Below are 220,666 nucleotides of genomic sequence, written 5' to 3'. Positions count from 1 at the left end.
GGCAGCTACCGGATCGGCGACCTCGCCGGCCCGCCGGCGGTCACCCTGCGGGCCGACGCGGTGGTCCTCGCCCGGCACCTGTCGGGGCGTCCGGCGCGCGGGGAGATCGCACTCGAGGGCGACGAGGAGACCGCCGCCGCCCTCGCCGCCGCCCGCGTCATCTTCTGACCCCCGGCCGTCCCGTCCGGCCGCACGACCGCCGCCCCCCTCGGCCTGACGGCCCTCCCGTCCGGCTTCGCCGAGAGGCCGCCCCGTCCGGTTCCGCCGACAGGGCCGGACCTCACCGCTCCGCGTGCCGTGCCCGGCGCCGGAGCGCGCCGGCCACCGTCGCGCCCGCCGCCACCGCCGCCGCGCACCCGCCCAGCAGCAGGGTGGTCCGCCACTGCGGTGCGCCGTCGCCCGCGACGGCCGCCGCGTGTTCCGTCGCCGGGCCGGGCCGGTGCGAGGCCGGGGGACCCGCCGCGACGGGAGGCTCCAGGGACCCCACCGGGCGCACCCGCCCCGCCGCGTCGAAGCCCCAGTCCAGCAGGGACCGTGCCTCCTCGTACACGGCGCCGGGAGTGTCGTCCTGCGGATTGAGCACCGTGACCACCAGCGTCCGCCCGCCCCGCCGGGCCGCCGCGATCAGCGTGTTGCCCGCCTTGCTGGTGTACCCGTTCTTCACCCCGATCGCCCCGGGGTACGCCTCCACCCCCAGCGCCCCCGTCAGCAGCCGGTTGGTGTTCTGGATGTCGTACACGCCCCGCCGGCCCGGGAACTGCGCCACAGCGGTCCGGCAGTACTCCGCGAACCGGGGGTCGCTCAGTCCGGCCCGCCCGAACACCGCCAGGTCGTACGCGGACGAGACCTGCCCCGGCGCGTCGTACCCGTCCGGCGTGACCACGTGGGTGTCGCGGGCGCCCAGCTCCTCGGCCGTCTCCCGCATCCGGGCCACCGCGGCCGCCGTGCCGCCCGCCATGGCGGACAGGACGTGCACCGCGTCGTTGCCGGAGCTCAGGAAGACGCCCCGCCACAGGTCGCCCACCGAGTAGTCGCGGCCCGCCTCCACCCCGACCAGGCTGCTCCCCTCCCCGACGCCGGCCAGCTCCGCGGCGGTCGCCCGGTGACGGCCCTCGGGCACCCGGGGCAGCAGGGCGAGCGCGAACAGGGTCTTGAGGGTGCTGGCCGGCGGGAGCGCGCGGTGCGCGTCGTGTGCGGCGAGCACGTCACCGCTGCGGGCGTCCGCGACCACCCAGGAGAGCGCGGACACCTCCGGAACCCGCGGCGCGCCGCCGGTGAGCCGCACCTGGGTGCCCGAGGTCCGCAGCGGGTCCGGCGGGGAGGCCGCCGGACTCGGCGCCGGTGCCCCCGCCCCCACCGCGAGCAGGGCGCACGCGGCGACGGCGACGCGGAGGACGCGACCCGACCCGGACCTCCGTGAGAAAAGTGCGATTTTCATACGAATAACGTAGGAACGGGGTGCCGCGACACGCCGCACGCCACGGCCGGACCGGGCCCAGCGACACCCGGATGCCGTACGGCCGCCGCTATGCTCCGAGGATGTCCGCTCCCCAGGCGCACGCTCCGAAGAACGGCCCGCAGGGGTCCGGGCCGAAGGGCCCGACCCTCCGTCAGCTCACCGTGCAGGCGCTGTCCTCCGTCGAGCACGGCTACGACCTGCTGGCGCCGATGTTCGACCACACCTCGTTCCGCACCTCCGACCGCTTCCTGCGTGCCACGCGGGACGCCCTGGCGCCGCTCGGCCCCTTCGAGGGCGGCCTGGACCTGTGCTGCGGCACCGGCGCCGGACTCGGAGTCCTGCGGGACCTGTGCGCCGGGACGGTCACCGGTGTGGACCTCAGCGCGGGCATGCTCGACCGCGCCCGCCTCGCCGCCCCGTGGGCGGAGCTGGTCCGCGCGGACGCCCGCGACCTCCCCCTCGCCCCGCGGTCGTTCGACCTGGCGGTCACCTTCGGGGCCCTGGGCCACTTCCTGCCCCGCGACCTGCCCGCCCTCTTCGGCCAGGCGTACACCGTGCTCCGCCCCGGCGGACGCCTCGCCTTCCCCCTGCCCGGGCCTCCCCGCCCGGGGTCCCGGCAGGCCCTGCGGCTGCGGGCCTTCGACACGGCGATGCGGATCCGCAACGCCGTGTGGCGACCGCGGTTCGTCATGTACTACCGCGCCCTGACCCTCGGGACGCTGCGCGACTCCCTCGCCGGGGCCGGGTTCACCGTGGAGACCTACGCGATGCCGGAGTTCGGCCGCCGCGAGGACGGCAGCCCGCGCTGCCGCCTGGTCGTCGCCACCCGGCCCACGGCGTCCGGTCAGTCCTCCGGGGAGGCGGCGCCGGCCGACGGACCCGCGTTGTAGCGCTCCAGGTAGGAGGCGAAGCGGACCAGGTCCTCCTGCGACCAGCCGTCCAGCCGCTCCTTGAACGCGGCTCGCCGGCGCTCGCTCACCCGGGCGAGCATCCGGCGCCCCTCCTCGGTGAGCTGCAGCACCTGGACCCGCTGGTCCTCCGCGTCCTGGCGGCGCTCCACCAGACCCTCGCGCTCCAGCACCGCGACCTGACGGCTGACCGTGGACTTGTCCAGCGCGTAGTGCTCCGCCAGATCGGTGGCGCGGCAGCCGGAGCCCTCCTCCAGGTGCCCCAGCAGCGCGAACGAGACCAGCGACAGTTCCGGATGGAGCCGTCCGGCCAGTGCGCGCGCCCGGCGGGCGAACGACGTCATCTCGCGGTGGATCGTCTCGATCGCCACGTCGGCGCCAGAGTTCACGGGAACCTCCTCACGTTCTGGTTGCAGAATACAACCACGGGCCCCCGGGGTGGGAGTCGAGGGACCGCCGCCGGCGCGGGAAATGCGCGTGCCGGGACAGGGGGCGCTGGGTAGGGTGGCCGCGCCCGAGCGGGCCCGCCGCCCCGTCGCCACCGCCACCGACAGCCGAGGCCGATGACAACTCCCCGGACATCATCCCCCGTTCCGCCGGCCGCTCCGGACACCGTGGTCGCCGCGCTGCGCGCCGCGGGCTGCGTCTTCGCCGAGGAGGAGGCCGCGCTCCTGTCCGCCGCGGCGGACACACCCGACCGGCTCGCCTCCCTGGTGGCCCGGCGCGCGGCCGGGGAGCCGCTGGAACACGTCGTCGGCTGGGCCGAGTTCCGCGGACTGCGGATCGGCGTCGCCCCGGGCGTCTTCGTGCCGCGCCGCCGCACCGAGTTCCTGGTCGGGCGCGCCCTCGCGCTCGCGCCCACGGCGCGGGTGGTGGTCGACCTGTGCTGCGGGTCCGGCGCGCTCGGGGCGGCGCTCGCCGCCGCGCTGCCCGGCGCGGAACTCCACGCCGCCGACATCGACCCGGCCGCCGTGGACTGCGCCCGGAGGAACCTCGCACCCCGGGGCGGCCGGGTCCACCACGGGGACCTGTTCGCCGCCCTGCCCGTGGACCTGCGCGGACGCGTCGAGATCCTCGCCGCCAACGTGCCCTACGTGCCGACCGCGGACATCCGCCTGCTGCCCGCCGAGGCACGCGACCACGAGCCGTCCGCAGCCCTGGACGGCGGCCCCGACGGACTCGCCGTGCTGCGCCGGGTGGCCGAGGGCGCGCCCGCCTGGCTGGCCCCCGGCGGCTGCCTCCTCGCCGAGACGAGCGGGCGTCAGGCCCCGGCGGCGCGACGGGCCTTCGCGGAGGCGGGACTGACCGCGGAGGTGGCGGTCTGCGAGGACAGCGAGGCCCATGTGATCACCGGCGTGCTCCCGCCCGTGACGCCCGCCCGCTGACGTCGGGTGCTTCGGCAGGTCGGGGGCCTGCCGGGGTGACGCGCGTGGGCCGCCGCCCGGCTGTCCTGCCGGGCGGCGGCCCACGTGCGGCGCGGTGCGGACAACCGCTCAGAAACGGTGCGGCCTGGCCCGGCGGCGCAGGTACCAGGCGCCGCCGCCGACGCCGGCCGCGACCAGGGCGCCGCCCGCGACCAGGGTGAGGGTGGTGTGGTCCTTCACGGCACCGCCGATGCCGCCCATCACGCCACGCGTGGGGGAGGCGGTGGCCGACCTGGTCGCAGTCGCCGTGGAGGTGGGGGTGGACGTGGGCGAGGGCGTCGGCCGGGTGCCCGAGACGATGACGGACTGGGTGCCCGCCGTGGTGTTGTTCGAGCACCGGACGATCACCGTGTAGGTGCCGGGACTGACGCTCGACCAGGCGGCCGACTGGCTGGTGGCCGAGCCCGACAGGGCGACCTGACGGCCCTCGGCGAACGTGTTCTGGGTGCTGTTGAGCAGCGAGGCGGTGCCCCAACTGCCGTTGACCTGGGTGCAGGCGCTGGTGGTGACCGCGACGGTGGTGCCGCTGGTGCTCACGGAGATGCCCGGGGCGGCGACGGCCGGCCCCGCGAAGGCGAGCGGCAGGGCGGCGGCGGCAGCCACGGTCAGGCCTGATCGGACGATGACGCGAGGTGTACGCATGGGTCTGACCTCCGGCGGCACGGCTGGCGGACATCCCTAGCGCCGCCGAGGATCGGGAGGCCCGTACCGCCCTCGGGGACAGCCAATGCCGACGGCGCGCCGGGCGCACCCGGAGAGCGTCCGGACAGGTGACGCACCCCGGCGGCCCCCGCCCTGCCCATCACGCGGGGCCACACCCGCCGTTCGGCGGCCCCTGTCCCACCGCCCGGCGGCGCCACGCCCGCCCTCCATCGGCTGCCCGCACCGTCCGGCGGCGCCACGCCCACGACTCGGGACCACGCCTGCCGTTCGGCGGACCCCGTCCCACCCTCCGGTGGGGAACGCTCCGGCCGGTGGCGTGGTCTCACCGGCCGGTGGTCACCGTCCGCTCCGGCGAGAAGCCGCCCCAGGTACCGTCCGGAAGCTTCGCGCGCAGGCGCACCCGGTGGGTCTCCCCGGCCTCGCCGCCGAGGTAGAAGCGGTGGGTCGCCCGGCCGTCCGGCGCCTCGCCGCCCCACACCAGGGTGGTGGCCGGCCTGCCGTCGAGATGGATCCGGTACTCGGTGATCACGCCGTCGGCCGGAGGCGGCTCCCAGGAGATCTCCAGGTGCCAGGCGCCGTCGGCCCGCAACGCCTTCGCACGGAACGCGGTGGGGGCCGTGGCGCGCCCGTCGTCCTCCTTCTCCCCCGCGGTGGTGACCCGCACCCGGCCACCGGCGGGGGAGAGGTTGCCGGCCGCGTCCCTGGCGCGCACCGTGAAGGAGTAACGGGTCCCGGGGCGAAGGCCGGTGACCACCGCGGCCGTCTGCCCGCCGCCCACGCTGTGGATCTTCGTCGAGCCCTGGTGGATCTCGTAGGAGACCACCTCATGGTCGTCCGTCGACGCCTTCCAGGACAGCTGCGCCGCCCCGCTGCCCACGGCGCGGCCCTCCAGGTCCTTCGGCGCGGACGGCGCACGGGTGTCGGCGGCGCTCGCGACGGGGGTGGTGGCCCGCACGACGGCGCTCCGCGGGCCGAGCCGGCCGTCGGTGGAGCGGGCCCGCACGTGGAAGGTGTAGGCGGTGTCCGCCTTCAGCCGGACCACGTCCGTCATGTGCTCGGAGGCCGGGACCTCCTTCACCTTGGCGGAGCCGCGGTACACCTCGTAGGCCTGAACCCGGGAGCCGTTGTCGGCCACCCGGTTCCACATGACGTGCACGCTGGTGGCGCTGCCCGCCTGCGCGGTGACACCGGCCGGAGCCGCGGGGAGCCGCCCGCCGTCCTCCTCCTCGCCGGCGGCCGCGCCCCAGCCGCACGACGTGGCCAGGACCGCGGTGAGCAGGACGCCGCAGCACCGGGCCGCCCGACGGGGAGCGCGCTCCGCACCAGCCATACCGAACCTCCGCCGACAGGGCAGCCAATTGGTCCGTACCAATATGCGCATGCTGGCGCGGACACATCAAGAGGCCGTGCGTTGACCCCGCGGGTACGGCTGTACGTATGCTGAACTCCCTTGCGGCCGAGTCGACCTGATACCAAGTCGGCCGGCGGCCGCCGGCGCGGATCCGCTGTCGTCGCTGTTCACGCGCCGGGCGGGGAGCGAGGGCCGGAACGGGGCGCAGGCCCGCCCCGGCCCTCGCTCGTGCCCGCGGCGCCCTCCACGGCCCGCCCGGGCGCACCCACCTCGGGAGATCCCCTCCACCCCTTCACGATCTCTTCCGGCCGCACCTGCCGTCGAGGTGTTCACCTGGGCGCGCGGGGGTGATGAGATGTTCGGACCTTGGCCGATCCGGCCGGCCCGGCGAAGCCGCCGGGCCACCGTACGGAGGAGTGAGAACGATGCGGGTGCCCATGACCATCGCGGACTTCCTCGACCGGGCGGAGGCCGGCTTCGCCACCGGTTCCGGGGTGGTGGACGAGCTCGACCAGCCGGCCCCGCCCGTACCGCCGAGCACCTACGGGCGCTTCGCCGAACGGGTCCGTGCCTGGCAGGCGGGCTTCGACGCGCTGGGCGTCGCCGAGGGCGAGCGGATCGCCGTGGTCAGCCACAACTCGGCCCGGCTGCTGGAGCTGCTGTTCGCGGTGCCGATGAGCGGGCGGATCTGCGTCCCCGTCAACTTCCGCCTGCGGCCCGAGGAGGTCGACTACATCGTCCGCCAGAGCGGCGCCTCGGTGCTGCTGGTGGACCCCGAACTCGACGCCGCGCTCGCGCGGGTCGGCGCCCGCCACCGCTTCGTCCTCGGCGAGGAGACCGAGCGGAGCCTGATGCGCTTCGGCGTGGAGCCGAGGCCCTGGTCGGAGCCGGACGAGGACGCCACCGCCACCATCAACTACACCTCCGGCACGACCGCCCGGCCCAAGGGCGTCCAGCTCACCCACCGCAACATCTGGGTCGACGCGGTCACCTTCGGCCTGCACACCCGTGCCTGGGAGCGTGACGTGTATATGCACGTCCTGCCCATGTTCCACTGCAACGGCTGGGGCATGCCGTTCGTGATGGCCGGCCTCGGCGTCCCGCAGATCGTCCTGCGCAAGGTCGACGGCGCGGAGATCCTGCGCCGCGTCGAGCGGCACGGCGTCACCCTGATGTGCGGCGCCCCCGCCGTCTGGAACGCGGTCCTCGACGCGGCCGCCGACTGGGAGGGTGAGATCCCCGGCCGCGACCGCGTGCGCATCGTCTGCGCGGGCGCGCCGCCGCCCAGCCGCACCATCCAGCGGGTGAACGAGGAGCTCGGCTGGGAGTTCCTGCAGATCTACGGCCTCACCGAGACCGCGCCGCTGCTCACCTTCAACCGCTCCCTGCCCGGCGACGACGCCCTGCCCGCCGACCGGCGCGCCCACCGGCTGTCCCGCGCCGGGCTGCCCACGCTCGGCACCCGGCTGAGGGTCTCCGACACCGGCGAGGTGCTGGCCCGCTCCAACACCGTGATGGAGGGCTACTGGGAGAAGCCCGAGGCCACCGCCGACGCGCTGGACGGCGGCTGGTTCCACACCGGCGACGGCGGCTTCCTCGACCCGGACGACGGCCACCTCACCATCTCGGACCGCAAGAAGGACGTCATCATCACCGGCGGCGAGAACGTCTCCTCCATCGAGGTCGAGGATGTGATCTTCAGCCATCCGGCGGTCGCCGAGGTCGCGGTGATCGGCGTGCCGCACGAGAAATGGGGCGAGACGGTCAAGGCGCTGGTGGTGCTCGCCGAGGGCGCCGAGGCGGAGGAGGCCGAGATCATCGCCCACTGCAAGGAGCGGGCGGCCGGGTACAAGGCGCCCACCAGCGTCGAGTTCCGCGAGTCCATCCCGCGCACCGCCACCGGGAAGATCCAGAAGTTCAAGCTGCGCCGGCCGTACTGGGAGGGGGCCGACCGAGGCGTCAACTGACCGGGTAGCCTGCCCGTCCATGAGCACTCTCGACGCCCTGGCCGCCGCCCCGTACGTCTCGGTGACGACGTTCCGCAAGGACGGGCGGGCGGTGGCCACGCCCGTCTGGGTGGTCCCGGACGGCGAGGGCGCGCTGGCCGTGTGGACCCGGGCGGACAGCGGCAAGGTCAAGCGCATACGGCGCGACGGCAGGGTGACGGTGGCCCCGTGCGACTTCCGCGGCAACCTCCGCGGCGATGCCGTCGAGGCCCGCGCGCGTCTCGGCACGCCCGAGGAGACGGCGCGGGTCCGCCGGGGCATCGCCCGCAAGTACGGGCTGACGGGCCGCCTGACGCTGCTCGGCAGCCGCCTGCGCGGCGGCCGCGACGCCACGGTCGCGGTCCTCATCGGCCCGGCGGACTGAGCCGGGGCCGAGAGGGCGGGGCCGCGGGGACGAGACCGCGGTGACGAGGCCGCGGGGACGAGAGGGGTCACCGCGCTGGTCCTCCACGACCTGCTCGGCGGCGAGCTGATCCGCGGGGATGTCCACGTGGAGGGTCGCCCGCGTCCTGCACAAGCTGGGCGTGCCCGCCACGTCCCCCTGACCGTGCGGGGAGCGGCCGTCCGGAGTTCGGGACCGCGGGGCGCGCTGCCGCCCCTGTCCGGCCGCACCGCCAACCCTCGCTCTGCCCTCGGCAGAGGCGGCCGACAGCGGGGCCGGGGCGCCGGGAGGATGAGCCGCATGACCTCCGTCTCCGTACGCCGCCTCGACCTCGGGTACTTCGTCCGCCCCGCCGCCGAGACCGGAGGGCCCGATCCCCGGGTGGAACCGGTGCTCGCGTACCTGGTGCGCCACCCCGGTGGACTGCTGCTCTTCGACACCGGCATGGGTGACGCCGGCCCCGCCACCGAGGCCCACTACCGTCCGCGTCGCCGGTCCCTGGCCGCGGCGCTCGCGGCGGCGGGAGTCCGTCCCGGGGGCGTCGACCTCGTGGTCAACTGCCACCTGCACTTCGACCACTGCGGCGGCAATCCCGGCCTCGCCGGGCGCCCCGTCGTGGTGCAGAGGAGCGAGCTGGCCGCCGCCCGGGCCGGCGGGTACACCGCGGACCACCTGGTCGACTTCCCCGGCGCGCGGTACGAGGAGCTCGACGGCGAGGCGGAGCTCCTGCCGGGCGTCCGCGTCCTCCCCACCCCCGGCCACACCGCGGGCCACCAGTCCCTGGCGGTGACGACGTCCGCCGGCGTCGTCGTGCTCGCCGGACAGGCGCACGACCTCGCCTCCCACTTCTCCGCCGACCATCTGGCCCACCGCGCCGCGCTCGACGGAACGGAACCTCCGCTGCCTCCGTACCGTCCATGGATGGACAGGATCGCTGCCCTCGCACCCCGGCGAGTGCTCTTCGCCCACGACTGCGCGGTCTGGGAGCCGGGGGACGACGGGGCGGCTACCGTGTGAGACCTGGGACGCCAGGCGGAAGGAGCACGACATGCCGTACCGGATGCGAGGCCGAGGACCCGCCCTGCTGGCCGCCACCTGCCTGCTGCTCGCCGCCTGCGGGTCGGTGGAGGCGTCCCAGCCGGACGGGCCGCCCCCCTCGCCCGGACGGACGCAGCCGTCTGCGGAAGAACCGCGGGAACCGGGGGAGCAGGGGGAGCAGGGCGGTGACGGGGCAACGCCCAGCGAGCGGCCCGAGACCGTCCGCCTCACCGTCACCGGCGGGATCGCCGGCGTCCGCCGCTCCATCCTGGCCTCCACCGACGGCACGGTGGAGATCAGCGACCGCAGGGACGGCGTCCGGGAGGCCGACCCGCTCTCCGGCGCGGACCGCGACCGGCTCCGGACCCTGCTGGAGAAGGTCGACTTCGCGGCGCTCCCGCCCCGCAGCGTCGACGAGGGCGCCCGCGACATGTTCGTCTACACCCTGGAGCACGACGGCCGCGCCGTCGTCACCGACCGCAGCGTTCCCCTCGGCGAGGCCGACGACCTGATCGGCCAGCTGGAACGCTTCCTCGAGGAGCGGCTCTGAGCACGCTGAACCTGTGGCGCCGGCGCCTCGGCGCCGTACCGGAGTCCGTCTGGGACCGGCGCGACCTGCGCGTGCTGATCCTCGCCGACAACGACCTCACCGACGTGTCACCCGCGATCGGCGGACTCGGCCGGCTCACCACGCTCGACCTCGGCCACAACGCGCTCACCGAAGTGCCGGCGGAGCTGGGGGAGTTGACCGGGCTCACCGGCTGCCTCTACCTCCACGACAACCGCCTGACCCGCCTGCCCGACGCGTTGGGCCGGCTGACCGCGCTGCGGCTCCTCAACGTCGGCGACAACCGCCTGACCGAGCTGCCCGACTCGCTCACCCGCATGGCCGCACTGGTCGAACTGCGCAGCCAACACAACGAGTTGACGGCGCTCCCGGAGCGTATCGGCGACCTCGCGAACCTCCGGGAACTGTGGCTCAAGGGCAACCGCCTCACCGAACTCCCCGCCTCCCTCTCCCGGCTGCGGGAGCTGCGGCACCTCGAGCTGCGCGACAACCTGCTCCCCGAGGTCCCCGCGCCGCTCGCCGGCCTGCCCCTGCTGCGCACCCTCGACCTGCGGGGCAACCGGATCGGCAGCCTGCCCCCGTGGCTGCCGGAACTCCCCTCCCTGGAGAAGCTCGACCTGCGGTGGAACGACCTCGCCGTGGACCCCGGTGAGGACCCGGTGGCCGTCGCCCTGGAACGGCGCGGCTGCGTCGTCGTGGCGTGATCGCGTCACCCGGCCGACACAGGGTTGACTTCCCTCGCACCCGTGGCGTGAAGCTGTCCCGGTGACCGCACCTGGAACCGGCCGGGCCAGGCTGCCCGAACCGCCCCCGGCCTACCGCCCCCTGTTCGCGCACCGGCCCTTCAGGCGGCTGCTGTCCGCCTTCGTCGCGTCCGACTTCGGTGACGGGATGGCCGTGGTGACCGTGCCGTGGCTCGCCGTCCTGCTGGCGCCGGACGGCAACCGCGGGCTCTACGTCGGGACCGCGGTGGCCGCCTACGCGCTGCCGGGAGCCGTCGGCGCGCTGGTGCTCGGGCGGTGGATGCGCGGCTTCCCCGCCCGGCGGCTGCTGTTCGCCGACGCCGCGCTGCGGGCGGTGATGCTCGCCTGCGTGCCGCTGGCCTGGATCCTCGGCGTGCTCACCCCCTGGCTGTACGTGGTGCTGCTGGCGGCCTCCTCCCTGCTGCACGCCTGGGGCAGCGCGGGCAAGTACGCCCTGCTCGCCTCCCTCCTGGCGCCCGAACGGCGGCTCGCCGCCAACGCCCTGGTCAGCTCCAGCGCCTCGGCCGCCATGGTCTTCGGGCCCGCACTGGCCGGTGTGCTGATCACCGTGCTGAGCCCCGCCTGGATCATCGGCATCGACGCGCTGACCTTCGCCGTCCTCGCGGTGGGCGCGGTCAGGGTCCGTCCCGACGCCGCTGCCGCCGGGCAACCGGGTGGGGCCGGGCGGCCGGGTGGGGCGGAGGAGCCGGGCGGGGCGGAGAAACGGGGCGGGGCGGAGAGACCGGCTGGCGCGGGGAAGCCGGGCGGGGCGGAACAACCCGGTGGGACGGACGCCGCCGACCCGACGGGCGGTCCCGGCGGGAAACCCTTCGCCGTCCTCGGCCTCTTCCGGCAACGGCCCGAACTGCTGGGCATCCTGGCGCTCACCTGGTCCTTCTTCTTCCTCTACGGCCCGGTCGAGGTGGCGCTCCCGCTGCACGTCACCGAGGACCTGCACCAAGGCCCGCACCTGCTCGGCCTGTACTGGACGCTCTTCAGCGCCGGAGCGGTGCTCGGCGGGCTCGCCGCCGGAATGCTGCGGAGGCTGCCGCTGTGGCCCACGGCGCTCGGGATCGTGGCCGGCTGGGGAGCCGTCCTCCTGCCGTTCGGCTTCGGGGCGCCGCCCGCCGTCACCGTCACCTGCTTCGCCCTCGGCGGCCTGATCTACGGCCCGTTCACCGCGCTGTCCTTCACCCTCTTCCAGGACCGCACCCCCGAGGCGTGGCTGACCACCGTGCTCGCGGTGCGGGGCGCCGCCCTGCTGGCGTCCTCCCCGACGGGCGCCGCGCTCGGCGGGCCCCTCACCGCCGCCCTCGGGCCCCGCACCGTGCTCGCCGCCTCGGGGGCGGCCACCCTCGCCCTGGTGGCCGTCGCCCTCGTCGTCCGCCCGAAGGTCCGTGACGGCGGCCGGGAACCCGGCCAGGACCTGGGCGCCGCCGAGGCCGCCTGACGCGACGCCCCACCCGGCCCCGGGAGCACGCCCCGACCCGCCCCGGTCCGTCCCCGGCAGCCCGTGACATGCCGAAGGGCCCCGGACCGGTGGGTCCGGGGCCCTTCACGTGAGGGAGCACGACGGGATCAGAAGCGGTCGCCCTTCGGCTTGCCGCGCTGGTCGGGAGTGCCGTGCGGCGGCGGGTTGTACGGCTCGGCCGAGGTCCGCGGTGACACCGGCGAGCCGCCCGGCGTTCCGCCGGCCTCCGGGCGGAGCCCGGACGGGTCGCCCCCGGTCGGCTGGGCACCGTTGCGGAGCTGATCCAGACGGGCGGAGAGCACCTGGGTGGCGGGCACCCGCCGGCCGTGCTCCTTCTCGTGGGTCAGCAGCTCCTCCACCTGCTCCGACGTCAGCGAGCGGATCCGGCTCTCCAGCGAGCCGAGGGGAAGCTGGTCGTAGTCGGACAGCGGCAGGCCGTCGCGGCCGGAACGGTCCATGGTCACTCACTCACTTCCTGCGTGAAGGTGCGGCAGGACATCGGCCCCGCGTCAGCGGTGGCCGCCGCCCCCGCTGCCGAAGCCTCCGCTGCTGCCCTCGTTCCAACGGGGACGCGGCGGCTCCTCCTCGGAGGGGACGGTTCCCTGCGGGTCGAGCTGGTACGGCGTGAGCCGGTCGTGGTCCGTGCGCGGGACGTCGTCGGCGTCCCTGGTCGAACGGTGCTCGCGCACCGGACCGCCCGGCGGCATCTTGGGCTGCTCCTCCGGCGTCGGCCTGCGCGGCTCACGCTGACGGACCCGCCAGCCGAACACGACCGCGCCGATCAGCGCCGCGGCCACGATCGCGCCGAGGATGAACGGAGCGAGGCCGCCGATCTGTCCCTCTTCCAGAGCGAAATCCACCCATTCATAGCTCATGGTCACTATCTACCCTCAATCGGTTGGTACGAACCGATACGCGGCGCGCCTGCTGCCGGTGTGTCGGTCGGAGGGGCGCTCCGAGGCGGACGGCGGTTCCTCACCGCAGGGCCACCGGATCGCCCCTTCCCTCCGCCGGACTCCCTCCGTCGGATCTCCTGGACGCCGGGTGCCCGGGGCCAGGCGTTTGACACCGCGGGCCGGGGCAACTCGGGCCACGTGACGAGCGCATCCCAGGACGAGCTGTACCGGTTCCTGGAGGACCGGTTCGCCTGCGCGCAGGCCTGCACCGAGTGTGCGAGGGCCTGCGCCCTGCGCGCGGGATTCATGGATCCGGACGGCACCGAGGCGCAGGACCGCGCCCGGCGCAAGGGCATCATGTGCGCCGAGGTGTGCGACGCGACCTGCCGGGTGCTGTCCGAGCAGACCGGACTGGACGAGGCCGGGCTGCGGATGCAGGTGGAGTGGTGCCGCACCGTGTGCCTGGAGTGCGCCGAGGTCTTCGACGCCTGCCCCGGGGCGGAGGAGGCGGCCAAGGCATGCCGCCTGTGCGCCGAGGCCTGCACGGAGTTCCTCGCCACGCTCGCCGCCTAGCGCGGGCCCGAGACACCCGGACAGGACCACCTTCCAGGAGGCACACCATGGCCGACACGAACCCGATCGAGCTGCAGAAGGCCCTCAACGGCGTGAACTACCCGACGGACAAGAAGTCCCTCGTCGACCGTGCCCGGAGCAACCACGCCGACGGCTCCCTGGTCGAGAAGCTCGAAAACCTCCGCCAGGACAACTTCGACGGCCCCAACGAGGTGCAGAAGGCGGTGTTCAAGGGCTGATCCTCCCGACGGTGCGAGGGCCGGAGCCCCGGCCCGTGGCCCGTCGGCACGGCCCCCCGCTCCCCGGGCGGCGCCGGAGCCGGCGGGCTTTTTCGCGCGCCCACCGGCCTCTTGACCTGCGCCGCAGCCCGCACGCAGGATCGGCGCCATGAGCCGAACCACCGCCGGCAGCGGCAACGCCAGCACCGTCGACGCCGTCCTGCGCCGCAGCGCGCGCCGCACCCCGGACCGGACCGCGGTCGACTACGCGGACCGGTCGTGGACCTACGCCGAACTCGACGACGCGGTCTCCCGCGCGGCCGCCGTCCTGCGCTCGCACGGGCTGAGCCCCGGGGACCGCGTCGCCTCCTACGGCCACAACTCCGACGCCTACCTGATCGGTTACCTCGCCTGCGCCCGCGCCGGCCTGGTCCACGTGCCGGTCAACCAGAACCTCACCGGCGACGACCTGGCGTACCTGCTCGGCCAGTCGGGCAGCGGCCTCGTCCTCGTCGACCCGGCGCTCGCCGGCCGCCTCCCGGAGGGCGTGCCGGTCCTGGCCCTGCGCGACGCCGGGGACTCGCTGCTCGACCGCCTCGCGTCCACCGCCCCCTACGACGGTCCCGCTCCGGACGCCGAGGACCTGGTCCAGCTCCTCTACACCTCGGGCACCACCGCCCTGCCCAAGGGCGCGATGATGACGCACCGCGCCCTGGTCCACGAGTACGTGAGCGCCGTCACCGCGCTCGGCCTGAGCGCCGAGGACCGGCCCGTGCACGCGCTGCCGCTCTACCACTCGGCGCAGATGCACGTCTTCCTGCTGCCCTACCTCGCCGTGGGCGCCCGCAACACCATCCTCGACGCTCCCGACGGCGACCGCCTCTTCGACCTGATCGAAGCCGGGCGCGCCGACAGCGTGTTCGCCCCGCCCACGGTGTGGATCGCCCTCGCCAACCGTCCCGACTTCGCGACCCGCGACCTCGGTGCGCTGCGCAAGGGCTTCTACGGGGCCTCCGTCATGCCCGTGCCGGTCCTCGAGCGGCTGCGCGAACGCCTCCCCGGCCTCGCCTTCCACAACTGCTTCGGCCAGAGCGAGATCGGCCCCCTCGCCATGGTGCTCGGACCCGACGAGCACGAGGGCCGGATGGACTCCTGCGGCCGCCCCGTCCTGTTCGTCGAGGCCCGCGTCGTCGACGAGAACGGCAAGGACGTCCCCGACGGCACCCCCGGCGAGATCGTCTACCGCTCCCCGCAACTGTGCGAGGGCTACTGGGACAAGCCCGAGGCGACCGAGGAGGCCTTCCGCGACGGCTGGTTCCACTCCGGCGACCTGGCCGTGCGCGACGCGGACGGCTACCACACCATCGTCGACCGGGTGAAGGACGTGATCAACTCCGGTGGGGTGCTGGTGGCTTCCCGGCAGGTGGAGGACGCCCTCTACACGCACCCCGAGGTCGCCGAGGTGGCCGTCGTCGGCCTGCCCGACGCACGCTGGATCGAGGCCGTCACCGCCTTCGTGGTGCGCCGGGGAGAGGTCACCGAGGAGGAACTGGTGGCCCACGCCAAGGAGCGGCTGGCCTCCTTCAAGGCGCCCAAGCGCGTCGTCCTCGTCGACGAACTGCCGCGCAACGCCAGCGGCAAGATCCTCAAGCGCGAGCTGCGCGACCGGCACGGCGCGGCCGGCGCCTGACCCGCACCCGTGCCCCGGCCCCGTGCCGCGCCCGCCGCGGCACGGGGCCTGTCGGTGACCCCGACCGGTCGGTAGGCTGACCGCCGACCCCAACGGGAGGAGCACGGACGTGGCCGACAGCACCACCCAGCAGCGGCGCACCGGATGGGACAAGCCGGACCACCTCGACCTCAGCCAGGCCCAGTGGCGTTCCAGCAGCCGTGGACTCGGAGACGTCCAGATCGCCTTCGTCGAGGGATTCATCGCGATGCGCAACAGCCGCCGGCCCGAAAGCCCGTCCCTGATCTTCACTCCCGACGAGTGGGGTGTCTTCGTCTCGGACGCCCGCGAAGGCGAGTTCGACCTCACCTGAGGGCCGGCCCGGCAGACACGGATCCCGCCCCCCGAGGACCGCACGAGGGTTTCCGCCGCGAATTGCGGACACTCGGCCACCGGTTCCCGCACCGGCCCCGCCGCTGGGCGAGGCTGGGCGGGGACAGTGGAATGCCGAACTCCGGAGGTGAGGGACCACATGACCCTGCCGGTCATCGCGGCGGTCGACGGATCGGAAGACAGCCTGCGGGCCCTTGACTGGGCGGTGCTGACCGCGCTGATGCGGGGCGTGCCCCTGCGGGTGCTGCACGTGCGCCAGTACCCGGCCTGGGCGCCCCCCGAGTTCATCGCCGTGGACACCGCCGAGGACCCCGTCCTGGACCAGGTGCGCGCCCGGATCGAACGGCGCGAGGGCGGTCGGCCCGACGTCGAGTACCTGAGCCGGGTCGGCAGCCCCGGAAGCGTCCTGGCCGAGGTCAGCACCGAGGGCTCCCTGCTGGTCGTCGGCTCCCGGGGCCGCGGCGGCTTCGCCAGCCTGCTGCTCGGCTCCACCGGCATCGCCGCCGCCCGCGACGCCCACTGCCCGGTGGTGGTCGTCCCCCGGCCCGGACGCCAGGTCCCGCAGGACCTCGCCGACGCCTCCGTCGGACCCCGGGTCGTCGTCGGCCTCGGCGTCGACCACGCCGGCGACGCCGCGCTGGAGTTCGCCTTCGCGGAGGCCGAACTGCGCCGGGTGCGTCTCCAGGCCGTCGCCGTCTACCCCTGGCCCCCGCAGATGTGGGCGGTGCCCGGCGAGTTCTCGCTGCCGGTGATCGAGGAGGCCGGCGTCGCCGCCGAGACCCGGGAGCTCGCCGAGGAACGGCTCGCCCCGCTCCGCGAGCGGCACCCCCGGGTCGAGGTCGACCTCGCGGTGGACGGCGGGGACGCGGCCGGCCGGCTGGTCGCCCATTCCCAGGACGCCGAGCTGGTGGTGGTCGGCCGCCACCAGCGGCGGCTCCTGGTCCCGACCCGGATGGTCGGCTCGGTCACCCAGGCGGTCCTGCTGCACGCCGCCGCCCCGGTGGCCGTGGTGGTCCCGCACCCGCAGGGAGAAACGGCCCACCCCGGGGACGAGGCCACCGGCCGGCAGTGAACTCCCGCACACCGTGAAGCCCGGCGGGCCACGTACCATTGCGGCATGTCGTTCCTCCGCCGCCGCAGCGCCACACCCGCCGGGCCCGACTTCGACGTACTGGCCATGGACCCGGGCGACTGGCCCGGCAACCTCGGCGCCGGTCTGCTGCCCGCGCCCGACGGCAGCTGCCAGGGCGTCTTCCTCCGCTACGACCTGTTCGGCAACCGTGGACCCGCGATGATCATCGGGAACCTGCCCGAGGGCTCGCCCGCCCGTGACGTCGCCGAGGACGAGGTGCCGTTCGAGGTGGCGCAGCTGCTGCTGGCCCTGGAGAACGACGAGGAGGTCACCGTCGTCGGCTCCGAGGACGTCCCGGTGCTCCAGGGCGACAACCTGCTCGTGGTCCGCCGCCTCAAGCTCTCCGAGAGCAGGATCTCCTGCGTGCAGTTCGACCGCAGCGACAACGTCCTGGTCACCATCGCCTCCTGGGACCGCCCGATCACCGAGGACCTCTACGCGCTCCTCAAGCCGCTGCCCGCCGAGCTCTTCCGCCAGGGCTGAGCGCACCGGGCCCACGCGGCCGGCGCGGGACGACCGGCGCACGAAGGGGCCGGACCACCTCGGTGGTCCGGCCCCTTCGGCGTCCCGCCCCCGGCGGGCGCGCCGCTCACGGCGCGAGGGTCACGGCAGACGCGTCACCGCGCGACGACGTCCACGTCGGAGACCTTCACGAAGGCCACCCGGTGCCCCAGCTGGATCTGGTAGTAGTCGTCCTGGCCCCTCACCACGGTGCCCCGGCCGCCGTACGTGGTGTTCCAGAAGTACTCCGGGTGGAAGCGGTCGCCCGCCACGTACCGCTGGCCGGCCGCGAAGACGTAGGGCAGCGGAGCCAGCGACTGCACCGGCACCCCCGCCGGGTAGGCCGACGCCTCCGGGTACGCGCGCCCGTACACCGGCACCGACTCGCGCCCGTCCTTCGGGGTCACCACCAGGCCCTTCGTCGGGATCGCCGTCGGCTGCCCGGCGGGGTTGCGGAACCAGGCCTTCTGCCCCAGGTACCAGATCGCCGTCCAGTCGCCGGCCCGCTCCGCCACCACGTACTGCTGACCGGTCGAGGCGCGGGCGCCGACGTCGTTCACCCCGATCGTGGTCCGGCCCTCGTTCTTCGGGTACAGGCCGACGTCCTTCACCAGCGGGGCGTCCTCGGACGGGGCCGAGTACAGCCGCACCTCGCTGGAGCCGTGCGGCGCGCACGCCTCCCCGGCGCGCTCGCAGCCGGTGTAGACCGGCTGGTTCGACGCGTAGTCGGGCCGGATCGTCACCACGTCGCCGTGCGGGTTCGCGTTCCGGTGGAAGGGCGCGCCCATCAGCCGGAAGTAGTGCGCCCAGTCCCAGTACGGGCCGGGGTCGGTGTGCATGCCGGGGATGTTGCCGGGCGTCACCCCGGGGATCGCGTCGTGGCTCAGGATGTGCTGGCGGTCCAGCGGCACGCCGTGCTGCTTCGCCAGGTACTTCACCAGGCGCGCGGAGGAACGGTACAGCGACTCCGTGAACCAGGCGTCCGGCTGGGCCAGGAACGCCTCCTGCTCCACACCGATCGAGTGCGCGTTCACGTACCAGTTGCCGGCGTGCCAGCCGACGTCGCGGGCCTTCACGTGCTGGGCGACATGACCGTCGTCGGAGCGGATCGAGTAGTGCCACGCCAGGTAGTCCGGGCGCTGCACCAGCATCAGCGTGGTGTCCCAGGTCGCCTCGGTGGAGTGGACCACGATGTAGTCGATCGACTGGTCCTCGGGACGGTTCGCCAGGTCGTGGTTGCCGTAGTCGCCCGGGTCGTCGCCGCCGAGGTGCTGGTACGGAGCCGGGATCCACTCGCAGGCCAGCGTCGCGGGGCACTCCGTCCCGTCCTGGTCCAGCTTCCGCAGCCCGGCCCGCTCCAGCTGCGCCGGGTCGGCCACCGCCCGCGGGTCGGCCGGCAGCACGATCCGCTCGCCGGTGTCGGTCACCCGCTCCTGGCCGGCCGAGATCACCGAGAACACGTCCTGGGCGAACATCGCGGCCGTCGCGCTGTCCCGCGCGCCGGAGTACCGGGCGACCGCGGCGTACCAGTCGGCCGGGTCCTCGCTGAAGGGCAGCCCCAGCTCCCGCTGGGTCCGGGCGAGCAGGGCCGCGCCCCCCTCCACGTTGGCGGCCGGGTCATCGCGCAGCTCGGCGGCCGGCAGCCCGGTGAGCTCGGCGGCCGTCGCCAGCGTGCGCAGGTGCCCGGGGAGCTCGGACGGCTCGGGCACCGGGGCGCCCTCGGCCTCGGGAACCACCAGCGGACGCGCCTCGTCACCGCGCGGGTCCTCCGCGCCGTCGCTGTGGTGCGGCGCCTCGGCCAGGGCGCCGGACAGATCGGTGAGGTGCATCGGGCCGTAACCGCCGGAGACGCTGGGCAGCCCGGCGTGCGCGTCCCAGCGGGACTCCAGGTAGGAGACGCCCAGCAGCACGCTCCGGGGCACCTCGTACTCGGCGGCGGCCCGGGCGAACGCGTCGCTCAACGGCCCCTGAGCGGCCTGGGCGCCGGGGGCGGCCCCCAGCAGAGGTAGCAGCAGGGCGGCCGCGGCGACGGCCTGGGCCGTGCGCCGGCGCGACGGGCGCCCGGCCTCCGGCGGGGGAGTGGGGGCGGTGGCGGATCCTCGCAATGCGTCCTCCCGGGGACTGCTGTACGCGTACGGGGTGAGCGGGGCGGATGTGCGTCAGGGATATCGGTATCGCGACGCCCCGTCAATGACGTGCGCATGCAACAAAGGTGTGTCGGGTGGTCCGCACGCACCCCGCACGCACCCGCGCAAGGCACCGGCGGCACGGAGGAAACGCCGGCGACACGGAGGAAACGCCTCGGGGCCCGGCGAACCGGGCCCCGAGGCGTCACAGCGGCGCGCACACCGGCACAGTGGTGCGCGCACCGGCGTCAGCGGGTGCCCACCGCCGCCCGCACCGCCCGCCGCGCCATCTGGGCGTCGTCGTGCAGCCGCCGCAGCAGCAGCCGCTGCTCCTCCCCGGTGGGGATGGCTCCCGCCGGGGCCGCCACCGGAGCGGGCGCCAGGTCCTGCATCGTGCGCTGCACCGCCGTCTCGTAGGTACGGATCTCCCGGGTCAGGATCAGCATCAGGTTGACCAGGAAGGCGTCCCGGGCCGCCGGCCCCTGCTGCTGCGCCAGCTGGCTGATCTGGCGCCGCATGTCCGGTGCGTCTCCCAGCACCGTCCACAGCGTCGCCAGGTCGTAGCCCGGCAGGTACCAGCCGGCGTGCTCCCAGTCCACCAGCACCGGACCCGTCGGCGAGACGAGGATGTTGGAGAGCAGCGCGTCACCGTGACAGAACTGCCCCATCCCCTGCCTGCCCGACGCGTGCGCGATGCCGTGCAGCAGCTTCTGCAGGTCCCCCAGGTCGCGGTCGGTCAGCAGGCCGAGCGCGTGGTACCGGCTGATCCGCGCCGCGTAGTCCAGCGGCGCGGAGAAGGTGCCCGCCGGAGGCCGCCAGGCATTGAGCCGGCAGATCGCGCCGAGCACCGCCCGCACGTCGGCCCGCGGCGGCGTCTCCGCCGGGTGCCGGTGCAACGCGGCGGCCCGCCCCGGCATGCGCTCGATGACCAGCGTGCAGTTGTCCGGATCCGCCGCGATCAGCCTCGGCACCCGCACGGGGGGCCGGTGCCGCACGAAGGACCGGTATGCAGCTATCTCGTGCCTGATCCGCTCGGCCCAGGCCGGAGAGTCGTCCAGTAAAACCTTGGCGACCGCGTTGGTGCGTCCTGTCGTCCCGACCAGGAGGACGGAACGCCCTGTGCGCCTCAGCACCTGGACGGGGGCGAACTCGGGACAGATGCGGTGCACGGAGGCGACGGCCGTCCGCAGCTGCGCGCCCTGCGGGCCGGACAGGTCGAGCCGTCCGCTGAGCGTCCCGCCGCCCGGGGGCGGCATCCGCCGAAGCCTGGGGCCCGGGGGCTGCACCGGGCGGGCCGGGTCGAGAAAGGGGCCGGCGCCCGGGCGGGTCTGCGGCCGGAGCGGGGCGGACACGGAGGACGACACTGCGTACATGGGAGACGGTTCCCTTCGTGTGCCAAGGAAGAAGTACCGCACCATCCGCCCCGGCCCCGGGGGGCACCCTGGGGAGAGCCCCCGTGAGAACCGGGGCGGGATGGCGCACTTCTACTCCACCGCAACCAGGGGCATGGCTGACAACTGGCGACCCCTGGCGAACCCTGGCGAATAGTCGCTCGGCACTTTGGCCCGCGTTAATGTCAAGTCAGCCGAGAACCTGGGGGCTTGACGTGAGCGGACAACCCAACACCCGCCTTGCGGATGTGTTCGGCCTGGCCGGCTGGACCAAGGGCGAACTCGCGAGGCTGGTCAACCGGCAGGCGGCGGCCCTGGGCCACCCGCAGCTGGCGACCGACACCTCCCGGGTGAGGCGCTGGATCGACATGGGGGAGATTCCCCGTGATCCGGTGCCGCGGGTGCTGGCGGCTCTGTTCACCGAGCGTCTCGGCCGTGTCGTGACCATCGAGGATCTCGGACTGGTCCGGCAAGGGCGAACGGGGAAACGGCAGCGCGGCGAGGAGAATCCCGACGGTCTGCCGTGGGCGCCCGAGCGGACGGCTGCGGTCCTCACCGAATTCACGGGAATGGACCTCATGCTCAACCGACGCGGCTTGGTGGGCGCGGGCGTCGCGCTCACCGCAGGATCGGCGCTGCACAGCGCCATGCACCAGTGGCTGAACACGGACCCGGCCCTGACGGCCGAACAACCCGGCACCACCGCCGGCGAACTGCTGCGGGCGGACCCCGCGGGGTTCGACCGGTACGAGGCGGCCCCGGTGGGCTCCGAGGAGGTCGAGGAGCTCGAACGCTCCGTCGAGGTCTTCCGGGCCTGGGACGCCTCGCGCGGAGGCGGCCTCCAACGCAAGGCGGTGGTGGGCCAGTTGAACGAGGTGGGCGGCATGCTCTCCTACCACCACCCCGACCACCTGCAGCGCCGGCTGTGGGGCGTCGCCGCCAACCTGGCCGTCCTCGCGGGCTGGATGTCGCACGACGTGGGCCTGGAGCCCACCGCGCAGAAGTACTTCATCATCGCGGCCCACGCCGCGCGTGAGGGCGGTGACCGGCCGCGGGCCGGCGAGGCGCTCTCCCGGGCGGCCCGCCAGATGGTCCACCTGGGCCGTCCCGACGACGCCCTGGACCTGATGAAGCTGGCCAAGTCCGGCGCGGGGGAGGAGGTCCTGCCCCGCACCAGGGCGATGCTGCACACCATCGAGGCGTGGGCGCAGGCGTCCATGGGCAAGGGCCAGGCCATGCGCCGCACCCTGGGCCAGGCGGAGGACCTCTTCGTCTCCGACAAGGGGGACGTGGCCCCGCCCAGCTGGATGCAGATGTTCGACGAGGCCGACCTGCACGGCATGGAGGCCCTCGCCTACCGGACCCTCGCCGAACACGACCCCTCCGCGGCGACGTCGGCCCAGAACCACGCCAAGCAGGCGCTGGACCTCCGGGCGAACGGCCGGGAGCGCTCGAAGATCTTCGACTGGCTCTCCATGGCGTCGGCCTGCTTCATCGCCGACGATCCCGAGCAGGCGGACCGGTACGCGCGGCTGGCCCTGGTGTCGATGGGGAACAACTCCTCGCACCGCACCTGGGACCGGCTGCGGCAGATGTACCGCCTGACCGGCCAGTACGCGAGCTATCAGAAGATCGACGAACTGCGGGAGGAGATCCAGCTCGCCCTGCCCAAGTCCAAGCGGCCGGGGAGCGGAGCGGCGGTCTGAGGGGCGGGGGGACCACCCCGTCCGTGACAGTGGCTCCGCGGAGCGGCAGGCGTCCTGAGCGGACGGCATCCAGGGAGCGGCAGGAGCGGCGTACGCCGGATTTCGTGCGTCGGATCTCGTGGGCCGGGCAGGGCCTCGCCGTGCGCGGAGCGGGTCGTCGGCCTGTCCCCGAGTCCTTCAGGCCTGCACGAGTCCCTCAGTCCTGTACCCGGGCGACGAGGAAGCCTGCCGTGTCGTCACGGAGGTCGCCGTCGAACTCCTCGGCGAGTATCCGTACCGCGTCCTGCGCGGACGGTTCCCGCAGGAGGCTCTCCGCCAGCCCGGTCAGCCGGCGCTCGCCGTCCGCGGCGCCGAGCAGCCCCGCCGTGTGGAGGACCAGCAGGTCACCCGCCTCCAGCCGCTGCCGGGTTCCGGCCTGCCCGGCGGGGGAGCGGAGCACCCGCCCCGTCCCGTCCCGGAACAGCACCGGGGCGGGACCGCCGGCCCAGCTGAGTGTCCTCTCGGGCGCCCGGTAGCGGCAGCACAGGGCGGGACCGGAGAGCGACGGCGCGCCGGAAGAGGTCCGGGCGGTACTCAGCAGGTCGCCCAGCCAGGCGGTCAGCTGCCCGGGGGCCGCGCCGGCCATGGCCATGCCTCGCAGGCCGCCGATCAGCATCGCCGTGCCCGGGACCACCGTGGACGGCTCGCCCATGAGCGTGCCGAAACCGATGAGGGTCTCGCCGTCGGGAAGTTCGCAGGCGTCGTACCAGTCGCCGCCCGCGGGTGCGCCGGGTGAGGAGGGCGGCAGCCGGCGCGCCGCCAGCTCCAGCGAGCCGGGCCCGCCCTGTCGCGGGAGCCGCAGGGAGCCGTGCCACGGGGGGAGCAAGGCTTCCTGCGGCTCGACCACGAGCCCCTGCCCGGACCGGGCCGTCCGGGGGAGGCCGAGCGAGTCACGGGTCTCGCTCACCGCCCGCCGGTGACGGCGCAGTTCGCTGACGTCACGCAGCACCGCCCACATCGAGGCGGTGTTGCCGTCGGCGTCGAGCACGGGCTCGCCCTTCATGTGCACGGACCGCACCCTGCCGTCGCCCGGACGCGTGATCCGGAACTCGCCGTCGATCGGCCGGCCGTCGACCAGGCAGTCCGTCACCATGACGGTCAGCCGGGGCCGGTCCTCGTCGAGCACCAGCGAAGGCAGCTCGTCGAGGGTCAGGGCCTGGGCGGTGGGGTCCATGCCGAGGATCTCGTAGAACTCGGCGGACCAGCGGACCTCGTCGGTCAGCAGTTCCCACTCCGCGGTGCCGATCCGGCCGGGGGGCGAAGCCGCCCCGGCGTCGCCCGCGGCCGGCGAGGCGGGCAGCGCCTCGGGGGAACCGGCCGCGGGCGGAGGGCCCTCACGGAGTTGCGCCAGATGTTCGTCGAGGTCCTCCAGGTGGTGCAGCGCGAGGTCGTACACCGCGCGCTGCCACCGGTCCGCGGGATCCGTGCCGTCGGTCTCGACGTCGCGGCGGACCGCGTCCATGTCCGTCCTGAGCTGCCGCGTCCGCGTGATGAGCGCCTCCACCGGGCCGCCGCCGTGAGGCGAGCGGCCGGCTGAGTGATCCGCGGACAGATGGGACGGCATGACGCACTCCGGTGTCGAGGAGACGGTACGGCCGGGGCCGGTCGGTGAACCGGATACGACTCTTGCACAGCTCGCCACTGCCTGTAAGGGGAATGGCAACACTCGATGGAGTGGTGCTTCTGGCATATGCCAGAGTCTTTCCGGGACCTCCTGCCCCAGGAGAACGGGACCAACGCCTCTTGTGGCACGGGGAGTTGGCGATTAGTACTGGTGTGCTGGCGGAACGTCAGTCTCCCCTTTCGGGGTCCTCGGCGGGGCAGGAACCGCCCTTCAGTTCGCCATGGACCAGGAAATCCTCCACCGCCCGTTGTACGCAGCGTGACGATCCGTAGCCCGTGTGCCCCTCGCCCCGGTTGTCCAGGACCACCGCGGAGGAACCCAGCCGCCGTGCCGTCTCCACCGTCCAGCGGTAGGGCGTCGCGGGATCGCCCCGGGTGCCGACCAGCAGCATCCGGGGGGTCTTGAGGTCGCGGACCTTCTCGCGGACGAAGTCGGTTCCCGCCGGCCGTCCGTAGCACATCAGCGCCTCGGCCAGCCGGTAGCGGCCGAAGACCGGGGAGGCCTTCTCGTAGGACGCCCGCATCGCGTGCAGACCGGCCGCGATCCGCTGCGCGGACGGACGCTCGGGGGCGTCCGCGCAGTTGACGGCGAGCAGTGCGGCGGGCGGGTTGTCCGGCGGCACCGGCTGCTCGGGCCGAAGCGCCGCGTCGGGGCCGAACACGGGCGGGGCGAAGGCGCCCTGGGTGAAGCCCTGCAGGCCGCGCGGGTCGCCGTACTCCACCAGGTCGGACACCGCCCTCTCCAGCGGAGGCCACAGGGCGCGGCTGTACAGCGCCTGACCGAGGGCGGCCACCAGCTCCTGACCGCTGAAACGCAGGCCCCCGGCCGTGGGCACGGGGTGCGCGTCCAGGGTGTCGACCAGGCGTACCACCTGACGGGGAGCGACGCGGGGGTCGCGGCCGAAGGGGCAGGCGATGTCGCGCACGCACCAGGTGAGGAAGCGCTCCAGCGCGGCCTGCTGACCCGCCGCGCCGGCCCGGGCCTGCTCGACGGGCGGCTCGGTGAGCGTGTCGACGCCGTCCAGGACGAACCGGCCCACCCGGCGCGGGAACTGGGCGGCGTAGACCGCGCCGAGCCGGGTGCCGTAGGAGAAGCCGAGGTAGTTCAGCCGGCGGTCGCCGAGGGCGTGGCGGATGACGTCCATGTCCCGGGCCGCGTCCACGGTGCCCATGTGCTCCAGCACCGGTCCGGAACTCGCCGCGCAGGCCTCGGCGACCTCCCGCAGCCGGCGCAGGTAGGGGCGGGGGTCGCCCTCGGCGACCTGGTCGGGCGAGGCGCTCGCGCTCGGCCCGTCGTCCCGCGCGTCGTCCAGCGGGGAGCCGAGGGAGCCGAGGGAGCCGGACGCGCCCGAAGCGCCGGGGGAGCCGGAGTACGCGGCGTCGCCGCAGGTCACCGGGGAAGACCGGCCCACCCCACGGGGGTCGAAGGTGACCACGTCGTACTCCTCGGCCAGCGGCATGAAGTCCTTGCCCGCCATGGCCAGCCGGCCGACGCCCTCACCGCCGGGGCCGCCGAAGTTGAGGACCAGCGATCCGCGGGGACGGTCCGCGGTGGACCGGAAACGGGCCAGCGCCAGCCGGATCGTGCCGCGGTCCGGGCGGGCGTAGTCCAGTGGTACGGCGACGGCCGAGCACTGGAGGTCCAGCGGCGCCGCCTCCGAGTCGCAGGGGTGCCAGACGACGCGCTGGTCGTAGAAGCGCTTCAGGCGGCGTGGCGGATCCGCCCCGTCGGCCGTCGCGGTGGCGGGAGCGGCGGGCAGCGCCGCACAGAGCACGGCCAGCGCGGCCGCCTTGGCCGCGACGCGTATGGAACACGGTCCCTGCATGCGAGCCTCCTGGGGTGGACGGCCGCAGCCCACGATAGGCGCGCCGCGCGCCCCCCGCCCGTCCACGCGACCCGCCCGGGGGTGCGCGGACACGGCGCCCGAGGTGCGCGGACACGGCGAAGGGCGGGGAGGACCGTGTCCTCCCCGCCCTTCGCCGTGTCCCTCCGGCGTCCGCGCCTCAGTGGGTGGCGCGGCTGCGGGTGGCGCGGCTGCGGGTGGCGCGGCTGCGGTCCAGCGCCGCCACGCCCAGCGCGGCGAGGGCGATCTGGATCAGCCACTCGATCCAGTCGGGCCCGTTCGTGCTGCGCACCCCGAACGCTCCTGCGAGGGCGGAACCGATCAGCGCCGCCGCGATGCCGACCACGATCGTCCACAGCACTCCGATGTGCTGGCGCCCGGGCAGGGCGAGGCGGCCCAGCACGCCGATCACGATGCCGATGAGGATCGCGCTGATGATGCCCGAGATCTCCATCTCTTCCCCATCCCTTCGGGTTCGTCGTGCGGTCCTTGTGCCCCCGCGCCGGAGTTGCACGCCCCGCGCCCGACGTCGCACCGGCGGCCTGCCGCACACGTGGGCGGCGGGGCCCCGCCGGGGTGACCCGGCCGGACCCCGCCGCCTGGGCGGCAGGCCGCTCGGACGACGTCGTCGGACGACGTCGTCAGAACCTGGACGCCGCCTTGCGGGCTCCCTTCATGCCCATGAAGGCGCACGCGGCTCCCAGGCAGACGGCCAGGGCGCCGGTGCAGACGTTGGTGATGATCACGCCGGCGTCGGGGTTGGTCCCCACCACCCAGGGGGAGATGATCAGCCAGACGCCCAGACCGGCAGCTGCCCAGCCGAGCCCGCCCATCCGCGTGGGGTTCGCGGCCGCGCAGATCGCGAGGGCGAGGATCGCCGCGCCGACGATCACGTTGTGCGCCACCAGCGGCGGCTGACTACCGGTGAAGTGCAGGATCCACGGTGATGCCGCGCAGAACACGCCGACCAGTGCCAGCGGTGCGGCGAGCATCCCCAGATTCGGTCCCTGCTGGGAACGGGCGTACTGCTCCCTCATTTCGAGTACGTCGGGGTGACTCGAGATGTCACCACGCGGGTGCGAGACGTTGGCCATGACTCGTCTCCTTCGAGATCTCAGGCCTGCCCGCGACTGCGGACGGAAGGAATCGGCTGTGGGGCAGGTAGGCCCGCACCTGTTCCATTCTGCCCCGATTCACCCGTTATGTGTAATGCAGCACACAACCGCAGCTCACCGGCACGCCTCGCCGGCACGCCTCACAGGTGTCCGAGCAGTCCGCGCACGTACGCCGCCTGCCCCACGTGCTGCAGGTCGTCCGACAGGACGCTGACCAGCCGGACGCCCAGCGTCACCGGCGGATCCCACCGCTCGTCGACGATCCGCTCCAGTTCGGCGGCGGTCAGGCCCCGCAGGAAACCCAGCGTCTGCTCGTGGACCGCGTCGTAGTAGCCGGTCAGCAGGTCAGGGGAGTCCACCCGTACCGCCGCGACCCTGGACGCGTCGTGCCCGAAGCCGGTGTCCGTCACCGGCAGGTCCAGCCCGAACCGGCCGTGCCAGTCCCGCGCCGTCCACACCTGCTCCAGTCCGGCCGCGTCCGCCACGTGGTCGTCCTGGACCCGGGTCAGGTGCCACACCAGCCAGGCGACGGAGTTCGTCCCGGGCGCGGGGCGCGCGGCGAGCCGCTCGGCGTCCAGGTCCTGGACCGCGGCGTGGACCTCCTCGCGGATCCGGCCGTACCCCTCGATCAGAATGTCCTTTGCGTGCATGTCTCCAGCCTCCGCCCGAAGCGGTCGGGGCGCTCGGCGGTTGGACCGGGCGAGGTCCGGTGAGGAAGAGTGATCTCCGGCACCGACACGCACGACACCAGGAGTCACGTTGTACACAGCCCATCCCGGCCGCTACGAGCAGATGCCCTACCGGCGCACCGGGCGCAGCGGTCTGAAGCTGCCCGCGCTGTCGCTCGGTCTGTGGCACAACTTCGGGCCGGACCGCCCGGTCGAGACCCAGCGGGCCATCCTGCGCCGCGCCTTCGACCTGGGCGTCACCCACTTCGACCTGGCCAACAACTACGGCCCGCCGCCCGGCGCCGCCGAGTCGGCCTTCGGCGAGGCGCTCAAGGCGGACCTGCGCCCCTACCGCGACGAGATGGTGATCTCCACCAAGGCCGGCTACCTGATGTGGGACGGCCCCTACGGCGAGTGGGGCTCGCGCAAGTACCTGCTCTCCTCGCTGGACCAGAGCCTCGGCCGGATGGGCCTGGACTACGTCGACGTCTTCTACTCGCACCGCCCCGACCCGGACACCCCGCTCGAGGAGACCATGGGCGCGCTGCACTCCGCGGTGCAGCAGGGCAAGGCGCTGTACGTGGGCGTCTCCAACTACTCGCCGGAGCAGACCCGCGAGGCCGCCAGGATCCTCGAGGAGCTCGGGACGCCGCTGCTGATCCACCAGCCGCGCTACTCGATGCTCGACCGCCGCCCGGAGGAGAGCGGTCTCCTCGACACCCTGGACGAGCTCCGGGTCGGGTCGATCGTCTACTCCCCGCTGGAGCAGGGCCTGCTCACCTCGCGTTACCTCGACGGCATCCCCGAGGGGTCCCGCGCCGCGGGCGACAGCCCCTTCCTGACCGCCGACAAGGTGACCGGCGAGCTCGTCGGCCACCTGCGGACGCTCGACGAGATCGCCTCCGCCCGCGGCCAGTCCCTGGCCCAGATGGCGCTGGCGTGGGTGCTGCGCGGCGGCAGGGTCACCTCGGCCCTGGTCGGCGCCAGCAGCCCGCAGCAGCTCGAGGACTCGGTCGCCGCCATCGGCAACCTCGACTTCGACGACGAGGAGCTGGCCCGGATCGACGCGGTCGTCCGCGCCGCCGGCTGAGCCCGCGGCCGGACGGGGACCGCAGGCCGAGCCAGCGGCCCGTCCGCGAGGCCCACGCGGGAGGCCCGGCCTCCCGCGTGGGGCCCCGTGAACGGCGTGTTACGCGAATTTCGGTTGGGGAAGAGTGCGAGGGCCCGACCCGGGTACAAGCTCAGGCGCATCAGTATCCGGCCGGGCCGGCATCCGAGAGAGACACGCATGATCGAGCACCTGGACGGGGCCGTGGTGACAACGGGTTTCGACGTCCCCGTGGAACCTCTGCGCCGTGCGACGCACTACACCGGTGAACCGGGGTGCATCGCCGAGGCGAGGGAGTTCGCGGGACAGTTCCTCGAGCAACTGAGGAGCGAGTGGTGCGCCACGGCCGACGAGCGGTACGGCGGGGAACTGCTCCTGGTGGTCAGCGAGTTGGTCACCAACGCGGACCGGCACAGCCATGGCCCGTACATCCTGGAGCTCGAGGGCTCGGACAACCGCGTGACCGTCACGGTCTACGACAGCAGCGTCGCGCTGCCCCAGATCTTCCCCCGTGACCCCAAGCGCGTCGGGCGGCACGGTCTGGAGATCGTCCACGCCCTCGCCGACGAGGTCGTCGTGGAGCGCGTCCCGGTCGGCAAGCGGATACGCGCCACCCTGCGCCTCGGCTGAGCCGGCCCGCCGCGGCCCCGCCCGAGGGGCCGCGCCCGCGCACCGGGCGCGTCGATTCACCTCTGAGCGGAACCGCCGCGGGCGCCCTTGCCGGGTCCCGGGCGCGGCCTAGGCTGAGGAGGGTGAGCAGCCACGAAGCCTCCCGGACCCCCGTCCCCCTCCGCCGCCCGGCGGACCGCCCGGCATCCGGTCCGGCGGGCCGCGCCCGGGAGCCCTTGTGGCGCGACCTCGTGGGAGACGCCCTGCGCCGCGAGCGGCTCGCCCAGGGGCGCACCCTCAAGGAGGTCGCCGAGACGGCGCGGATCTCCATGCCCTACCTCTCGGAGCTGGAACGGGGCCGCAAGGAGGCCTCCTCGGAGGTTCTCGCGGCCGCCGCCCGCGCCCTGGGACTGAGCCTCGGGGACCTGCTCGTGCGCGTCCACAGCGACCTCACCGCGGCCACCGGGACCGCCGCCGGCTCCGTCGCGCACCGCGGGGTCGCCCACCGGGGCGTCCCGCGTCACGCTGTCCCGCACCGCGGAGGCATGTGCCTGGCGGCCTGACGCGGACCACGCGGCACCGGCGGACCCGGACCGCGCGGCACCGGCGGACCCGGACCGCGCGTCCTCACCGGCGCGCGGTCAGCACCTCGTCGGCCAGACCGTAGGCCACCGCCTCCTGAGCGGTGAACACCTTGTCCCGGTCCATGTCCGCGCGCAGCGTCGCCGGGTCGTGGCCGGTGTGCCGGGCGAGGACCTCCTCCATCTGGGCGCGCACGCGCCCCATCTCGCGGGCCCGCAGCGCCAGGTCGGCGACCGTCCCCTGGCTGCCCGCGCTGGCCGGCTGGCCCAGCAGCACCCGCGAGTGCTCCAGCACGAACCGCCGCCCGGGGTCGCCGCCCGCCAGCAGGACGGCGGCCGTCGACGCGGCCTGGCCCACGCAGAAGGTGGCGATCGGCGCGCGCACGAAACGCATGGTGTCGTAAATGGCCATCAGCGACGTCACCGAGCCGCCGGGGGAGTTGAGGTAGAGCGCGATCTCGTTGTCGGGCGCGTCCGACTCCAGGTGGAGCAGCTGGGCGATGACCACGTTGGCCACCCCGTCGTCGATCTCGGTGCCCAGGAAGACGATCCGCTCCGACAGCAGACGGCTGAAGACGTCGGAGGACCGCTCACCGCGCGCGGTCGGCTCGGTCACGTACGGAACCGTGTAGCTTCCCATGATCACAGCCCCGTCCGGCGCCGGGAGGCGCCGGGACGCACCTCGTCGAAGGAGCCGACCAGGCGGTCGACCATCCCGTACTCCATGGCCTGCTCGGCCGTGAACCAGCGGTCCCGGTCGGAGTCCCGGGCGACGGTCTCCCGGCTCTGCCCGGTGTGGTCCGCGATGATCCGCTCGATCTGCCCCCGGGTGAACTCCAGGTTCTCGGCCTGGATCTCGATGTCGGCGGCGGTGCCGCCGATGCCAGCCGAGGGCTGGTGCATCATGATCCGCGCGTTGGGCAGCGCGTACCGCTTGCCGGGCGCGCCCACGGTCAGCAGGAACTGGCCCATGCTCGCCGCGAACCCCATGACCAGGGTCGACACGTCGTTCGGGATCGCCCGCATGGTGTCGTACACGGCCAGGCCCGCGGTCACCGAGCCGCCGGGGCTGTTGATGTAGAGGCCGATGTCGCTGCGCGGGTCCTCCGCGGAGAGCACCAGCAACTGGGCGCACACCCGGTTGGCGGACACCTCGTCCACCTGGGTGCCCAGCATCACGATCCGCTGCGCCAGCAGCGCCGAGGCCAGTTGGTCGTCGAAGGGCGTGTACGGGGTGTCGCCCTGCTGCGCCCGTGGGGCGTACTGCGGTGGAAGCATGCGAGGTCCTCCTGAAGACTTCGGTACGAAGGGGTGCGCTGCCTTCGACCATGCCCGCGCCCGCCCCTGACCGGGGCACATCTCTGCCTGCGGCAGATTCGCCCACGGCAGATCCCGGCCCGCGCGCGGCGGGCCGATGAGTTTCGGACCGCCGGCCGGTCGACAGTGGTGAACGGCGGACGATCGGGAGGAACCGATGGACAGCAACGGATTCACCACCTGCCTCTGGTTCGACAACCAGGCGGAGGAAGCGGCCGAGTACTACGTCTCGGTCTTTCCCGACTCGCGCATCGAGCGGGTCGACCGGTTCTCCGAGGCGGGCCCGGAGAAGGTCACACCGGACGAGAGCGGGTCGGTCGTCGAGGTCCAGTTCACCGTCAACGGCCAGCGGTTCTCCGCCCTCGACGGCGGTCCGCTGTTCCACTTCGACGAGGCAGTCTCCTTCCAGATCATGTGCGACAGCCAGGAGGAGGCCGACCACTACTGGAACACCCTGATCGGCGACGGCGGCCAGGAGAGCCAGTGCGGCTGGCTCAAGGACAAGTACGGGCTGTCCTGGCAGGTGATCCCCAAGGAGGCCCTGGAGCTCATGCGCGACGCCGACCGCGCGAAGGCATCCCGGGCGATGGCCGCGATGCTCACGATGCGACGGCTCGACGTGGCGCAGATGCGGGCGGCCGCCGAAGCCGGCTGACGGACATGCCCCGAGCACCAGGGGCGCCCCGCCCTCGTACGACGCCCGCCGCCCGAACCCGACCGGCGTGAAACCCGAACGACCACGAACGGAGGCCGCACCATGGCCGCACCACCCGAAGGCACCCCGATCTGGGCGGACGCGATGTTCGCCGACGTCGAAGGAGCCAAGAAGTTCTACGGAGAGGTCCTCGGCTGGACCTTCGGCGAGTCCAGCACCGAGTTCGGCAACTACACCGAGGCCTACGCGGACGGCAAGGCCGTCGCCGCCGTGGTCCCGCCGATGCCGGGCGCCGAGGAGCAGTCCGCCTGGTGTCTCTACTTCGCCACCCCGGACGCCGCGGCCACCGCCGCGCAGATCCGGGAGAACGGGGGAGAGGTGGTCATGGAGCCGATGCAGGTCGCCGACTTCGGCACCATGTGCATCGCCCGTGACCCGGGCGGCGTCGTGTTCGGCCTCTGGCAGCCGGCGAAGCACACCGGCTTCGACACCGTCGGCACGCCCGGCGCGTTCTGCTGGGCGGAGATCAACACCCGGGACGCCGGGAAGGCGGACGCCTTCTTCCCGGCGGTCTTCTCGTACAACCAGAAGAACATGCCCGACGACAAGATCGACTTCCGGGTGTACGAGCTGAACGGCGCTCCGCTGATCGGCCGGATGGGGATGACGGAGGACTTCCCGCCGGAGGTCCCGCCGCACATCAACGTCTACTTCGCCGTCCCCGACTGCGACGCGGCCGTCGCGAAGGCCCAGGAGCTGGGCGCCACGGTCCGGTTCGGGCCGGTGACCAGCCCCTTCGGCCGGTTCGCCAGCCTGACCGACCCGCACGGCGCCGCCTTCTCCGTCCTCGACCCGGACACGACGGAGGGCGACATGCCGCCCATGGACGAGGTCGGCTGACCGTCCTCCGGCCGTGCCGGAAGGCCGTCGCGCGGCCCCGCTCCCCTCGGGCGGGGCCGCGCGACGTGCGTGGGATGATCGTGCCCATGCGTGCTGAACGACTGGTCGCCGCCTGCGACGGCGCCTGCAAGGGAAACCCCGGTCCCGCCGCCTGGGCGTGGGTCCTCGCCGAGAACGGCGACACCCCCGACAAGCCCACCCGCTGGGAGGCCGGCCCCCTCGGCACCGCCACCAACAACATCGCCGAGCTGACGGCCCTGGAGCGGCTGCTCGCCGCCACCGACCCCGCGGTGCCGCTGGAGGTCCGCATGGACTCCCAGTACGCGATGAAGGCCGTCACCACCTGGCTCCCCGGCTGGAAGCGCAACGGGTGGAGGACCGCCGCCGGCAAGCCCGTCGCCAACCGGGAACTCGTGGTCCGCATCGACGAGCTGCTCGCCGGGCGCACCGTCGAGTTCCGGTACGTGGCGGCCCACCAGGTGGACGGCGACCCGCTGAACGACTTCGCCGACCGTGCCGCCAGCCAGGCCGCGACCGCGCAGCAGGGCGCGGGCAGCGCGCAGAACTCCCCTGAGCCCCCGCCGTCCCCGGCGCCCGTGGGCAAGAAGACGCCCGCCCGTACGCGCGGTACGCGTACGGGCGGGCGGGCCGCCTCCGCCGGGGGGCCGGTGAGGACCCTCAAGGCCAAGTTCCCCGGCAGGTGCGGAGTCTGCGGTCGCGGCTATCCGGCCGGCGAGTCGATCGCCAAGGTGGGTCAGGGCTGGGGCCATCCGGAGTGCCGCGCGGCCGGCTGAGGCGGTCTCACCGGCGTGGCGCCGTCACAGGACGGTGCCGCGCCACTCGCCGGTCTCGGTGCCGCGCTCCTCGATGAACTTCTTGAAGCGCGCCAGGTCTGCCTTGGCGTTGCGCTCGACGAACCCCAGCTTGTCGCCGATCTTCTCGGCGGCGCCCTCGGGCTGCAGCCGCATGCGCAGGTTCACCCTCGTCGCGCCGGGGGCGACGGACTGGAAGGTGACCCGGCCCTCCTGCTTGGTGTCCCCGTCGACGGTGGTCCAGCTGACGCACTCGTCCGGGACCTGCTCGGTGATCTCGGCGTCGAACTCCCGCTTGACGCCGTCCACCTTGGTCACCCAGTGCGTGAGCGTGTCGGTGCGCTGCTCGATCCGCTCGACCCCGCTCATGAACTCGGGGAAGGTCTCGAACTGCGTCCACTGGTTGTACGCGGTGTGCACAGGAACTCGGACCTCGATGGATTCCTCGATCACGGACACGTGATGTCCTCCTTCGTGTAGCTTGCGTGCCGTGCGTCTTGCCGCCCGCCGCGGAGACAAACCGGATACGGCGAAGAAGCGGAAGGACGCTCTCCGTACCCGTGCCCGCCCCCGCGACCACCCGAGACCCGTGCCCGGGGGTCGGCCGCGCCCCGCGGCGTGACAGACTTGCCGGTATGGAACAGCGAGTAATCGGCAGGTCCGGGCACAGTCTCTCGGTCATCGGACTCGGCACCTGGCAGCTGGGCGCCGACTGGGGCGACGTCGACGAGAAGGACGCGCTGGCCGTCCTCGAGGCGGCCGCGGAGTCCGGCATCACCTTCTTCGACACCGCCGACGTCTACGGCGACGGACGCAGCGAGCAGACCATCGCCGCCTTCCTGCGCGGCCGGCCGGACCTGGACGTCACGGTGGCCACCAAGATGGGCCGCCGGGTCGACCAGATCCCGGAGAACTACGTCCTGGACAACTTCCGGGAGTGGAACGACCGCTCCCGGCGCAACCTCGGCGTGGAGCGGCTGGACCTGGTCCAGCTGCACTGCCCGCCCACGGCCGTCTACTCCACCGACGAGGTGTTCGACGCGCTCGACACCCTGGTGGAGGAGGGCCGCACCGCCGCCTACGGCGTCAGCGTCGAGACCTGCGCCGAGGCGCTGGAGGCGATCGCCCGGCCGCACGTGGCGAGCGTGCAGATCATCCTCAACCCGTTCCGGATGAAGCCGCTGCTGGAGGTGCTGCCCGCCGCCGCCGAGGCCGGCGTCGGCATCATCGCCCGCGTGCCGCTGGCGTCCGGGCTGCTCTCCGGCAAGTACACCAAGGACACCGTCTTCGCGGCCAACGACCACCGGACCTTCAACCGGCACGGCGAGGCCTTCGACCAGGGGGAGACCTTCTCCGGCGTCGACTACGGCACGGGCGTCGAGGCCGCGGCGGAGTTCTCCGGCCTGGTCCCCGCGGGCTTCACCCCCGCCCAGGCCGCGCTGCGCTGGATCATGCAGCAGCCCGGCGTCACCACCGTGATCCCCGGCGCCCGCACTCCGGAGCAGGCGCGCACCAACGCCGAGGCGGCCTCCCTGCCGCCGCTCTCCGAGGAGACGCTGGCGGCGATCCGTGAGCTCTACGAGCGCAGGATCAAGGAGCAGGTCGAGAACCGCTGGTAGCGGGCGGCGCCACGACGGAGGGCGGGACCGGTCACGGTGACCGGTCCCGCCCTCCGTCGTGGCGCGTCGCTCACGCCTCGATGAGCAGTTCCCGCTCCTGCTCCTGGTCCCCGGACACGATCCCCTGGTCGCGGACCGTGAACGCCGCGGACAGCGCCTCGCCCGCCTTGTGGACCGCCTCGGGCGTGCCCTGCAGGGTCACGGTCACCGGATCGGCCACCCCGGTGCGTCCCGAGTCGTCCGGCGGGGTGGGAGCGGAGCTCTCACCACCCCCGAAGACGGCGGTGTGCACCGTGGCGTGCTCGTCCTTCGGCTGCGAGTCCGGAGGCCCGAAGACGGGCTCCAGCGTGCGCAGAACCGCCTGGGCGTCGGAGCAGTGCCCTCCGGTGAGGGTGATGGTGAGCTGTGTGCCGGTCATGGTCAACGGACTCCCTCGGCCCAGATCGCCTGCCTGATTGCAGCCTGACGGGTATCCGCGCCGCCGAGATGCGAAACCGGGCGACCCGCTACTGGCCGGTCACGCCTGCTTGCCCTGGGGAATCACGGGCAGAAGGGGCACTCGGACGAAGGACCCGGCGAACAGGAGTAAGGGTGAGCGGTAACCGACCCGACGACGAGGACGGCGTGAGCGGCGGCATAGGCCGGCAGCTCAACCGCGGCCGCAACGAGACGGAGGAGGAGGCGGCCGACCGGAAGTGGAGCGAACTGATCCAGGAGGTCCGGGTCGCCCAGACGGGCGTGCAGATCCTCTTCGGCTTCCTGCTCACCGTCGTCTTCCAGCCGGGCTACGAGGAGCTGGGGAGCACCGACCGGCGCATCTACCTCGTCACCGTGGTCCTCGGCGCGGCGACGACCGGTGCGCTCATCGCGCCCGTCGCCCTGCACCGCATAGTCTCCGGCCGCCGGGTGAAACCGCAGGCCGTGCAGTGGGCGGCCCGGGTGACCTTCACCGGTCTGGTGCTGCTGCTGGGGACCATGACCTCCGCGCTGCTGCTGGTGCTCCGCGTCGCCACCCACGACGGCTTCGTGCCCTACCTCGTCGCGGGGGTGCTCTCCTGGTACATCCTGTGCTGGTTCGTGCTCCCGCTGTGGACGCGCTACCGGTACACCTCGAAGTAGTCACCGCCCGGAACGCCGAAGGCCCGGTCCCCTCCGTGGGGCCGGGCCTTCCGTCCTGTTCGTCGCTGCCGTTCTTCCTCGTCCGGTATCCGTCTCTTCCTCGTCCCGGTGATCCGTCCGCCCCGTCCCTCCGGCGTGACCGCCGGGCCGGGGCCCTCGCGCCGCGCCCGGGCGTGGTCTCATCCGTTGGCCAGGAGCTCCGAGAGGAAGCTGTCCACCTCGACCTGCTCGTCGCCCGGCGCGACCACCCGGTACGTCTCCTCCAGGAACCGCTCCACGGCCGGCGCCCACGCGTGCACCACCGCGTGGTGCCGGGCTCCGTCCCCCTTGTGCTCCCCGTAGAAGTCCATCCGCAGCTCGTGCCAGCCGCGGGCGTAACGCGGGGAGAAGCGCACGTCGCCCTCGCCGACCGGACGGCGCAGACCCTCGGCGAGCATCTCCCGGGCCAGTCGCCAGCGGGCCAGCACCCGGCCGTCATGGCTGAAGGTGGCGGTGACCGCGAACGGGTCCTCCTTGTCGTAGCTGAGGTGGGCGAGCACCGCGAAGCGGTTGGCGTCGTCGCCGCTCCCGCCGGACTGGAGCTGCATCACAACGGCCCTGTGCACGAACGCGCTCGACTTCATCGAGACCTCCGGGGGGAGTGGACGGGAGATGTACCGTGCCCACCCTGTTACCCCCACTCACGGCAGCCATGACCACGACTTCCGCGCTCCGTGGATCAGCCGAAGGCGTTGCGCAACTCCGGCAGCAGCGTCCGCTCGGACCACTCCAGGAACGGGTACTGCGTCTCGTCCCCGCCGATCTGCACCAGGGCGAGTTCGGTGAAGCCCGCCTCGGCGTAGGGCCGCACCGCCTCGACGTACGCCTGGGGGTCGTCGCCGCAGGGGATCGAGGAGGCGACGTCGTCCGGCCGCACGAACTGCGTGGCCGCGGCGAAGGAGTCGGGATGCGGCAGTTCCGCGTTGACCTTCCAGCCCAGCCCGAACCAGCGGAACATCTCGTGCGCCCGGGCGACCGCGGCGTCGCGGTCCGGGTCGAAGCAGACCGGCAGTTGTCCGACCCGCGGCTTGCCCTCGCCGCCGTGCTGGTCGAACAGGTCCAGCAGGTCCTTCTTCGGCTCCGTCGCGATCACCAGGTCGGCGTAGTGGCCGGCCAGGGCGCAGGACTGCTCGCCGGACACGGCGATCCCGATCGGCGGGGGCTGGTCGGGCAGGTCCCACAGCTTGGCCGAGTCCACCTGGTAGTGCTCCCCGTGATAGGTCACGTGGCCGCCCTCGAAGAGCGCGTGGATGATCTCCACCGCCTCCTCGAACTGCTCGTGCCGCACGTCCACCGGGGGCCAGCCCTGGCCGACGACGTGCTCGTTGAGGTTCTCGCCCGATCCCAGGCCCAGCCGGAACCGCCCCTGGGACAGCAGCTGGAGGGTCGCCGCCTTCTGGGCCACCACCGCGGGGTGGTACCGGTAGGTCGGGCAGGTCACGTACGTCATCAGCGGGATCCGCGAGGTCGCCTGCGCCGCCGCGCCCAGCACCGCCCACGCGTACGGGGAGTGCCCCTGCTCGCGCAGCCACGGGAAGTAGTGGTCGGAGGTCACCGAGAAGTCGTAGCCCACCTCCTCGGCCCGCACCACGTGCCCCACCAGCTCCCGGGGCCCTGCCTGCTCGGTCATCATCGTGTAGCCGAATTGCACCATGCCCGACGCGTTCCCGACATAACGGACGGAAAACCGCGCGGTGGGCCGCTCGGTGGCCGCCACCACCGTCCCGGACCCGCCGGAACGGGGCCTGGACGCCCCGAACGCCGGTCCGCCGCCGGCCGTTGTGGCAGGCTGAACGGGTGATGCTCGAGGATCTGGTCCGGCTGCGCCGGGCGCGGGACACGATGGACCGCGACTACGCGGAACCGCTCGACGTGCCGGCGCTCGCCGCCGTCGCCCTGATGTCGCCCGGGCACTTCTCCCGCAGCTTCCGCGCCGCGTTCGGGGAGACCCCCTACAGCTACCTGATGACACGCCGCGTGGAGCGGGCCAAGGCCCTGCTCCGCCGCGGGGACATGTCGGTCACCGAGGTCTGCTTCGCGGTCGGCTGCACCTCCTTGGGGTCGTTCAGCTCGCGCTTCACCGAGCTGGTCGGCGAGACGCCCAGCGCCTACCGGGCCCGGGACCACTCGGCGGGCGCGGCCGTGCCGCCCTGCGTCGCCAAGCTCTACACGCGACCGATCAGGAACGGAGAAGCGAAGTCCGACTCCCGCGCCTAGCGTGGAGCGCATGGACATCAGACTCTCGCAGTGCTTCATCGCCGTCGACGACCACGACAAGGCGCTCCCCTTCTACCGCGACGCCCTCGGGCTCGAGGTGCGCAACGACGTCGGCTTCGAGAACATGCGCTGGGTGACCCTCGGCTCCCCGGCGCAGCCCGACGTGTCCGTGGTCCTGGAGCCGCCGCTCGCCGACCCGAACGCCTCGCCCGCCGACCAGCGGGCGATGGCGGAACTCCTCTCCAAGGGGCTGCTGCGAGCCGTCATCTTCGCCACCGACGACGTCGACGCCACCTTCGAGCGCATCCGCTCCGCCGGTGTCGGCGAGGTGCTGCAGGAGCCCACCGACCAGCACTACGGCGTGCGGGACTGCGCCTTCCGCGACCCCGCGGGCAACATGATCCGCTTCCAGCAGGCCCGGAAGGGCTGACACGGAGGCTGTCACCGCGTGCGAGGAGCGGCCGGTGACGACCGGTCGGCGTGGCGCGGTCCGGACGGGTGAGCCGCCCGCACGCACGTGGACCGCCCGGGGTGCCGGGAGCGCGGTCCGCTGGTCGACTGATCACACCGACGTCGTGCGAGGAGGCGCAGGTGGGCGATCGGCTCGGGCAGGCCGCGTGGGTGGCGGGGGTCGCGCAGTTCTTCGTGTTCCACGCGATCGTGGAGTCCGCGTGGCCGCGTCCCTACAGCTGGGCGGCGCACAACATCAGCGACCTGGGGAACGTCACCTGCGGCCCGCAGGGGCGGTCCGAGCCGCGCTACGTCTGCTCGCCGGAGCACGCCCTGATGAACGGCTCGTTCATCGCCCTCAGCGTGCTGTTCCTGGCCGGGGTGGTGCTGGCCGGCGGCCTCTGGCGGCACGGTCCGGCCGGCCTGGCCACCCGCGCCGCGCTGGCCACCACCGCGAGCGGCTTCGCCCTGGCCGGCCTCGCCCCCGCCGACGTCGACGAACCCGTGCACGTGCTCGGGGCGGTGCTGGCGCTGGGCGTCGGCAACCTCGCCCTGTTCCTGGCCGGCGCCGGCCTCGCCGACCGGGTCCCGAGGCTGTGGCGCCGGGTCGCGGTGGTCGCGGCGGCGACCGGGTCGACCGCCTGCGTGCTGCTCCTTCTCGAGCGGGACATGGGTCTGGGGACGGGCGGCATGGAACGCTTCGCGGCCTATCCGATCCTCCTGTGGGCCTTCGCCCTCGGCCTGGCCGGCCTGCTCGGCCGCCTCGACAGGGTCACGTGGCCGACGCCGCCGCACCGGTGAGGGGGAACCTCGCGGGGCCGCCCGGGAAGAAGTCGGACCGGTGGCCCCGGCGGCGCGCGGAAAGGGGCCGACAGGGCCGCCGGGGGCACTGTTCGCGGCCCGGCGCGGCAGCCGTGGGAGCACCTGACCGCGCGGTGCGCCCAGGCGCCCCACGGCCCGGCCACGCCGGGCCCCCGACGACTCCGACCTGGGCCGACTCCCGTCGCGGGCCTAGGATGCAGCGATGGAACGCACTCCGCGGAGCATGCGCAGTGTTCGCACGACCGACGACGTGCTCCGGCTGATGGACGCCCTCTTCGCCCCCGGGGCGGACCGGTGGACGGACGAGGGCGCGGACTGGTGGGACCGGTTCTACGCCGACCGCTCCCGCGGCGTCCCCTTCTTCGCCGCCGATCCCGACGAGAGCCTGGCGTCCTGGCTCGACCGCGGCCTGGTCACCGCGGGCGCCCGCGGCCGCGCCCTGGACCTCGGGTGCGGGCCGGGGCGCAACACGCTGCGGCTGGCCCGGCACGGGTTCGCCGTCGACGCGGTGGACCTCTCCCTGAAGGCGCTCGCCTGGGCGCGGGAACGCGCCGGACAGGCCGGCGTCGAGGCGCGGTTCCACCGGGCCGACGCCTTCACCCTCACCGAGCGCGACCTGGACGGTCCCTACGACCTGGTCTACGACTCGGGATGCTTCCACCACCTGCCCCCGCACCGCCGCGTCAGCTACCTGGCCTTCCTGGAGCGGTTCCTCGCCCCCGGCGGCGCCTTCGGCATCAGCTGCTTCGCGGCGGGCGCGGAGAACTCCGGGACGGAACTGCCCGACCTCGCCCTCTACCGGGAAGCCGGCCTGCACGGGGGAGTGGCGTACGGCGACGACGACCTGCGGTGGATCTTCTCCGACCTCACCGAGGTGGAACTCCGCCGGATGCGCCGGCCCGCGCCCGGGTCGGGAACCTTCGGCGAGCCCTTCCTCTGGGCCGGACTCTTCCGCCGCCCCGTCAGATGACGGGCGCCGCCCGGTCCAGCCGCTCCCGCTGGGCGGCGGTGAGCCGCAGGGCGCCGGCCGCGACGTTCTCCTCCAGGTGGCCGGCCGGTGCCGGGCGTCCGTCGTGGGCCCAGCCCTGTGGGCCCGCGGACCGCGCCACGCCGACCTTCGTGGCGATCAGCAGGCCCTCGTGTGGAGGGCGGGCCGGTCCCGCCCCTGTCCCGAAGCGGTGGGAAGGCGCATCGCGCCGAAGCCGACGCGGCCGACCGGAAGCCGCCCGGCGCGGGCCCGCGGAGCCGTCCCCCGGGTCACCGGGGGAGCACTGCGAAGGCCTCGACCTCCAGCAGGAGTTCGGGGCGGATCAACGCGGACACCTCCACCGCCGTGCTCGCCGGCGGGCGGCCGGTGTCGATGTACCGGTCGCGGACCGCCCGCACCTCGGGGAGGTCGGTGATCCGGGTGAGGTAGAAGCCCAGCTTCACCACGTCGGCGAAGGAGGCGCCGGCCGCCTCCAGGCACCGCTCGAGGTTCCGGAAGACCTGGTGTGCCTGGGCGGTGACGTCGCCCTCGCCGACCACCCGGCCCCCGGCGTCCAGGGGGACCTGGCCGGAGATCACCGCGAGGCGGCCCTCGGCCACGACCAGGGGGCTGTATCCGTTGCCGGGAGCCAGGCCGTCGACGGCGGGGTGGAGCAGGGTGGTGTTGTCGTTGCCGGACATGTGTTCCCTTCTGTGACAGGACGTCACACCCTACAAAGGCACCGTCCCCCGCGCGCCCGGTTTCCCGCCCCGGCCGTCACCCGGCAGCCGGCCGATCGTCACCCGGCGGCCCGCCGGCCGTCAGCGCGGCGGCTCGTCGTCGGGGCGGCCGCCGATCCAGTCCTGCGCCGAGCGCAGCCGGCCCGACCAGCGCCGTTCGTGCCGCTCGGCCCGCCGCTCGGCGCGGGCCAGGGCGCGGGGGCGGCCGCGGTAGAAGCGGCGGGCCCAGGGTGAGCCGGGGCGGGCGAGGCGGACCGCGCCCACCAGTGAGACGAACGGGACCACCAGGCCGAAGACGGCCATTCGGGCCTTCCCCTTGGCCAGGGCCAGCAGGGCCAGGGCGAAGTGCACGACGACGGTGACGGCCACGGTGCCGCGCCCCTCCCGGTCGCCCTCGTCGAGGCCGTCCACCCCGAACGGCAGGAAGCCCGCGAGCAGCAGCCCGGCCAGGGCGGCGGTGATCGCCACCACCTCGACGCTCTTGCGGCCCGCCTCCGACCAGTAGACGTCGTCCAGATGGAGGATCAGCGCGAACTCGTCCAGCACCAGTCCGGCGCCGACGCCGAAGACCACCGCGGCGGCCCAGGCGCCGAACCCGTGGCCGCCGCTCGCGACCGAGGTGAAGCCGCCCGCCACGGTGAGCACCACCCCGGGCACCACGTGGTGGACGTGCACGCCGCCGCCGGTTCGGACGTTGCGGAAGGGACCCCGGCCGGCACGGATCATCCGGGTCACCAGCCGGGTGACGGCGAAGGTGACGACGAAGGCCGTGAGGGCGAGCAGCAGGGGGAGCTTGCCGGGCTCGACGATGTTCCGGTACAGCCAGTGACCCATGACGGGACTCTATGTCGACATGTCCCTTCCCTCCCGGTTGGGCGGGCGCGTCGGCCCTGCCGGCCCGGCCCTAGGATGAGCGGGCCGACGAGCGGCGACGACCTTGGAGGACACCCATGACCGGCGGACCGCTGAGCATCGCCGTCGCGCAGCCGCGCACCGTGGCCCACGACGTGGCGGGCAACGCCCTGGCCCACGCCGAGGCGGTGCGGGCGGCGGGCGCCAGGGTCGTGGTCTTCCCCGAGCTCTCCCTCACCGGTTACGAGCTGGACGCCGCCGTGGTGGAGCCGGACGACGAGCGGCTGGCCCCGATCGTCGCCGCGTGCGCCGGGACCGGCACGCTCGCCCTGGTCGGCGCTCCGGTCCCCGGGCCGCACATCGGGGTGCTCGCGGTGGACGGCGACGGCGCCCGGGTGGCGTACGGCAAGACGCACCTGTACGGCGCCGAGGCCGACCGCTTCGCGCCCGGCGAGCCGACCGTGCTCGAGGTCGACGGCGTCCGGCTGGGTCTCGCGGTCTGCCGGGACACCGGTCTGCCCGAGCACGCGGCGGCCACCGCCGCCCTCGGGATGGACGGCTACGTGGCCGGCGTGGTGCACTCCGACGCCGAGGCCGAGGTGCACGGCGAGCGGGCCCGCCGGGCCGCCGCCGACCACGGCGTCTGGGTCGCCACCGCGGCCTTCGCGGGACCCGCCGGCGGCGGCTTCGACCGCACCTGCGGGCGCTCCGGCGTCTGGGCCGCAGACGGGTCCCTCCTCGCCGAGGCGAGCGACCTGCCCGGCGACTTCGCGAGGGCGGTCGTCCCCGCGCGGCGCAACGGCTAGAGTCCGCACGGAGCCCGGCCGTCCGGCCGGCAGACAGGGGGAGAGCCGTGGCCAAGGTCGCCGTCAGCCTGGACGCCGAACTCGTCGTGGAGGTGATGGTCCTCTCGGGGACCGGATCGCCGCAGGACGCGGTCGAACTGGTGGTCCGCGACTACATCGCCCGTGGTCACCGCACCGAGGCGCGCACCGAGCTGAAGGACGAGCGGCTGCGGGAGATCGACGCCGAGCCGCAGGAGCCGCAGGGCTGATCCTCGGCGGCCGGGGGCCCGCGCACCGGGGCGGCACCGGGGCGGCGCCGGGGCGGCCGTTCCCCCGGCCTCAGCCCGGCGAGACGAACCCCGACTCGTACGCGGCGATGACCGCCTGCGTGCGGTCCCGCACCCCGAGCTTCGCGAGCACCCCGCTCACGTGGGACTTCACCGTCTCGGTACCCACCACCAGCCGGCCGGCGATCTCCGCGTTGGACAGGCCGCGGGACATCAGCCGCAGCACCTCCGCCTCCCGCTCGGTCAGCCGGGCACGCTCCAGCCGCGCCCGCGCCCGCGCCTCGGCGTCGCCGCGCGTCGCCCCGTACTCGGCCGCCAACTGCCGCACCGCCGCCGGGAAGAGCAGGGAGTCGCCCTCGGCCACCAGCCGTACCGCGCCCACGATCTCGGCGGGCCTGGCCCGCTTGAGGAGGAAACCGTCCGCGCCCGCCCGCAGCGCGCCGTACACGTACTCGTCGTTCTCGAAGGTGGTGACCACCAGGATCTTCGGCGGCTCGCCGACCGACCGCAGCACCGCGCGGGTCGCCTCGATGCCGTCCATCAGCGGCATCCGCACGTCCATCATCACCACGTCCGGGCGCAGCCGCCGCACCAGCGGGACGACCGCGGCACCGTCCGCCGCCTCGCCGACCACCTCGATGCCCGGTCCCGCCTCCAGCACGGCCCGCAGTCCCATCCGCACGAGCGGTTCGTCGTCGACCAGGAGCACGGTGAGCGGCATCGGCACAGCGTAGATCACCTGGCCGGCAGGTCCACGCGCAGCACCCACAGGCCGCCCTCGGGCCCGGCGGACGCCTCGCCGCCCAGCAGCGCGGCCCGCTCCCGTATGCCGCGGATGCCGGTGCCCCCGCCGCGCAGCCCCGCCGTCCCTCCCGCCCCGGGCAGCGGATTGCGGACCTCCATCCGCAGCCGGGTCCCCTCCACCGCGAGCCGCACGCCCACCGGCAGCGACCCCGCGTGGCGCACCGCGTTGGTCAGGGCCTCCTGCAGCATCCGGTAGCCCTCCCGGGAGACCGGCCCCGGCACGGTGTCCAGCGGTCCCGCCACCTCGGCGTCGACCCGGGCACCCGAGGAACGGGCCGACTCCAGGAGCCGGCCCGCCTCACCCAGGCCGGGCCGCGCGCCGGCCGGGCGCTCAGGGTCGCGCAGCACCAGCAGCACCCGCTCCAGGTCCTCCAGTGCCGCCCGGCCGGTCTCCTCGACTGCTGCGAGGGCCTGCTCGGTGAAACGGGCGTCGCCCGCGGCCCGTGCCGCCCCCGCCTGCACCACCGCCAGGGTGAGCGCGTGCCCGATGGAGTCGTGCAGTTCCCGGGCGATGCGGTTGCGTTCCAGCAACTGCTCGGTCCGCTCCTCCAGCCGGGCCAGCCGCTCCTTGGCGGACGGCCCCAGCAGCGCCCTGGCCGCCCGCGCCATCAGCGCGCCCACCACCGTGACGAAGGCGAGCAGCACGGCCAGGTCCAGCACGGCCAGCAGCCCGTACCACCAGGCGGTGCCGGGCATCCGGTACGCGGAGGAGACCCCCGGGTCGCCGAAGGCCGCCCCGACCAGCGACAGGCACAGGCCGGCCAGCAGGTTGGACACCAGCGCGACGGCGCACCCCACCTCCAGCCGCAGCACCAGCCAGGCCGCGGTGCGCAGCCGGTCGTTCCACGAGGCCGACGGAGCGGCGGAGACGCCCTGGTCGTCGCCCGCCCTCCCCGAGGCGTCCCTGGCGTGCGGGCCGGGGAACAACATCAGCCGGGCCTGCAGCCCCTCGGCGGTGCGGACCGCCGGGACCGCGAGGGCGAGCAGCACCAGCAGCGGCGCCGGCTGCAGGACGATCACCAGCCAGTCGGCCGGGGTGAGGTCCACCAGCCCGGGAAGGACCAGGGCCATCACGAGCGGCAGGATCACCGTGACCACCAGGTGCAGCCACCGGGTCCAGGTGACCGCGCGGGTCAGCGGCTGAAGGAGGCGAGGCACCCGGTCATGCTGTCAGAGGAGCCGCCGCCGGCCCTCCCCCGTGCGGGGGAGACGAACCCCTCCCGCCGGGGATGGCTCCGTGCCCTCCCGGCGACAGGCTGGGGACATGACCACGATCGAGCTGACCGCCCTGACCAAGGAGTACGGCTCCCGCCGCACGGTGACCAGAGCGGTGGACGACCTCACCTGCACCGTGGAGCCCGGCCGGGTGACCGGCTTCCTCGGCCCCAACGGCGCGGGCAAGTCCACCACCATGCGCCTGGTCCTCGGCCTGGACCGCCCGACCTGTGGCACCGCCACCGTCGGCGGCCGGGACTACACCACGCTCGGCTCCCCGCTGCGCACCGTCGGCGCCCTGCTGGACGCCCACTCCGCCCACCCCTCACGCACCGCCCGCGACCACCTGCGCCACCTCGCGGCGAGCAACCGCATCCCGGCGCGCCGGGTCGACGAGGTGCTGGAGGAGGCCGGGATCGCCTCCGTGGCCGGGCGCCGGACCAGGACCTTCTCGCTCGGCATGCGCCAGCGCCTGGGCATCGCCGCCGCCCTGCTCGGCGACCCGCCGGTGCTGATGCTGGACGAGCCGGCCAACGGCCTCGACCCCGAGGGCTTCGTGTGGTTGCGGCGGCTGCTGCGCCGGCTCGCCGGGGAGGGGCGCACGGTGCTGATGTCCAGCCACCTGATGAACGAGACCTCCGCCGTCGCCGACCACCTGCTGGTGCTGGGCCGCGGACGCCTGCTCGCCGACGTCGGCACGAGCGCGTTCATCGACCGCAACTCCGCCCCGCGCGTCCAGGTCCGCACCGGCGACCCGGTGCGCCTGCGGGCGAGCATGGCCGCCAGGGGCCACGCGATGCGGGAGGCCGGGGGCGGCCGGTGGACCGTCGAGGGCGCCACGGCCGAGGAGGTCGGCGCGGTGAGCGCGAGGGAGGGCATCCCCGTCCTCGAACTCACCGATCTGCGCGCGTCGCTGGAGGACGCCTACCTCGCCCTCACCGCCGCGTCCGCGCAGTTCGCCGCCGCGTCCCCGCCCACCACGACCAGCCCCCAGGAGGCCTGACCATGCCCGTCGCGTCCATCCCGTCCGTCGCACCCGTGCTCCGCTCCGAGTGGATCAAGATCCGGACGGTCCGGGCCAGTTGGGGCTCGCTGCTGGCGATCCTGCTGGTCACGACGGCCCTCACCGTCCTGACGTACTCCACCGTCGGCGAGGCCGAGGCGGCGGACGGGGGGCAGCAGGTGAAGGAGGCGTTCTACCCGCTGAACTTCGCGCAGGTCGCCGCACTCGCCTACGGGGCCACCGCGGTGGCGTCGGAGTACCGGGAGGGCGCCCTGCGGGTCTCGCTGGCGGCCGTGCCGCGCCGCGGCCTCCTGTACTGGTCGAAGACCGCGGTGATCGCGGTCACCGCCCTGCTGGTGTGCGTCCCGACGACCTTCGCGACCTTCCTCGTGGGCCAGGCGTTCCTCGGCGGGCACGCCATCGGGCTGGACCACCCGGGAGTGCTGCGGGCCTGCGCCGGCGGCGCGGTCTACCTGGTGCTGATGACCCTGTTCGCCGCCGGTCTCACCTTCCTGCTGCGCAGCGCGGTCGGCGCGCTGGGCATCCTGGTCCCGTTCGTCCTGGTGGGGTCCTTCGTCCTCGGGGACGCGGCCGGCGGGATCGGCGCCTACCTGCCCGACCGGGCCGGCAGCCACTTCTTCCGGGAGACCCCGCCCGGCCCGCTCGGCCCCTGGGAGGGCCTGGGCGTGACCGCCCTGTGGGCGGCCGCGGCGCTGGCCGCGGGCTGGTGGGCGGTGCGCCGCCGGGACGCCTGAGCGCCCGCGCGGCGGCGCACCGCCGCAGGTCAGTGCAGGAACTTCAGCCCCACCACCCCGCCCACGATCAGGGCGAGGCAGATCAGCCGGGCGGCGGTGGCGGGCTCGTGCAGGAAGAACATCCCGTAGAGCGCGGTGCCGACGGCGCCGATGCCGACCCACACCGCGTAACCGGTGCCGATCGGGATCGAGCGCATGGCGTAGGCGAGTCCGCCCATGCTGAGCAGCAGGGCGACGGCGAAGAGCAGGGAGGGGACGAGGCGGGAGAACCCGCGGGAGGCGTTCAGGGCGACGGCCCAGACGGTCTCCAGCAGTCCGGACACGATGAGCACGAGCCAGGCGGACACGGTGGCGGAACCTTTCGGACGAGGCGACAGCGCTTGTACGCCGTCTTGTCCTCACCGGGTACGGCGCGCTCGTCCGGGGCCGCACCGGGCGACCGTGGCCGAGGCTAGCACGCCCGGCGCGCGGGGTGCGGCCGCCGCTGCCGGAGGGTGACGGACGACGCCGGGGCTCCCGTCCGGGCGCCCGTGGAGACCGCGCCGGAAGCCGTGCCGCGCAGGTCACGGGGGTGTGCGGGGCGTCCGGGGGGCCGCTCGCACGCAGAGTCGGATTCCGGTCACGGACGGGGACGCCGGACACTACGATGGCCCGCCATGACCGAGACGAAGTGGGCGCCGGACAGCTGCGCCACGCGCCCGCAGGACTCCCGCGCGTCCCACGGCACCGTCGCCGAGGACCACGCCGCACTGCTCTGCGGCGAGCTGTCGCACAAGCCCTTCGACCGGGCGATGCTCGCCGCCTTCGCCGACCGGGTACGGGCCCGGGGCGGCGGGCCGGTCGCCGAACTCGGCTGCGGCCCCGGGCGCATCACCGCCCACCTCCACCGGCTCGGCCTCGACGTCCTCGGCGTCGACCCGTCCCCGCAGATGATCCGCGTCGCCCGCCGCGACCACCCCGCGCTGCGCTTCGAGGTGGGCGACACGACGGCCCTCGACCTGGCGGACGCCTCACTGGCGGGCGTCTGCGCCCGGTACTCCACCGCGCACACCCCGCCGGAGGGACTCCCGCGCCTGTTCGCGGAGTCGCACCGCGTCCTGGCGCCCGGCGGCACGATGCTCCTCGCGTTCGAGGCCGGCGCCCTGCGCCGGAACCTCACCCACGCCCACGGCCACGACCTCTCCCTCGAGGTGGACCGGGCCCGGCCCGAACCGGTCGAGCGGCTGCTGGCGCGGGCGGGGCTGACCGTGGAGGCGCAGCTGGTCCGCGAGCCGGAGGAGCGGGAACGCGGCCCTCAGGGCTACGTCCTCGCCCACCGCCCGCCGCCGGAGGTCCGTCCCCGCCGGTGAGGCAGGCGTGGTTCCCGAGCCCCCGAGTGACGTGGTACACACGGCGGATCACAGTCCTGTCCGCCAGCAGGAAGGTCGCTCATGTCCGCCACACGACGTCAGATGCTCGCCCGCTCCGGTGCCCTCGGAGCGGGCATCGTGGTCTCGGGGGCCGTGACGGAGCTGTTCTCCGCGTCCGCCGCCTCCGCCCTGCCGCTCACCGAGAACGGGTACGGCCCGCTGGTGCCCGATCCCCACGGCCTGCTCGACCTGCCGAAAGGTTTCCGTTACCGGGTGCTCTCCCGTGAGGGCGACGCCCTGCGCTCCGGGGAGGGCCCGGTGCCCTCCCACTGCGACGGCATGACCGCGCTGCCCGGCAGGAGGGGCCGCGTCCACCTGGTCCGCAACCACGAGAACCGCGTCACCGCCGCGCTCGGCGTCCCCACCGTCGAGGGCCTGACCTACGACCCGGCGGCCAAGGGCGGATGCACCCTGCTCACCCTGGACGGCCCCGGCGGCGCCGTCGTGGACGAGCGCGTCGCGATCGCCGGCACCGCCGTCAACTGCAGCGGCGGGCCGACGCCCTGGGGGACCTGGCTGACCTGCGAGGAGACCGAGGACAAGGCGGGGGGCGCCGGCTACGCCAAGGACCACGGCTTCATCTTCGAGGTCGACCCCGCCGACCCGCGGCGCAGCGGCGCGGTGCCGCTGACCGCGATGGGCCGGTTCCAGCACGAGGCGGTCGCCGTCGACCCCGTCCACGGCATCGTCTACGAGACCGAGGACGCCTTCGTCGCCCCGTTCGGCCTGTTCTACCGCTTCCTGCCGCGCCGGCCCGAGGGCCGCCTCGGGTCGCTGCGCGCCGGCGGCCGCCTCCAGGCCATGCGGGTGCCGGACCTCCCCGACCTGTCCGTGGTCGACGAGCCGGGGGCGAGCTTCGGCGGCGTGCAGTGGGTGGACGTCCCCGACCCGCTGGCCGCGCAGACCCCGACCCGTCTGCAGGACTACGGCCGCGGCGGCGTCACCCGCGGACAGAAGCTGGAGGGCTGCTACTGGGGCGGGCGCTCGGTCTACTTCGTCTCCTCCTACGCCCGCACCGGTGAGGGATCGGGCGCCGACCACCACGGCCAGGTGTGGCGCTACGACCCCGGCGCCCGCCGCCTCACCCTGGTGATCGTCTTCGGTCCCGGGTCGGACGTCCAGCTGCCGGGCGACTCACCCGACAACATCTGCCTGGCGCCCGGCGGTTCGCTGATGGTCTGCGAGGACGGCAGCGGGGCCCAGCACGTCTTCGGCGTGACGCGGCGCGGCGAGGTGTACACCATGGCGCGCAACGCCCAGAACATCGGCACCGAAGAGGCCCCGGAGTGGGGCGAGTTCGCCGGCGTCGCCTTCTCGCCCGACGGCGGCACCATGTACGTCAACTGCTACGACCCGGGCACCACCTTCGCCGTCACCGGCCCCTGGCGCGGCTAGCGTCCACGCGGCGGGGGCGGCACCACGGGGCCGCCCCCGCCCGGCCCGCGGCCCGCCCGGGCACGCGCTGCGGAAGGGGGCGCGCCGTGATCTTGTGGCGTGCGTGGTCCAGACTGGTCCCCAGCGAGTGCGTCACGACACGACAGCGGCCCGAGAGCCGTGAGCAGGGAGGCAGCTGATGACCCGTCCGATCGCCGCGGGAGTGGACGGAACCCCGGAGAGCCTGGCAGCGCTGGAGTGGGCGGCCGTCGAGGCGGGCCGGCGCGGCGCCGAGCTGCGGGTGGCCCACGTGTGGGAGCCCCGCCGGGTGAGCGGCGCCGAGGAACGAAGCGGCAGCAGCGACGAGCAGGAGCGGTGGGTGCGGCAGGGCGTCGAGGACTCGGTCCGCGGCCTGGCCGAACGCCACCCGGGTCTGACGGTGAGCACCCACATCGGCCGGGGCGAGGCCCCCGAGGGGCTGCTGGAGGCGTCCGACGGTGCCGGGATGCTGGTCCTCGGTTCACGGGGGCGGGGCCTGCTCCTCGGCTTCCTGCTCGGCTCCGTCGGCCGGCAGGTGATCGCCGAGGCCGGCCTCCCGGTCGTCCTGGTCCGCGCGGACGTCAAGGGCGACGAGGGCGAGCGGGGCGGCGAGGTGGGCACCGGGGCGGCCGGTGAGATCGTCGTCGGACAGCACGGCGAGCCGGAGGACAGCGCCGAGACGCTGCGCTTCGCCTTCGAGACGGCCGCCGCCTGCGGGGCGCCGGTGCGCGCCGTGCGCGCCTGGGCGCTGCCCCCGGTCTTCGCCTACAGCCCCGGCTCGCTGCGGCTGCTGGACGAGGCGGGCGGCCCCGTGCCGTTCGAACGCAAGGCACTGAGCACCGCCCTGGCCCCCTGGCGCGAGCGCTTCCCCGACGTGCCGGTGACCGAGCACGTCGAGATGGGCAGCGCCGGAGAGGTGCTGCTGTCGGCGTCGGCGGGCGCCCGGCTGACCGTCGTCGGCCGCCGCGCGCACCGCGCCGCGGTCGGCAGCCGGCTCGGCTCGGTGGCCGACGCGGTCATCCACCACGCCCCCTGCCCCGTGGCCGTCGTCCCGCCCGGGCCCGGCGCCTGAAGCCCCGGCCCGCCGCCCGAAGAAGGCCGCACAGGTTCCCCGCGGCGCAGGTCACGGGTTAGATTGCCGCGCGCCCACCGCACACCGCCGTGGGCGCGCGGGCGCGCGGGCGCGGCGAGGAACAGCGCCGGGGACCGGCGCGGACGAGCACCACCGCACACGCGGTACGCGGACGCAGCGAAGGGGACACCGTCATGGACGCGGACGTCATAGTCGTCGGAGCCGGCCTGGCGGGTCTGGTGGCCGCCCACGAGATCACCCGCCAAGGACGCAAGGTCCTCCTGGTGGACCAGGAGAACCCCGCCAACCTCGGCGGCCAGGCGTTCTGGTCCTTCGGCGGGCTGTTCCTGGTCGACTCCCCGGAGCAGCGCAGGATGCGCGTCAAGGACTCCTTCGAGCTGGCCTGGAGCGACTGGCAGGGCAGCGCCGCCTTCGACCGCACCGACGACGAGGACTCCTGGGCGCTGCGCTGGGCCCGCGCCTACGTCGAGTGGGCCGCGGGGGAGAAGCGCTCCTGGCTGGACGGGCACGGCATCACCTTCCTGCCCACCGTCGGCTGGGCCGAGCGCGGCGACCTGCGCGCGGGCGGGCACGGCAACTCGGTGCCGCGCTTCCACGTCGCCTGGGGCACCGGCACCGGGGTGGTCGCGCCCTTCGTGAAGTACGCCCAGCAGGCCTACCAGGACGGACTGCTGGCCTTCCACCACCGGCACCGGGTCGACGAGCTGATCGTCGAGCAGGGGGTGGTGCGCGGCGTGCGCGGCACGCTGCTGGCCGACGACGACGCCCCGCGCGGCGTCGCCTCCAGCCGTGAGGCGGTCGGGCAGTTCGAGCTGCGGGCACAGGCCGTGGTGGTGACCTCCGGCGGCATCGGGGCCAACCACGACATCGTCCGCCGGTACTGGCCCGAGCGGCTCGGCGCCGCCCCGGCGGACATGGTCACCGGCGTCCCCGCGTACGTGGACGGCCGGATGCTGGAGATCACCGAGTCGGCCGGGGCACGGCTGGTCAACCGCGACCGCATGTGGCACTACACGGAGGGCGTGCGCAACTGGGACCCCGTCTGGGCGGGCCACGGCATCCGGATCCTGCCCGGCCCGTCGTCGATCTGGCTCGACGCCCTCGGGCGGCGCCTGCCCGCCCCGTACCTGCCCGGCTACGACACCCTGGGCACCCTGCGCCACCTGCGGACCACCGCCGGCCTCGCCGAGCACGGCCACTCCTGGTTCGTCCTGACCCAGAGGATCATCGAGAAGGAGTTCGCGCTCTCCGGCTCCGAGCAGAACCCCGACATCACCGCCAAGGACCGCAAGGCCTTCCTCAGGGAACGCATCCTCGGCAAGGGCGCCCCCGCGCCGGTCGAGGCGTTCAAGCGGCACGGCGCCGACTTCGTGGTCGCCGGCACCCTCGAGGAACTGATCACGAAGATGAACGCCCTCACCGACGAGCCGCTGCTCGACGCGGCCGAGGTGCGCCGGCAGATCGAGGAGCGCGACCGGCAGCTGGCCAACCCGTACAGCAAGGACGCCCAGGTCCAGGGCATCCACAACGCCCGCCGCTACCTCGGCGACCGGCTCGGCCGGGTGGCCACGCCGCACCGCGTCCTGGACCCGGACGCCGGACCGCTCATCGGCGTCAAGCTGCACATCCTCACCCGCAAGACCCTGGGGGGCATCCAGACGGACCTGGACTCCCGCGCCCTGGGCCCCGACGGCTCCCCGGTCGACGGCCTCTACGCGGCCGGCGAGGTGGCCGGCTTCGGCGGGGGCGGCGTCCACGGCTACAACGCGCTGGAGGGGACCTTCCTCGGCGGCTGCCTCTTCTCGGGCCGCGCCGCCGGGCGCGCGGCCGCCCGCGAGGTCGCCTGACCTGGCGGAAGGAGGGATTCCACGCGCGGTCGCCGGGTACCCCGGAGATCTACCGGGAGGTGATCACGCGTGGAGAAAGCCGGTCAGGACGGCCTGCCCGTACTGCACTCCCTCGAGGAGCTCGCGGAACTGCTCGAGCGGCACGACGGGCTGTACCTCCGCTGGTCGAAGGGGCCGGGCGTCGACATCGCCAGGACGTCCAGCAAGGACGAACTGACGGGCATCGCCATGCCCGGACTCTCCGCCAACCCGCTGGACGTCGAGAGGTGGTGGGACGACCGCCCGCTCGTCCTGTGGGCGGCGCGGCGGGTCTACGACTACGAGCACATCCCCCGGGAGAAGGGGCCGCAGGTGCGGCCCTGGGTCCTCAAGGGCGCCGAGGCGGGCCGGGGACCGGACAACGAGCCGCTGGTCGTCGACGTGGAACCGCTGTGCTGGCTGGGCGACGAGGTGATCGAGGCCTCGCGCACCGAGGTGGCGCGCCACCGCGAGGAATGGGGCCCGCTGAAACGCGGCCGCTGAGCCGCCGCGACCCGCGGGACCGGTCCCGAGTGGCGAAACACCTCGGATCGGGGTGGGATCAAAGGAACCTTCGCGGGCATTCGGACCGTGTTGATCGCACAGACCGAACAGCCGACCAGGAGCCGCAGAAAGGTGGCCATCGTGACACGACCCAGGATCCTGGTGGTGGGCGCGGGCTTCGCGGGAGTGGAGTGCGTCCGCCGCCTCGAGAGGAAGCTCGGCCCCGACGAGGCGGACGTGACCCTGGTGGCGCCGTTCTCCTACCAGCTCTACCTGCCCCTGCTGCCGCAGGTGGCCTCCGGCGTGCTGACCCCCCAGTCCATCGCGCTCTCGCTGCGCCGCAGCAGCCGCTACCGCACCCGGATCATCCCGGGCGGCGCCATCGGCGTGGACAGCAAGGCGAAGGTCTGCGTCATCCGCACCGTCACCGACGAGCTGATCGACGAGCCCTACGACATCCTGGTGCTCACCCCCGGCAGCGTCACCCGCACCTTCGACATCCCCGGCCTGACCGACAACGCCCGGGGCATGAAGACGCTCGCCGAGGCCGCCTACGTCCGCGACCACGTCATCCAGCAGCTGGACCTCGCCGACGCCAGCCAGGACCCCGCCGAGCGGGCCGCCCGGCTGCAGTTCGTCGTCGTCGGCGGCGGATACGCCGGCACCGAGACGGCCGCCTGCCTGCAGCGGCTCACCCACAACGCGGTCAAGCGCTACCCGCGGCTGGACCCCGGGCTGATCAAGTGGCACCTGATCGACATCGCCCCGCGGCTGATGCCCGAACTCGGCGAGAAGCTCGGCGAGACCGCGCTCGGCATCCTGCGCAGGCGCGGCATCGAGGTCTCCCTCGGCGTCTCCGTCGCCAAGGTGTCGCCCACCGAGGTCACCTTCACCGACGGACGCGTGGTGCCCAGCCACACCCTCATCTGGACGGCCGGCGTCGCCGCCAGCCCGCTGATGGCCACCCTCGGCTGCGAGACCTCCCGGGGCCGGATGGTGGTCGACGCCGAGATGAAGGCGCCGGGCTGCCCGGACGTCTTCGCCCTGGGCGACGCCGCCGCCGTGCCGGACCTCGCCAAGGGCGAGGAGGGCGCCGTCTGCCCGCCCACCGCCCAGCACGCCATGCGGCAGGGCAAGGTCGCCGCCGACAACGTCATCGCGCGGATCCGCAACCAGCCCCTGCGGCCCTACGTCCACAAGGACCTGGGCCTGGTCGTCGACCTCGGCGGCAAGGACGCCGTCTCCCGCCCCCTGGGAGTGGAGATGAAGGGCCTGCCCGCCCTCGCGGTGGCCCGCGGCTACCACTGGATGGCGCTGCGGACAGGCGTCGCCAAGGCCCGCGTGGCCACCAACTGGGCGCTCAACGCGGTGGCCGGCGACGACTTCGTCCGCACCGGCTTCCAGGCGCGCAAGCCCGCCACGCTGAAGGACTTCGAGTACACCGACGCCTATCTGTCGCCCGAGCAGATCCGCGAGCGCGTCGAGCGGCACCAGCTGCGCGAGGCGTGAGGACGGCGGCCCGGGCGCGAGCGGGCCGGTCGGCCTTCCGCGACCGGGTCGCCGCGTCCGACCCCGGCCTGTTGCGGCTGACGGCCGGGCTGCGCACCGTCGGCTCGCTCGCCCTCACCCTGGGCGTGGTGGGCGTGTTCGGCGCGAGCGTCGAACAGCTGGTGGCGGGCGCGATGGCCGCCATGGTGGCGACCTTCGCGGTCCGTGAGAAGGACCGGCGCGGGCAGGCCCTGTCCCTCGCGGCGGGGCTCCCGGCGGCCTGGCTGGCACTGACGCTGGGCACCCTGCTCAGCGGCACCTTCACCGGTACCGCCGTCTTCGTCGTGCTGATCTTCGGCGCGGTCTACTGCCGCCGCTTCGGCGACCGGGGCTTCGCCCTCGGCATGATCGGCTTCCAGTCCTACTTCCTCTCCCAGTTCCTGGGCGTCGGCACGGCCGGGCTGCCCGGCCTGTACTGGCCCGTGGGCGCCGGCTTCGCCTGCAGCGCGCTGATCCGCTTCGGCGTCGTCCAGGCCGGCCCCGAACAGGTCCTCGGGAGGCTGCGCGCGGCCTTCAGGGCCCGCTTCGCCCAGCTGGTGAGCGCCCAGATCGAGCTGCTGGACGCCGGACCCGACCAGGTCGACAAGGCCCTCGACCAGGTCCGCGGCCGCACCGCCCGCCTCCACGAGACGGCCATGATGATCCAGGCCCGGCTCACCGAGGGCACCCCCGACGACCGGGCCGCCTCCCTGGTGCAGCGCCGCATCGCCGACGCCGAGATCGCCGCCGAACGGCTCGGTCTGCTGATCCTCACCGCGCGGATGACCGAACGCGCCGGCACCCCCGCCCGCGCCGACACCCTCACCCTCCACCTGCCGGGCGCCCCCCTGCCCGAGAGCGGCCTGCAGCCCGTGCGGGACCGGGCCGCCGAGGCCCTCCACCGTGACCTGCGCGCCCTGCGCGCCCTGGTGCTGCGCTCGTCCGACGAGCACCGCGGAACCGGCCTCGCCCAGCTGCGCAACCGGCTGCTCGGCTACCGGGACGACGACAAGCTGCCCGCCCAGGCCTCCCCTGCGGTCCGCGACGTCTTCCGCGGCGTGGGCGAGGCCGCCCGGGCCGTGCTGGGACTGCGGATCGCGCTGGGCGGCAGCGCCGACGACAGCGACGACAGCCCCGAGACCGCCCGCAGCCGGGAGGAGATCGAGGCCGAGGACGCCGCCATCGCGGTCGCCGAGACCGAGGAGGACGAACGGGACGAGGAACGCTCCGGCCTGGAGCGGCCCACCACCCGCACCGCCGTGCAGGTCACCGTCGGCTCCGTCCTCGCGATCGCCGGCGGGGAGCTGCTCTCCCGGGAGCGCTGGTACTGGGCCGTGCTCGCCTGCTGGATCGTCTTCGTCAACACCAGCTCCACCGGCGAGATCCTGGTCAAGGCCTACCGCCGGCTGCTGGGCACCATGCTCGGCGTGGTGGCCGGCATCGTGCTGGCCGGCCTGGTCGGGCAGCGGGTGCCGCTGGCCTTCGCACTCGTCCTGGTGCTGGTCTTCCTGACGCACTACCTGGCGCGGCTCTCGTACACGCTGATGTCGTTCTTCGTCACGGCGATGCTCGGACTGCTCTACACGCTGCTGAACACCTACAGCCTCGACGTCCTGGTGCTGCGCCTGGGGGAGACGGCCCTGGGAGCCGCCTGCGGGCTGGCCGCCGCGATCCTGGTCCTGCCGGTGCGCACCGCGCACCGCACCGACGAACTCCTGGTGACGGTGCTGGAGCGGCTGGCCGACGTCACCGGGTCCGCCGTCCGGCAGCTCAGCGGCGGCCCCGCGGCCGACCTGCTGGACCAGGCCAGGGAACTGGACGAGGCACTGGGCGACCTGCGCTCCTCCACCCAGCCGCTGACCCACCCGATCACCCCGCTGCGCAGCCGGCGCGACACCGCCCGGTACGTCGTCGCCCAGCTGGAGACCTGCGCCTACCACGCGCGGTCCCTGGCGGCGACGGCCGAACTGCTGCCCAGCCAGACGGCGATCGCCGCCGACCCGAGGCTGGCCGGGGCGGGGGAGCGGATCCTGCGCAACATCGACACCGTCGCCGCGCACGTCGAGGGGCGCAGGGACGCCGGGGAGCTGGAGACCGGCGCGAGCATCGCCTCGCTGCTCGAGCCGGGCTCCGGCGCCCGGGCCCGGTACGGGCAGGTCACCGACCGCGTGCTGGGCCATCTGGGACGGCTGGACGACGCGGTCACCGGTCTCGCGCGGCCGCTGGAGGTCCCGCTGCGGCCCCGCGGGCGGCAGGCGGCCTGACCGCGAGGCCCCGGGGCCTGACCGCGAGGCCCCGGGGCGCGGCCGGGCGGCACATGAAGGACCGGGCCCCGGGAGAGTCCCGAAGCCCGGTGGGGGCGGAGTGCGGTCGGCCCGGTGACCGGCGGGCGCCGGTGGTGGCCGCGACCGGTCAGAAGTCGGTGGGCAGGTCGCTGGCCTCGGCGATGCCGCGCAGTTCCTCGTCCTCGCGGCGACGGCGCAGCAGGGAGTCGGCGATCTCGCGGCGGCGGTCCGGGTCGGCGGCGCTGGCCGCGTCGGTGACGACCCGGATCGGGCCGGTGTCCTCGTAGTCGAGTTCGATCAGGACGTTGTCGAGACGGCCGGTGACCGCCGCTGCGATCACCAGGGCGGCCTCGTCACGGATCTCCTGCGGCACCGGACCCTCGTCGGGGCAGTCGCCGTCCGGGCCGAGATCGGCCAGGTCGACGTCCTCACCGAGCGCCCGCAGCGCGGGCCGGACCAGGCGGAGCAGGAGGTCGTATTCCTCGGGGCTCAGGCGGAGACGCAGCAGGTCGAGGTAGAGCTCGACCGGTTCGCCGTCCGGCAGGTGCGGTTCGCTCATCGGCCCCGGGTTCCCCGAGTGGGACGACGATCACATCCCGGGGGCTGATTCGTCCGAAGGGGTGGGGATGGTTTAAGCTTCACCCATACGACGTCATCGTCGTACCCGAGTACGGCCCCGACCGGTCTCCCCCGTCCGGTCGGGGTCTTTTGCGTTCGCGCCCGGCCCATCTCTGCCGGCGCCCGGCGCGTCTCCGCCGGCGTCCGGCCCGTTCCCCGCCCGCTCCGCGGGCCCGCCCGAGGTCCTCACCGCCTTTGCCCGCCCTTCACCCGTTCGAAGTGCTCGCGTCGGGGGGACCCGCCGACAATGGGGGAGGGGTGTGTGTCCGTAGTCCGCCCGGCCGGCGAGGAGCGTCGTGATGACCAAGCCGATCAAACTGCTGACCGCGCTGACTCCGGAGCGCCGGGAACGGCTGATGACGCTGGCGCGGGAGGTGTCCTTCAGGGAGGACGCCCCGATCTTCGAGGAAGGCGGGGTGGCCGACCGCTTCTGGGTGGTGCGCTCGGGCCGCGTCGACCTGTACCAGCAGGTCACGCAGCTGCGGCGGGTGACCGTGGCGAGCCTGGGGGCGGGTGACCTGCTGGGGTGGTCCTGGCTGTTCCCGCCGCACGAGTGGGACTTCGGGGCGGTGGCCTTCAGCCCGGTCCGGGCCTACGAGTTCGAGGCGGCGCCGGTCCTCGAACTGTCCGAGCAGGACGCCGGACTGGGCCTGTCGCTGATGCGGATCGTCGCCGAGATCCTCGCCTACCGCCTGGAGTCCACCCGGGTCCAGCTCCTGGAGTCCTTCCAGCACCCCCTGCGCTGAGCTTTCGGCACGCAGGCGGGGGAGCGGGGGAGCCGGACCCGGCGGCGGCGGGGTCAGACGCGGTAGCGCCGCAGGGACGGCGTGAGGACGGCGAGGGCGAGGGTCAGGAGGACCACGAGCGCGCCACCGCCCACCACGGCCCACCTGGTGCCCGCCACCGACGCGGACGTCCCGTGGAGGACGTCGGCCAGCCGCGGCCCGCCGGCGACCACCACGGTGAAGACGCCCTGCATCCGGCCCCGCATCTCGTCCGTCGCGGCGGACAGCAGGATCGCCCCGCGGAAGACCATGGACACCATGTCGGCCACCCCGCCCGCGGCCAGGCAGGCCACGGCCACCCACAGGTTGCCGGTGAGCCCGAACCCGATCACGGCCAGGCCCCAGCCCACCACCGAGCCGATCACCATCCAGCCGTGCCGCCGTGCCCGCGAGAAGGTGCCGGAGAACAGGCCGCCGATCACGGCGCCGACGGGTATCGCCGCGAACAGCAGACCCAGCGCGAACTCGGAGCCGTACGCCCCGAAGGTCTCCTCCGCCATCTGCGGGAAGAGGGCGCGCGGCATGCCGAACACCATGGCGATGATGTCCGCGAGGAAGGAGAGCAGCAGCACCTGCTGCATGCCGATGTACCGGAAACCGTCCACGACCTCCCGCAGCCCGGCCCGCCGGGGGGCGCCGCCGTCGGCCAGGGGCGGGAGCGCGGGCAGGCGCCAGACCGCCCACACGGTCACGGTGAGCGCGACGGCGTCGATCAGGTAGAGCTCGGGAAGCCCGACGATCGGTATCAGCGCTCCGGCGAGCAGCGGCCCGGCCACCAGGCCGGTCTGCATCACCGTGGACCCCAGCGCGTTGGCGGCCGGCAGCTCGTCGGCCGGCACCAGCCGGGCGATGGAGGCGGTCCGCGCCGGCGAGTTCAGCCCGAAGAACGCCTGCTGCACCGCGAGCAGCAGCATCAGCACCGCGACGGAGTCCAGTCCGGCGGCCGCCTGGACCCAGAAGAGCACCGAGGTCACCGCGATGCCGGTGTTGGTCACCAGCAGGAGCTTGCGCCGGTCGACGGTGTCGGCGACCGCGCCGCCCCAGAGCGCGAAGAGCACCATCGGCACCAGTCCGGCGAGGCTGGCGTAGCCGACCCAGGCGGAGGAGCCGGTGATGTCGTAGATCTGCTTGGGGACGGCCACCGCCGTGAGCTGACTGCCCACCGAGGTGACGATGGTGGACGCCCACAGCCGCCGGTAGGCGGGCCGGCGCAGCGGGCGGGTGTCCATGGCGAAGCGGCGCCACCCGGGGCGCGCCGCGGCCGCCGGCGGGCTCGCCGCCTGTCCCTCGGCGGCCGGTGACGGGGCGGCGTCGAGGTCCTCGTGGCCCTGATGATCCTCGACGCCGCTGCGACTACTGGTGTCCACGGATGGCACGCACTCTCTCGATGCTCAGTACAACTATCTGGACCGCATCATCCCCCATGGGCGGACCGGTGTGTTCACCGGTCCGCCCATGGGGGAGGGGGAATCGAGAGGTTCCGAGCGGAGGCTCAGGCCACCGACGGGTCGAGCAGGCCCTTGCGGAGCTTCTTGATGATGCGGCTCAGCAGGCGGGAGACGTGCATCTGGGAGATGCCCAGCTCCTCACCGATCTGCGCCTGCGTCCGCTCCTCGACGAAGCGCATGTGGATGATCTGACGGTCGCGCTCGTCCAGCTCGGCGATGAGCGGGGCGAGGGAGTGGAAGTCCTCCACCAGCTCCAGGGAGGCGTCCTCGGCGCCGATGAAGTCCGCCAGCACGGCCTCGCCGTCGTTGCCGCCGTCCCGGGTGAGCGCGGCGTCCAGGGAGGAGGAGGTGTAGCAGTTCGAGGCCTTCTGCGCCTCGACGACCTCCGACTCCGGCAGGGACATCAGCGCGGAGAGCTCGCGGGTGGTGGGCGTGCGGCCCAGCCGGCTGCGCAGCTCCTCGGTCGCCCGGGCCAGCTCGACGCGGGCCTCCTGCAGGCGGCGCGGGACGTGGACGGCCCAGCTGGTGTCGCGGAAGAAGCGCTTGATCTCGCCCACGATGTAGGGCACCGCGAAGGAGGTGAACTCGACCTCGCGGGTCAGCTCGAACCGGTCGATCGCCTTGATCAGGCCGATGGTGCCGACCTGGACGATGTCCTCCATCGAGTCGTCACGGCCGCGGAAGCGGGAGGCGGCGTAACGGACGAGGGACAGGTTCATCTCGATGAGCGTGTTGCGCGCGTACTGGAACTCCGGCGTGCCTTCCTCGAGCACGGCGAGGCGGTTCAGGAACTCCCGCGACAGTTCCCGGGCGTCCCGGGGGGCCACGGCGGAGGGGTCCTCGATGTACGGGAGCCCCGCGGTCATCTCCTCGGTCCGGACCTCCCACTGCGCCGTGGTCGTTGCCTCTCCCGCGGTCACGGCTGCCATGCTGTTCCTCTCTGATCGTCTGCAGTCATCGAATACACCGTACAGATCGTCGAACAGATCCTTGTATACGCCGTATTCGTCCTCGTAGCTGCGTGCCACCGTTCTGCTGGGTGACATCGCTCGCTTGCCCCGAGGTTCGCTCCGTACTCCACCCGGAGGAAAACTTTTTTGTGAAGCGGATCTCATCAAGCCCTGACCAGCGCTTTCGCTCGGAGTGACCGCAAGTCGGCGGCGCGGCGACGCCGCGCGAGAGCCGCCCGCGTGCGGGGTCGCGTGACGCCAGTCACAATATGGGAGATCGAGGCGTTTGCCGTCCGACCCCTGGGGCAGGTGGGGTTTCGTGCTTCGGACCGGAGAAACGCGCCGCAGGTCGGCGCGACCGCCCGGCACCCGAAACCTCCCGGCGACCGTGGGCAGCGTATCCGCGGCAGTTCCCTGACCCCCCACTGCTCAGGAGCTCAATCGCATGGTCATCGATATGTCGACAAGTCGCTCCGAAACGGCACAAACCACCGCACACCGGACCTCCAGCGGCCGCAGGTCGCACGACGACGCCCCTGACACCGCGGCCGCGTTCGCCCGGCTCGCCGAGCTGGGGCCCGGACCGGAGCGCGACGCCGTGCGTGAGGAGTTGACCGAGGCGTGGCTGCCGATGGCCCACCGCATCGCGAGTCGCTTCCGCGACCGCGGCGAATCGGTAGAGGACCTGAGGCAGGTCGCCGCACTCGGACTGGTGAAGGCGATCGACCGGTTCGACCCCTCCAGGGGCGCGTTCGAGAGCTACGCCGTCCCCACCATCACCGGCGAGATCAAGCGGCACTTCCGTGACCGCATGTGGGCCCTGCGGGTGCCGCGCCGGGTGCAGGAACTCCGCAACAAGGTGCGGGTGGCCCGGCGGGAGCTCACCCAGAGCCCCGGCAGCCCCGAGCCGAGTACCGCGCGGATCGCCGAGTACACCGGGCTGACCGAGGAGGAGGTCGTCACCGGCATGGAGGCGCTGGAGAGCTTCAGCACCCTCTCGCTGGACGCGGAGCTCTCCTCCGACGACGACGGTTACAGCCTCGCCGACACGCTCGGCTCCGCGGACTCCGCCTACGACGTGGTGGTGGACCGCGAGGCGGCGAAGGAAGGGCTGCGCCGGCTCCCCGAGCGGGAGCGGGCCATCCTCTACATGCGGTTCTTTGAGGACATGACACAGAACCGGATCGCTGACCGGCTGGGCATCTCCCAGATGCACGTGTCGCGGCTCATCAGCCGCAGTTGCGCACGGGTGCGGGAGGAAGCCCTCGGCCAGGGCATGCGAACCGCCTTCGTGAAGGAGTAGGTCCATGCTCACGCCCCATCCCGCCACCCTGCGCAAACTCGTCGACGAGTACCACGCCCTGCTCGCCGAGGAGGCGGAGCGGGGCGGCCCGCGCACCGGCAGGCGCTCCGAGGACCTGGCCTACACCCTCTGTGTCTCCACCGGTACCCGCGACATCCGCGCCGCACTGGCCACGGCGCACCGGATGCTCGCCGCCGGGCCCCTGGCGGCGGGCGGCGCGCTGGGTGACGGTCTGCCGGCCGGCGGCCGCAGGGGAGCGGGGCGCATCCGGGGCACCGGGCGGCCGCTGGTCGCCGAGGGCGGGGAACCCGTGGCGTCATGAGCTGCCGAGGAGTGGTGCGGTGAACTGCGCGCGGTCCGGTTCCCATCCCGTCCGTGAGCGGCCGCGGGCCGCCGTGGCGAGTGCCTCGGCGGCTCGCGCGTACGCGGTCGCCGTGGTCCGCGACCAGTGGGAGACCCCCTACCGCAGGGCGCCCGAGGGCGCCCTCGTCGACCTGCGGCTGGTCGTCTCGGAACTGGTCTCCAACGCGCTCCGGCACGGCGGAGGCCTCACCGGCTTCGACGCGCGGCCCGAGGCCGTGGGGGTACGGGTGGTCGTGCGCGACGCCAGCGACCGCGTGCCGGAGGCCGTCGCGGAGCCCGGAACCTTCCCGGAGGGGGAGGAGCACCTGGAGCGCAACGCCCCCGGCGGCTACGGCTGGCCGCTCATCCACCGCCTGGCGCGTGACATCCGCGTCGAACGTCTGCCTGGCGGGGGAAAGGCCGTCAGCGCGTTGATTCCGCTGACCGTTCCGCGGGAGGACTGACCGTTCCGCGCGAGGACCGCCGCATGTCCCGGATCACCAGGGCAGGAACACGTGGATGTCCTTGCCGTCGCTGCGCCCCACCACGCTGACCTGGTCGGACAGGGTGTGCACCAGGTGCCAGCCGATGCCCCCGCCGCCCCGGCTGGGCTGGAACGGCCGGGGAGCCGGCGGCCTGGGGTTGCTGTCGCTCATGGTGACGTGGACGCCGTCGAAGGTGCGGCGCATCCTCAGCTCGAACGGACCGGGCGCGTACTGGACGGCGTTCGCCGCGAGCTCGGTGACGACCAGCAGGATGTCGTCCCAGTGCTCCGGCGCCGAGGGCGGCGTGGGGCGCGAGAGCACCCGCAGGAACTCCTCGGCGGCGAGCCTGGCATCCGTCACGTCCGGCAGTTCGCCGGGAAAAACGGTGGTCAGGCTCTTCACGTCCTCGTCGTGGTGGTGCGCGAGTGCGTCGTCCCCACGCGGCTCGGATGCCATGTCGCCCTCCCCAGCCCCTCGGGCGCGGTGCTGTCGCGCAGTCGTCCTCTTCCTTCGTTGCATGTTCCCGAAGGGAGGGAAGCTACGCGCCCCGAAGGGCGGGAGGGGCGGTGGGGGCGCCGGAGCGCGGAGCGAACGGTTCCGGTCCGGTGGGCCGGGGAACCCGGCACGCATGAGCTACTCGAATCCCGATCCGGATCCGTCCCGTTCCACCGGCCTGGAGCCCGGCGGGGGCGTCCCGCCGGGCGAGACCCCGCCCGCGGAGAGCAGCATGCCGGAGGCGGGTCCCCGCGAGACCCACAACCCGCCCAAGGGCTGGGCCAAGGGCCCCTTGATCCTCATCGCGCTGGTCGTGCTGCTGGTGGCCGTCGGCATGATCGGCTACGCCGTGGGCGTGTGGAACTGACGGCCGGCCCGCAAAGGGGGAGCCGGGCGGCAGGCCGCCCGGCTCCCCGGCGTCGCGTCGCGCCGGATCAGACGGGCCGCAGCCAGACGGTTGCCAGCGGCGGCACGGTCATCCTCAGCAGACCGTCCTGCTGCCGCTCGAGCACGCCCTCGTTGCGGACGTCGCTGCCGCCGTACCGCAGGTCGTCGGTGTTCAGCGTCTCCCGCCAGGCGTGACCCGCCTCCTGGGGCACCCACAGCGCGTAGTCGTGCCGCACCACGGGGGAGAAGTTGCTGACCGACAGCAGCGGCGCGCCGTCGTGGCCGTACCGCACGAAGGCCAGCAGGTTGTCGTCGGCGCTGTCGCAGGCCACCCAGCGGAAGCCCGCCGGGTCGGTGTCCCGCTGCCACAGCGCCGGCGTGGCCAGGTACTGCCCGTTGAGCTCACGCACCAGGTGCTGCACGCCCTCGTGGTCGGCGCGGGCCCCGTACGCGGCGTCCAGCAGCCACCACTCCGGTCCCCTCTCCAGCTTCCACTCGTCGCCCTGCGCGAACTCCTGGCCCATGAAAAGGAGCTGCTTGCCGGGGTGGGCCCACATGAAGGCGAGGTAGGCGCGGTGGTTGGCGCGCCGCTGCCACCAGTCGCCCGGCATCTTGGAGACCAGCGCCTGCTTGCCGTGCACCACCTCGTCGTGGGAGATCGGCAGTACGTAGTTCTCGCTGTAGGCATAGATCATCGAGAAGGTCATCTCGTGGTGGTGGTACTTGCGGTGCACCGGCTCGTGGCTCATGTACTCCAGCGAGTCGTGCATCCAGCCCATGTTCCACTTCAGCCCGAAGCCCAGGCCGCCGCACTCGGTGGGCCGGGTCACGCCCTCCCAGGCGGTGGACTCCTCGGCGATGGTCACCACACCCGGGTTGCGCCGGTAGACGGTGGCGTTCATCTCCTGCAGGAAGCGGACCGCGGCCCAGTCCTCCCGGCCGCCGTGCTCGTTGGGCTGCCACTGCCCGTCCTCGCGGGAGTAGTCCAGGTAGAGCATCGAGGCGACGGCGTCCACCCGCAGCCCGTCGATGTGGAACTCCTCGCACCAGTAGACCGCGTTGGCCACCAAGAAGTTGCGCACCTCGGTACGGCCGAAGTCGAACTCGAAGGTGCCCCAGTCCGGGTGCTCGGCCCGCATCTCGTTGCCGGGCTCGTACAGCGGGAAGCCGTCGAACCGGGCCAGCGCCCAGTCGTCCTTCGGGAAGTGGGCCGGCACCCAGTCCATGATCACGCCGATGCCGGCCCGGTGCAGGCTGTCGACCAGGTACCTGAAGTCGTCCGGACCGCCCAGGCGGGCGGTGGGGGCGTAGAAACCGGTGACCTGGTAGCCCCAGGACGGGGCGAAGGGGTGCTCGGCGACCGGCATCAGCTCGACGTGGGTGAAGCCCAGGTCCTTGACGTACGCCGGCAGCTGCTCGGCGAGCTGCCGGTAGGTGAGCCCCGGCCGCCAGGACGCCAGGTGGACCTCGTACACCGAGAACGGCGCCTCGTGCACCGGGCGGTCGCCCCGGTGCGCCATCCACTCCTGGTCGCCCCACTCGTAGTGCGAGGCGGTCACCACCGACGCGGTGGCCGGCGGGCACTCGGTGCGGCGGGCCATCGGGTCCGCCTTCAGCAGCCGGGTGCCGTAGCTGGTGGCGATCTCGAACTTGTACAGGGTGCCCTCGCCGACGTCCGGCAGGAACAGCTCCCACACGCCGGAGGCGCCCATCGAGCGCATCGGGAAGGCGGTGCCGTCCCAGAAGGTCGACTCCATGGCGACCCGCACACCGGAGGCGTTCGGCGCCCAGACCGAGAAGCGGGTGCCGGCCACGCCCTGGTGGACCATGGGCTCCGCACCCAGGGCCTTCCACAGCTGCTCGTGCCGGCCCTCACGGATCAGGTGCAGGTCGAGCTCGCCCAGCGCGGGCAGGAACCGGTACGGGTCCTCGGTCTCGACCTCGGCCTCCGGGTAGACCACGTGCAGCCGGTACTCGGGGATCGCCTCGAGGGCGAGCGAGCCGCCGAACAGGCCGTCGCCCTCGTCGTTCAACGGCACGTGGCGTCCGCCGTCGAGGATCAGGCTGACGCCGCGCGCACCCGGCCGCAGGGCCCGGAAGACCACGCCGTCGGGCGCCGGGTGCGCGCCGAGCAGGGCGTGCGGGTCGTGGTGGGCGCCGGAGAGCAGACGATGCCGGTCGCCCGCGTCCATCGGCGGCGCGGGCGGCGCACCCGGGACGACGGGCCTGCGCACCACCGGGGCCGCGGCCGCCCGGCGGCGCCCGGACCGGGCGGGCGCCCGGCCGGCGTCGGCCGCGCCCGCACCGCCCCGGCCGGACGCGGCGGGGGCGGTGGTGGCCACGGCGTCGTCGCCGGGCCGGGGGGCGGAGGGCTCGGGGGGAGCGGTCTCACGCAGTGCCATGGTCGGGTTCAGCCTCCTAGAACGGCGAGACGCCGGATCGCTGCCATCGGAACGGGGAGCCAGTCCGGCCGGTGCTTGGCCTCGTAGAGGACCTCGTACACCGCCCGGTCGGTCTCGTAGGCGCGCAGTACGCCGGGCTCGTCGCGGGGGTCCCACCCCGAGCCGCGCGCGTACCCCGCGCAGTAGGCCTCACGGCACTGCCGGGCCCACTCGGGGTGCCACGGCCGGCGGGTGCGGGCCGCGTAGTCGAAGGAACGCAGCATGCCCGCCACGTCGCGCACCGGGGAGTGCGCGCTGCGGCGCTCCGCCAGCGGCCGGGACGGCTCGCCCTCGAAGTCGATGACGAACCACCGGCTGCCGGCCCGCAGCACCTGCCCCAGGTGCAGGTCGCCGTGGATGCGCTGGGCCGGCCGGTCAGCCTCCAGCGAGGCGAACGCCGCCGACAGCCCCGGCACGTACGGCCGCAGGTCCGGCACGGCGCGGGCGGTGGCGTGCAGCCGCTCGGTCATCTCCTGGGCGAGCCGGCCCTTCTGCGGCGCGGCCTCCGGGCCGAACTGGCCCTGCGGGAACGCGGCCGCCAGCGCCTGGTGGACCTCCGCGGTGGCCAGGCCCAGGGCGTGCGCCTCACGGGTGAAGTCGTTCTCCGCGGCCAGCGCGTTCAGGCCGAGCGTCCAGCCGTCCGTCGCGGAGGGCAGGAACGGCTGCAGTACGCCGAGGGTGGCCTCGAAGGGCTGCGAGGTGCGGAACCAGGCGGTCGGCGCGGGCACCCGGGTGCAGCCCGTGCGCGCCAGCGCCCACGGCACCTCCCAGTCCGGGTTGATGCCGGGCTGGATCCGGCGGAACACCTTGAGGATGTACTGGTCGCCGTAGACCAGCGAGGTGTTGGACTGCTCGGCGGCGAGGAGCCGCGGGGCGAGCCCGGCCGGCAGGCAGACGCTGGTGTCGCGTTCGAAGCTGAGCGGCCCGGTGGTGCCGGGGTGGCGCAGCCGGTCGAGCAGCAGCGCCGCCGAACGCGGCTCGCGCAGGGCGTCGTAGACCGCCATGCCGGCCAGCGGGCCGGTGCCGGCCCGGCCGATGAACGCCTCCGCCAGCCGCGGCGGCAGCTCGCGGCGGGCCCCCAGCAGCAGCTGGTAGCAGTCGCCGGGACGGGAGGCGCCCGGGGTGGCCGGGCCGGTGTGCTCGGCGTGCACCAGCAGGTGCAGGCAGCCCGGGTGCAGCTCCGTCATGGACAGCAGCTTCAGATCGGTCACGGGCCGGTCCTTGCCCGCGAACCAGCGCTGCTGTGGCAGCCACTCGAGCAACAGCCCCTTGAGGGAGGCCATGGGCTCGGCGGCGACCGGGCGGGCGGTGCGGAGCGATGCTGTCTTCGTCATGGCGTGTCCTTTCGCGGGCTCAGGCTCACAGTCGTCGGCTGGCGCGGGGTGCGACTCGGACGAGCCGGAACCAGTAGAAGCCGTGGCCTGCCAGGGTCAGCAGGTACGGCAGTTCGCCGATGGCCGGAAAGCGGACTCCGCCGAACAGTTCGACCGGGTGGCGTCCTTCGAAGGCGCTCAGGTCGAGTTCGGTGGGCTGGGCGTAGCGGGAGAAGTTGTGCACGCACACGACGGTGTCGTCCTCGTGTTCCCTCAGGAAGGCGAGCACCGCGGGGTTCGAGGAGGGGAGTTCGGTGTAGGTGCCGAGTCCGAACGCCGGGTTCTGCTTGCGGATCTCGATCATCCGGCGGGTCCAGTGCAGCAGCGACGACGGCGACGCCATGGACGCCTCGACGTTGGTGACCTGGTAGCCGAAGACCGGGTCCATGATGGTCGGCAGGTTGAGGCGGCCGGGGTCGCAGGAGGAGAAGCCCGCGTTGCGGTCGGGGGTCCACTGCATGGGGGTGCGCACGCCGTCGCGGTCGCCGAGCCAGATGTTGTCGCCCATGCCGATCTCGTCGCCGTAGTACAGGACCGGCGATCCCGGCAGCGAGAGCAGCAGGGCGGTGAAGAGCTCGATCTGGTTGCGGTCGTTGTCGAGGAGCGGCGCGAGACGGCGGCGGATGCCGATGTTGGCCCGCATCCGCGGGTCCTTGGCGTACTCCGCGTACATGTAGTCGCGTTCCTCGTCGGTGACCATCTCCAGGGTCAGCTCGTCGTGGTTGCGCAGGAAGATCCCCCACTGGCACTTCGCCGGAATGGCGGGGGTCTTCGCCAGGATTTCGGAGACCGGGTAGCGCGACTCCCGGCGCACCGCCATGAAGATGCGCGGCATCACCGGGAAGTGGAAGGCCATGTGGCACTCGTCGCCGCCGGAGGCGAAGTCGCCGAAGTAGTCGACCACGTCCTCGGGCCACTGGTTGGCCTCCGCCAGCAGCACGGTGTCCGGGTAGTGCGCGTCGATCTCCTTGCGCACCCGCTTCAGGAACCGGTGCGTGGCCGGCAGGTTCTCGCAGTTGGTGCCCTCCTCCGCGTAGAGGTACGGCACCGCGTCCAGCCGGTAGCCGTCCACGCCGAGGTCGAGCCAGAAGCGCAGGGCCGCCAGGATCTCCTCCTGAACCGCCGGGTTCTCGTAGTTCAGGTCCGGCTGGTGGGAGAAGAACCGGTGCCAGTAGTACTGGCCGCGGACTGGGTCGTAGGTCCAGTTGGACGTCTCGGTGTCGACGAAGATGATCCGCGCGTCGGCGTACCGGCTGTCGTCGTCGGCCCAGACGTAGTAGTCGCCGTAGGGGCCGTCGGGGTCCTTGCGGGACTCCTGGAACCACGGGTGCTGGTCGCTGGTGTGGTTCATGACGAAGTCGATGATCACGCGCATGCCGCGCTGGTGCGCGGCGTCGACGAACTCCACGAAGTCGGCCAGGTCACCGAACTCGGGCAGCACCGAGGTGTAGTCGGAGACGTCGTACCCGCCGTCACGCAGCGGCGACTTGAAGAACGGCGGGATCCACAGGCAGTCCACGCCGAGCCACTGGAGATAGTCCAGCTTCGCGGTCAGGCCCTTGAGGTCCCCGATGCCGTCGCCGTTGGAGTCCTGGAAGGAGCGGACCAGGACCTCGTAGAAGACGGCGCGCTTGAACCAGTCCGGGTCCCGGTCACGGGCCGGTGTGTCCTCGAAGGTGTCCGGAACGGGATCGTTGACGGTCATGGCGCTGCGTTCCCTCCGGCCTGGACGTGGAAGCCCTGCACATGGAAGACGTGGGCCGGCCGCACGCCGGGGTCGAGACGGACGTAGTTGGCGCCGCTCCAGTGGTAGGTCTCGCCTGTCAGCTCGTCCAGGACGGGCACCGAGCCGTGTGGGTCGAGGCCGAGCCGTGCCAGGTCGGGCCGGACCGTCGCCTCCTGCACGTGATGCGGGTCGAGGTTGGCGACCACCAGGACCGTGTCGTCGCCCTCGCTCTTGCTGTACGCGATCACGGCGTCGTTGTCCGTCGGATGGAACCGGAGATTGCGCAGCCGTCGCAGCGCGGGATGGCGGCGCCGGATGCCGTTGAGTTCGGCGATCAGGGGGGCGATGGTGCGGCCCTCCCGTTCAGCGGCCTCCCAGTCGCGGGGCCGCAGCTGGTACTTCTCCGAGTCCAGGTATTCCTCGCTGCCCTCGCGCACCGGGGTGTTCTCGCAGAGCTCGTAGCCCGCGTAGACGCCCCAGGCGGGGGAGAGGGTGGCCGCCAGGACCGCGCGGACCTCGAAGGCGGGCCGCCCGCCCCGCTGCAGGTAGGCGTGCAGGATGTCGGGGGTGTTCACGAACAGGTTCGGGCGCAGGTAGGCGGCCGATTCGCCCGACAACTCACTGAGGTACTCGGTCAGTTCGTGCTTGGAGTTGCGCCAGGTGAAGTAGGTGTACGACTGCTGGAAGCCGACCTGGGCGAGCGTCTCCATCATGGCGGGGCGGGTGAAGGCCTCGGCCAGGAAGATGACGTCGGGGTCGGTGGCGTTGATCTCGCCGATGACCTTCTCCCAGAACACCACCGGCTTGGTGTGCGGGTTGTCGACGCGGAAGATCCGCACCCCGTGGTCCATCCAGAACCGCAGGACGCGGACGGTCTCCTGGACCAGGCCGGGCATGTCCTGGTCGAAGGCGATCGGGTAGATGTCCTGGTACTTCTTCGGCGGGTTCTCCGCGTAGGCGATCGACCCGTCGGGGCGGTGGTGGAACCACTGCGGGTGCTTCTCCACCCACGGGTGGTCCGGGGAGCACTGCAGCGCGAAGTCCAGCGCGATCTCCAGCCCCAGCCCGGACGCCCTCGCCACGAACGCGTCGAAGTCCTCGATCGTCCCCAGGTCCGGGTGGACCGCGTCGTGCCCGCCCTCCTGCGACCCGATCGCCCACGGCACGCCGACGTCCCACTCCCCGGCGGTCAGCGTGTTGTTCCTCCCCTTGCGATGAGTGCGCCCGATCGGGTGAACGGGCGGGAGGTAGACGACGTCGAAGCCCATCGCGGCGACGGCCGGCAACCGCTCCGCGGCCGTGCGGAAGGTGCCGCTGACCGGCGGCCCGTCCTGCGGCACCACGGCGCCCTCGGAACGCGGGAAGAACTCGTACCAGGACCCGTACAGCGCCCGCTCCCGCTCCACCAGCAACGGCATCGGCCGCGCCGCCGACACCAGTTCCCGCAGCGGGTGCCGCTCCAGGGCCTCCTCGGCAGCGGGGTCGAAGGCGGCGGCGAAGCGTTCGTCCACGTCCAGCGAGTCGTCGCCCAGCGTCCGGGCGGCGCGGCGGACCGCGTCCCGGCCCGGCCCCTTGGGCACCCGGCGGGCCGCGCGCGCGAACAGCTCGGCGCCCTCCTCCAGGACCAGACCCACGTCGATGCGCGCCGGCATCTTGACGAGGGCGTGTCGCCGCCAGGTGGCCACCGGGTCGCTCCACGCCTCCACCGTGTACGTCCACAGCCCCGTCCGGTCCGGCGTCACCAGGGCGCCCCACCGGTCGGTCCCCGGAGCCAGCTCGCGCATCGGCGTCCACCGCCCGGGGCGGCCGTCGGGATCCCGCAGCACGACGTTGGCCCCGACCGCGTCATGGCCCTCGCGGAACACCGTGGCCGTGACCTCGAAGGTCTCGCCGACCACTGCCTTCGCGGGACGTCTGCCGCACTCGACCGCCGGACGGACGTCGCGGACGGGAATGCGGCCGATGGCCTGGGGTCGCTTCATGGTTCTGCCTTCGTGAGCGGGATACCGGGGAGGAATCGGGGCGGGGCCGGTGGCGTCTACCGGCCCGTGGGCGAACGGCGTCCGCCCGGAGGGCCGCGCCGGCCCGGCCGGCCGGAGGTCCGCCGCCCGCGGAGGAGCGGCGCCCCGCGCCGCTCCTGCCGCAGGTAGGAGACGGGACCGGAGCGCAGGTAGCGCTCGGCGGCGTCCGCCGCCTCGCGCGCGCAGCGCTTCCCCATCAGGGCGCACAGGGCATAGCCCGAGTCCTCGAAGCGGTCGCGCACCGCCGGGTCGGCGGGGGATGCGAGCATCACCCGTTCCCAGGCCCGGTACCGGCTGAGGTCGCGGGCCACTTCGGCCTTGGCCGGGAGCAGCATGGGGCGGGCCCCCTCTCGATGCTTCGGACGGTTGCTGGGCAGGCTTGTCACCCATGGTGCACATGGGACCACGCAGCGTCTTGTTGGTGGTTCAACGACCGCTGGAGTCGTCCCGGGTTGCACGAACGGCGTAAGACTCTCACCCTGAAGGTGACTCAGAAGCGAACACCGCTCACGCTTCGTGTTCGGGGATCGTGTCCGCCAAGTGGCACGAGGAGGCGGGGAGCTTCGCCGGTGAGGAGCCAACGAGATGAAGACCGCAGTGCCCTGCTACTACCACCTCGACGTGGAGGTCGGTCCGCAACGGGTCGACCAGGTCGGCCGGATCCTGGCCGCCCATCTCCGGTTCTGGAGCCTGGACAACCTGGTCGAACCGGTCCGCCGCGGCGCCGAGGTGCTGCTGCACGCCATCGACGAGCACGCCGTCGACAAGAGGACCTCGATCGAGATGTGGTGGAACGGTCAGCACCTGATCACCGCGGTCGGGCAGAACGACCGCAACCTCCGCCCCGACCTCGAGCTGCGCCCCTGCCTGACCCACATCGCCACGCACAGCGACGGCTGGGGCTGCTGTGACACGGGCGCCGGCCGGATCATCTGGTTCACCCGGCGCGCCCGCTCCGGCGAGCGGGTCCCGCTGGTGCCGGTCGGCCCCGATCCGCTGGTCACCGAGGCGCTGGACCTGCCGCGGGAGGAGCAGCGCGTGCTGGCCCTGGCCGGGTCCGCGCCGCCGCCGGAGGCCGCCGCCGTGCACGAGAGCGTGGTGACGCGGTGACCGCGCGCAGGACCAAGAGCGCTGGGGCGCCCGTGTGGAGCGGGCGCCCCAGTCCGCTGGGCGCGACCTACGACGGCCAGGGCACCAATTTCGCTCTTTTCAGTGAGGTCGCCGAGCGCGTTGACCTGGTGCTGGTGGATGACGACGGTTCGCACCGCACGGTGACGATGCACGAGGTCGACGGCTTCGTCTGGCACTGCTACCTGCCCGGCGCGGGCCCCGGCCAGCGGTACGGCTACCGGGTCCACGGCCCCTGGGATCCCCCCATGGGCCACCGCTGCAACCCGCGGAAGCTGCTGCTCGACCCGTACGCCCGCGCCGTCGACGGCATGCCCGACAACCACCCGTCGCTCTACGAGCGGGCCCACCGCGGACGCTCCGCGGCCGACAGCGCGGGGCACACCATGCTCGGCGTGGTCACCGACCCGTACTTCGACTGGGGCGACGACCGTTCACCCGGACGGCCGTACGCGGACTCCGTCGTCTACGAGACCCACGTCCGCGGCCTCACCCGCACCCACCCCAAGGTCCCCGCCCGCCTGCGCGGCACCTACGCCGGCCTGGCCCACCCCGCGGTGATCGAACACCTCACCTCCCTCGGGGTGACGGCCGTCGAACTGATGCCGGTGCACCAGTTCGTCCAGGACGGCGTGCTGCAGGGCAGGGGCCTCACCAACTACTGGGGCTACAACACCATCGGCTTCTTCGCGCCCCACAACGAGTACGCCGCCCGCGGCACCCGCGGTGAACAGGTGAACGAGTTCAAGGCCATGGTGAAGGCGCTCCACGAGGCCGGTCTCGAGGTCATCCTCGACGTGGTCTACAACCACACCGCCGAGGGCAACGAGAAGGGCCCCACCCTCTCCTTCCGCGGCATCGACAACGCCTCCTACTACCGCCTGGTGGACGGCGACTGGGGGCACTACTACGACACCACGGGCACCGGAAACAGCCTGCTGATGCGTCACCCGTACGTGCTACAGCTCATCATGGACTCGCTGCGCTACTGGGTGACGGAGATGCACGTCGACGGCTTCCGCTTCGACCTGGCGGCCACCCTGGCCCGTCAGTTCCACGAGGTGGACCGGCTGTCGGCGTTCTTCGACCTGATCCAGCAGGACCCGGTGATCAGCCGCGTGAAGCTGATCGCCGAGCCGTGGGATCTCGGCGACGGCGGCTACCAGGTGGGCAACTTCCCGCCGCTGTGGTCGGAGTGGAACGGGCTCTACCGCGACGCGGTGCGGGACTTCTGGCGGGCGGAGGACCACAGCCTGGCCGAGTTCGCCTCCCGGCTGACCGGCTCCTCGGACCTCTACGAGCGCGACCGGCGCCGGCCGCGTGCCAGCATCAACTTCGTCACCGCCCACGACGGGTTCACGCTGCGCGACCTGGTCTCCTACAACGACAAGCGCAACGAGGCCAACGGCGAGGACAACCGCGACGGCGAGAGCCACAACCGCTCCTGGAACTGCGGCGTCGAGGGCGAGACCGACGACGAGGGCGTCCTCGAGCTCCGCGCCCGGCAGCAGCGCAACTTCCTGGCCACCCTGCTGCTCTCCCAGGGCATCCCGATGCTCAGCCACGGCGACGAACTGGGCCGCACCCAGCGGGGCAACAACAACGCCTACTGCCAGGACAACGAGGTCTCCTGGATCGACTGGCGCGGCCTGGGCGAGGAACAGCGCGACCTGATCGACTACACCAGCCGTCTGATCACCCTGCGCCGTGAGCACCCCGTGCTGCGGCGCCGCCGCTTCTTCCGCGGCGAGACCCCGGTCCACGAGGGCCAGCCGCTGCCCGACCTGGTGTGGCTGCTGCCCGACGCCACCGAGATGACCGACGAGGACTGGCACCGTTCCGACGCCCACGCCATCGGGGTCTTCCTCAACGGCGACGCCATCGCGGAACGGGACTCCTACGGCCGGCGGGTGATCGACGACTCCTTCCTGCTGCTGTTCAACAGCTACTGGGAGCCGATGACCTTCCGGCTGCCGCCGGCCGCCTACGGCGAGCGGTGGACGGCGCTGATCGACACCACCGACCCGCAGGGGACGCCGGACGAGTCCGAGCACAAGGCGGGCACCGCGCTCGTCGTCGAGTCGCGCAGCCTGGTGGTGCTCAGCCGGCCCCCGCTGACGGGCTGAGGGGAAGCCGTGCCGGCGGCGCCGGCGGAACGCGGTGAACACGCCGTTGCGGCGGCGACCCGGCCGGGTCGCCGCCGCAACGGCGTGTTCACGGTGTCCGTCGTGCGCCGTCCTGCGCGGACGGTCCGCGGTCAGGGAACCCGGCCGCCGAGCGGCCCGGTCGGCCGGTGGTAGATGGTGAACAGGGCGCCCTCCGGGTCGCGCAGCACCGCCTCACGATCGGTGGACCGGAGCACCGACCCGCCGTTCGCCTCGGCGGCCCGGACGCAGGAGACGACGTCCTCGACCGCGAAGTGCACCTGCCAGTGCGGCCGGATGCTGGGGTCGGGCGCGGCGCCGAGGGCGCCGGACTCGATCCGCGCCACCTCCTCGCCGTTGTTGATCACCACCACCTCCTCGCCGTCGTAGCGGACCTCGCAGCCCCCGGGCCGGCCGGAGGCCCACTCGAACACCTCGCCGTAGAAGATCGCCGAGTCGAAGGCGTCCCGGGTGCGCAGCCGGACGAGGACCGGGGCGGCCTTGCGCCAGGCGTCCCAGGAACCGGAGATCTCGCCCTCCCAGATGCCGAAGGTGGCGCCGTCCCGGTCGGCGAGGAGGGCGGTGCGGCCGGGCGGCAGCGACAGCGGCCCGACCGCCAGGGTGCCCCCGCGCTCCTGGACCCGGGAGGCCGTCGCGTCGGCGCTCTCCACCGCGAAGTAGGCCGTCCAGCTGACCGCCATGTGCCACTGGCCGGCGAGGGCCGCGACCCCGGCGACCGGCACGCCGTCCACCTCGGCCACCCGGAAGAGGTCCCCGAGCTTTATCGTCCGCCACTCCCAGCCCAGCACCGCGGTGTAGAACTTCTGGGTCGCGGCCAGGTCGTGGCTGGTCAGACTCACCCAGATGGGCGCGCCCGAGATGGTGCGCGTCGAGCGCCGCCCACCGGCACGCGGGGCGAGGGGCGTGCTGTCGTCGTTCATGGCAGTCATGGCAGTCCCACGTCCTGGAGTAGGAGGGCGCCCGGGCGAGGACCGGCGCACACCGGGTGGACACCAGTGTCCGGCCGGACCGGGTGCCGGTGCCTGTCGAGTACCCGGGCCCTTCCGCCGAAACGGTGGCCGTCGCCCGGTCCCCTCCCGGTGGCAGGCGGCCGGACGAATGGCGACGATGTAAAGGAGGGAGATGAGCCCGAGGCGCCCACGGGAGCCTACGCCGGACGCCGGAGGTCACGATGCGCACGCAGGACCGTCCGGGTGACAGCGAGCAGGACCCGCTGCGCGCCGCGCCGCCGGAGACCGTCGCCGGGGCCGCCGCCGACCGGGTGTTCGCCCTGGAGGCCGAGGTCGCCCAGCTCAAGGAGGCGGTCACCTCCCACGCGGTGGTGGACCAGGCGATCGGCAGCCTGGTCGCACTCGCACGGGTGACGCCCGACCAGGGCTGGGCGGTGCTCAAGGAGGTCTCCCAGCACACCAACGTCAAGCTGCGCCAGGTCGCCGAGACGGTGCTCCTGTGGGCGCGCACCGGTGATCTTCCCGAGGAGATCCGGACGGCCCTCGAGGAGGCACTGGTCCGTCGGCGCGCCCCGGCCGGCCGGCCCGTCGCCCGCTCGCGTTTCAACGCCGCCGGGCCCGGTCACTCCGGTCACTGAGCTCGCTTTCGAACGGCTCCCGGGACGGTTCGGCAGTGAGCCCGTCCCAGCCGCCCGGCCGCGAGGCCGGGCGACTGCCGTCTCCGGGGCCGGAGCCGTGGCCCCGGCTCCCGGGACGGACGGGGCGGGCGCTGCGGTCCTCACCAGCCTTCCTCCCCGGTCACGTCCAGCTCCGCGCGCAGCCGGTCGAAGCAGCCGCTGAGCAGCCGCGACACGTGCATCTGCGAGATGCCGAGCTGCTGGGCGATCCGGCTCTGCGTCATCCCGCGGAAGAACCGCAGGTAGAGGATGACCCGGTCCCGCTCGGAGAGGGCCTCCAGGCAGGGCCGCACCGCCACCCGGTCCACCACCAGGTCGTAACCGGTCTCGACCGACCCCAGCGCGTCCTCCAGCGCGTACCCCTCGGTGCCGGGCAGCTCCGCCTCCAGGGACAGGGCGTGGAAGCACTCCAGGGCCTCCATGCCCGTGCGCACCTCGTCCTCGGTGAGCCCGGTGTACGCGGAGATCTCGGTGATCGTGGGCGAGCGGCCCTGGGTGGTCTGGGACAGCTCCTTGGCCGCCCGCCTGACCCGGTTGCGTAGGTCCTGCACCCGCCGGGGCACGTGCAGGGTCCACAGGTGGTCGCGGAAGTGGCGTTTGATCTCACCGGTGACGGTCGGCACGGCGTACGACTCGAAGGCGCAGCCGCGCGCGGGGTCGTAGTGGTCGACGGCCTTGACGAGGCCGAGCGCGGCCACCTGGTAGAGGTCCTCCAGGGCCTCGCCGCGGCCGCGGAAGTTGACGGCGATGCGCTCGGCCATGGGGAGCCAGGCGCGGACCAGATCGTCGCGCAGGGCGCGGCGTTCGGGGCCTTCCGGCAGGGACGCCAGGCGGGCGAAGTCCGCCGCGGTGTCCGGGGCGTCGTCGTGCGGATGGCCGCGGGACCGGGTGGTCCGGGTGCGGGTGGTGCTGGTGGCCGGCATACGGGCACCTCCCTCGGCTGGGCCGGCAGGGCGGTCACCGCGGGAGAGAGGCGCTCACGGACAGGTCCGGGACGCCGGGGGCCGTGCAGGCCCCTCCCGCGGCCGTGCCTCCTGTCCGAAGCACTGGTGGAGGAATTCCCTCGAACGGGGGAAGCCAAACAAATCGGGCAAATAACCCGAAAGTGTCATCAGTGGGTGCTGGAGGAGGAGCGAGGGGGTGACGAGGGCCGGGGGAGGGGCCTGGGCTCAGTGCTCGATCGAGTCGATCAGTTCCCGGGCGCCCTGGCGGAGCAGGGTGACCGCCACCGAGGTGCCCAGCGTTGCCGGGTCCAGGGGACCGGCCCACTCGTGGGCGTTCAGCCGCGTCTTGCCGTCGGGGGTGAAGACGCAGGCGCGCAGCGAGAGCTCGCCGGTGCGGTCGACCCGGGCGAAGCCGGCGATCGGGCTGTTGCAGTGCCCCTGCAGGACGTGCAGGAACATCCGCTCCGCGGTCGCCTCCCGGTGGGTGTCCGGGTCGCCGAGGACGCCGACCGCCTCGATCAGGCCGGTGTCCTCCTCGCGGCACTGGAGGGCGAGGATGCCCGCGCCGATCGGAGGCATCATCGTCTCGGTGGAGAGCACCTCGCTCACCGTGTCGGTCCGGCCGATGCGTTCCAGCCCGGACAGCGCCAGCAGCAGCGCGTCGGCCTCGCCGGCCGCCAGCTTCTCCAGCCGCCGGTTGGCGTTGCCGCGCATCGGCACGCAGGTCAGATGCGGGTGCGAGGCGGCCAGCTGGGCCACCCGGCGCACCGAGGACGTGCCGATCCGGGTGCCCGGGGGGAGCTCGTCGAGGGTCAGTCCGCCCGGGTGGATCAACGCGTCGCGGACGTCGTCCCGGCGCAGGAAGGCGGCGAAGACGGTGCCGGCGGGCAGGGGACGGTCGGCGGGGATGTCCTTGACGCAGTGGACCGCGAGATCGGCCTCTCCGGCCAGCAGCGCGGCGTCCACCTCCTTGGTGAACGCGCCCTTGCCCTCCACCTGGGACAGCTCGCCCATCCACTTGTCGCCGGTGGTCTTCACCGGCACGACCTCGGTGCGCGTCGAGGGGTGGTGCAGCGCGAGTTCGGCGCGGACGCGCTCGACCTGCGCGAGGGCCATCGGGGAGTCGCGGGAGACGATGCGGACGATCTCGGGAGCCGACATGCGGCCACGATAGCCGTCGGCGAGGGCTCCGTGGAGCCCGTGACGTGAGTGCGGCGCGCTGGTCCAGCGGAACCCTAGCCGTCCTCGTGGGCCCGCTCGTCGGCGTCCGCGTCCGCGGGACGGGCGGCGCCGGGCGGGAGGTGCGCCGCCGATTCCTCCGGGGCCAGGTCGGGCCGCAGCCGCAGCCAGGACGGCTGGCGCAGCATGCCCGCCCGGGTCCGGGTGCTGTAGCGGACCTCGCCGACCAGTCTCGGCACCACCCAGCGCGCCCCGGCCGCCTTCGGGGCCGGGGTGAACGGGCAGACGTCGGTCGCCGCGGCGGCCAGCAGCCGGGCCAGGTCCGCGCGCTCCGCCTCGCTCCAGCCGGTGCCGACGCTGCCCACGTACCGCAGCAGCCCCTCGGGGTCGCGCTGGCCCATCAGCACCGCGCCCGGCAGCCCGGAGAGCCGCCCCCGTCCCGGCATCCAGCCGCCCACCACCACGTCGACGCCGGTCATGTGCCGGATCTTGATCCAGGCGCGCGAGCGCACCCCCGGCTCGTACACCGAGTCGAGCCGCTTGCACACCAGCCCTTCCATGCCGTGCTCACGGGTGAGGGCGAGGGCCCGCTCGCCGTGGCCGACGACCGCGGCGGGTGTCGACCAGAACGGGCCGGCGAGGCCCAGCCCCTCGAGCTCGCCGCGGCGGCGCGCGTACGGCAGCCGCAGCAGGGAGCGACCGCCCAGGTGCATCACGTCGAAGAGCACGAGGTGCGCGGGGGCGGCCGCGGCGCGGCGGGCAGCCAGGGCGGGGGAGTGGGCGAGGCCCATGCGGGACTGGAGCAGCTGGAAGTCGGCGCGGCCCCGGTCGTCGAGGACCAGGATCTCGCCGTCCAGGACCGCCGCGGCGCCGCCCAGGGCCCGCCCCAGCGGGGCGAGCTCGGGGTAGGCGGCCGTGATGTCCTCGCCGGAGCGGGCCCGCAGGGTGAGCGTGCCGTCGGCTTCGGCGTAGACCACGGCGCGCTGGCCGTCCTGCTTGGTCTCGTAGGCCCACCGGTCGTCCAGCGCCGGGGGCGGAAGCCGGCCGGGGGTCGCGAGCATGGGGGAGATCCGTGGCAGCGTCACGGCACAGTTCTCCACCGCCGGCCCGCCGGTCAAGCGGCGGCACGGCCCGCTTCCCCCTACCGGCCCAGGCAGCGGCCGGTCCGGCCGCCGCTCCGGGTGGACGGCCCGAAGCGTGGTCGGTCCGGCCGCCACTCCGCCTGGACGGCCCGAAGCGCGGACGGTCCGGCCGCCGCTCCGCGCGGAAGGCCCGGACCGGGGTCAGTCCAGCCGCCGCTCCGCGTAGGCAGCCATGGCCGCGGCCAGGAACTCCGCCAGACGGGGGTGCTTGGCGTCGTAGCGGGCGCGGAACTCCGGCGAGTCGGCGTACATCCGGCCGAGACCGGTGAACGAGGCGCGGTCAGGCGTCCAGAAGGCGCCCACCGCCCGGTACTGCCGGTCCATGAGCTCCACGGCCCGTGGGTCGTCCGGGGCGGCACCGGCCTCGATCAGCTCCACCGCCGCGTCCTCCACGGCCTCGTACTCGGCGACCGCCTCGTCGGCCCGCGCGCGGTCCCAGCCGGCCGTGCGGCGCCGGCTCTCCGCGATGTGCTGCCGCGCCCCGTCGCCGAACCGGTCCACCAGCTCGGCCTCGTGAGCCGCCTGACGTGCCGGGTCGATCCCGTCGAACAGGTCCTCCAGAGCCATGTCCCTCTCCCCTTCCAGGTGCGCGATGGTCGCGGTCACGGTCCGCACCAGCCGCTCCACCCTCCGGCGCTCGGCGAGCAGTCCGGTCAGGTGGGCGCGGAGCGCCTCGACGGCGTCCTTCTCCTCGTCGACGACCGCGGCGATCTCCGACAGGCCGAGGCCGAGGTCGCGGAGCAGCAGGATGCGCTGCAGCCGCAGGACCGAGGCGGCGGCGTAGTGCCGGACGCCGCCGGCGCCGAGCCGGTCCGCGGGCAGCAGCCCCACGGCGTCGTAGTGCCGCAGGGTCCTCACCGTCACCCCGGAGGCCTTCGCCAGTCGGGTGATCGACCACTCCTCGTCCATGACCGAGGCATCGCCCTTCTCTCGCGCGTCACGTACGTCGCCGCAGGTCGCGGCGACGGGTACGACGCTAGGCGCTGACGCTGCGGCAGCGGCAAGCCGCGTCCGCGCCGGGTTCGCGCCGGGGCCGGCAAGGGGGCCGTCCGCGCGTCAGGCCGTGTCGTCCAACAGCCCGGCGAGGCGCTTCAGGACTCCGGGCCAGCCCTTGCCCATCCCGTCGCGGGCCTGGCGGCCCATGGGGGAGTCGAGGTCGAAACCCGCGTGGACGAGGACCAGACGGGTGCCGCCGCCCTCGGGGTGCAGGGTCCAGGTGATCACGGTGTCGAGCGTGCCCTCGGCGAACCGGTAGGACAGCAGCCGCTCGTCCTCCACGGCGGTCACCTCGCAGGGCTGGCCGCCGAAGGCGCCCATGTCCAGGGTGAAGCGGTGTCCGACCACGGGCCTGACGTCACCGGCGGCCCACCAGCGGGCGTGCAGCGCGGGGTCGGTCAGGGCCCGCCAGACCGCCGCCGGGGGGTGGGGCAGGAGCCTTTCGCAGGTGATCGCGTCGTCGGTCATGTCTCGGTTTCCTCGTCCAGGAGATCGGACAGCGCGTCCAGGCGCTGTTCCCAGTAGTGCGCGAAGGGGTGCAGCCACGCGCCCACCTCGGACAGGCGGGCGGGCTCGAGGTGGTAGTAGCGGTGCCGGCCGCGGGGCTCCTCGCGCACGAGTCCCGCGGTGCGGAGCACCGCCAGGTGCTCGGAGACGGCGGGCCGGCCGAGGTCGAACAACCCGGCCAGTTCGCCGGTGGAGCGGGGGCCGTCCCGCAGGGTCTCGAGCAGTCTGCGCCGCACCGGACTGGCCAGCACGCCGAACACATCGGTGGGCATGCGGTGACCTTACGTCGGAGATTTCCGACGCGTCAACAATCTCCGACGCGTTTGCGGCGCGTGTTCCACGGGCGTGGGCGGCGTGGGCACGGGCGACCGTGCCGCTCGTGCCCGCGCCGACCGGGCGTCAGCGGAGCGCGGGGTGCTCCGGTCGCCGCGCCGGTTCGGCGGCGGAGGCCGGCGGAGCAGCGGGTACGGCCTCCGCCGGTGCGGGGGCCTGGGCCGCGACCGCCGCGCGTCCGGCGGGCTCGCGGGCGGGCTCCGCCGCCCGGCCGGGCACGGGGAGCGCCTCGTGGATGCCGGCGCGCGGCGACGGCATCAGCGGGATCGCGGTGTGCGAAGGCGAAGGCGACGGCATCGGCGGAACCGCGGTGTGCGTGGGCGGGAGGTTCGGCGCCGGGGTGGTGGGCGATGCGGATGTGACCGCGGCGGACGCGGCGGCCGGGGTGGTGGTGATCATTGGGTCCGCGCAGGCCGAGGCGGTGACCACCGAACCCGCGACGGCCGGGCCTGCGGTGGCCGGGACGGCGGTGTGCGTGAGCGGGAGGTTCGGCGCCGGGGTGGTGGGCGACGCGGGCGTGACCGCGGCGGCCGCGGCGGTAACCACCGGACCCGCGGCGGCGGTGCCCGCAGTGGCAGGGGCGGTGGCGCTTACCGCGTCCGCGAAGGCCGGGGCGGTGACTACGGGGCCCGCGGCGGCCGGGCCCGCGGCGGTGCCCGCGGTGGACGCGGTGGTCCGGGCGGTGGTCGCCGGGTGCGTGGCCCGCGGGGCCGCGGGCCGGGCAACGCGGCGGCGGTGGAGGGCCGCGCCGGCGGCGACGGTGGCGGCGATGAGGGCGCCGCCGAGCACCAGCGCCCCCCGCGCACCCGCCCACTCCATCAACAGGCCCAGCAGCGGCGGGCCCACCAGCCCCCACCCGGTGCTCACGCTGCGCCACACGCCGAGCACCCGTCCCCGCATCCGCGGCGGGGGATCCGTCTGCAGGACGGTCGTGCCGGCCGTGTCGGAGACCGACTCCACGATCGCCATCGGCACGATCAGCGTCATCAGGACCGCGAGGTTCGGCGAGAGACCCGCCGCGACCTGCAGCAGCCCCCCAACCGCCGCCATCGTGCCGACCAGCCGCACCGTCGGGCCGGTGAGGCGCCCCGCGAGCACCGCGCCCACGACGCCGCCCACCGCCAGCACCGTGGAGACCGCGCCGAACTCGGCGGCCCCGCCGGCCAGCGGCCCGGTCACCAGGACGGCCAGAGTCAGCGTGTAGTTGCGGCCGAAGACGCTGCTCACCGCGGTGATCGCGGCCAACGCCACCAGCCGGGGACGCCGGAGGAAGAACACCAGCCCGTCGCCGGCCCCCGTCCCCCGCCGCCGCTCCGTGGCCGGCGTCGCGGCCGTGGCCCTGCCGGGCTGCACGGCCCGCAGGGCGACCGGCTCCACCGGCACCGCTCCCGGCGCGGGACGCAGGAACGGGATCACCGAGGCGACGAACAGGAAGGAGAGGCCGTTCGCGGCGTACGCCGCGCCGGGTCCCCACGAGCTGACCAGCACGCCCGCGGCCGCCGCTCCGGCGAGCCGCCCGACGCCGTGCACCAGCGAGCCGACGGCGATCGCCGAGGGCACGTCCCGCGGCGGCACCAGGTCGTTGCCCAGCAGCGCGCAGGCGGGCGCGTCCACCGTGGCGATCAGCCCGGTGACCACCGCGAGGACCATCAGCACGCCCACGTCCAGCTGGTCGAAGGCGATGAGCACGGCGGTGACGACCGCGACCGCGCCCAGCAGCGCCTGGCTGACCGCGGCGGTGAGCTTGCGGGGCCAGGCGTCGACCGCCGCGCCGCCGGCCAGGCCGAGCAGCAGACCGGGAGCCGCCTGCAGGGAGACCGACAGGCCGGTGAGCGCCGCGGAGCCGGTGAGCTCCAGCACCAGCAGGTTCTGCGCGGTGAGCTGCATCCAGGTGCCGACGTTGGACACCAGGTTGGCCAGGGACCACCAGCGCATGGACCGGTGCCGCAGCGAGCGCCACGGGCCGCGGCCGCCGCCGGGACGGCGGGCCGAGCGCGCGGCCCGGAGCCGGGCGGTCAGGGACCGGCCGGCGGAGGAGGAGAGGAACACGGGGAAGTACGCCTTGCGGACGGGACGGGGGAGACCGTCCTGGCGGAACGGCGACGGCCATGATGGCCCGCGGAACCCCGCAGTACTTTCCGCACGCCTGTCCAGTCGTCCCTCGTTCGGGTCAACTCCGCTGTCGTGCAGGCGGATCCGCAGCCAGGTGGCGTTTCTCACAAGGATGGTCCGGGACCCGGATGAGGGGTCCCGGACCAGGAGGGGGACGATACTGAGGCACCCCCGCACCGCAGCACAGCACGGAAGGTCTTCGCGCACCCATCCCATGAGCGACTCCTCCACCTCCCACCCCGCGCCCTCGGGCGGCGGCCCGGCCCCCGCGGCCGTCTGGTACGCCCGCGGCCGCTCCACCCGGCCGCTCGCCGACGAAGCCGTGCGCCTGTATCTGCGCCGGATGCAGGACGCCGGCGTCCTCGACGCCCACCTGGAGCTGGACCCCGCGGAGATCCCCCACCTGACCCACCCGTCGGCGGCCTCCTCCCCGGCCCCGGCCGGTCCTTCCTCCGCCGCCGTCTCCGGAGGCGTCCCGGGAGGCGTTACCGGAGCACGGTCCTCCCACCCCGCCGCGGACGCCGACGGCGCGGCGCCGGTGGCGGACCACGGCGTCCGGTCCTTCGAGGCCCGGTGGCGGGCACCCGGCGGGGTGACCGTGAGGGCCCGGCTGACCGTCGGCCCCGAGGGCGGCTTCCTGCCCGGCGCGGCCCCCGGCCTCACGCTCGCCCCCGCCGGTCTCGCGCACGCCCTCGGGCGCGCCCCGGAGGGCAGGGAATGGCTGCTGGTCGCCGAGGCGGAGAGCGTCTGGGACCCGCGCTGGCCCTCCCCGGCGGACATGTTCTGGCCGCGCGAGGACGCGGACGGCTGGGACCGGGTTCACGTGGGCGGCCTGCGCGGCGCCGACCTGCGCACCCTGGAGATCAACCGGCTGCCCGACGACGACAAGGATCTGCGCAAGCTCCTGAAGGACTGCGCCCGGGACGGCTGGAACGTCCACGTGGTCGTGCACGAGGCGATGACCCCCGACGAGCGCGGTCTGCGCCCGCTGGTGCGCAGGCTCCCGGCCGGACTGCGGCACAGGGTGATCGAGCACCGCGCCGCGCCCGACCAGTACCGGGCCGTCAACTGGGCGCTCAAGGACCACGGTGTCGAGGTCCCGCGCGGCGGCGCGGTGGTCCTGCCCGGCGACCCGGCCCGTCCGGGGTACGACCGCGACGGCTTCACGGTGCGCACGGTCTTCCTGGACGGCTCCGAGCCCACCGCGCTGATCGACGCGCTGCACCGCTTCGTGGCCCTGCCCGCGCCGCTCCCCGAGGGCGCCACCGAAGGCGTGCGGGTGATGCGCGAACAGTGGCACCTGGTCACCCTGCAGGAACGGCTGGCGCACGCCGAGCAGCTGGTGGTCATGTACCGGGAGGCCCTCGACGCGATGACCCGCTCCCGGGACCTCTACCGGGAGGCCGCGGAGCAGGCGCACGAGGCGCTGGCCGCCCTGCGCGCCTCGGCCGGCCCGGCGGCGCTGCCGGCGCCCCGCGCGGACACGCCCGCGCAGCCCGAGGCAGGCACGCCCCCGCAGGGCTCCGGGTTCTCGCTGCGCCAGTTCACCCGGTCGCTGGAAAGGATGAAGGACGCGGGGAAGGGACGCCGCGAACGCCCGTAGAGGGGGGAACCGGTCCCCCTCCCGGGGGGACCGGCCCTAAGCTCGTCGAATGGCCAAGTACTTCGACGTTCACCCCGAGAACCCCCAGCCGCGCACCATCGCCCAGGTGGCGCAGAGCCTCCGGGACGACGCGCTGATCGTCTACCCCACCGACTCCTGCTTCGCGCTGGGATGCCGGACGGGCAGCAAGGACGGCGTCGACCGCATCCGGGCGATCCGGCAGCTCGACGACCGGCACCACTTCACCCTGGTCTGCCGCGACTTCGCGCAGCTCGGTCAGTACGCGCAGATCGACAACGACGTGTTCCGGTCCGTGAAGGCCGCGACGCCGGGTCAGTACACGTTCATCCTGCCGGCCACCCGGGAGGTGCCCCGGAAGCTGGCCCACCCCAAGAAGCGCACCGTGGGCGTGCGCATCCCCGAGCACCCCGTGGTCCGGGCGCTGCTGGAGGAGCTGGAGGAGCCGCTGCTCTCCAGCACCCTGCTGCTGCCCGGCGACGAGGAGCCGATGACGATGGGCTGGGAGATCAAGGAGCGGCTCGACCACGTGGTCGACGCGGTCCTGGACTCCGGCGAATGCGGCACGACGCCGACCACGGTCGTGGACTTCTCCGAGGGCGTTCCCGAGATCGTGCGGCGCGGCGCGGGCGACCCCACCCCGTTCGAGTGACCGCGGGGCGGGCCGCCGGGCCCCGGTCCGGCGGCCCGCACCCCCTCACCACACGCCGGGCGCGCTGCCCGTCAGGGCCTCGGAGGCACGCCCGTCGGCGCCCACCGGGACCTCGCCGGCCAGCATCACCCGGTGCATGATCCGCGGCGCGCCCGCCACGGTGTGGTCGCCCGGCGCCAGATGGATCGTCGAGCGGTTGTCCCAGAACGCCACGCTGCCGGGCTCCCAGCGGAACCGCACCGTGTACTCGGGGCGCACCGCCTGCTCCAGCAGCATCTCCAGGACCCGCGCGCTCTCCGCGCGTGACAGCTCCTGGATCCGCTCCAGGTAGTAGCCGTTGACGAACAGCGACCGTTCCCCGGACTCCGGGTGGACCCGGACCAGCGGGTGCACGGAGGCCACCTGCCGGTCGAGCAGATGCCGGACGTACGCGTCCTCGCCGGGACGCGGCTGGTACCCCACGCCCAGCCGGTGCTCGGCGCGCAGCCCGTCGGCGAACGCCCGCACCGGCGCCGACAGGCCGGCGTAGGCGGCGGCCAGGTTCGACCAGGTGGTGTCGCCGCCGAACGGGGGCACCTCCTCGGCGCGCAGGATCGTCGCCGCCGGCGGGTCGACCCGGGCACCGTGGTCGCAGTGCCAGCCCCGCAGCAGGCTGTGACGGCGGCGGTCCAGCCACTCCTCGTGCTCCATGCCGAACCGGCCGCCCAGCTCCAGCCGGTCCGCGGTGGTCTCCACCTCAGGGAAACCCGGCGGCGAGGCGCTCCCGCGACGGGGCAGCACCACCGGCTCCCCGAAACGCCTCGCCAGCGCCACATGGGCGGCGTGGTCCAGCCGCTGACCGCGGAAGAACAGCACCTTGTGCCGCAGCAGCGCCGCGCGGAGCGCGGCGACCGTGGAACCGGGCAGCTCGTCCGCCAGATCGACCCCGTGGACCTCCGCGCCTATGTGGCCGGCGACCGGGGCGATCTCCACCGGTCGGTCCGTGGCCGTACGTGTCCTCACCATGCCCTCAGCCTCGGCGCTGCGGGAAAGGCGACGCAAGAGGGCCTCCCGGTGCGCGGCGCGCCGATGCGGGGCCCGCCGATGGACGGCCCGCCGGTGGGCGGGACACCGGATCAGACGCCGAACGGCGCGGCGTAGCGGACCGTCCCGGCCGGCAGCGGCACGGACCGGTCCAGGGTGAGGGCCATCAGCGCCTCGTCGGGGACGTCGAAGCTCACCCGGATGCCGTGGACGGACGCCCGGGAGAAACCGAAGCGCGGGTAGTACGAGGGGTGTCCCAGCACGACCACGTGGTGCTCACCGCGCGCCCGGGCCGCCTCCAGCGCCGCCCGGACCAGGACCGCGCCCACCCCCTGCCCCTGGTGGTCGGGCAGCACCGCGACCGGGGCCAGCGCCAGCGCCGGGGACGCCCCCACATGACAGCGGGTCAGCACGGCATGGCCGACGACCTTCCCCCGCTCGTCCTCGGCCACCAGCGCCAGGTCCCCGAACCACGCCTCCGTGTCGGCGCGCAGCGCCTCCACCAGGTCCGCCTCCTCGGCGGTGGGGAACGCCGCCAGGTCGACGGCGCGGACAGCCGCCGCGTCCGCTCCCGTCTCCTCCTCCGGGCGCACCCGCCAGGGGTGAGTCATGGTCCACCCTTCCGTCGTACCGTCCCGTGTCGTTGGCAGCGTACGGTGCTGTGCGGCTGTCCCGTGCGGCAGTGCGGTGGTGCGGCTGTTTCCGTGGAAGGAAGAACGGGAGGGGAAGGGCGTGGACGACGTCGTCGGCTCCGTCGTGGCCCTGGCGCGGGAGTTGGTCCGCACGCCCAGCAGGGGCGGGATCGACGACTACGGGCCGGTGCTGTCCCTGCTGGAGCGCTGGCTGGCCTGGCGCGGGCTCCCCCACCGCCGCCTGCGGGACCCGGAGGGGACCACGGTGGGCCTGCTGGTGGAGATCGCCGGCGGCCTGCCGGGCCGGTGGTGGACGCTGGACGCCTGCGTGGACACCGCGCCCTTCGGCGACGCGAGCGCCTGGTCGTTCCCGCCGGCCGCCGGGGACGTGGTGGACGGCATGCTGCGGGGACGCGGAGCGGCGGACTCCAAGACGGCCGCGGCGGTGTTCTGCCACCTGGCCGCCGAGATCGCCCCGCGGGCGCGGGAGTTGCACGGCGGCCTGGCCGTGCTGCTCGACGTGGACGAACACACCGGCCGCTTCGGCGGTGCCCGCGCCTACCTCGCGGACCCCGGCGCCGTCCGTCCGGCGGGCGTGATGATCGGCTACCCGGGGCTCGACGAGGTGGTCGTCGGCGGACGAGGGCTGTGGCGCTGCGTGCTCACCGTGCACGCGCCCGCCGGTCACTCGGGTGCGCGGCGGGAGACCGTGGGCGCGGTGTCGCGGGCCGCGCGCCTGGTGGGCATGCTGGACGAGGCCGAACTGCCCCGCGACGACTGGCCGTTGCCGCCACGGCTGACCGTGACCGCGATCGGCGGCGGCGAGGGCTTCTCCATGGTCCCGGACCGCTGCGAGATCAAGGTCGACGTGCGCACCACACCCGGCTTCGGCCTGGCCGAGGCCGAACGGCTCGTCCGCGGCGTCGTCACCGCCTTCGACGCCGCGGTCCCCGGCCCGCGGCCCACCGGCGTGGACGCGGTCGCCGCCTGGCCGGCCTACCGGCTGGAACGCGACCGGCAGCCCGCCGCCGCCCTGCTGGACGCCGCCGCCGGAGAAGGGCTCGCGGTACGGGCGAAGGTGGCAGGGCCCTCCAACATCGGCAACCTGCTGGCGGGGGAGGGCATTCGCGCCACCGCCGGGTTCGGGCTGCCGTACCGGGGGCTGCACGGCGCGGACGAGTGCGTCGACCTCGCCGAACTGCCGCGCGTGTACCGCGTGTACCGGCAGGCGGTCCGCCAACTGCTGGGCGCGGCATGAGCGTCGTCGAGCAGTATCCGCACTGGTCGGCGCTGCGGATCGCCGCCCTGGTGCGCGGCGGGCGACTGCGCCCCGCCGAGGTGCTGCGGGCCGCGTTCGCCCGCGTCGAGCGGGAGGAGGCGCGGACCCGGGCGTTCAGGGAGCTCTGGCCCCGCCGCGCCGCCGAGGCCGCCGCCGAGGTGGAGCGGCGGCTGGCAGGCGGGGAGTCGCTGCCGCTGGCCGGCGTGCCGATCGGCGTGAAGGCCACCGAAGGACCCGCCGCCTTCCAGACCGCACGGCTGCTCGCCGCCGGCTGCGTACCGCTGGGAGCCACCTCCACTCCCGGGCCCGGCACCGCCTGGCAGACCTGGGGCGCGACCCCCCACGGGCCCACCTTGAACCCGCACGATCCGGAGTGCAGTCCCGGCGGCTCCTCCGCCGGCTCCGCGGCGGCCGTCGCCCGGGGCATGGTGCCGCTGGCCACCGGCAGCGACGGAGCCGGCTCCGTCCGCATCCCCGCCGCCTGGTGCTCCGTCGTCGGGCTCAAGCCCACCAACGGCAGACTGCCCGCACGGGACCGGGCAGGGCTCAACACCCCCGGCCCGCTCACCCGTCGCGTGGCGGACGCCGCCGCCGTGCTGGACGTCCTGACCGGCACGGCGGCGTTCGGCGCGCCGCGTGCCCCGCGGCAGCCGTTGGCGGCGCTGTGGTCACCCGGCCTCGGCCTGGCCGACACCGCACCGGAGGTGGCCCGCACGGCCCGGGCCGCGCTCGCCCGGCTCGCGGCGGCCGGGGCGGTCCGGGTGCGTGAGGCCGAGGTCCGTATCCCCGACCCCGCCCCGTGCTGGACCGCGCTGCGCGGCGGCGACGCGGAAACGGCCGAGCCGCTCCGCCGCGCGCTGACCCGTGCCGTGGACGCCCTCTTCACGCACCACGACCTGCTGGCGACCCCCACCACCCCGAACCCGCCGCACGGCCACGAGGGCCCGGGCGACATCCTGAGTGTCGCCCTGACCTGGGCGTTCAACATCACCGGCCATCCCGCTCTCAGCATCCCGGCGGGGCTGACGGCCTCCGGAGCGCCCGTGGGACTGCAGCTGGTGGCGCGCCGTGACCACGAGGCGGACCTGCTGGCCGCCGCCGCGGCGCTGGAGGAGACCGAGGACCCCCCGGTGTGAATAATGCGGGGCATGCTGAGAATCGGATCACTGGTGCTGGGCGTCGAGGACGTGGAGCGGGCCGTCGCCTTCTGGACACAGGCGCTGGGCTACGTGCCGCGCGAGGAACCCGAGGAGACCTGGGCGGTCCTGGTGCCCGCCGATGGCACGGCCGGAGCCCAACTGGCCCTGATGCGCAGCGACGTGGCCGTCCAGCCACACCCGCGGGTCCACCTGGACCTGTACGCCGGCGACGCCCGGGACCAGGCCGCGGAGGTGGAGCGGCTGCTGTCCCTCGGCGCGCGCCGCACCGACTGGGACCTCTACCCCGAGGACCCGGACTTCGTGGTGCTGGAGGACCCCGACGGCAACCGGTTCTGCGTCATCGACACCTCCCGGGAATCCTGACCCCTCGGGAGTCCTGACCCCTCGGGAGTCCTGACCCCTCGGGAGTCCTGACCCCTCGGGAGTCCTGACCCCTCGGGAGTCCTGACCTCCCGGGAGGTCCCGCCCGGGAGGGTCCAGGGCGTCAGGGCGTCACGCGGTGGGGGCGAACACGCAGAACTCGTTGCCCTCCGGGTCGGCGAGGACGTGCCAGTGGACGTCGTCGTCCGGGCGGCGCAGCAGGGTGGCGCCAAGGGCCAGCAGGCGTTCCACGTCGCCGGTGACGTCGAGGTGCATGCGGTTCTTCGTGGTCTTGGGCTCGGGGACCCGGTTGATCCAGATCAACGGGCCCGCGCCGTCCGGGTCGACGATGGGCACCGGCCAGTCGGGCTGGGGCTCCGCGCCGTCCGGCGACCCGCGCCGCACGTAGCCGAGTGCCGCGCACCACCAGTCGGCGAGGGACAGGTGGTCCACGGCGTCCAGACAGAGGTCCTTGAAACGGGCGGGGGCGGCCTGTAGATCGTTCATGGTCCCATCCAAGCAGGACCGGACCGGCCCGGGAGCTCATACCGTGGCGTCGAGGTCCCCGGCGTAGAACTCGATCGCCCGCCGGTAGGCGCGGACACCGGGGTCCTCGCTGGTGGAGGCCAGGAGCCGGAGCAGGAGCGTCATCGCCTCGTGGTGACCGCCGGTGTTGTAGAGGGCCATCGCGAGGAAGGCGCGCAGGGCGCCGTCCTGCGGGAACTCCTCGGCCCCCTGCCGCAGGATCCGGACGGCGTCGGTGTGACGGCCCAGCACCCGGTAGGTGCTGCCCAGCCCGAGGAGCGCACCGCGCCGGTCCTCCCGGGGCAGACCGGGGAGGGCCAGCGCCCGCTCGTAGAACGGCACGGCCTCCGCCTCCAGCCCCAGGACGTCGTGGGCCCAGGCCGACTGGTAGGCGACGCGGGCGTCGCCGGGGAACTCTGCGCTCAGGGCGAGCAGCGACCGCCGGGCGGTCTCCGGATCACCGCCCTCCCGCACGCGCACCGCCTCCGCGAGGCGGGCGGCGGCGCCGGCCGGCAGCGGGTTCGCCGCCACCGGCTTGCGCATCGCCAGGCGGGGCCGGAGGTCGAGCCCCCGTGCGGTCTCCTCGGCGCGGATCGCGCGCAGTCGCGGTCCCCACTCCTCCTCGGGGAGCGGCGCGAAGCCGAGCCGGGCGTAGTACGGCGCGTTCCACGGCACTTCGGCGTAGGTGGTCAGGGTCAGCGCCGGCACGCCCAGGGCCGCCGCGTGCCGCTCCAGGTGCTCGACGAGCGCGCGGCCGATCCCTCGGCGGGCGTGGTCGGGGTGGACGGTGACCTGCTCGACGTGGAGGGCGCCGTCGACCGGTTCGGCCACCAGGTAGGCGACGGGCGTGTCCGCCTCGTCCACGGCCACCCAGGCGAGACCGGCCTTCCGGTGGCGCTCGAGCACGTCCGGCGGGAGCGGTTCGTCGTCCGCCACGAAGGCCATGCCGATGTCGGCGAAGAGGCGCCCGGCGGCGCGCTCGACGTCCTGCAGCGCGGAGAGTTCCTGGGGGCGTACGGGTCTGATCGTCACCGTCGGATTCTCGCCGGTAACCGGCGGACGGCCCAGCGATTTGCGGGCCGCCGGTGATTCGGCCGATGCGACGCGCGGGCCGGCGCGGCCATGGTGTGCGAAGGCGGGCGGGCATCCGGCCCCGCCCAGGAGAGGAGCCGGACGCAGATGAGCGCATGGCGCCGAACGTCGCGCATCCTGTTGGCCGCCCTGGCCGCCGCCACGCTGGCCGGGGGGCCCGCCCAGGCCGCGCAGGGAACCGGGGCCACCGGCCAGGGGCCGGGGGGTGCGACCGCGCGGGGGCCCGGGGCCGCGGCCGCGGGGGCCGGCGTGCCGGCCGTGCGGGTCCTCCCCGGCGCCGTGCCCGGGGATCCCAAGGCACCCGCGGTCGAGGACACCTACCCGTGGATGTCGACCGTCACCGACCTCGCGTCCGCCGGGTACGTCGAGGAGGAGTTCGAGATCGCCGGGGAGGCCGACGCCTACGGCACCACCGGCGAACTCCTCGCCGAGGACGTCCCCTACCGCACCCGGATGATCGTCCGCCGTCCCGCCGACCCGCGGGACTTCAACGGCACCGTCCTCACCGAATGGCAGAACGTCACCGCCGGCCACGACCTGGACGCCCTGTGGAGCCCGGACCAGATCCTGCGCGAGGGCTACGCCTGGGTCGGGGTCTCCGCCCAGCGGGTCGGCGTCGACCAGCTGCGCGGCTGGAGCCCCGCCCGCTACGGGAACCTCGACGTCACCGGCGGCGGGCGGTTCACCGCCGACCAGCTGTCCTACGACGTGTTCGCCCAGGCCGCCCGTACGCTGAGGTCCCGTCAGGGCGGTGCCGCCCCGCTCGGGACGCTGCGGGCCCGCACCGTGCTCGGCGTCGGCGCGTCGCAGTCCGCGACGCGGATGACCGTGTACTACGACCACGTGCTGCCGCGTACCGCGCCCGTCTTCGACGCCTACGCCTTCGTGGTCGGCAACGCCCCGGCCCGCAAGGGCGCCGAGCCGGTCCTCCAGGTGCTGTCCGAGACCGACGTGCGCACCCCCGCGCGCCGGGCCGACGACGACCGGTTCCGCCGCTGGGAGGTGGCGGGCGCAGCGCACTCCGGCTGGAGTGGCCAGGAGTACCGCCGGCCCGTGCTCACCCGCGACCTCGGCGCCGCCCCGGAGTACCGGTGCGCACGGCCCCCGTTCAGCAGGGTGCCGCTGCACCACGTGGTCGCCGCCGCCTACGGGCACCTGACCCGCTGGGCCCGGATCGGGGTGCTCCCGCCGTCCGCCCCGCCGCTGGAGTTCGCGGCCGACGGCACCAAGGCCCGCGACGAGCTGGGGCGGGCCCGCGGCGGGATCCGGCTCTCCCAGGTCGAGGCGCCCACCGCACTGGACACCGGCGACAACGCGGGCGAGACGTTCTGCTTCCTCTTCGGCAGCCACGAGCCCTTCACCGAGGAGAAGCTGGACGAGCTCCACCCCACGCACGGCGGCTACCTCGCCCGGGTGGCGCGCACCGACGCCCGCAACGTGCTGGCCGGCTACCTCCTGCCGGGCGACGCCCGCGACAACCTCCGCGAAGCCGCGGCCTCGGAGACCGGCCGCTGACACCCCGAGAACGCCCCGCGGGCGGCGGCCCGAGGCCCGCCGCCGCCCGCGGGGTCCCCGCCGGATCACCCCGGCCCGACGAGGCCGAGCGCGAACAGCGCGAACCCCGCCGAGAGCACCCCGGCCGCCCACGGCCGCCACCAGGCCCGGCCGCCCGTCCGCCACGGATCCTCGAACCGCCGGGTCCGGCGCGCGAGCACCACCAGGAGCACCGCGAGGACCGGCAGCCACAGCAGCCGTGCCGCGATCCAGGCCAGGGAGTCGGGAGCCGTGGTCAGGCCAGGGACGGCGCCCACGAAGGGGGCCGCCAGCGACGCCGGCGCCGCCGCCGCGAACATCGCGGACTGGTGCCAGCAGAGGATCGTCATCGCCGACAGGTTGATCACGACGACCGGCGCCCACAGCGCGGGCCTGCGCAGGCAGCGGCCGATGCGGTCGTGCAGCAGGATCGCCGCGCCGCTCTGCGCCGCCGCGAGCGCGAGCACCAGCAGCGACGGCGGGTGCGAGTTGGTGCGGTCCGCGCCGGGCACGCCCACCATGGACGCCGGGTAGTCGAAGACGCACAGCAGGAGCGCGAACAGGGCCGTGCCCACGCCGAGCAGGACGAGGGCGCCACGCCTGCCGAGCCTCCTGCCGCCCCAGCTGACGCCCAGTTGGTAGGCGAACATCCAGCCCGGCAGGACGTTCAGGACGCCCAGCCAGGACGGCACCGCCTCCGCGTACGGGCCGTAGCGCAGGAAGTCCACCACGGCGACGGCGAGCAGGAGCGGGGCCGCGGCCCAGGCGCCGATGCGTCGGGAGGCGCGGACGCAGTACGGGGTGAGGGCCGTGATCACGGTGTACACGCCGACGAACCACAGGGGCTGGATCACCAGGGTGGATCCGGTGCGCAGGGTCGTGGCCGGCACGCCGAGCGCGTACAGGGCCGGAACCAGAGCTCCCCACACGGCCGTCACACCGAGCACCGGCCGCCCCAGGCGGGCGACACGGCCGCGCAGCCAGGCGCTTCGGGACCTCCCGCGCCGCAGGGACCGGTGGTACGACAGGGCCGAGGCGTAGCCGCCGACCAGGAAGAAGACGCCGAGCATCTGCAGCACCCAGCTCAGCGGAGCGAGGGCGCCGAACGAGGAGAGCGGGCTGGCGTTGCGCAGGGCGCCGCCCGCGTCCAGGGTGAAGCCGCCGAGCAGCCAGTGCCCGGTCGGCACGGCGAGCAGGGCGAGGGCGCGCAGACCGTCGACGGCGCGGTCACGGCCGGCGGGGGTCCTGGCGTCGACGACGGCCACCGCCCCGGCGAACCTCCGCCGCAGGCCGGCCCGCCCGGAGGGCGCCGGCGCTGCCGGTGCCGGGAGCCCCGCGGGCGCCGCGGAGGGATGTGCCACGGGGGTCCCCGGGGATGCCGCGGGCGGCGTCGGTGAGGCCGACGACGTCGTGGTGGAAGCCGCGCTCATGCCGCCGCCCCCAGCGCGATCCGGGCGAAGGCCCGCAGCGAGTCGGTCCCGGGAGCGAAGTACCCGGTGTGGCCGCCGGCCCGCTCGGCTGGCACGTGCCGTGCGCCGAAGGCCGGGTCGGCCGGGTCCGCGCCGTGCCCGAGGCCGAGCACCTCCACGTGCGGAACGCGGCCGATCCAGTCGTCCGCGCTCCTGGTGGCCCAGACCCGCGCCGTCGTCCGCAGGTCCTCGACGCCGTCCGCGCGCAGGCCGGGCGACCCCGCGACGACGATGTCGACGGCGGGCATCTGCGCCGCGGCCAGCCCGCACACCACCGAGCCGTAGCTGTGGCAGAACACGGCGGGCCTCGGCGCACCGGCCGCCACCAGGCCCCGCACGAAACGGGCCAGACGCGGCGCGCCCGCCTCGGCGAGCCGGCCGGTGGCGGCGTCCGGACCGAGTCCGACCGGCGTGGTGTACCCGGCCCAGGCGACGACCGCCGTGCGGCCCCCGGTGGCGGCGTACAGGGAACGAGCCATGCCGGTGGGCGTCCCGTACCGGTCCCCGGCGCGGTCGAAGGTGTCCAGGTCGATGTCGGAACCGGGCACCACGACGGAGACGTGACCCGCGTGCGTCAGGTCACCGTGGACCTCGGCCACCTGCCCGCGCCCGCGCGGGTCGAAGGCGATGATCTGCCGTCCGCCCTTCTGCCCGCCGAGCAACCGCGCACAGCGGTCGGCGCGGGCACGCGCCGTCCGCCGTTCCCGCTCGGTGAGTGACGGGTCCTCGGCGCGCGCCCGCTGGCGGTCCCGTTCCTCCGCGAGCGCCAGCGCGTTCGCCTCGTACCGCACGGGGGCGGGCACGCCGTCCAGGTTGCCCACCACGAGAGGGTGACGCCGGACCAGCGCGCGACGCTGTTCCGGTCCGAGCCGGGCGAAGAACGCCGCCACCCGGCCGGGCGTCGCGGTGGCCGGGTCGGGCAGAGGCCCGAGGCCGCGGTCGGCGCGCCAGGCGCCGGTACCGGGGACGGGGCCGGTGACCGCCCGCTGCTCTTCGCCGGCCGCCAGACCCGTGGTGCCGGCCACGACGCACGCCGCGAGCGCGGCGGCGACCACGGTCCGCCTGCCACGCCTCTTCCAGATCCCCGCCCGCAGTCCCATGATCCGTCTCCCCTGTGGTGTCCGTCGGTGCGTCGACGGAGGGAAGGTAGGAGGGTGACCGGCCGGCAGGCGTCACGCCGGGGAGCCAGGTCGCAGGTGCTACCGGGGTCTGCCGTGCGGGGCGCGGATGCTACCGGGGTAGGGGGTGCGCGCGGGGAAGCCGCCCGACGCCGGGACTAACCGGCGTCCCCCGGCGCGACGAGCCCGGACTCGTAGGCGAAGATCACCGCCTGCGCCCGGTCGCGCAGGTTCACCTTGGCGAGCACGCGCCCGACATGGGTCTTCACCGTCTGCTCGGCGAGCACGAGGCGTTCGGCGATCTCCTGGTTGGAGAGGCCGCGGGCGATCAGTTCGAGGACCTCGGTCTCGCGCGGCGTGAGCGCGTTGAGGTGCAGGGCGCGGTTCCTGCGGGGCGCGGGGCGCTGCCTGGCGAAGTCCGCGATGAGGCGGCGCGTGACCGACGGGGCGAGCAGCGCGTCGCCGGAGGCCACCACCCGCACCGCCGCGATCAGGTCCGCCGGCGGCGCGTCCTTGAGCAGGAAGCCGGAGGCGCCGGCCCGCAGTGCCTCGTACACGTAGTCGTCCACGTCGAACGTGGTCAGCATCAGCACCCGCGGCCGGTGCACGACACCCGGCGGCGGATCCAGCAGCGCGCGGGCCGCGGCGAGCCCGTCCATCTGCGGCATCCGCACGTCCATGAGCACCACGTCGGGGCGGACGGAGCGGCTGACCTCGACGCCCTTCCCGCCGTCCGGCGCCTCGCCCACCACGTCGATGTCCGCCTGCGCGGAGAGCAGCGCGGCGAAGCCGGCCCGGACCATGGCCTGGTCGTCGACGATGACTACACGGATGGTCATGGGGATCCCTTCGGAAGGTCGACGCCGTCGGTGTCACCGGTACGCAGGGGGAGCCGCGCCGCGACGCGGAAGCCGCCGTCCGGCAGCGGCCCCACGTCGAGCGTGCCGCCGGTCAGCCGTACGCGTTCGCGCATCCCGACCAGACCGTGCCCCGTGCCGTCCCGCTCCAGCGGGGCGGCGACCGGTTGCGGAGCGGGGCCGTTGACGACCAGCGCCGTCAGGTCGGTTCCGTCCGAGCTCACCGAGACCCTGGTCGGCGCCCCGGGTGCGTGCCGCACCACGTTGGCGAGCGCCTCCTGCACGATGCGGTAGGCGGACAGGCCCACGGCCTGGTCCATGTCGCCCGGATCGGCCGCCAGGGACAGTTCGGCGGGCACCCCGGCCCGCACGGTCGCCTCGACCAGCTGCTGCAGCCGGTCGAGCCCGGGCTGCGGGGCACGTTCACCCCCGGCGTCCTCGTTGCGGAGGACGACGAGCAGCCGCCGCATCTCGTTGAGCGCCTCACGCGCGCCCGCGGCGATGCCGGCGAACTCCTCCCGGGCCTCGGCAGGCAGGCCCTGGATGCGGTAGGGCGCCGAGTCCGCCTGGACCGTGATCACCGACATGTGGTGGGCCACCACGTCGTGCAACTCCCGTGCGATACGGGCCCGTTCCTCGAGGAGGGTGCGCCGGGCGCGCTCGGCCCCGCTGATGCTCTCCTGTTCGGCGAGCCGTTGCCGCGCCTCGCCGCGCGAGCGCAGGGAGTAGGTCACGACCAAGGTGACACCGCTGAGCACGAAGAGCAGCAGGTGGATGCCGTCGCCCAGGTGCGGCCCCGTGACCTCGAAGAAGAGCCCGGCCGCGCCGGTGGCGAGCCAGACCGCGGTCAGGGTGCGGCGCGGCTCGCGCAGCCCGAGCAGCACCATGAGCGGCAGATAGCCGATCACGATCATCGGCGTCCAGGGCCAGTTGCGGTCCGCAGTGCCCGACCCGCCCATCAGCACCAGGCCACCCGCCACGTCGGCGGTGAAGATCACCCACCAGGCCGGCAGCGGTCGGGTCAGGGCGAGGAGCAGAGGGGCGCTCTGTGCGGTGGCGAGGGCGCCGGCCGTCGCCCCGTTCACGCCGTAGTCCTGGACCAGGACGGTGACCGTGACCGGCAGCAGGGACGCGACGAAGCCGAGCACGACGACGTACGGCGACAGGCGGACCCACCGCGCGCGGGCCCCGGCGAGCGGGGGCCTGCGAAGGTCCGAGGGCGTCACGAGGGTCTGCCCGAACTCCCGCAGCCCTTCGCGCAGCAGCGCCAACCATCCTTCCCCGGACGGGCGTTGGGGCTGAACCGGTCGGAGTTCCATGAGGTGATCAGAGTACGGGGGCCCGAGGAGGGGTGTCATCTCCACCGTCGGGCGACGCCGTTCCCCCGATACGCTCCGGACATGGAGAGGGAGCGTGCTGTGGGAGCCGTGCTGGGTGCGGCGGTCGGCGACGCCCTGGGCGCGCCCTTCGAGTTCGGGCCGCCGGGGGCGTTCACCGCCCGGTTCCCCGAGCCGGGCGCCGGCGGCGAGATGTGCGGCGGAGGCGGCTGGGACCCGGGGGAGGCCACCGACGACACGCAGATGGCCGTGCTGATCGGGGAGTCGCTCCTCGAACGCGCGGGACTCGACCTGCCCGACGTCTTCGGCCGCTTCCAGCGCTGGGCCCGTGGAGGGCCCAAGGACATCGGGCTGCAGACCGAGGGCGTCCTGACCAACGGCCTGCCCTGGGACCAGGCCGCCGCCCTGCACTTCCAGGTCAACCTCCGCGCCGCGGGCAACGGTTGCCTGATGCGGGCCTCCGTCCCCGCCGTCGCCTTCGCCCGCTGGGGGCGGCGGGCCACCATGGACGCCGGCCGCCGGCTCGCCGCCCTCACCCACGGCGACCGCGCCGCCTGGGAGGGCACCGCGATCCTCCACGAGCTGGTGCGCGTCGCCCTGCGGGGCGGCGATCCGCTCGACGCGATCGACGACGTCCTGGCCGAGGTTCCCCCGCCCCACCGCGAGCGGTACGCCACGGTCCTGGCTCCCGACTGGCACCCCGACCTGGCCACCGAGTTCAACGGAGCCGTCTGGCCGTGCCTCGGCTCCGCCGTGTGGGCGCTGCGCCACACGCGCGGCTACGAAGAGGCGGTGCGCGCCGCCGTCGACCTCGGCGGCGACACGGACACCGTCGCGGCGGTCACCGGCACCCTCGCCGGAGCGCGCCACGGGGCCGGCGCCGTCCCGGACCGGTGGACGGCCGCGCTGCACGTGCCGCTGCCGGGATGGCCGGGGCGGGTGCTCCGGGCGCCCGAACTGGCGGCCATGGCCGAGAAGCTGGCGGCCTGAGGCGGTGCGGCGCGGCCGGCGTGCCGCGGCGCGACGACCGGGCGGCAGGCCACGGAACCCGGCACCGTCCCGCGCTTGACCTCAACCTTGCTCGAGGTCGCACGCTGTCCGCATGACCGCGACCACCACGCGCCACAACGGTGACGCCTACGCCGACCTGCCCCGTCTGATGGCCCTGATGACCGGGGACGAGAAGCACGGACCCGCCGCCACCTCCACCCTCGACGTCCTGTGGGTCCTGTACGACCGGGTCCTGCGGGTGTCGCCCGAGCGGGCCCGGGACCCGGAGCGGGACCGGTTCCTGCTCTCCAAGGGCCACGGACCGATGGCCTACTACGCGGTCCTCGCCGCCAAGGGCTTCCTTCCCGTCGACCTGCTGTCCGGGTTCGGTTCCTACGACTCCCCGCTCGGCCACCACCCCGACCGCACGCTGCTGCCCGGTGTGGAGATCGGCAGCGGATCGCTCGGCCACGGCCTGCCCATCGCGGTGGGTGAGGCCCTGGGCCTGCGCGCCCAGGGCCTCACCGGCCCCGCCGTGTGGGTGCTGACCGGCGACGCCGAACTGGACGAGGGCAGCAACCACGAGGCCCTCGCCTTCGCCGGCCCGGCGGGACTCGACAGGCTCCACGCCGTCGTCGTGGACAACTCCTCGGCCACCCACGCCCGTCCCGGCGGCATCGCCGCCCGCTTCGAGGTGGCCGGCTGGTCCGTCGCCACGGCGGACGGGCACGACCACGAGGCGCTGTACGAGGCCTTCACCCGGCCGCACCCCGGCCGCCCGCACGCCGTGGTGGCGCGGGTGCGGTCCAAGAACGCCTGACACCGAGAGACAGGAACCGGAGAGCCCGATGGACACCATGCGCGACCGCTTCGCCACCGTCATGGCCCGGCTGCTCGACGAGGACCCCAGGGTCGCCGTCGTCCTCGCCGAGATCGGCCGGGACGGCTTCACCGACGCCGCCCGCCGCCACCCCGACCGGGTGATCAACGTCGGCATCCGCGAACAGCTGCTGATCGGCGCCGGGGCGGGCCTGGCGCTGACGGGCATGCGGCCCGTCCTGCACACCTTCGGCAGCTTCCTGGTGGAACGGCCCTTCGAGCAGGTCAAGCTGGACCTCGGCCACCAGGACGCCGGCGCGGTCCTGGTGAGCGCCCTCGGCTCCTACGACTGGCCGGCCGGCGGCTTCACCCACATGTCGCCCGGCGACGTGGCGCTGCTCGACACCCTCGACGGCTGGACGGTGCACGTGCCCGGGCACCCCGACGAGGCCGAAACTCTGCTGCGGCACGCGGTCGGGGCCGGCGACGACAAGGTCTACGTCCGCCTCTCCGTCCAGTCCAACGACGACGCCCGCCCCGTGGACGGCTCGCGTCCGCTGACCGTGCGCCGCGGCGGAGGGGGCGTGGTGGTCGCCGTGGGACCCATGCTCACCCCCGTGCTCGAGGCCACCGCGGACCTGGACCTCACCGTCCTGTACGCCACCACCGTGCGGCCGTTCGACGCCCGGAGCCTGCGGGCGGCCACCGAGTCGGCCGGCGCCGACGTCGTCCTGGTCGAGCCGTACCTCGCCGGCACCTCCACCCCCGCCGCGGCGGAGGCCCTGGCCGACGTCCCGCACCGCCTCCTCGGCCTCGGCGTCGGCCGCCGGGAGCTGCGCCGCTACGGCACCATGCCCGAACACCTCGCCGCCCACGGCCTGGACCCGGCCGGACTGCGGGAGCGGATCGTCCGGTTCCTGGACGCGGGGCGCCCGCGTCCGGCGGGCGGCCGTACGGCGCGGTGAGGGCGAGGGCGGCCGGACCGACCCGGACGTCGCCGTACGACCGGCCCTCACCGGGCCAGCCTTCACCGGGCCGGCCCTCACCGGGGCGGCGCCCTGTGCACGCTCGCCCCGCCCCGGGGCGCGGAGCCCGCCGTCCCGCCGGAGGAGGTCCCGGCGGCGGTGCCGGCGCGCCGGACCGTCAGCCCCGCTCCTCCAGCGCCGCCAGGAGCTCCCGCTCGCGGGCCCGGCTCAGCCCGGCCCGCCGGGGCCGGTCCAGGCCCGCCTCCCGTTCGGTGACGAGGGTGTCGGCGAGCATCTCCACGTACGGGCGGTGCCGCAGCCCGGCCGAGCGGGCCGCCGTCCCGGACCGCGCCAGCCAGCCCTCCCAGCCCTCCTCGACCAGCCACAGCGGCAGCGACTCCTCGCCCGCCCACTCGGCGACCCCCTGCTCCACCAGCCAGTCGGAGGGCGCGCCCACCACCGGGCCCGTGTGACCGCCCGCGGTGCGCGCCGCCTCGATCCACTCGGTGAAGGAGATCCGCGGGCCGACCGCGTCGTACACCCCGGTCACCCCCTTCTCCGCGGACTCCACCAGCCACAGCGCCAGGTCCCGCACGTCCACCACCTGCACGGGGGCGTCGGGGACGTCGGGCACCAGCATCGGCTCCCGCGGAGCCCGCGCGGCACGCGCCACCCAGTAGCCGGCCCGGTCGCTGGCGTCGCCCGGCCCGCCGATCAGGCCCGCACGCGCCACCAGCAGCCGGTCGCCGACCGCCTTCCGGCACGCCGCCTCGCACGCCACCTTCGCCTCGCCGTACAACTCCCGGTCCACCTCGTCACGTTCGGTGGGAGCCAGCAACTCGGCCGACTCGTCCGCGTCCAGCGCCGCGTGCGAGGCGTACACGTTGCCCGTGGAGACGTACGACCAGTAGCGGGCACGTTCCCCCAGCGCCGTCAACGCGCCGCGCACGAAGGCCGGTTGCCAGGACACGTCGAACACCGCGTCCCACTCCCGCGCGGGCAGCGCCTCGTACGCGGACGCCTCCCGCCGGTCGGCCACGACCAGCCGCGCCCCCTGCGCGATCCCGCCGCTCTCCCCGCGTGCCAGGCAGGTCACCCGGTGCCCGCGCTCCAGCGCCTGCCGTGCGATCTCGCGGCCCAGCCATGCGGTACCGCCCAGAACCAGAATCTCCATGGGCAGAGCAAAGCAGGGCGCGGGCCCGCGGCCCAGTGAATCTGCCCAGGGCAGATCACCCGCCGGCCGGTGCCGTCGTTCCGTCACCCCGGCTCCGGTCCGGCCGCGGGCCGGCACGCGCGGACCGGCCTGTCCGCCCGCGGACCGGGTATTCGCTTGCTCCAGCCCGTAGGCGGCCCTACGGTGCGCGCCATGATCGCCGAAGAACCCCCCGCCGCGCTGACCGCCTTCCGCCGCCTCAACGACGAGGTGTTCCGCTGTTACGAGGAGGGGCGGCTGGAGGACGGCATCCGCCTCCTTCGCACCCCGCCGCCACCGACCCTGCCGTGGCGGGCCGAGCTGGCCTACCTGCTCGCCTGCCTGCAGGGCGCGGCGGGGCGTCCCGGCGAGGCGCTGGAGACGCTGCGGGAGGCCCTCACGGCGGGCGGCTGGTGGGACCCGGCGGTGCTGGACGGCGAGGAGGACTTCGCGGAGGTCCGCCGGCTGCCCGCCTTCGCCGCGCTGCGCGAGGAGTCGGCCGGGCGCTGGCGCGAGGCCCTGCGGATGACCCGTGACCACGACGTCCTGGTGCGCCCGGACGCGCTCCCGGCGCGCGGTCTGCTCCTCGCCCTGCACGGGGCGGAGGAGTCGGAACAGGACGCGCTCAGGGCGTGGCGGCCCGCCCTGGAGGTGGGGTTCGCGGTGCTCGCGGTGCGGTCCTCCTGGCGCACCTCGCCCCGCTACCGGACCTGGCCGCGCACCCCGTGGGCGCTCGAGGAGGTCGACGCCGCGGTGGCCGCGCACGCCGGTGAGGTGGCGGGCCTGCCGCTGACGGTCGCGGGGTTCTCGGCCGGCGGGCGGGTCGCGCTGCAGTGGGCGCTGTCCAGGGGGCCCAGGGAGGTGGCCGGCGTCGTCGCGGTGGCCCCGGCGATCTCCGTGGAGGAGCTGCCGGGGTCCCCGCGCCTGCCCGAGCGGGCCCACCTGGTCGTCGGGGCGCGGGACGACCTGCTGGACGACGTGCGCGAGGTCGCGGGGCGTCTCGCCGGCTGCCGGCTGGACGTGGTGGAGGGAGCCGGGCACGAGGTCCCCGCGGACGCGATCCGCCGCGCCCTGGCCTGACGGGCGTCCCTCCGCCCCGCCGGGAGAGCCGGGTGCCGTCACCCGGCGACGGCCGCCGCGAAGGCCTCCGGCGCGTCGAACATGACGTTGTGTCCGGCGCCCGGCACGGTGATCACCCGCACCCCCGCCGCCTCCAGGTCCGCCCGGCCCTGCAGTTCGCCGCTGAGCGCGCCCTGCAGGTACACCCGGTCCACGGTGAGCCGCTCGAGGACGCGGCGCATCGTGGGGCGCGACCCGCGGACCAGGCCGACCGCGGACCGGTGCAGTGCCCGCGGGTCCGCCAGGCGCATGGTGGCGGCCCACAGGGGGCCCACCCGCTCCAGGGTCCGCGCACATCCCCCGGCCAGGAACTCCTCCTCCGTGTACGACGCGATCCGGCTGCTCCCCGCCGTCGCCGGCGGGTCCGGGTCCAGGTTCGCCTCGGTGAGGACCAGCCGGGACACCAGGTCGGGCCTGCGGCCGGCCAGCACGATCGCCACCGCACCGCCCATGCTGTGCCCGACGACCTCCGCCCCGCGGACGCCCGCGGCGTCGAGCGCGGCCGCGAGGGCGTCGGCGTGGTCCTCCAGGGTGTAGCGGAAGTCCGCCGGCCGGTCGCTGATCCCGTGGCCCGGCAGGTCGACGAAGAGGCTGCGCCGCCCGGCCGACGCCCCGCTGCACGGGTACGGACTGCGCAAGCGGCTGACCGCCCTGATCGGGCACGTGCGTCCCGTCGGCGAGGGCACCCTCTATCCGGCCATCAAGCGCCTGGAGAAGGCGGGGCTGCTCGCCCGGACCACCGAGCCGGGCGCCGCGGCCGCCCCCCGGCACGTGCTGACGCTCACCGCCGCCGGCGCCCGGGAGCTCGAGCGCCGTCTCGCCGATCCGGAGCGGCTTGACGTCACCGACGAGAACCGCTGGTTCACGCTGCTCGCCTTCCTCCGCCACCTGCGGGACCCGGCCGCGCAGTCCGCCGTCCTGCGGCGCCGGCTGGCCTTCCTCGAGGAACCGTCCAGCTTCTTCCTCGACGGCGACCGCCCGCTGCTGGCCGAGGAACTGGACGACCCGTTCCGGCGTGGCGTCCTCACCGTGGCCAGGGCCACCGGCCGGGCCGAGATCGCGTGGCTGAGGGAGACCCTCGCCGCGCTCGAGGCGGAGGGGAAGGCGGCGCCGAAGGGCTGACCGGTTGGCGCGATAGCTCATTGACCAGGTGTCAGCGGGCCACATAGCGTCCCGGCGTGAAAAGCAGACAAGTCCTTCGGCACCGAGATTTCCGCCTCCTGGTGACCGGCGTCTCGGTGAGCGCCCTCGGCAACGCCGTCACCCCGGTGGCACTCGCCTTCGCCGTGCTCGACCTGGGCGGTTCGATCACCGACCTGGGCCTGGTGGAAGCCGTTCTCGCGATCTGCCAGATCGTCACCATGCTCGCCGGAGGGGTTCTCGGCGACCGCTTCTCACGCAAGCTGATGATGCAGGGCGGGTCCGTCGCCAGCGCCGTGGTGGTGGGGCTCCTCGCCGCGGTGGTGCTGCTGGACGCGGCCACGATATGGCTGCTCGCCCTGCTCGGCGGTGCCGCCGGAGTGGTCACGGCGCTGAGCCGGCCGTCCTCCAAGGCGATGACCCGGGTGGTCGTCCCGGACGCCGACCTCGCGGACGCGGTGGCCACGCGCTCGCTGCTGGACAGCCTCTTCCGCACCCTCGGCTACGCGGTCGCCGGTCTGCTGGTCGCCGTGGTGGGCCCGGGGTGGGCCATCATGGTGGACGCCGCCACCTTCGTCGTGGCCGCCGTGGCGTTCGGCCGCCTGCGCGCCTCCAACGCCCGCGCGCCCCGCACGACGTCGCCGCTCGCGGACCTCGGCGAGGGGTTCCGCGAGGTCGTCCGGCACACCTGGCTGTGGCTGCTGGTGCTGCAGGCCCTGCTCTACCACCTGTTCTACGGCGGGGCCCAGGCGGTGCTGGGCCCGGTCGTGGTGGGCGAGGGGATGGGGCGCAGCGCCTGGGGCTTCGCGCTCGCCGCCCTGATGGCCGGTTTCGTGGCCGGCGGACTGCTCGCCCTGCGGGTCGAACCGCGCAAGCCGCTGGCGACCGGGGTCGCGCTGCTCGCGCTGGCCGGCGTCTTCCCGCTCGCCATGGCGCTGTCGGACACGCTGTGGCCGGTCATGCTGGGAGCGTTCGTGCACGGCATCGGCCTGCAGATGTTCAGCGTCTACTGGGACCAGAGCATCCAGAGCCAGGTGCCGGAGGACAAGCTGGCCCGGGTGTACGCCTTCGACTCGGTCGGCTCGTTCGTGGCCAGGCCCCTCGGCCTCGCCCTGACCGGCCCGCTCGCCGCGGCGGCGGGGGTCGACACGTGGCTGCTGGTGGTCGCCGCGGTGGTCTCCGGTTCGTCACTGGCGGCCCTCGGGCTGCGGGACGTGCGCGCCTTGGAGCGGACGACGCCCCAGCGGGTGTCCTGACGCGCGCACCCTGCGGCCTGCCGTCGGACGTGACGCCGCGGAGGTGTCACCGCGTACGTGACGCCGCGAAGGTGGCACCGCGGACGCGACGCCGTGGACGTGACACCGCCCCCTGTCCGGTCGCGGGGCCGGACAGGGGGCGGTGGTGCGCAGGGGGAGATCGGGATCAGCCCATCGGGTCGGTGGTGTCCCGGAGCAGTTCCAGGGCAGGGCCGTACATCCGGGACTTGATCGTGCCGAGCGTCCCGCTCGCCTTTCCGGCCAGCGCCCCCGCCAGTTCGACGGCCGTCGCGCGCACCGCGTCCTCCGGGACGGCCCGGTCCACGACGCCGGCGGCCAGTGCCTCCTCGCCCCCGAAGCGGCGTGCCGTGACCATCGCCTCGTGGGCGGTCTGCGGCGTGAGCCGGGACTGGATGAGGGCCGACATGCCCGGGGTGAACGGAATGTGGATGTCCGCCTCGGGCAGGCACCAGAAGCCGCGGTCCGCGCGCATCACCCGGAAGTCGTGCGCCAGCGAGAGCATGGCCCCGGCGGCGAAGGTGTGACCCTGCAGCGCCGCCACGGTGACCAGTGGGAGGGACAGCACCCGCGCGAACAGCGCGTGCACCGACACGACGTAGTTCCGGTGCTCCTCGGCGTGGGCGAGAAGCCAGTCCAGGTCCAGGCCGTTGGACCAGAACTTCCCGGTCGCGGCGGTGACCAGGGCCTTGGGGCCCTCCGCCTTCTCCACCTCGTCCAGGGCGCTGCCGACCGAGGCGATCCAGTCCGGGTGGAAGCGGTTCTCGCCGTCTCCGAGATCGAGGACGAAGACGTCGCCCTGACGGTCGAGAGTGGGCATGGGCTGCTCCTTTGCACGCGGGTCGAGGCGGTGACACCAACCTACCAGTCAGTAACTTATGGGGTCGCGGACCGGCCTGGCAAGACGTGGGCAGGGCGGTGGGCGGACGGCGGCAGAGATCGAAAACCGATGGCAGGCCCGGCGCGACCGCTGATAGACAGTCCCGAGCCGTGCGGCCGGTGAACGCCGGGCCGCTCCCACGACCGCCGACCGAAGAGGAGGGGTAAGTCATGTCCACGCCCCGTACCGCATCCGCGTTCGTCCTCCCCGGGGCCGGGCACTCGGCCTGACCCCGTTCCCGGACGGCCGAGCGCTCTCACCGGAAAGCCTCGACCGTGAGCACAGAAGCCCTCACCGTGCGTCCCCTCACCGGGCGCGCGGAACTCGACCTCTTCCGCCGCCTGTCCTACGCCCTCGACGCGGAACTCGACTCCGACCTCGACGAGGGGCGGCGACGCCCCGAGTGGATGTGGGTCGCCCAGCAGGGGGACCGGCTGCTCGCCCGGCTCGCCTGGTGGAGCCGCCCCGGCGCCGACCGGCCCCTGCTGCTCGACGTCCTCGACGTCGACGACGCACTGCCCGAGGCGGACCGCCTCGACGTCGGCGAACACCTGCTGTGCACCGCCCTGTCGTCCCTCTCCGCCGTGTCGGACGCCGAAGGCCCCACACCGGAGTACACCCGCTTCGTGCCGCCCGACTGGCGTGACACCCCGGCCGTCCGCCAGGCGGTCGAGGACCGCATGGCGATCGCCGCGCGCACCGGGGCCCGTCCCTTCGTCGAACGGCTCCGCCTCGACCGGCCCTCCGGCGCTCCCGTCCCCCCCGCCCACCGGACGCCTGGCCTTCCGCACGCCCCTGGGCGAGGACGAGCTGACCGGCCTGATGGCCCGTGTGCTCGACGGCACCCTGGACGCCTACAGCCTGCACGACCTGACCACCTTGACCGCCCCGGAGGCGGCGAAGGCCCAGTACACCGGCGAACTGGCCCGCTACCGCAGCCCGCGGGAGTGGTGGCGGGTCGCCACACTGCCCGACGGGGAACCGGTGGGCTTCGTGATCCCCGCCCACAACGGCTACAACCCGATCATCGCCTACATCGCCGTGCTGCCCGAACACCGCGGCAAGGGCTACGTCGACGACATCCTCGCGGAGGGTACCCGGGTCCTCGTGGACCAGGGCGTTCCCCGCATCCGGGCCTCCACCGACCTGGGCAACGTGCCGATGGCCGAGGCCTTCGGGCGGGCCGGCTACGACGCGTTCGAGCGGGAGATCGTCATGAGCTGGGGCTGACCCGCCCGGAAGCCGACCCACCCGCCGCCGACCCACCCGCCGCCTACCCGCCCACCGCGGACCCGCGTGCGGCCGGGGCCGACCGGTGCCGGAACACGTGGCGGTAGGTCTGCGGCGAGACCGTGGTGAGCCGGCCGAAGTGACGGCGCAGGTTGGCGGCGTTGCCGAAACCGGTGCGGTGGGCCACGGACTCCACCGGATCGTCGGTCGTCTCCAGCAACTCCTGGGCGAGCAGCACCCGTTCACGCAGGATCCACTGCAGCGGCGTGGTCCCCAGGGTGTCGCGGAAGCGGCGCGCGAAGGTGCGCTCGCTCAGATGGGCCCGCCGGGCCATCCCGGCCACCGTGAGCGGTTCGTGGAGCCGCTCACGGGCCCACTCGAGGACCGGTCCCAGGCCCTCCTCGCGCCGGCGGGCCCGCGCCGGAAGCGGCTTCGCGTACTGGGTCTGCCCGCCCTCCCGGTGCGGCGGCACCACCATCCGCCGGGCCACCTCGTTGGCGACCGCGGAACCGTGGTCGGTGCGCACCAGGTGCAGGCACAGGTCGATCGCCGCGCCGGTGCCGGCGGAGGTGAACACGGTGCCGTCCTCGACGTACAGCGCGGAGGGGTCGTAGGTCACCCGCGGGAAGCGGTGCGCGAAGTCCACGGTGTTCATCCAGTGCGTGGTCGCCCGGCGTCCGTCGAGGAGGCCCGCCGCGGCCAGCACGTAGGCGCCGCTGCACAGCGAGACGATCCGCCGCCCCCGCGCGTGGGCCGTCCGCAGCGCGTCGAGCAGGCCCGGGGGCGGGTCGAGCTGAACACGCCGCGGGCAGGCGGCGACGACCACGGTGTCGGCCTCCGCCAGATCCTCGAGGCCGTGTTCGGTGCTCACCGTCAGCCCGGCGGAGGTGCGCAGCGGGCCCGGCTCCACGGCGCAGAGCCGCAACTCGTACCAGGGGTCGACGACGTCGCTGCGGTCGATCCCGAACACCTCGCAGGGCACCGCGAGTTCGAAGTTGGTCGCGCCGTCCGTCACCGCCACGGCCACCACGTGGGGGCGGCCGGAGGCGTCGCCGAGGGGGGCGCCGCCGACGGGTGTGCCGTTGTCGTCCATGGCAGGAATGTAGCGCACACCGTCGTTTCCGCCACTGTCCGCGCGGCGGGCCTCACCGGAGGCTGGTGCCATGTCCCAGCACACGTCCACGTCCCAGTCCCTTCCGGCCGGACGGCTCACCACGGCGCAGGGCACCGCCCTGTCCGTGGGCGCCGTGCTCGGCACCGGCGTCATCGCCCTCCCGGCCCTCGCCGCCGACATCGCGGGCCCCGCGTCGCTGCTGGCCTGGCTCGCGCTGGTGGTGCTCTCGGTGCCGCTGGCCGTCGCCTTCGCCGCGCTGGGGGCCCGCCACGCCGACGCGGGCGGCGTCTCCACCTACGCCCGGCTCGCGTTCGGCGAACGCAGCGCCGCGGTCGCCGGGTGGTGCTTCTACCTCGCGATACCGCCGGGCGCCACGGCCGCAGCCCTCTTCGGCGGCTCCTACGTCTCCGACGCCCTCGGCGGCGGGACGCTCACCACCGTCATCACGGCGGCCGGCGTGATGGGCACCGTGACGGCGGTCAACGCCGCCGGACTCCGGGTCACCGGACGGCTGCAGGTCGTCCTCTTCGTGCTCCTGCTCGCCCTGCTGACGGCCGCCGTGCTCTTCTCCCTCCCGCACGCCGACACCGCCAACCTGCGTCCGTTCGCCCCTCACGGCTGGTCCGCGGTCGGCCCGGCGGCGGCCCTGCTGGTGTTCTGCTTCGCCGGCTGGGAGGCGGTCGCCCACCTCGCGGGCGAGTTCCGGCGCCCCGACCGCGACCTGCCCCGCGCCACGGGGGCCGCCGTCGTGATCGTCGGCGTGGTGTACCTGGCGGCCGCCTTCGCCGTCATCGCCGTCCTCGGCCCCGCCGCCGGGAGCTCCGGGGCGCCGCTCGGCGACCTGATGGCCCGCGGCCTGGGCGAGGGCGCGCGTCCGCTCGCCGCGGTGGCCGCGCTGCTGCTCACCTTCGGCACCATGAACGCCTACTTCGCCGGCGCCGCCAAGCTCGGTGCCGCCCTGGGCCGGGACGGCGCGCTGCCGCGGTGGTTCGCCCGGGGCAGCACGGCGGGGGAGACGCCGGGCCGCAGCCTGCTGTTCGTCGCCACGCTCGCCCTGCTGACCCTGGCGGCGGTCGCGGTGTCCGGAACGGGCGCGGAGCCGGCGGTCATGTTCTCCGCGGCCTCCTTCGCCGTCGTGTACGCGATCGGCGTGGCCGCGGCGATCCGGCTGCTGCCGCAGGGGAGTTGGGGCCGCCGGTCGGCGTGGGCGGCCCTGGCCGCGGTCACCGCCCTGCTCGTGCTGTGCGGCCTCCACCTGGCCTGGCCGCTCCTGGTGACCTGCGCGGCCCTCGTCTCCGTCCGCGTCACCCGCCGCCGTCGCGCGAGGACCGCGGCGCCTCTCGCCACGGCCGCCTGAAACGGGTGCGACCGCCCGGTGCCGCCCGGTGGCCGACCGGACGAGGTCCTCGGGGCCGGCGCCGCAGCGCGCCCTCCCCGGCCACGAGGCCGCCGCGGTGCCCGGTCGGAGCGAGGCAACGTGCCGCAGGCTTCGGACGTCCTTCCCACCGCACCAAGAGGCGTGAGCCTCGCAGCACTCGAAGAGACAGTGGGCACCACCATGACCGTCACTCCCGCCACCGCCTCGGCGCCCCATCGGGCACCGGATGACGGCGCGGTGACGCACATCGGTGACGATCGCGTGCGACCGGTCGCCACGCCCCGGAAGGAAGCCATGAACCGTCCCCTGCTGTTCCTGGACGTCGACGGTCCCTTGAACCCGTACGCCGCCAAGCCCTCGAAGCGGCCCGAGGGCTACACCACGATCCGGGTGCCGCGGGGTGGCGGGCAGCGACCCTTGCGGGTCTGGCTCCATCCGGGGCACGGAGCGCGACTGCTCTCCCTGGACTACGACCTGTGCTGGGCCACCACCTGGATGGCGGAGGCCAACCGGTGGATCGCCCCCGTGGTCGGACTCCCGGAGCTGCCGTACGTCGACTTCGGTGACGCCCTGTTCCGGGAGCGCCCGGACGGCGTCCACTGGAAGACCGAGGTGCTGGTCGAGTACGCGGCCGGCCGCCCCTTCGCCTGGGTGGACGACGAACAGAGCGCGGCGGACGACGCCTACGTCGGCGCCCACCACCGCGCTCCCGCGCTGCTCCACCACGTCAACCCGCGCATCGGCCTGCGCGACGACGACCTGGCGGCCCTGACAGCCTTCGCCGTGACCGCCGGCGCGGCCTGAACGCCCGTGTCGGCGGCGGGACGAGCCGCGCGCCGGCACGGGTGGGGCGGAATCAGCGCCAGCCGTACAGTCAGCGGCCGTACAGTCAGCGGCCGTACAGACAGCGCCGGCCGTACGGTCAGTGCCAGCCGTACCGCTCGCGCAGCCGGTGGACCACCAGGTTGAACCGCATGCGGTCCAGCGCGCACGCCTCGCGGCGCATGCCGCCGTCGTGGACGCGCAGGACGCGGTCCACCGCCACCCACGAGGGGCGGCCGGAGCGGTCCCAGGGGCCGCTGCCGATCGGCACCCAGTCGCGGTCGCCGTCGTGCTCCTTGCTGGACAGCTGCACCGCGAGCAGCGTCCCGCCCGCCTCGCGGGCGACGACCAGCACCGGGCGGTCCTTGCCCCGGCCGTCGTTCTCCTCGTAGGGCACCCACGTCCAGACGATCTCGCCGGGATCGGGGTCGCCGTCGTGGGCGGGGGAGTACTCGGTGCGGACCCGGCCGACGGCGCGCGGATCTGCCTCGATGGTCGCCGACGGGCCGAAACGGCCCGGGACCTCGTCGATGGGAACGGTCATCGCCCCACCGTAGAAGGGCTGTTGACCGGCCTGCGCGGCGGGGTCGCCGCCCCGGCCGGTCAGCCAGGAGCGCATCAGCTCGCGTACCCGGCGAAGCGTGCCGGTCATGCCGCGGGAATCCTTCCGGCCGGTCAGGCCGGCTCGCCGCCCTTGGCCTCGGCGCCGCCCTGGGCCCCGCCGCCCTGCTCCGCCTGCGCCTGCTGCGCGGCGACGGAGCGGCGGACCTCCTCCATGTCCAGTCCGCGCGCCTGGCCGATCAGGTCCTGCAGCACCGGGGCCGGCAGGGCGCCGGGCTGCGCGAAGACGGCCACCTGGTCCCGCACGATCATCAGCGTCGGGATCGACTGGATGCCGAACGCCTGGGCGAGCTCCGGCTGCGCCTCGGTGTCCACCTTGGCGAACACCAGGTCCGGGTTGTCCTGCGCGGCCTTCTCGTACACCGGGGCGAACTGCTTGCACGGCCCGCACCAGTCGGCCCAGAAGTCGATGAGAACGAATTCGTTCTCGGTGACCGTCTGGTCGAAGTTCTCCTTGGTGAGCTCCACGGTGCTGCTCATGAGCTGACTTCCTCCTGGACGTCGGTACGGCTGACTTCTGCCCGGTCTCCGGCGACAACGGCGCGACCGGACGGCGTATTCCGTTCGCCCCATGTGGCCGTGCGCGCGCCGCCTCCGCGACCCGGCAGACCCGTCCGGCCCAGCGGACGGGTCCGGCGCGCCTACCCGTGTGGCCGGGCCGCACACCACCCGGAAGACTGAGCCGCATGACCGAGACCGAGAGCTTCGCCTACGACGTCGTCGTCATCGGCGCGGGACCCGTCGGCGAGAACGTCGCCGACCGCACGCTGGCCGCCGGGCTGTCCACCGCCGTGGTGGAGAGCGAACTGGTGGGCGGGGAGTGCTCGTACTGGGCCTGCATGCCCAGCAAGGCGCTGCTGCGGCCGGTGATCGCGCACGCGGACGCCCGTCGCACGCCCGGTCTGCGCGCCGCCGCCCGGGCGCCCCTCGACGCGGCGGAGGTATTCGCCCACCGCGACGAGCAGACGGCCCACTGGAAGGACGACGGGCAGGTCGAGTGGCTGGAAGGGGCCGGAGCCGCACTGCACCGCGGACACGGCCGCCTGTCCGGACCTCGCACCGTCACCGTCACCACACCCGAGGGCCGGACCGAGACCCTCACGGCCCGGCACGCGGTCGCCGTCTGCACCGGGAGCCGGGCCGCGCTGCCCGGCCTGCCCGGGCTGCGCGACGGTGCCGTCGCCCCCTGGACCAGCCGGGGGGCCACCTCCGCCCGCGAGGCGCCCGGCCGGCTGGTGGTGGTCGGCGGGGGAGTGGTCGCCGCCGAGATGGCCACCGCCTGGCAGAACCTCGGCTCCTCGGTCACCGTGCTGGTGCGCGGGAGCGGCCTGCTGGAGCGCATGGAGCCGTTCGCCGGGGAACTGGTCTCCCAGGCGCTGCGCGAGGCGGGGGCCGAGGTGCGCACGGGTGTTTCGGTCACCGGCGTGAGCAGGGAGAACGGCACGGTGGTCGCCGTCACGGACGCGGGCGACCGGGTGGAGGCCGACGAGATCCTCTTCGCCACCGGCAGGGCGCCGCGCACCGACGACCTCGGGCTGGAGACGGTGGGCCTGGAGCCCGGCTCGTGGCTCGAGGTGGACAACACCCTGCGGGTCACCGGGAGCGACTGGCTGTACGCGGCCGGGGACGTCAACCACCGGGCGCTCCTCACCCACCAGGGCAAGTACCAGGCGCGGGTCGCGGGCGACGCGATCGCCGCCCGGGCCAGGGGGGAGGCCCCGCCGACGGCCGCCACCGCCGACGACGGCGCCGTGCCCCAGGTGGTCTTCACCGACCCCGAGGTCGCCTCGGTGGGCGTCACCCTCGCCGAGGCGGAGCGGGCCGGGCACCGGGTGCGGGCGGTGGACGTGGACCTCGCCACCGTGGCCGGCGCGGGGCTCTACGCCGACGGCTACCGGGGGCGGGCCCGGATGGTCGTCGACCTGGACAGGGAAATCCTGCGCGGGGTCACCTTCGTCGGGCCGGGGGTCGGCGAGCTGCTGCACTCGGCGACCGTCGCGGTGGTCGCCCAGGTACCCGTCGCGCGCCTCTGGCACGCCGTCCCCGCCTACCCGACCATCAGCGAGGTCTGGCTCCGCCTCCTGGAGACCTACCGGGGCTGACGCCGCCCGGCCGGCCGCGGGTCCCGGCCCGCCCCGACGGGCGGCGGGTGGGTGCACGTCGCACGTGAGCCGCGGAGGTGTCGCCCGAGCGACACCTCCGCGGCTCACCTGTACGACGCACCCGGTGCGCGCCCACCACCGGACCGGACGTCGGTCCGGCCGGGCCGGGGAAGGGTGTCACGCGTCCTCGAAGTCACCCGCCATCGCGGCGGCCAGCCGCAGGTGCGGACGCGCCTCCTCGTGGCGCCCCTGCCGCTCCAGCGTGCGCCCCAGGAGCAGGCGGGCGTACCCCTCGACCGGGTGACGCTCCACCAGCACGCGGCACTCGGCCTCCGCCCGCCGCAGCTGCGCGGAGTGGTAGTAGGCCCGCGCCAGCAGCAGCCGCGGGCCGCTCTGCTCCGGCACCTCCTCCACCAGCGACGCGAGCACCCGCGCCGCGTCCGCGTAGTTCTTCCGCCCGAAGTGCCTCTGCGCCCTGTCCCAGCGCTCGGCCGGCGTTCCGTGGTCGTGGTACGACCTGGTCATCTCCACGTCGACCTCCCTTCGCCCGCCTGAACACCGGACGGCCGCCCGCTGTTCCGCGAGGCGTCCGGGCGGCCCCGGGACACTTTCTGTCGCGACGAGACACGTCCGAATCGTTGACAAGTCCCTGTCATGGGCTCGACATTACGAGCGAGTAACCCCCGTGTGTCCGTCCTGCGGACCCCGGGGTCCGTCCGCGTGCCCCCGCCGCCCGCGCGCCCCCCGGGCACGGCCCCCGCCGTGCCCCGCCCCGCCGTACCCCAGGAGGACCTGATGCCGCACCCTGCCCGCCGCCTGCGCAGAACCCTCGCCGCCGCCCTCGCGGCGAGCGCCGTCGCCGCCCTCGGCCTCGGCGCCCAGCCCGCCCAGGCCGCCGACCCGGTCGCGTACGTGGCACTCGGCGACAGCTACAGCGCCGGATCCGGAGTCTCGCCCACGGACCTCAGCAGCCCGCTCTGTCTGCGCTCCAAGGCCAACTACCCCAAGGTGATCGCCGGCCGCATCGGCGCCCGGCTCACCGACGTCACCTGCGGCGCGGCCCAGACCAAGGACTTCACCGGGTCCCAGTACCCGACCGTCGGCCCGCAGGTGAACGCCCTGTCCGCCGACACGGACCTGGTCACCTTCACCATCGGCGGCAACGACAACAACACCTTCATCGGGGCGCTGCTGGCCTGCGGCTCGGCCGGCCTGGTCACCGCCGGCTACGGGGACCCCTGCCGGACGCTGTACGGCAGCAGATTCACCGACGCGATCGACAGCACCACCTATCCGGCGCTGAAGGAGGCGCTGGCCGCCGTCAAGGCCAAGGCGCCGAACGCGCGGATCGCCGTCCTGGGCTACCCCTGGATCACCCCGGCGACGTTCGACCCCACCTGCTTCGCCAAGCTGCCCATCGCCCGCGGTGACATCTCCTACCTGCGCGACCTGCAGGGCCACCTCAACGACACCATCGCCCGCGCCGCACGCGAGTCCGGCGCCGTCTACGTCGACTTCGCCCAGGTCTCCGAGGGGCACGACGCCTGCAAGGCGTCCGGGACCCGGTGGATCGAACCGGTCCTCGGCGGCAACAGCCTCGTACCGGTCCACCCCAACGCGCTGGGCGAGTCCCGGATGGCCGACCGGACCATGGCGGTGCTCGGCCTCGGCTGATCACCCGGCCCGGCGTGCACGACGGCGAAGGCCGCCCCCTCGGCGCGGGAGGGGGCGGCCTTCGCGTGGACCGGCGCCGTCAGGCGCTGGAGTAGACGCTCTCCACGAAGTCGGCGAGCTTGTCGTCGGTCAGGTGGTGCGCCAGGTCCGACTCGCTGATCATGCCGATCAGGCGCTTGTTCTCGATCACCGGCAGCCGCTTGATCCGGTGCTCCCGCATCTCCTGGAGCACCTCGTCGACGTCGGCGGAGGCGTCCACCCACCGCGGCGTGCCCTCGGTGAGGTCGGAGCAGGTGACCTTCGACGGGTCCTTGCCCGCGGCCACGCACTTCACCACGATGTCACGGTCGGTGATGATGCCCCGCATCCGGTCGTCGTCGCCGGCCACCGGCAGGGCGCCCACGTCGAGTTCCCGCATCAGCTGGGCCGCCCGGTCCAGCGTCTCGCCCGCCGGGATCCACCGGGCGCCGGGGTGCATGATGTCCTTGGCCGTCGTCATGGTCGTCACTCCTCCTCGAAGGGTGTGTGCGGTTCCGCCTCCTCGGGTTTCCGGAGCGAACAGAACAAACCGGACTTCCGGACTTCGGCCGTGACCGTCACCGACGGTGCCCGGCGCGCACGCCGGGTCACTCCTCCTCCATGCGCCGCCGGTCGTCCTCGTCCCACGCCGTGGTGTCGCGGGGCTGGGTGTACGGCTCCTCGGTGGGCGGGTGGCCGCCCGCGATCGCCCGCTGGCGGACCGTCTCCGCGTCGAACTCCAGGCCCAGCAGGATCGCCAGGTTGGTGATCCACAGCCAGATCAGGAAGACCACGACACCGGCCATGGTCCCGTAGGTCTTGTTGTACGAGGCGAAGTTCGCGACGTAGAAGGCGAACCCGACGGAGGCGAGGATCCACAGGAACAGCGCGAGGAAGCTGCCCGGGGTGATCCAGCGGAACCCCTTCACCTTGGCGTTCGGCGCCGCCCAGTAGAGGAGCGCGATCATCAGGGTCACCAGGACCACCAGGACCGGCCACTTGGCGAACGACCACACCGTCAGGGCGGTGTCGCCGATGCCGATCGTCGTGCCCACCTGCCGCGCCAGACCGCCGGTGAAGACCACGATGACGGCGCTCGCCGCCGTCATCACCATGAGCACCAGGGTGATGGCGACCCGGACCGGCAGGACCTTCCACACCGGCCGGCCCTCGGGGATGTCGTAGACGGCGTTGGAGGCGCGGATGAAGCCCGCGACATAGCCGGAGGCCGACCAGACCGCCAGGACCAGACCCACGATCGCCATGAGGGAGCCGACCCCGGCGTTGTCCTGGAGCTGTTCCACGGCCTTGGTGAGGACGTCCCGGGCCGGGCCGGGGGCCAGCTTGGTGATGTTGTCCATCACCCTGTCGGTCGCGCTCCTGCCCATGATCCCCAGCAGGGAGACCAGGACCAGCAGCGCGGGGAAGAGTGAGAGGACCGCGTAGTACGTCAGTGCCGCCGCGCGGTCGGTGAGTTCGTCGTCCTTGAACTCCTTGAGTGCGCCCTTGAAGATCTTGCCCCAGCGGGGCTTCGGCAGCTGGGTCGGGCTGTCGGGGGCGTTGCGCTCCACCGCGGGGGAGGGGCCGTAGGACTCCGCCCCGGCGTCCCCGCCGTGACGGGAACGGTCCGCCCCGTCCGTCCCGTCCGGCCCGACCGGACGCCCACCGCGGTCGTCGTCGCCGTCGCCGTGGTCGCCGCTTCCTGGAAGATGCATTTTCGCCATGCACGCCGGGTATCCTGCGCGCTCGCGGATACGCACAGGGTTGTGCCCATACCTCCGTGTAGGGGACGCGGTTCGCTTCGGCGGCGTCTGAGGATGCCCGCCCGGACCGCCGCGGTGGCCCACGACGGCGCGTCCGGCGCCGTGCGCGCGCCCGGCCCCGGACGCCTTGCGCGGCCGAAAAAAACTCTTGGACGGGCCGGAGCGGGGCACGGAAGACTTCCCCTCCCGGGTTCTCCCCAAATGTCCGGCCCGGCGCACCACGACACTAGGCGCACACACATGGACTCGCCTGAGAAACCTGACCAACCCGAGAAACGCGAGGGCCCGCGCAAGGGCCCCGTACTCCTCGCCCTCCGACACTACGGCCGGGAACTCGCCCGGCTCCGCCGCTTCACCGTCCCCGCCCTGCTGCTCCCCGCGCTGGGCAACATCGGCCTCTACTACGTCGCGCCGCTGATCGTCGCCAAGCTGATCGGCCACGTCGCCGGCGAGAAGGACCCGGGCGGCCCGGGGACCTTCGGCGCGGCGCTCCCCTACGTCCTCGGGTTCGCCGGCGTGCTGCTGTTCGCCGAGGCGCTGTGGCGCCTGGGCCTGCACTGCCTGAACCGCCTCGACGCCTACGGCATCGAGCACCTCTACGTCGTCGGGATGGACGAGCTCTACGCCAAGGACTCGGCCTTCTTCCACGACAACTTCGCCGGCTCGCTCACCAAACGGGTCCTCAGCTTCGCCACCCGCTTCGAGGAGTTCGCCGACACCCTGACCTTCAACATCATGGGCAGCTTCGTGCCGCTCGCCTTCGGCTCCGTCATCCTGTGGAACTACGACCCGCTGCTCGTCGTCGGCCTGCTGACGATGATCACGGTCACCGCGTTCTGCGTGGTCCCGCTCATCAGGCGACGGCAGAGGCTCGTCGCCCGGCGGGAGGAGGCCATCGCCCGGGTCTCCGGTCACGTGGCCGACAGCCTGATGAACATGGAGACCGTCCGCGCCTTCGCCGCCGAGCGGCGGGAGGCCGCCGAGCACCGTTCCCGGGTCGTCGAGTCACGCCGGCTCACCCTGCGGTCCTGGGACTACGGCAACCTGCGCATCGACACGCTGATCGCCCCCATGTCCGTGCTGACCAACCTGCTGGGGCTGCTGCTCGCGGTCTCGCTCGGCGGCGGGACGCACAGTGTGGAGGCGGTCGTCGTCGCCTTCACCTACTACACCAACGCGACCCGGATCATGTTCGAGTTCAACCAGATCTACCGCCGTCTGGAGAGCTCGATGACGGAGGCCGCCCAGTTCACCGAACTGCTGCTGGAGCCCCCCACCGTGCTCGATCCGCCGGAGCCCGAGCCGCTGCGCCCGGACGGCGCCGACATCCGCTTCGAGCGGGTGACCTTCGCCCACGGGGGCGGCAGTCCGCTCTTCGACGGTCTCGACCTCACGGTGCCCAGCGGGGCGAAGATCGGCCTGGTCGGCCGCTCCGGCGGCGGCAAGACCACGCTCACCCGGCTGCTGCTGCGGATGACCGACATCGACGGCGGACGCATCCTGATCGGCGGTCAGGACATCAGCAGGCTCCGCCAGGCCGACCTCCGCAGCATGATCGCCTACGTGCCGCAGGAGCCGGCGATGTTCCACCGCACCCTCAAGGAGAACATCGCCTTCGCCCGGCCGGGGGCCAGCGACGCGGAGATCCGCCGCGCCGCGGAGGCGGCGCACGTCACCGAGTTCGCCGACGCGCTGCCGGAGGGCTTCGAGACGATGGTCGGGGAACGGGGCGTCAAACTCTCCGGCGGACAGCGGCAGCGGGTCGCGCTCGCCCGGGCCATCCTGCGCGACGCGCCGGTCCTGCTGCTGGACGAGGCGACCAGCGCCCTCGACTCGGAGAGCGAGATCCTCATCCAGGAGGCGCTGTGGCGGCTCATGGAGGGGCGCACCGCACTGGTGGTGGCGCACCGGCTCAGCACGGTGGCCGGCATGGACCGCCTGGTGGTCCTCGACCGGGGGCGGATCATCGAGCAGGGAGCCCACCACGAACTGCTCGCCGCGGACGGGGTCTACGCCAAGCTGTGGGAGCACCAGTCCGGAGGGTTCCTGGAGGACGACGACCCGGTCCGGGCCGGCAACCCGGTCTGAGCGGCGCCCGCCGCACCCCCGCACCGCCGCACCGCCGCACGTCCGGCGGTGCGGCGGACGTCCGGGGGTGCGGCGGACGTCCGGGGGTGCGGTGGCCGTCGGGGGTCTGGTCCGGCGTCACCTGGCTGTTCTAGGTTGCGCGCATGCCAGAACTTCCAGGCCGGACCCCGGCCGAGATCCTCGCCCGCCTCGACGCCCTGCGCGCCGCCGACCTGCCGGTCCGCGGCGGACGGACCATGGCCTACGTCTACGACTCCGGACTGGACGGGGCGGAGGACCTGGCCCTCGCCGCCCAGACCCGGGTGGCGGGGGTCAACGGCCTGGACATGACGGTGTTCCCCAGCGTCGTCACGCTGGAGAACGAGGTGACCGGCCGCGCGGCCCGGCTGCTCGGCGGCGATGCCCGCACCGCCGGCGTGTTCACCAGCGGCGGTACCGAGAGCTGCCTGCTCGCCGTGCTGACGGCGCGGGAACACGCCCGCAGGACACGGGGCCTGCGGGAGGGCGCCGAACTGCTGCTGCCCGCGACCGCCCACGCCGCCTTCCACAAGGCGGCCCACCTCTTCGGGCTCACGGTCGTCGAGGTGCCGGTCGACCCGCAGACCTGCGAGGTCCGGGCCGAGGACATGGCCGCGGCGATCACCGACCGCACCGCGCTGGTGGTCGTCTCCGCGCCGTCCTACCCGCACGGGGTGATCGACCCGGTCGCCGACGTCGCGGCCGCGGCCGCCGCGCGCGGCGTGCTCTGCCACGTCGACGCCTGCATCGGCGGCTGGTACCTCGGCCACCTGCGCCTCGCGCCGGACGCCCCCGACCTGCCGCCCTTCGACCTGTCCGTCCCCGGCGTCACCTCGATCTCCGCGGACCTGCACAAGTACGGGTACACGCCCAAGGGCGCCTCGGTCCTCCTCTTCCGCGACGCCGGCCTCAGGCGGCACGGCTGGTTCGCCCAAGCCGGATGGCCGGGTTACCCCGTCGTCAACCCCACATTGCAGGGCACCCGATCGGCCGCGCCGCTGGCCGGCGCCTGGGCGGTGCTCGAGCACATCGGGACCGACGGGTACGTCGAGCTGGCCCGCCGCGTCCACGCGGCGACGGTCCGCCTCGCGGAGGGGATCACGGCGGTCGACGGACTGCGCGTGCTGGGGCGGCCCCGCGCCTCCCTGCTCGCCGTCGCCTCCGCGGACCCGGCGCTGGACGTGTTCGTCCTGGCCGACGAGATGAGGACGGCCGGCTGGTACCTCCAGCCCCAGCCCGCCCGCGGCTCCTCACCGGCCAACCTGCACCTGACGGTCACGGCGGCCGCCGCCGGCGAGGACCGCCTGCGGGAACTGCTCGCCGAGCTGGAGAAGGCGGCCGCCCGGGCACGGGCGGCGGGCCCGGCCGTCGTGGACCGCGAGGTCGCCGCCGTCGCGGCCGCGCTGGACCCCGAGGCGCTCGGGGAGGAGGAAGTCGCCCTCGCGCTCGCGGTGGCGGGGGTCGGTGAGGACGGAGCCCTCCCCGAGCGGACGGCCCCCGTGCTGGCGGTCCTCCAGGCGATGCCCCCGGCTCTCGCGGAACGGCTGCTGCCGGAGGTGATCGGTCGGCTCTACCGGCTCTGAGATGCTCGGGCGAACAGCCTGCCGCCCGCAAGGAGGAGCCGAAGGTGCAGCACGCATCGCTCGCGTACAGCGACGTGAAGTCCGCCCGCGACCGGATCGCCGGGGGCGTCCGGCCGGTGACGGTGGCACCGGTCGAGGCGGGGGCGTTCGACGGGTTCCAGGTCCATCTCGCCCTGGAGTTCCTGCAGTTCACCGGCAGCTTCAAGGCGCGCGGCGCGCTCAACTTCGTCGAGGCGCACCGTGAGCAGGGCTCGCTGCCCGAAGCCGGGGTGACCATCGCCTCCGGCGGCAACGCGGGCGTCGCCTGCGCGTGGGCCGCCCGGCGGGTGGGTGTCCGCGCCACCGTCTTCCTTCCCCGGTCGGCGCCCGAGGTCAAGGTGCGCCGGCTGCGGGGACTGGGCGCCGAGGTGCGGCTGGTGGGCTCCGAGTACGCCGAGGCGGCCGCCGCCTGCGAGGAGTTCGCGCGGGAGAGCGGGGCGCTCGCCTCCCACGCGTACGACCATCCGCTGATCGCGGCCGGCGCGGGCACGCTGCTGGAGGAGATCCGCGAACGGGTGCCCGGCCTGGACACGGTGGTCGTCTCGGTCGGCGGCGGAGGCCTCCTGGCCGGCGTCGCCACGGCCGCGCGGACGCACGGGGTGCGGACGGTGGCGGTGGAGCCGCAGGACTGCCGGGCGCTCGACGCCGCGCTGGCGGCCGGACGCCCGGTGGACGTGCCCGTCCGGTCCGTGGCGGCGGACTCGCTCGGCGCGCGCAGGGTCTCCGCGGACGCCCTGGCGGCGGCCCGGGAGGACTCCGTGCGGTCGGTGCTGGTGCCGGACACGGCGATCGTCGAGGCCCGCAGGCTGCTCTGGGAGGAGCGGCGGCTCGCCGTGGAGCACGCCGCGGCGGCCGCGCTGGCGGCGGTCCTCCCGCAGCGTGACCCCGGCCACGGCTACCGCCCCGAGCCGGGCGAACGGATCTGCGTGGTCCTCTGCGGCGCGAACACCGACCCCTCCGACCTCACGGACTGACCGGCCGCACCCCCCGGCCCGCCTCACCGGTGCGGGGCCGGTGCGGGTCCGGGGCCGGCAGGTGCCGGTTCGCGGAACGGCGCGAGGCCCCAGGATCAGTCCCGCCGTGCTCGCCGGGCCGGGCGGCCGCGCCGTGGGCGTCGTGCGAGGCCGGCTCGCGGGGCCGTTCCGCCGCGTTCGGCCGCCCGGGCGATGTTGCGGGCCATGCCGCCGAACACCACGGCGTGGAACGGCGACACCGCCCACCAGTAGGCGTGGCCCAGCAGCCCGTGCGGGTGGAAGAGGGCCCGCTGCCGGTAACGGGTCCGGCCGTCCGGGCCGGCGTCCGCGTACAGCTCCAGCCAGGCCAGCCCGGGCAGGCGCATCTCGGCGCGCAGCCGCAGCAGCCGGCCCCGGTCGATCTCCTCCACCCGCCAGAAGTCGAGCGAGTCGCCGGCCCGCAGCCGCGTCGCGTCGCGGCGGCCACGGCGCAGACCCACGCCGCCCGCCAGCCGGTCCAGCAGCCCGCGCACGGACCAGGCGAGCGGGAAGGAGTACCAGCCGTTCTCGCCGCCGATGCCCTCGATCACCCGCCACAGCGCCTCGGGGGAAGCGTCCACGGCCCGCTCCCGCCGGTCCGTGTACAGGCTGCCGCCGGCCCAGTCCGGGTCGGTCGGCAGCGGGTCGCTCGGGGCGCCCGGCACCGCGGCGTTCGACCAGCGGGTGTCCACCCGCGCCTCGCGGACGTTGCGCAGCGCGAGCCGCACGGCCTGCTCGAAGCTCAGCGGACCGCCCGGGGGGTCCGGCAGGTACCGGGTGATGTCGCGCTCGCGGCACACCACCTCGTGCCGCAGCGACTCGGTTAGCGGCTTGGCGATCGAGGCGGGCACCGGCGTGACCAGGCCGACCCAGTGGCTGGACAGACGGGGCGTGAGCACCGGCACCGGGACGATCACCCGGTGCGGCAGGCCCGCCACCTCCGCGTAGCCGCGCATCATGTCCCGGTAGGTCAGGATGTCGGGCCCGCCGATGTCGAAGGCGCGGTTGACGTCCGCGGGGAGCCGCGCGCAGCCCACCAGCCACCGCAGCACGTCGCGGACGGCGACCGGCTGGATGCGGGTCCGCACCCAGCTCGGGGTGACCATCACCGGCAGCCGCTCGGTGAGGTAGCGCAGCATCTCGAAGGAGGCCGAGCCGGAGCCGATGATGACGGCGGCGCGCAGCACGGCCGTCGGCACGCCCGACTCCAGCAGGACGCGGCCCACCTCGGTACGCGAGCGCAGGTGCGGCGACAGCTCCTCCACGGGCACCCCGGCGGGAGTGAGGCCGCCGAGGTAGACGATCCGGCGGACCCCCGCGGCACGCGCCCGCTCGCCGAAGATCCGCGCGGCCCGCCGGTCGGTCTCCTCGAAGCCGGAACCGGTCCCCAGCGCGTGGACCAGGTAGTACGCCACGTCGACGTCCCGCATGGCCTCCGCCGTGGACTGCGGATCGGTGACGTCGCCCCGGACCACCTCGGCCTCACCCGCCCAGGGATGGTCGCGGAGCTTGCCGGGGGAGCGGGCCAGACAGCGCACCCGGTGCCCGGCGGCCAGCAGCTCGGGGACCAGGCGGCCGCCGATGTACCCCGTCGCACCCGTCACCAGACAGCGCAGTGGCGCGGCGTCGCCGCGGGCGCCCTCGCTCATCGGCCTCGCTCCCGTCCCGTCCCTCGACGACGCCCGGCTGGGCGCCCGGCCGCTTCCAGGATGTTCCACCGCGGCCCGCCCCGCATCGCGAGACCGGACCCCGGTCCTCGACCGGCCCGTCGGTGCCGTGCCGCCGTCACGGGAGACGGGTGTGCCCCGGCGACGCGATGTCGCCGGGGCACACCCGTCCGCGGCCGGTGGCGGGCCGGTCAGGCCGCCGGGGCCGGGTAGGTCGGGTACTCCACGCCGGAGACGTGCTGCACCACACGGACCACCTGGCACGAGTAGCCGAACTCGTTGTCGTACCACAGGTAGAGGATGGCGTTGTCGCCCTCGACCTTGGTGGCGCCGGCGTCGACGATCGAGGCGTGACGCGAGCCGATGAAGTCGCTGGAGACCGCGTCGGGGGCGCTGATGAAGTCGATCTGGCGCTTCAGCGGCGAGGTCAGCGACACCTCGCGCAGGTACTCGAGGACCTCGGCGCGGGTGGTCTCGCGCTTCAGCTGCAGGTTGAGGATGGCGATCGACACGTCCGGGGTGGGGACGCGGATCGAGCTGCCGGTGATGGTCGCCCGGAGGTCGGGCAGCGCCTTCGCCACGGCGGAGGCGGCGCCGGTCTCGGTGATGACCATGTTCAGCGGCGCGGAGCGGCCGCGGCGGTCGCCCTTGTGGTAGTTGTCCAGCAGGTTCTGGTCGTTGGTGAACGAGTGGATGGTCTCCACGTGACCGCGCAGGACGCCGTACTCGTCCTCCATCGCCTTCAGCGGCGGCACGATCGCGTTGGTCGTGCAGGAGGCGCAGGAGATGACGTTCTCGTCCGGCTTGATCATGTCGTGGTTGACGCCGTGGACGATGTTCGGGACGTCGCCCTTGCCCGGAGCGGTCAGCACGACCTTGTCGATGCCGGGGCGCAGGTGCTTGGACAGGCCCTCGCGGTCGCGCCACTTGCCGGTGTTGTCGATCAGGATGGCGTTCTTGATGCCGTACTCGGTGTAGTCCACCGACTCGGGGGAGTCGGAGTAGATGACCTGGATCGTGTGGCCGTTGGCCACGATCCGGTTGTTCTCCTCGTCCACCGTGATGGTGCCCTGGAACTGGCCGTGGATGGAGTCGCGGCGCAGCAGCGAGGCGCGCTTGACCAGGTCACCGCCACCGCCGTCGCGGACCACGATCGCCTTCAGGCGCAGGCCGTTGCCCGAGCCGGCCTTCTCGATGAGCAGGCGCGCCAGCAGGCGGCCGATCCGGCCGAAGCCGTAGAGGACCACGTCGCGGCCCTCGCGGCGCTCGATCTTGTTGGCGCCGGTGGCGCCGGCGACCGCCTCGGCGGTGAACTCCTCGACCGACAGCCCGCGGTCGTCGGCCTTGTGGGCCACGGCCAGCATGCCGATGTCGATCTGAGAGGGGCCGAGGTCCAGCGTGGTGAGGGCCTGCAGGAAGGGCATCGTCTCGACGACCGACAGCTCCCCGCCGACGATCTGCCGGGCGAAGCGGTGGGTCTTGAGGATGCTGATGACCGACTTGTTCACCAGGGAGCGGCTGTGGACCAGGACCGTGACGTCCCGCTCCCGGTGCAGCTTCCCGATGATCGGGATCATCGACTCCGCGATCTCCTCGCGGTTCTTCCAGTTGGTGAACGAGTCGTCGTTGACAGTCACTGGTCCATCTTTCGAGCTAGGCGGCGCTCACATGTTAACCATCTCGACGTACGGTCATCGAAACCGGGTCCGGCGCCGGGTGGGCAGGTGGATGCGCGTGGTCCCGGGCCGCCGCGATTCGTGCAGGTCCGTCCGCTTCCGGGCGTTGTCGGGGCGGCCCGGATGTGCGCTTGATCACCCGCGCTCCGGACGGCCCGGACCTCCCGCCGACCCGCCGCCGGAGTCTTGACGCGCCGTGACTCGCCAGGGTGTGCGTACGCGGTGGCCGGGAGGGACGGCGCATGGGGTACCGCCGGCTTCGGCGCACCCGGCAGTTGGATCTGGTGCGCGCTGAGCAACGCCGGCCGGACCTGCGCGGGCGTCGAACGCGTCTACGCGGTGCGGGAGATCCACGGAGAGCTGTGCCGGCGGGTGGTCGAGCGCGCGACGGCGATGACGGAGGAGACCTTCGGCCCGGTCGTCGTCGTCAACCCCGTCGCCGACGCCGACGAGGCGGTGGAGCGGGGGAACGCCTCCCGCTATGCCCTGGGCGCGGCGGTGTTCAGCGGGAGCGCGCGCAGCGGCGCGGCCGTCGTCTCCCGGCTGCGGGCCGGAGCGGTGTCGGTGAACTCCGGTCTCGGCTTCGTCGCCGTGCCGGCCCTGCCGTTCGGCGGTACCCAGGAGTCCGGGTTCGGGCGCATCCACGGCGAGGAAGGGCTGCGCGCCTTCACCTCGGTCCAGTCCATGACGGTGCAGCGCTTCAGCCCGCCGATCGCCCTGACCTCCTTCGAGGTGCCGGCCGCCGTCCGCGAGCGCGCGGTGCGCACGGCGCGGTCACTGCACCGGCGGCGCCGAGCGGGCGCGGGCGGGCGGGACGGCGGCGTCAGGCGATGAGCGCCATGAAGCCGCCCCGCGTGGGGGCGCCGTTCATGAGCGCCGGAACGTCGACGACCTCCGGCAGCCGCTCCACCGAGAGGACCACCGCGCCGCCCGCCCGCGCGGCGTCGCCGCACCAGGCGCTCATGTCGGCCTCGCCCAGCACCAGGGCGGCCAGCGAGGGGATGACGGCACCGTGCTCCCCGGGGCCGTCCACCACGCACAGGGTGTGCTTGGGGACGATGCTCCACCCCTCGCAGGTGGGCAGCGACCGGTCCTCGGTCGCGAGCGGCGGCAGGGCCTCGTGGAACGGCGCGCCGCTGAGCAGCAGCAGCGGCGTTGCGCCGGGCACGAACATCGCTTTCTCCGGATCCAGAAGCATCCGCCAACTCTGGCAGGTGAGGACCGTCCTTGACCAGCCGCCTCGGGGCACGAACACGGATCAGCCCCGCGCCGGGCGCCCGGCGACCAGCTCGACCGCCCCGGTGCCGCACTCACGGACCACCAGGCACTCCCGCACCCGGGCCGCGTCCGCGGCGGGCAGCACCGTCTCGAGCCGCTCCAGCGGCACGGCCAGCAGCCCGACGGCACCGCTTCCTCCACGGGGCCCGCCCGCGCCGGTCGCCTCCGCGGCCGCCCCCGCGTGGGGCGCCGCCTCCGTGCCGACCGCCCCGTCGACCCCGCTCGTGTCGACCGCGCCGGTCACCCTGGCAGTGTCGGCCGTCCGGGTCGCCTCCGGCGCGCAGCTGTCGGTCGTCCCCTCGGCGTCGGCTGTGCCGGCTGCGTCGCCCGCGCTGGTCACCCTGGCCGTGTCAGCCGTCCGGGTCGCCCCCGGCGCGCCCGCGTCGGTCGTTCCGGCCACATCGCACGCACCCCTCACCCTGTCCGCCTCGGCCGCTCGGGTCGCCCCCGGCGCGCAGGATTCGGTCGTCCCCTCGGTCTCCGCCGTGCCGATCGCGCCGATCGCGCTGGCCGTGCCGGCCGTGCCGGCCGCGCCGCCCGTGCCGGCCGCAGCATCCGCCCATTCCCGGCCGACCGCAGCGCCCGCCCAGGCCCCGTCGGCCGCGGCCTCCGCCTCGAGGAGGACCCCGCCGTCGTAGACGTGGAGCGTCTCCGGGAGGACACGCGCGCCCTCGCAGCCGGAGGCGGCGCCGGGGACCCAGTCCACGGCGAGCAGCGCGCCCGGCGGCACGTCCCGCCCCAGCCGCTCACGCAGCACGCGGCGGGCGGCCGGGCGGGGTGTCTCGCCGGTGTCGCCGGCCACCGGGGCCGAGGGCAGCGACCAGCCCGACTCCCCCTCGCGCGCCAGCACCACCCGGCCGGCCGGGTCGGTGAGCAGCACGGCGACGGTCGTGAGCGCCTTGGCACGGGTGGCCAGCCGGTCGGCGGCCGCCGCGGGACCGGCGCCCCCTTCCTCGAGCGGCGCCCGCCGGGCCGGGGGGAGGCCCACCGCGGACCCGGGCTGGGGCAGCCCGCCCTCCAGGTGCGCGACCGTGCCCGCGGCCAGCGCCCGCAGCCCGTACCGGAGCCGGTTGCCGATCTGGGCGGGAAGCACGGCCAGGGCCTCCTCGGGGGCCAGCCAGTGGACCGCCAGGATCTCCCCGTCCGGGAAGCCGATCGCCGCGACCTGGTCGTCCGTCAGCGGCCCCACCGTGAACACGTGCACGTCCAGGGCCCGGCCGTAGGTACGCGCCGGGGTGCTGTCCACGGCGACCAGCCGGCCCACCGGCACCCCGGTCAGCCCGAGCTCCTCGGCCAGCTCCCGGGCCGCGCCCCGGCGCGGGGACTCCTGCGCGTGGACCATGCCGCCCGGCAGGCCGAAGGGGGAGCCACCGCCGTGGTCGTAGGAGTGCTCGGCCACCAGCACCCGGCCGCGCGTGTCGGTGATCAGCGCGGCCGCCGCCATCATCGGGGACGGGAGCAGCGCGTAGTGGTCCTTGAGGTCCACCGGCACGGGCCGGCCCTGGCGCAGCTGCGCGGTGTGCGAGCCCAGCGACGCCCGCAGGGCGGCCCTGACCCGGCGGCGCAGCGGCTCGGGCAGCCTGCGCAGCGCCTCCCGCTCGGTGACGTACTCCGCCGCGAGCAACTCCTCGCGCTGCAGCACCAGTTCCTCCAGCGCCGGAGGGCGGCGGGGGTGCACGGCGTAGACGCAGGCGACGTGGGCGCGGCCGTAGACCTCCTTGGGCATGCTGTCGACCGCCAGCAGCCGCCCGACGCGCGCGCCCCGGATGCCGAGCTCCTCGCGCAACTCGCGCTCGAGCGCGGCCACCGGCTCCTCGTCGTCGACCATGCCGCCCGGCAGGTCCCAGCCCTCCTTGTAGGAGGGGTCGACGATCAGGACCCGGCCGGACCCGTCACGGATCAGCGCGTCCGCCGCCATGACCGGCGCCGGGTGGACCGCGAGGTATTCGGAAAGACCGGCCGCACCGGCCGTCGGCTGGGTCACCGTCACGGACAAACCTCCACCGGTCGCCGCATCGCGCCTCCTCTCGCATCGAACGCATGTGTGCTCACAAGGAGCAACGAGCGAGGGTGACCGGGCGTAACGGCCTGATCCGGACGTATCCGGACGGCACCGGCCTGGCGGCCCACCGGCCTACCGGCATGCCGGCGGAGCGCGGCTCCGGCCGCGGCCCTCACCAGGTGTCGACGAACCGCCGCTGCTCCGGCGCGCCCCGGTCGTCCTCCCAGCCGTCCAGCGCTGCGGCGATCCAGGCCCGGGAGTCGGCCGGGTCGATCACCGCGTCGATCTCCAGCGCCGCCGCCGCGTTCACCGCCTTGCCCTGCTCGTGGAGTTCGGCCACCCGCGCCTCGAACACCCGGGCCCGTTCCGCGGGGTCCTCGATCGCCTCCAGCTCCCGCCGGTGGCCGAGCCGGACCGCGCCCTCCAGGCCCATCCCGCCGAACTCCCCGCTGGGCCACGCCGCGGTGGCCGCCGGGGCCCTCGTGGAGCCGCCCAGCATGGCCATCGCTCCCAGGCCGTACGCCTTGCGCAGCACCAGCCCGACCATCGGCACCCGCAGCTGGGCGCCCGCGACGAAGAGCCGGGCGAAGTGCCGTACCGTCGCGGTGCGTTCGGCGTCCGGACCGACCATGAAACCCGGGGTGTCGCAGAGCGTGACGACGGGCAGCCCGAAGGCGTCGCACAACCGCAGGAAGCGAGCCGCCTTGTCGGCCGCGTCCCGGTCGATCGCGCCGCTCAGATGCCCAGGATTGCTGGCCAGCAGCCCCAGCGGCCTCCCCTCCACCCGTACCAGGCAGGTCAGGATGCCCACCCCGAACTCCGGGCGCAGTTCCAGCACCGAGCCGATGTCCGCGAGGCCGCGCACCACGGCGCGGACGTCGTAGGCGCGACGGCGGTTCTCCGGGACCACCCGCCGCAGCCGCCGCCGGTCCGGGGCCTCCCAGTCGTCGACAGGCCCCTGGAAGTAGGACAGGTACCGCCGCGCCACCCGCACGGCCTCCGCCTCGTCGGCGGCGGCGACATCCACCACCCCGTTGGGGACCTGCACCGACAGCGGGCCGACCTCCTCCGGCCGGTACACCCCGAGCCCGCCGCCCTCGATCATCGCCGGGCCGCCCATCCCGATGGTGGCCTCCGGCGTCGCGATCACCACGTCGCAGCAGCCCAGCAGCGCCGCGTTGCCGGCGAAGCAGCGCCCCGAGGCGATGCCCACCAGGGGCACCCGGCCGCTCAGCCGACCCATGGAGCGGAACGTGCCCAGGTGCAGCCCCGCCACCGCCGTCGAGTCGGTGTCGCCCGGCCGCCCGCCGCCGCCCTCGGCGAACAGGACGACGGGCAGCCGCCGCCGGTCCGCCAGCTCCAGCAGGCGGTCGGTCTTGCGGTGGTTGTTCATGCCCTGCGTGCCGGCCAGCACCGTGTAGTCGTAGGACATCACCGCGCACGGACGGCCGTCGATCCGCCCGGTGCCGGTGACCAGGCCGTCCGCCGGGGTGGAACGGATCAGGTCGTCCAGGGAGCGCCGCCGCCGCTGAGCGGCCAGGGCGAGGGCGCCGAACTCGGTGAACGTCCCCTCGTCGCACAGGTCGGCGATGTTCTCGCGGGCCGTCCGGCGCCCCTGGGCGTGCCGTTTCGCGACCGCTTCGGGACGGTTCTCGTCCAGGCCGAAGGCGTGCCGCCGGAGTGCCTCGGCGAGGTCGGGACGCACCTCGTCCGGATCGGTGGGCTCCGCCCCGGCGGGCGCCTCCTCGGACGCCGCGCCCGTCGGCTCCAGCTCGGCGAGCACCGCCCCCTCGGCCACCGTCCCGCCCGGCCGCACCCGCACACCGCGCACCCGGCCGGCCCAGGGCGCGGTGACCACGTGCTCCATCTTCATCGCCTCCAGCACCAGCAACTGCCGCCCCGCGCCCACCTCCTCGCCGGGCCGGACGTCCACCTGCACCACCGTGCCGGTCATCGGGGCCCGCACCAGGCCCCCCTCGTCGTCCGAGGCCCCGCCCGGCCTCACCGGCTCCACCGGGGCGAGGGCACGCGCGCGGCGTTCCACCGTGTCCGGGCGGGTCCAGAACTCCGGCTCCGCCAGCACGGCCCGCAGCAGGGGGATGCCGGTGGACAGGCCCTCCACGCCGAACTCGCCCAGCGCCCGCCGGACCCGCGCGCAGGCGGCCTCCACCGGACCCGAGGGCACGTGCGCCACCACCTTGGCGAGCAGCGGGTCGTAGCTCACCCCCACCTCCAGGCCGGCCCGCAGCGCCGTGTCCACCCGGACGCCCGGCCCCGACGGCAGGTCGAAGCGGGTGAGCCGGCCCGCCGACGGCCGGCCCCCGCCGTCCGGACCCGTCGCCTCCGCCGTCACCCGCGCCTGCACCGCGTGGCCGCGCGGCGCCGGCGGCTCCGACAGCCCCAGCCGGGCCAGCGTCGCCCCGGCCGCCAGGCGCAGCTGGACGGCCACCAGGTCGACACCGGTCACCTCCTCGGTGACCGTGTGCTCCACCTGGAGCCGGGGATTGACCTCGATGAAGCGGAACTCCCCGTCCAGCACCAGGAATTCGACGGTCGCGAGTCCCGCGCACCCGGCCCTGCGCGCCAGTTCCAGCGCGGCCTCCCGCATCGACGCGCGCAGGGAGTCGTCGAGACCCGGCGCCGGCGCCATCTCGACGAGCTTCTGACGGCGGCGCTGGGTCGTGCAGTCGCGGTCCCACAGGTGCGTCACCGCACCGGAGGCGTCCCCCACCACCTGCACCTCGACGTGCCGGGCCCCCTCCAGGAGCCGCTCCGCGTACAACTCGTCGCGTCCGAAGCCCTGCCGGGCCTCCGAGCGGCACCGCTGCCAGGCCTCGTCCAGGTCCTCGGCGCGCCGCACCACCCGCATGCCGCGCCCGCCGCCGCCGGCCACCGCCTTGACCATCACCGGCCCGCCCGCCAGCAGGGCGCGCGCCTCCTCGACGCCCGCCCCGCCGTCGGTGCCCTCGAGCACCGGCACCCCGGCCTCCGCGGCCAGCCGCCGCGCCCGCGCCTTGTCGCCGAACACCTCCAGCACCTCGGGCGCCGGACCCACGAACACCAGGCCCGCCTCGGCGCACCGGCGTGCGAACCCGGCGTCCTCGCTGAGGAACCCGTACCCCGGGTGGACGAAGCCGCAGCCGGTGCGCAGCGCCGCCTCCACCAGCCCCGCCGCGTCCAGGTAGCCGCCCGGGACCGCCACCGCCTCGTCCGCGGCGGCCAGATGCGCCTCGTCGCCCGCGGCGTGCGCGGCCACGGCACGCCACCCCAGCTCCGAGGCCCCGCGCAGCACCCGTACGGCGATCTCCCCGCGGTTGGCGACCAGAACGGCGGCAGACCCCATCAACGCTCCTCACGGACCGCGCGGCCGACCCCGCGCGACGAACATCATCGACCGGCCCCGCCATGCTCTCCGGGCCCTGACCAGGGGTCAATGTGCGGCCGTACAGCGTCCTGAGCCCCACGACGTCATTTGTCACACCGGCCGGCAGGACGGGACGGCGCCCCGGCAGGCGGCAGGCTGGCGGCATGAAGGAACGCCTGACCCGCCGACGGCTCAACCGGGCCACCCTCCTGCGCCAGTCGCTCGACGAGCGGGCCGAGCTGTCCGTCGAGACGATGGTCGAACGGCTGGCCGGCCTCCACGCCCGGACTTCCGACCCCCCGTACATCGGCCTGTGGAACCGGGTCGACGGCTTCCGCAAGGAGGACCTCACCACGCTGCTGGACCTGCGGGCTGTCGTACGGGCCTCGCTGCACCGCGGGGCGCGGTACCTGGTCACCGCCGAGGACTACCTCTGGCTGCGCCCCACCCTGGAGCCGATGCTGCGGGGCAGGCGCGAGCGCCTCCTGGGGCGGCGCACGGCCGGCGTCGACTGCGGGCAACTCGCCGCCGCCGCACGGGGCCTGCTGGCCGGACGGGTGACGCCGCGCCCCGAGCTGGGCCGGGCGCTCGCCGACCGCTGGCCGGGACGGGATCCGCTCGCCCTGGCGCGCTCGGCGCGGTTGCTGCTGCCGGTGCTCCACCCACCGCCGTCCGGGCTGTGGGGGAGGCGCGGCCCCGCCGCCTTCGTCCTCGCGGAGGAGTGGCTGGGCCGGTCCCTCGCCCGGCGGCCCGACCCCGCCCGGCTGGTGACGCGCCACCTGGCCGCGTTCGGACCGGCCACCGTGGAGGACGTCCAGGCGTGGAGCGGAACGAGCGGACTGCGCGAAGTGGTCGAGGAACTCAGGCCGCGTCTACGGGAGTTCCGCGGCGAGGACGGCGAGGAGTTGCTCGACGTGCCCGACGCGCCGCTGCCCCCCGAGGACCTGCCCGTCCCGGCGCGCTTCCTGGCCGCGCGGGACGACGCCGTCCTCGCCCACGCCGGCGGCACCCGGCTGACGGGGGCGGAGCGGCCCCGTCACCCACCGGGGGAACCGGCGTTCCTGGTCGACGGCTTCGTCCGCGGCGGGTGGTCGCTCGCCAGGGAGCCGGGTGGACGGGCGGTCCTCACCGTGCGGCTGTCCGCCCCCCTGACCCGGCGGCAGCGGGAGCAGGCCGCCGGCGAGGGCGCCGCCCTGCTGCGCTTCGCGGCGGAGGACGCGGACCGCCACGACATCCGGTTCATCGCCGCGGGGTGACGCGCCAGCGGGTGAGACGGCGGCCGGGTCCCGTCGTCGGCCGGGCCGCCCGCCGCCGGATGGGCGGCCCGCGGAGGACGCGGACCGCCACGACATCCGGGCTACCGCGCCCCGGGGTGACGCACCGCCGGGTGAAGCGGCGGCCGGGTGCCGGCGGGGCCACCCGCCACCGGCCGGGGCGGCGGCGGGTGGGTGGCCCGGCCGGTGGCGGGAGCGAGGTCAGGCGGGGAGGACCCGGACGAAGGCCCCGCGCCGCGGCTCGCCCCCGGCGGTCCAGCCCGCGGTGACGCCCGAGGCCGGCACACCGGCCGTCGGGCCCTCCGGCGTCTCCTCGAGCACCCGCAGCACCCGCAGAGTGACTCCGTCCAGCAGCACGTCGGTCCATCGCTCGCCGTCCACCACGGCCGGCCGCCCGCTCACCCCGTCCGGCAGCGGTCCGCCGTAGGAGGCCACCACCGAGGTGTCCGGGGTGTCGCTCACGCTCTGCGCCTGCGGTACCGCCCGCCCCCGCAGCAACGCCACGACCTGCCCGACCGCCACCGGGTCCCGGGTCGCGTCGTAGACCCAGCGGGTGCCCAGCACCCCGTGCTCGCTGGTGCCGATCAGCGCCTCCTCGGCTCGCTCCAGCGGCGCGCCGCGGTAGGTCATCGGCTGGTGGTAGACGGTGCCGTCGGCGTCCTCGAGGACCGCGAACTCGATGCCCACCTCCCCGGCGGGATCGTCGAGCCGGAAGCCGCCGGCCCGCTCCAGCCGCGGCGTCCCCGCACCCCGGTACCAGGGGCGGCCGGGCAGCCACGCGGTCAGCAGCTCCACCTTCGTGGGAGCCATCGTCGTTCGGTGAATGACTGACATGGCGCCATCATTCCAGTTCGGCCGTGGCCCGCAGCGGCAGGAGATGTGGACGTTTGGCGGTGCGGCCCTCCCCGGAGGACCTGCCCCTCAGCCGCCGGACCAGCCAAGGGCCCAGGAAGGAGCCGAGCCACCGCAGCTCGGTGGCGAAGGCGTGCGGACCGACGGGCGGCGGCGTGGCCTCCGGCGGAAGCGGGCGCGTCCAGCCGTCGTCGCTGCCCTGCAGCTCCAGCGCGTGGGCCAGCGCGGCGGCGATCCGGTCGTGGCCGAGCGGACTCGCGTGCAGCCGGTCGGGGCTCCACAGTCGGCGGTCGGTGATCACCGCGTGCCCGGCCACGTCCACCAGCGCGACCCCGTGCCGCCGGGCCGCCTCACGGATGCGGTCGTTGAGCGCCAGGGCCCGCGGGGTGAGCACCCGCCCCAGCGGCGTCATCCCGGCCGGGTCGGGGAACGTGACTGTGGCGACCCGCGCCCCGGCCGCGGTCAGCGCCGCGAACATCGCCTCCAGGTGCCCGCCCACCTCGTCGGCGTCGAACCGCGGCCGCAGCAGGTCGTTGACCCCGGCGACCACGGTGGCCAGGTCGGGGCGCAGGGCCAGCGCCGGCGCCAGCTGCTCCTCGCGCACCTGCCCGGCCACACGTCCGCGTATCGCCAGGTTGGCGTAGGCGAAGCCGGGCACGCCCTCGGCGAGCCGCTCCGCCAGCCGGTCGGCGAAACCGCGCAGCCCCGAGGCGTCGTCACCGTCGCCCATGCCCTCGGTCTGGCTGTCCCCCAGGGCGACGTAACGGCGGAACGGGGGCGCGGGCTCGGTCATCGGCGGTCCTCTCCTGGATGTGCGAGCCAGCTTGGTGTCCGCCTCCGCGAGAAGCAACCCACGCCCGCGTGGGCCGGCAGGGGGATGGGCACCGGCGGGACGCCGCCGGGGGAACCGCCGCCCGGTCTCAGCCCTGCTTCCGCATCACCCGCGCCGCCGCCTCGCTCTCCGCGGCGGGGACGGAGAGCTCGCTCAGCGTGTCGAGGTCGCGGTCGTCGGCGAGTTCGGACTCCCAGGCGTCGGCGAGGCGCTCCTGCTCCTCGCGGGGACGCCGCTCGACGTCCGCGCGGTGCTCGGGGCTCAGGGCGTGCAGGAACCGTCCGACGGTGTCGGTGGTCATTCGTCCTCCTCGGTCACTCGGCTCCGGGCCCCGCACCCGTCCGCGGCGGCGGCCCACGAGCCCGATCGTGCCCCGCGGTCGGCCCGTCGGCCCCGTCGGCGCGCCGACGGCCCACGCGTCAACGGGGCGACGGTCCATGTCATGAGGCGGCGGTCCGCGTCACGCCGGGAGGGGCTCGTGCGACGGAGGGCCCGGCGAACCGTTCGGCTCCGCGGCACCATGGCCGGGTGAGAATCGTCGAAGACATCGAACCCCGCGGCACGCGGCACTGCGAGACGTCGACCCTGGGGGTCCTGCTGCGGCATCAGAAGCTCGACCTGTCGGAGCCCATGCTCTTCGGGCTGGCCTCCGGGCTGTCGTTCGTCTACTGGGACAGCAAGCGCATGGACTTCCCGTTTTTGGGAGGCAGGGTCAAGCCGTTCGAGCTGACCCGGAACCTCGCCGCCAACCTCGGCCTGGACCTACGGGTCCAGGAGACGACGTCCCCGCGCACGGCGTGGAGGAACGTGGTGACCGCCGTCGACGCGGGGCACCCGGTCGGGCTCCAGCTGGACAGCTTCCACCTCGAGCACTTCACGTCGAAGGTGCACTTCGGCGGACACGTCGTCGCCCTGTACGGCTACGACGACGACCGCGCCCTCCTGGTGGACACCGACCAGCAGGGCGGCGCGGTCTCCACCGGCCTGGACTCCCTGGCCGCCGCCCGGGCGGAGCGCGGCCCGATGACCGCACGTCACCGCTCCTTCACCCTCCACGTCCCCGCGGACGCGCCCTCCCCGTGGAGCAGGATCGTGCCCGCGATCACCGCCTGCGCCGAGGCGTTCCTCCACCCGCCCATCGCCAACGTCGGCCACCGCGGCATCGAGAAGGCCGGCAGGCTGGCGCCCACCTGGCTCGACCGGGCCGTCGACCCCGCGCGGGACCTGCCGCAGGCCGCCCTCCTGATGGAGAAGGGCGGCACCGGCGGCGCGCTCTTCCGCAACCTGTACCGCGACTTCCTCGCCGAATGCGCCCAGCGGCTGGACAGCGCCCCGCTGCGCGAAGGACTCCGGCTGTACACCGAGGCGGCCACCCGGTGGACGCGGGTGGCCGAACTGATCGACCTGGCCGGCCGGACGGGCGAGGAGAAGCACCTGACGGAGGCGGCGGAGCTGCTCCGCGGCCTCTCCCGGCTGGAGCGGGACGCCATGGAGCGGCTCCTGCGCGTCGCCTGACACCGCCCGCGAGGACGCCGGCCGTCCCGTGCTGCCCGCGCCCTCGGCCCGCCGCGCCGCCCGTCGGCCCCGCCGCGCCGCCAGCGCCCGCCCCGGCCCCCGCCGCGCCGCTCAGTCCCTCTCCCGCGACCACCCGTCCGCGGTGACCCGGGCGAGGTCGGCCGGGCGGGCGTCGGCGTACAGCAGCGTCTCCCCGGCGGCGGCCCTCTGCGCGCCGACGTAGACGCCCCGGCCCACGTACCGCGCGTCGGTGGTGTACCGCCACCGGACCACCGTGCCCGCGGAGGCCGGCAGGTCGGCGGAGAACCGGTGCCAGACGCGCCCGTTGAAGCCCGACACCCGCCCGTCGGGGCGCGTGACCGGCTCGCCGTGCGGAGCGCGGGTGGTGAAGGGCAGAGGGCTCCAGGTGGCGCCGCCGTCGGTGGAGACCTCGGCGCACAGTACGTCCCAGGTCGCCTCGGTGTCCCACCACAGGTCGCCGGTGAGCCGGGCGGACGCCGCCGAGGTGTCCAGCGCGGGCAGCGTCAGCACGGCCTCCGAGGCCGGCCTCATGCCGCCGAACCAGGCCGCCTTCCCGTGCGCGGGCGGCACCGCGACCGCGCGGGCCATCCGCTCGCCCGCCGCCTGCCGGGGCGCCGAGCCGGACCGCCAGGTGCGCACCGGGTGCACCGAGTTGCCCAGCAGGACGAGGAACGAGTCGGTCGTCGGGTCCAGCACGACGCAGGTCCCGGTGAAGCCGGTGTGCCCCGCGGTGCGCGGGGTGGCCATGGCGCCCATGTACCAGTGCTGGTTCAGCTCGAACCCCAGGCCGTGGCCGTTGCCGGGGAAGGCGGTGTTGAAGTCGGAGAACAGCAGCTCCACCGACTCCTCGGAGAGGAGGCGGGCCCTGCCGTACTCCCCGCCGTTGAGGAGGGTGCGGGCGAGCACCGCCAGGTCCCAGGCGCAGGAGAAGACGCCGGCGTGCCCCGCGACGCCGCCCATGGCGTACGCGTTCTCGTCGTGCACCTCGCCCCACACCAGCCCCCGGTCCAGGCCGGCCCACGGCGGCCGGGACACCTCGGTGGCGGCGATCCGCGGCCGCCAGTCGGCGGGCGGGTTGTAGCGGGTGCGGGTCAGTCCCAGCGGCCCGGTGATCTCCTCGGCCAGCAGCACGTCGAGCGGCTTGCCGGTGACCCGCTCCAGCACCAGCTGCAGGGTGATCAGACTGAGGTCGGAGTACCGGTAGACGGTGCCCGGCGGATTCGTCGGCTCCACCGCCCACAGCGCCTCGAGCATCGCCTCGCGGTCCGGCTGCCGGTACAGGGCGATCCAGGCGGGCATGCCCGAGGTGTGCGTGAGCAGGTGCCGGACGGTGACGTCCTGCTTGCCGCCGCCGGCGAACTCGGGCACGTACCGCGCGGCGGGGGCCTCCAGCTCGACCCGGCCGCGCTCCAGCTGCTGGACCACCAGCAGCGAGGTGAACAGCTTGGACAGGGAGGCCAGGTCGTAGACCGTGTCCGGGGTGGCGTCGATCTGCTCCCCGGGCGGGAACTCCACGGCCTCGCCGGTGGCCGCGTCGTAGTCGGCGTACCGGACCGCCTTGCCGACGGCCGTCTCCAGGGCCACCGTCCCGCCGCGCCCGGCCAGGACCACCGCGCCCGCCCAGTACGGCCGGGTGGGGGAGGGGCCGAGGTACCGCTCGGCGACCGCGGTGATCTCCGCCAGGTGGCCGGCGAGGAGCCCGGCCCGCGCGGCCGAGCCGCGGCGCAGCGTCGGCCGGCGCCGTCCGCCGTCGCCCGCCGGAGCGTCCGGCACCGCGCCGTCCGCCGCGGCGGCCCCGCCGCCGAGGGACGTCACCATCACCGCTCCTCCCAGGGCCAGGGCCCCCGCTCCGAACCGGCGTCTGCTGATTCCTCTGTCGCGCACAGGACCTCCGGAAGAATCTTTCACCATGACCCTCGGGCGGTGAAACATTCCTTCGGTGGCCGTGCTCTGTCAATAGCGCCCGCCGTCCAGGACCGGGCGGGGCTCGCGGCACCGCGTCCCGCACGGGCGGTGGCGGAACGCACCGCGGCCCGCCCGGAGTGTTCCGGACGGGCCGCGGCGGGTGGAGCGGGGACCGCTACTTGCGGCCCTTCTTGACGTCGATGCGCACGACCTGCGGGTCGTGGTCGCTCGCCTGGTCGGCGAACTCCGCGTTCAGGTGCACGATGTCGTAGTCGTAGGCGACCACCGACGGGCTGACCAGCGTCTGGTCCAGCGTCTGCGAATTGCCCTCGAAGACGTAGGTGTAACGCTCCTCGACCGGCAGCGTGTTGACCAGCGGGGTCAGCAGGGAACCGCCGCCCGTCATGATCTCGGTGGTCTTCGAGAACTGGAAGTCGTTGATGTCGCCGAGGACGACCACCTTCGCCTTCGGGTCGGCCGCCAGCAGCTCCGAGACGAACTCGCGGACCTCCTCCGCCTGCTTGTGGCGCTGCTCCTCCGAGGAGCGCGAGGGCTCCTGGAACTTGCCGTGCATCGGGGCGTCGCCGCCCTTGGAGGCGAAGTGGTTGGCGATCACGAAGACCTGCTCGCCGTGGAACGTGAACTCGCCCACCAGCGGCTTGCGGCTGTTCTTCCAGGCGTCGCTCGCCGGGTCGATGCGGCCGGGGGAGACGCTCAGACGCGCGCCCTTGTGGGTGGCGACGACCTCGGTCGCGGCGCTCGCGTCCGCGGCGGCGCGGTCGGTGAACTTCAGGCGCTCCTCGTTGTAGAGGAAGACCTGGCGGATGTTGCCGCCCGGCTCGCCGCCGTCCGCCTTGTTCTCCGGGGCGACGTAGCGCCAGCTGTAGCGGGGGCCGCCGGCCGCGACGATCGCGTCGGTGAAACGGGTCAGGGTCTGCTCGGAGGAGACGGTGCCGTCGTCGGTGGCGCCGTTGTCGTCCTGGATCTCCTCCAGCGCGACGACGTCCGGAGCGGCGAGGTTGACCGCCACGCCCTCGGCCAGGCGGTCGAACTTCTCCTGCGGGTCAAGGGCGTCCAGGTTCTCCACGTTGTACGTGGCGATCGCCAGCTCCTTGTCGCGCTGCGGACGCGTCACCTCGCGCTCCAGGCCGCCCGACACGTGCGAGCCCAGCTCGGTGGCCATCAGCGTGTAGCCGCCGTAGGAGTCGTAGTCCAGCGGGCCGGTGGTGGCGCCGGACAGCGTGTCGCCGACGTTCGCCTCGGGGATCTCGGGGCCGAGCGACTCGATCTTGACGCGGCCCGAGTTCTGGCCGTCGTAGCCCAGGTACACGGTGCCGCCGCGGACCGAGGGGTTCTCCTCGGGCTTGGCGGTGACGTACACCTCGTCGTACTCGGTGGTCGCGCCGACCACCCGGGCGTCGCCGACCTGTACGCGCATGCCCTCGGTGGCCTCGAGGAAGTCCAGGGCGTAGAGGGCCGGCTGGAGCGGCAGGGCCTCGATGGAGCCGCCGCCCGCCTCCGGGGTGTAGTCGTCGGGCAGGTTCGCCGGGCCCAGCACGACCGGTGCGGGGACGGCGTTGCCGGAGGAGAGCACCGAGGTCTTCGGGCCGGAGATCTGGGTGATCGACTGGGTGGTGCTGCTCGGCGCGTACTCGGCGACCTTGCCGCTGACCAGGACGCTGTCGCCGATCTTCACGGTGGGGACGGCGGAGCCGGTGTGGACGAAGAGGGCCTCGCTGGTGCGCGGGTCGGCGTCGGCCTGGGTGTCCTGGATCCAGAAGCCCCTGGAGCCGCCGGCGCGCACGCCGATGACGATGCCGGGGACGTTGGTGACGCTCTCGCCGGTCAGCGGGGAGCGGCGGGTGGTGCCCTGGATGTCGTGGACGCGGACCGCGCCGGGGGTGCCCGGGTCGCCGGGCTCCTCGCCGCCACCGCCGCCGGTGCCGGGGGTCTCGCCCTTGGTGTTGACCGGGGTGGGCGTGCCGGCGGTGAGGTCGGCGGAGTTGTCGTCGGTGTCGGCGAGCGAGGCCGCGCGGGCCACCGAGGCGGTGTTCGAGGCGCCGGGGACCGGGCTGGTCTCGCGCACGGCGGCCGTGCCGAAGCCGACCAGGTCGACGATCCGCTCGTCCGTCGCGCAGTCCGCGGCCGTCCGGCAGTTCAGCTCGTCGGTGCCGGCCACCAGGGCGACCGTGCCGCTGGTGCCGCTCATCGCGATCGAGCCGGAGGCGTCGGGGGTGGGCAGTGCCGTGGTGCCGCCGGTGCCCTGGGCCTCGGCGATCAGGTAACGGCCGCCCGCGGCTATGGAGCCGGTGATCCGGGTGACGCTCCAGCGGGACGTCGCCGAGGGGGAGCCCGGCAGGTACTGCACGCTGTAGCCGGACAGGTCGACGGCCGTGCCACCGGCGTTGCCCAGCTCGATGAAGTCACGGGTGAGGGTGGCCCCGGAGTTGCCGCCGCCGCCGTACGCCTCGGCGATCACCGCACCGCCGGAGGGCGCGGCGAAGGCCTGCGGCAGCGGGGTCAGCACGAAGGCGCCGGCCGCCCCCGTCGCCGTGATGGCCTGTGCGGCATGGCGCCAGCGCGCTCTCTTGTCACCGGACTTGGGCACGATTTGCACTCCTCGGAAGGAACCCGCCGCGAGAGCCGCGGAACGGGCCGAAATGACACAACGGGACAGTCGACTCAAGTTACGCGCGTAGAAATCGTGCTGCCAAGAGGGAGCGCGTGAATTTCCTGGAATCGCGGGATGAACTGTAGCGGGAACACACGAGCGGGAGCGCCGGGGGTCGCGACCCCGAAGCCCCCGGGCCCGCACCCTGTTCGGGGCCGCGGGCCGTGTCGTACCGTACGGCTCCCGGAGGGCCCGGGCGGGGGAGGTGGCGCGGATGCGCGGCAAGGGACCGGCGGCCGGAGAACGGAAGATCGCGCGCCCGGCGGACGGCGACGCCCGCGCGGCGCGGGGCGGTTGCCCCGTCCGGCAGGATCCGGACGGCGTCTGGCGGGTGACCGGGGTCGCGGAGGCGCGGACGGTCCTGCGCTCCCACGACACCGTGCAGGCCGGACTCGGCGTGGAGACGGTGGAGAAGCTGCCCTCCGTCTACCGCCGCCCCGTCCTGTACCGCGACGGGCCCGAGCACCGCGAGGACCGCCGGCAGACGGCACGCTTCTTCACGCCCCGCCGGGTCGCCGAGCACTACCGCCCCGTCATGGAGCGCGTCGCCGAGGCCCAGTTGACCCGGCTGCGCACGGCCGGCGAGGCCGACCTCACCCAGCTCGCCTTCCGGCTCGCGATCGCGGTGGCCGCCGAGGTCATCGGCCTCACCGAGTCCCGCCCCGGCCTCGACCGGCGGCTGGAGGCGTTCTTCCCCGACGGGGAGTTCGACACGCCCGGCTTCACCAGCCTCAGGGGGCTGCGCACCATCGCCCGCCAGAACCGCAACTGGCTGCGCATCCTCCGGGCGGACGTGCGTCCCGCGGTCCGGGCCCGGCGGGCGGGGCGGCGCGACGACCTGATCTCCCACCTGCTCGACGAGGGCTGCTCGACGGGCGAGATACTCGGCGAGTGCATCACCTTCGCCGCCGCCGGCATGGTCACCACCCGTGAGTTCGTCTCCCTCGCCGCCTGGCACCTCTTCACCGACGAGGACCTGCTGGCCGCCTACCGCGCCGCCGAGGAGCCGGAGCGCCTCGCGACGCTCCGGGAGATCCTGCGCCTGGAGCCGGTCATCTCCCTCCTGCGCCGCCGCACCACCGCGGAACTGACGGTCGGTGACGAGGCCACGCGGATCCCCGCCGGAGCCGTGGTCGAGATCGACGTCGAGACGGCCAACCTCGACGCGCGCGCGGTGGGCCCCGACCCGGAGCGGCTCCGCCCCGCCCGCGCCGGACAGGCCGCCCGCGGCGCGGACGCGCCCCCCGTCCTCTCCTTCGGCGACGGCCCGCACCGGTGTCCCGGCGCGGACATCGCGATCCTGGAGACCGACGTCTTCCTCACCCGCCTCTTCGCCGAACCGGGCCTGCGGATGCGCGCCGCCCCCCGCGTCCGCTTCCAGCGAGCGCTGGGGAGCTACGAACTCCGCGAGTTCCCCGTGGAGATCGCCGGCTGACCCTCGCCCGCGGGCGGGCGTGACCGCGTGCCGCCGGTCACGGACCTGCGGTGGTCCGCCTGCCGTCCGTGCGCTCCGCTCCGGCACGGCGCTGTCGGCCGGACGGGGCGAGGCGCTCTTGCGGACCGGTCCTACCCTGAAGGCATGGCCACCGATCCCTTACTGGAACAAGGCCCCGACTCGACGGATCTGGTCCTGCGCGGCGGCTCGCCCGCCGGGCCGGTTCGGATCGCGCTGACCTCGGCGGGGCCGGCGCTGCTCACTCCGCTCGCCCTGGGCGTACCGACCCTGCTCGTCGCCGTCTGGATGGCGCTGGCCGGGGCGCGGGCGTCGACCGTGTTCGTGGTGGTGGGGGCGATCGCCGGGCTGGAGTACCTGCTCGGCTGGCCGGTGCTGGCCTTCGCCGAGGCCCGGAGCGTCCTGCGGGTGGAGTTCGCACCGGCCGGGGAGCCCGCGTCCCTGCGGTTGGTCCGGGCCGCCGGGCCGGACGACCGGCTGCCCGTCGGCACCCTGCGCGCGGTGCGGCTGACGCACGAGGTGGTGGAGCCGTACGAGGGGGACCCCAAGCCGGCCGTCTCCACGCTCGCGCTGGAACTCGTCCTGCGGGACGACGAGGAGCGGATCGCCCCGCTCCCGTTCGGCGGTGACCCGCAGCGGCTCGCCGACGCGCTGGAGGCCCTGCTCGGCCCGGCCGGGGTCGAGGTGGAGCTGCGCACCGAGCGCAGCAAGCGGTCCCGGCCGCAGACCAACTCCGGCTGGACCTCCGGGGGTTCGGCCTCGGTCGGTTCGGCCGGCGGCTGACTTCGGTGTCCGTGGCGCTCCCCGGCCGGGGCGTGGCCGCTCCACCCGCAACGGCGCGGTGCCCGTGGGCGCCGCGCCGTCGCGTGGGGGGAGGAGGAGCGGCCCGGGTCAGCCGGCGGTGCAGCCGCCGACCGTGGGGGAGGGGCTGCTCGGGCCGCTGGCGGTGAAGCCGAACGACGTGGACTGGCCCGCGGCCAGGGTGCGGTTGTGGCCGGCCGGGGTCACCGTGACCACGTTCCCGCTCCGGGACATGGTGCCGTTCCAGAGCGAGACGATGCTCTGGTTGCTCGCCAGCGTCAGCGGCACCTTCCAGTTGGTGACACCGCCGCTGCCCGCGGTGATGGTCACCTCGCCGTTGAAGCCGCCCTGCCACGAACTGGAGGTGCGGTACGCGGCGCTGCAGGCGCCGGTGCCACCCGGCGGAGGCGTGGTGGGCGTGCTGGTGCCGCCGCCCGGCGGGGGAGTGGTGGGGGTCCCGCCGGTCAGGGAGACGTTGGAGCTGCCGGTGCTCTGGTAGCCCTCGGTGGCCATGATCATGTAGTACTTGAACTCGCCCATCGGCATCCCGGCCCGCTGCCAGGCGTCGAAGTGGACACCGGTGTTGATGGTGCCGCTGCTCCGCTTGCTCTGCCGGATGCTCCAGTACTGCTGGAAGGTGGCGGTGCCTTCCACGGAGGGCTGGTTGGTACGGGTCGACTCGTAGATGTCGTACGTGCCGCCGCCGTCGGTGACGGTCCCGCGCCTGGTGCCGGCCGAACCCGGGTTGTAGGGGCCGAAGTTCTCCACGATGTAGTACTCGACCAGCGGGTTGGCGGTCCACCCGTACAGGGCCAGGTAGCCGTTGCTGCCGGGGTTGAAGTCGCCGGAGTAGGTGACGGACCGGCGGCTGCCGTTACTCCAGCCGAGGCCGCCCACCCAGTTGTTGGTGTTGCTCCACCGGCTGCTGTACTGCCCGGCGGCACCCAGGGTCATGGTGACGGAGCCCGGGCTGTCGGTCCAGAAGGAGTAGTAGTACCCGTTGTAGGTGCCGGTGGAGTTGCTGGTCAGGACCTGGTCGGCACGTGCGGTGCCGGGGAGTAACAGTCCCGAACCGGCAGCCGCGACCACTGCCCCGGCACCGCCGAGGACCAGCTTCCGGCGGCTGACGGGACGTGCGTCGGAGTCGTGGGGGGTCTCGCTCATACGAGTGTTCCTCCTCAGGGGGTGGCACCGTCGGTGACCGGGAGACACGCCGAACGCACCTCGGCGTTCATCGACGAGCCGGAAGAGCCGGTCCTGCGCATGTCACGCCCGACCGGAGAGCGTCACAACAGTCTTCCTGGGCGCGGGAGTTGTCAATAGTTGCGCAACGTTTTCGAAACACCGCGTGACCCTGCGGTTGCTGTTACGCGCGGGTAAGGAGGACGGGTCGGCGCCTCCCGGGTGAGGCGCGCGTCTAGGGATGGCCGACCCTGCGAGCCGAAACTTTCGGCGAGCTTTCGGAGGGCGCACAGCCAGAGGCCCGCCGCACCATCGGTGCGGCGGGCCTCTGGCCGTCGGAGGGGGTGGGTCAGCAGCAGCCGCCGCCCTCGCGGGGGTCGGCGTCGCGCCGGTCGATCCGCCGGTTCTCGAACTCCCGCCGGGACAGCACCCTCACGTGGGGGTCGTGGGATCGGGCGTGGGCCACGTACCGGTCGTACGCGTGCTCGCCGTTCAGTTCGCGCACGTACCACCAGGCGCGGGCGCCGGCCTCCCTCAGCCGGGTCAGGGCGCGGGTCATTACTCGGCCCCGGCGCCGACCAGTTCCTTCTCGTCCGTCTGCGGCTTGCGCAGCGAGAAGGAAGGGACCTCCATCTCGGACCTGACGTACGGGTCCTCCTGGAGCGGCAGCCTGCTCGTCCCGCGCAGGTGGGCGACCGAGACGCACAGGCAGGAGGAGAAGACCACCAGGGTCAGGCCGGCGAAGACCGCCATCAGGGTGCCGGTCACCGTCGAGTTGGTGATCACCGTCTCCATCTCCGCCAGGCTCTTCGCCGGGGCGAGCACCTCACCGGACCGCAGGGCGTCGGCGTAGGTGGAGCGCTGGGCCCAGAAGCCGATCTTGGGGTTGTCGGAGAAGAGCTTCTGGTAGCTCGCGGTCATGGTCACGGCCAGCGCCCAGGCGAGCGGCAGGGCCGTGATCCACGCCCACTTCACCCGGCCGGACTTGATCAGCAGCGTGGTGGAGATGGTCAGCGCGATCGAGGCCAGCAGCTGGTTGGCGATGCCGAACAGCGGGTAGAGCTGGTTGATCCCGCCCAGCGGGTCACTGACGCCGACCCACAGGAAGTAGCCCCAGCAGAGCACCACGAGCGCGGAGCAGAGCCAGATGGCCGGCTTCCAGTCCTTGTCGCGGAAGCGCGGGACGACGTTGCCGATGGTGTCCTGCAGCATGAAGCGGCCCACCCGGGTGGCGGCGTCCACCGCGGTCAGGATGAAGAGCGCCTCGAACATGAGGGCGAAGTGGTACCAGAACGACATCATCCCGGTGGAGCCGAACGCCTTGGCGAGGATCATCGACATGCCGACGGCCAGCGTGGGGGCGCCGCCGGTGCGGGCGATCAGGCTTTCCTCGCCGACCTGGTCGGCCGCGTGCTGCAGCGTCTCGGGCGAGATGGTGAAGCCGAAGCCCGCCACCGCCTGGGAGGCCGACTGCACGGTGTCGCCCAGCACGCCGGCCGGGGCGTTCATCGCGTAGTACAGGCCAGGGTCCAGGACGCAGGCGCAGACCAGCGCCATGATCGCGACGAAGGACTCCATGAGCATCGAGCCGTAACCGATGCCGGCGATCTGGCTCTCCTTCTGGATCATCTTCGGCGTGGTGCCGGCCGAGATCAGGGAGTGGAACCCGGACAGGGCGCCACAGGCGATGGTGATGAAGGCGAACGGGAACAGCGAGCCGGCGAAGACCGGACCGGTGCCGCTGCCCGCGAACTCGGAGACGGCCGGGACGGTGATGTCCGGGTTGGCCACCAGCACGCCCACGGCCAGCAGCACGATCGTGCCGATCTTCATGAACGTGGACAGGTAGTCACGCGGGGCGAGCAGCATCCAGACCGGCAGCACGGCGGCCACGAAGCCGTAGACCACCAGACAGATCACCAGGGTCTTCGGGCTCAGGACGAAGGCGTCCGCGAAGGAGGACTCGGAGACCCAGCGGCCGCCCATGATGGCCGCCAGCAGCAGCACGACGCCGATCAGACTGACCTCGGTGACCCGGCCCGGACGCAGGAAGCGCAGGTAGCCGCCCATGAAGAGGGCGATCGGGATGGTCATGCCGATGGAGAAGGTGCCCCACGCGGAGTGGGCGAGGGCCTGCACGACCACCAGGGCCAGCACGGCCAGGATGATGATCATGATCGCGAAGACGGCGATCAGCGCGGCGATGCCGCCGATCCGCCCGATCTCGTCCCGTGCCATCTGACCGAGCGACTTGCCGTTGCGGCGGGTGGAGAAGAAGAGCACGACCATGTCCTGCACCGCGCCCGCGAAGATCACGCCCACGATGATCCAGACGGTGCCGGGCAGGTAGCCCATCTGCGCCGCCAGGACCGGGCCGACCAGCGGGCCGGCGCCCGCGATCGCCGCGAAGTGGTGGCCGAAGAGCACGCGCTTGTCGGTGGGGTGGTAGTCCACGCCGTCGTTGTGCCGCTCCGCCGGGGTGGCGCGGGTGTCGTCGACGCGCAGCACCCTGCGGGCGATGAACCGGGCGTAGAACCGCTGGGCGATCAGGTAGGAGCCGACCGCCGCGGCGACGATCCAGACGGCCGAGATCTTCTCACCGCGAGCGAGTGCGATGGCTGCCCAACCGGCGGCGCCGATGGCTGCCACCAGCAGCCATACGGCGATGCTGCGGGGACTGGTGCGGGACACGTCGACGTGCCTTTCGTTCGGGGGTTTCCTGGCGATTCACTGATGCTAATGGCGGTAACCCAGCTCTCATCAGGCATGTTGTATATGTCACCTATCTCGGCGGAACAAAGGGGGGTGGCCGGTCGCGTGAGCGATGTCCGGCCACCCCCGGGTGGAGGGTGCGGTGGGACCGTGGTCAGCGCCCGCGGCGGAGGGCCAGGTCCGCGACCACCGGCCGGTGGTCCGAGGCGAGGGTCTCGGGCACCGTGACCCCCTTGACCACGACCGTGCCCGGGGACACCGCGACGTGGTCGATGCGGGTCCTCGGGTTCAGCGCCGGGTAGGTCGGCGCGTCCGCCCCGGCCTCGGTGGAGGCGTCGGTCAGGCGCTCCCAGAGGGGCGCCAGCTCGGGAGCGGCGTGGACGGCGTTGAAGTCGCCGGTGAGGATCTGGCGCGGACAGCGGCCGCGCCCGTCGCAGTCCTCGTCCAGGATCCGCAGCGTGTCGGCGACCTGGGCGGCCCGCACCGAGGGGTCCGCCCGGTAGTCGAGGTGCGTGGTGTAGACGTGCACCGGGACGCCCCTGACCCGGATCCTCACCTCGGGGAAGCCGGGGGCGGGCGCGGGCACCGGGTTCGCCTCCTGGGTGGAGAGCCGGGTGATGTCGTGGTTCTCGGCCGACAGGATCGGATACCGGGAGAGCACGGCCACCCCGTACTCGCGGCGCGGGGCGTCCGCGGAGAGCGGGTCGAGGCTGTATATCGGGGCGAAGTACACCTCCATGCCCAGTCTCCCGCCCAGCTCGGTGGCCAGGTCGCGCCACCCGCTCCTGGCGCCCCAGTGGACGTCCACCTCCTGCAGCCCGATCACGTCCGCGTCCAGGGAGCGCAGTGCCTCGGCCTGCCGGTCCAGGTCGAAGACGTTGTCCGTCCCCGCGCCCGCGTGGATGTTGTACGAGACCACCCGCAGCGGCACGGTCGCCGCCGCGGCCGGCGGATCCGCGTGCGCGCCCGCCGGAGCGGCGCCCGGGAACACGAGCGCGCCCAGCAGTCCCGCGGTGAGAAGAAGTTGTGCCGTACGACGACGCCGCATCACGCAGCCCCCTCAAGTCTGGTGGGGATCTTGGCACTTGCGCGCAGTACGGTACCGGCGCCCAGGACCCGGCGGAACGGTGCCGCGCCCGCGGGCGCCGCCGGTGTCGCCCTGCCCCTCGCCGCCGGGGGAGGGCGACTGCGTCCCGGCGGCTCCGGCGGCGCCGACCCCGTCTCGACGCCCCCGGGCGCCCGCGGCGGGTGGCTCGCCGCTCCGCGCCCGGCGCCGTCCGCACGCCAGGGGGAGCGGGTCACCCGGGCGGGTGACCCCTGTGGTGTCGCCCCGGCAGGACGGTCGCGTGCCGTGACGATGGTGACCGTGCGTCAAGACGAACCGACCAAGCGACCGCGCGCGGCACTGTCCGCGCTGGCCCTCGCCCTGGCCGCCACCGCGGTCAGCGCGCCCACCGCGACGGCGGACGCGGCCGCCGCCCGCCCCGCCCCGTGCACCGGAGAGTTCCGGGGCGACGCCAGGCTCGGCCCCGAGAACCTTCCCGACTCCGCCGAACCCCCTGTGGGCCCCCTCCTGCGCGGCTACCACCGCACCGGCGGACTCTCCGCCCGCGACTTCCTGGCCACCTACTGGAAGGAGGACGGCCCGGGCGGCGCCGGCGGCTGGAAGTACCCGCCGAACGACGGGTTCGCCGAGGTGAACGGTGAGGTGGACAAGCACGTCGAGACCCTCGAACCGGGCGCGGAACTCGACCGGTTCGGGTCGGAGTACGGCTCCTACCTGGCCCCCGCGGGCGCCCCGTACGCCAGGCGCGCGCTGCCCCCGCAGAACCTGAACACCCGGGACGCCGCCTACCCCTGCGACTACCACCGCTACACCGTCACCCGGGAGTTCGACGTCTGGCAGGGCCGGGCCATGCCCTGGTTCGAGCAGCCGGGCGGAGGACAGCAGATCAAGCTCGACCCCGCGCTGCTCATGCCCGGCCCGGACGAGCGGCTGAACGTCGGGTGGCTGCTCGACCACGGCTATCTCGCGCCCGCGCGGGACACCGCGCGCTAGACCGCCCCCGCCACCTGCCCGGCACTACGCTCGTCGTCGTGGACCGCGCCGAACTGCACGCCGCGTTGCGCGCCGCGGGAGTGCCGGGCGGGTACTACCGCATCGAGGGCGTGCACGAACCGACGCCCCTGCCCGTCGACTTCCTCTACCTGCGCCGGGCCCCGGACGACCCGGATGCCTGGGAGACCGGCGCCTACGAGCGCGGGGTGTGGGAGCCGGTCGCCCGCCGACGGGACGAGGGCGAGGCCTGCGCCCACCTGCTGCGACTGCTCACCCGGGCCGCGCCGGGCGCGCCGGGCGGCCGGCCGGGACCCGGCCCACGGGGCTGAGCCGGCACCGGCCCCCCACAGGCCCCGCGCGCCGCCCCGCCGGGAGGCCGCGCCCGAACGCCGTCCCCGGGAACCGCCCTCAGGCGTCGTTCGGGTCGATCAGCCGGAGAGCCTGCTCCACGGAGGTCAAGGACTCGCCCGTCCCGGTCATGGCGACCACGTCCAGCGCCGTGTCCGCCAGCTTGATGACGTGCTCGTCGCCGTGCTCGGCCGCGCGCGCGAAGAGCTCCCCGGCCGTTCCCGAGACCTCCGGCACCCCGCGCGCCGGCGTCGCGTAGGCGGCGGTCACGGCCGCGGACGCCGCCCAGGCCGCCTCCAGACTCGGCGCCCACAGCTCGCGCGGCAGCGCGGGAAGGGTGCGCAGCACGGCGTTGGGGGCCGTCGCCGTGTGCACCAGCATCACCGGGTCGCCGTGCGCGTGGGCGGCGAACCGGTCGGTCGCCGCCGTCACGAGGTCGCGCAGCAGGTCCCGCGCCTGCTCCGGTGAGGCCGGGGCGCGCAGCGCCGCCGTGGCCTCGCTCCAGCCCGCCGTCGACCCCAGCCGGTCCAGGCGCTCCCGGATGCCGCCCTCCTGGACCCCCACCGGCGGCACTGCCGCCAGCGCCTCGGCCGGGCCCGCGGCGCCGGACGGCCCGGCCACGCCGGCCAGCGGCTGGTGCCGGCCCGCCCAGTAGGCCAGGCCGTGCGCCAGCTCCGTCGTCCTCGCCGCGTTGTCGCCGTCCTCGAGCAGCGCCCGCACCGCGTGGCCCACCCGGATCACCGGATGGGTGGCCCCCGCCGCGATGCCCGGCAGCAGCCGCGGCCACCAGCGCACCAGCACCGCCCGCCAGCCCTCCTCGGCCACGGCCCGGACGAAGTACACCGTCCAGTCCCCGAGCCGGCGCGGATCGCCCAGCGCCTCGCGCCACCGGGGCTCCGTCACCGGGTCCGTCGAGAGCGGCATGTCCTCCAGCTTGCTCAGCGCGTAACGCTCCAACCAGCGGTGCACGCCGTGCCCGTGGCCGTGCCGCACCAGCGCCTCCACCGCCATCGGAGCGTGGTTGGACAGCCACCCGCGGCGCTCGGGCCCCGCCCGGTGCAGCCTCTCCAGCGCCTCGTCCAGTACTCCGGTGTCCGTGCCGCTCATCCTGGTCAGCTCCCTGGGTTCGCCTGGTGCCGTCACGCTACGAGAGGGCCGCGGCCTGCGACACCGGCACGGGACCTAGGCCCCGGGTCCCGGTCGCACTCCGTCCCCGGGACTGTGCTGAACTGGGACGACATGCCCGCCCGACCGCCCCGGGAGACCCCTTGACCCTCCGCTACCGCCAGCCCGGCGTCGTCCTCACCGACCACCGCTTCACCGTGCCGCTCGACCACGCCGAACCCGACGGCGAGACGATCGAGCTGTACGCGCGCGAGGTGGTGGCGAGCGACAAGGCGGACCAGGACCTGCCCTGGCTGGTGTACCTGCAGGGCGGTCCCGGCATGCCCGCCGGCCGCTTCGTGGGCCGCCAGGCCTGGCTGGAGCGTGCCCTGCGGGAGTTCCGGGTGCTCCTCCTCGACCAGCGGGGCACCGGCGCCTCCACGCCGGCCAACCGCCAGACGCTGCCGCTGCGCGGCGGACCCGCCGAACAGGCCGACCACCTCACGCACTTCCGCGCCGACTCGATCGTCCGCGACTGCGAGGCGATCCGCCCGCTGCTCACCGGCGGCGCGCCGTGGACCGTCCTCGGCCAGAGCTTCGGCGGCTTCTGCACCGTCACCTACCTCTCGATGGCCCCCGAGGGCCTGGCCGCAGCCCTGATCACCGGCGGTCTGCCCTCGCTGACCGCGCGCGCCGACGACGTCTACCGGGCCGCCTACCCGCGCATGGAGCGCAAGGTGGCCGCCCACTACGCCCGCTACCCGCAGGACGTCGAGAGGGTCCGCCGGATCGCCGAGCACCTGCTGCGCGAGGACGTCGTCCTGCCGAACGGGCACCGGCTCACCGCGGAGTCGTTCCAGTCGCTGGGCATCCTGCTCGGCTCGGGCGACGGCAGCCACCGCCTGCACTTCCTGCTGGAGGACGCCTTCGTCCTGCCCACGGCACGCGGGCTCGAGCTCTCCGACGCCTTCCTCGAGCAGGTGCAGCAGACGCTCTCCTACGCGAGCCACCCGCTGTACGCCGTGCTCCACGAGGCCATCTACGCCCAGGACGCGCAGCCCACCGCCTGGGCCGCCGAACGGGTGCGCGCCGAGTTCCCCCGCTTCGACGCCGCCAAGGCGCTCGCCGGGGGCGAGGCGGTGCTCCTCACCGGTGAGACCGTCCACCCGTGGCTGTTCGACTGCGACCCGGCGCTGCGGCCGCTCAAGGAGACGGCGCAGCTCCTCGCCGCCCGCACCGACTGGACCCCGCTCTACGACCCGGCGAGGCTCGCCGCGAACGAGGTCCCCGTGGCGGCCGCCGTCTACCACGACGACCTGTACGTCGACACCGCCCACTCGCTGGAGACCGCCCGGGCGATCCGGGGCCTGCGCACCTACGTCACCGACGAGTTCGAGCACGACGGCGTCCGGGCCGGCGGTCCGCGCGTCCTGGACCGGCTGCTCGCCCTGGTGCGTGACGAGACCTGACGCCGCGTCGCCGCGGCCCCGGCACGGCCCGGGGCCACGGCGCCCTGCGCCTCAGCGCCCGGCCGTCACCGCCTCCTCGGCCGCCGGCCGGGGCGCCCGCCGCTCCAGACGAAGGCGCAGGTTCTCCGGCATCAGGGTGAGCCGCTCCGAGACGCTCAGCCGGTAGCCGGGCTCCGGCAGCAGCTCGTAGCGGCGCAGCAGCAGCCCGAGCACCAGCGTCGCCTCGTGCAGCGCGAACTGGCGGCCGATGCAGGCCCGCGCGCCGGTGCCGAACGGCTTGAAGACGTGCGGCGGACGGGCCCGCACCGCCGAGGCCTCGAACCGGTCCGGGTCGAACCGCTCCGGCTCGGGCCCCCACACCGCGGCGTCCCGGTGCAGCAGCGGAAGCACCACCAGCGCCCAGGCGCCGCGCCGCATCGGATGCGTGCCGCCGAGCACCGTGTCCTGCACCGCGGCCCGGGCGAAGGCCGGGGCGGTCGGCCACAGCCGCAGCGACTCGTCCAGCACCCGCCGCACGTACCGCAGTCTCGCCACCTGCTCGTACCCCGGAGAGACGACGTCGCCCCACACCCGGTCCACCTCCTCGCGCGCCCGGGCCGCGATCTGCGGGTGCTGCGACAGGTAGTGCAGCGCGAACGACAGCGCGCCCGAGGTCGTCTCGTGCCCCGCGACCAGGAAGGTGATCACCTGGCGGCGCACGTTGTCCAGGGACAGCCGCTCCCCGGTCCGGGGATGGGCGGTCTCCAGCATCCGGTCCAGCAGGTCGCCGTCGCCCGGCCGTCCGTCGGCGACCCGGGACCGGACCACCTCGTCCACCGTGTCGTTCAGCAGCGCCATGTCCCGCTCGCCGCGCCGGTCGGCGGCCCGGCCGCCGAACAGGCCGGCCAGCGGGGCGGGCAGGGCCACGCGCCGCTGGGCGTAGCTCAGGTAGCCCACCATCGCGTCGACGAAGGGGTGCGGCCGGTCCCGTTCGAAGGAGCCGAAGTCATGGCCGAAACCGGTCCTGGCGATCGTCTCCAGGGTCAGCTTGGTCATGTCGCCAGGCACGTCCACCGGACGTCCGGCCGCGAGCTCCGCGTCCCAGCGGTCGGTCAGCCGGCCCGCCACGTCCAGCATGGCCCCGTGGTAGCCCGCCATCGCCTCACGGCTGAAACCCGGCGCCAGCACGTCGTGGGCCAGCTGCCAGTTCGGCTCGTGGTTGTGCGCCGTGAACAGCCCGTCCCTGGCGAGGGGGCGCAACGCCGCGATGCCCGGGGCGACGTGCTTGGCGAACCGGGACTCGTCCGACAGCTCGCCGGCCAGGTCGGCGCCCCCGACCAGGACGATCTCGAAGGAGAACACCTTCCTGCGGAAGATCGGCCCCAGGGCCTGTCCCCGGCGCACGGTGTCCTGCACCGGCCGGGTGCGGTCGGTACCCAGGACGTCCCCCGCCAGCGGGACGCGGCGCGGCGGGTGCGGGATCAGGTCGAGCCGCGGCCACGCCTCCCGGACGCTCGGCACCGGCGTCACCGCCCGGACCGGACTGCTGCTCTCCATGGACCCTCCCGATCGAACCGCCACGTCACCCGGCCGCCCCCTCGTGCACCGCCGCGCTGACGCGCCGCCGTACCGCGTGAGGGCTGCCCGGCGACCATCGTGCCTTCGGGGACGGCCCGTCACCAGTCCCCGTCGGCCACCGGCCTTCCCGGCCCGTCGCCGAGCTGGACCACCTGCTGCGGCTTCGGCTCGGCCCACGGGGAGTGGTCGTCGCCGAGCCAGTCGCCGACCGGCCTGACCCCCGCGAGGGTCTCCGAGGGGTCCAGGTCCACCGCGCTCTCGTCGTAGTGCTCGAACCAGGGCAGCCCCGCCCTGGTGTAGGCGGCACGGTCGACGGGGGAGGGCGGCGCGGCCTCACCGGTGATGCGGCGCCACTCCGGCGGCGTCACCAGGTGCACGAAGACACGGCCGGAGGGCTCGGTGGACCAGTCGGAGAGCGGGCGCCGGTCCTGGTGCACCTGCTGGCGCATGGAGCCGCCCGCGCCCAGCCCCATCGCGGCGGCCCGGGGCGCGGACCGCTGCGGCGCGGCACCGGCGGGAGCCGGGGGAGGCACCGCGCCGGGCGCCGCGCCCGGAGCCGTGCCGGGGGCCGGCGGCGCGCCGTACGCCACCGCACCAGGGGCCGGAGGCATGGGCATGCCGGTGAACGGCGGGGGCGGCGGAACGGGCCCCGGCGGGGGAGTGGCGGGCCACACCGGCGCGTTCAGGCGGTTCCACTCGGCCAGCTTCCGCTCCGTCAGGCCGAAGGCCTGCAGCTGGATCCCGCCCCAGGTCTCCTCACCCGTCACCTGGCCCTCGACGGTGGCGCCCATCCCCAGCGGCACGGCGACGAACTGACGCACCGTCCCCCGTCCGGAGTTGATGCCGTCCAGCCAGGGCTGTTCGGGCAGCGGGAGATAGTTCTGCGGGTCCGCCGACAGCCGCCGGCTCCACGGCTTCCCGGACACCGCGCACACCTTGCCCACGCCGACCTGCAGGGCCGCCGGACGCGAGGTGCCGCCGAAGTGCAGCCACATCGCCTCCCGCAGGTACACCGGCAGCATCACGCCGCCACGGGCCAGCCACTCCGCCGGCGCCGTGTCGGGGAAGTCCTCGACCCGGCGCAGCGGGAAGGACCCCAGACCCGGCGGCAGCGCATGGGTGCCCGTCTCCGGCAGTCGCAGGGTCCGGATGAACCGCACCCGCACCCCGCCCGGCAACGCCAGGCTGTCCCCGTCGATCCGCGCACCGCCCGCTCCGACCATCGCACGCTCCCTCTGTCCGGAACCCGTCGGCCGGGCCCCGCCGGGAAGCACGCTCTCAGGACCGTGCCCGGTTCCGCCGGGGTTTGCGGATCTTCGGCAGCCGCAGCCGGCGGCGCCACTGCTCCAGCCGGCGCCTGCGCTCGCGCTGCTGCCGCGTGTTGCGGTCCAGCTCCTCCAGGAGACGACGGGAGCGGTGGTCGGTGTCCAGCTCGTCGAGGATCCGGGTGATCTCGGTGAGGAATGCCCCCACCAGCTGCCAGTCCTTGGGGTCCTCCTGCACCCGCTCGAGCAGGATGTCGGCCAGCCGGTCCCGGGTGGCCGTCGCCTGCGTCAGCTCCGCGGCCAGGCGCTCCTCCGCCTCCTCGGCGTTGGTGCTGACGTCGGAGATCACCATGACACCGAAGCTCACCACCGCGTCGCCGACCTCGGCCAGCAGCTCCTCGACGACCGGACCCGCCTGCGGGTCGAACAGCGGGTCCGGGTCGCGCCGCTTCGCCAGGTCGGTGAAGCTGCGCGCGATGACCCGCAGCACCACCGTGCAGATCTCCAGGGTGTCCAGACCGGTCCGCAGCACGACCCGGTGCAGCAGCCCCTCCCGGACCCTGGGGTTGAGCCGCAGACTGTCCTCCGCCTGCCGCAGCGCCGCGTCGACACCCGCGATGTGGTGGTCCAGGGCGCGCGCCTCGTGGAGCCGGGCGGTGGCGTTGGGCACCGGCGTGTGACCGGAGGCCTCCTCGCCCATCCGCAGCATCAGCTGCCGCATCCGCCGGGACAGGTCGGTCAGCGACTCGGCGGCCACGTCCACCCAGACCGGGGGAGCGAACAGGAAGTTGAAGGAGAGTCCGACGATCGCGCCGATCAGCGTCTCGACGATGCGCGCCCACGCGGTGTCGCCCACCGTCGTGACGCCCAGCACCAGCATCGCGCTGATCGCCACCTCGGGCAGGAAGTCCCCGGTGCGCGCCAGCCGCCCGATGACCAGCGACGCCAGGATGATCAGCGCCAGACTCCACCAGGTGAGCCCGACCACCCGGGTGAAGACGATGGCGATCAGCACGCCCGCGACCACCGCGTTCACGCGCTCGATGCCCGTGGTGATCGTCGAGTAGAGGGTCACCTGCACGACCAGCAGCGCCGTCAGCGGAGCGGTGAGCGGCACCGCCTCCGGACTGAGGTGGAGGGCGATCACGTAGGAGATCGTCGCGGCCGCCGTCGCCCGCAGGGTGTGGACGACGTCCGGATCCCTCTTCCACCTCCGGTACCTCGTGACCAACGCTGCCTTCACACCCTGAACGTCCCGCATGACCTGCGCCTTCCCGCTCCGGGGGACACCCAACACGTCGGTTCCGCCAGGTGGGGCCCCTGTGCGGTCCATGGTCGCGGCCCGTGCCGTGGATCGTCTCCACGACACGGGCCGCGTGGGGCGCCGCTCCCGTCCTCCGGCCGCGGGCGCGGGTCAGCCGGCGGGTTCCTCGGGCACCGGGTGCTCCGGGTTGGGACTGCCGCCCTTCGGCGCGCCCTGCCGGCCGGTGCCCGCCTCGTCGGTGTCGGGCAGCTCCTCCTCGTCCGCGTCGCCGGTCCGCTCGCCGGAGCCGGTGGCCGCGGGGCCGGGGGCGGCGTCCCAGCGGTCGCCGCCCTCGTCGGTCGCCTGCTGGTCCTGCAGGTCACGTGGCACCGGCTTGCCGGCAGCCGCGGGCCGCTCGGGGTCCTCCCGGCTCCCCGGCTCCTCCCGTTCGGCCCCGTCGTCCGTGGACGCGGTCGCCGGATCGCGGTCCGGGGAGGCCGCGGCGCCGGGGCCCGCCTCCGGCGCGCGGCCGCCGTCGCGCTCACGGGCCCGCTCGGGACCGGCCTGCTGGTCCGGCATGTCGCGGGGGACCGGCTGGACGCCTCCCGCGGCTGTCGCGTCGCTCACGTGCCCACTCCCTTTCTCCTGGCCGTCGAAGTGCCGCCGGCCGTCGAAGCCGTCGTCGCCACCGGTCGGACGGTCGAACCGGGGCCGGACCTGCGGGTACCTCCGCCCTCCGCCGCCAAACGCCGTGACCGGCCCGGCGGGCCGCTCCGGTGGCCCGCCGGCCCGCCGACGGTCCGTCAGCCCACCGACTGTCCGTGGAGCGGCGCCGTGTCCTGGCCCGCGCCCTCGCGCATGCCCTGCAGGAACTCCTCGATCACCGACTCGGCGTCCCGCGTGGGCCGCCACCCCAGCACGTCCCGGGCCCGCCGGGTGTCCATCATCGGGACCCGCAGCACCGCGTCGAACAGGTGGGGCGAGGCCGGCAGCAGCCGCATCCGCCACGCCGCGGCCACCGCCGCCCGCACCGCGCCCGCAGGCACCCGCACCGGCCTGGCCCCGAACATCCGCCCGAGCACCTGGGCGTCCACCGGCGGCCCCGCCGCCAGGTTGAACGCGCCCCGGGCGTCGGGGGAGAGGGCCGCGATCCGGTACGCCTCGGCCGCGTCGTCGGTGTGCAGCGCCTGCACCCGCAGCCCCGGGACGTCCGGCAGCACCGGAAGCAGGCCCGGCCTGGCGACCCCTCCGGGCAGGTACTTGCCGCCGAAGATGCGCCGCTGCTCGCTGGAGGCCTGCCGCTTGAACAGGAACGCCGGCCGCATCCGCACCACCCGTACCTGCGGATGCTGCCGCTCGAAGGCGTCCAGCGCCCGTTCCAGATAGGCCTTCTCCCGCGTGTAGGCGGCGTCCGGCCAGCCGTGCGTGGGCCAGGACTCGTCCACCTCGCGGTCCTTGGGCCCCGGGGAGTACGCCCCCACCGAGGAGGCGTGCACCAGCGCCGGGACCCCGGCCTCGGCCACCGCCTCGAACACCCGCAGGCTGCCCAGCACGTTGGTGCGCCAGGTCACCACCGGATCGTGCGTGGGCTGGAACGCCCACGCCAGGTGCACCACCGCGTCCGCGCCCCGGAAGGCCTCCACCAGGCCGGACGCGGACCCTTCCCGGGCCAGGTCCAGCGACTTCCAGTCGGTCCCCTCCGGCCGCCACCCGGGCAGCCGCCGGGCGATGCCCGTCACGGAGGACACCGCGGGGTCCTCGGCGAGCACCCGCACCACGCTCGTGCCCACGTTGCCGGTGGCCCCGGTCACCACGATCCTGCCGCTCACAGCACGCTCCTCACGTCCGGTACCGGCGTCCCGGGTACCCGTGCGGGCGCGCCGCTCACGCGCGCACCCGGGCGGTCAGCGGCCGGTGGCCGCGACGCGCGCTCACTCCCGTCGGGCGCCCAGCGAGGTGTCCGCCCAGATGTTCTCGGCGTGCAGCAGCAGCGCGCCCAGCACCGCCGCCTGCGAGGGATCCTGGGCGGCGTGGTCGCGCAGGCTGCGCCGCAGCCGCGTGTGCAGGTCGTTGAGCCGCTCCTCCGCGGACTCCCCGGGCCCGTCCTCGCCGTCGTCGCCGTCCTCGCGGCCGTCACCGGCCTCACCTGCCTCCCGCTCCAGCAGGTCGCTCCGGCTCGCGCCGGAGGGGCCCGCGGCCAGCCGGCGGCTCTCCGCCTCGCACGCCCGGCCCAGCACGTCCAGCATCCGCGCGTACAGCTCCAGCGCGGCGGTGTCCGGCGGAACCGGCGAGCGTCCCGCGTCGGCCGCCACCGACAGCGCCCGGGTGAGCGCGACCACCTGGCCCGTCACCCGCGCCCAGCGCTCGTCCTCCTCCGCCCGCGGCGCCTCCATCGAGATCCGCCGCAGCCGCCGCAGGCGGTTGGCGGTCAGCCGCAGACTCTCGTCCGACCAGCCCCGCGCGGAACGCAATCCCTCCAGCCGCCGCTCCAGCCGGTCCGGCAGACGCGCCCAGCGCGAGGCCGCCGCGTCGTCCCACTCCGCCTCCGGCAGCTCCCGCGCCACCTGCCGCAGCGCCGCCCCCGCCTCCCGGGCCAGTCCGGCCAGGTTGTCCCGCACGTCGCGCAGGTGGACGGGCGGCAGCACCAGCGCGTTCACCGCCACCCCGACGACCGCCCCCAGCACCGCCTGCCCCACCCGGTGGCCCGCGGCCTCCGGGCCGACCGCCCCGGTGGCCAGGGTGAAGACGGCCGTGGTCGCCGCGTACCCGCCCTGGTCGCCGAAGCGGGACCAGTGCGAGAGCAGCATCAGCGGCGGCAGGCACACCGCCATGGCCGTCAGTTCGTCACCGGTGACCGCCTGCGCCCCGGTGGCCAGCAGCGTCCCCACACAGATCGCGGCGCACTGCTGCGCCGCGCGCAGCAGCGATCCGTACACGGTGGCCTGCACCAGCACCAGCGCCGCCCACGGGGCCATCAGCGCCATCGGGTCGTGCAGCCACAGCCGGGCCACCGCCCACGCCAGCAGCGCCGCGCCGGACGCCTTGAGGGACTGGACCAGCAGGTCGCGTTCGCGCCCCGGACCGCGCACCGCGTTCCGGGCCGTCACGCCGACGGCCCGGAGCTCCCGGCCGATCGCCTCCGTCGCACGGTTCATCCGGCACGGGTTGCCGGGAGCGCCCGCGGTAACCGCACGCCCGGTCCGGCGGTCCCACCGGCCGGGCCGGCAGGCTCCGCGCCCGGACCGGCGGGCTCCGCGCCCGGGCCGGCCGGCCCGGCGCTCAGGCCAGCGGGCCCTCCCGCAGCGTCTCCAGCAGGTGCGCCGGGTCGGCGTAGACCGCCCGGGCCCCCGCCTCCTCGAGGTCGGCGCGCGGGATGCCCCCGCACAGCACCGCCACCGGAGTGACGCCCGCCCGGCTCGCCGCCTTCATGTCCCAGACCGTGTCCCCGACGAAGACGGCCCGCTCGGCCGGCACCCCGGCCAGCTCCAGCGCGTGCTCCACCGGCTCGGGGGCCGGCTTGCCCTGCTCGACGTCGTCGGCGCTGGCCGTCGCGGTGATCGCCTCGTCCGCGTCCAGGGCCCGGCGCAGGGCCGCCAGCTCCGGGCCGCCCGCCGAGGTCGCCAGCACCACCCGGCGGCCCTCCGCGTGCAGCCGCCGCAGCAGCTCGCTCGCGCCCGGCAGGGGGTCGAGCCGGTCGAAGTACTGGCCGTACAGGGTCTTGTGCGCCGCACTGAGGGCGTCGTCCTGCTCCTCGTCGCGGTCCTCGCCCAGCACCCGGGCGATCAGGTCCATGCCCGGCAGCCCCACCGCCCGGTGGACGTGGTGCATCGGCACCCGGTGCCCCGCCTGGCGGAACGCCTCCCACCAGGCCACCGCGTGCAGGTGGTTGGTGTCCACCAGGGTTCCGTCGACGTCGAACACCACGGCCCGTTCCATACCCGTCCCGCCTCTCGTTCCCGGCCGCCGGCTTCCGGCGACGGCTCACGGGTACCACCGACGGCCCGCGTTCAGACGCCCGACGGCACGACTCCCTCCCGGCTCCAGGCGAGCAGCCGCTCCAGCGGCCAGGTGGTCACCACCCGTTCGGGCGGCACACCGCACTCCTCGGCGCGGGCGCAGCCGTGGACCTGCCACTCCAGCTGGCCCGGTGCGTGGGCGTCGGTGTCGACGGAGAACAGCACCCCGGCCTCCACGGCCTGCCGCAGCAGCCGCCGCGGCGGGTCCAGCCGCTCCGGACGGCTGTTGATCTCCACCGCCGTCCCCGAGGCGGCGCAGGCCGCGAACACCTCGTCGGCGTCGAACTCCGACTCGGGCCTGCCCCGGCCCGTGACCAGCCGTCCCGTGCAGTGCCCCAGCACGTCGGCGTGCGGGTCGCGGACCGCGGCCACCATCCGCCGGGTCATCGAGCGCCGGTCCATGCGCAGCTTGGAGTGGACCGAGACCACCACCACGTCCAGCCGCTCCAGCAGCTCCGGCTCCTGGTCCAGCGAGCCGTCGTCGAGGATGTCGCACTCGATCCCGGTCAGCAGCCGGAACGGCGCCCAGGTGTCGTTGAGCCGCGCCACCACCTCCAGCTGCTCCCGCAGCCGCTGCGGGGAGAGCCCCCGGGCGACGGTCAGGCGCGGCGAGTGGTCGGTCAGCACCGCCCACTCGTGGCCCAGCGCCGCCGCCGCACGGCCCATCTCCTCGATCGGGCTGCCGCCGTCGGACCAGTCGGAGTGCAGGTGGCAGTCCCCCCGCAGCAGCGACCGCAGGTGCTCACCCCCCTCGGTGAGCGGTCCGCCGCCCGCCTCCTCGAGCTTCGCCAGGTACCCGGGAACCTCCCCCGCCAGGGCCTCCCGGGCGGCCTGCGCGGTCTTCGGCCCCACCCCCTTGAGGGACTCCAGCGAGCCGTTCGCGGCCCGCTCCCGCACCTCGTCGCTGCCCAGCCCGGCCAGCACCCGGGCCGCGGTCCGGAAGGCGCGCACCCGGTAGGCCGGTTCCTGCGACCGCTCCAGCAGGTAGGCGATCCGCTCCAGCGCGACGACGGGATCCATCCGCGCCTCCCTTCGTACGACGACGCCCTCCGGCCGGCGGGCCGCTCGGCGGCGGGCGCCGGTCCGCGCCCGGTTTGCCCCGCGGGCGCCCGGGTACTGCGACGCCCCGGGAACCGGGACGCCCCGAGGGCCGGGACGTCCCGAGTACCCATCCGGCCCAGCACCGTCAGCAGGAGGCGTGCCCATGCCCGAGACCTCACCCCGCGTCGCCGTCGTCACCGGCTCCGACTCCGGCATCGGCCGGGCGGTGGCGGTCAGGCTCGCCGAGGAGGGCATGGACGTCGGCATCACCTGGCACACCGACCACCAGGGCGCCGAGCGCACCGCCGAGGAGGTGCGTGCCAAGGGCCGCCGCGCCGAGGTCGTCCAGGTGGACCTGACCCGGCTGCCGGAGGCCGCCGACACGGTGGACCGGCTCTGCGAACGGCTCGGCCGGATCGACGTCCTGGTCAACAACTCCGGAACCGGTACCTCCACCCTGTTCCTCGAGCTCGGCCTGGAGGACCTGCGGCACGTCCTGGACGTGAACCTGGCGGGCCCGTTCCTCTGCTCGCAGCGCGCCGCCCGGCGCATGATCGAGCAGGGGAGCGGAGGCCGGATCGTGAACATCACCTCCGTCCACGAGCACCAGCCCAAGGTCGGCGCGGCGCCCTACTGCGCGTCCAAGGGCGGGCTGGGGCTGCTCACCCAGGTGATGGCGCTCGAACTCGCCGAGCACGGCATCACGGTGAACTCGGTGGCCCCGGGCGAGATCTCCACCCCGATGACCGGCCAGGAGGACACCGACCCGGGCACCCAGCGCCGCCCCGGCGTCCCGCTGGGCCGCCCGGGCGACGCCCGGGAGGTCGCCGCCGTGGTCGCCTTCCTCGCCGGTGGCGAGTCCTCCTACGTCACCGGCGCCTCCTGGGTGATCGACGGAGGCATGACGCGGATGGGTCCGATGGCCGGGGCGTACCTGGACGCCGACGACTGGCGGCGCCCCTGAGGCGAACTACGCTCGACACCATGACGGAAATCTCGAGCCCTCGCATCGGCCGGTCCCGGATCACCGTGCTCGCGGTGCAGCCGGCCACGCAGCCCTTCCGGATCGTGGAGATCGACGGCGATTTCGTCGGTGAGGCGAGGTCCGTCACCGACGTCCTGGAGATCGCCGCCGCCTACGGCATCGTGGTGCACGACCTCGACGACCCGGACGTGGTCCGCTGGGTCGGCGGTGACAAGTTCACCTGGGGCCGCCGGCAGGCGGGCTGAGACCGGCGGACGCACCGGAACCGGCCGGCACACGAGGTGCCGGCCGGTCGGGGGGAGCGGGGGGAAAGGCGGGTCAGGCAGCGGGCTGCCGGGCCCGCCGGGCGTGCACCGCCCGGCCCAGCCTGCGGCCGAGCAGCAGGTGACCCAGCAGCGCGCCGGCCGTGTTCATGATCACGTCGTCGATGTCGAAGGCCCGCCCGGTGACCAGGGAACCCTGCACCAGCTCCACGCACAGCATCACCACCGCGGTCAGTGCGAGGACCCTCAGCATGCCGCGGGCGGCCGGGGCCACGATCGGCACCAGCACACCGAAGGGTACGCCCAGCAGGATGTTCCCGCCGACCTGTTTCAGGGCCGGCAGCGGCTCGTAGGCCTCGAAGTACCTGCGCAAGGAGTCACCGGGACGCAGGTTGCTGTGCGTCAGGTCCGCCGACGCCGGTGAGGGCTCCAGCGTGAGGCGGGCCAGCAGGACCGCGAAGCCCACCAGGAGGGCGAAACCGGCCAGCATGGCCAGTGCCCTCAGTGGCCACGGCATCGGCCGGGTCGCGGCCGGCGCCGTGCGGGGAGCGTGTTCAGTCGCCATACGTGACGGTCACCTTCTCGAAGCCCAGGGAGTGCAGCAGGCCCTCCAGCATTCCGGTCGTGTTCTCCTCGGCCCGTTTCGTCAGACCGCTCTCGTCGGCGGCCTCCGCGATGTGCCGGACCGCGAGCTTCTGCACGGCCTGCTCGCTGTTCGGGTTGTCCGAGAAGAGGTCGCCGAGACGGTCCAGCACGCCGCGCTGCTTGGAGACGGCGTACGACCGGTCGGGATCGAGGGCGGGTTTGCCGAGCTGGGCGTGCGGCAGGCGGAGCGTCGCGACGGTACGGTCCTCGTTCACCGTGACGTCCTTCTCGCCCAGCCGGCCCAGGTCGACGTAGGCGTCGACGGTTCCGGCGCCCACGTACAGCGTGCGGCTGCCGCGGATCGCGTCGGGCAGGAACCTGGTGTCCTTCTCCAGGTCGACCACGACCTGGAAGTTGCCGGTGGCCGCGTCGTAGCGGCTGATGTCCTGCACCGATTCCAGCAGCGCGGGTCCGGAACGGTCGTGCGTGTCGGTGCCGAACCAGTCGCCAGGACCGGGAATCCCGCTCAGCTTGATCCCCACGGCCAGCGCCAGCAGGACCAGCAGCACGGCGGCGGCCCACGCACCCGTCCGCGGCCGGCGCTCGGCGCCGGCGGCCTTCTTCGTCATCTCGGCTCCCCCTTTCAGCTGACCTCTTCCCGCCATCCGTCGGCTCAGACAGAGCACTTGGGGCGGGCGGGCGCGGCCGGCGGACCACCGTGACGGGGGTCGACGCGGGAGGCGGGAGAAGGAGGAGGGGGGAGGGGGCCGTGCGTCACGGCGCTCCGGTCGCCGCCCTGAAACCCGGGGCGTCCAGCGCCTCGTCGATGCCGGCCACCGGGGGCAGCAGCTCGGCCAGCCCCGTGATGCGCAGTATCCTCAGCACCAGCCGGTCGGAGCACACCAGCCGCAGCTCGCCACCACGGTCGAGGACCCGCCGACGGGCCCGGTACAACAGCCGGAGGCCGGCGCAGTCGAAGAACTCCACCGGCGTCAGATCGACGACGACGTCGGGTTCGGGGCGGCCCGTCACGGCGTCCATGTGGGGGTGGATCTCCTGCGCGGAGAGGATGTCGATCTCGCCGCGTAACTCCAGGACGGTCCGGCCCCGGTGCTCACGGACCCGCAGATGCCGGGTCAGGGGCGCGGGTTCCTGCCGCACGACGTTTCGCCTCCATCCGGCCGCAGCCTGCCTCGGGTCCGCCCAAGTCCCTTACTTGGAAGGGTAGTTACCCCGATGAGGTGAATTCCAGCATGTTCAATTGACATATGTCTGGTCTTTGGCCGTGAGGCTTGTGTGAGAGCCGTCGCATTCGGCGGGCGCGGGTGGGCCGGGGACCGCCCGCGCCCGCGGCCCAGGGGGTCAGTCGACCGTGAGGACCAGCTTGCCCGTGGTGCGCCCCGTCTCGCCCACCGCGTGCGCCCGGGCCGCCCCGGCCAGCGGGAAGGTCTCCGCGATCGTCGCCCGCAGCCTTCCGGTGGCCGCCAGGTCCGCCACCGCCCGCATCCCGGCCTGGTCGGCCTCGACCAGCATCACGGCCGTCCGCACGCCCAGCCGCTCCGCCTCGGCCGGGAGTTCCGGCGGCAGGGGGAGCAGCGAGACGAGCACGCCGCCCGGGCGCAGCACCCGCAGCGAGCGCAGGGCGTGCTCGCCGCCGAAGGTGTCCAGCACGACGTCCATCCCGGAGACCGCCTCGGCGAAGTCCGTCTCCCGGTAGTCGATCTGCTCGTCCGCGCCCAGCGCGCGCAGGAAGCCGTGCTTCTCCGCGCTCGCCGTGCCCACCACGTGGGCGCCCCGGGACTTGGCGATCTGCACCGCCACATGGCCCACGCCCCCGGCCGCCGCGTGCAGCAGGACCCGCTGCCCGGGCCCCAGCATCGCCGTGTCCACCAGCGCCTGCCAGGCGGTCAGCGAGACCAGCGGCAGCGCGCCCGCCTGCAGCACGTCCAGGCCGTCGGGCCGCGCCACGAAGGCGCGGGCCGGGCCGACCACGTACTCGGCGTGCGAGCCGTGCCCGAAGGGGTACGGCAACATCCCGAACACTTCATCACCCGATCGGTGGATCGTGACGCCGTATCCGGCCTCCACCACCGTGCCGCAGACGTCCCAGCCGAGCACGAAGGGAGGCTCGCCGAGGAACCCCCCGCCGGCCCGGTGCTTCCAGTCCGTCGGATTGACGCCTGCCGTCCGGACCCGCACCAGCACCTCGCCCGGGCGGGGTGACGGGCGGGGCATCTCCACCTCCCGCAGCACGTCAGGGCCGCCGAGGGTGTCCTGCCGGATCGCGCGCATGGTCTTCGAGCCGCTCATACCGACCACCCTGCCATCCGGACGCCGGGGGCGCACGGCGTGCCCGGGGGGCGGGCGCCCGGGGGAGGGACGCGCCCGCGGCTCATCCCGATGGAATATTCCCGGCCGAATCGCCGGAGGTTGATCCGGCGGTCGGAATTCCGGCTAAGCTCCCCCGGAGCGCTGCGAGTTGGAACCCCTACGCACCGCGATCGCCTCACCGTCCGCACGTGCGTGCCCCTGTGCCCGCGGTGCCGGAGGGGTGGTCGGCGGTCCGGTCCGCCGGCGTGTCCCCGGGGCGCGTCACGCGTCTCGTCGCCTTCCCGTCCACCCGTCCGCCAGTCCCCCTTCCGACTCCCCACCCGTCCGCCTGTCGCTCCGACGTGTCGCCCCGAAGGATGCAGATGGATTTCGCCACACCACCGGAGAGGCCTTCGGCCGCCCGGTACAGCTGGTGGCTCATGCCGCTGGCGCTGGGCTCCGGTACGGTCGCCTCCGCCTTCCTCGGCCCGGAACCCGCCCTGACCACCCCCGTGGGGGCCGCGGCCACCGCCGCCGGCGCCGTGTGCGTCCGGCTCCTGCTCAAGTCGCAGGACCGGCTGCGGCGCTCCCGCGAGGAGTTCCACGCCGAGGCCCAGGAGACGGAGCGCCGCTGGCGGCAGCGCGTCGCGGGTCTGGAGAGCGAACTGGCCACCACGCGCGCCCAGGCGGACGCCCGTGTCGCCGCGGAACGCGAGACGCTCGACCGGCGTCTCGCCGAGCGGGACCAGGCGTGGATCGCCACCCGCGAGCGCGACCTGGCCGTCGTGGCCCGCTTCGCCGGGCAGCACCTGCCCGAGGCGCTCCGCCGCCTGCGCGACGGTGACGCCGTGGAGGACCTCCTCCCGCTGATCACCGACGAGCAGGACGTCACCCCCGAGGTCAGGGCCGAACTGCGCAAGGTGCTGCGCACCGCCCTGATCGGCGTGGAGGAGGAGCTCAACCGCTCCACCTCCGCCGAGCAGGCCGTCATCAGCCTCGGCAACCGCATCCACGTCCTCACCAGCAAGCTCCGGGTGCGCCTGCACGAGATGCAGGGCGAGCACGGCCGCCACCCCGTGATCGCGCAGGGGCTGATGGAGCTCGACCAGCAGATCGGTCCCGCGGACTGTCTGGCCGCCTCCATCGGCGTGCTGGGCGGCTCGGCCCGCCCCGGCCGTCAGTGGCAGGAGCCCCAGCGGCTGCTCGGCGTGGTCCGCGGCGGCATCGGCCGGATCAAGGACTTCCACCGCGTGGAGATCCGTCAGCTGCCCGAACTCGGCGTCGACGGCGGCCTGGTGGACCACCTGACGCTGATCTTCGCCCACCTCCTCGACAACGCCGCCCGCTACTCGCCGCCCAGCGAGCCGGTGATCGTCTCCGGCAAGGAGGTGCCCAACGGCGTCGGCATCGAGATCCAGGACGCCGGCAAGGGCCTGAGCGAGGAGAAGAAGCGCGAGGCCGAGCGGTCCCTGGCGGGCGTCGCGGCCGGCTCCGGTCTCGGCGGTCTCTCCGAGGACGCCCACCTCGGCCTGCGGGTGGTGGGCGCGCTGGCCCGCCGCTACGGCATCCGGGTCACCTTCGCCGACTCGCCCTGGCTGGGCACCTCGGTCGTCGTCGTGCCGCACAAGTACTTCAGCCCGCTCGCCGCCGCCCCGGCCGCCCCCGCCCCCGAGCGGTCCCCGGGCCTGCCGGCGGTGCCGCCGCAGTCCGGGGCCGGTCACGACACGGACGACGCGGGGACCACCGGGGAGTCCACCCCCGGAGGACTCCCGCGCCGCCGCAGCATCCGGCGAAGCGCTCCCGCCGCACAGCGGGAGACCGCGCGCGCGGAAACGGCCGAGGCTCCCGCGCGCCGGTCCGCCGGCGTGCCCGACGTCCCGCCCGACGCCTCGTTCGCCGGCCTCGCCGCCTTCGCCACCGCCGGTCGCGACACCGGCGCACCGGCACCCCGGGCGGCAGCCGACGACCTCGAGTCCACCGAGCCCCGTACGGAAGAAAGCGACTGGTCCGCATGACGACGCAGCAGGGAACCGATGTCAGCTGGGCACTCCGCGACCTCGCGGAGAGCATCCCGGAGATCCGTTTCACCCTGGTGGCCTCCAGCGACGGCAAGGCCATCACCTCCTACGGTGCCGAGGACCCGGACGACGTGGACCGCTTCGCCGCCGTGGTCGCCGGACTGCAGGCGCTCGCCCAGCCGGTCGCCGAGCAGTTTCCGGCGGCGGCCGGGCAGCTACGGCTGGCCATGATCGAGGTCGACGGCGGTCACCTGTTCGTGGTCCGGGCCGGCCAGGAGACCTACCTCGGCGTCCTCGCCAAGGAAGGCCTCGACCAGGGTCTGCTCGGCCACCAGATGCGCGACCTGGCCCGGAGGATGGGTGAGCTCCTCGGCACCACTCCGCGGCTGGAGGAGCACTCTGGATGAGTGCTCCCCGTCGCCCCACCGATCCGGCCGGGCTCGAGCGCTACTACGTCCTCACCGGAGGCCGCAGCAAGCCGGCCGGTCCGGCGGCGACCCTGGACGTGGCGACCCTGGTGGTCTCCCGCACGGGACCACAGCCGTCGCCGCATCCCGGCCTGCAGCACGAGCACGAGGAGATCCTCCGCCGCTGCCGCGAGCCGCTGTCGGTGGCGGAGCTCGGCGCCCACCTGGGGCTGCCCTTCAACATCATCGCGGTACTCCTGGCCGATCTGCTCGATGCAGGACGCGTGGAAACCCGTGACCCCGTCCCGGCGAACTCCGCCGGACTCGGGCCCGACCTCGCGCTCCTTGAGGAGGTACTCAGTGGACTTCAAAGGCTTTGACCCCACCGGCCGGAGCACGGCGGCCGACGGCACCCGCTCGGTGAAGGTCATGATCGCCGGAGGCTTCGGCACCGGGAAGACCACGATGGTCCGGTCGGTCAGCGACATCCGCCCGCTCACCACGGAGGAGACGCTCACCCAGGCCAGCGCCGGGGTGGACCACCTGGTCGGCGTGACGGACAAGCAGCAGACCACCGTGAGCCTGGACTTCGGCAAGATCGGGATCAACGACGAGCTGGTGCTCTACCTGTTCGGCACGCCCGGACAGGAACGCTTCTGGTTCCTGTGGAACGGGCTCTTCAAGGGCGCCCTGGGGGCGGTGGTCCTGGTCGACACCCGCCGGCTGGCGTCCAGCTTCCGGGCGATAGAGGAGATGGAGCGCCAGGACGTCCCGTTCGTGATAGCGCTCAACATCTTCCCCGACAGCCGTGACCACCCGGTCGAGGAGATCCGCGACGCCCTCGACATCCCGGACGACATCCCGATCGTGGCGTTCGACGCCCGGGACCGGTCCGCGAGCCGGGACGTGCTCGTCGCCCTCATACGCCATCTGCAGGAACGCGCTCTCGCCCTGGAGCCCCGATGACCGACCGGACCTCCCCAGGCCTCACCGCCGCGCCCGGCTGCCCCGTGGACCACGGAGCGGCCACCCGGCTGTACGGGCCCGAGACCACGCACGACATGGAGGGCGTCTACGCGCGGCTGCGCCGCGAGCACGGCACGGTGGCCCCGGTCCTGATCGAGGGCGACGTCGCCGCCTGGCTGGTGCTGGGCTACCGGGAGAACCGGCGGGTGCTCGACAACCCGCTCCAGTTCAGCCGGGACGCCCGCATCTGGCGGGACTGGAAGGAGGGCCGCGTCGCCGACGACCTGCCGGTCATGCAGATGGTCGGCTGGCGCCCCGACTGCGTCTCCCAGGACGGCGAGCCGCACCGCCGGCTGCGCGGCGCCGTGACCGACAGCCTGCAGGCGGTCGCGGGCCGCGGCATCCGGCGGCACGTGGCGCACTTCGCGGACAAGCAGATCGACGCCTTCGCCGACGCCGGCCGCGCCGATCTGGTGACCGACTTCGCGGAGTACCTGCCGATGCTGGTCCTCACCCGGCTGTTCGGCCTCGCCGCCAGCGAGGGACGCAGCCTCGCCGAGTCCAGCAACCACGTCATCAAGGGCGGCGCGGACGCCCTCGTCCACAACGCCCGGATCATGGCCATCCTCGGCGAGCTCGCCGAACGCAAGCGCCGCGAGCCGGGGGCGGACTTCACCAGCGGGCTGCTCGCGCACCCGGCCCGGCTCGACGAGGAGGAGATCCTCCACCACCTGCGGCTGGTGCTGATCACCGCGCACACCACGACCAGCAACCTGCTGGCCCGGGTGCTGCAGGCCATACTGACCGACGACGCCCGCCTCGCGTCGCTGGTCGGCGGGGAGCTCGCCCTGTCGGCCGTGGTGGAGGAGGTCATGTGGAACACGCCTCCGCTGGCCGTGCTGCCGGGCCGCTTCGCCACGGCGGACCTCCAGCTCGGCGACGCGGCGGTCAAGGAGGGCGACATGCTCCTGCTGGGGCTCGCGGCCGGCAACCTCGACCCGGAGATCCGCCAGGTGGCCGGCGTCTCGGTCCAGGGCAACCACTCGCACCTGGCGTTCAGCTCCGGCCCGCACGAGTGCCCCGGGCAGGGCATCGGGCACGCCATCATCGAGATCGCCGTCGACGTCCTGCTGCACCGGCTGCCCGGCCTGCGGCTGGCCGTCCCGCCGGACTCGCTGACCTCCACCGCCTCCACCTGGGTCGCCCAGCTGGACAGCCTCCCGGTGGAGTTCCCGGTCAGGTGAGCCGCCCGGCGCGCCCGGTCGACGCACACGGCCCGGCGGTCGCACCCCTCGCGGAAGGGATGCGGCCGCCGGGCCGTGCGCGCGTCGGGCGGGCGCCGGACGTCAACTCACCTGGAGCAGGTCGTCCACCGAGCCCCGCCCGGCCCGCTCGGCCGCGGCCGCCACCGTGTCCTTGTCGGCCGCGTAGCGCCCGGTCACCAGGGCCCACTCGTAGTTGCCGTTGATCCAGTGCTGGATCGCCTCCACGCCCATGCGGGTGCGCGCGCGCTCGTCCTCCGACAGCCTCAGTTCGTCGCACATCGCGGGCACCCGCCCCTCCAGCTCCAGGTACTCGACCAGGCACCCGGCGGTCATCCGGTACGCCTCGCCCGCGGCCTCCTCCCAGGAGCAGCCCATCTCGCGGCGGACCACGGCGATGAGGTTGTGCCCGTCGCCCCGGCGCCGCTCCCGCTCGAAGGAGTGGATGTCGTTCATGAACCCGATGACGTCCGCGGCCAGGTCCCGCATCCGCTCCATGAGCGGGTGGGCCTGCACCTGGGCCGGCACCTCGAAGCCGCGGCTGCGCTCACCGGCGTCGATGCTGTGGTGGATCCCCACCGTGCGGCGGCGGAACTCCGCGTACTCCTTGACGCTCAGCGTGCCCTCCCGCCCGGCGGCGGCCAGATCGACCTCCTCGCAGTGGGCGGTCAGGAACCGGCCCCAGGAGGCGGCGAACCGGGTACGCCAGGTGAGCGACATGCCGCGCGCCAGGTGCTCCCAGACCTCGGCCCAGGCCTCGGTGATCGGGCAGACCACCCGCGGGGGAGTGCCCGCCGGGCGCATCGGGGTGACGATCAGTTCGCGGGCCACCTCGGTGATCCGGCCGGCCCGGTCGGGCTGGGTGGCGTCGAACTGGTCGTCGAAGAGGAACGCCAGGGAGAACCAGTTCATCAGGACGGTCATGTCCTCGGCGGAAGCGTACGGGTAGGTGCGCGCGGCCGCCTGCGCGAGGTCCCACGAGCAGTACTCCTCGAACCCCGCGTCGCTGCGGACCAGTCCCCGGTCACGGACCCAGCGCAGATGCCGTTCGCGCGCGTACTCCAGATGCGGGCTGACGGGGGTGGAGAACGGCAGGTCGAACGTGACGTCCTGAGGCATGGGGGGTCCTTTCGGGACGGATTAGGGCTCAATTGCGCAATAAATGCGCCAAGTTGGAGCGCGGAGCCGTTCCGAAGCTGCCCTTCCGGTCAGGCGGGCATACCCATTAAACATGTGACCTGTATTACTTTTCGAGGTCATGTGCCGGGTGCACTTCTCCCACCCGTCACATGGACAACCGGGACCCCTGTCGTCACAGGAGCCCCGGTCGTGGCGCGGTGGCCGGGATCAGTCCCTGCCGTTGCCCTTCGCGCCGTCCGGCCACACGCCGGTCCTGCGCTCGACGGCCTGCGCGCTGGTCCGGTCGATGACCGCCCGGACCACGGCGAAGATGGCCCCCTGGATCGCCGCCGCCAGCAGGATCTCGCCCCACTGCCGGTCGCGGTCGAGGGCGTCGGGCGCGTTGTCCTCCTTCTTGATCGCCTTCCAGGTCTTCTGGAAGGCGGCGGTGGCCAGCCGGCCACCGCCCCAGCTGACCGCGAAGCCGAGCGGCTTGTAGACGGTGGGCAGCTTCTGCTTCTTCTGCGTGTAGGTGGCCAAGGGGTCTCTCCTCAGTTCCTCGGTCGGGAAAGGGTCGTGGTCAGGCGGACGGCCCGCGGCAGGCGGCCCGCGGACGGTCAGGCCGCCGTCGGGCGGCCCGTGGCGGGTACCTCCTCGCCCGGTGGCACCGGGCCCGGAGGGGTGCCGTCACCGAACGGCCGGCCGCCGAGCCGCTCCCGCCCGTGCGGGGCGAGCCAGCCGGCCAGGTCCGGCCCCACCGGCACCACCGCGGTGGGATTGATGCCGGTGTGCACGGTGTAGTAGTGGCGCTTGATGTGGTCGAAGTCGACCGTGTCGCCGAACCCCGGGGTCTGGTACAGGTCCCGGGCGTACGCCCAGAGCACCTCGTTCTCCGCCAGCTTCCAGCGGTTGCACTTGAAGTGGCCGTGATAGACGGGGTCGAAGCGGACCAGGGTGGTGAACAGCCGGATGTCCGCCTCGGTGATGGTGTCGCCCACCAGGTACCGCTGTCCCTCCAGTCGTTCGGCGAGCCGCTCGAGCCGGGCGAAGACCGCACGGCACGCTTCCTCGTACTCGTCCTGGGTGGTCGCGAAACCCGCGCGGTACACGCCGTTGTTGACGTCCTGGTAGACGTCCTCCATCACCTCGTCGATCTCCGCCCGCAGGGCACGCGGGTACAGGTCCGGCGCGCCCTCGCGGTGGTGCGCGGTCCACTCGGTGGCGAAGTCGAGGGTCAGCCGGTGGAAGTCGTTGGTGACCAGCTTCCCGCTGGGCACGTCGACGAGCGCCGGGACGCTGACGCCGCCCGGGTGGTCCCGCTCACGCCGGTCGTAGGCCTCGTGCAGGAACGCGATGCCCAGCACCGGGTCGCGGCCGTCCGGATCGAGGGTGAAGCGCCAGCTCCGGTCGTCCTGCACGGGGTCGGCGACGGCCAGCGACACCACGTCCTCGAGGCCGAGCAGGCGCCGGGAGACGGCCGCGCGGCTCGCCCACGGGCAGGCCCGGCTGATCACCAGCCGGTAGCGCCCCGGCTCCACCGGCCAGCCGTCCCTGCCGTCGGCCGTGACCCGGTCGGCGAAGTGACTCCGCGACCGCTTGAACTTCTTACGGCCGTACCCGGCGTTTCCCTCGCCGCTCATCGCCGTTCCGCCTTCCGGTGCCGTCCGCGGACCGGTCGTCCGCTCCCCAGAACTGCGTTCCCCCTTTTCGGCGAACGGCACCGACCAAGAGGGACGAGGACGTCATCTGCGGAGGAAGTGCGCGGGGCGGGCCACAGGCCCGGCACGACGCCGCGCGGAGGAGGGTGAGGACACTGGTGGGCCCCGCCACGACGGGGGAGCGCGGCGGGGCCCGACAAGCGTCTGCCCCACCCCAGCCGCTTCATGCACGCCGGTCCGGTGGATTTTCCGCGAGGCGCCCGCGGTCATCCCTCCGGTCGATCCGGTCGATCCGATCGGTCCCCGGCCGGGGACCGGACGGGTTCGCCGCGAGCCGCCGCGGTCACTCCCCGCAGGCGACGGCGGGGCCCGCCACCATGCCGCCGGTGCGGAAGGTCTGGCCCCGGGGCATCCAGTACCCCAGCTTCGACACCACGGTCGAGCACGCGTCGCCCGTGGTGGCCCGGACGACCACCGTGGCCGGATTGCCGGGCTGCAGGTCGGTCAACGCGCAGTCGATCGCGTGGGTGAGCCGCTTCCTCGACGGGTGGCGCCCGACCAGCGGGTTCACGCACCGGGCGTCGTCGGTGGAGAGGCGGATGCCGGAGTCCTCCTCGCCGATCACCCCGAACCTGCCGCTGCCGTCGCCCTCCTCGCTGTCCCGGTGCACGGTGTACGTCAGCGTCGTGGTCCGGCCGGGACGCAGCCGGTCCCGGTCCACCTCGATGCGGTGCGTGGGCTCGCGCAGCGGCTGGGTGAGGGTGAGCGGGGCGGTCACCTCGCCGCGCACGTCCACGCCGGCCGGCGTGGAGCGGACGCGCACCTCGGCGGTGATCTCGTACGTCCCCGGCCCGGAGTAGTCGGCGGAGCCGGGCAGCGAGCCGGAGGCGACCACCGCGCCGTCCTTGCGGGCCGTCCAGGTGCCGGTGGTGCGGCAGGCGCGGGCCGCGCCGTCCTCCGTCGCGCAGGAGGCGGGCGCGGACAGGGCCAGGGAGGGGCCGCCGGTGGACGTGCACAGGGAGACCGAAGCGCGTCCGCCGCCTCCCTCCAGTGCGCCGGCCGGCGCACAGAGGGTCTCGGCGGCGGTCTCCGCGCCGGCGCCCGGGGAGGGAGCCGCCGCGGACGGCCGCCCGCGGCCGTCGTCGGGTGAGAGCACGGAAGGCTGGGACACCGCGGCCAGGGCGAGGGCCGCGGCTCCCGCGGTCAGGGCGACACGCGCCCGCCGGGTGAGCGGGGTACGCGACGGCGGGGTCGGGGATGCCGGCACCGGGTCCTCCGGGGGGTCGGGAGCGTCGGGTCCGCCGACGAGCATGACCCCCGGGGAACACCGGAGACCGGGCCGCGCCCCCGACACGCCGCCCCCTCACGCGGCAGCACCAACGCCCCGCCGCCCGGGCGGGCCCGCCCTCTCACGTGGCGGCACCAGCGGTCCGCTGCTCGGGCGGGCCCGCACTCTCACGCGGGGGCATCAACGGACCGTCGCTCGGGCGGGTCAGCCTCCTCACGCGAGGGCACCAGCGGTCCGCTGCTCGGGCGGGTCAGCCTCCTCACGCGGCGGCGCCAGCCGTCCGCCGCCCGGGTGGGTCAGCCGCGCGACTCCGCGGTGAACGCCGTCACCGAGAGCTCCGCCCCGTCCGAGACGGGGACCTCGCCGTTCTCCCACCGCACGCTCAGCGGCCGTCGCTCGTCCGGCGGCGTGATCAGCAAGGTCTCCGGCTGGGCGGCCCTCGACCCGGTCAGCCTCGGATCCGGGAACGACAGCGCCGCCCACGCGCTCTCCCCGGCGGCGAGGACGACCGAGGCGGCCGGCGGCTTCCCGACACGCTCGGGATCCGGTCCCAGCCGCCCGCCGTCGGCGTCCGTGAACGCCGCGCCGGGGAACCCGCGCACGGTGCAGGTGCGCCCCGACTGGTTGGTCAGGGCCACCGAGAAGCTCCGCTGCCCCGCGCCCGCGTCACCCGGGCCCACGGAGGCCGACAGCCCGGAGGTGTGGCACCGCTCCACGGCCGACCCCGCACCGGCCGGTTTCCGCTCCGCACCGGGGGAGGCCCCGTCGTCCCCTCCCCGGCAGCCCGTCAGCAGGAACAGAAGAGGCAGCGAGGCCGCCGCCGTCCACAGGACGCCGCGGTGCCGCGTCGCGTGCGAGAGGCCCATGGCCGTCACCTCCCAGAAGGTCGCCGTGCCGGAGTCCGCCCGCCATGCTCCTCCGGCCGGCCCGATTCGGAAAGACCCCCTCCGCACGCGTCACGTGTCGTCGAGCAGCGCCAGCTCCGCCCAGATCGTCTTGCCCTCCTGCGTGTGACGGGTGCCCCAGCGCTGGGTCAGCTGGGCCACCAGCAGCAGGCCGCGGCCGCCCTCGTCGAAGGTCCGCGCCCGGCGCAGGTGCGGGGCCGTGTGGCTGGTGTCCGACACCTCGCAGATCAAGGTCCCCGCGCCGTGGATCAGCCGCAGCCGGATGGGCCGGGCCCCGTAGCGGATGGCGTTGGTGACCAGCTCGCTCACCACCAGCTCGGCGGTGAAGGCGGCCTCCTCCAGACCCCAGTGCTCCAGCTGCTTCACGGACTGCTTGCGGATCGCCGCCACGAGCGCGGGATCGGCGGGGATGTCCCAGGTCGCCACCTTGGAGGAGGGCAGGACCCGGGTGCGGGCCAGCAGCAGGGCCACGTCGTCGGCCACGTCGTGCCGGGGCAGCAGCGTCGCGAGGATGTGCTCGCAGCTCGCCTCGAGGGACTCGGCCGGCTCCGCCAGCGCCTCCTGGAGCTGGATGCGGCCCGCGTCCACGTCCAGGCCGCGGTTCTTCACCAGACCGTCGGTGTAGAAGGCGAGGACCGTGCCCTCGGGCAGTTCCAGGTCGGCCACCTCGAAGGGCAGTCCGCCCACGCCCAGCGGCGGGCCGGCCGGCATCTCGACCGGCTCCGGCAGACCGCCGGGGCGGACCATGAGCGGCGGCTGATGCCCCGCACGGGCCAGGGAACAGCGCCGGGAGACCGGGTCGTACACCGCGTACAGACAGGTCGCGCCCATCTCGCCCGGACTTCCCTCGCCGCCCGCCTCCTCGGAGAGCCGGACCACCAGGTCGTCGAGGTGGGTGAGCAGTTCCTCGGGCGCCAGGTCGATGTCCGCCAGGGTGCGCACCGCGGTCCGCAGCCGCCCCATGGTCGCGGAGGCCTGGACACCGTGCCCCACCACGTCGCCGACGACCATCGCCACCCGCATGCCGGACAGCGGGATGATGTCGAACCAGTCGCCGCCCACCCCGCCGGCGCGGGCCGCCGGCAGGTACCGCGAGGCGGCCTCCAGCGCGGCGGTGACGGGCAGCGACCGCGGCAGCAGGCTGCGCTGCAGCGCCAGCGCCACCTCCCGCTCGCGCGAGTAGCGCCGGGCGTTGTCGATGCACACCGCGGCCGTCGCCGCCACCTCCTCCGCCAGCAGCACGTCGTCGAGGGAGAACGGCTCCTGCTGCCGGTGCCGGGCCAGCAGGGCCACGCCGAGGATCATCCCGCGGGCCCGCAACGGCACGGCCATCGCCGAGTGCACGCCGATGTCCAGAACCCGGCGGCCGAGTCCTTCCCGGTAGGAGAAGCGGCGCGCCAGCACCTCCGGCGTGTCGGTGAAGACCAGGGCCTGCGCCTGGCTGAGCGACTCCGCCTGGAGGCTGGACGCCGGATAGGACTCCAGCTCGCCGATGTCGGGGAGGGCCGAGGAGCGGCCCAGCACCGAGCGGTCGGCCACCCGCCGCAGCTTCACCTGCACCGACGGCGGAGGCGGCTCCGACGGCGGGTCACCGCCGTGCTCCGGGTCCAGCAGGTCCACGGACACGAAGTCGGCCAGCGCCGGCACCAGCACGTCCGCGAACTCCTGCGCGGTGCGGCGGACGTCCAGCGTGGTCCCGACCCGGGTGCTCGCCTCGTTCACCAGCTGGAGGCGCTCGCGGGCGCGCAGCTGCTCGGTGAAGTCGTGGGCGGCCACCGAGACCCCGCAGACCGCCCCCATGCCGTCGCGGATCGGAGCCATGCTGGTCAGCCAGGCGCGGAGCGTCCCGCCGCCGCCCAGCTGGGGCAGATAGGTGCGCACCGAGAAGTGCTTGCCGGTCTCCAGGACCTGGCGCATGGTCCGCTCGACCTCCGCCAGCTCGGCGCGCTGGCCGATGTCGGTCACCCGCAGTCCGCGCAGCCGGTCGGCCGAGGCTCCCATCACCCGCGCCATGTCGTCGTTCATCGCGCGCAGCCGCAGCCCGGAGTCGAAGACGGCCATCGCGCAGGGGGACTGCACCAGCTCCACCGTCGCCAGCGGATCGTCGGGCCGCAGCGGGCCCGAGGTCTCGCCGACCGGCGCCACCAGGAGCCAGCTGCCGGGGGCGTCGCCCTGCGGAGGCCTGCGGTGGGCGATCAGGTCGACCGCCACGGTCCGCCCGTCCCGGTGCCGCAGGGGGACCGTCGCGGTGAGCCGGTCGCCGACGGGCGCGAGATCGGCCAGCAGGTCGCCGCAGCCGTCTTGCCCGACGCACAGGGTGGCGGCCCGCAGGCCCACGACGTCGTCGGCGGCATGGCCCAGGAGTCGCTCCGCGCCCTCGTTCCACTCGAGCACGACACCGTCGTCGCGGACCACGGCACGCGCCGTCGCGGCATCGTCGAGCGGGTTGACCGGGCTCATGGTCGGCACTCCATCGCGGACACTTTCCGTGACCGTCGGGTCACGTCGGTCCCAGCGTAGTACCTCGGGCGGAGGCGCGTGCCGCGGCCATGGGCCGTGCGGGCGGCGACCCCTTCGAGCCCACCCGCCAGGACCGCCCCGCCCACCCTTTCGGGTACCGGGCCGAATGGATGTTCCCTGGGTCGTGACCTGCGGGAATTTACCCTCGGGCGGGTGAGCGGTACCTTGGCGCCATGCCAGCTCTCAATGTCGAGTTCAGCGATCGCGAGCTCGAGGACCTGCGGCAGATCGCCAAGGAGCGCGGTACCTCCATGAAGGCCCTGGTCCGGGAGGCCGCGGCCGCGGACATAGCGCGGCACCGCGCCCTCCAGGAGGGTGCGGAGGCATTCCGCCGCTTCTTCACCACGCACGCCGACGAGTTCGCCGCCGCCTTCCCGGACGACGAGCCGCCGGTCCGGGGCGCGGGCCGGGCCGCCTGACGCATGGCCTCCGTCCTGCACGTCGACGTCCCCTGGCTGCTGCAGCGCCACGAGGAGGTGCTGCCGGACCAGCCGACGGTCAGCGACTTCTCCGCGCTGGTCGCCGCGGTCGCCCGGCACAGGGTGGACCCGCCGCGCCTGGGCGTGGACTCCGACCCCGCCTGGCGCGCCGCCGCCCTGCTGCACACCATCGCCGTGCTCAGGCCGCTGCCGTCGTCCAACGCCCGCTTCGCCTGCGCCACGGCGGTGGCGTACATGTACGCCAGCGGGGCGGGGATCGACCCGCCCTACGGCGCGCTCGTCGACCTCGCCCGCGAACTGATCGCGGGCAAGGCCGACGTCTACACGGCCGCCGACCGCCTCAGGGAGTGGCAGCTGTGACGCGAGGGCGGCGCGGCCCACGTCAGCGCCGCCTGCGGTGGCTGGTGTCGCACCACGGATAGCGCTCGCTGAGCCGGCAGGTGCACAGGGCCACCCGGAAGCGGTCCGAGGACGCCACCGTGCCGTCCTCCAGTTCCACCTCCACCGGCCCGTCGACCAGCATCGGGCCACGGCGCGGCACCACGACGCGCCGGGCCTCGGCGGGACGCTGCGACGTGCCCGGGGCGGGCGTGCGCTCAGACGGGTCGTTCGGCACGGACCACCACCAGTTCCTCCCGCTCCGCGCGGGCCTGTTCCGGGGAGATCAGCCCCCGGTGCCTCAACCAGTTCACCCGGTCCCTCAGCACCGGGCCGAACGCCACCTGGCGTCGCAGGGTCACCGCCGCCTTGAGCCCGGCCGCCCGCAACTGCTCCACGGAGGTGGCGGGACCGCTCAGCGCCGAGTGCACCATCAGCAGCACGCCCCCCGGGCGCAGCAGCTCCGGCGCCTCCCGGCAGATCCGGTCCACGACCAGCCGTCCGTCGTCCCCGGCGTCCCAGGCGCGGGCCTCCCGGGGGCGCCCGCGCGTACCGCCCGGAGGAGTCGGCACGTACGGCGGATTGCTGGTGATCAGGTCGAACGCCTCACCCCTGACCGGGGCGAACAGGTCGCCGCGCACGGCGCGCACCCGCACCCCGTGCAGCAGGGCGTTGAGCCGGACGCCGACGACGGCGCGGCGGGAGACGTCCACGGCCGTGACCCGCCCGCCGCGGCGGGCGGCGGCCAGGGCCAGGGCCCCTGAGCCGGTGCCCACGTCGAGCACACGGCCGCCGGCGGGGAAGGGCTCGTCCTCCAGTGCCTCGGAGAGGAGGAGCGTGTCGTCCTGGGGGGCGTACACGCCAGGGATAACCAAAGGTCGCTTCACACGGGCCGAATACCCAGGCCGGGCCGCACCATGGCCGGTGGGGCCCCCGCCGTCACCCGTCCAGGTCCTTCCCGTCGTGCGTTCCGGGGGCCCGGCCACCGCCCCGCTCACGCGGACACCGCCACGGGCTCCGGCAGCGGGGAGCGCAGCGCCGGACGGCCCGCCTGCCAGCAGGCCATGACGTGGTCGCCCAGCCGGTCCTCCAGGAAGACCGTGGCGTCCATGCCGAACACCACGTCGTCCTCCAGGTACGGCTCCTCCTCCAGCAGTCCGCCGATCACCTCGTGCCGGACCACCTGCTCGTGCACCGCGTCGGCCTCGACGTGCTCGTCGTAGAAGAACTCGGCCGCGGGTCCCGCGCCGGTGCGGCGCATGGCCTCGGCCAGCCGCCGGGAACCGGGGGAGGAGGTGATCTCCACGGCGGCGAAGTGGCCCACCAGCGCGCCGCGCAGCGCGCGGTGCAGGCCCAGCAGCGACATCAGGTTGACCACGGCCAGTGCCGGAGCGGGGGAGTGCTCCAGGTAGACGCCGTAGGCGGTCTCCAGGCCCAGGTCCGCCATCAGGTCGGCGAACAGCTTGGCGTGCACCCGCTCGGCGCGGCCGCCGCCGAACTCGTCGAACTCCACCGAGACCATGGCGGCCTTGGCGCGCCCCCACAGCCGGGGCAGCACCCAGGCGTGCGGGTCCGCCTCCTTGAGGTGGTAGACCGACCGCATCGCGGCGTACTCCCGCAGGTGGCGCAGCTCGCCCTCGTCGCGCAGGAACCAGCTGGCGCCGGAACCCTCGACGGGCTCCGTCTCGAGCTCCTTGACGGCGGAGCGCACGTCGCGGTGGACCTCGACGTCCTGGCGCAGCGCCCCGAGGAACCGGTTCTCCATCGCCCTGCGCACGGTCAGCAGGGCCGGGTCCCACTCCAGGGCGGGGTCGACGCCGGCGAAGCCGCGGTAGTGCAGTTCGTAGCAGCAGTACAGGGCGAGCTGGAGGTCGTCGCCGTAGGGGTCGGCCTCGGCGGCGAGCTCCGCGCCGGGGGGCGGGCCCTCGCCGCGCAGCAGGGCGAGGACGCCCGCGGACAGCGGGCCGCGGGAGGAGGGGAGAGCGGGGGAGTGCCGGTCGTGAAGAGCGTCGCGGTCGTGACTCATGGCGCCCGGGTACCCGCCGCGACGCCGGGTACCCGGGCGGATCGCCAGGTCAGCCGTCCCGCCGGGCCTGCTCCTGGGCGCGCGGGTTCGGCGAGGTGGCGTCCCCGGCCTCGCCGGAGCGCTCCTGCCCCTGCGTGTCCCGGCCGTCGGCGCGGGCAGCGGCCTCCTCCGCCTCGCGGAAGGCCTCGGCCAGCGCGGTGCGCGGCGGGTCGTCGTGACGGTCGCGGTCGCTGTGGTGGTGGTTCACCGTTCGTCTCCTCGGTCTCGCCGGTTCGGGACGCCCCCGCGCGAGGTCACCCGTGGGTGACCTCGCGCCGGGGCCACCTGCGGGTACCCGGCACCGCCACGAACAGGCTCGGCGCCGCCGCACGAACAGACCCGGCGCTGCCGCCGACACCCGGCGACGGCGCCCCGCCCCCGCCGCTACGCCATCTGGCGGCGCACCAGCTCGTGCAGCCGGCCGCTCCGGTCGGCCAGCAGCTCGGCCGGGGTGCCGATCTGCGCCACCCGGCCCTCGTCCATCACGACCACCCGGTCGGCGTCCATCACCGTCGAGAGCCGGTGGGCGATCACCACCCGGGTCGCCCGCAGCGCCCGGGTGCTCTCGATGACCTGCCGCTGCGTCTCGTTGTCCAGCGCGCTGGTCGCCTCGTCCAGGAAGAGGATCCGCGGACGCCGGATCAGGGCCTGCGCGATCATCAGCCGCTGGCGCTGACCGCCGGACAGCGAACCGCTGCCCGCCACCAGGGTGTGCAGCCCCATCGGCATCCGCCGGATGTCGTCGCCCAGCCCGGCCAGTTCCGCCGCCGCCATCACCTCCTCGGGCGTGTACGGCTCGTGGCCGCGGACGATCTCCAGGATCGACCCGGTGAACGGCTGCGCGTGCTGCAGCACCACCCCGCACTGCCGGCGCACCGCCGCCCGGTCCAGCGCGGCCAGGTCCTGTCCGTCGTACAGGACACTGCCGGTGGCGGGGCGCTCGAAGCCGATCAGCAGCCGCAGCAGCGTCGACTTGCCGCAGCCGCTCGGCCCGACGATCGCCAGGAACTCGCCGGGACGGACCTCGAAGGAGACGTCGTCGAGCACCGGCGGCCCGTCGTCGGAGTAGCGGAACGACAGCCGTCGCGCCTCGATCGCCCCGGTGAGCCTGCCCGGCGGCGTGTTCGCCCGCCGCACCTCGGGGACCGCGTCCAGCACCGGCCGCAGTTCCTCGAACAACGGCAGAGCGGCCACCACCGACACCGCGGCCCCGGTCAGCTGGGTGACCGAGCCGAGCAGCATCGTCACCGCCGTGGTGAAGGCGAGGAAGTCGGCGGCCGACATGGCGCCCCGCGCCGGGCCCGCCAGCAGCATGAACATCAGCAGCGAGCAGACCGGCAGGGCCACCGCGCCGAGCACCGTGTTGAGGTTCTTGATCCCGCCCAGCCGCCGGTGCATCTCCCGGCTGCGGGCGAACTCGCCCGCCCACGCGGCGTACGCGTAGTCCTCGGCCGCCGCGACCCGCAGCTTGGGCAGGCCGCGCAGGGTCTGGAAGGCCTGGTTGTTGAGCCGGTGGGTGAGCCGCACCAGCCGGCGCTGCCACCGCACCTGCCACAGTCCCAGCGCCAGGAACACCGCGCCGAGCACCACCAGCAGGGCCACGGCGGCCATCGCCGTCGCCGTGTCGTACCAGAGCAGCAGTCCCAGGTTGACGGTGCCGACGGTCAGCGACTGGACCGCGACCGGCCCCACGCCGGCCAGCAGCTGCCGGATCCGGCTGATGCCCATCGCCGCCCCGGCCAGCTCCCCGGTCGAGCGGCCGGCGAAGAACCGCGCCGGCAGCCGCAGCAGCCGGTCCCACACCGCGGGCTGCAGCACGGCCTCGATCCGCCCCTCCAGCCGCAGCATCGTCAGGTTCTGCAGCAGCAGGAACACCGCCGACACCACGGCGGCCACCAGCACGGCGGTACAGGCCAGCGCGATCATGTCGGTCCGCGCCCGAGGCACGTACTCGCCCAGCACCTTGCCGGTCACCACCGGCACCGTCACGCCGACCGCCACCGTCACCAGCCCGCCCAGCAGCAGCGACGCCAGGTCGCCGCGGGCCCCGGACAGCACGAACCGGGCCAGCCCCAGCGGCGTGGTCCGGCGCTCGGGCAGCGGGCGGAAGAACATCACGGCGCGCGCGTCGTAGTCGTCGGCGTTGTCCGCGCCGATCCGGGTTTCGCGCCCGGTGGTCGGGTGCACCGCCACGTAGCCCCCGCGCCGCCACAGCAGCGCCACCGGAGCCCCCGACAGGGCGCGGAACCCCAGCAGCGGGCCGACGTCCTCCTTCCACCAGCGGCCGGAGCCCAGCCGCACGGTCCGGGTCCGCACCCGGGAGACGGCCGCGATCCGCTCCACCGGGTCCAGCCGCTCGGCGCCCGCCGCGCCGCGCGCCGGATCGGTCAGCGTGACGCCCGCGGCACGGGCCACCAGACGGCAGGCGGCCCAGGTGGCGTCCTCGTCCACGTCGGTGATCCGGCGGCGGGAGGAGCCGCCCATCGACGCCAGCAGGGTGCGGTCCGCACGGTCGCGGGCCTCCCGCCCCGCCCGCATCCCTGCCGCGGCGCGGCTCTCGTGGGACCGCTCCTGCTGCTCGATCCACCGGTCCAGGGTGGACAGCAGCCGGTACTGCCGGTCCACCATCCCCTGCCACAACGCGGGGTCCACCAGCAGATCGGCCGCGGCCTCCTCGCCGTACACGGAGCCGTGGGCGACGGAGCCGGGCGGCACGTACAGGGAGAAGACGTCCTCGTCCGCCCTCCGCGCCAGGTGCTCGGCGGCCTGCTGGAAGCCCGGCTCGGTGGAGAAGCCCTCGGTGAACTCCGCCGTGAACACCGCCGCCGTCGGCGCCTGGAACAGCACCGACAGGCCGCGTCCGACGCCGAACGCCAGCGCGTGCTCCAGCGGACCGTCACCGGAGGCGGTGTACCGGGGGCTGAGCTGGAGCGGGTTGCCGTGCTCGTCGTACGTCCAGTGCTGCTCCGCCACCGGCTGGTACAGCTCCCGCAGCTGGATCCGGCGCACCGCGCAGTCCCGGAGCGGCCGGGCGACCAGCGTGTGCCGGGGACCTGCGACCGGGCCGAGCAGCAGGGAGCCCGCCTCCAGGCGGCCCAGGTGGTGCCAGTGACCCTGGCCCACCATGTCCGCCGCGAACAGGTCGAGCGCCCCCGCGGCGACCAGCCAGAGCACCTGCGGCCCCTCCAGGTCGAGCTGCGGGCCGGAGCAGTCCACAGGCGTGCCCAGCGTGTCGAACGCCCGCAGCCCCGCGTCCTGATGGCCCCCGCCGCCCGGGTACGCGTTCTCGCAGCCGGAGGTCATCTACCGCTCCCTGACCAGTCGTGCGTAGCTCCCGCCCGCGGCCGTCAGCTGCTGGTGGGTGCCGCGTTCCACGATCGCGCCGTGCTGGAGCACCACGATCTCGTCGCTGTCGCGGACCGTGCTCAGCCGGTGGGCGATCACCACGCAGGCGCAGCCGCGGCGGCGCAGGTTGTCCATCACCACCACCTCCGTCTCGGCGTCCAGCGCGCTGGTCACCTCGTCGAGCACCAGGACGCTGGGACGGCGGGCGAGGGCGCGGGCGATCTCCAGCCGCTGCCGCTGCCCGCCGGAGAAGTTGCGGCCGTCCTGCTCCACGGGGCTGTGGATGCCGCCGGGGCGGCGCATCACCACGTCGTACAGGGCGGCGTCCCGCAGCGCGTCGACCACCGCCTCGTCCGGCACGGAGGGGTCCCACAGTGCGACGTTGTCGCGGACCGTGCCCTCGAAGAGGAACACGTCCTGGTCGACGAAGGAGACCGAGGCGGCCAGCGCCCCGCGCGGGATGTCCTCCAGCCGCTGCCCGTCGATCCGGATCACGCCCTCCCAGGGCACGTACAGGCCGGCCAGCAGCCGGGCCACCGTCGACTTGCCGCTGCCGGAGCCGCCGACCAGCGCCACCTGCCGGCCCGGACCGACCGTCAGGTCGAAGCCGCTCAGCAGCGGTTCGCCCAGCGGGCTGTAGCCGAACGCGACGTCCTCCAGCTCGACGTGGCCGCGCAGGCGGCGGGCGGAGTCCTCGCCGCCGCGCGCGTGCAGTGGATCGGGCGCGAAGTTCTCCACGTCCTTCAGCCGGGCCACGTCGGCCGCGAAGTCCTGGATCCGCCCGGCCACGCCGTTCAGCCGGGTCAACGGCGCGGTGAACCGGGTGACCAGCGCCTGGAAGGCGACCAGCAGGCCCACCGTGACGTGGCCCTCCACCGCGCGCAGCCCGCCGATCCACAGGATCAGCGCGCTGTTCAGGGTCGCCAGCGTCGGCGCCACCACTCCCAGCCAGGCGGTGGGCACGCCCAGCCGCTGCTGCTCCTCCAGGGTGACGGCGTGCTGCCCGGCCCACGTGCGGAAGTAGCCGTCCTCGCCGCCGGTCGCCTTCATCGTCTCGATCAGCTGGAGCCCGGTGTAGGCGGTGTTGGTGAGCCGGGCGGTGTCGGCCCGCAACTTGGCGGTACGGGTGGCCCGCAGCCGCACCACCACGCGCATGGCCACCACGTTGAGCAGCGCCACCCCGATGCCCACCGCGGTCAGCTGCGGATCGTAGGTGTACAGCAGGACCGCGTACAGCACCACCACCACGGCGTCGACACCGGCCGAAGCCAGGTCCCGGGAGAGGGTCTCGGCCACCGCGTCGTTGGACTCCAGCCGCTGCACCAGGTCGGCGGGGCCGCGCTGGGAGAAGAAGGTGACCGGCAGACGCAGCAGATGACGCAGGAACCGGGCGCTGGAGAGCGTGGAGGAGATGATCCGCCCGCGCAGCAGATTGCCCTGCTGCAGCCAGGTCAGCACCGCGGTGAGCAGCACGCAGGCCCCCATCGACGTGAACAGCACGCCCAGCAGCGAGGTGCTGCCGCCGATGAGGAAGGTGTCGATGTAGGTGCGGCTGAGCGCCGGCACGGCGGCGCCGACCAGCACCAGCAGCAGGCTCGCCAGCACGGCGGCGGGCAGGGCGCCGGCCGTGCCGCGCAGCCGGGAGGGGAGCGCGCCCAGCGCTCCCGGGCGGCGTCCGCCGCGCCGGAAGTGGGGGCCCGGCTCCATCACCAGCACCACGCCGGTGAAGCTGGTGTCGAAGTCCTCCATGGGCACGAACCGGCGGCCCTTCGCCGGGTCGTTGACGTGCACGCCGCGCCGGCCGAAGCGCCGTCCCGTGCCGTCGTAGACGACGTAGTGGTTGAACTCCCAGAAGAGGACGGCCGGCGCCGCCACCTCGGCGAGCGCGGCGGTGTCCATCTGCATGCCCTTGGCCGTCATCCCGTAACCGCGGGCGGCCTTCAAGAGGTTCCCCGCCCGGGAGCCGTCGCGGGACACGCCGCAGGCGACGCGCAGTTCCTCCAGGGGCACGTGGCGGCCGTGGTGGCCCAGCACCATGGCGAGCGCGGCCGCGCCGCACTCCACGGCCTCCATCTGCAGCACGGTGGGGGTGCGGACCGGGCGGCGGCGCGGCCGGCGGGCCTGGGCCTTCTTCGCCGGGGCGGCCCGGCGCCGGCCGCGCACGGGCGGCGGCGGGCCCTTCCTCGAGGGCGCGGGCTGGGTGGTGGTCACGGCAGGAGCCAATCGACGGGGTGCTGGTCGGCGACGCGGACGGAAGCGGTGGCCCAGGTCATGGAGTCCAGGCGGAAGGGCGGTCCGTCCTCGGTGGACCAGGCGTAACCGCTCCTGGTCGACGGGGACCGCACCGGGGAGACGGTGACCGCCACCGGCGCGCCGTCCTCGGTGAGCCGGGCGGCCAGTCGCGCGTCGCCCAGGAAGGAGGCGATGCGGCCGGCGGACTGGGCGCGCCGCTCGACCGACGTCACCTCGCCGCGCAGCACCCCGTAGCGGGAGGCGGGCGCGCTCTGCACGGTGAGGTCCACCGGGTCGCCCACGCGGACCTCGGAGGCCTTGCCGGCCGGGACGTACACGGTGGCGTACAGGGGGGAGTCCTCGTCGGTGACCTTCTCCACCGCCGCCACGTCGGCGCCGGTCCGCAGGACGGCCCCGACGTCCACGGCGAGCGCGCCCACCCGGCCGGCCTCGACCGCCCGCACCAGGGTCCTCCCCTCGGCGGCGCGCACCTCGAGGACCGGCGCCCCGGCCTCCAGCCGGTCGCCCTCCTCGGCGAGCACGCGGGTCACCTGCCCGGTGACGGGACTCTGCAGGACGTAACCGCCCTGTCCGTGGGTGAGCACGGCCGGCGCGCCCACCGTGGTGACGACCGAACCGGTCACCGCCCAGACGGACGCGGCGGCCATCACGACCAGGGTCACCGAGAGCACCAGCCAGCCCTGCGGCCGGGCGAGCCGGGCGGGCAGCTCGAGGTCCTCCGGCGACCGCAGCTTGTCGAGGGCCTGCTGGCGGAACTGCACGGAACTTCTTTCGGCTGTACGGAACCGGTCCCCGTGCGGGAACCGGGCACGGAACGCCGGGAGCCCCGGAGCCGTGGGGGTGGCTCCGGGACTCGACGGCACGAGGTGCGATCAGAGGCCGTTGACCAGGCCGGTGACCGGAGCGGTGTTGAGGCCGGTGACGCCCTCGACGGTGGAGACCGCGGTGTTGAGGATGCCGGAGACCGGCACGACGCCGTCGACGACGCCGGTGACGGCACCGAGGGTCTCGCCGATCAGGCCGCCGGAGACGTTGTCCAGCTCGGCGTCGGAGATCTCGGCGGTCTCGACCTGGGGGACGAAGTTCATGAGAACTTCCCTTCGTAAGGACCTACTTATGGGGGACGCGCCGCCGCTCGCCGGGCCCGTGACGGGCCGGCCAACCGTGCGGCGCGGTGGGATCAAAGCACGGGCGACGTGCCGCCTTCCAACCAGGAACCGCTGTGAGCTGGGCATTCGGCCTCCGGTCGGCGGGAAGCGTGAACGCGGCGTCACCGCACGGCGATCACTTCCACACATGGGTCACGGGAGGGCCGCAGGGCCTTCTCCCGCCCCCGGGCCGGAAGCGGGCATTCGGGACCACGGCGGGGCGCCGCCGGTCCGCGAGGGCTCGGGCCGTGCCCGGATCGGGCAGCCGGTGTGCAGATTTCCCGCACGGACGTTTCGCCGCGGCGGACGGTCACTCCACGTGCGCGGACCGTCACGCTGCGGCGTACCCCGGGTCCGGTGGCACCCCGGCCCGCGCGGGCCCGCCGAGCACCGCCGCCGTCCCCTCCGCCCGCGCCGGCCGCCGCCCCCTCCGCCCGCGCCGGCCGCCGCCCCCCGGGGGGCTGCGCCCGGCCCGCTGACCTGCGTGACAGCTCCGCCGGCTGTGCCCCGGACACCCTCCCGTGACGTACCGTTGGGTGGCCGGACCCGGTTCACGTCACCGACGAAAGGTCACTCCATGGCGCAGGAAGTACGCGGCGTAGTCGCTCCAGGCAGGAACGAGCCGGTGCGGGTCGAGACGATCCTGGTTCCGGACCCGGGGCCGGGCGAGGCCGTGGTGAAGGTGCAGGCCTGCGGGGTCTGCCACACCGACCTGCACTACAAGCAGGGCGGCATCAGCGACGACTACCCCTTCCTGCTGGGCCACGAGGCGGCCGGCGTCGTGGAGTCCGTCGGCGAGGGCGTGACCGAGGTGGCCCCCGGCGACTTCGTCGTCCTCAACTGGCGGGCCGTGTGCGGCCGGTGCCGGGCCTGCCTGCGCGGCCGCCCCTGGTACTGCTTCGACACCCACAACGCCCGGCAGCGGATGACCCTTGCCGACGGGACGGAGCTCAGCCCGGCGCTGGGCATCGGGGCCTTCGCCGAGAAGACCCTGGTCGCCGCCGGCCAGTGCACCAAGGTCGACCCGTCGGTCTCCCCCGCGGTGGCGGGTCTGCTCGGCTGCGGCGTCATGGCGGGCATCGGCGCGGCCATCAACACCGGCGGCGTCGGCCGCGGCGACAGCGTCGCGGTGATCGGCTGCGGCGGCGTGGGCGACGCGGCGATCGCCGGGGCGAACCTGGCGGGAGCGGCGAGGATCATCGCCGTGGACATCGACGACCGGAAGCTGGAGACCGCCCGCACCATGGGCGCCACCCACACCGTCAACAGCAAGGAGAGCGACCCGGTCGAGGCGATCCGCGAGCTCACCGGCGGCTTCGGCGCCGACGTGGTGATCGAGGCGGTCGGCCGGCCGGAGACCTACCGGCAGGCCTTCTACGCCCGCGACCTCGCCGGCACCGTGGTCCTGGTGGGCGTGCCCACGCCGGAGATGAAGCTCGAACTCCCGCTGCTCGACGTGTTCGGCCGCGGCGGCTCCCTCAAGTCCTCCTGGTACGGCGACTGCCTGCCCTCGCGCGACTTCCCGATGCTGGTCGACCTGCACCTCCAGGGCCGTCTCCCGCTGGAGAAGTTCGTCACCGAGACGATCGAACTGACCGACGTCGAGGCCGCGTTCGAGCGCATGCACCACGGCGACGTCCTGCGTTCGGTGGTGGTGCTCCCGTGACCGCCAGGATCGAACGCCTCGTCACCTCCGGGCAGTTCAGCCTGGACGGCGGCACCTGGGACGTGGACAACAACGTCTGGATCGTCGGCGACGACCACGAGGCCGTGGTGATCGACGCGGCGCACGACGCTGAGGCGATCCTGGAGGCCGTGGGCGACCGCCGGCTGACCGGCATCGTCTGCACCCACGCCCACAACGACCACATCGACGCCGCTCCCGAGCTCGCCGAACGCACCGGGGCCGTGATCTGGCTGCACCCCGACGACCTGCACCTGTGGAAGCAGACCCACCCGGAGCGGCTGCCCGACGCCTGGCTGGAGGACGGCCTGCGGATCGAGGTGGCCGGAACCGACCTCGAGGTGATCCACACCCCCGGGCACGCGCCGGGCGCGGTCAGCCTGCGTTCGGTCGCCCTGGGCGTGGTCTTCACCGGCGACACCCTCTTCCAGGGCGGGCCGGGCGCGACGGGCAGGTCCTGGTCGAGCTTCCCGGACATCGTCGAATCCATTCGCGAGAGGTTGCTCACGCTCCCGCCGGAGACCAAGGTCCTCACCGGCCACGGAGACAGCACGACCATCGGCGAAGAAGCCCCTCACCTGGACGAATGGATCGCCCGAGGACACTGAGGAGCACGGCGGCGGGCGGACGCGCCGCTGGACCGGGCCGGTGAACCGGAGCGCCTCCGCGGCGTGCCGGTGCCGCCCGGTTCACGGCGCCCAAGATGTGTGATGTCATCATTTCCTCGCCGACGTGCCCGACCCGCGACCGCTCCCGGGGCGCGGACCGCCGTCGGCACGACCAGCACGACACGGACCAGAGGAAGGCGCTGGGGCATGGGGGACATCCGCAGGCGGGGCGCCGCCCTGCTCGCCGCGGTGCTCGCGGCGCCGCTCGCACTCGCCGTGGGCGCCGCACCGGCCGGAGCGGCGGGCGGTGCGACCGTCGCCGCGGCCTGCACCGCCGGCACGGGCCCCTACCAGAGGCAGGCCGAGGGCTTCCTCGGCCTGCCGGTGGACGGGAAGCAGTCGCGCGCCGACTGCGAGGCGATCCGCGCCTTCCAGACGAAGCACCTGATCACGCCCAGCGCCGGCTACGCGGGCCCGCTCACCTGGCGGGTGATGGACCTCATGAACCGGCAGCGGGCCGCGGGCACCAACCCGAACAGGGACGGGCGCTGCCCCGTCGACAAGGGCCGCATCGCCTGCGTGGACCTCACCCGCCAGCTGAGCTGGATCCAGGACGGACGCAAGCTGGTGTACGGACCCGTCCCGGTGCGCACCGGGCGCGACGGCTACGAGACGCGCACGGGCCTCAAGAAGGTCTACTGGCGCAACATCGACCACGTGTCGAGCATCTACAACGTGCCCATGCCGTACAGCCAGTTCTTCGACGGCGGTCAGGCGTTCCACTCGGTGGCGATGAGCGTCTGGGCCCCGCCGGGCTCGCACGGCTGCGTCAACATGACGCCCAAGGACGCCAGGAAGTACTGGGAGTTGCTCCGCAACGGCGACGAGGTGTCCGTGTGGGGGCGCAAGCCCGGCACGTGATCAGCAACACGTCCGGTAAGCGCGTTTTCGCCGGATTGCTCACATCGTCCCCCTGCTTTCCGCCGTATGCTTCACAACATGTCCACCACTCCTGAAACCGTCCGCCTGCGTTCGGCGGCAGAGGTGAACGAGGAGATCCGGGACCTGTTGATGAAGTCCGGCGGGCGGCTCGACCACGAGCAGCGCCGCAGGTATCAGCGCCTGGTGGGGGAGTGGGCCGCTGCCACCCCGCGGCCCAAGTCCCGCCGCCGTCCGGCCCGGGCCTCCTGAGGACCTCCTCCGTACCCCGTGTCCCCGCCCGGCGGGGGCGCGGGCCCGACAAGGCCGCTGCCCCGGGGCAGGACCCCGCGTCCCCTCAGTGCCAGGAACGGTGCGTGTCGTCCGTCAGCTGGAAGACCGGCTCGCCCCGCACCGGGTCCTTCGCCGTCACCAGCCGGACGCGGTCGCCCGTGTGCACCCCGGCCGGCGGACCGGTCACCCGGCCCCTCACCACGAAGCCCTCGGCCATCTCTATCAGCGAGACGTTGCGGGCCGACGGCGTGTTCCGGTGGACCACCGTGGAGCGCAGCACCGTCCCCACGCCCGCGCTGCGTTCCGTCCGCAGCTCGCTTCCCGCGCAGACCGGGCACAGCAGCTTGTGGTACATCGCCGTGCCGCACCAGGTGCAGCTCTGGTAGCTGAGGGCCTCGGTCTCCTGGGCGACGTGGTCGAGCACACCCGTCGCGGAGAAGCCGGTGGCCGGGTGAGAGGCGAATCCTGACTGGAACACGACTGTCATCTCCCTGCGCTCGGACGGGGCGTCCCCGGCGCGCGGCGCCCCCGCGCGCGAGCACAGCGTATGGCACCCAGTGCCACACGTAAAGGCACTGCGTACCGTCTTATCGGTCTTCCTCGCCGGGCCCCAGCGCCGACTCGATCTCCCGCACCACCTGCCACATCGGCGCGCGGCGCCGTGAGACCACCACGACCACGTCCTCGTCCTGGCGGTCCGGCCCGCCGCCGTCGCCGAACGCCTCGCGCACGTAGGCCAGCGCCCGCTCCACCGCGACCTGCGCGTCGCCCTCGCCCTCCGAACGCAGCCAGGACCGCAGCACGTTGTTGTGCGCCGCGACCACCGCCGCCGCTATCACGTCCGCCCGCAGCGCCCCGTCGGGCCGGTCCGCCAGCCGCTCCCGCAGGTGCCCGGCGAAGGTCCGCTCGTAGCGCCACACCACGGACAGCTCGTAGGCGCGCAGGCCCGGGACGGTCTTGGTGAGCCGGTAACGCTGCACCGAGAAGGTCGGGTTGTCGGTGTAGAGGCGCAGCACCAGCCGGACCGCCTCGCACACCCGCGCCACCGGGTCCTCGCCCCGGCCGCTGCCGGACAGGAACTCCGTCACCTCGGCCAGCCGGCGCTCGTGGTCGGGGAAGACCACCCCCTCCTTGGAGGGGAAGTACCGGAAGAACGAACGGCGGCCGACCCCGGCCAGCGTGACGATGTCCTCCACCGTCGTCTGCTCGTACCCCCGCTCCAGGAAGAGCCGGAAGGCGGCCTCGACCAGCGCGTCACGCATCGGCGGCTTCGACGGGAAACTCATGCCGCGAAACGTAGCACCGACCGGGCGGGGCGGCACTCGGTCCCCTCCTGGAGGGAACGCAGTGCACAAGCTAGGTTGACCTGCGTCGACGCCCTCGAGGAGGAGCCCATGCCGCCCGCCCGTCCCCGCCTGCTGCACGTCACCGACCTCGCCTACCCGGCCGCGGGACGCCGGTACTGCGACGAGGACATCCACCTCTCCGACCGCCTCGGCAAGGACTTCGACGTCGCCCTGTGCCACCCCCGCCGGGCCGCCGCGCTGATGGACTCCTTCGACGCCGTGCTGGTCCGCAACAGCGGGCCCGTCCTCGGTCACCTCGACGCCCACCGCGACTTCCGCGACCGGGCGCTGGCCGCCGGAACCCGGGTCTACAACGAGCTCACCGGCAAGGGCGACATGGCCGGCAAGCAGTACCTGCTCGACCTGACCGCCGAGGGCCGTCCGGTCATCCCCACCGTCGACCGGCCGGAGGACCTCGGCCGCCTGCCGGAGGCCGACGCCTACGTCGTCAAGCCGAAGCTCGGCGCCGACTCCGTCGGCCTGCGCGTCCTGCCCGCCGAGGCCCTGGCCGGGCTCGAGTACGGGGACGTCCTGGTGCAGCCCCGGATCGACTTCGCCTACGAGGTCTCCTTCTACTTCGTCGACCACGACTTCCAGTACGCCCTGTACGCGCCGGACCCCGCCCGCCGCTGGGAGCTCGTCCCCTACGAGCCCACCGCGCAGGACCTGGAGTTCGCCCGCCTCTTCGTCGCGTGGAACACCCTCTCCCACGGCATCCAGCGCGTCGACGCCTGCCGCGCCCCGGACGGAGGGCTGCTGCTGGTCGAACTCGAGGACCTCAACCCGTACCTGTCCCTGGACGCGCTGCCCGCCGAACGCCGCGACGCCTTCGTCGACGCCCTCGGCAAGGCCCTGCACCGGCTGCTGGACCGCCCCTGAGCCGAACGGGGCGAAGGCCGGGGACGGGGAGCGGAGTGGCGGGGGAGTGCCCGCGCGCTTCCGGGGCAGCATGGCTCGCATGCGATCCACCGAGGCGTTCATGAAACGGCTCAACCCCGACATGTGCGTGGTCACCGCCGTCGCCGACGGCGAGCGGGCCGGGTGCCTCGTCGGGTTCTGGGCACAGTGCTCGATCGACCCGCCCCGGCTCACCGTCTGGATCTCCAAGGCGAACCACACCAGCCGGGTGGCCCGGCGCGCCGAACGGCTCGTCGTCCACCTGCTCACCCCCGAGCAGCACGAGCTGGCGGCCCTGTTCGGCGGAGAGACCGGCGACCGCACCGACAAGTTCGCCGCGGTCGACTGGCACGAAGGGCCGGGCGGCAGCGTCGTCCTCGCCGGAGCGGCCGCCTGGACGGTCGGCGTCGTCGAACAGCGGCTGGACACCGGCGACCACGTCGCGCACGTCCTCGCACCCGAGCGGAGCGGGGAGCGTCCGGGGGTCCGGGGGCGCCTGCTCAGGCTGGAGGACGCCCTGGACATCGAGCCCGGGCACCCCGCCTGAGCCACCCCGGGGCGCCCGGCGGCCCGAGGGGCCGGACCGCCCGCCCGAGGGTGCGGCCCGCCTGCCCGAGGGGCCGGGCGGCGCGCCACGCGGCCCGCTCGGGCGGGATCAGTGCTCCAGGTCCTTCTCGGGCATGACCCGGATGTCCAGCACGCAGACGTCGTCGCGGCGCTCGCCCTCGAGCATCTCGGCCAGCAGGGGCCCCAGCGAGGCGGAACCCGGCTGCTCGTCGTGGCCGGCGGCCGCGGCGGCCAGCCGCTGCAGACCCGCGTCGATGCCCTCCGAGGGCCGCTCGATCAGGCCGTCCGTGTACAGCAGGATCCGGTCGCCCGGCTCCAGCACCGTCTCCGCCTCCTGGAACGGCGGGTTCTCCACCGCGCCCAGCAGCATGCCGACCGGACGCTTCAGGAACCGGGCCTCGCCGTCGCGCAGCAGCAACGGCGGCGGATGGCCCGCCTGCGCCCACACCAGCTTGCGTTCGCCCGGGTTGTAGCGGGCCAGCACCATGGTGGCCGTCGCGCGCGGCTCGCCGGTGTGCAGCAGCAGGGCGTTCAGCCGGGTCAGCGCGCCGGTCAGCGAGGAGCCGGTGATCACCATGCCCTTGGCGGTGAACCGCAGCTGCGCCATGGTGGCGACCGCGTCGATCCCGTGCCCGGCCACGTCGCCCACCACGCACAGGGCGTCCCCGTCGGGCAGTTCGATCGCGCTGAACCAGTCACCGCCCACCTGTATGCCGGACTGGGCGGGCAGGTAGGCGACGTCCACCCGCAGCCCCCCGGGGCGCACCGGCTCGTGCGGCAGCGGCAGCAGCGCCTGCTGCAGCCGGCTGGCCAGACTGCGCTCGGCACGCAGCATGCCGTGCTGGGTGAGCATCATCCGCTCGCTCTCCACCAGCGCCAGCTCGGCACTGCGCTGGGCGGTGAGGTCCTGGACGAACCCGTGGGCCTCCACGGGCGTGCCGTGGGTGTCCGTCACCGCCTCGGCGACCGCCCTGAGGTGACGCACGCCGTGCGCGGTGCGGATCCGGAAGGGCACGTCGAAGGCGCGGCCGTCGGAGGCGAGGGAGCGCACCGCGCGGGTGAGCGCCGGCCGGTCCTCGGCCAGCACCTGGTCGGGCAGGTCGTGGTACGGGACGGCGCCGTCGGCGGGCGAGCGGTCGAAGATCCGGAAGACCTGCGGGGACCAGTTGACCTCCTCGGTCAGCAGGTTCCAGTTGGTCCAGCCGAGATTGCCCAGGCGCTGCACGTCGGACAGGCGCTGCTCCTGGCGCTCGGCGATCTCGTAGCGGGACCACGTGAGCATCAGGCCGTCGCCCAGCCGCCGGGCCCGCACCGAGAAGGTGGGCAGCTCCCCGGCGTCGCTGTTCGCCGAGGGGTAGGCCATCGGCTCGCCCTCGTAGGGCTCGCCGGTGGCCAGGGTGTTCAGCAGGCCCTGCCAGATGTGCTCGTCGGCGAGGGCCGGGAACGACTCGAGCAGCCGCACCCCCGTCAGCGCCTCGCCGGTCAGACCGGTCAGCCCGACCACGGCAGGGCTCGCCGCCTCGATGCGGTAGTCCTCGACCTGTCCCGAGGCCGACCGCAGCGGGACCAGGGCGAGCGCCGCCTCGGGGAGCGCGGCGAGCACCGCCTGCACCGTCGGCAGCGAGATCTCCGCGAAGGGCTGCGGCCGGGTGTCGAACGCCCCGAGCCTGCCCGAGCAGAGCCGGGCGACCGAGCGCAGCAGCTCGCGCGTCCGCGGGGGGAGCGGCTCGTGGCCGCGCCGCAGCACACCGAGGACGGCGGCCGGACGGGTACCCGTCCCGACCGGCAGCCAGGCGCCCGAGCCCCACGGCCCGGCGGCCCACGGAGCCTCGGACGCCCCCGGGCCGCCGTCGGCGGTTTCCAGCCAATGGGGCTCACGGGTCTCGAAGACCTCGGCCACGGGAGATCCGGGGGCGGGCGGAGACCCGCGCCAGAGCGCCGCGAGGTCCTCGTCGAGGCCGGCGTCGCCGGTGAGTTCGAGACCGCCGTCGGGCCGGGCGGAGAAGACGACCACGGCGTCCGGACCGACGCTCTCGGCCAGGTGTTCGCGCAGGCCCGCGGCCAGTTCCGCGGGTCCGTCGACGCGCACCAGGGCCCTGCCCACCCGGCGCAGCACGGAGGCGTTCGCGTCCTCGGCCGGCGCGGGCGCGGAGCCCCAGGCGGCGGGGGAGGAGCCACGGCCCGAGGGGGAGGCCGGCGCGGGCACGGCCACGGTCCGGCGCGAGGCCGCGTCGCCCGCGAGTTCCACACCCCCCGAGGAGGCGCCGCTCAAGGTGATCCAGCACTCGTCCAGGAGCGTGCGTCCGGCGCCACGGGCCCGGCGGAGCAGTTCCGCGTGGGCCGCGTCGGCCGTGCTGCCGGTCAGCGCCATGATCACGCCCTTGGCCCGCTCCAGCACAGCCTCGGGCGCCACCACGTCGGGGATGGCACCTGTCTCGGCGGAGCGGGCTGGGTCGATCGTCACCCAATGAGCATGGCACACCCGGTGGGTCGGAATCACGTGGATGCCCACGTCAGCGCCTTTGCGAGGGACCTTCGGCCCTGTTGTCCCGGGTCGCGCCCGGGCAGGGTGGAATCGCCGCGTCCGCCGCCTCCGGGCGGCTCTGGCCGAAAAAGCGCCACTGGTCCCCTTTCACCCGGCCCGGGGAAACCGACAGGCACGTATTCGCGCCTGGTGGGAAGGTGGTCGGCATGACCGACCTCGGCCTTCCCGCGGAGATCCGCGCCTGCCTGTTCGATCTCGACGGTGTCGTCACCCGTACCGCCGTGGTGCATGCGGCGGCCTGGAAGGAGACGTTCGACACCTTCCTGAGGGAACGGGACGGCGCCGGATACCGGCCCTTCGACGTGGCGCACGACTACGACGAGTACGTGGACGGGCTTCCCCGCGCCGACGGCGTGCGCTCCTTCCTGGCCTCGCGCGGCATCACGCTCCCCGAGGGCACCCCGGACGACCCGCCGGAGGCGTCGACCGTGCAGGGCCTCGGCAACCGGAAGAACGACCTGGTGCTCCGCAAGATCCGCGAAGGCGGGGTCGAGGCGTACGAGACCACCCTCGACTACATCAGGAGGGCGAGGGCCCAGGGACTCTCCACGGCCATCGTCTCCTCCAGCAAGAACTGCCTGGACGTGCTCCGGGCCGTGGACGCCGTCAACCTCTTCGACGTCCGGATCGACGGCGTGGTCGCCACCGAGCGCGGGCTGCCGGGCAAGCCGAAGCCCGACACCTTCCTCGCCGCCGCCCGCGACCTGGGCGTGGAGCCCTCGGAGGCCGCCGTGTTCGAGGACGCGCTGGCCGGCATGGACGCGGGGCGGGCCGGCCGCTTCGGCCGCGTGATCGGCGTGGACCGGGTCGGCCAGGCCGACGCGCTGCGCGCCCACGGCGCGGACGTCGTCGTGTCGGACCTCGGTGAGCTCGGCACGCTCGTCGACCCGGGCGGATCAGGGACCCCCGGCGGGTCCGCCGGGCCGGCCGGCGCGGCCGGAGGTGCCCGGTGATCACCCAGCGGTCGTACGCCGTCGAGCCATGGACGGTGCGGGAGACCGAGCTCAGCCTGGACGTGCTGGCGCAGAGCGAGTCGGTCTTCGCGCTCTCCAACGGCCACGTCGGCTGGCGCGGCAACTTCGACGAGGGCGAGCCGCACGGGCTGCCCGGCAGCTACCTCAACGGCGTCTTCGAGCTCCACCCGCTGCCCTACGCGGAAGCCGGGTACGGCTACCCGGAGTCCGGCCAGACGGTGATCAACATCACCAACGGCAAGGTGCTGCGGCTGCTCGTCGACGACGAGCCGTTCGACCTGCGCCACGGCCGGCTGGTGGCGCACGAGCGCACCCTGGACATGCGGCGCGGCGTCCTGGAGCGCACCGTCGACTGGGTCTCCCCGGCCGGCTCCCGGGTCCGCGTCCGCTCCACCCGGCTGGTCTCCCTCACCCAGCGGGCCATCGCCGCGGTCTCCTACGAGGTCGAACCGGTCGACGCCCGGGTCCGCGTGGTCCTGCAGTCCGAACTGGTCGCCAACGAACAGCTCCCGGACGGCAAGGGCAGCGACCCCCGGGCCGCCAAGGCCCTGCAGTCCCCGCTGCAGCCGGAGCACCACTTCGCCTCCGGCAACAGGCTCCGCCTGGTGCACCGCACCTGGCACAGCGGCATCCGGGTGGCGGTCGCCGCCGACCACGTCATCAGCGGGCACCAGCCGATCGTCACCGACAGCGAGAGCGAGGCCGACCTCGCCCGGCTCACCGTCACCTCGGTGCTGGAGCCGGGACAACGGCTCGCGGTGCACAAGATGGTCGCCCACGGGTGGTCGCGCACCCGCTCCCTGCCCGCGATGAGCGACCAGGTCGACGCCGCCCTGGCCGCCGCCCGGCACAGCGGCTGGGACGGCCTGCTCAAGGAGCAGGAGGACTACCTCGCCGACTTCTGGGGGCGCGCCGACGTCGAGGTCGACGGCGACGAGGAGATCCAGCAGGCCGTCCGCTTCGCCCTCTTCCACGTCCTGCAGGCCGGTGTCCGCGCCGAGGAGCGCGCCATCCCCGCCAAGGGCCTCACCGGCTCCGGCTACGACGGGCACGCCTTCTGGGACACCGAGACGTTCGTGCTCACCCCCCTGACCTACACCTCGCCCAAGGCGGTGGCCGAGGCGCTGCGCTGGCGCCACAACACCCTGGAGGTCGCCAAGGAGCGCGCCGCCACCCTGGGGCTGAGCGGGGCGGCGTTCCCCTGGCGGACCATCGACGGCTCCGAGTGCTCCGGCTACTGGCCCGCCGGCACCGCCGCCTTCCACGTCAACGCCGACATCGCGGCGGCCGTGGTCCGCTACGTGGCCGCCACCGGCGACACGCGCTTCGAGCAGGAGGTCGGCCTGGAACTGCTGGTGGAGACGGCCCGGCTGTGGCGCTCGCTCGGCCACCACGACCACCACGGCAACTTCCACATCGACGGTGTCACCGGCCCCGACGAGTACAGCGCCGTCGTCGACGACAACGCGTACACCAACCTCATGGCCCGGGCCAACCTGCTCGCCGCGGCCGACGCGGTGGAACGCCACGCGGACCAGGCGGCCCGGCTCGGGGTCGACGACGAGGAGGCCGCCGGCTGGCGCGACGCCGCGACCTCGATGCACATCCCCTACAACGACGAACTGCGCGTCCACGAGCAGTCGGCCGGCTTCACCGGCCACCAGCGGTGGAACTTCGACAAGACCGGCCCCGACCAGTACCCGCTGCTGCTCCACTTCCCCTACTTCGACCTGTACCGCAAGCAGGTCATCAAGCAGGCCGACCTGGTCCTGGCGATGTACACCTGCGACGACATGTTCGACGAGGAGCAGATCGCCCGGAACTTCGCCTACTACGAGCCGCTGACCGTCCGCGACTCGTCCCTCTCCGCCTGCTGCCAGGCCGTCATCGCCGCCCGCGCGGGCCACCTGCGGCTCGCCTACGACTACACGGCCGAGGCGGCCCTGATGGACCTCGACGACCTGGAGCACAACGCCCGCGACGGCCTGCACATTGCCTCCCTGGCCGGGGCCTGGCTGGCCCTGGTCGCCGGATTCGGCGGACTGCGGCAGCGCGGCGACCGGCTGGAGTTCTCGCCCCGGCTGCCGGAGAAGTTCAGCCGCCTCGCCTTCACCCTGCAGGTCCTCGGCCGCTGTCTGCGGGTCGAGATCACCCAGGACACGGCGGCCTACAAGCTGGTCAGCGGCAAGCCGCTGACCATCAGCCACCACGGCCAGCCGGTGCGGGTCACCGCCAACGGCGGCGGCCCCGTCGTCCGCCCCGTCCCCAGCCCCGTCCACCGCCCCACACCCGAGCAGCCCCCGCACCGCCCCCCGAACGGCGGACGCTGACGCCCGCCGGGGGGATCTTCCGGACCTGAGCCCGCTGCCCCGAACGGATGAACGCGCCGTGCTCCGTGGCGTGGACCCGCACACGCGTGGAACCCACCACGGAGCATGACGGACGACCAGCCTCGTTCCCACCCCGGCAAGGGGCCGACGCGGGGCCCTGCCCCCGGGAGTACGCGTGTCCTTCAATCCGCTCGAGCAACGGGGCATCCCGTTGGACCGGCAACTGCGCAACTGGCGCGAACTGGACGTCGAACCCGTCGACCCCGACCACGGCGACCCCTACACCCGCTGCCGGGTCATCACGATGAACGGCATCGAGGTGGAGGCGATCCTCTTCAGCCACCAGCTCGCCCGGCACTGTCCCGACCCCGAGGTGAAGCGACAGCTCGCCCGGACCCGGTACATCGAGGCCCAGCAGCAGAAGGTGGTCAACTGGCTGCTCCCCGGGGTCGCCTCGGTGCTGGAGACGACCATCGCCTACGAGCAGGTGGCCGTCGACCTGACCGCCTGGGTGGCCCGGATGGAGCCCGACCCCTACCTCCAGCAGGCCTACCAGTTCGGCGTGCTCGAGGACTTCGACCACCTCTACCGGTACGCGAACCTGTACGAGATGATCGAGCACCGCAAGGCCGAGGCGATCGTCGACCAGCTCACCGAGGTCATGCCGGGCCGGCCGACCAAGTACCACCACCGCGACCCCGTCGACAACGTCCGCGACCCGTACGACCGTACGCGGACCGACCCGCTCTCCAAGCTGCACGCGTTGACGATCATGTCGACGGAGCAGCAGACGATGAACTTCTACATGAACGTCGGCCCCACCTACATGGAGCCCATCGCCCGCCGGCTCTACCAGGAGATCGGGCTCATCGAGGAGGAGCACGTCACCCACTACGAGTCGCTCGTCGACCCGGGGGAGACGTGGTGGGAGCAGCTCGTCAACCACGAGTACAACGAGTGCTACCTGTACCACTCCTTCATGGAGCAGGAGTCCGACCCGAAGGTGAAGGCCGTCTGGGAGCTCCACCTCAACATGGAGCTGGAGCACCTGCACGTCGCCTGCGACCTGATGCGGCGCCACGACGGCCGGGAGCCGGAGGAGGTCCTCGCCCCCGAACTGCCGCCCGTGATGACCTTCGAGCCCAACAAGGCGTACCTGCGCGAGCTGCTGGCCACCCAGATGGACCTGACCACGCTGGGCGCCGGCTACGTGCGCGACGCCCACGAGCGGTTCGAGAAGCTGCAGGAGGCCATCCACGGCGGCGAGGCGCCGCCGAGCGAGCAGGTCATCGACGAGCACCGCGAGATGTTCGGCCGCGAGTACCGCCTCGAGACCGAGGGCGAGCACCCCGACCCGGCGATGCGGCAGGGGTGACGAGGATGAGCGACACCGGGGCGGGAGGCACCCGCACCCCGCACGCAGGCGACGACGCGGCCGCCGACGACAACGTGGTCGACCTGCTGATGCGCCAGCACGGCGACATCCGCAACCTCTTCGACGAGGTGGAGACGACCTCGGGCGACGCCCGGCGCGACGCCTTCCGCCGGCTGGTCCGCCTGCTGGCGGTCCACGAGACCGCCGAGGAGGAGGTCGTGCACCCCTTCGCCCGGCGCAACGTCACCGGCGGGGAACAGGTGGTGGCCGAGCGGCTCGAGGAGGAGCGGCTGGCCAAGGAGACGCTGGCCGAGCTGGACGGCATGGACCCGGAGGACCCGGGCTTCCTGCCCAAGCTGCTCCTCCTGCGCACGGACGTGCAGAAGCACGCGCGCGCCGAGGAGCGCTACGAGTTCACCCACATCCTGCGCACCGCCGACCCGGCCGGGCTCGCCGCCATGGCCAAGGCGGTCAAGGCGGCCGAGGCCACCGCGCCCACCCACCCCCACCCCGGGGTGGAGTCCGGCGCCGCCAACCTGGCGGCCGGGCCGCTGGCCGCGCTGATGGACCGCACCCGGGACGCGGTGCGCAAGGCCATGGGCGGCAGTTGAACCGTCCACGCGGCGGCGGGGCCACCGGACCCGCCGCCGCGCTGTCGTCTCCGGGAGGGGCCCGGGGGTACGGAGACCGGCCGTCGACCGGCCGGGAGAGGGGTGCGGGATGACAGGCCCGCTCGGCAGGACGCTGTACGCCGTCGCCCGGCAGGTGGCACGGGTGCGCGCCGCGCCCGCGCTGCACCCGGCGGGCGTGACGACCACCGGGACGCTCGAGATCCCCGGCGACCCGTCCGGCGGCTGGGGGGTGGAATGGCTGGACAGGCCCGGCGCCCACCCCGTCACCGCGCGGTGGTCACGGGCGGCCGGCCTGCCCGGCGGCCTGCCCGACGGCGTCGGTCTGGCCCTGCGGGTGGACGACGCCGACGGCGCGGGCGCCACCCTCGACCTGCTGTTCACCTCCTGCGGCCCCGGCCGGCTCGGCCGCCGCGTGCCGCTCCCGCGCACGGACGCGCTGAGCGGTCCGTACTCCACCCTCACCGCCTACCAGGTGGGCGACCGGCAGCGCCTGCTCACCGCGCATCCCGTGACGCCCGCCACCGGACGGGTCCGGGCACCCGTCACCCTGGCCGGGCTGCGGCAGGCGCTCGACCGGGGTGACGTCCGCTTCCGGCTCTGCACCGAGGCCGCGGGCGAGCCCCGGCGGATGTTCGCCACTCTCACCCTCGGACCCGCCGGCCCCGAACCGGCCGAGCACACCGCCTCGTTCGAGCCGTACGCCCACTGCCTCCCCGGGCTGAGCCCCTCCCGCACGCTGCGCGCGGCGCGGGTCGCCGCGTACGCCGGTTCCCGCGCCGGGCGGCGCAGCCGTGACTGAGGCCGAGGCGCGGAGGGCGCCGACGGCCGGGACGGAGCCGGTCGCCCCTGTGCCCAGGAGGAAACGCACCAGGGGCGCCGCGGTCATCGCCTGGGCCTCCACCACGGACCACAAGAAGATCGGGCACCTCTACCTGGTCACGTCGTTCGGCTTCTTCCTGCTGGCCGGCGTGCTGGCCATGATCATGCGCGCCGAACTCGCCCGGCCCGGCATCCAGTTCATCTCCAACGAGCAGTACAACCAGGCGTTCACCATGCACGGGGCGGTGATGCTGCTGCTCTTCGCGACGCCCACCTTCGCCGGGTTCGCCAACGCCGTCATGCCGCTGCAGATCGGTTCGCCCGACGTGGCCCTCCCGCGGCTGAACATGTTCTCCTACTGGCTGTTCCTGTTCGGCGGGCTCATCGCGATCAGTGGCTTCCTCACCCCCCAGGGCGCGCCCGACTTCGGATGGACCGCCTACACGCCGCTCAGTTCGGGCGCGCGCACCCCCGCGCTCGGCGCCGACCTGTGGATCATGGGGCTGGCGCTCTCCGGGTTCGGCACCATCCTCGGCGCCGTCAACTTCATCACCACGATCATCTGCATGCGCGCCCCCGGCATGACCATGTTCCGGATGCCGCTGTTCACCTGGAACGTGCTGCTCACCTCGGTGCTCGTCCTGCTCGCCTTCCCGGTGCTCGCGGCGGCGCTCTTCGTGCTGGAGGCCGACCGGCAGTTCGGCTCCCGGGTCTTCGCCCCCGAGAACGGCGGGGCGCTGCTGTGGCAGCACCTGTTCTGGTTCTTCGGCCACCCCGAGGTCTACATCCTGGCGCTGCCGTTCTTCGGCGTGGTCACAGAGATCATCCCGGTGTTCAGCCGCAAGCCGGTCTTCGGCTACATGGGTCTGGTCGGCGCCACCATCACCATCACGGCCCTCTCCGCCACGGTGTGGGCCCACCACATGTTCGCGACCGGCGCCGTGCTGCTGCCGTTCTTCTCCTTCCTGACCTTCCTGATCGCGGTCCCGACGGGGGTGAAGTTCTTCAACTGGATCGGCACCATGTGGAAGGGGTCGCTCTCCTTCGAGACGCCGATGCTGTGGGCCACCGGCTTCCTGGTCACCTTCCTCTTCGGGGGCCTCACCGGCGTGGTGCTCGGCTCCCCGGTCCTGGACTGGCACGTGACGGACAGCTACTTCGTGGTGGCCCACTTCCACTACGTGCTCTTCGGCACCATTGTCTTCGCCATGTTCGGCGGCTTCCACTTCTGGTGGCCCAAGTTCACCGGCAAGATGCTCGACGAGCGGCTGGGCAGGATCCACTTCTGGACGCTCTTCGTCGGCTTCCACACCACCTTCCTGGTGCAGCACTGGCTGGGCGCCGAGGGCATGCCCCGCCGCTACGCCGACTACCTCACGGCCGACGGGTTCACCGCGCTCAACACGGTGTCCAGTGTGGGCTCGTTCCTGCTGGGCGCGTCGACCCTGGTGTTCCTCTACAACGTCTGGAAGACCCGGAAGCACGCCCCGAAGATCGAGGTCGACGATCCCTGGGGGTACGGGCGGTCGCTGGAGTGGGCCACCTCCTGCCCGCCTCCGCGCCACAACTTCACGGCCCTGCCCGCGGTGCGGTCCGACTCCCCGGCCTTCGACGTCCACCATCCGCGGCACGCCGCCGTCGCGGACCGGGAGAACGAGGGCAGGCGGGACGTCGTCGACCACAGCGGTGACGACCGTGAAGGGGTCCGATGACCCCTTCACGGCCGTCACGGAGTCCGGGTGACCCCCGCGAGGGTCACTCGCCCGGATACAGGGGCCGGATCCGGTCCCAGTAACGCCGCAGGTCCCGGCCCACCTCCTCCATCGTCTGCGCCTCCGGCCGGGCGTCGGGCGCCGCCGTGCCGACGGGGGCGGGCGGGGCGGGCGGGGAGCCGAGGGGAGCGGCCGGGGGGACGGCCGGTGGAGCCGCCGGGGGACGGGCCTCGGGACCGGTACGGTCGTCGTCACGGAGATCAGCCCGGTCGGCGGTCCGGTCGTCGGTCCGATCGTGGGTCCGGTCGTCCGGCCCGGTACCGGCCCGGGGATCGTTCCCGGGGTGTGCCGCCATCGTGGACCGGCCGGTCGTACGGCCCACGGGGCCGTCGGGAGCACTGCGACGCCACGGTGCGCGGGCGGCGCTCGCCTCGTACCGGGCGGCCCGCCGCGCCGCGGACCTGCGCGCCCCCAGCGCCGCGCCGACGGCCGCCGCCAGCAGGGCGGATGTCGTGGGCCGGACCGTCATGGTCGCCTCCTTCCGGACGCGGTGTCAGTGCCACAGGCCCGTGGGCCCGTGATGGTGATGGCCACGCCCCATGGCGTGCTCCAGCCGGTGGCCCATGCCCTGGTCGGGGGTCACCGCGTGGGCCAGGGCGTGCGTGAGTCCGCCCGCGGTGACGTGCCCGCCGCTCCGGGAGGACCCGACCTGCTTGAGCGTGCTCGCCTTGAGCATTCCCTGACGGGCGACCTTCGCGCCCATCGCCGGCGCGCCGCCGGCCATGGCGGCCCCCTTCTTCAGGGCCATGCCGCGCATCGCCGATCCGCCGGTCACGCCGCCGTGGCCGCCGGGACGGTGCATCCGGCCGGCCGGCGTCGAGCGGCCCTTCAGCAACTCCCCGCCGCCCTTCAAGGCGCCCATGGAGGCCATCGACCTCATGCCGAGCGAACCCATGGTGTGGCTGCCCATGGCGTGACGGCCCATGGTGTGGCCGCCCATGGTGGGACGGCTCATGTGGCGCCCGCCCATGGAGGAGTGACCGCCCTTGCGGAGCATCACGCCGGCCGCGCAGGCGGCCAGCGCCGCAGCACCACCCGCGGCGATCCACGGCATGCGGCTGCCGGAGCCCTCCTCCTTCTGGTCCACACGGTAGGCGCCCGTGTCCGTCATGCCGGAGGTTCCCGGGGCCGGGGGCATCACGGGCCGGTGCGCGGTCGGCTCCTCCTCGGAGGCGGATCCGCTCGTCACCCGGTGCTTCGCCTGGGCGGCACGGTTCTTCAGGTCGGCCCGCCGGGCCTCGGCCTGCTCCTTCGTCTCCCGCAGCTTCGACCGGGCGCGAGCCTTCACATCGGCGCGGGAGGCCAGTTCCTCGACCGTGTGGCCGAGCTCCTCCCGCTTCACCTCGACGTCCCGGCGGAGTTCGTCCTCGCAGTGCGGGCCATGAGGCCCCGCGTGGGTGTGGTGATGGGTGTGCGTATTGCTCATCGCCGGGTCCTCTCCTTGATCTCGGCCACGTCGGTGCGCATGCTCGCCATCGTCCGGCGTGGTGCCGCCGGGGTCGCCTTGCGGATCATCGTCCTGCCCACCAGTGCCATCACCGCGGTGACCAGCAGCAGCGCGCCCGCGATGATCAGTGCCGACGCCCAGAGCGGGAGCTCCATGGCGATCGCGGCGATGGCGGCCGTCACCAGCGTGGCCAGTGCCAGGAACCCGAATATCCCTGCCGCCGCGAGCATGCCTCCGCCGGTGCCGAACCGCTTGCCCTTCTGGGTCATCTCGGTCTGCGCCAGCCGCATTTCGGCCCGCACCAGGTCGGTGAGCTGTCGTGAGGCCTGCTGCACCAGCTGTCCCACCGACGCGTGCGCGTCGGCGGTGCCGGCCGGCGAGCCGTGGGTATCGGTGCGGTGCCCGTTGGAGCGATGGCGGTGGAAGTCGAGTGTGGTCATGGTCGCTTCTCCTCCCGACGGTTCCGGGCGGACCCGTGGTCGACGCCCCGAGTACCCGCGTCATGCCCGGGTCGCACACATGTCCGTACGCATTCGTTCGTATACATACTGTTTGTACCTCTTGCCCGAAACGCCGAGAATCTCCGTCCTCGACGGCCACGTGTACGCACGCGAAACGGGTGCGGGCCGATGCGGATCACGTCGGGCGCCGCGTGCCAAAATGCGCGAGAGGAACAATGCTTGCGAAAGGGGATGAAATGGTCGGGCTGCGCAGAGCGGGAGCGACGGTGCGGATCGCCCTGGCGATGGCGGCCCTCATGGCGACGCCGTCCTGGGCGGGGCAGCCCGTGGCGGAGCCTCCCCCTCCCCGTCATGAGCAGTTCTGGACCCCTCACCAGCCGGTCCCCTGGCTCCTCGGGGGCGAACACGGACGCCCGCGCCGGCCCGGCGAGGGCATCGCTCCCTGGCGTCCGCACCCGCAGTCGCCGGGAAGGGCGTCGGCGCGCTCGCGCGTCCTGTCCGCCGTCAACCGGCACCGCGCCCGGGCCGGGTGCCCGCCCGTCGCGGGCCGCCGGGCCCTGCACCGGGCGGCCCGGGGTCACAGTGCCTACCTGTCCCGCATCGGCCGGCTGAGCCACCGGGGTCGCGACGGCAGCTCCCCCTGGGGGCGGGTCCAGGCCACCGGGTACCGCCCGGGGCCGGTGGGCGAGAATGTCGTCGCCGGCCCGGCCGGGCCGCGTCAGGCGGTGAGGTCGTGGATGCGCAGCGCCCCGCACCGGGCCGTCATCCTCAACTGCCGGTACACCCACGCCGGTGTCGGCGTGGTACGGGGGCGCGGCGGACCCTGGTGGACGCTGGTGATGGCCTCCGGACGCCGCGGGTGAGGCGACGGCCCCCGTCCTTCACCGGCCGCCGCCGGGTCACGGCCGGGTCCCGCCCCGCGCCGGCGGCGCCCCGGCGGCCGGCCACGGCCGGGGGCCGGACTCCTCGCCGGGCGGGTGCGCGGCGGGGGCGCTCACGGCGCCGGCCCAGGTGATCGATCACTCCCGCCCGGGGCCCGCGGTGCCCGCATCCGTGACGGGCGGCGTCGCACGGGTGCCGGCCAGGCGCGCGGCGGCCTCGAGGACGGCGCCGACGGCCCCGTCGGCGAGCTCCTTGCGGTGGGTCAGCACCGTGACGGCGGCGGGCTCCTCGCCGACCGCCCGGCCCACCGGGGCGGCGACGCCGAAGACGCCGGGGATCAGCTCCTCGCCGGTGGCCGCGTACCCGCGGGAGCGGACCTCCGCGACCCGGCCCGGTTCGCCCTCGGCGGGCGGCCGTGCGGCCAGCAGGGCCAGTCCGCCCGCCCCGCGTTCCAGCGGGTCCCTGCTGCCGACCCGGTACGACAGGCGAGGGCCGGCCCCGGGCGGCTCCACCACGGCAACGGCCACCGCCTGGCCCGCCTCGGCCACCACCAGGCAGGCCGTGACCCCGAGGTGCGCCGCCAAGTCGTGCAGCACCGGGCGCGCCGCGTCGAGCAGCGGGGGCCGGGCCAGTTCCGCCAGCGTGTAGAAGGCGACGCCCGGACGGTGCCGGCCGGTCCCGTCCCTGTGGGCGAAGCCCTGGCGCACCAGCGCGGCCAGCAGCCGGTAGGCGATCGAGCGGTGCACCCCCAGCTCGGACGCCACCTCGCCCGCCGTCAGCCCTTCCGGCCGGCCGGCGATCAGGCGGAGCGCGGTCAGTCCGCGTTCGAGTGTCTGTGAGCCGTCGGTGGCCATGCCTCTCCCTTCGTCCGGCCGCGTCGTCCCGCGATGCCGTCCAGGCACCGGCTTCCGGCGGCCTCCGGTGGCGCCGGGTGCCGTCCGGTGGCGGAAATCTGCCGCACACATCTTGACCGGAGGCGCCCGGTGCGGAGATGTTGCAAGGTGTTGTCGCGGTATTCGCGACAGGGTGTCTCGCTATCTGCGACGAGAGGAGTGTGACATGCCAGGAGCGGCGTGTCTGCCCCCGCGTCACGGGGATGCGCGCGCACCCGGCCGCGCCGCACGACGCCCTGGGCGCCACGCGCCGATGACCGCCCACCCAGAACCGACCGAAGGAGGCCGGACATGGCCCACTACCGCTCCCTGGGCGTCGTGCCGCCCAAGCGGCACACCCAGTTCCGGTACGACGGCGAGGCGCTCGCCTACGAGGAGCTGATGGGGGAGGAGGGCTTCTCCTCCGACTCCTCGCTGCTCTACCACCGCCACATCCCGTCCGCGATCACCGGATCCGAGATCTGGGAGCTGCCGGACACCCGCACGGTGCCCAACCACCCGATGCGCCCGCGCCACCTGAAGCTGCACGAACTGTTCAAGGACGACGCGTGGCAGGACGCCGACGTCGTCACCGGACGCCGCCTGGTCCTCGGCAACGCCGACGTGCGCATCTCCTACGTGGTGGCCGGCACCGCGTCCCCGCTGTACCGCAACGGCGTCGGGGACGAGTGCGTGTACGTGGAGTCCGGCTCGGCCCGCGTGGAGACCGTCTTCGGGACGCTGACCGCCCGGGCCGGCGACTACGTGCTGATCCCGCGCGCCACCACGCACCGCTGGATCCCCGGGGGCGACGGCCCGCTGCGCGCCTACTGCGTGGAGGCCAACAGCCACATCGCCCCGCCGAAGCGCTACCTGTCCCGCTACGGCCAGCTCCTGGAGCACGCCCCCTACTGCGAGCGGGACCTGCACGGCCCCACCGAGCTGCTGCTCGAGGAGGGCACGGACGTCGAGGTGCTGGTCAAGCACCGCGGCGCGGGCGGCGGAATCGTCGGCACCCGCTTCCTGCAGGCGCGCCACCCCTTCGACGTGATCGGCTGGGACGGCTGCCTGTACCCGTACACCTTCAACATCGAGGACTACGAGCCGATCACGGGCCGGGTCCACCAGCCGCCGCCGGTCCACCAGGTCTTCGAGGGCGACAACTTCGTCATCTGCAACTTCGTGCCGCGCAAGGTGGACTACCACCCGCTGTCGATCCCGGTGCCCTACTACCACTCCAACGTCGACTCCGACGAGGTCATGTTCTACTGCGGCGGCGACTACGAGGCGCGCAAGGGCTCCGGCATCGGCCAGGGATCGGTCTCCCTCCATCCCGGCGGCCACACCCACGGACCGCAGCCCGGCGCCTACGAGCGGTCCATCGGCGCCGAGTTCTTCGACGAACTCGCCGTCATGGTCGACACCTTCCGCCCGCTGGAGCTCGGCGAGGGTGGCCAGGCCTGCGACGACGGCGTCTACGCCTGGAGCTGGTCCGGAGGGCGGCGCGCGTGAGCACCGGTACCGCCGCACTGCTGCGCGCCCTCGTCGACGACGCCGGTCTCTTCCCCCCGACCGCCCTGCCCATGGAGCGGGCCGTCGCCCGCCACCGTGCGGACCTCGCGGCCGGGGAGACGATGCACACGCACCGCTTCCTGGTCCCCGCCTCCCGGGTGGACGAACTGGCCGGACTCCTGCGCGACGACGAGGTGTTCACGCTCGGCCTGATCGCCGACCTGGACGCCGAGGACCTGACCGGGGCCTGCCGCCGGGCCCTGGCCGACCCCAGGCTGAGGATCGCCCTGGTCGAGGCGCCGCTCGCCGCGTACGGCGAGGGCGAGGCGGCCGCGCTCGACGCCCTGCTCGCCGCCGTCGACGTCGTCCCCGCCGAGGTCCCCCTCTACGTGGAGCCGTCCGCGCAGGCGCGCCCCCACCCGCTGCTCGCCGAACTGGCCGCCCGCTCCGGCGTCCGGCCGCTGGGCGCCAAGCTCCGCTGCGGCGGCGTGCGCGCCGAACTGTTCCCGGACACCACCCAGGTCGCCGCCTTCCTGCACGCCTGCGTGCGGACGGGAACGCCCTTCAAGGCCACGGCCGGTCTCCACGAGGCCGTCCGCCACACCTCGCCGGAGACGGGCTTCACCCACCACGGCTACCTCAACCTCCTGCTCGCCACCGCGACCGCGGTGAGCGGCGGCGATCAGGCGGCCGTGCGCCGGACCCTGGAGATCCGCGATCCCGCCCAACTGGCCCGGGCGGCCGCCGCGACCGGCGCCGAGGAGGCCGCGGCCGTCCGCCGGGTGCTGGTCTCCTACGGCTCCTGCTCCACCGCCGCCCCCCTCCACCAGGCGCGCCTGCTGCTCGGCGCGCCCGACACCCCGAAGGACCCCGCATGAACCACACCTGGGTCACCGTGCCCGTCGGCTCCCCCTTCCCGCTGGAGAACCTCCCCTACGGCGTCTTCACCCCCGCCGGGGGCGGGGCGCGGGTCGGCGTCGCGATCGGCGCACACGTCCTCGACCTGGCCGCCGTCCTCGCCGACGACACCTTCGCGCACGGCTCGCTCAACCCCTTCATGGCCCAGGGCCGCGCCCGCTGGCAGGAGGTGCGCGCCGCGGTCGTCCGCCTGCTGACCGACGAGGCGCACCGGCCCGACGTGGAACCCCACCTGCACCGGCTGGACGCCGTCGAGCTGGGCATGCCGTTCGAACCGGCCGACTACGTCGACTTCTACGCCTCCGAGCACCACGCCGCCAACATCGGCCGGATGTTCCGCCCCGGCTCGGACCCGCTCACCCCGCAGTGGAAGCACCTGCCGATCGGCTACCACGGCCGTGCCGGGACCCTGGTGCCCTCCGGCACGCCCGTGGTGCGCCCCAGCGGCCAGCAGCGGCCCTCCGGCGAGGGGGCGCTCCCGGGCTTCGGCCCGTCGGTCCGGCTGGACATCGAGGCGGAGGTCGGCTTCGTCGTCGGCACGCCGTCCGCGCTCGGCACCCCCGTGCCGGTGGACGACTTCCGCGAGCACGTCTTCGGGGTCACGCTGGTCAACGACTGGTCGGCGCGGGACATCCAGAACTGGGAGTACGTGCCGCTCGGCCCCTTCCTGGGCAAGTCGTTCGCGACCTCCGTCGGCCACTGGGTGGTCCCGCTGGAGGCGCTGGAGGAGGCCAGGGTCGCCCCGCCGGCCCGGGAGCACGAGCTGCGCCCCTACCTGGTGGAGAAGGAGGACTGGGGGCTCGACCTGACCCTGGAGGTCCGGCTCAACGGACACCTGGTCGCCACCCTGCCGTTCGCGGCCATGTACTGGACGCCCGCCCAGATGCTGGCCCACATGACGGTCAACGGAGCCTCCCTGCGGACCGGCGACTTCTACGCCTCGGGGACGGTCTCCGGCCCCGGCGAGGACCAGCGGGGCTCGCTGATGGAGCTGAGCTGGGGCGGGGCGGAGCCCGTCGAACTGCCCGACGGCACGGTGCGGACCTTCCTGGAGGACGGCGACGAGGTCACCATCACCGCCACCGCGCCGGGCGCGGGCGGGGCGCGGATCGGGTTCGGTCCGGTCACCGGGCGGATCCTGCCCGCCGCCTGAGCCCTGAGCCCTGAGCCCTGAGCCCTGAGCCCTGATCCGCGATCCCTGAGCCCTGGGCGCGGGGTGTTGTCGGCGACGGCCAGTAGCGTGGTCCCGGTCACAGTCGGAACGTGGGATCGAGGTGGGGAGCCTTCATGAGCACTCTCGAAGGCCGCCTGAAGAGCGGGTTACTGGTCGTCGACGTGCAGAACGCCGTGGTCGCGGAGGCGTACGAGCGCGACGCGGTGGTGGGGGTGATCGGGGCGCTGGTGGAGAAGGCCCGCGCCGAGCGGGTGCCGGTGGTCTGGGTGCGGCACCGGAGCGAGGAGATGCCGGCGGGCGGCGACGGCTGGCAGATCGTGCCGGAACTCCGCCCGGCCGGGGGCGAGCCGGTGGTGGAGAAGGAGTACGGGGACGCGTTCGAAGCCACCCGGCTGGAGGCGGTGCTGGCGGAACGCGGAGTGGCGCGGCTCTTCGTCACCGGGGCGCAGACCGACATGTGCGTCCGGTCCACCCTGCACGGCGCCCTGGCCCGGGGTTACGACGCGATGCTCGTCTCCGACGCCCACACCACCGTGGACCTCACGCGGTGGGGCGCGCCCACGCCTGCCGAGGTCGTCGCGCACACCAACCTCTATTGGTCCTTCCAGAAGGCGCCGGGGCGCGTGGCCGGGACCGTGGAGAGCAAGGAGATCGACTTCTGGAAGGCGTGAAGGATTCGCGTGTTCGAATTCTAGTTCGATAACGTGGTGGGGGAGGTGGGAACGATGACCAGCAGCGGCGGGACCGGAACCGGCACGGGGTGCGTGATGCACGTGCGCTGCCCCGAGCGGCTGCCCGAGGCGGTCTACCGGCAGGTCCTGGAGTTGCTGGGAGACCTGTCCCCGGTGGTGCAGGCGTCACCCCCCTCGGCCGCGCTGGTGGACCTGCGGGGAGCCCTGCGCTGCCACGGCGTGGACGCCGGCCGGATCGAGGAGGTGCGGCGGCTCGGCGAGGTGCTGCGCATCCGTTCGATATCCCGGCTGGGCGTCGACCTGCGGATCGGCATCGGTCCCACGATCGCGGTCGCGGCCACCGCCTCCGGGCAGGCGGCCCGCGAGGAGGCGGCCACCGGCGGCGTGGTGGCCGTGGAGGCCGACGGCGTCGCCGAGTGGCTGGCGCCCCTGCCGGTGGAGGCGCTGCACGGCGTCGGCCGCCGTCAGGCGTCGGCGCTGCGGGAGTACGGCGTGGACCGGGTGGGGCTGCTGGCCGGACTGCCGCCCGCCACCGTGCAGCGGCTGCTGGGCGGGACGGCGGGGCGCGCGGCCTCGGAGCGGGCCCGGGGGATCGACCCCCGGCCCGTGGTGCCGCGTGCACTGCCGGCCTCGGCGACGGTGAGCCACTCCTTCCCCCGGCAGACCCTGGACGGCGCGGAGGTCCGGGCGGCCCTGCTCGACCTGGTGGTCCGGCTGGGGCTCCTGCTGCGCCGCCGCGGCCAGGCGGCCCGCGGGCTGCGGCTGACACTGCGGTTCGCGGCGGGCGGCGCCTGGGAGAAGACCCGCCGGCTGCCGGAGCCCTCGGGGCACGACGACGACCTGCGCGCCCTCGCCTACCAGCTGATGGACGCGGCGGGGCTGCAGCGGGGGCGGCTGACGGGGATCGGACTCAGGGCGGAGGACCTGCTGGACGCGGAGCAGGTCGCCCGGCAGATCAGCCTGGACGAGGCGCGGGAGGCCCGGCTGGCGGCGGAGGAAGCCGCGGACGACATCCGCGACCGGTTCGGCCCGGCGGTCATCGGCCCCGCCGCGGTCTACCGCCGCGCGTCCTGACCGGATCGGTCAGGACGCCAGCGCCGCCCTCGCGGCCGTGACCGCCTGCGCGGCGTAACCGCGGCCGAAGAGCACCGTGTGCACCAGCAGCGGGAACAACTGGTGCAGCGGCACCCGCCGTCGCCAGCCGTCGGCGAGCGGAGCGGCCTCGCCGTAGCCGGCCAGCACCCGGTCCAGGTGCGGGCACCCGAACAGCTGAAGCATGGCGAGGTCGGTCTCCCGGTGCCCGCCGTGCGCGGCGGGATCGATCAGCCAGGCCTCCCCGTCGGCGCCCCACAGCACGTTGCCGTTCCACAGGTCGCCGTGCAGCCGGGCGGGCGGCTCCGGAGGCCCGGACAGCTCGGGCAGCCGCTCGCACACCCGCTCCACCACGGCCGCCTCGTCCGCCCGGAGCAGGCCCTCGTCGACCGCCCGGCGCAGATAGGGCAGCACCCGGTGCTCCGCGTACCAGGCCGGCCACCGCTCGCCGGGCACGTTGCGCATCGGCGCCGCCCCGATGTACGCCTCCACCGGCCCGCCGGGCGGGGCGGCGCCGAAGGCGTCCGCGCCCGACGCGTGCAGCGCGGCGAGCGCCCGGCCGAGGCGCGACGCGGCGGCCGGGTCCGGGCGGCCCTCGGGGACCAGGTCGCTGACCAGCCACCGGTCGTCCCAGCCGTGCACCACCGGCACCCGGACCGCCCCCGCCGCGGCGAGCCAGCGCAGACCGGCGGCCTCGGCGAGCACCGCCCGGGCTCCCTCGCCGCGCTTGACCATCACCCGGCGTCCATCGTCCAGTTCCACCTCGGCCGGCCCGCCCGCCGCGCGCCGCACCCCGCCGGCCCGACGGCCGGTCAGGCGCGCCGCGGCCGCTGAGGGCCCTTCCGCGGGCCCGTCCGGGGCGGTCATCCGTCCAGGCGCTCGCGGACCCAGGCGAGCAGGCCGGGGACACTGGCCTCGATCATGTCCAGGACGTCCTCGAACCCCTGGCCCCCTCCGTAGTACGGGTCCGGGACCTCCAGGTCGCCGGAAGCCACGGCCGCGGGGTCGAAGGAGCGCAGCAGCCGTACCCGCGAGGGATCCCCGGCCAGGCCGCGCAGAGCCTTCTCGTGGGTGCGGTCCATGGCGAGGAACAGGTCGGCGTCCAGATGCTCGGGGCCGACCTGGGCGGCCGTGTGGCCGGTCGGGTAACCGCGGGCGGCGAGCGCGCCGCCGGAACGCGGGTCGACGGGCTCCCCGACGTGCCAGTCGCCGATGCCGGCACTGGTCACCCGGACCCGGTCGCCCAGCCCCGCCCGGCGCAGGTGCTCCGCGACCACCAGGGCGGCGGAGGGGGACCGGCAGATGTTTCCGCTGCAGACGAACGTCAGGTGCACCCGCCCAGCCTACGGCGGACGGGCCGTCAGCGGACCCGGCGGAACGTGACGTCGAAGTCGTGCCGCCAGGCGGCCCCGTCCTCGGAGAACTCCCACGCGCCGGTCAGCGAGGCCCCCTCCGGGCCGACGACCGCGGCGAACCGCTGGTGGAAGCCGGGCGCGGTCCGCCACTGCCGCCACACCCCGTCCACCAGGTCGGCCCGGTAGACCCGGGCCACGCCCCGCCCGTCGGCGTAGAGGACGGTGAACCCGTCCGCGGTGTCGTCGTACCCCGTCACGCAGGACGTCGGAAAGGGCGCCCGCCCCCGCCAGTCCTCGGGCAGCACGGTCTCCGGACCCGGACGCGCGCGCTGCACCAGGAAGGCGCCGCCCTCCAGCCAGGCGAACTCGGTGCGCACCGGTCCGACGTCCGCGCCCCGCGCGTACATGTCCCAGACGCCGACCAGCGGCCGCAGCCGCCGAAGGGCGGGGTGCGGTACGGGATCACGCATGCTGCCCTCCAAGGAGTCGTCCTGGTCCGGCTCCCGCACGCTACCGCGCTCCCGCGCCGCCCGCGGCCCGGGACGCACCACCGCCTCCGGCACCGCACCCCTTCGCCGGGAGCAGGACGCCCCCGGCCGGACGCTGTCGGTTCCGCAGCCTCCGCACCACGAGGCGCCCCCGGGGACGTTCCCGGGGACGTCCCGGGGTGAGGAGCCCTCGCGGACGGCAGCGTTCCCCCGGGGGACGGCCCCGCGCGCCGGACCGGTCCTCCCGGGTGCCGCGGGGCACGATGGCCCGGTCCGTTTCGCGCAGGGGGGCGAGGAGGCCGTGGTGAGCAACGCGTACATCAGCCCGTACCTCAACTTCGACGGAAACGCCCGGGAGGCGATGGAGTTCTACCGCACCGTCTTCGGCGGCAAGCTGGAACTGATGCGCTACGACTCCCTCGACATGGGCGCCGAACTCCCGCCGGAACAGGGGGAGAAGATCATGCACGGCAGCCTGGAGTCGGAGTCCGGGCCCACCCTGATGGGCGCCGACGTCCCCCCGGAGGCCCAGTACCGGCGGGGCAGCGCCGTGACCGTCGCCCTCACCGGGGACGACGCCGCCACCCTGCGCGGCTGGTGGGAGAATCTGTCGAAGGACGGCACGGTGACCGTCCCCATGGAGCGCCAGCCCTGGGGCGACGAGTTCGGCGCCTGCACCGACACCTTCGGCATCGACTGGATGGTCAACATCTCGACGCCGTGAGCGTGCCGGCCGGCGAGGTCACAACGCGGTTGGTCCCGATCCCCGCCCGGGCGAGGACGGCGAGCGTGTAGTACTCCTCCAGGAACAGCTGCCCGGAGGTGTAGAAGCCGATCGACCCCGGACCGCGCTCGTCCAGCAGCTCACGGGAGCGGCGCACCACCCGCTCCAGGGCGGTGTCCCAGTCGCACTCCACCAGTTGCCCGCCCTCGCGCACCAGCGGCCGGGTCAGCCGGTCGGCGGAGGCGTTGGCCTGCCAGCCGAAGAGGTCCTTGGGGCCCAGCCGGCCGCGGTTCACCCGGTCCACGGCCCGGCCGCGCACTCCGACGAGGCGGCCGTCGCGGACCGCGACGTCCATGGCGTCCCCGTCCGAGTGGAGGATCGAGGCCGTCTGCACCCACCGTTCCACCGAGGCGGGGTCCACCCCGTCCTCCAGGTACGCGTCCACCCGCTCCGGCCACACCCCGTGCCGGTCGTAGGGTGTCCGCCCGCCCCACGGAGCGCGATCCGGGTCCACCGTCTCGTCCATGCGGCTGTCTCCCGCCTTCGGCCGGCCAACCGGTCACCGGTACCCCCGCGGCGGCACCGCTAACGGCTCCGCCGCCCGTCGCTCCCGCGCGGGCTCGTCCGTTTGGCGGACGCGACCCGGGCAACCCGGATCATGGTCACGGCAACGCGGCGGGCGGGGCCTCAGTCACCCCGCCCGCCGCACAGGCCCGGCCCCTGTGCCGTCCGCCGCCCCGGAAATCCGCAGGTGCGCCGGACGCCCCCGCGGGCAGAATGCGGCCATGCCGACTTCCTCACCCATGCACCCCGGCCAACTCCTCGTGACGGAGGAGCAGATGGCGGCCCTGGTGGCCGAACAGTTCCCCCGTTGGAAGGAACTCCCGGTCCGCGCCTGCCCCTCGGACGGCACCGAGAACGCGCTGTTCCGCATCGGCGACGACCTGGTCGCCCGGCTCCCGCTCCTCGGCGACGACGCGGACGCCGCACTCCGGGACATCCGGCGGGAGATCGACGCCGCACAGCGGATCGCCGGCGCCACGCGCGTCCCCACCCCGCGCTTCGCCGCGCTCGGCGCACCCGGACCGCACTACCCGCTGCCGTGGAGCGTCTACCACTGGATCCCCGGCACCACCGCCACGGCGGCCGGCGTCCAGGACTCCACCGCTTTCGCCGAGGACCTGGCCGGATTCGTCCTGGAGGTCCGCGCCCTGGACACCGAGGGCAGGACCTTCCGCGGCCGCGGCCGCGGGGGCGTCCTCGCCGCACACGACCCCTACGTCGCCCAAGGGCTCGACCGGAGCCGGGAGTTGATCGACACCGACGCGCTGGCCCGCCTGTGGGAACGTCTGCGGGGCACGCCGCGCACCGAGCCCGACACCTGGACGCACGGCGACCTCATGCCCGGCAACCTCCTCGTGGACGGGGACCGGCTCGCCGGAGTGATCGACGTCGGGCAGGCGGGCGTCGCCGACCCGGCCCTCGACCTCCAGCCCGCGTGGAACCACCTCGGCCCCACCGCCCGCGAGGCCTTCCGGGTCGCCCTGGGAGCCGACGACGCGGCCTGGGACCGGGGCAAGGGCTGGGCCTTCGCCCAGGCCATCGGCTGCCTCTGGTACTACCGGGAGACCAACCCCGTCATGTCGGACCTGGCCCGCACGACCCTCCTCGCCCTCCTCGAGGACGAGGCCGCCTGACGCTCACGCCGCACGGAGAGCCGGCCGGGGCGACGCGAGGGCCCTGGCGCGACGGGCGGGGGGTTGGACTCGCTCACACGGGCACACTAGGAGAGGCTGGACCGGGAGTGCCCCTTTTTGTTCCTTCGCGCGGGCATGTCTCACCCCCACCGGTCCCTCGGCGCGGCATCCCCGCCGCCGCTCCCCGCACGACAGAACAGGCAGCCGAACGCACGTGACCACCGACAGCCGGCAGAAGAACACCCGGACGGACCGCATCGACCTCCGGAGCACCCCGACCGCCCGCGACTTCCGTGAGGCGCACCGCGCCCACGCGCGCTCCACCCGGGCGGGCCGCCTCCGGCTCGCCCTCACCCTCGCGCTGACCGTCGCGGTGACGGCGGTGGGCGTCCGCGGAGGTTCGGTCACCGTCCTCTCCCTGGTGATGGGCGTCGCCTACCTGTTCTTCGCCCTGGTCTTCCTGCCCAGGGCGCAGGCCGGCCGGGCCGCCGCCAGGGCCGCGGAGCACGGGGGTCAGCGGGTCCGCCTCGACGCCGACGGCGTGCGCGTCACCGAGGGCGGCGAGCAGCGGCGGTACGCCTGGGGGGAGATCGCCCGCCACCTGGAGACGGAGCACCTGTTCCTGCTGATCGGCACCGACCGGGCGCAGTCCTGCCTCGCGGTCCTGCCGAAGGAGGGCTCCGGGGACCGGCTGCGCACCCTGCTCGAGAACCGGCCCGCCGCGGAGCGGCCGAACTGACCGAAACAGCCGCGGGAGCCCGCGGAGCCGTGTGAGGCTTCGGGCATGCGTGCGACGTACCCCGCCCCTGGTTCCCCCGCCCCGGCCCACGGCCTCCTCCTGCGTCCCTGGCATCCGGCGGACGCCGCCGCCCTGGTCGACGCCCACCGGGACGAGGCCATGCGCCGCTGGCTGACCGGCCCGTTCGACGACGTGGCCGCGGCCCGCGGGTGGATCGACGCGCAGGAGCGAGCCGCCGACCGCGGGGAGCGTTTCTCCTTCGCCGTCGTGGAGGAGCGGAACGCCCCGGAGGACGGGACCGGAGCCGACGGGGCGGGAGCCCTCGCGGCGGCCGGAGGTCCCGCGGACGCCGGGGACCAAACGGAGCCCGATGACCTGGCGGACACCGGAGCCCTCGCGGGCCAGGTGGTCCTGCGCCTCCCGCACCCCGGCGCCCTGCTCGGCGAGGTCGGCTACTGGACCGCCGCGCGGGCCCGCGGCCGTCGCGTCGCCCCGCGCGCCCTCGAGGCGCTCACCCGCTGGGCGTTCACCTCCTTCGACGCGCTGACCGCCCTGGAACTCACCCACCAGGAGTCCAACCACGCCTCCTGCCGGGTCGCCGAACGCTGCGGCTACACCCTCGCTCGCGTCCTTCCGCCCTGGCCACCGCGGTTCCCCGGCCCCGGCCACGTCCACGTCCGCCACCGCGAGGGCTGACCCGCCCGGCCGGCACGCGACAGCTCGAGACACCCCCTGCCCCCGACCGGAACGGAGCACCGGCATGCCCTTCTTCACGACCTCCGACGACCTCGAGATCCACTACCAGCTCTGGGAGGCGGAGTCCGACCTGCCGCCGATCGTCCTGCACCACGGCTTCATCGCCGACTCCGACATCGAGTGGGTCGCCCCCGGCGTCGTGCGGTTCCTCACCGCCGCCGGCCGCCGGGTCCTCGCCCTCGACGCCCGGGGCCACGGCCGCAGCGCCAAGCCCCACGACCCGGCGCGCTACGGCGAGGCCCGCATGTCCCAGGACCTGCGCGAGCTGATGGACCACCTCGGGGAGCACGCCTACGACCTCGTCGGCTACTCCATGGGCGCCGTGGTCAGCCTGCTGACCGCCGCACAGGACACCCGGGTCCGCCGCCTGGTGATCGGCGGCGTGGGAGCCGCCGTGGTCGAACTCGGGGGAGTGGACAGCCGCGTGATCGGCGGCGACGTCCTGGTGGACGCCCTGACCGTCGACGACCCGGCGACCGTGAAGGACCCGGCCGCCGCCGCGTTCCGCGCCTTCGTCGACGCCGTCGGCGGCGACCGGCTCGCCCTGGCGGCGCACGCCCGGGCCATCCACCAGCGGCCGATACCCCTGGCCGACGTCACCGCCCCCACCCTGCTCCTGGCCGGTGGGGAGGACCCGCTCGCCGCACGGCCCGAGGTGCTCGCCGACGCCCTGCCCGGGGCCACCCTGCGCGTGCTGCGGGGCGACCACCTCGGGGCCCTCCGCGACCCCGCCTTCGTGACGGAACTGTCGGCTTTCCTCGACGCCCGCTGACCCGCGCGACCGCGGCGTGCCCCGGCCGGGGCACGCCGCGCACGGCACCCGCGGCCGGCGGCACCCGCGGCCGGCGCACCGGAGGGGAGCGCCGCGTGGCCCGGCGGAGGGAGGCGCACCCCCGCGACCCACGTGCATGATCCGCCGGACAGGCCCTACGCGCGCGCGTCGCCCCCGGCCGCCCGCAACTGCTCCAGCACCAGCGGGTCGATCGCCCCGTCCACCAGCCGCTCCTCGAGGTTGGCGATCCCCGCCCACTCCGACAGCGCCACGTCCAGCTCCACACCGCGGTGCCCCAGCGCGGCCAGCCGCCCCGCCACCTCCTCGGCCAGCTCGCCGGCGAGCGGCAGCAGCGTCCGCGGGTCCGGCCGGCCGAAGTAGAGGTCATGCAGCTCCAGCAGCCGGCCCAGCTCCGCCGACGGGTCTGCGTGGTCGTCGACCCGCAGGTCCACCAGCA

Annotated in this window: 216 protein-coding genes, 4 pseudogenes and 1 riboswitch (2 of these 221 only partly in view); of the genes and pseudogenes, 107 read left to right on the top strand and 113 right to left on the bottom strand. The window is 74.2% G+C overall.

What is annotated here, in order from left to right:
* Positions 1 to 168, top strand: the 3' portion of a protein-coding gene (locus tag Sfr03f_RS22380; RefSeq protein ID WP_108955775.1) for a maleylpyruvate isomerase family mycothiol-dependent enzyme. 645 nt of this gene lie to the left of the window's left edge; only the last 168 of its 813 coding nucleotides appear in the window; the start codon falls outside the window, past its left edge; the stop codon is at positions 166 to 168.
* Between the two features lie 112 nt (positions 169 to 280).
* Here the strand turns inward: Sfr03f_RS22380 and Sfr03f_RS22375 are convergent, their stop codons facing one another.
* Positions 281 to 1,438, bottom strand: a complete 1,158-nt coding sequence (locus Sfr03f_RS22375) for a D-alanyl-D-alanine carboxypeptidase family protein (protein ID WP_108955774.1) — start codon at positions 1,436 to 1,438, stop codon at positions 281 to 283.
* A gap of 101 nt (positions 1,439 to 1,539) precedes the next feature.
* Here Sfr03f_RS22375 and Sfr03f_RS22370 point away from each other — a divergent pair, with 101 nt between their 5' ends.
* Positions 1,540 to 2,349: a class I SAM-dependent methyltransferase gene (locus tag Sfr03f_RS22370; RefSeq protein WP_108955773.1), complete on the top strand. Its 810-nt coding sequence runs from the start codon at positions 1,540 to 1,542 to the stop codon at positions 2,347 to 2,349.
* Here the strand turns inward: Sfr03f_RS22370 and Sfr03f_RS22365 are convergent.
* Complete coding sequence (locus tag Sfr03f_RS22365) at positions 2,304 to 2,711, bottom strand: MarR family winged helix-turn-helix transcriptional regulator (protein ID WP_108956002.1); 408 nt, start codon at positions 2,709 to 2,711, stop codon at positions 2,304 to 2,306. The two genes, Sfr03f_RS22370 and Sfr03f_RS22365, sit on opposite strands and share 46 nt — an antisense overlap.
* 219 nt (positions 2,712 to 2,930) lie before the next feature.
* Between Sfr03f_RS22365 and Sfr03f_RS22360 the strand changes: the two genes are divergently transcribed.
* Entirely contained in the window at positions 2,931 to 3,752 is an 822-nt protein-coding gene (locus Sfr03f_RS22360; RefSeq protein WP_108955772.1) for a putative protein N(5)-glutamine methyltransferase, read from the top strand.
* Positions 3,753 to 3,860: 108 nt separating this feature from the next.
* On the opposite strand, the gene Sfr03f_RS22355 is transcribed toward Sfr03f_RS22360, so the two are convergent.
* Both Sfr03f_RS22355 and Sfr03f_RS22350 read right to left on the bottom strand, forming a co-directional pair.
* On the bottom strand, positions 3,861 to 4,433 hold the full coding sequence (locus Sfr03f_RS22355; RefSeq protein ID WP_108955771.1) for a hypothetical protein: 573 nt from the start codon (positions 4,431 to 4,433) through the stop codon (positions 3,861 to 3,863).
* 343 nt (positions 4,434 to 4,776) lie between these two features.
* Positions 4,777 to 5,784: a fibronectin type III domain-containing protein gene (locus Sfr03f_RS22350; protein WP_108955770.1), complete on the bottom strand. Its 1,008-nt coding sequence runs from the start codon at positions 5,782 to 5,784 to the stop codon at positions 4,777 to 4,779.
* 446 nt (positions 5,785 to 6,230) lie between these two features.
* Here Sfr03f_RS22350 and Sfr03f_RS22345 point away from each other — a divergent pair, with 446 nt between their 5' ends.
* The 6 genes from Sfr03f_RS22345 (at position 6,231) to Sfr03f_RS22320 (ending at position 11,992) form a co-directional block, all read left to right on the top strand.
* Positions 6,231 to 7,772: an AMP-binding protein gene (locus Sfr03f_RS22345; RefSeq protein ID WP_108955769.1), complete on the top strand. Its 1,542-nt coding sequence runs from the start codon at positions 6,231 to 6,233 to the stop codon at positions 7,770 to 7,772.
* 19 nt (positions 7,773 to 7,791) lie between these two features.
* Entirely contained in the window at positions 7,792 to 8,175 is a 384-nt protein-coding gene (locus Sfr03f_RS22340; protein ID WP_108955768.1) for a PPOX class F420-dependent oxidoreductase, read from the top strand.
* 318 nt (positions 8,176 to 8,493) lie between these two features.
* Positions 8,494 to 9,210, top strand: a complete 717-nt coding sequence (locus Sfr03f_RS22335) for an N-acyl homoserine lactonase family protein (protein WP_108955767.1) — start codon at positions 8,494 to 8,496, stop codon at positions 9,208 to 9,210.
* Between the two features lie 31 nt (positions 9,211 to 9,241).
* Positions 9,242 to 9,781, top strand: a complete 540-nt coding sequence (locus tag Sfr03f_RS22330) for a hypothetical protein (protein ID WP_108955766.1) — start codon at positions 9,242 to 9,244, stop codon at positions 9,779 to 9,781.
* Positions 9,778 to 10,503 (top strand): leucine-rich repeat domain-containing protein, encoded by a 726-nt coding sequence (locus Sfr03f_RS22325; protein ID WP_359293293.1) that lies wholly within the window; start codon positions 9,778 to 9,780, stop codon positions 10,501 to 10,503. Before Sfr03f_RS22330 ends, Sfr03f_RS22325 begins: the two co-directional genes overlap by 4 nt.
* Positions 10,504 to 10,564: 61 nt before the next feature.
* The gene (locus tag Sfr03f_RS22320; protein ID WP_108955764.1) at positions 10,565 to 11,992 is read left to right on the top strand and encodes an MFS transporter; all 1,428 of its coding nucleotides are present in this window, start codon (positions 10,565 to 10,567) and stop codon (positions 11,990 to 11,992) included.
* Positions 11,993 to 12,120: 128 nt separating this feature from the next.
* Here the strand turns inward: Sfr03f_RS22320 and Sfr03f_RS22315 are convergent, their stop codons facing one another.
* Both Sfr03f_RS22315 and Sfr03f_RS22310 read right to left on the bottom strand, forming a co-directional pair.
* Positions 12,121 to 12,471: a DUF8129 domain-containing protein gene (locus Sfr03f_RS22315; protein ID WP_108956001.1), complete on the bottom strand. Its 351-nt coding sequence runs from the start codon at positions 12,469 to 12,471 to the stop codon at positions 12,121 to 12,123.
* A 51-nt stretch (positions 12,472 to 12,522) separates the two neighbouring features.
* Entirely contained in the window at positions 12,523 to 12,888 is a 366-nt protein-coding gene (locus Sfr03f_RS22310) for a DUF6479 family protein (protein WP_108956000.1), read from the bottom strand.
* Between the two features lie 219 nt (positions 12,889 to 13,107).
* On the opposite strand from Sfr03f_RS22310, the gene Sfr03f_RS22305 reads away from it, so the two are divergent.
* The 6 genes from Sfr03f_RS22305 to Sfr03f_RS22280 all read left to right on the top strand — a co-directional run bounded on the left by Sfr03f_RS22305 (position 13,108) and on the right by Sfr03f_RS22280 (position 17,377).
* The gene (locus Sfr03f_RS22305; RefSeq protein WP_108955763.1) at positions 13,108 to 13,482 is read left to right on the top strand and encodes a four-helix bundle copper-binding protein; all 375 of its coding nucleotides are present in this window, start codon (positions 13,108 to 13,110) and stop codon (positions 13,480 to 13,482) included.
* A gap of 47 nt (positions 13,483 to 13,529) precedes the next feature.
* The gene (locus tag Sfr03f_RS22300; protein WP_108955762.1) at positions 13,530 to 13,721 is read left to right on the top strand and encodes a DUF2795 domain-containing protein; all 192 of its coding nucleotides are present in this window, start codon (positions 13,530 to 13,532) and stop codon (positions 13,719 to 13,721) included.
* 148 nt (positions 13,722 to 13,869) lie between these two features.
* A complete protein-coding gene (locus Sfr03f_RS22295; protein WP_108955761.1) occupies positions 13,870 to 15,390 on the top strand; it encodes an acyl-CoA synthetase in 1,521 nt (506 codons plus the stop codon).
* 109 nt (positions 15,391 to 15,499) lie between these two features.
* Complete coding sequence (locus Sfr03f_RS22290; protein ID WP_108955760.1) at positions 15,500 to 15,742, top strand: DUF397 domain-containing protein; 243 nt, start codon at positions 15,500 to 15,502, stop codon at positions 15,740 to 15,742.
* A gap of 159 nt (positions 15,743 to 15,901) precedes the next feature.
* The gene (locus Sfr03f_RS22285) at positions 15,902 to 16,834 is read left to right on the top strand and encodes a universal stress protein (protein ID WP_108955759.1); all 933 of its coding nucleotides are present in this window, start codon (positions 15,902 to 15,904) and stop codon (positions 16,832 to 16,834) included.
* A gap of 45 nt (positions 16,835 to 16,879) precedes the next feature.
* Entirely contained in the window at positions 16,880 to 17,377 is a 498-nt protein-coding gene (locus Sfr03f_RS22280) for a hypothetical protein (protein ID WP_108955758.1), read from the top strand.
* Positions 17,378 to 17,511: 134 nt separating this feature from the next.
* Here Sfr03f_RS22280 and Sfr03f_RS22275 read toward each other — a convergent pair whose 3' ends face one another.
* Both Sfr03f_RS22275 and Sfr03f_RS22270 read right to left on the bottom strand, forming a co-directional pair.
* The gene (locus tag Sfr03f_RS22275) at positions 17,512 to 19,500 is read right to left on the bottom strand and encodes an N-acetylmuramoyl-L-alanine amidase (protein WP_108955757.1); all 1,989 of its coding nucleotides are present in this window, start codon (positions 19,498 to 19,500) and stop codon (positions 17,512 to 17,514) included.
* A gap of 269 nt (positions 19,501 to 19,769) precedes the next feature.
* Positions 19,770 to 20,894 carry an aminoglycoside phosphotransferase family protein gene (locus Sfr03f_RS22270; RefSeq protein ID WP_108955756.1) on the bottom strand — a complete coding sequence of 375 codons (1,125 nt, stop codon included), beginning with the start codon at positions 20,892 to 20,894 and terminating at the stop codon, positions 19,770 to 19,772.
* A gap of 233 nt (positions 20,895 to 21,127) precedes the next feature.
* Here Sfr03f_RS22270 and Sfr03f_RS22265 point away from each other — a divergent pair, with 233 nt between their 5' ends.
* Complete coding sequence (locus Sfr03f_RS22265; RefSeq protein ID WP_108955755.1) at positions 21,128 to 22,618, top strand: DNA-binding protein NsdB; 1,491 nt, start codon at positions 21,128 to 21,130, stop codon at positions 22,616 to 22,618.
* Positions 22,619 to 22,814: 196 nt separating this feature from the next.
* On the opposite strand, the gene Sfr03f_RS22260 is transcribed toward Sfr03f_RS22265, so the two are convergent.
* From Sfr03f_RS22260 to Sfr03f_RS22240, 5 genes are all read right to left on the bottom strand, one after another.
* A complete protein-coding gene (locus Sfr03f_RS22260; protein ID WP_108955754.1) occupies positions 22,815 to 24,221 on the bottom strand; it encodes a PP2C family protein-serine/threonine phosphatase in 1,407 nt (468 codons plus the stop codon).
* A gap of 226 nt (positions 24,222 to 24,447) precedes the next feature.
* Complete coding sequence (locus Sfr03f_RS22255; RefSeq protein WP_108955753.1) at positions 24,448 to 26,106, bottom strand: alpha/beta hydrolase; 1,659 nt, start codon at positions 26,104 to 26,106, stop codon at positions 24,448 to 24,450.
* A 178-nt stretch (positions 26,107 to 26,284) separates the two neighbouring features.
* The gene (locus tag Sfr03f_RS22250; RefSeq protein ID WP_108955752.1) at positions 26,285 to 26,578 is read right to left on the bottom strand and encodes a GlsB/YeaQ/YmgE family stress response membrane protein; all 294 of its coding nucleotides are present in this window, start codon (positions 26,576 to 26,578) and stop codon (positions 26,285 to 26,287) included.
* A gap of 187 nt (positions 26,579 to 26,765) precedes the next feature.
* Positions 26,766 to 27,218, bottom strand: a complete 453-nt coding sequence (locus tag Sfr03f_RS22245; protein WP_108955751.1) for an SPW repeat protein — start codon at positions 27,216 to 27,218, stop codon at positions 26,766 to 26,768.
* Between the two features lie 161 nt (positions 27,219 to 27,379).
* Positions 27,380 to 27,889 (bottom strand): mycothiol transferase, encoded by a 510-nt coding sequence (locus tag Sfr03f_RS22240; RefSeq protein ID WP_108955750.1) that lies wholly within the window; start codon positions 27,887 to 27,889, stop codon positions 27,380 to 27,382.
* 109 nt (positions 27,890 to 27,998) lie between these two features.
* Between Sfr03f_RS22240 and mgrA the strand changes: the two genes are divergently transcribed.
* The 3 genes from mgrA to Sfr03f_RS22225 all read left to right on the top strand — a co-directional run bounded on the left by mgrA (position 27,999) and on the right by Sfr03f_RS22225 (position 30,187).
* Positions 27,999 to 28,997, top strand: coding sequence for an L-glyceraldehyde 3-phosphate reductase (mgrA, locus tag Sfr03f_RS22235; RefSeq protein WP_108955749.1), 999 nt, complete (start codon positions 27,999 to 28,001; stop codon positions 28,995 to 28,997).
* Positions 28,998 to 29,195: 198 nt separating this feature from the next.
* Positions 29,196 to 29,645 (top strand): ATP-binding protein, encoded by a 450-nt coding sequence (locus tag Sfr03f_RS22230; protein WP_108955748.1) that lies wholly within the window; start codon positions 29,196 to 29,198, stop codon positions 29,643 to 29,645.
* Between the two features lie 122 nt (positions 29,646 to 29,767).
* Positions 29,768 to 30,187: a helix-turn-helix domain-containing protein gene (locus tag Sfr03f_RS22225; protein WP_174721631.1), complete on the top strand. Its 420-nt coding sequence runs from the start codon at positions 29,768 to 29,770 to the stop codon at positions 30,185 to 30,187.
* A gap of 64 nt (positions 30,188 to 30,251) precedes the next feature.
* On the opposite strand, the gene Sfr03f_RS22220 is transcribed toward Sfr03f_RS22225, so the two are convergent.
* Together Sfr03f_RS22220 and Sfr03f_RS22215 are read right to left on the bottom strand one after the other, a co-directional pair.
* Positions 30,252 to 30,845 carry a ClpP family protease gene (locus Sfr03f_RS22220; protein WP_108955746.1) on the bottom strand — a complete coding sequence of 198 codons (594 nt, stop codon included), beginning with the start codon at positions 30,843 to 30,845 and terminating at the stop codon, positions 30,252 to 30,254.
* A 2-nt stretch (positions 30,846 to 30,847) separates the two neighbouring features.
* Entirely contained in the window at positions 30,848 to 31,483 is a 636-nt protein-coding gene (locus Sfr03f_RS22215) for a ClpP family protease (protein WP_108955745.1), read from the bottom strand.
* Positions 31,484 to 31,679: 196 nt separating this feature from the next.
* Here Sfr03f_RS22215 and Sfr03f_RS22210 point away from each other — a divergent pair, with 196 nt between their 5' ends.
* The 3 genes from Sfr03f_RS22210 (at position 31,680) to Sfr03f_RS22200 (ending at position 33,871) form a co-directional block, all read left to right on the top strand.
* Entirely contained in the window at positions 31,680 to 32,177 is a 498-nt protein-coding gene (locus Sfr03f_RS22210; RefSeq protein ID WP_108955744.1) for a VOC family protein, read from the top strand.
* Positions 32,178 to 32,279: 102 nt separating this feature from the next.
* Positions 32,280 to 33,077 carry a VOC family protein gene (locus Sfr03f_RS22205; protein ID WP_108955743.1) on the top strand — a complete coding sequence of 266 codons (798 nt, stop codon included), beginning with the start codon at positions 32,280 to 32,282 and terminating at the stop codon, positions 33,075 to 33,077.
* Positions 33,078 to 33,151: 74 nt separating this feature from the next.
* Positions 33,152 to 33,871 carry a ribonuclease H family protein gene (locus tag Sfr03f_RS22200; protein ID WP_108955742.1) on the top strand — a complete coding sequence of 240 codons (720 nt, stop codon included), beginning with the start codon at positions 33,152 to 33,154 and terminating at the stop codon, positions 33,869 to 33,871.
* Positions 33,872 to 33,895: 24 nt separating this feature from the next.
* Here Sfr03f_RS22200 and Sfr03f_RS22195 read toward each other — a convergent pair whose 3' ends face one another.
* On the bottom strand, positions 33,896 to 34,348 hold the full coding sequence (locus Sfr03f_RS22195; protein WP_108955741.1) for an SRPBCC family protein: 453 nt from the start codon (positions 34,346 to 34,348) through the stop codon (positions 33,896 to 33,898).
* A gap of 176 nt (positions 34,349 to 34,524) precedes the next feature.
* On the opposite strand from Sfr03f_RS22195, the gene Sfr03f_RS22190 reads away from it, so the two are divergent.
* On the top strand, positions 34,525 to 35,508 hold the full coding sequence (locus Sfr03f_RS22190) for an aldo/keto reductase (protein WP_108955740.1): 984 nt from the start codon (positions 34,525 to 34,527) through the stop codon (positions 35,506 to 35,508).
* 70 nt (positions 35,509 to 35,578) lie between these two features.
* Here Sfr03f_RS22190 and Sfr03f_RS22185 read toward each other — a convergent pair whose 3' ends face one another.
* The gene (locus Sfr03f_RS22185) at positions 35,579 to 35,926 is read right to left on the bottom strand and encodes a hypothetical protein (protein ID WP_108955739.1); all 348 of its coding nucleotides are present in this window, start codon (positions 35,924 to 35,926) and stop codon (positions 35,579 to 35,581) included.
* Positions 35,927 to 36,132: 206 nt separating this feature from the next.
* Here Sfr03f_RS22185 and Sfr03f_RS22180 point away from each other — a divergent pair, with 206 nt between their 5' ends.
* On the top strand, positions 36,133 to 36,627 hold the full coding sequence (locus Sfr03f_RS22180; protein ID WP_108955999.1) for a DUF6328 family protein: 495 nt from the start codon (positions 36,133 to 36,135) through the stop codon (positions 36,625 to 36,627).
* 179 nt (positions 36,628 to 36,806) lie between these two features.
* Here Sfr03f_RS22180 and Sfr03f_RS22175 read toward each other — a convergent pair whose 3' ends face one another.
* A complete protein-coding gene (locus tag Sfr03f_RS22175) occupies positions 36,807 to 37,214 on the bottom strand; it encodes an SsgA family sporulation/cell division regulator (RefSeq protein ID WP_245967698.1) in 408 nt (135 codons plus the stop codon).
* Positions 37,215 to 37,345: 131 nt separating this feature from the next.
* Positions 37,346 to 38,320, bottom strand: a complete 975-nt coding sequence (locus Sfr03f_RS22170; RefSeq protein ID WP_108955737.1) for an LLM class F420-dependent oxidoreductase — start codon at positions 38,318 to 38,320, stop codon at positions 37,346 to 37,348.
* Between the two features lie 146 nt (positions 38,321 to 38,466).
* Here Sfr03f_RS22170 and Sfr03f_RS22165 point away from each other — a divergent pair, with 146 nt between their 5' ends.
* From Sfr03f_RS22165 to Sfr03f_RS22150, 4 genes are all read left to right on the top strand, one after another.
* On the top strand, positions 38,467 to 38,883 hold the full coding sequence (locus Sfr03f_RS22165; RefSeq protein ID WP_218028181.1) for a helix-turn-helix domain-containing protein: 417 nt from the start codon (positions 38,467 to 38,469) through the stop codon (positions 38,881 to 38,883).
* A 10-nt stretch (positions 38,884 to 38,893) separates the two neighbouring features.
* A complete protein-coding gene (locus Sfr03f_RS22160; RefSeq protein WP_108955998.1) occupies positions 38,894 to 39,313 on the top strand; it encodes a VOC family protein in 420 nt (139 codons plus the stop codon).
* A 161-nt stretch (positions 39,314 to 39,474) separates the two neighbouring features.
* On the top strand, positions 39,475 to 40,134 hold the full coding sequence (locus Sfr03f_RS22155; protein WP_159105703.1) for a DUF998 domain-containing protein: 660 nt from the start codon (positions 39,475 to 39,477) through the stop codon (positions 40,132 to 40,134).
* A gap of 223 nt (positions 40,135 to 40,357) precedes the next feature.
* Positions 40,358 to 41,125 carry a class I SAM-dependent methyltransferase gene (locus Sfr03f_RS22150; RefSeq protein WP_245967697.1) on the top strand — a complete coding sequence of 256 codons (768 nt, stop codon included), beginning with the start codon at positions 40,358 to 40,360 and terminating at the stop codon, positions 41,123 to 41,125.
* On the opposite strand, the gene Sfr03f_RS30825 is transcribed toward Sfr03f_RS22150, so the two are convergent.
* The 3 genes from Sfr03f_RS30825 to Sfr03f_RS22135 all read right to left on the bottom strand — a co-directional run bounded on the left by Sfr03f_RS30825 (position 41,118) and on the right by Sfr03f_RS22135 (position 42,696).
* Positions 41,118 to 41,264: a hypothetical protein gene (locus Sfr03f_RS30825; protein WP_174721630.1), complete on the bottom strand. Its 147-nt coding sequence runs from the start codon at positions 41,262 to 41,264 to the stop codon at positions 41,118 to 41,120. The genes Sfr03f_RS22150 and Sfr03f_RS30825 overlap by 8 nt on opposite strands.
* A gap of 148 nt (positions 41,265 to 41,412) precedes the next feature.
* Positions 41,413 to 41,823, bottom strand: coding sequence for a RidA family protein (locus Sfr03f_RS22140; RefSeq protein WP_108955734.1), 411 nt, complete (start codon positions 41,821 to 41,823; stop codon positions 41,413 to 41,415).
* Positions 41,824 to 41,943: 120 nt separating this feature from the next.
* Entirely contained in the window at positions 41,944 to 42,696 is a 753-nt protein-coding gene (locus Sfr03f_RS22135) for a hypothetical protein (RefSeq protein WP_108955733.1), read from the bottom strand.
* A 116-nt stretch (positions 42,697 to 42,812) separates the two neighbouring features.
* On the opposite strand from Sfr03f_RS22135, the gene Sfr03f_RS22130 reads away from it, so the two are divergent.
* The gene (locus tag Sfr03f_RS22130) at positions 42,813 to 43,520 is read left to right on the top strand and encodes a carbon-nitrogen hydrolase family protein (protein ID WP_108955732.1); all 708 of its coding nucleotides are present in this window, start codon (positions 42,813 to 42,815) and stop codon (positions 43,518 to 43,520) included.
* Between the two features lie 47 nt (positions 43,521 to 43,567).
* Positions 43,568 to 43,768: a DUF2191 domain-containing protein gene (locus Sfr03f_RS22125; RefSeq protein ID WP_108955731.1), complete on the top strand. Its 201-nt coding sequence runs from the start codon at positions 43,568 to 43,570 to the stop codon at positions 43,766 to 43,768.
* Between the two features lie 70 nt (positions 43,769 to 43,838).
* Here the strand turns inward: Sfr03f_RS22125 and Sfr03f_RS22120 are convergent, their stop codons facing one another.
* The gene (locus tag Sfr03f_RS22120; RefSeq protein ID WP_108955996.1) at positions 43,839 to 44,507 is read right to left on the bottom strand and encodes a response regulator transcription factor; all 669 of its coding nucleotides are present in this window, start codon (positions 44,505 to 44,507) and stop codon (positions 43,839 to 43,841) included.
* A gap of 14 nt (positions 44,508 to 44,521) precedes the next feature.
* Positions 44,522 to 45,748 carry a sensor histidine kinase gene (locus tag Sfr03f_RS22115; RefSeq protein ID WP_108955730.1) on the bottom strand — a complete coding sequence of 409 codons (1,227 nt, stop codon included), beginning with the start codon at positions 45,746 to 45,748 and terminating at the stop codon, positions 44,522 to 44,524.
* 106 nt (positions 45,749 to 45,854) lie between these two features.
* Between Sfr03f_RS22115 and Sfr03f_RS22110 the strand changes: the two genes are divergently transcribed.
* Both Sfr03f_RS22110 and Sfr03f_RS22105 read left to right on the top strand, forming a co-directional pair.
* Positions 45,855 to 46,808: an ATP-binding cassette domain-containing protein gene (locus Sfr03f_RS22110; RefSeq protein WP_108955729.1), complete on the top strand. Its 954-nt coding sequence runs from the start codon at positions 45,855 to 45,857 to the stop codon at positions 46,806 to 46,808.
* 2 nt (positions 46,809 to 46,810) lie between these two features.
* Positions 46,811 to 47,563, top strand: a complete 753-nt coding sequence (locus Sfr03f_RS22105; protein WP_108955728.1) for an ABC transporter permease — start codon at positions 46,811 to 46,813, stop codon at positions 47,561 to 47,563.
* Positions 47,564 to 47,592: 29 nt separating this feature from the next.
* Here Sfr03f_RS22105 and Sfr03f_RS22100 read toward each other — a convergent pair whose 3' ends face one another.
* Positions 47,593 to 47,910, bottom strand: coding sequence for a DMT family transporter (locus tag Sfr03f_RS22100; protein ID WP_108955727.1), 318 nt, complete (start codon positions 47,908 to 47,910; stop codon positions 47,593 to 47,595).
* A gap of 34 nt (positions 47,911 to 47,944) precedes the next feature.
* A riboswitch (guanidine-III (ykkC-III) riboswitch) is annotated at positions 47,945 to 48,008 on the bottom strand.
* Between the two features lie 211 nt (positions 48,009 to 48,219).
* On the opposite strand from Sfr03f_RS22100, the gene Sfr03f_RS22095 reads away from it, so the two are divergent.
* From Sfr03f_RS22095 to Sfr03f_RS22065, 7 genes are all read left to right on the top strand, one after another.
* Positions 48,220 to 48,912, top strand: coding sequence for a class I SAM-dependent methyltransferase (locus Sfr03f_RS22095; RefSeq protein WP_108955726.1), 693 nt, complete (start codon positions 48,220 to 48,222; stop codon positions 48,910 to 48,912).
* A gap of 81 nt (positions 48,913 to 48,993) precedes the next feature.
* Positions 48,994 to 50,367, top strand: a complete 1,374-nt coding sequence (locus Sfr03f_RS22090) for an alkaline phosphatase PhoX (RefSeq protein WP_108955725.1) — start codon at positions 48,994 to 48,996, stop codon at positions 50,365 to 50,367.
* 178 nt (positions 50,368 to 50,545) lie between these two features.
* Positions 50,546 to 51,457, top strand: coding sequence for a universal stress protein (locus Sfr03f_RS22085; RefSeq protein WP_108955724.1), 912 nt, complete (start codon positions 50,546 to 50,548; stop codon positions 51,455 to 51,457).
* A gap of 194 nt (positions 51,458 to 51,651) precedes the next feature.
* Positions 51,652 to 53,325: an FAD-binding dehydrogenase gene (locus Sfr03f_RS22080; RefSeq protein WP_108955723.1), complete on the top strand. Its 1,674-nt coding sequence runs from the start codon at positions 51,652 to 51,654 to the stop codon at positions 53,323 to 53,325.
* 69 nt (positions 53,326 to 53,394) lie between these two features.
* Positions 53,395 to 53,847, top strand: coding sequence for a DUF6098 family protein (locus tag Sfr03f_RS22075; RefSeq protein ID WP_108955722.1), 453 nt, complete (start codon positions 53,395 to 53,397; stop codon positions 53,845 to 53,847).
* 132 nt (positions 53,848 to 53,979) lie between these two features.
* Positions 53,980 to 55,356 carry an NAD(P)/FAD-dependent oxidoreductase gene (locus tag Sfr03f_RS22070; protein WP_108955721.1) on the top strand — a complete coding sequence of 459 codons (1,377 nt, stop codon included), beginning with the start codon at positions 53,980 to 53,982 and terminating at the stop codon, positions 55,354 to 55,356.
* Entirely contained in the window at positions 55,353 to 57,638 is a 2,286-nt protein-coding gene (locus Sfr03f_RS22065) for an FUSC family protein (RefSeq protein WP_108955720.1), read from the top strand. Before Sfr03f_RS22070 ends, Sfr03f_RS22065 begins: the two co-directional genes overlap by 4 nt.
* Positions 57,639 to 57,786: 148 nt before the next feature.
* On the opposite strand, the gene Sfr03f_RS22060 is transcribed toward Sfr03f_RS22065, so the two are convergent.
* Complete coding sequence (locus Sfr03f_RS22060; protein WP_108955719.1) at positions 57,787 to 58,218, bottom strand: hypothetical protein; 432 nt, start codon at positions 58,216 to 58,218, stop codon at positions 57,787 to 57,789.
* 358 nt (positions 58,219 to 58,576) lie between these two features.
* Here Sfr03f_RS22060 and Sfr03f_RS22055 point away from each other — a divergent pair, with 358 nt between their 5' ends.
* Positions 58,577 to 59,023, top strand: a complete 447-nt coding sequence (locus tag Sfr03f_RS22055) for a cyclic nucleotide-binding domain-containing protein (protein WP_108955718.1) — start codon at positions 58,577 to 58,579, stop codon at positions 59,021 to 59,023.
* 53 nt (positions 59,024 to 59,076) lie between these two features.
* Here the strand turns inward: Sfr03f_RS22055 and Sfr03f_RS22050 are convergent, their stop codons facing one another.
* On the bottom strand, positions 59,077 to 60,429 hold the full coding sequence (locus Sfr03f_RS22050; RefSeq protein WP_245967696.1) for an MFS transporter: 1,353 nt from the start codon (positions 60,427 to 60,429) through the stop codon (positions 59,077 to 59,079).
* Positions 60,430 to 60,554: 125 nt separating this feature from the next.
* On the bottom strand, positions 60,555 to 61,376 hold the full coding sequence (locus tag Sfr03f_RS22045) for an RNA polymerase sigma factor SigF (protein ID WP_108955994.1): 822 nt from the start codon (positions 61,374 to 61,376) through the stop codon (positions 60,555 to 60,557).
* 529 nt (positions 61,377 to 61,905) lie between these two features.
* Between Sfr03f_RS22045 and Sfr03f_RS22040 the strand changes: the two genes are divergently transcribed.
* From Sfr03f_RS22040 to Sfr03f_RS22030, 3 genes are read left to right on the top strand one after another with little or no spacing between them, the layout of a single operon-like run.
* A complete protein-coding gene (locus Sfr03f_RS22040; protein WP_108955717.1) occupies positions 61,906 to 62,763 on the top strand; it encodes an RNA polymerase sigma factor SigF in 858 nt (285 codons plus the stop codon).
* A 4-nt stretch (positions 62,764 to 62,767) separates the two neighbouring features.
* Positions 62,768 to 63,085: a DUF5133 domain-containing protein gene (locus Sfr03f_RS22035; protein WP_108955716.1), complete on the top strand. Its 318-nt coding sequence runs from the start codon at positions 62,768 to 62,770 to the stop codon at positions 63,083 to 63,085.
* Positions 63,086 to 63,104: 19 nt separating this feature from the next.
* Positions 63,105 to 63,569 (top strand): ATP-binding protein, encoded by a 465-nt coding sequence (locus tag Sfr03f_RS22030; protein ID WP_108955715.1) that lies wholly within the window; start codon positions 63,105 to 63,107, stop codon positions 63,567 to 63,569.
* Between the two features lie 33 nt (positions 63,570 to 63,602).
* On the opposite strand, the gene Sfr03f_RS22025 is transcribed toward Sfr03f_RS22030, so the two are convergent.
* On the bottom strand, positions 63,603 to 64,046 hold the full coding sequence (locus Sfr03f_RS22025) for an ATP-binding protein (protein ID WP_108955714.1): 444 nt from the start codon (positions 64,044 to 64,046) through the stop codon (positions 63,603 to 63,605).
* 172 nt (positions 64,047 to 64,218) lie between these two features.
* Between Sfr03f_RS22025 and Sfr03f_RS22020 the strand changes: the two genes are divergently transcribed.
* Positions 64,219 to 64,452 (top strand): DUF6480 family protein, encoded by a 234-nt coding sequence (locus Sfr03f_RS22020; RefSeq protein WP_108955713.1) that lies wholly within the window; start codon positions 64,219 to 64,221, stop codon positions 64,450 to 64,452.
* Positions 64,453 to 64,519: 67 nt separating this feature from the next.
* On the opposite strand, the gene glgB is transcribed toward Sfr03f_RS22020, so the two are convergent.
* Genes glgB through Sfr03f_RS21995 form a run of 5 tightly spaced genes read right to left on the bottom strand, consistent with a single transcriptional unit; the run spans position 64,520 to position 72,368 of the window.
* Positions 64,520 to 66,874 carry a 1,4-alpha-glucan branching enzyme gene (glgB, locus tag Sfr03f_RS22015; protein WP_245967695.1) on the bottom strand — a complete coding sequence of 785 codons (2,355 nt, stop codon included), beginning with the start codon at positions 66,872 to 66,874 and terminating at the stop codon, positions 64,520 to 64,522.
* Between the two features lie 8 nt (positions 66,875 to 66,882).
* Positions 66,883 to 68,247 carry a maltokinase N-terminal cap-like domain-containing protein gene (locus tag Sfr03f_RS22010; protein ID WP_108955712.1) on the bottom strand — a complete coding sequence of 455 codons (1,365 nt, stop codon included), beginning with the start codon at positions 68,245 to 68,247 and terminating at the stop codon, positions 66,883 to 66,885.
* Between the two features lie 25 nt (positions 68,248 to 68,272).
* A complete protein-coding gene (gene treS / locus Sfr03f_RS22005) occupies positions 68,273 to 69,991 on the bottom strand; it encodes a maltose alpha-D-glucosyltransferase (RefSeq protein WP_108955711.1) in 1,719 nt (572 codons plus the stop codon).
* Complete coding sequence (locus tag Sfr03f_RS22000) at positions 69,988 to 71,994, bottom strand: alpha-1,4-glucan--maltose-1-phosphate maltosyltransferase (RefSeq protein WP_108955710.1); 2,007 nt, start codon at positions 71,992 to 71,994, stop codon at positions 69,988 to 69,990. Before Sfr03f_RS22000 ends, treS begins: the two co-directional genes overlap by 4 nt.
* A 56-nt stretch (positions 71,995 to 72,050) precedes the next feature.
* Complete coding sequence (locus tag Sfr03f_RS21995) at positions 72,051 to 72,368, bottom strand: DUF5133 domain-containing protein (protein WP_108955709.1); 318 nt, start codon at positions 72,366 to 72,368, stop codon at positions 72,051 to 72,053.
* 250 nt (positions 72,369 to 72,618) lie between these two features.
* Here Sfr03f_RS21995 and Sfr03f_RS21990 point away from each other — a divergent pair, with 250 nt between their 5' ends.
* Together Sfr03f_RS21990 and glgX are read left to right on the top strand one after the other, a co-directional pair.
* Positions 72,619 to 73,143 (top strand): pep a2, encoded by a 525-nt coding sequence (locus tag Sfr03f_RS21990; protein WP_108955708.1) that lies wholly within the window; start codon positions 72,619 to 72,621, stop codon positions 73,141 to 73,143.
* Positions 73,140 to 75,287 (top strand): glycogen debranching protein GlgX, encoded by a 2,148-nt coding sequence (gene glgX, locus Sfr03f_RS21985; RefSeq protein ID WP_108955707.1) that lies wholly within the window; start codon positions 73,140 to 73,142, stop codon positions 75,285 to 75,287. The genes Sfr03f_RS21990 and glgX overlap by 4 nt, the downstream gene beginning before the upstream one ends.
* Before the next feature lie 131 nt (positions 75,288 to 75,418).
* Here the strand turns inward: glgX and Sfr03f_RS21980 are convergent, their stop codons facing one another.
* Positions 75,419 to 76,246: a VOC family protein gene (locus tag Sfr03f_RS21980; RefSeq protein ID WP_108955706.1), complete on the bottom strand. Its 828-nt coding sequence runs from the start codon at positions 76,244 to 76,246 to the stop codon at positions 75,419 to 75,421.
* Positions 76,247 to 76,497: 251 nt separating this feature from the next.
* Here Sfr03f_RS21980 and Sfr03f_RS21975 point away from each other — a divergent pair, with 251 nt between their 5' ends.
* On the top strand, positions 76,498 to 76,914 hold the full coding sequence (locus Sfr03f_RS21975; protein ID WP_108955705.1) for an ANTAR domain-containing protein: 417 nt from the start codon (positions 76,498 to 76,500) through the stop codon (positions 76,912 to 76,914).
* 140 nt (positions 76,915 to 77,054) lie between these two features.
* Here Sfr03f_RS21975 and Sfr03f_RS21970 read toward each other — a convergent pair whose 3' ends face one another.
* The 7 genes and pseudogenes from Sfr03f_RS21970 to Sfr03f_RS31340 form a co-directional block, all read right to left on the bottom strand.
* Positions 77,055 to 77,876, bottom strand: coding sequence for a SigB/SigF/SigG family RNA polymerase sigma factor (locus Sfr03f_RS21970; protein ID WP_108955704.1), 822 nt, complete (start codon positions 77,874 to 77,876; stop codon positions 77,055 to 77,057).
* A gap of 246 nt (positions 77,877 to 78,122) precedes the next feature.
* The gene (gene hemC / locus Sfr03f_RS21965) at positions 78,123 to 79,058 is read right to left on the bottom strand and encodes a hydroxymethylbilane synthase (protein WP_108955703.1); all 936 of its coding nucleotides are present in this window, start codon (positions 79,056 to 79,058) and stop codon (positions 78,123 to 78,125) included.
* Between the two features lie 74 nt (positions 79,059 to 79,132).
* Entirely contained in the window at positions 79,133 to 80,161 is a 1,029-nt protein-coding gene (locus tag Sfr03f_RS21960; RefSeq protein WP_108955702.1) for an ATP-dependent DNA ligase, read from the bottom strand.
* 198 nt (positions 80,162 to 80,359) lie between these two features.
* Positions 80,360 to 81,127 (bottom strand): MerR family transcriptional regulator, encoded by a 768-nt coding sequence (locus Sfr03f_RS21955; protein WP_108955701.1) that lies wholly within the window; start codon positions 81,125 to 81,127, stop codon positions 80,360 to 80,362.
* A 147-nt stretch (positions 81,128 to 81,274) separates the two neighbouring features.
* Positions 81,275 to 81,682 (bottom strand): SRPBCC family protein, encoded by a 408-nt coding sequence (locus tag Sfr03f_RS21950; RefSeq protein WP_108955700.1) that lies wholly within the window; start codon positions 81,680 to 81,682, stop codon positions 81,275 to 81,277.
* On the bottom strand, positions 81,679 to 81,993 hold the full coding sequence (locus tag Sfr03f_RS21945) for an ArsR/SmtB family transcription factor (RefSeq protein ID WP_108955699.1): 315 nt from the start codon (positions 81,991 to 81,993) through the stop codon (positions 81,679 to 81,681). Before Sfr03f_RS21945 ends, Sfr03f_RS21950 begins: the two co-directional genes overlap by 4 nt.
* A gap of 718 nt (positions 81,994 to 82,711) precedes the next feature.
* A pseudogene (locus Sfr03f_RS31340) lies at positions 82,712 to 83,989 on the bottom strand (MFS transporter); the annotation flags it as partial.
* A gap of 391 nt (positions 83,990 to 84,380) precedes the next feature.
* Between Sfr03f_RS31340 and Sfr03f_RS21935 the strand changes: the two are divergent.
* Together Sfr03f_RS21935 and Sfr03f_RS21930 are read left to right on the top strand one after the other, a co-directional pair.
* Positions 84,381 to 85,769, top strand: a complete 1,389-nt coding sequence (locus tag Sfr03f_RS21935) for a hypothetical protein (RefSeq protein ID WP_108955698.1) — start codon at positions 84,381 to 84,383, stop codon at positions 85,767 to 85,769.
* Between the two features lie 49 nt (positions 85,770 to 85,818).
* Positions 85,819 to 86,439 carry an L-threonylcarbamoyladenylate synthase gene (locus tag Sfr03f_RS21930; protein ID WP_108955697.1) on the top strand — a complete coding sequence of 207 codons (621 nt, stop codon included), beginning with the start codon at positions 85,819 to 85,821 and terminating at the stop codon, positions 86,437 to 86,439.
* A gap of 45 nt (positions 86,440 to 86,484) precedes the next feature.
* Here Sfr03f_RS21930 and Sfr03f_RS21925 read toward each other — a convergent pair whose 3' ends face one another.
* Positions 86,485 to 87,444, bottom strand: a complete 960-nt coding sequence (locus Sfr03f_RS21925; RefSeq protein ID WP_108955696.1) for a TauD/TfdA dioxygenase family protein — start codon at positions 87,442 to 87,444, stop codon at positions 86,485 to 86,487.
* A gap of 110 nt (positions 87,445 to 87,554) precedes the next feature.
* Entirely contained in the window at positions 87,555 to 88,073 is a 519-nt protein-coding gene (locus Sfr03f_RS21920; RefSeq protein ID WP_108955695.1) for a GNAT family N-acetyltransferase, read from the bottom strand.
* A 121-nt stretch (positions 88,074 to 88,194) separates the two neighbouring features.
* On the opposite strand from Sfr03f_RS21920, the gene Sfr03f_RS21915 reads away from it, so the two are divergent.
* Genes Sfr03f_RS21915 through Sfr03f_RS21905 form a run of 3 tightly spaced genes read left to right on the top strand, consistent with a single transcriptional unit; the run spans position 88,195 to position 90,896 of the window.
* Positions 88,195 to 89,352, top strand: a complete 1,158-nt coding sequence (locus tag Sfr03f_RS21915; protein WP_245967694.1) for a M20 family metallopeptidase — start codon at positions 88,195 to 88,197, stop codon at positions 89,350 to 89,352.
* The gene (locus Sfr03f_RS21910) at positions 89,349 to 90,509 is read left to right on the top strand and encodes an amidase family protein (RefSeq protein WP_108955693.1); all 1,161 of its coding nucleotides are present in this window, start codon (positions 89,349 to 89,351) and stop codon (positions 90,507 to 90,509) included. The genes Sfr03f_RS21915 and Sfr03f_RS21910 overlap by 4 nt, the downstream gene beginning before the upstream one ends.
* 12 nt (positions 90,510 to 90,521) lie before the next feature.
* On the top strand, positions 90,522 to 90,896 hold the full coding sequence (locus tag Sfr03f_RS21905) for a VOC family protein (protein ID WP_108955991.1): 375 nt from the start codon (positions 90,522 to 90,524) through the stop codon (positions 90,894 to 90,896).
* Between the two features lie 129 nt (positions 90,897 to 91,025).
* Here Sfr03f_RS21905 and Sfr03f_RS21900 read toward each other — a convergent pair whose 3' ends face one another.
* From Sfr03f_RS21900 to Sfr03f_RS31725, 3 genes and pseudogenes are all read right to left on the bottom strand, one after another.
* Complete coding sequence (locus Sfr03f_RS21900; RefSeq protein WP_108955692.1) at positions 91,026 to 91,400, bottom strand: VOC family protein; 375 nt, start codon at positions 91,398 to 91,400, stop codon at positions 91,026 to 91,028.
* Positions 91,401 to 91,436: 36 nt separating this feature from the next.
* Positions 91,437 to 91,961 carry a tetratricopeptide repeat protein gene (locus Sfr03f_RS21895; protein WP_108955990.1) on the bottom strand — a complete coding sequence of 175 codons (525 nt, stop codon included), beginning with the start codon at positions 91,959 to 91,961 and terminating at the stop codon, positions 91,437 to 91,439.
* Positions 91,962 to 92,057: 96 nt separating this feature from the next.
* Positions 92,058 to 92,363 (bottom strand): annotated as a pseudogene (locus tag Sfr03f_RS31725) (GNAT family N-acetyltransferase); the annotation flags it as partial.
* A gap of 234 nt (positions 92,364 to 92,597) precedes the next feature.
* Here Sfr03f_RS31725 and Sfr03f_RS21890 point away from each other — a divergent pair.
* Complete coding sequence (locus Sfr03f_RS21890; RefSeq protein WP_218028174.1) at positions 92,598 to 94,025, top strand: alpha/beta hydrolase domain-containing protein; 1,428 nt, start codon at positions 92,598 to 92,600, stop codon at positions 94,023 to 94,025.
* Positions 94,026 to 94,090: 65 nt separating this feature from the next.
* Here Sfr03f_RS21890 and Sfr03f_RS21885 read toward each other — a convergent pair whose 3' ends face one another.
* The 4 genes from Sfr03f_RS21885 to Sfr03f_RS21870 all read right to left on the bottom strand — a co-directional run bounded on the left by Sfr03f_RS21885 (position 94,091) and on the right by Sfr03f_RS21870 (position 98,806).
* Positions 94,091 to 95,308 (bottom strand): acyltransferase family protein, encoded by a 1,218-nt coding sequence (locus Sfr03f_RS21885; protein ID WP_108955691.1) that lies wholly within the window; start codon positions 95,306 to 95,308, stop codon positions 94,091 to 94,093.
* A 161-nt stretch (positions 95,309 to 95,469) separates the two neighbouring features.
* Positions 95,470 to 96,612 carry an alpha/beta hydrolase gene (locus tag Sfr03f_RS21880; protein ID WP_108955690.1) on the bottom strand — a complete coding sequence of 381 codons (1,143 nt, stop codon included), beginning with the start codon at positions 96,610 to 96,612 and terminating at the stop codon, positions 95,470 to 95,472.
* 176 nt (positions 96,613 to 96,788) lie between these two features.
* The gene (locus tag Sfr03f_RS21875; protein WP_108955689.1) at positions 96,789 to 97,469 is read right to left on the bottom strand and encodes a response regulator; all 681 of its coding nucleotides are present in this window, start codon (positions 97,467 to 97,469) and stop codon (positions 96,789 to 96,791) included.
* Positions 97,466 to 98,806, bottom strand: a complete 1,341-nt coding sequence (locus Sfr03f_RS21870; protein WP_245967693.1) for a sensor histidine kinase — start codon at positions 98,804 to 98,806, stop codon at positions 97,466 to 97,468. The genes Sfr03f_RS21875 and Sfr03f_RS21870 overlap by 4 nt, the downstream gene beginning before the upstream one ends.
* Positions 98,807 to 98,887: 81 nt before the next feature.
* On the opposite strand from Sfr03f_RS21870, the gene Sfr03f_RS21865 reads away from it, so the two are divergent.
* The 3 genes from Sfr03f_RS21865 to Sfr03f_RS21855 all read left to right on the top strand — a co-directional run bounded on the left by Sfr03f_RS21865 (position 98,888) and on the right by Sfr03f_RS21855 (position 101,598).
* Positions 98,888 to 99,814: an ADP-ribosylglycohydrolase family protein gene (locus Sfr03f_RS21865; protein ID WP_108955687.1), complete on the top strand. Its 927-nt coding sequence runs from the start codon at positions 98,888 to 98,890 to the stop codon at positions 99,812 to 99,814.
* A gap of 112 nt (positions 99,815 to 99,926) precedes the next feature.
* Positions 99,927 to 100,634, top strand: a complete 708-nt coding sequence (locus tag Sfr03f_RS21860; protein ID WP_108955686.1) for a thiamine pyrophosphate-binding protein — start codon at positions 99,927 to 99,929, stop codon at positions 100,632 to 100,634.
* Positions 100,635 to 100,662: 28 nt separating this feature from the next.
* Entirely contained in the window at positions 100,663 to 101,598 is a 936-nt protein-coding gene (locus Sfr03f_RS21855) for a transketolase family protein (protein WP_108955685.1), read from the top strand.
* A 178-nt stretch (positions 101,599 to 101,776) separates the two neighbouring features.
* Here the strand turns inward: Sfr03f_RS21855 and Sfr03f_RS21850 are convergent, their stop codons facing one another.
* A complete protein-coding gene (locus Sfr03f_RS21850) occupies positions 101,777 to 102,772 on the bottom strand; it encodes an NAD-dependent epimerase/dehydratase family protein (protein WP_108955684.1) in 996 nt (331 codons plus the stop codon).
* Between the two features lie 192 nt (positions 102,773 to 102,964).
* Here Sfr03f_RS21850 and Sfr03f_RS21845 point away from each other — a divergent pair, with 192 nt between their 5' ends.
* Positions 102,965 to 103,870 (top strand): serine aminopeptidase domain-containing protein, encoded by a 906-nt coding sequence (locus Sfr03f_RS21845; RefSeq protein ID WP_108955683.1) that lies wholly within the window; start codon positions 102,965 to 102,967, stop codon positions 103,868 to 103,870.
* Between the two features lie 38 nt (positions 103,871 to 103,908).
* On the opposite strand, the gene Sfr03f_RS21840 is transcribed toward Sfr03f_RS21845, so the two are convergent.
* Positions 103,909 to 104,547: an alpha/beta fold hydrolase gene (locus Sfr03f_RS21840; protein ID WP_108955988.1), complete on the bottom strand. Its 639-nt coding sequence runs from the start codon at positions 104,545 to 104,547 to the stop codon at positions 103,909 to 103,911.
* 25 nt (positions 104,548 to 104,572) lie between these two features.
* On the opposite strand from Sfr03f_RS21840, the gene Sfr03f_RS21835 reads away from it, so the two are divergent.
* Together Sfr03f_RS21835 and Sfr03f_RS21830 are read left to right on the top strand one after the other, a co-directional pair.
* Positions 104,573 to 105,031 (top strand): PadR family transcriptional regulator, encoded by a 459-nt coding sequence (locus tag Sfr03f_RS21835; RefSeq protein ID WP_245967692.1) that lies wholly within the window; start codon positions 104,573 to 104,575, stop codon positions 105,029 to 105,031.
* Positions 105,032 to 105,087: 56 nt separating this feature from the next.
* Complete coding sequence (locus tag Sfr03f_RS21830) at positions 105,088 to 106,305, top strand: MFS transporter (RefSeq protein ID WP_108955681.1); 1,218 nt, start codon at positions 105,088 to 105,090, stop codon at positions 106,303 to 106,305.
* Between the two features lie 166 nt (positions 106,306 to 106,471).
* Here Sfr03f_RS21830 and Sfr03f_RS21825 read toward each other — a convergent pair whose 3' ends face one another.
* Complete coding sequence (locus Sfr03f_RS21825) at positions 106,472 to 107,143, bottom strand: enoyl-CoA hydratase-related protein (RefSeq protein WP_108955680.1); 672 nt, start codon at positions 107,141 to 107,143, stop codon at positions 106,472 to 106,474.
* A gap of 335 nt (positions 107,144 to 107,478) precedes the next feature.
* Here Sfr03f_RS21825 and Sfr03f_RS21820 point away from each other — a divergent pair.
* Positions 107,479 to 108,433: pseudogene (locus tag Sfr03f_RS21820) on the top strand (GNAT family N-acetyltransferase).
* Positions 108,434 to 108,476: 43 nt separating this feature from the next.
* Here Sfr03f_RS21820 and Sfr03f_RS21815 read toward each other — a convergent pair.
* Complete coding sequence (locus tag Sfr03f_RS21815; protein ID WP_108955679.1) at positions 108,477 to 109,526, bottom strand: GlxA family transcriptional regulator; 1,050 nt, start codon at positions 109,524 to 109,526, stop codon at positions 108,477 to 108,479.
* Positions 109,527 to 109,596: 70 nt separating this feature from the next.
* Here Sfr03f_RS21815 and Sfr03f_RS21810 point away from each other — a divergent pair, with 70 nt between their 5' ends.
* Positions 109,597 to 110,904 (top strand): APC family permease, encoded by a 1,308-nt coding sequence (locus Sfr03f_RS21810; RefSeq protein WP_108955678.1) that lies wholly within the window; start codon positions 109,597 to 109,599, stop codon positions 110,902 to 110,904.
* Between the two features lie 315 nt (positions 110,905 to 111,219).
* Positions 111,220 to 111,729: an HAD domain-containing protein gene (locus Sfr03f_RS21805; RefSeq protein WP_108955987.1), complete on the top strand. Its 510-nt coding sequence runs from the start codon at positions 111,220 to 111,222 to the stop codon at positions 111,727 to 111,729.
* A gap of 118 nt (positions 111,730 to 111,847) precedes the next feature.
* On the opposite strand, the gene Sfr03f_RS21800 is transcribed toward Sfr03f_RS21805, so the two are convergent.
* Both Sfr03f_RS21800 and trxA read right to left on the bottom strand, forming a co-directional pair.
* On the bottom strand, positions 111,848 to 112,291 hold the full coding sequence (locus tag Sfr03f_RS21800; RefSeq protein ID WP_108955986.1) for a type II toxin-antitoxin system PemK/MazF family toxin: 444 nt from the start codon (positions 112,289 to 112,291) through the stop codon (positions 111,848 to 111,850).
* Between the two features lie 131 nt (positions 112,292 to 112,422).
* Entirely contained in the window at positions 112,423 to 112,848 is a 426-nt protein-coding gene (gene trxA, locus Sfr03f_RS21795) for a thioredoxin (RefSeq protein ID WP_108955677.1), read from the bottom strand.
* Between the two features lie 206 nt (positions 112,849 to 113,054).
* On the opposite strand from trxA, the gene Sfr03f_RS21790 reads away from it, so the two are divergent.
* Positions 113,055 to 114,470 carry a dihydrolipoyl dehydrogenase family protein gene (locus tag Sfr03f_RS21790; RefSeq protein WP_108955676.1) on the top strand — a complete coding sequence of 472 codons (1,416 nt, stop codon included), beginning with the start codon at positions 113,055 to 113,057 and terminating at the stop codon, positions 114,468 to 114,470.
* A gap of 177 nt (positions 114,471 to 114,647) precedes the next feature.
* On the opposite strand, the gene Sfr03f_RS21785 is transcribed toward Sfr03f_RS21790, so the two are convergent.
* On the bottom strand, positions 114,648 to 114,995 hold the full coding sequence (locus Sfr03f_RS21785) for a tetratricopeptide repeat protein (RefSeq protein WP_108955985.1): 348 nt from the start codon (positions 114,993 to 114,995) through the stop codon (positions 114,648 to 114,650).
* Positions 114,996 to 115,265: 270 nt separating this feature from the next.
* Here Sfr03f_RS21785 and Sfr03f_RS21780 point away from each other — a divergent pair, with 270 nt between their 5' ends.
* Complete coding sequence (locus tag Sfr03f_RS21780; RefSeq protein WP_108955984.1) at positions 115,266 to 116,144, top strand: SGNH/GDSL hydrolase family protein; 879 nt, start codon at positions 115,266 to 115,268, stop codon at positions 116,142 to 116,144.
* Between the two features lie 79 nt (positions 116,145 to 116,223).
* On the opposite strand, the gene Sfr03f_RS21775 is transcribed toward Sfr03f_RS21780, so the two are convergent.
* Together Sfr03f_RS21775 and Sfr03f_RS21770 are read right to left on the bottom strand one after the other, a co-directional pair.
* Entirely contained in the window at positions 116,224 to 116,643 is a 420-nt protein-coding gene (locus tag Sfr03f_RS21775; protein ID WP_108955675.1) for a CBS domain-containing protein, read from the bottom strand.
* 127 nt (positions 116,644 to 116,770) lie between these two features.
* Positions 116,771 to 117,886, bottom strand: a complete 1,116-nt coding sequence (locus Sfr03f_RS21770; RefSeq protein WP_170145131.1) for a YihY/virulence factor BrkB family protein — start codon at positions 117,884 to 117,886, stop codon at positions 116,771 to 116,773.
* 279 nt (positions 117,887 to 118,165) lie between these two features.
* On the opposite strand from Sfr03f_RS21770, the gene Sfr03f_RS21765 reads away from it, so the two are divergent.
* The 3 genes from Sfr03f_RS21765 to Sfr03f_RS21755 all read left to right on the top strand — a co-directional run bounded on the left by Sfr03f_RS21765 (position 118,166) and on the right by Sfr03f_RS21755 (position 122,627).
* Complete coding sequence (locus Sfr03f_RS21765; RefSeq protein WP_108955673.1) at positions 118,166 to 120,013, top strand: ABC transporter ATP-binding protein; 1,848 nt, start codon at positions 118,166 to 118,168, stop codon at positions 120,011 to 120,013.
* 143 nt (positions 120,014 to 120,156) lie between these two features.
* Complete coding sequence (locus tag Sfr03f_RS21760) at positions 120,157 to 121,614, top strand: pyridoxal phosphate-dependent decarboxylase family protein (RefSeq protein ID WP_108955672.1); 1,458 nt, start codon at positions 120,157 to 120,159, stop codon at positions 121,612 to 121,614.
* 44 nt (positions 121,615 to 121,658) lie between these two features.
* Positions 121,659 to 122,627 (top strand): serine/threonine dehydratase, encoded by a 969-nt coding sequence (locus Sfr03f_RS21755; protein WP_108955671.1) that lies wholly within the window; start codon positions 121,659 to 121,661, stop codon positions 122,625 to 122,627.
* Positions 122,628 to 122,722: 95 nt separating this feature from the next.
* Here Sfr03f_RS21755 and Sfr03f_RS21750 read toward each other — a convergent pair whose 3' ends face one another.
* Together Sfr03f_RS21750 and Sfr03f_RS21745 are read right to left on the bottom strand one after the other, a co-directional pair.
* Complete coding sequence (locus tag Sfr03f_RS21750) at positions 122,723 to 124,294, bottom strand: SDR family oxidoreductase (RefSeq protein ID WP_108955670.1); 1,572 nt, start codon at positions 124,292 to 124,294, stop codon at positions 122,723 to 122,725.
* A gap of 209 nt (positions 124,295 to 124,503) precedes the next feature.
* A complete protein-coding gene (locus tag Sfr03f_RS21745; RefSeq protein WP_108955669.1) occupies positions 124,504 to 125,949 on the bottom strand; it encodes a glyceraldehyde-3-phosphate dehydrogenase in 1,446 nt (481 codons plus the stop codon).
* 318 nt (positions 125,950 to 126,267) lie between these two features.
* Here Sfr03f_RS21745 and Sfr03f_RS21740 point away from each other — a divergent pair.
* Positions 126,268 to 126,822: pseudogene (locus Sfr03f_RS21740) on the top strand (aldehyde dehydrogenase family protein); the annotation flags it as partial.
* Here the strand turns inward: Sfr03f_RS21740 and Sfr03f_RS21735 are convergent.
* The 3 genes from Sfr03f_RS21735 to Sfr03f_RS21725 form a co-directional block, all read right to left on the bottom strand.
* Complete coding sequence (locus Sfr03f_RS21735) at positions 126,812 to 127,186, bottom strand: hypothetical protein (RefSeq protein ID WP_108955668.1); 375 nt, start codon at positions 127,184 to 127,186, stop codon at positions 126,812 to 126,814. The pseudogene Sfr03f_RS21740 and the gene Sfr03f_RS21735 overlap by 11 nt on opposite strands.
* Before the next feature lie 60 nt (positions 127,187 to 127,246).
* The gene (locus Sfr03f_RS21730; RefSeq protein WP_159105702.1) at positions 127,247 to 129,256 is read right to left on the bottom strand and encodes an NUDIX hydrolase; all 2,010 of its coding nucleotides are present in this window, start codon (positions 129,254 to 129,256) and stop codon (positions 127,247 to 127,249) included.
* Positions 129,257 to 129,440: 184 nt separating this feature from the next.
* The gene (locus tag Sfr03f_RS21725) at positions 129,441 to 132,611 is read right to left on the bottom strand and encodes an acetyl-CoA carboxylase family protein (RefSeq protein ID WP_108955666.1); all 3,171 of its coding nucleotides are present in this window, start codon (positions 132,609 to 132,611) and stop codon (positions 129,441 to 129,443) included.
* 185 nt (positions 132,612 to 132,796) lie between these two features.
* Between Sfr03f_RS21725 and Sfr03f_RS21720 the strand changes: the two genes are divergently transcribed.
* Entirely contained in the window at positions 132,797 to 133,888 is a 1,092-nt protein-coding gene (locus Sfr03f_RS21720) for a winged helix DNA-binding domain-containing protein (protein ID WP_108955665.1), read from the top strand.
* A 219-nt stretch (positions 133,889 to 134,107) separates the two neighbouring features.
* Here Sfr03f_RS21720 and Sfr03f_RS21715 read toward each other — a convergent pair whose 3' ends face one another.
* The 3 genes from Sfr03f_RS21715 to Sfr03f_RS21705 form a co-directional block, all read right to left on the bottom strand.
* Entirely contained in the window at positions 134,108 to 134,716 is a 609-nt protein-coding gene (locus Sfr03f_RS21715; RefSeq protein WP_372514407.1) for a maltokinase N-terminal cap-like domain-containing protein, read from the bottom strand.
* A 31-nt stretch (positions 134,717 to 134,747) separates the two neighbouring features.
* Positions 134,748 to 135,551: an SGNH/GDSL hydrolase family protein gene (locus Sfr03f_RS21710; protein WP_108955663.1), complete on the bottom strand. Its 804-nt coding sequence runs from the start codon at positions 135,549 to 135,551 to the stop codon at positions 134,748 to 134,750.
* Between the two features lie 127 nt (positions 135,552 to 135,678).
* Positions 135,679 to 135,891, bottom strand: a complete 213-nt coding sequence (locus tag Sfr03f_RS21705; RefSeq protein ID WP_108955662.1) for a hypothetical protein — start codon at positions 135,889 to 135,891, stop codon at positions 135,679 to 135,681.
* A gap of 227 nt (positions 135,892 to 136,118) precedes the next feature.
* Here Sfr03f_RS21705 and Sfr03f_RS21700 point away from each other — a divergent pair, with 227 nt between their 5' ends.
* Complete coding sequence (locus tag Sfr03f_RS21700; protein WP_108955661.1) at positions 136,119 to 137,105, top strand: BtrH N-terminal domain-containing protein; 987 nt, start codon at positions 136,119 to 136,121, stop codon at positions 137,103 to 137,105.
* A 111-nt stretch (positions 137,106 to 137,216) separates the two neighbouring features.
* On the opposite strand, the gene Sfr03f_RS21695 is transcribed toward Sfr03f_RS21700, so the two are convergent.
* Both Sfr03f_RS21695 and Sfr03f_RS21690 read right to left on the bottom strand, forming a co-directional pair.
* Positions 137,217 to 139,037, bottom strand: a complete 1,821-nt coding sequence (locus Sfr03f_RS21695; RefSeq protein WP_108955660.1) for a serine hydrolase domain-containing protein — start codon at positions 139,035 to 139,037, stop codon at positions 137,217 to 137,219.
* A 169-nt stretch (positions 139,038 to 139,206) separates the two neighbouring features.
* Positions 139,207 to 141,639, bottom strand: coding sequence for a DUF8508 domain-containing protein (locus Sfr03f_RS21690; RefSeq protein ID WP_372514406.1), 2,433 nt, complete (start codon positions 141,637 to 141,639; stop codon positions 139,207 to 139,209).
* 277 nt (positions 141,640 to 141,916) lie between these two features.
* On the opposite strand from Sfr03f_RS21690, the gene Sfr03f_RS21685 reads away from it, so the two are divergent.
* Positions 141,917 to 143,137 carry a cytochrome P450 gene (locus tag Sfr03f_RS21685; RefSeq protein WP_108955659.1) on the top strand — a complete coding sequence of 407 codons (1,221 nt, stop codon included), beginning with the start codon at positions 141,917 to 141,919 and terminating at the stop codon, positions 143,135 to 143,137.
* Between the two features lie 144 nt (positions 143,138 to 143,281).
* Positions 143,282 to 143,938 (top strand): hypothetical protein, encoded by a 657-nt coding sequence (locus Sfr03f_RS21680; RefSeq protein ID WP_108955658.1) that lies wholly within the window; start codon positions 143,282 to 143,284, stop codon positions 143,936 to 143,938.
* A gap of 108 nt (positions 143,939 to 144,046) precedes the next feature.
* Here Sfr03f_RS21680 and Sfr03f_RS21675 read toward each other — a convergent pair whose 3' ends face one another.
* The 4 genes from Sfr03f_RS21675 to Sfr03f_RS21660 all read right to left on the bottom strand — a co-directional run bounded on the left by Sfr03f_RS21675 (position 144,047) and on the right by Sfr03f_RS21660 (position 148,898).
* Positions 144,047 to 145,120: a glycoside hydrolase family 11 protein gene (locus Sfr03f_RS21675; RefSeq protein ID WP_108955657.1), complete on the bottom strand. Its 1,074-nt coding sequence runs from the start codon at positions 145,118 to 145,120 to the stop codon at positions 144,047 to 144,049.
* A gap of 367 nt (positions 145,121 to 145,487) precedes the next feature.
* Positions 145,488 to 145,697 carry a CstA-like transporter-associated (seleno)protein gene (locus Sfr03f_RS21670; protein ID WP_174721627.1) on the bottom strand — a complete coding sequence of 70 codons (210 nt, stop codon included), beginning with the start codon at positions 145,695 to 145,697 and terminating at the stop codon, positions 145,488 to 145,490.
* Positions 145,697 to 147,829, bottom strand: a complete 2,133-nt coding sequence (locus Sfr03f_RS21665; RefSeq protein ID WP_108955656.1) for a carbon starvation CstA family protein — start codon at positions 147,827 to 147,829, stop codon at positions 145,697 to 145,699. The genes Sfr03f_RS21670 and Sfr03f_RS21665 overlap by 1 nt, the downstream gene beginning before the upstream one ends.
* Before the next feature lie 175 nt (positions 147,830 to 148,004).
* Positions 148,005 to 148,898, bottom strand: coding sequence for an endonuclease/exonuclease/phosphatase family protein (locus tag Sfr03f_RS21660; protein WP_108955655.1), 894 nt, complete (start codon positions 148,896 to 148,898; stop codon positions 148,005 to 148,007).
* 309 nt (positions 148,899 to 149,207) lie between these two features.
* On the opposite strand from Sfr03f_RS21660, the gene Sfr03f_RS21655 reads away from it, so the two are divergent.
* Positions 149,208 to 149,909, top strand: coding sequence for a TNT domain-containing protein (locus Sfr03f_RS21655; protein WP_108955981.1), 702 nt, complete (start codon positions 149,208 to 149,210; stop codon positions 149,907 to 149,909).
* 38 nt (positions 149,910 to 149,947) lie between these two features.
* On the top strand, positions 149,948 to 150,238 hold the full coding sequence (locus Sfr03f_RS21650; protein ID WP_108955654.1) for a hypothetical protein: 291 nt from the start codon (positions 149,948 to 149,950) through the stop codon (positions 150,236 to 150,238).
* Between the two features lie 79 nt (positions 150,239 to 150,317).
* Here Sfr03f_RS21650 and Sfr03f_RS21645 read toward each other — a convergent pair whose 3' ends face one another.
* Complete coding sequence (locus tag Sfr03f_RS21645) at positions 150,318 to 151,364, bottom strand: questin oxidase family protein (protein WP_108955653.1); 1,047 nt, start codon at positions 151,362 to 151,364, stop codon at positions 150,318 to 150,320.
* A 161-nt stretch (positions 151,365 to 151,525) separates the two neighbouring features.
* Between Sfr03f_RS21645 and Sfr03f_RS21640 the strand changes: the two genes are divergently transcribed.
* On the top strand, positions 151,526 to 152,830 hold the full coding sequence (locus tag Sfr03f_RS21640; protein ID WP_108955652.1) for an alpha/beta fold hydrolase: 1,305 nt from the start codon (positions 151,526 to 151,528) through the stop codon (positions 152,828 to 152,830).
* 51 nt (positions 152,831 to 152,881) lie between these two features.
* Here the strand turns inward: Sfr03f_RS21640 and Sfr03f_RS21635 are convergent, their stop codons facing one another.
* The 8 genes from Sfr03f_RS21635 to Sfr03f_RS21600 all read right to left on the bottom strand — a co-directional run bounded on the left by Sfr03f_RS21635 (position 152,882) and on the right by Sfr03f_RS21600 (position 161,931).
* Positions 152,882 to 154,366 carry a cytochrome P450 gene (locus Sfr03f_RS21635; protein WP_108955651.1) on the bottom strand — a complete coding sequence of 495 codons (1,485 nt, stop codon included), beginning with the start codon at positions 154,364 to 154,366 and terminating at the stop codon, positions 152,882 to 152,884.
* 119 nt (positions 154,367 to 154,485) lie between these two features.
* Positions 154,486 to 155,610: a hypothetical protein gene (locus Sfr03f_RS21630; protein ID WP_108955650.1), complete on the bottom strand. Its 1,125-nt coding sequence runs from the start codon at positions 155,608 to 155,610 to the stop codon at positions 154,486 to 154,488.
* Positions 155,611 to 155,665: 55 nt separating this feature from the next.
* A complete protein-coding gene (locus Sfr03f_RS21625; protein ID WP_108955649.1) occupies positions 155,666 to 156,913 on the bottom strand; it encodes an FUSC family protein in 1,248 nt (415 codons plus the stop codon).
* Positions 156,914 to 157,066: 153 nt separating this feature from the next.
* Positions 157,067 to 157,522 (bottom strand): hypothetical protein, encoded by a 456-nt coding sequence (locus Sfr03f_RS21620; protein WP_108955648.1) that lies wholly within the window; start codon positions 157,520 to 157,522, stop codon positions 157,067 to 157,069.
* A gap of 176 nt (positions 157,523 to 157,698) precedes the next feature.
* Positions 157,699 to 158,724 carry an NAD-dependent epimerase/dehydratase family protein gene (locus Sfr03f_RS21615; RefSeq protein WP_245967690.1) on the bottom strand — a complete coding sequence of 342 codons (1,026 nt, stop codon included), beginning with the start codon at positions 158,722 to 158,724 and terminating at the stop codon, positions 157,699 to 157,701.
* 102 nt (positions 158,725 to 158,826) lie between these two features.
* Entirely contained in the window at positions 158,827 to 160,050 is a 1,224-nt protein-coding gene (locus tag Sfr03f_RS21610) for an FUSC family protein (RefSeq protein WP_108955647.1), read from the bottom strand.
* A gap of 124 nt (positions 160,051 to 160,174) precedes the next feature.
* Positions 160,175 to 160,831: an HAD family hydrolase gene (locus Sfr03f_RS21605; protein WP_108955646.1), complete on the bottom strand. Its 657-nt coding sequence runs from the start codon at positions 160,829 to 160,831 to the stop codon at positions 160,175 to 160,177.
* Between the two features lie 71 nt (positions 160,832 to 160,902).
* Positions 160,903 to 161,931 (bottom strand): PHP domain-containing protein, encoded by a 1,029-nt coding sequence (locus Sfr03f_RS21600; protein ID WP_108955645.1) that lies wholly within the window; start codon positions 161,929 to 161,931, stop codon positions 160,903 to 160,905.
* Between the two features lie 184 nt (positions 161,932 to 162,115).
* On the opposite strand from Sfr03f_RS21600, the gene Sfr03f_RS21595 reads away from it, so the two are divergent.
* On the top strand, positions 162,116 to 162,916 hold the full coding sequence (locus Sfr03f_RS21595) for an SDR family oxidoreductase (protein ID WP_108955644.1): 801 nt from the start codon (positions 162,116 to 162,118) through the stop codon (positions 162,914 to 162,916).
* A gap of 20 nt (positions 162,917 to 162,936) precedes the next feature.
* Complete coding sequence (locus tag Sfr03f_RS21590) at positions 162,937 to 163,182, top strand: hypothetical protein (RefSeq protein ID WP_108955643.1); 246 nt, start codon at positions 162,937 to 162,939, stop codon at positions 163,180 to 163,182.
* A gap of 73 nt (positions 163,183 to 163,255) precedes the next feature.
* Here Sfr03f_RS21590 and Sfr03f_RS21585 read toward each other — a convergent pair whose 3' ends face one another.
* The 4 genes from Sfr03f_RS21585 to Sfr03f_RS21570 all read right to left on the bottom strand — a co-directional run bounded on the left by Sfr03f_RS21585 (position 163,256) and on the right by Sfr03f_RS21570 (position 166,095).
* Positions 163,256 to 163,765: a VanZ family protein gene (locus Sfr03f_RS21585; RefSeq protein WP_245967689.1), complete on the bottom strand. Its 510-nt coding sequence runs from the start codon at positions 163,763 to 163,765 to the stop codon at positions 163,256 to 163,258.
* Complete coding sequence (locus tag Sfr03f_RS21580) at positions 163,755 to 164,414, bottom strand: DUF4230 domain-containing protein (RefSeq protein WP_108955642.1); 660 nt, start codon at positions 164,412 to 164,414, stop codon at positions 163,755 to 163,757. The genes Sfr03f_RS21585 and Sfr03f_RS21580 overlap by 11 nt, the downstream gene beginning before the upstream one ends.
* Positions 164,415 to 164,559: 145 nt before the next feature.
* Entirely contained in the window at positions 164,560 to 164,946 is a 387-nt protein-coding gene (locus Sfr03f_RS21575) for an anti-sigma factor antagonist (protein WP_108955641.1), read from the bottom strand.
* A gap of 201 nt (positions 164,947 to 165,147) precedes the next feature.
* Positions 165,148 to 166,095 carry an NADP-dependent oxidoreductase gene (locus Sfr03f_RS21570; RefSeq protein ID WP_108955640.1) on the bottom strand — a complete coding sequence of 316 codons (948 nt, stop codon included), beginning with the start codon at positions 166,093 to 166,095 and terminating at the stop codon, positions 165,148 to 165,150.
* Between the two features lie 383 nt (positions 166,096 to 166,478).
* Here Sfr03f_RS21570 and Sfr03f_RS21565 point away from each other — a divergent pair, with 383 nt between their 5' ends.
* Genes Sfr03f_RS21565 through Sfr03f_RS21545 form a run of 5 tightly spaced genes read left to right on the top strand, consistent with a single transcriptional unit; the run spans position 166,479 to position 170,730 of the window.
* Positions 166,479 to 168,110 (top strand): ATP-binding protein, encoded by a 1,632-nt coding sequence (locus Sfr03f_RS21565; protein ID WP_108955639.1) that lies wholly within the window; start codon positions 166,479 to 166,481, stop codon positions 168,108 to 168,110.
* Positions 168,107 to 168,520, top strand: coding sequence for a roadblock/LC7 domain-containing protein (locus tag Sfr03f_RS21560; protein ID WP_108955638.1), 414 nt, complete (start codon positions 168,107 to 168,109; stop codon positions 168,518 to 168,520). Before Sfr03f_RS21565 ends, Sfr03f_RS21560 begins: the two co-directional genes overlap by 4 nt.
* Positions 168,517 to 168,900 carry a DUF742 domain-containing protein gene (locus tag Sfr03f_RS21555; protein ID WP_108955637.1) on the top strand — a complete coding sequence of 128 codons (384 nt, stop codon included), beginning with the start codon at positions 168,517 to 168,519 and terminating at the stop codon, positions 168,898 to 168,900. The genes Sfr03f_RS21560 and Sfr03f_RS21555 overlap by 4 nt, the downstream gene beginning before the upstream one ends.
* Positions 168,881 to 169,486, top strand: coding sequence for a GTP-binding protein (locus Sfr03f_RS21550; protein ID WP_245967688.1), 606 nt, complete (start codon positions 168,881 to 168,883; stop codon positions 169,484 to 169,486). The genes Sfr03f_RS21555 and Sfr03f_RS21550 overlap by 20 nt, the downstream gene beginning before the upstream one ends.
* The gene (locus Sfr03f_RS21545) at positions 169,483 to 170,730 is read left to right on the top strand and encodes a cytochrome P450 (RefSeq protein ID WP_108955635.1); all 1,248 of its coding nucleotides are present in this window, start codon (positions 169,483 to 169,485) and stop codon (positions 170,728 to 170,730) included. The genes Sfr03f_RS21550 and Sfr03f_RS21545 overlap by 4 nt, the downstream gene beginning before the upstream one ends.
* A gap of 102 nt (positions 170,731 to 170,832) precedes the next feature.
* Here the strand turns inward: Sfr03f_RS21545 and Sfr03f_RS21540 are convergent, their stop codons facing one another.
* From Sfr03f_RS21540 to Sfr03f_RS21515, 6 genes are all read right to left on the bottom strand, one after another.
* Positions 170,833 to 171,867 carry a 7-epi-alpha-eudesmol synthase gene (locus tag Sfr03f_RS21540; protein ID WP_108955634.1) on the bottom strand — a complete coding sequence of 345 codons (1,035 nt, stop codon included), beginning with the start codon at positions 171,865 to 171,867 and terminating at the stop codon, positions 170,833 to 170,835.
* Positions 171,868 to 172,095: 228 nt separating this feature from the next.
* A complete protein-coding gene (locus Sfr03f_RS21535) occupies positions 172,096 to 172,407 on the bottom strand; it encodes a DUF4235 domain-containing protein (protein ID WP_108955633.1) in 312 nt (103 codons plus the stop codon).
* Positions 172,408 to 172,484: 77 nt separating this feature from the next.
* Entirely contained in the window at positions 172,485 to 173,507 is a 1,023-nt protein-coding gene (locus Sfr03f_RS21530) for a glutathione S-transferase family protein (protein ID WP_108955632.1), read from the bottom strand.
* A 361-nt stretch (positions 173,508 to 173,868) separates the two neighbouring features.
* On the bottom strand, positions 173,869 to 174,792 hold the full coding sequence (locus tag Sfr03f_RS21525) for a hypothetical protein (RefSeq protein WP_108955978.1): 924 nt from the start codon (positions 174,790 to 174,792) through the stop codon (positions 173,869 to 173,871).
* A 317-nt stretch (positions 174,793 to 175,109) separates the two neighbouring features.
* Positions 175,110 to 175,679 carry a DUF4232 domain-containing protein gene (locus Sfr03f_RS21520; RefSeq protein WP_108955631.1) on the bottom strand — a complete coding sequence of 190 codons (570 nt, stop codon included), beginning with the start codon at positions 175,677 to 175,679 and terminating at the stop codon, positions 175,110 to 175,112.
* Positions 175,680 to 175,769: 90 nt separating this feature from the next.
* Complete coding sequence (locus tag Sfr03f_RS21515) at positions 175,770 to 178,178, bottom strand: ATP-binding SpoIIE family protein phosphatase (RefSeq protein WP_108955977.1); 2,409 nt, start codon at positions 178,176 to 178,178, stop codon at positions 175,770 to 175,772.
* A gap of 233 nt (positions 178,179 to 178,411) precedes the next feature.
* Between Sfr03f_RS21515 and Sfr03f_RS21510 the strand changes: the two genes are divergently transcribed.
* Positions 178,412 to 178,657, top strand: coding sequence for a hypothetical protein (locus Sfr03f_RS21510; RefSeq protein WP_108955630.1), 246 nt, complete (start codon positions 178,412 to 178,414; stop codon positions 178,655 to 178,657).
* A 3-nt stretch (positions 178,658 to 178,660) separates the two neighbouring features.
* Positions 178,661 to 179,038: a toxin Doc gene (locus Sfr03f_RS21505; RefSeq protein ID WP_108955629.1), complete on the top strand. Its 378-nt coding sequence runs from the start codon at positions 178,661 to 178,663 to the stop codon at positions 179,036 to 179,038.
* Between the two features lie 22 nt (positions 179,039 to 179,060).
* On the opposite strand, the gene Sfr03f_RS21500 is transcribed toward Sfr03f_RS21505, so the two are convergent.
* From Sfr03f_RS21500 to Sfr03f_RS21465, 8 genes are all read right to left on the bottom strand, one after another.
* Complete coding sequence (locus tag Sfr03f_RS21500) at positions 179,061 to 179,294, bottom strand: CDGSH iron-sulfur domain-containing protein (RefSeq protein WP_372514405.1); 234 nt, start codon at positions 179,292 to 179,294, stop codon at positions 179,061 to 179,063.
* Entirely contained in the window at positions 179,275 to 179,916 is a 642-nt protein-coding gene (locus Sfr03f_RS21495) for a HemK2/MTQ2 family protein methyltransferase (RefSeq protein ID WP_108955628.1), read from the bottom strand. Before Sfr03f_RS21495 ends, Sfr03f_RS21500 begins: the two co-directional genes overlap by 20 nt.
* A gap of 134 nt (positions 179,917 to 180,050) precedes the next feature.
* Positions 180,051 to 181,082, bottom strand: a complete 1,032-nt coding sequence (locus tag Sfr03f_RS21490; protein WP_108955627.1) for an iron-containing redox enzyme family protein — start codon at positions 181,080 to 181,082, stop codon at positions 180,051 to 180,053.
* 49 nt (positions 181,083 to 181,131) lie between these two features.
* Positions 181,132 to 181,329: a hypothetical protein gene (locus tag Sfr03f_RS21485; protein ID WP_108955626.1), complete on the bottom strand. Its 198-nt coding sequence runs from the start codon at positions 181,327 to 181,329 to the stop codon at positions 181,132 to 181,134.
* Positions 181,330 to 181,505: 176 nt separating this feature from the next.
* Positions 181,506 to 184,424 (bottom strand): NHLP bacteriocin export ABC transporter permease/ATPase subunit, encoded by a 2,919-nt coding sequence (locus Sfr03f_RS21480; RefSeq protein ID WP_108955625.1) that lies wholly within the window; start codon positions 184,422 to 184,424, stop codon positions 181,506 to 181,508.
* On the bottom strand, positions 184,425 to 186,677 hold the full coding sequence (locus Sfr03f_RS21475) for an NHLP family bacteriocin export ABC transporter peptidase/permease/ATPase subunit (RefSeq protein WP_281262846.1): 2,253 nt from the start codon (positions 186,675 to 186,677) through the stop codon (positions 184,425 to 184,427).
* Positions 186,674 to 187,480, bottom strand: a complete 807-nt coding sequence (locus tag Sfr03f_RS21470; protein ID WP_108955623.1) for a biotin/lipoyl-containing protein — start codon at positions 187,478 to 187,480, stop codon at positions 186,674 to 186,676. The genes Sfr03f_RS21475 and Sfr03f_RS21470 overlap by 4 nt, the downstream gene beginning before the upstream one ends.
* Positions 187,481 to 187,591: 111 nt before the next feature.
* Positions 187,592 to 187,807 (bottom strand): type A2 lantipeptide, encoded by a 216-nt coding sequence (locus tag Sfr03f_RS21465; protein ID WP_108955622.1) that lies wholly within the window; start codon positions 187,805 to 187,807, stop codon positions 187,592 to 187,594.
* A 637-nt stretch (positions 187,808 to 188,444) separates the two neighbouring features.
* On the opposite strand from Sfr03f_RS21465, the gene Sfr03f_RS21455 reads away from it, so the two are divergent.
* The 4 genes from Sfr03f_RS21455 (at position 188,445) to Sfr03f_RS21440 (ending at position 191,350) form a co-directional block, all read left to right on the top strand.
* Entirely contained in the window at positions 188,445 to 189,533 is a 1,089-nt protein-coding gene (locus Sfr03f_RS21455) for an S-(hydroxymethyl)mycothiol dehydrogenase (RefSeq protein WP_108955621.1), read from the top strand.
* The gene (locus Sfr03f_RS21450) at positions 189,530 to 190,159 is read left to right on the top strand and encodes an MBL fold metallo-hydrolase (RefSeq protein ID WP_108955620.1); all 630 of its coding nucleotides are present in this window, start codon (positions 189,530 to 189,532) and stop codon (positions 190,157 to 190,159) included. The genes Sfr03f_RS21455 and Sfr03f_RS21450 overlap by 4 nt, the downstream gene beginning before the upstream one ends.
* Positions 190,160 to 190,366: 207 nt before the next feature.
* Complete coding sequence (locus Sfr03f_RS21445; protein WP_108955619.1) at positions 190,367 to 191,080, top strand: L,D-transpeptidase family protein; 714 nt, start codon at positions 190,367 to 190,369, stop codon at positions 191,078 to 191,080.
* 66 nt (positions 191,081 to 191,146) lie between these two features.
* Positions 191,147 to 191,350, top strand: coding sequence for a hypothetical protein (locus Sfr03f_RS21440; protein WP_108955618.1), 204 nt, complete (start codon positions 191,147 to 191,149; stop codon positions 191,348 to 191,350).
* Between the two features lie 85 nt (positions 191,351 to 191,435).
* On the opposite strand, the gene Sfr03f_RS21435 is transcribed toward Sfr03f_RS21440, so the two are convergent.
* The gene (locus Sfr03f_RS21435; protein ID WP_108955617.1) at positions 191,436 to 191,858 is read right to left on the bottom strand and encodes a Zn-ribbon domain-containing OB-fold protein; all 423 of its coding nucleotides are present in this window, start codon (positions 191,856 to 191,858) and stop codon (positions 191,436 to 191,438) included.
* 100 nt (positions 191,859 to 191,958) lie between these two features.
* Complete coding sequence (locus tag Sfr03f_RS21430) at positions 191,959 to 192,657, bottom strand: TetR/AcrR family transcriptional regulator (RefSeq protein WP_245967687.1); 699 nt, start codon at positions 192,655 to 192,657, stop codon at positions 191,959 to 191,961.
* A 108-nt stretch (positions 192,658 to 192,765) separates the two neighbouring features.
* On the opposite strand from Sfr03f_RS21430, the gene Sfr03f_RS21425 reads away from it, so the two are divergent.
* Together Sfr03f_RS21425 and Sfr03f_RS21420 are read left to right on the top strand one after the other, a co-directional pair.
* A complete protein-coding gene (locus Sfr03f_RS21425; protein ID WP_108955975.1) occupies positions 192,766 to 193,596 on the top strand; it encodes an ATP-grasp domain-containing protein in 831 nt (276 codons plus the stop codon).
* 79 nt (positions 193,597 to 193,675) lie between these two features.
* Positions 193,676 to 194,161, top strand: coding sequence for a flavin reductase family protein (locus Sfr03f_RS21420; RefSeq protein ID WP_108955615.1), 486 nt, complete (start codon positions 193,676 to 193,678; stop codon positions 194,159 to 194,161).
* Positions 194,162 to 194,269: 108 nt separating this feature from the next.
* Here Sfr03f_RS21420 and Sfr03f_RS21415 read toward each other — a convergent pair whose 3' ends face one another.
* A complete protein-coding gene (locus Sfr03f_RS21415; RefSeq protein ID WP_108955614.1) occupies positions 194,270 to 196,645 on the bottom strand; it encodes a SpoIIE family protein phosphatase in 2,376 nt (791 codons plus the stop codon).
* Between the two features lie 227 nt (positions 196,646 to 196,872).
* Here Sfr03f_RS21415 and Sfr03f_RS21410 point away from each other — a divergent pair, with 227 nt between their 5' ends.
* The 6 genes from Sfr03f_RS21410 (at position 196,873) to ctaD (ending at position 204,568) form a co-directional block, all read left to right on the top strand.
* Positions 196,873 to 197,679 (top strand): HAD family hydrolase, encoded by an 807-nt coding sequence (locus Sfr03f_RS21410; protein WP_108955974.1) that lies wholly within the window; start codon positions 196,873 to 196,875, stop codon positions 197,677 to 197,679.
* Positions 197,676 to 200,030 (top strand): glycoside hydrolase family 65 protein, encoded by a 2,355-nt coding sequence (locus Sfr03f_RS21405; protein ID WP_108955613.1) that lies wholly within the window; start codon positions 197,676 to 197,678, stop codon positions 200,028 to 200,030. Before Sfr03f_RS21410 ends, Sfr03f_RS21405 begins: the two co-directional genes overlap by 4 nt.
* A 175-nt stretch (positions 200,031 to 200,205) precedes the next feature.
* Positions 200,206 to 201,405: a hypothetical protein gene (locus Sfr03f_RS21400; RefSeq protein ID WP_108955612.1), complete on the top strand. Its 1,200-nt coding sequence runs from the start codon at positions 200,206 to 200,208 to the stop codon at positions 201,403 to 201,405.
* Positions 201,406 to 201,410: 5 nt separating this feature from the next.
* Positions 201,411 to 202,016, top strand: a complete 606-nt coding sequence (locus tag Sfr03f_RS21395; protein WP_108955611.1) for a hemerythrin domain-containing protein — start codon at positions 201,411 to 201,413, stop codon at positions 202,014 to 202,016.
* Between the two features lie 109 nt (positions 202,017 to 202,125).
* Positions 202,126 to 202,836 carry a phosphodiesterase gene (locus Sfr03f_RS21390; protein ID WP_108955610.1) on the top strand — a complete coding sequence of 237 codons (711 nt, stop codon included), beginning with the start codon at positions 202,126 to 202,128 and terminating at the stop codon, positions 202,834 to 202,836.
* Between the two features lie 49 nt (positions 202,837 to 202,885).
* The gene (ctaD, locus tag Sfr03f_RS21385; RefSeq protein WP_108955609.1) at positions 202,886 to 204,568 is read left to right on the top strand and encodes an aa3-type cytochrome oxidase subunit I; all 1,683 of its coding nucleotides are present in this window, start codon (positions 202,886 to 202,888) and stop codon (positions 204,566 to 204,568) included.
* A gap of 43 nt (positions 204,569 to 204,611) precedes the next feature.
* Here ctaD and Sfr03f_RS21380 read toward each other — a convergent pair whose 3' ends face one another.
* From Sfr03f_RS21380 to Sfr03f_RS21370, 3 genes are read right to left on the bottom strand one after another with little or no spacing between them, the layout of a single operon-like run.
* Positions 204,612 to 205,097, bottom strand: coding sequence for a hypothetical protein (locus tag Sfr03f_RS21380; RefSeq protein WP_108955608.1), 486 nt, complete (start codon positions 205,095 to 205,097; stop codon positions 204,612 to 204,614).
* Between the two features lie 24 nt (positions 205,098 to 205,121).
* Positions 205,122 to 206,054: a DUF3618 domain-containing protein gene (locus tag Sfr03f_RS21375; RefSeq protein ID WP_108955607.1), complete on the bottom strand. Its 933-nt coding sequence runs from the start codon at positions 206,052 to 206,054 to the stop codon at positions 205,122 to 205,124.
* Complete coding sequence (locus tag Sfr03f_RS21370) at positions 206,051 to 206,515, bottom strand: phage holin family protein (RefSeq protein WP_108955606.1); 465 nt, start codon at positions 206,513 to 206,515, stop codon at positions 206,051 to 206,053. The genes Sfr03f_RS21375 and Sfr03f_RS21370 overlap by 4 nt, the downstream gene beginning before the upstream one ends.
* A gap of 236 nt (positions 206,516 to 206,751) precedes the next feature.
* Between Sfr03f_RS21370 and Sfr03f_RS21365 the strand changes: the two genes are divergently transcribed.
* Positions 206,752 to 207,399, top strand: coding sequence for a CAP domain-containing protein (locus Sfr03f_RS21365; protein ID WP_159105701.1), 648 nt, complete (start codon positions 206,752 to 206,754; stop codon positions 207,397 to 207,399).
* A gap of 156 nt (positions 207,400 to 207,555) precedes the next feature.
* Here Sfr03f_RS21365 and Sfr03f_RS21360 read toward each other — a convergent pair whose 3' ends face one another.
* Positions 207,556 to 208,272 carry an IclR family transcriptional regulator gene (locus Sfr03f_RS21360; protein WP_108955604.1) on the bottom strand — a complete coding sequence of 239 codons (717 nt, stop codon included), beginning with the start codon at positions 208,270 to 208,272 and terminating at the stop codon, positions 207,556 to 207,558.
* A gap of 330 nt (positions 208,273 to 208,602) precedes the next feature.
* Between Sfr03f_RS21360 and Sfr03f_RS21355 the strand changes: the two genes are divergently transcribed.
* The 5 genes from Sfr03f_RS21355 to Sfr03f_RS21335 all read left to right on the top strand — a co-directional run bounded on the left by Sfr03f_RS21355 (position 208,603) and on the right by Sfr03f_RS21335 (position 213,660).
* Positions 208,603 to 209,802: a homogentisate 1,2-dioxygenase gene (locus tag Sfr03f_RS21355; RefSeq protein ID WP_108955603.1), complete on the top strand. Its 1,200-nt coding sequence runs from the start codon at positions 208,603 to 208,605 to the stop codon at positions 209,800 to 209,802.
* Entirely contained in the window at positions 209,799 to 210,680 is an 882-nt protein-coding gene (locus Sfr03f_RS21350) for a hypothetical protein (protein WP_245967686.1), read from the top strand. Before Sfr03f_RS21355 ends, Sfr03f_RS21350 begins: the two co-directional genes overlap by 4 nt.
* Entirely contained in the window at positions 210,677 to 211,873 is a 1,197-nt protein-coding gene (gene fahA / locus Sfr03f_RS21345) for a fumarylacetoacetase (RefSeq protein ID WP_108955602.1), read from the top strand. The genes Sfr03f_RS21350 and fahA overlap by 4 nt, the downstream gene beginning before the upstream one ends.
* 134 nt (positions 211,874 to 212,007) lie before the next feature.
* Positions 212,008 to 212,565 (top strand): isochorismatase family protein, encoded by a 558-nt coding sequence (locus tag Sfr03f_RS21340; RefSeq protein WP_108955601.1) that lies wholly within the window; start codon positions 212,008 to 212,010, stop codon positions 212,563 to 212,565.
* Between the two features lie 54 nt (positions 212,566 to 212,619).
* Positions 212,620 to 213,660 (top strand): DNA polymerase Y family protein, encoded by a 1,041-nt coding sequence (locus Sfr03f_RS21335; RefSeq protein WP_108955600.1) that lies wholly within the window; start codon positions 212,620 to 212,622, stop codon positions 213,658 to 213,660.
* A gap of 9 nt (positions 213,661 to 213,669) precedes the next feature.
* Here Sfr03f_RS21335 and Sfr03f_RS21330 read toward each other — a convergent pair whose 3' ends face one another.
* The 3 genes from Sfr03f_RS21330 to Sfr03f_RS21320 are packed head-to-tail and all read right to left on the bottom strand — an operon-like array spanning position 213,670 to position 215,503.
* Positions 213,670 to 214,545 (bottom strand): fructosamine kinase family protein, encoded by an 876-nt coding sequence (locus Sfr03f_RS21330; protein ID WP_108955599.1) that lies wholly within the window; start codon positions 214,543 to 214,545, stop codon positions 213,670 to 213,672.
* Positions 214,542 to 215,012 (bottom strand): low molecular weight protein-tyrosine-phosphatase, encoded by a 471-nt coding sequence (locus tag Sfr03f_RS21325; protein WP_108955598.1) that lies wholly within the window; start codon positions 215,010 to 215,012, stop codon positions 214,542 to 214,544. Before Sfr03f_RS21325 ends, Sfr03f_RS21330 begins: the two co-directional genes overlap by 4 nt.
* 26 nt (positions 215,013 to 215,038) lie before the next feature.
* A complete protein-coding gene (locus tag Sfr03f_RS21320) occupies positions 215,039 to 215,503 on the bottom strand; it encodes a hypothetical protein (RefSeq protein WP_159105700.1) in 465 nt (154 codons plus the stop codon).
* A 322-nt stretch (positions 215,504 to 215,825) separates the two neighbouring features.
* Here Sfr03f_RS21320 and Sfr03f_RS31330 point away from each other — a divergent pair, with 322 nt between their 5' ends.
* A complete protein-coding gene (locus tag Sfr03f_RS31330; RefSeq protein WP_308216776.1) occupies positions 215,826 to 216,245 on the top strand; it encodes a VOC family protein in 420 nt (139 codons plus the stop codon).
* On the opposite strand, the gene Sfr03f_RS21310 is transcribed toward Sfr03f_RS31330, so the two are convergent.
* Positions 216,226 to 216,771, bottom strand: coding sequence for a molybdopterin-dependent oxidoreductase (locus Sfr03f_RS21310; protein ID WP_281262845.1), 546 nt, complete (start codon positions 216,769 to 216,771; stop codon positions 216,226 to 216,228). The genes Sfr03f_RS31330 and Sfr03f_RS21310 overlap by 20 nt on opposite strands.
* A 259-nt stretch (positions 216,772 to 217,030) precedes the next feature.
* Between Sfr03f_RS21310 and Sfr03f_RS21305 the strand changes: the two genes are divergently transcribed.
* The 4 genes from Sfr03f_RS21305 to Sfr03f_RS21290 all read left to right on the top strand — a co-directional run bounded on the left by Sfr03f_RS21305 (position 217,031) and on the right by Sfr03f_RS21290 (position 220,209).
* The gene (locus tag Sfr03f_RS21305; RefSeq protein ID WP_245967684.1) at positions 217,031 to 217,942 is read left to right on the top strand and encodes an aminoglycoside phosphotransferase family protein; all 912 of its coding nucleotides are present in this window, start codon (positions 217,031 to 217,033) and stop codon (positions 217,940 to 217,942) included.
* Between the two features lie 214 nt (positions 217,943 to 218,156).
* Positions 218,157 to 218,681: a YcxB family protein gene (locus Sfr03f_RS21300; RefSeq protein ID WP_108955595.1), complete on the top strand. Its 525-nt coding sequence runs from the start codon at positions 218,157 to 218,159 to the stop codon at positions 218,679 to 218,681.
* Between the two features lie 45 nt (positions 218,682 to 218,726).
* On the top strand, positions 218,727 to 219,377 hold the full coding sequence (locus tag Sfr03f_RS21295; protein WP_108955594.1) for a GNAT family N-acetyltransferase: 651 nt from the start codon (positions 218,727 to 218,729) through the stop codon (positions 219,375 to 219,377).
* Between the two features lie 64 nt (positions 219,378 to 219,441).
* Positions 219,442 to 220,209 carry an alpha/beta fold hydrolase gene (locus tag Sfr03f_RS21290; protein ID WP_108955593.1) on the top strand — a complete coding sequence of 256 codons (768 nt, stop codon included), beginning with the start codon at positions 219,442 to 219,444 and terminating at the stop codon, positions 220,207 to 220,209.
* A 155-nt stretch (positions 220,210 to 220,364) separates the two neighbouring features.
* Here the strand turns inward: Sfr03f_RS21290 and Sfr03f_RS21285 are convergent, their stop codons facing one another.
* Positions 220,365 to 220,666: the final stretch of a DUF1028 domain-containing protein gene (locus Sfr03f_RS21285; protein WP_108955592.1), read on the bottom strand. It continues 544 nt past the right edge of the window; only the last 302 of its 846 coding nucleotides appear in the window; its start codon lies beyond the right edge, outside the window; it ends in the stop codon at positions 220,365 to 220,367.

This window comes from Streptomyces fragilis, assembly GCF_003112515.1.
In the GTDB taxonomy this organism is placed as follows: domain Bacteria; phylum Actinomycetota; class Actinomycetes; order Streptomycetales; family Streptomycetaceae; genus Streptomyces; species Streptomyces fragilis.
The sequence above is the reverse complement of the archived record's forward strand: the minus strand, read 5'-3'. Positions and strand labels throughout refer to the sequence as shown.

Coding starts and splice junctions, on each gene's coding strand:
- Sfr03f_RS21605 (WP_108955646.1), bottom strand. CDS start 160,831: ATGGAACGGGCCGTGGTGTTCGACGTCGACGGAACCCTGGTGGACACC.
- Sfr03f_RS21780 (WP_108955984.1), top strand. CDS start 115,266: ATGCCGCACCCTGCCCGCCGCCTGCGCAGAACCCTCGCCGCCGCCCTC.
- Sfr03f_RS22175 (WP_245967698.1), bottom strand. CDS start 37,214: ATGCAGCTCCAGTCCGGCGGGAGCGGCGACGACGCCAACCGCTTCGCG.
- Sfr03f_RS21705 (WP_108955662.1), bottom strand. CDS start 135,891: ATGACCACCGACACCGTCGGACGGTTCCTGCACGCCCTGAGCCCCGAG.
- Sfr03f_RS21900 (WP_108955692.1), bottom strand. CDS start 91,400: ATGAACGATCTACAGGCCGCCCCCGCCCGTTTCAAGGACCTCTGTCTG.
- glgB (WP_245967695.1), bottom strand. CDS start 66,874: ATGGCACTGCGTGAGACCGCTCCCCCCGAGCCCTCCGCCCCCCGGCCC.
- Sfr03f_RS21790 (WP_108955676.1), top strand. CDS start 113,055: ATGACCGAGACCGAGAGCTTCGCCTACGACGTCGTCGTCATCGGCGCG.
- fahA (WP_108955602.1), top strand. CDS start 210,677: ATGAACCACACCTGGGTCACCGTGCCCGTCGGCTCCCCCTTCCCGCTG.
- trxA (WP_108955677.1), bottom strand. CDS start 112,848: ATGAGCAGCACCGTGGAGCTCACCAAGGAGAACTTCGACCAGACGGTC.
- Sfr03f_RS21380 (WP_108955608.1), bottom strand. CDS start 205,097: ATGACGGTCCGGCCCACGACATCCGCCCTGCTGGCGGCGGCCGTCGGC.
- Sfr03f_RS22285 (WP_108955759.1), top strand. CDS start 15,902: ATGACCCTGCCGGTCATCGCGGCGGTCGACGGATCGGAAGACAGCCTG.
- Sfr03f_RS21975 (WP_108955705.1), top strand. CDS start 76,498: ATGCGCACGCAGGACCGTCCGGGTGACAGCGAGCAGGACCCGCTGCGC.
- Sfr03f_RS21545 (WP_108955635.1), top strand. CDS start 169,483: ATGACCGACCGGACCTCCCCAGGCCTCACCGCCGCGCCCGGCTGCCCC.
- Sfr03f_RS21815 (WP_108955679.1), bottom strand. CDS start 109,526: ATGGACGACAACGGCACACCCGTCGGCGGCGCCCCCCTCGGCGACGCC.
- Sfr03f_RS21320 (WP_159105700.1), bottom strand. CDS start 215,503: ATGCGTGATCCCGTACCGCACCCCGCCCTTCGGCGGCTGCGGCCGCTG.
- Sfr03f_RS22045 (WP_108955994.1), bottom strand. CDS start 61,376: ATGACCGCGGGGCTCCCGTACATCGAGGACCCCTCCGCCGTGGCCCCC.
- Sfr03f_RS22105 (WP_108955728.1), top strand. CDS start 46,811: ATGCCCGTCGCGTCCATCCCGTCCGTCGCACCCGTGCTCCGCTCCGAG.
- Sfr03f_RS21420 (WP_108955615.1), top strand. CDS start 193,676: ATGCGATCCACCGAGGCGTTCATGAAACGGCTCAACCCCGACATGTGC.
- Sfr03f_RS21920 (WP_108955695.1), bottom strand. CDS start 88,073: ATGACTCACCCCTGGCGGGTGCGCCCGGAGGAGGAGACGGGAGCGGAC.
- Sfr03f_RS22160 (WP_108955998.1), top strand. CDS start 38,894: ATGGACATCAGACTCTCGCAGTGCTTCATCGCCGTCGACGACCACGAC.
- Sfr03f_RS21770 (WP_170145131.1), bottom strand. CDS start 117,886: ATGGCGAAAATGCATCTTCCAGGAAGCGGCGACCACGGCGACGGCGAC.
- Sfr03f_RS21595 (WP_108955644.1), top strand. CDS start 162,116: ATGCCCGAGACCTCACCCCGCGTCGCCGTCGTCACCGGCTCCGACTCC.
- Sfr03f_RS21360 (WP_108955604.1), bottom strand. CDS start 208,272: ATGGCCACCGACGGCTCACAGACACTCGAACGCGGACTGACCGCGCTC.
- Sfr03f_RS21800 (WP_108955986.1), bottom strand. CDS start 112,291: ATGACCGTTCCCATCGACGAGGTCCCGGGCCGTTTCGGCCCGTCGGCG.
- Sfr03f_RS21725 (WP_108955666.1), bottom strand. CDS start 132,611: ATGGGGTCTGCCGCCGTTCTGGTCGCCAACCGCGGGGAGATCGCCGTA.
- Sfr03f_RS21670 (WP_174721627.1), bottom strand. CDS start 145,697: ATGACCCGCGCCCTGACCCGGCTGAGGGAGGCCGGCGCCCGCGCCTGG.
- Sfr03f_RS22165 (WP_218028181.1), top strand. CDS start 38,467: ATGCTCGAGGATCTGGTCCGGCTGCGCCGGGCGCGGGACACGATGGAC.
- Sfr03f_RS21505 (WP_108955629.1), top strand. CDS start 178,661: ATGGCCTCCGTCCTGCACGTCGACGTCCCCTGGCTGCTGCAGCGCCAC.
- Sfr03f_RS21695 (WP_108955660.1), bottom strand. CDS start 139,037: ATGGTGAAAGATTCTTCCGGAGGTCCTGTGCGCGACAGAGGAATCAGC.
- Sfr03f_RS22055 (WP_108955718.1), top strand. CDS start 58,577: ATGACCAAGCCGATCAAACTGCTGACCGCGCTGACTCCGGAGCGCCGG.
- Sfr03f_RS22370 (WP_108955773.1), top strand. CDS start 1,540: ATGTCCGCTCCCCAGGCGCACGCTCCGAAGAACGGCCCGCAGGGGTCC.
- Sfr03f_RS22260 (WP_108955754.1), bottom strand. CDS start 24,221: ATGCCGTCCCATCTGTCCGCGGATCACTCAGCCGGCCGCTCGCCTCAC.
- Sfr03f_RS22130 (WP_108955732.1), top strand. CDS start 42,813: ATGACCGGCGGACCGCTGAGCATCGCCGTCGCGCAGCCGCGCACCGTG.
- Sfr03f_RS21905 (WP_108955991.1), top strand. CDS start 90,522: ATGCTGAGAATCGGATCACTGGTGCTGGGCGTCGAGGACGTGGAGCGG.
- Sfr03f_RS22310 (WP_108956000.1), bottom strand. CDS start 12,888: ATGAGCTATGAATGGGTGGATTTCGCTCTGGAAGAGGGACAGATCGGC.
- Sfr03f_RS22170 (WP_108955737.1), bottom strand. CDS start 38,320: ATGGTGCAATTCGGCTACACGATGATGACCGAGCAGGCAGGGCCCCGG.
- Sfr03f_RS22210 (WP_108955744.1), top strand. CDS start 31,680: ATGGACAGCAACGGATTCACCACCTGCCTCTGGTTCGACAACCAGGCG.
- Sfr03f_RS21625 (WP_108955649.1), bottom strand. CDS start 156,913: ATGCGGGACGTTCAGGGTGTGAAGGCAGCGTTGGTCACGAGGTACCGG.
- Sfr03f_RS22250 (WP_108955752.1), bottom strand. CDS start 26,578: ATGGAGATCTCGGGCATCATCAGCGCGATCCTCATCGGCATCGTGATC.
- hemC (WP_108955703.1), bottom strand. CDS start 79,058: ATGTCGGCTCCCGAGATCGTCCGCATCGTCTCCCGCGACTCCCCGATG.
- Sfr03f_RS21715 (WP_372514407.1), bottom strand. CDS start 134,716: ATGGCTCCCACGAAGGTGGAGCTGCTGACCGCGTGGCTGCCCGGCCGC.
- Sfr03f_RS21710 (WP_108955663.1), bottom strand. CDS start 135,551: ATGACCGAGCCCGCGCCCCCGTTCCGCCGTTACGTCGCCCTGGGGGAC.
- Sfr03f_RS21600 (WP_108955645.1), bottom strand. CDS start 161,931: ATGGATCCCGTCGTCGCGCTGGAGCGGATCGCCTACCTGCTGGAGCGG.
- Sfr03f_RS21870 (WP_245967693.1), bottom strand. CDS start 98,806: ATGGAACTCCGACCGGTTCAGCCCCAACGCCCGTCCGGGGAAGGATGG.
- Sfr03f_RS22230 (WP_108955748.1), top strand. CDS start 29,196: ATGATCGAGCACCTGGACGGGGCCGTGGTGACAACGGGTTTCGACGTC.
- Sfr03f_RS21825 (WP_108955680.1), bottom strand. CDS start 107,143: ATGCCCACTCTCGACCGTCAGGGCGACGTCTTCGTCCTCGATCTCGGA.
- Sfr03f_RS21765 (WP_108955673.1), top strand. CDS start 118,166: ATGGACTCGCCTGAGAAACCTGACCAACCCGAGAAACGCGAGGGCCCG.
- Sfr03f_RS22040 (WP_108955717.1), top strand. CDS start 61,906: ATGGTCATCGATATGTCGACAAGTCGCTCCGAAACGGCACAAACCACC.
- Sfr03f_RS22255 (WP_108955753.1), bottom strand. CDS start 26,106: ATGCAGGGACCGTGTTCCATACGCGTCGCGGCCAAGGCGGCCGCGCTG.
- Sfr03f_RS22000 (WP_108955710.1), bottom strand. CDS start 71,994: ATGAAGCGACCCCAGGCCATCGGCCGCATTCCCGTCCGCGACGTCCGT.
- Sfr03f_RS22355 (WP_108955771.1), bottom strand. CDS start 4,433: ATGCGTACACCTCGCGTCATCGTCCGATCAGGCCTGACCGTGGCTGCC.
- Sfr03f_RS21980 (WP_108955706.1), bottom strand. CDS start 76,246: ATGAACGACGACAGCACGCCCCTCGCCCCGCGTGCCGGTGGGCGGCGC.
- Sfr03f_RS22090 (WP_108955725.1), top strand. CDS start 48,994: ATGTCCGCCACACGACGTCAGATGCTCGCCCGCTCCGGTGCCCTCGGA.
- Sfr03f_RS21515 (WP_108955977.1), bottom strand. CDS start 178,178: ATGAGCCCGGTCAACCCGCTCGACGATGCCGCGACGGCGCGTGCCGTG.
- Sfr03f_RS21560 (WP_108955638.1), top strand. CDS start 168,107: ATGACGACGCAGCAGGGAACCGATGTCAGCTGGGCACTCCGCGACCTC.
- Sfr03f_RS21935 (WP_108955698.1), top strand. CDS start 84,381: ATGAGCGACTCCTCCACCTCCCACCCCGCGCCCTCGGGCGGCGGCCCG.
- Sfr03f_RS22360 (WP_108955772.1), top strand. CDS start 2,931: ATGACAACTCCCCGGACATCATCCCCCGTTCCGCCGGCCGCTCCGGAC.
- Sfr03f_RS22110 (WP_108955729.1), top strand. CDS start 45,855: ATGACCACGATCGAGCTGACCGCCCTGACCAAGGAGTACGGCTCCCGC.
- Sfr03f_RS21530 (WP_108955632.1), bottom strand. CDS start 173,507: ATGAGCGGCGAGGGAAACGCCGGGTACGGCCGTAAGAAGTTCAAGCGG.
- Sfr03f_RS21860 (WP_108955686.1), top strand. CDS start 99,927: ATGACCGCGACCACCACGCGCCACAACGGTGACGCCTACGCCGACCTG.
- Sfr03f_RS21810 (WP_108955678.1), top strand. CDS start 109,597: ATGTCCCAGCACACGTCCACGTCCCAGTCCCTTCCGGCCGGACGGCTC.
- Sfr03f_RS21645 (WP_108955653.1), bottom strand. CDS start 151,364: ATGAGCGGCACGGACACCGGAGTACTGGACGAGGCGCTGGAGAGGCTG.
- Sfr03f_RS21435 (WP_108955617.1), bottom strand. CDS start 191,858: ATGACAGTCGTGTTCCAGTCAGGATTCGCCTCTCACCCGGCCACCGGC.
- Sfr03f_RS22085 (WP_108955724.1), top strand. CDS start 50,546: ATGACCCGTCCGATCGCCGCGGGAGTGGACGGAACCCCGGAGAGCCTG.
- Sfr03f_RS22215 (WP_108955745.1), bottom strand. CDS start 31,483: ATGCTTCCACCGCAGTACGCCCCACGGGCGCAGCAGGGCGACACCCCG.
- Sfr03f_RS22375 (WP_108955774.1), bottom strand. CDS start 1,438: ATGAAAATCGCACTTTTCTCACGGAGGTCCGGGTCGGGTCGCGTCCTC.
- Sfr03f_RS21925 (WP_108955696.1), bottom strand. CDS start 87,444: ATGGTGAGGACACGTACGGCCACGGACCGACCGGTGGAGATCGCCCCG.
- Sfr03f_RS21510 (WP_108955630.1), top strand. CDS start 178,412: ATGCCAGCTCTCAATGTCGAGTTCAGCGATCGCGAGCTCGAGGACCTG.
- Sfr03f_RS21850 (WP_108955684.1), bottom strand. CDS start 102,772: ATGGAGATTCTGGTTCTGGGCGGTACCGCATGGCTGGGCCGCGAGATC.
- Sfr03f_RS21425 (WP_108955975.1), top strand. CDS start 192,766: ATGCCGCCCGCCCGTCCCCGCCTGCTGCACGTCACCGACCTCGCCTAC.
- Sfr03f_RS22035 (WP_108955716.1), top strand. CDS start 62,768: ATGCTCACGCCCCATCCCGCCACCCTGCGCAAACTCGTCGACGAGTAC.
- Sfr03f_RS21610 (WP_108955647.1), bottom strand. CDS start 160,050: ATGAACCGTGCGACGGAGGCGATCGGCCGGGAGCTCCGGGCCGTCGGC.
- Sfr03f_RS21875 (WP_108955689.1), bottom strand. CDS start 97,469: ATGACCATCCGTGTAGTCATCGTCGACGACCAGGCCATGGTCCGGGCC.
- Sfr03f_RS22335 (WP_108955767.1), top strand. CDS start 8,494: ATGACCTCCGTCTCCGTACGCCGCCTCGACCTCGGGTACTTCGTCCGC.
- Sfr03f_RS21585 (WP_245967689.1), bottom strand. CDS start 163,765: ATGGCGACTGAACACGCTCCCCGCACGGCGCCGGCCGCGACCCGGCCG.
- Sfr03f_RS22280 (WP_108955758.1), top strand. CDS start 16,880: ATGTCGTTCCTCCGCCGCCGCAGCGCCACACCCGCCGGGCCCGACTTC.
- Sfr03f_RS21865 (WP_108955687.1), top strand. CDS start 98,888: ATGGAGAGGGAGCGTGCTGTGGGAGCCGTGCTGGGTGCGGCGGTCGGC.
- Sfr03f_RS22060 (WP_108955719.1), bottom strand. CDS start 58,218: ATGAGCGAACCGCACCTGCCGGACGGCGAACCGGTCGAGCTCTACCTC.
- Sfr03f_RS21775 (WP_108955675.1), bottom strand. CDS start 116,643: ATGACGACGGCCAAGGACATCATGCACCCCGGCGCCCGGTGGATCCCG.
- Sfr03f_RS22350 (WP_108955770.1), bottom strand. CDS start 5,784: ATGGCTGGTGCGGAGCGCGCTCCCCGTCGGGCGGCCCGGTGCTGCGGC.
- Sfr03f_RS21720 (WP_108955665.1), top strand. CDS start 132,797: ATGAAGGAACGCCTGACCCGCCGACGGCTCAACCGGGCCACCCTCCTG.
- Sfr03f_RS21895 (WP_108955990.1), bottom strand. CDS start 91,961: ATGCGCAAGCCGGTGGCGGCGAACCCGCTGCCGGCCGGCGCCGCCGCC.
- Sfr03f_RS22315 (WP_108956001.1), bottom strand. CDS start 12,471: ATGGACCGTTCCGGCCGCGACGGCCTGCCGCTGTCCGACTACGACCAG.
- Sfr03f_RS22295 (WP_108955761.1), top strand. CDS start 13,870: ATGAGCCGAACCACCGCCGGCAGCGGCAACGCCAGCACCGTCGACGCC.
- Sfr03f_RS21365 (WP_159105701.1), top strand. CDS start 206,752: ATGCTTGCGAAAGGGGATGAAATGGTCGGGCTGCGCAGAGCGGGAGCG.
- Sfr03f_RS21410 (WP_108955974.1), top strand. CDS start 196,873: ATGACCGACCTCGGCCTTCCCGCGGAGATCCGCGCCTGCCTGTTCGAT.
- Sfr03f_RS22120 (WP_108955996.1), bottom strand. CDS start 44,507: ATGCCGCTCACCGTGCTCCTGGTCGACGACGAACCGCTCGTGCGGATG.
- Sfr03f_RS21565 (WP_108955639.1), top strand. CDS start 166,479: ATGGATTTCGCCACACCACCGGAGAGGCCTTCGGCCGCCCGGTACAGC.
- Sfr03f_RS21340 (WP_108955601.1), top strand. CDS start 212,008: ATGAGCACTCTCGAAGGCCGCCTGAAGAGCGGGTTACTGGTCGTCGAC.
- Sfr03f_RS22300 (WP_108955762.1), top strand. CDS start 13,530: ATGGCCGACACGAACCCGATCGAGCTGCAGAAGGCCCTCAACGGCGTG.
- Sfr03f_RS22340 (WP_108955768.1), top strand. CDS start 7,792: ATGAGCACTCTCGACGCCCTGGCCGCCGCCCCGTACGTCTCGGTGACG.
- Sfr03f_RS21680 (WP_108955658.1), top strand. CDS start 143,282: ATGGCCACCGATCCCTTACTGGAACAAGGCCCCGACTCGACGGATCTG.
- Sfr03f_RS21355 (WP_108955603.1), top strand. CDS start 208,603: ATGGCCCACTACCGCTCCCTGGGCGTCGTGCCGCCCAAGCGGCACACC.
- Sfr03f_RS22270 (WP_108955756.1), bottom strand. CDS start 20,894: ATGTACGCAGTGTCGTCCTCCGTGTCCGCCCCGCTCCGGCCGCAGACC.
- Sfr03f_RS22140 (WP_108955734.1), bottom strand. CDS start 41,823: ATGTCCGGCAACGACAACACCACCCTGCTCCACCCCGCCGTCGACGGC.
- Sfr03f_RS22080 (WP_108955723.1), top strand. CDS start 51,652: ATGGACGCGGACGTCATAGTCGTCGGAGCCGGCCTGGCGGGTCTGGTG.
- Sfr03f_RS21290 (WP_108955593.1), top strand. CDS start 219,442: ATGCCCTTCTTCACGACCTCCGACGACCTCGAGATCCACTACCAGCTC.
- Sfr03f_RS21660 (WP_108955655.1), bottom strand. CDS start 148,898: ATGCGGCGTCGTCGTACGGCACAACTTCTTCTCACCGCGGGACTGCTG.
- Sfr03f_RS21295 (WP_108955594.1), top strand. CDS start 218,727: ATGCGTGCGACGTACCCCGCCCCTGGTTCCCCCGCCCCGGCCCACGGC.
- Sfr03f_RS21805 (WP_108955987.1), top strand. CDS start 111,220: ATGAACCGTCCCCTGCTGTTCCTGGACGTCGACGGTCCCTTGAACCCG.
- Sfr03f_RS21950 (WP_108955700.1), bottom strand. CDS start 81,682: ATGACCGACGACGCGATCACCTGCGAAAGGCTCCTGCCCCACCCCCCG.
- Sfr03f_RS21845 (WP_108955683.1), top strand. CDS start 102,965: ATGATCGCCGAAGAACCCCCCGCCGCGCTGACCGCCTTCCGCCGCCTC.
- Sfr03f_RS21890 (WP_218028174.1), top strand. CDS start 92,598: ATGAGCGCATGGCGCCGAACGTCGCGCATCCTGTTGGCCGCCCTGGCC.
- Sfr03f_RS22205 (WP_108955743.1), top strand. CDS start 32,280: ATGGCCGCACCACCCGAAGGCACCCCGATCTGGGCGGACGCGATGTTC.
- Sfr03f_RS21995 (WP_108955709.1), bottom strand. CDS start 72,368: ATGCTGCTCCCGGCCAAGGCCGAAGTGGCCCGCGACCTCAGCCGGTAC.
- Sfr03f_RS22200 (WP_108955742.1), top strand. CDS start 33,152: ATGATCGTGCCCATGCGTGCTGAACGACTGGTCGCCGCCTGCGACGGC.
- Sfr03f_RS21455 (WP_108955621.1), top strand. CDS start 188,445: ATGGCGCAGGAAGTACGCGGCGTAGTCGCTCCAGGCAGGAACGAGCCG.
- Sfr03f_RS21785 (WP_108955985.1), bottom strand. CDS start 114,995: ATGACCAGGTCGTACCACGACCACGGAACGCCGGCCGAGCGCTGGGAC.
- Sfr03f_RS21370 (WP_108955606.1), bottom strand. CDS start 206,515: ATGACCACACTCGACTTCCACCGCCATCGCTCCAACGGGCACCGCACC.
- Sfr03f_RS21580 (WP_108955642.1), bottom strand. CDS start 164,414: ATGACGAAGAAGGCCGCCGGCGCCGAGCGCCGGCCGCGGACGGGTGCG.
- Sfr03f_RS21335 (WP_108955600.1), top strand. CDS start 212,620: ATGACCAGCAGCGGCGGGACCGGAACCGGCACGGGGTGCGTGATGCAC.
- Sfr03f_RS22220 (WP_108955746.1), bottom strand. CDS start 30,845: ATGGGAAGCTACACGGTTCCGTACGTGACCGAGCCGACCGCGCGCGGT.
- Sfr03f_RS21675 (WP_108955657.1), bottom strand. CDS start 145,120: ATGAGCGAGACCCCCCACGACTCCGACGCACGTCCCGTCAGCCGCCGG.
- Sfr03f_RS22185 (WP_108955739.1), bottom strand. CDS start 35,926: ATGACCGGCACACAGCTCACCATCACCCTCACCGGAGGGCACTGCTCC.
- Sfr03f_RS22020 (WP_108955713.1), top strand. CDS start 64,219: ATGAGCTACTCGAATCCCGATCCGGATCCGTCCCGTTCCACCGGCCTG.
- Sfr03f_RS21375 (WP_108955607.1), bottom strand. CDS start 206,054: ATGAGCAATACGCACACCCATCACCACACCCACGCGGGGCCTCATGGC.
- Sfr03f_RS22025 (WP_108955714.1), bottom strand. CDS start 64,046: ATGGCATCCGAGCCGCGTGGGGACGACGCACTCGCGCACCACCACGAC.
- Sfr03f_RS21540 (WP_108955634.1), bottom strand. CDS start 171,867: ATGCCTCAGGACGTCACGTTCGACCTGCCGTTCTCCACCCCCGTCAGC.
- Sfr03f_RS21970 (WP_108955704.1), bottom strand. CDS start 77,876: ATGCCGGCCACCAGCACCACCCGCACCCGGACCACCCGGTCCCGCGGC.
- Sfr03f_RS21465 (WP_108955622.1), bottom strand. CDS start 187,807: ATGAACTTCGTCCCCCAGGTCGAGACCGCCGAGATCTCCGACGCCGAG.
- Sfr03f_RS22365 (WP_108956002.1), bottom strand. CDS start 2,711: ATGACGTCGTTCGCCCGCCGGGCGCGCGCACTGGCCGGACGGCTCCAT.
- Sfr03f_RS21685 (WP_108955659.1), top strand. CDS start 141,917: ATGCGCGGCAAGGGACCGGCGGCCGGAGAACGGAAGATCGCGCGCCCG.
- Sfr03f_RS21750 (WP_108955670.1), bottom strand. CDS start 124,294: ATGAGCGAGGGCGCCCGCGGCGACGCCGCGCCACTGCGCTGTCTGGTG.
- Sfr03f_RS22010 (WP_108955712.1), bottom strand. CDS start 68,247: ATGACGAAGACAGCATCGCTCCGCACCGCCCGCCCGGTCGCCGCCGAG.
- Sfr03f_RS22150 (WP_245967697.1), top strand. CDS start 40,358: ATGGAACGCACTCCGCGGAGCATGCGCAGTGTTCGCACGACCGACGAC.
- Sfr03f_RS21555 (WP_108955637.1), top strand. CDS start 168,517: ATGAGTGCTCCCCGTCGCCCCACCGATCCGGCCGGGCTCGAGCGCTAC.
- Sfr03f_RS22190 (WP_108955740.1), top strand. CDS start 34,525: ATGGAACAGCGAGTAATCGGCAGGTCCGGGCACAGTCTCTCGGTCATC.
- Sfr03f_RS21480 (WP_108955625.1), bottom strand. CDS start 184,424: ATGACCTCCGGCTGCGAGAACGCGTACCCGGGCGGCGGGGGCCATCAG.
- Sfr03f_RS21955 (WP_108955701.1), bottom strand. CDS start 81,127: ATGGACGAGGAGTGGTCGATCACCCGACTGGCGAAGGCCTCCGGGGTG.
- Sfr03f_RS22240 (WP_108955750.1), bottom strand. CDS start 27,889: ATGCACGCAAAGGACATTCTGATCGAGGGGTACGGCCGGATCCGCGAG.
- Sfr03f_RS21880 (WP_108955690.1), bottom strand. CDS start 96,612: ATGGGACTGCGGGCGGGGATCTGGAAGAGGCGTGGCAGGCGGACCGTG.
- Sfr03f_RS21760 (WP_108955672.1), top strand. CDS start 120,157: ATGCCAGAACTTCCAGGCCGGACCCCGGCCGAGATCCTCGCCCGCCTC.
- Sfr03f_RS22135 (WP_108955733.1), bottom strand. CDS start 42,696: ATGGGTCACTGGCTGTACCGGAACATCGTCGAGCCCGGCAAGCTCCCC.
- Sfr03f_RS21445 (WP_108955619.1), top strand. CDS start 190,367: ATGGGGGACATCCGCAGGCGGGGCGCCGCCCTGCTCGCCGCGGTGCTC.
- Sfr03f_RS21630 (WP_108955650.1), bottom strand. CDS start 155,610: ATGGTCGGAGCGGGCGGTGCGCGGATCGACGGGGACAGCCTGGCGTTG.
- Sfr03f_RS21390 (WP_108955610.1), top strand. CDS start 202,126: ATGACAGGCCCGCTCGGCAGGACGCTGTACGCCGTCGCCCGGCAGGTG.
- Sfr03f_RS21520 (WP_108955631.1), bottom strand. CDS start 175,679: ATGGGCCTCTCGCACGCGACGCGGCACCGCGGCGTCCTGTGGACGGCG.
- Sfr03f_RS21855 (WP_108955685.1), top strand. CDS start 100,663: ATGGACACCATGCGCGACCGCTTCGCCACCGTCATGGCCCGGCTGCTC.
- Sfr03f_RS21305 (WP_245967684.1), top strand. CDS start 217,031: ATGCCGACTTCCTCACCCATGCACCCCGGCCAACTCCTCGTGACGGAG.
- Sfr03f_RS22345 (WP_108955769.1), top strand. CDS start 6,231: ATGCGGGTGCCCATGACCATCGCGGACTTCCTCGACCGGGCGGAGGCC.
- Sfr03f_RS21735 (WP_108955668.1), bottom strand. CDS start 127,186: ATGCTTCTGGATCCGGAGAAAGCGATGTTCGTGCCCGGCGCAACGCCG.
- Sfr03f_RS21945 (WP_108955699.1), bottom strand. CDS start 81,993: ATGCCCACCGATGTGTTCGGCGTGCTGGCCAGTCCGGTGCGGCGCAGA.
- Sfr03f_RS21310 (WP_281262845.1), bottom strand. CDS start 216,771: ATGGACGAGACGGTGGACCCGGATCGCGCTCCGTGGGGCGGGCGGACA.
- Sfr03f_RS21990 (WP_108955708.1), top strand. CDS start 72,619: ATGAAGACCGCAGTGCCCTGCTACTACCACCTCGACGTGGAGGTCGGT.
- Sfr03f_RS21430 (WP_245967687.1), bottom strand. CDS start 192,657: ATGAGTTTCCCGTCGAAGCCGCCGATGCGTGACGCGCTGGTCGAGGCC.
- Sfr03f_RS22245 (WP_108955751.1), bottom strand. CDS start 27,218: ATGGCCAACGTCTCGCACCCGCGTGGTGACATCTCGAGTCACCCCGAC.
- Sfr03f_RS22330 (WP_108955766.1), top strand. CDS start 9,242: ATGCCGTACCGGATGCGAGGCCGAGGACCCGCCCTGCTGGCCGCCACC.
- Sfr03f_RS21440 (WP_108955618.1), top strand. CDS start 191,147: ATGCTTCACAACATGTCCACCACTCCTGAAACCGTCCGCCTGCGTTCG.
- Sfr03f_RS21490 (WP_108955627.1), bottom strand. CDS start 181,082: ATGAGTCACGACCGCGACGCTCTTCACGACCGGCACTCCCCCGCTCTC.
- Sfr03f_RS21570 (WP_108955640.1), bottom strand. CDS start 166,095: ATGAGCGGCTCGAAGACCATGCGCGCGATCCGGCAGGACACCCTCGGC.
- Sfr03f_RS22095 (WP_108955726.1), top strand. CDS start 48,220: ATGACCGAGACGAAGTGGGCGCCGGACAGCTGCGCCACGCGCCCGCAG.
- treS (WP_108955711.1), bottom strand. CDS start 69,991: ATGACCGTCAACGATCCCGTTCCGGACACCTTCGAGGACACACCGGCC.
- Sfr03f_RS21590 (WP_108955643.1), top strand. CDS start 162,937: ATGACGGAAATCTCGAGCCCTCGCATCGGCCGGTCCCGGATCACCGTG.
- Sfr03f_RS21635 (WP_108955651.1), bottom strand. CDS start 154,366: ATGGAGAGCAGCAGTCCGGTCCGGGCGGTGACGCCGGTGCCGAGCGTC.
- Sfr03f_RS21910 (WP_108955693.1), top strand. CDS start 89,349: ATGAGCGTCGTCGAGCAGTATCCGCACTGGTCGGCGCTGCGGATCGCC.
- Sfr03f_RS21655 (WP_108955981.1), top strand. CDS start 149,208: ATGGTGACCGTGCGTCAAGACGAACCGACCAAGCGACCGCGCGCGGCA.
- Sfr03f_RS21395 (WP_108955611.1), top strand. CDS start 201,411: ATGAGCGACACCGGGGCGGGAGGCACCCGCACCCCGCACGCAGGCGAC.
- Sfr03f_RS21930 (WP_108955697.1), top strand. CDS start 85,819: ATGGCCAAGTACTTCGACGTTCACCCCGAGAACCCCCAGCCGCGCACC.
- Sfr03f_RS21330 (WP_108955599.1), bottom strand. CDS start 214,545: ATGACCGCCCCGGACGGGCCCGCGGAAGGGCCCTCAGCGGCCGCGGCG.